Origin of the sequence: Agrobacterium larrymoorei, from assembly GCF_037722385.1 — a bacterium.
Taxonomy (GTDB): domain Bacteria; phylum Pseudomonadota; class Alphaproteobacteria; order Rhizobiales; family Rhizobiaceae; genus Agrobacterium; species Agrobacterium larrymoorei_C.
This window is the reverse complement of sequence record NZ_JBBKAQ010000001.1, coordinates 1-230,686: the sequence shown is the minus strand read 5'-3', so window position 1 is coordinate 230,686 and position 230,686 is coordinate 1. Positions and strand designations below refer to the sequence as shown.

Sequence of the window (230,686 nt, the reverse complement as noted above, 5' to 3'; positions counted from 1 at the left end):
TCTGGCCCTCGTGTTCCGCCAGAAGCAGTGCGAGTTCATCACCAGCGATCAGCACATCGTGCCCGCCTCGATGAACATGCAATTCGGTGCGGGTTGGTCTGAACGCGTTATTTCGAACGAACTCAATCGCATCCTTCAAGGACTCGAACATCTCCCTGTGTGAGACTTCGAAACGCTGCCACAGAACGACGGTTGTGTGGCTCTCTCCAAACCGGCTCATTGCCTCGCTCGCATCGAAAACCAACTCAGTGCTCCTCACCGTTGCCTCTGAAAACCAACGCGTGAAGAAGCTGATCGTTCAACCGACATGCCAGATTATGACGAGAGCATGTCGTAAAGCTGCGACATATGTCCGCAGGTATCGGTTTAGTTGCGCTTTAAGACCGACAGATAGAGCGAGGCCGTCTCTTCGCAGATGGTCCTCCAGTTGTAGCGAGACATGATCTTGCTGCCTGTCTTGCCCACCTCGACAGAGGATTGCGGCGCGCTAGCTGCCTCTGATAGCTTCGTCCGCATAGCGTCGGCAAGTGCCGGAATATCGCCCAAGGGGAAGTAGGATCCCGCATCCAGTTCAAGTGCCTTATTGGCTTGGATGTCGCTTGCCAGGATCGGCAGGCCGTAAGCCAGTGCCTCAAGAAGCGCGATCGGCATTCCTTCATGACTGGAAGGCAGAACGAATAGCCCAGCATTGGCGAAAAGCCCGCCAAGCCTTGCACCTGATTGCGATCCAGTCAGCACGATGTTCGGATTGGACTTCGCCCGCGCTCTCAATTTCTCGGCGTAGTCACTTCTTGCATCACCCCCGCCGACCAGAACGAGTTTGGTGTCGGGCATGTCGGCCCGGAGAAAGGCCTCGATCAGGTCCGTCTGGCGCTTCTCCACGACGAGGCGCGCCACCAGAAGAACGTATCTGCCCTTCGTCAGAGCAAACTCATCCAGGACACCATCGTCTGCGGCGTCGATGTCGACCTGAACACCATTGGGAATGAATTGGACGTTGCGGTTGAACTTCGCTTCCATGGCATCGGCAATATGTTTGGCAACGACAATACGGCCTTGGGCAAACCGCATGCCCGCCCATTCGCCAAGCCGTAGAACCTTCTTCTCCAGCGTGTTCCACTTCTCACGATCATAGTCGTAACCATGATGGGTAAATACAACTTTCATGCCCATCATGCGCGCCAAAGGCGCCACCAGCGACGGGCCGACCGCATGTATGTGAACGATGTCGGGCTTGAGCGATCTGGCCTTGAAGAGGGCAAGAAGCGTGTGGACGATGGCCTCCAGTCGCGTATTGCTCGGCGCCCATGTCGGATGAACGACAACGCCGCGCCAGACATAAGGCACCTCACCGGCGACGTAATTTTGGCGAGCATAGACGTGAACGTCCGCGCCTCGTTCAACCAATCCCGGAACGAGCTGTTCAACGTGGGTTTCGATACCGCCGGGTACACCTGGAACGCCGCGCAAGCCGATTATGCAGATGCGAACCCCATCAAGATTGGGGACGTGGACCTCGTCGACGTTCCCGCGCGCCCGAAGTGCCGCCGTCTGTTTCGACGCCGCATAGTCCACTACTCGCTTCCTCCCGGGCATCCTACCCACTCCTACGGTACAGTCATGTTACCAGCAATCGATGGACAGCTTTACGCTGTCTCGATAAGCCGTACCGTAGCGCCATTATATTGACGAAACCCTTCACATATATGGAACATTATAATGATCTAAATTACTCCGCTCCCTTGTTGAGTTGGCAAACCCCTAAATCCCGATAAAGGTCCAGCGTCCTTTTGAAAAAGGCCCCGCGAGAGAATTCTTGGTTAACCCAGGTACGGCCGCGCTCGCCCATGTCCTTGCGTTCGGCCACAGAGAATTGGCTCATTACGTTTAGTGCCCTTGCAAGATCATCGGGGTCGCGCGGTGCAGCGATAAGCCCCGTCTGACCAGGCTTGATCAGTTCGGGAATGCCACCGATTTCCGTTCCAATTACCGGGCGCTGAAGAGCATAGGCCTCCAGAATACTGACCGGCGCATTCTCGTACCATTCGGAGGGAAGAACGAGCGCCTTGGCACCAGCCAACGTTTCGTGAAGTGCCTGGCCGCTAAGATAGCCGAGGAACTCGACATCGGCATTTTCGCTCTGCGCCAGTGCCCGAAGTGCTGCTTCTTCCGGTCCTGTGCCGGCGATACGCAAACGTTGCCCCGATCTGGCAGCAGCACGGATAAGTGTATCTACGCCCTTTTCCGGCGCAAGGCGCCCGGCAAACAGAAAGTAGTCTCCCTCCTCCACGGCAAAGCGCTGTTCGCTGATCGCATGATCGACGAAGTTCGGGATGTAGACCAGCTTGTCCTCCGGCCATCCCCACTCGATCAGCTTTTGCTTATAGAACCTGCTTGGAACGACGAGCTTGTCGATATGATCGCGGTAAAGTCGAAGCATGCGATGCACGGCGGTTTCAACCATGACGAGACCGCTAAGAGCGATCGACCCCTTCATGCAGCGATGAAGGAGGACATTGTAGATACGCCCACCTTTGCATCTTTCGCACACACCATCTGGCGCCAGCATCTTGTAGGAGGGACAGGCAAGCTTCAGGTCATGAACGGTCATCACCGTAGGTATTCCGCGTTTCTTCAGCAGCGGAAAGATCGCCGGCGAAATGTGGTGATAGACGTTGTGGGCATGCGCAACGTCGGGACGCACGCGGTCGATCAGCGCATCGAGGCTCTGCCTCGCCTTGCGAGAATAGATGATCTCCAGCCCGTGACCGATTTTGGTCATCAGGCCGCCCTGCCGACCGAACTCGATTTCAGGAACGAAGTAGGACGACCATTGCGAGGGCAGATTGTCCGGGTACTGCATGGAAAACGGAACGGCGTTCCAGCCGGAGCGGGCAAACATCTCCATATGGTCGAGGAAGATCGACTCTGCACCACCACGGCGATAGTGGTAGTTATTGATCGCCAGAAGCGTTCCGCTCATCGCTTTATCTCAACTCTCCAAATGCTGTAACGCATCGCGAACAGGTAAAACGAGGCAACCGCTCGACACGGCGTAGCGCACTAAGGTCGAAAAGGTTGAAGGGGTGCATCCAAACGGCGTTGGCGTGTTGCTGACATCGTGGGTGAAGAACACCAGCCAACCCGGCTCTTTCACCACCTCGTCGATCTTTCGAACCAAGGCGAGAGCATCCTGTTCCGGTTGCCGGATCTCCATTCCCCACAGGAAGCCGCGGTTGACCTTGCCTCGGTTGATGCGATCTCCACCACCGCGCGCAGTTTGATAGCGATCGGCAAAGAGTTGCCGATGGCGCAACGATCCCTGATTATAGGGATAAGCAAAATTTCGTTTTGCAACCGGCGGCTCAAAGCTGTCGAGGAGCGCACCGTTGCGGCACAGATTGTCACGCAATGTCTGCCTCGGCAACGTGTGAACGATTTCGTGTCCGAAGGTGTGGCAGCCCAGCTCATGGCCCGCAGCGGCAAGCTGACGGCAGCCTTCTTCCGATATAATATTGCGGTCCGGCTCCACACGGTTGAGGAGCCCGCCAGCGATGTAAAAAGTTCCGCGGACGCCGTTCTCTTCGAGAATCTTCGCGCCTGCGCTCAACGCGGTGCAGGGCACATCATCAAAAGTGAAGGATACGATCGGGCGGCGGCAGGCGACGTTGAGTGTCGCGGCTGGTAAAGCGCGCACAGCCCGTTCAGCAACCCGTTCTCTGAAGTAATCAATCTTGCCGCTAAGTTTTGATAAAAAAGCCATCACCAGTTCCCGGTCGCAATCGGTTCTTTTACAAGGCTCATCCTGGATTGCAGGTCCAAGCCAAAGATGGAAATAAGAAAGGCGAAGAACACCGCGCTCCCGTTTTGAAAGAAAATCGCCTCGAGACAGGCGGAGTAGAGCACACAAAGCCAGGTGCGCTGAAACAGGCGTGTCAATGCAGGATCATTGGATGGCGTCCGGTCAAGCCGAGCGATCGCGCGCATCGGCACAAGGATGACAAGAGCAAGTGCCAGCAATAGTCCAGGGACGCCGGTCGTCAGCAGTGTATCCACATAGGCATTATGACCGTTGAACGCACGCACGGCCCAGGTTTCCAAGGCGGCCGGGCTGTGCATCATCTCTGGTGTCTGCCAAAAGCCTTGAAATCCATAGCCGAGGATCGGCGAGTTGGCGATCCCTTCAAAGGCGACCTTCCATATGTCGGAGCGGTTCGTGAATGTGGGATCGATACCAAGCGATACGATCAGGCTGCGGAAATCTGTCGACAGGGTTGCGCCTAGTACCAGCGTGTTGAAAACGATGATTCCGCCCACCGCAATCAGCCACCTGGTCCAGCGAAATTTCTCGAATATCCATTGAAGGACGAGGATCATCGGCAACATGGCAGTCGATGATTTTCCCCCTGTATGAATGAGGAAGAAAACGGAAAGTAGCGTGATGGCGATTCCGCTTTTCTTCCACCCCGCGCTGCGAAAGTAGAGCCCGCAAAATGTCAATTGGAGCATCACGGCAGCGGCGAGGTTCTTGTGTGCGTAATGGCCGCGCCAGTAACCGGCATTCATAGGCTCAAGCACTTCAGCGGCCTGGTGGATCGACAACCGGGGTAACACAAGCACACCGAAATACGCTACTCCAAGCGTGATGGCCGTTCCGTAGAGGAGCAAACGCGTGAACTGCTCCTCCGAGCGTGGAAGAAGCAAAAACATGCCGGCGTTAAAGAACGTCATCGTCGCAAGGATCGTTCGCTTGATCCCCTCGACGGGATAGTTCGATAGGGCGGACGAGATGAAAAACCACGATATAAGCGCGATGATCAGAAGTCTTGGCTGACAAATCTGCGCCCGCAGAGGATGGGTCAAGGCCACATAGATGGTCAGCGACGTGATCAGCAGGAACGTGATCTGATTGACGACATTCGAACCGGTCGATCCATCTAAACCTGCGGCCTGCAATTGGACGAGGTCGATGAACGGGTTCGTCGTGATCCAGAAGAACAGGAAGATCGCCATGAAGATCGCGATCCTGATCCTTTCATGGTGCGCGTTCACCTGCCCTGCTGAGATCGTCATCGACTGCATCACACGATCCGATCGAATCGCCAGTCGTTACGCCGCAACTCAAGCAACGTGCGGCCCGCGATCACCAAGAATGCGCCGAGCAGAAGCCCAGCAATCAGACCGCCGATCGCAAGCAGGGATGTTGGAGGGGGGAAGCTGCGCTTCTCGGGCGGCACCGGCTCGGTCACGACGCGGAGATTGGAGACGTTGAGTTGCTCCTGCTCGCCTGTTTCGCCCGCGCGCTTCAGGAACGTGTCGTAGAGCGCGGCCTTCGCTTCGGCGTTACGCTGCAAATCCTGCAATTCGACCTGTGCAGCATCGTCATTCGAGACGCGCCCTTGAGCCGTATTGATCTGGGTTCGGAGGGCATCCACCGCACTTTGCGCCTGATCCATCTCGATCTTGACGCTTTGGACAACGCGTCCCGTCTCACGCGCGATCTCGGTTCTGAGCGTTGCCAACTGAGCTCGCGAGGCCGCAAGCTTGGGATAGCGCTCGCCATAGGTCAGCGCCAACTCGTCATATTGCTGTTTAAGGACGGAATATTGGGAGCGCAGCGTATCGAGAAGTGGAGAGGACAGCGAACTTGCACCGGCGACACCGTTTGCCGATGTTTGGTTCAGCTTTTTGTAACGCTCTCTAACCTCTTGAAGCCTGGAGTTGGCATCGTTCAACCGCGTGTTCAACTGCGAAAGACTTTGAACGTTGACGGAACCAGCACTACCAAGATCCTGAAGATTGTTTTTCTGCCGGAACTCCACGACGGCATTGGCTGCCTGCGTCGCAGCATCCCTCAACTCTTCGAGACGCGTTGCGAGCGCCGTGCTTGCACTCTTGGCAAAATCGCTGCGCGCTGCCTCAAGTTCCTGTCTGAACGATTCCGCAAGCGTCGCGAGAATTTTCACCGACCGCTGAGGATCGCGGGTCCAGAGGCTTATATTGATCAGATAGGTCCCACCTTCACGGCCGACCTTGATGCGCTTGTCGAGGATCCTCATCGCCGTCAACGTTTGATCGCCCGGTGGCTCTGGTTTCGAGAGGCCGAGCGCCTGCATCAGATTGAAACCGGCTTCGAGCGACGGATTGAACTCTGGAAGCTGCTGCAACTGCTCACGCTCGACGGTTCGTCTCAGAACATTGCCGGACTTGAGCAGCAGAATTTTGCTGGAGATGTCGAGGATTTGAGCTTCGCTCTGAATGGCGGGAACCGTCAACTCGTTGGGAAGGACCTGGCCTGACGGCGGCGGCAGCAGGATATCCATCGAGGCCGTGTAGCGCGGTTTGGTCAGCACACCAAAGGCGATTCCGGCCGCGGCACCGATGATACCGAAAAGCAAAATGACGAAGAGCCCGCGGCGCAACCAAAGAAAGACGTTGCTGGGAGTGATGATCGGACCTGAAGACGCAGCCCGTCGCGGTTCGACGTTTGGGCGCAGCGAAGGTTCCGGCGTTGGGCGCTCGGCGCGCTTCTGCGTTGGATACTCGTACATGCGCGACCCGGCCTCTGTGTCAATCGAAACGAAACATTTTCAGCTTATAGCTCCCATAAACCACACAGACCGCTGAGAAATGGTTTACGCCCCTCCTCTTTCTCGGCACGGAATGAAACATGGCAAGAAACGCACCAGGAAATACATCCAGATTGCTTGGAATGCTCTTGTCCTATAGCGCATCCTCGGTCAGTCTTCTGATTGCTAACGCTGCGCAGCTGATCACATTTGCGATACTGGCCAGAACGTTCGGCGCTGACGAATTCGGTCGCTACGTCTCTCTGATTGCGGTGACCAATATTGCCGTGCATCTGTGCGGCATGGGCGCGTCGGAATCGCTGGTGCGCCGCGTTCCACAAGATCCATCCTGCTTCCCACGCATCTTCGGCCACAGCATTGTCTTGAGCGGCATTAGCGGAGCGGTGCTGATTTTGCTCGGGATGATCGTGCTGCCGCACTTCATGCGTTTTGGAGAAGGCTCGGGCGAGAACCTCTGGATCACCTTTCAGCTGCTTTTGACCAACATCGTTCTGGTCCGCCTGATCATGTTGGGCGAAACAATCTTTCTGGCGCACCGCCGAAACGGCGCCGCCAACGCCTCCATTATGGGCTTCGCGCTCATTCGCACGCTCACGGCAGCGCTTGCCTGCCTCGCCTTCAAGGTCGATACGGTCGAGAGCTGGGCAACCTGGCAAATGATTTCATTCCTGCTGACGCTTGCGCTTTACGGCACACTCGCCTTTCGCATCGCGCGCCCGGACTACCGGCTTGACCGTCCCGAAATCCGGCTCGGGATCCTGTTCGCCACGCCCTTCATTTTTCGTGCGTTTCGTCAAAACGTCGATCTTCTCATTCTCGGCCTGGTGGCAAACCCCGAAATGGTGGGCAGTTACGGCGTCGCCAGACGCATCACCGATAGCAGCTATATGGCAGTCGATGCGCTTAACCGGCTCATCTATCCTCACCTTGCCGTTGCCAGCGTCAACGGCATCCACCACGCCTTCAAACTCACGATGCGGATTCTCGCCATCGCGATCGGCCTCGGATTGGCGGCAGCTCTCTTCATATTTTTCTCCGCCTCCTTCATGCCGCTGATTTTCGGAACGGAATATGTCTCCCTGCCGACCTTTGTACGGATCCTCGCCCCGCTGATCCTCTTGATTGCGATCTGGTCGGTTGCGGTCGATCTTTTGGGAGCGGCCGGTGAACATGGAGCCCGCGCGTGGGTGTTGAACCTCGCAAACGGCATCGGCGCGCTCGTGATCGGCGTCGCAGCATGGGTCTGGCCGCCCTACGGAATTTTCATCTCAGCATATATTATCGAATTTAGCATCGTGATCGCTTCATGGCTCGTGGTTAGGGCGTATGTCGCCCGCTCCATCGCTGCAAGCAAGGACGTTAGAACATGACAACAAAGACGACTTCAAAGCTTCGCCCCGCAGAACTTACCGATGTTCCGCAAATGAGCGCACTCTTCAGTTCGGTGTTCCGGTCGCGCTCGAAGCCGAAGACAAAGGCGCTGGAAGCCCACTTGTCTCAGCTGTTGTTTACCCATCCTAATTACACGCCTGAGAACGGAAGCCTCGTCTCCGTCGATGAAAATGGGGTTTTGAAAACCCTCCTGAACATCATCCCGCTCACCTATCGCGTCGGTGAGGAGATCGTCATTGCCAGGCTTACCTGCGGCTTTGCGACCACGCCCGATGCCAATCCTCGAGCGGCGGCGGCAGTGTTTTTGAGCACACGGCCCAAGGACGGCAACATTCTTTTTACAGACAGCGGCGCACAAATCGGGATCGCCCACTTCAAGGCCATTGGCGGCATCGAGCTCCAGGTACAAGCTCTGCGCTGGTACAAGATGTTCAAACCACTCCCGGCTGCTATCAGCTTTCTGCGGATGAAACTGTTCGACCGTTTCCCAAGTCTCATCAGCCGCGGACAGCTTCCCAATAACGATCTTGCGAAAAACGTGACGACTGCAGAGGGGTACAGTGTTTCGGAAGCCACCCCTCATGTCTTTGCTGAATACGCGAACCGTTATCTTGCCGATTATGTCGTCGCCCCGGTTTTGGACGAAGGCTATGTCGCCTGGGCTGTCAACGCGTCAGCGGGAGATGACGGACGTGGCAGGCTGATGCTGGCACAGGTTCAGGACAAGAACGGGGACGTCGTCGGCGTATTCTCATTCGTCGGTCAAATGGGCGGCTCGGCGCATATTCTCGATCTTCTTTATGCCGACAAGGCTCAGGATGCGGTCGTCGATGCCGCTTTGCTGGCCTTGCAGCGATCCGGCTTCACCTATGCATGCTCTCAGGCCAGACCCGAGATGATCCGTTCGCTTTCCCGCTACAGCCGCATCTGGTATCGCTATTTTACCGGCGTGTCGGCAACCTCGCGCTCTCCCATTTTCAAGGAGGCGATGGCCACTGGAAAAGCCTATTTCGGTGGCCTGGGCGGCGAAGGCTGGACCCGTTTGCCCCGCGACTTCTACTAAAAGCCGCCAATAGAGCGAGGCGCTCGACGGGTTTCAAACCGAATTAGTCAGCGCGCTCGACCAGAAAGTAGGTCGTCGGACCACCCGGCGTGTCGTTGGACAGGCGCACGATGACGCCGCTCTTGGCAGTCGCGACAGGCGCACGCACACGGCCATCCAGACCGACCGGAGAAATTTTGAAGGTGCCAGAAACCTCGAAACGGATGCCAACCTCCATGCGCCTGATGAGGACCGGCAGGTAACCGAAATCTTCGATGACGTGCTGATCCGCGTCGCGAAAGCGCATTCCGGAATTGCGGGCATCGGACGCCAGGATCAGGAGCTGCCGCTTGCTCTCTTTCAGAGGTAGTCCATCCAGCGACGAGAGCGACAGCAATCCTCTTCCATCCGACTGCTTCACGCTGAAAGCGCCAAGCTCGACGCCGTCTCCAACCTTGTCGAACGCGAGCGCCTGCGTCATCGGCGTTCTGAGCGCCAGCGCCTTGGCACCCGCATCCAGTTGCAGTTCACCGGTCTGGCTAACGACCTTGCCACTATCGAGATCGGAAAGAGCCGAAGGATCGATGCGGCCGGCGTCCTTGAGCTTGGAGACGACTGCTGCCGGCGTTTCACCCTCACGCTCAGGCGCAACGGCGACGGTACCCGGCTTTGCGTCATTCACGGATTGAAGGCCAATAGCGCCGATCAGGCCAAGACGCGTCAGAAGCTCTGGCTCCATGTCGTTGACGCCTTGCGGTAAACCCTTTTGGCCATCGACTAGAAACGGGATACCGAGCGGGGAAGTCTTCGCATCACCCCGACGAAAGACGAGGGCCGATAGGGTTTCGCCTGCACGCGCGACGGGATCAAGCGCGATGGTGTAGGGCAGAATCTGCTTCTTGAATTTAAAATCCTCACCATAGGCGAGAACGATTGGGCCGTGGGCGTGGCGGCACAAGACATCCCACCCTTGCAAGGCAGCAAATGCGGGTGCTGCCAGCCCTGCCTCATATCGATAAGGGTTCCAGAAGAGATGGTCATATTCCGTGATGACAAATGGGCGACCCAGGAAGCGGGCAGCCCCCACGGTTCTGAGATAGCGAAGGCCGTCTTCCAGAGAACTCTTTCCCTCAATACTGGTGCCCGGTTCATAGGAGCCGACCCAATCATGATAGGTGTTCATCGCCACGGCATCCTGAATGCTGCGGCTGGCACCGGTCTGAATCGTTGGCCAGTTATTGTATGGCAAGATGACACCGCGGAAGCCGAGATCGCGAAGCGCTTTGGTCATGCGCCGTGTAGCGTTCTGCTCTACGTCGATGAAAAAAGATTGCAGGTCGCGCATCCGTTCGCTGCGCTCATTTCGGTTCGTCGGTAGCGCAACCGAGCGATCCTCAAGGCTGCCTTCCTTCGTCCACCAGCCCCACTTCTGCTTTAGGGCGTCATCACTGCCGTATTTCTTCAGCAGCCAGTCGTTGAAGAGCGGTTGAAGCTGCTTTTGAAAGACGCTGCCCCGCACACCCTCTTGCACCAGGGAATCGAATTCCAAACCATTCTCGTTGAAAGGCACAATTCCGACCAGCGCGGGATCGCGGATAGGCGCGATCCCAGTGTAAGGATTGACCTTACCGAGAAAAGCCTGCTGGAATTTAAGCCAGTGTTCAAAGCCTGCATCCGTGATCTGCGCATCGACCTTGAGGTCGCCGTTGAGGTCCCACCGATCTTCATAACCGCCATAAGCCCCGCGCGTGGAACTCAGACCGTCCATGATCCAGTAAATGCCGTTTCGCTTGAGCGCTGCCATGAAATAATGGACACGATCCAGCACCTGCGGATCGAAGTCGAAATCCTTGGTGCGGTCCGCCATCAACGCGGCGTCGACATAATGGAAACGGGCTATGTTGTAGCCGTGCCTCTTGAGCTGCAAAGCGTAGCGGTCGGCGGCATCGTGATCGGGAAAGCCGCCTGATGCCGGACTGAGTGCAAGAGATGCGCACAGGAAGCGCTGCGGATTGTCGGCATTATTCGCTATTGCAAGCTTACCGGCCGGGTTGATGATGACCCGCGTAGTCTCGTCGATCTTCGTTTCGGGAAGAATGCTCGAAAAATCAAGCGGGCTATCCGCCTGGACTTCCAATGACTTTTCTCGAACTGCCAACCATTCTTCGGCATGGGCTGGCCGGATCAATGCACACGAAACGACCGGTATCCAAAGAAGGGATGTTTTCATCAGGACTTCAACAATTTGCTTTCAATCCAACCACAGGGATCCTTCCGCCGCGACACGATACCGAACGGAAGTGCTGCCGCATGAAAGCACCAGGCCACGATGGCGTAAAGGCCGAGCTCCAGACTTTTTTTCTTGATCGACATTGCCGCGACCGGCGCCACCAGTAATACGACGAAAGCAATCAGGCCGACGGGATGGAAGAAGCTGCCGATGAGGCAGGCAAGCAGAACGGCCCACCAGGCATAGACACCAAGCCAGAGCTTGATCTCCGGGTTCTCTTCGACGACCTGCTTAAACCGTCCCTCCTGCCAACCCGCGCGTAAGAGCTCCCCGGTGCCGAGCAGATATTTCGATGACCAGCGGCGCGTCAGCAAGACATAGGAATTTATGTTATGGCCGAAGTGATCGACATAGCGCCGGTCCAGCCGATAGAGCGTCCAGCCCCGCAGACGAAGCCGTTGGGCAAGATCGAACTCTTCGAAAGCGTGGAGATTGCGGTCGGAAAAATATCCCGCCTCCTCGATAGCCGCGCGACGATAGACACCCCCGCCGTTCAGCCGATCGCGCACGCCGTGCTTGACCTCGGATGCAATCCTCTGCACCCGGCGTGTAAACTCGAGATTATCGAGATTGACCTCGTTTATATCTCCGCTGACACCTGCAACACGCGGATGCTTGTCCAGATAATCAAAAGCTTCAGGCAAAAACGTCGGATCGAGCAGCATGTCGCCGTCCATCAGGGCAATGAACTCACCCTTACTATATTGAAACCCGAGCTGGGGCCCGACACCACAACTGGCTTTGGCCGGCGCCTGGATCTGCGCAATCACGACAGGGTACCGCGAGGCGATCTCGATTGTCCGGTCGCGCGAACCACTGTCTGCAACAATGATTTCGCTTTCCATGTCAGGCACCGCCTTCAGCGCGGCGATGACACTTTCAATAGCCGCACCAATCCGATGTTCTTCGTTCAGAGTCTTCAGAATGACCGATAATTTCACAGCCGCATCCGTTACATGTCAGTCGAGTTGAGGAAGAATACAGATTTAGACGCGAAGCTGTATGCGGATTTCCTTATATGCTTAACGCGACAGAAGAGGTCTATGCGGTTGTGAAGAAACTCGCAACTATTGGATCTCCGGCGATGCGAAAACCAATCAATGAAGCACCCGACTTCCCGACGCTTTATCCATATAGAGCTGCAAAAGCGTCATCGCCTGCCTCAAAATCAGCTCAAGCGGTCTGAAGTCATCCGAGGACCTCTCGCCGCTTTCACCCTCGATCATCGCAGCCATGGCGCGGAAGTTCTCTGCAAGCCGCACATCGCCCTCCTCCGCGGCATGCTCTGCCGCATCGAAGAGCGCTTCACTGACAGTGTTCATCATGGCGTGTCGTTCACCGACATTCATTTCCGGTAAGCTCTTCGGTGCTGATTGCATGGATACCTCTCCGCGCGCGCCTGCGATTCGACACCCACTCTCGCAGATGCTTCAGCAATACGCTTTGTTTGATCGGAATTATTGAGACAGAGATAGGGTTGCGGGACTGGCGAGGCAAGTCATGACAGCGATGTCGTCCGCGCATGGCGATCGACTGTTCGGCGGTTCACCAGTCGATGCGCGATCCATCATAGGCGAAGAACGCGCCGCTGTCTTGCGTCTGGAGCCCGTCCAAAACCGCGAGCATCTTGCTGGCGCTGTCTTCAGGGCGAAAACGCTCTCGACCGCTGGAATAGTCATCGGTCAGAGCCGTCGCGACTGTTCCCGGATGCAGCGCGGCCAGAACCGATAGCGGGTGGGTGCGGCCAAGTTCGATGGAAGCCGTACGAATAATCTGGTTCAGCGCCGCCTTGGACGCGCGATAGGAGATCCAGCCGCCCAGGTGATTATCGCTAATCGAGCCCACGCGTGCGGACAGAAACGCCATGAGGCCGCGCTCGCGTTTGGGCAATCGTCCACCGAAATGCTTCAGCACCAGCGCAGGACCGAGGGCGTTCAGGGCAAACTGCCTCATCATCGCGTCAGGAGAAAGCTGCTTCAGCGCCTTCTCGGGGCCAATACCGTCGATCGTGAGCGCGCCGGTGGCGCAGAAGATCAGCTGGAACTCTCCGTCGAGTTGCCTCACAGCGTCCTCAACGCTCGCCTCATCCGTGATATCCAACCCATCGGTCGAGCGCGAAAGACCAATGACTTGTGAACAATTGTCGTCAGCTTCGAGCGCTCTGACGATGGCCGAACCGATCCCGCCGCTCGAGCCGATGACCAACGCCCGATATCCCTTGGCAAGTGACGTCATCATCGCGTGAACCCCTATACCGGCTCGGCATCATCGAGTTTTTTGAGAAATGTGCGCGCGGCAGCCTTATATGCCTCACGTTGCACGTCCTTCATCCGCCCCCAAGTGGCATAAGGTTGTGCCAAACGCTGGTTGCCGTCGAGCTTCTTTTTGTTCCGATCGAGAAAATCCCAATAGAGCGAATTGAAGGGACAGGCTCCCTCTTCGGTCTTCTTGCGCACGTCATACTGGCAGGTCTCGCAATAGTCCGACATCCGGGAAATATAGGCCCCACTCGCGGCATAGGGCTTGGAGCCAAGCAGGCCGCCATCGGCGAATTGGCTCATGCCGATCACGTTCGGCATCTCCACCCATTCGAAGGCGTCCGCATAGACTTCCAGATACCACTCATGCACCGCGTAGGGATCGAGGCCCGCCAAGAGCGCAAAGTTTCCGGTGATCATCAGCCGCTGGATGTGATGGGCGTAGGCGTGGTCGATCGTTTCGCCGATCACCGTCGAGAGACAGTTCATCTCCGTCTTACCATCCCAGAAAAAGGAGGGAAGCGGTCTCGAGGCCTTGAAGAAGTTGCGTTCCGCGTAGTCCGGCATGAAGTTCCAATAGATGCCGCGCATGTATTCCCGCCAGCCGATGATCTGGCGAATGAAGCCCTCGACTGCGTTGATCGGCGCATCACCTTCAAGATAGGCGCGCTCGGCTCTGCGACAAATGTCGAGCGGATCGAGTAGACCAAGATTGATGTAGAAAGAGAGCAGCGAGTGGTTGAGAAAGGGATCGCTTGAGAGCATGGCATCCTGCGTTTCACCGAAGTTGGGCAGGAAGTGTTCTATAAAGGCATCTGCAGCTTGCTCGGCATCATTTTTAATGACCGCAAACGCAAATCCCTTTGCCTCTCCCATATGATCGGCAAAACGCTCGTCGATCATTTTCATCACTTCACGCGTCGTTTTGTCGGGCGAAAACTGCGGATGAGAAGCACGGAAGAGATCAGGTTTCGCCGGCTTGCGGTTTTCAGCATCGAAGTTCCAGCGCCCGCCCACCGGCTTGTCACCTTCCATAAGCAGAGCGGTCTTTCTGCGCATATCGCGATAAAAGAACTCCATCCTGAGCTCACGCCGTCCCTCGGCCCAGCTGGCGAACTCCTTCTTCGAACAGAGAAAGCGGCTATCCAGACGTATGTCCACTGGGATGTTCAGAGACTGCTCCCAACTTAACATCGCTTGCAACACGCGAAATTCACCAGGCTCGGTGACGATCACCCTCTCCGGCTGAAGCTCTTTGACGGCGCGCCTTAGCTCGTCGGTGAAGCTACCGGTGTTGGCCTTATCATCCAGTTCGGTGTAGCGCACATCGAACCCTTCGCTGCGAAGGTCCTCGGCAAAGTGACGCATGGCGGAAAGGATCAGAATTATCTTCTTGCGATGATGACGCACATAGGTGGTCTCCTCCTGCACTTCACACATGAGGACCATGTCCTGGGCAGGATCGGCACCCTCCAGACTAGACATAGAGTGGGACAATTGATCACCGAGGATGAAGATGAGATTGCGGCAGCGCTGTTTCATCGCCGCAGAACGTCGAGATGCCGCCTCCCGTTCCAGACGGAAGACGGCATCACCTTGTTTTAATATCAGTCTGATCGCGGGCTTTTAGCGGCGAGCAGCCTCGGCCGTCGTCTCACCTACCGACATGGCGCGCGAAAAAGGAATGAGCTGATAAAGAGCGGAGAGACCAACGAGGATGTAGACAATCCGGGCAAGTGCTGCATCCTGGCCACCGAAGATCGCGGCCACGAGGTCGAACTGAGCGATGCCGACAAGCAGCCAGTTGACGCCGCCGATGATGATGAGAAGAAGAGTGATGAGATTTAGTGCGCGCATGAGGAACTCCTGTTTGATCGCCTGATGGGACGCGCCTAACCAGTCGTTTTCACTGATGTTCCCAGATATTGAACACGTCGACGTGATACCGTCTCGGTCGATGTGACGCCCACTGCGATGTCGCCACGGGGCGCCTCTGGAATTCTGAGGTTCTTGCGAGGACGTTATGACTGAGCTGAATTTCGAAGCTCGAATCAAGGTGACCTATGCTCGAGCTGGCCACCATCACCGGCACGTTACTTCTAAGACTTCGTTAACGGGGGAACCAAAAACAACATTGCTACGTTGCTTTTCCACGATACGGAAAAGGAACTTCCAAAATGTCAAGATCAGGAAACGCAAAATCCGTAGTTTTTTTAACTGCAGCCTTCCTGTGCGCAGCGAGCAGCCCGTCGCTCGCTTTGAGCGTCATCAACCCGGCCTATGTGAGCGACACTTCTGCTGAGGAAGGCACAAACGCCTCGGTCTCGGCCTTCAGCAACGGAGGCGCGACTAGGGGCACTGCCGATCTTCTTCTTTCGGCAGATGAAGTCCAGCACATTCGCTACTGCGCGACGCGCTACCCGTCGTACCACGCCTCGGATAACACCTTCGCCGACGCCTCTGGCGCACGCGTAGAGTGCCGGTCCAAGTAAGGCGAGCAATCTTTCGCCCGCCTTGTCGCTAAAGTCGTCGGCAATCCTCAAGGACGGCCGCAGACACTAGAAGTGGTAGTTCAACCCACCCTTAACGACGTTGTCGCTGATGTCTGTACGCGATGTGGTGTTACCTGAGAATGTCCGGACGTCGTTGGTCGCAACGTAATTATATTCGACCTTGCCGGAAATCTGTTGGTTGAACTTGTGTTCAATACCAGCACCGAGCAGATAGCCTTCCTTCATGCCATCAGGGCCGACGACATTATCGCCGTCGCGAAGGCTCGTCACCGTCAGACCGGCCGTACCGTAGATCAGCGTGTCGTCCATTTTCACGCCAGCCTTGGCCTTTGCGGCGACGCGCCAGCGCTCGCGCAGATTTCCGTTTGGAACGGAAACGCGCGTGTCGCCGAGATGTGTCGCTTCCAGTTCACCACCGACCACTGCGCCGCCGAGGTCGTAGTTGTAGCCGCCCTGGACGCCGAGCGCCAAGCCTTTACCGTCGCGGAACGGGTTTGCGCTTGGCATGGCAGCGCCAATGTGGCCACCCGCATAAGCGCCGGTCCAGGACGAGCTTGCAGGCTCGTTATAGGCTGGAGGTGCCTCATAGGATGAGGTTAGGTCTGCAGCAACGACCGGGCTTGCAGCCATAAGTGCCGCCACGGCAACAGCGTAAGATCTGAATTTATTGGACATCATCAACTCCATACCAAAGTCCACGCGCTCCCTAGCTGGGAGACATCATTCCGAGAACAACCGACGACAGCGCCTGTCTGATTGCTGTTATGGTCAACATAATCGCGAAGGTATGGCGGAAAAAGAAACTTGGTTAGAATTTAGCTAAAACTTTAACCGCATGGATAACAAGACGTTAACGGAAAATCGAGATCCCTGAGTGGATGTAGAAGCAGTTTCGCCGGTGCCTCTACGAGCTTGGTCCGCAGCAAGATGGGAACCAATAAGCGAGGCTTCTGTTTACATATTGAACGACGAAACGAAGGAGGCCTACCATGCCAAACCGTGATCTACTGGACGAGTCCACGATCGACAGCCCGCGTGGTCCAACATCGACACCGGGAATTCCGGACCGAGTTCAGGAAAAGCCGCCCGTTCCCCCTGTCAAGGATCCTGGAGATACGAAGAACCCGAACGATCCGACCCTCAATCCGGCACTTCTGCCGATCGGCGATCCAGCGGGCGCAGCTTGAAAACTGCGTCAAGACAATAACAAACCGCCGCGCTAGATAATCGCACGGCGGTTTTTTTTGCGAAAGCATTCCTTTGCGCGAGTCTACACATCGAAGTACGCGCAGCAGATACGAAGGGTCCGCTTAGACCTTCACCCAGTTGCCATTGTCCTTCGACGAGCGAATGCACGCCTCAACGAACGCAACGCCCTTCACACCATCATCCACTGTCGGGTAGATCACGGCTTTGTCCAGATCGGAGCCGTTACGGCGCGCGTCGATGGCATTGGCCGCTTCCGAGTAGATCGTCGCAAAGGCCTCAAGGTAACCTTCGGGATGGCCGGACGGGATGCGTGTGACACGCGATGCCGCATCACCTGCACCGGCGCCACCGCGGGTGATCAACTGCTTTGGCTCTCCAAGCTTTGTGAACCACAGATAGTTCGGGTCGGCTTGCGTCCATTCCAGTCCGGCCTTGGTGCCATAAACGCGGACCTTCAAGCCGTTCTCGTTGCCGACCGCCACCTGGCTGCACCAGAGAAGACCCTTGGCCGCCTGCTTGCCGTCCTTCGCCTTGAAGCGCAGCATGACATGCGCGTTGTCATCCAAGCGGCGCCCTTCGACAAATGTGTGCACGTCGGCCGCCAGTTCGTCGAGCTCAAGGCCGGAAATGAAGCAGCCAAGGTTGTAGGCATGCGTGCCGATGTCACCAGTAGAACCGCCGGCACCCGACTGTGCTGGGTCTGTTCTCCAGACAGCCTGCTTGGCGCCGGTCTGTTCGATCGGCTCTGCCAGCCAGTCCTGCGGATATTCCATCTGAACCAGACGAATATCACCAAGCACGCCGCCTTCCACCAGCTCGCGCGCATGGCGAACCATGGGGTAGCCGGTGTAATTGTGGGTCAACACGAACAGCGCGTCGGCCTTATCGGCAACCTCCTTCAGCTTTTTTGCGTCTTCGAGATTGGAGGTCAGCGGCTTGTCGCAGATGACGTGAATGCCACGCTCCAGAAAGGCCTTCGCTGCCGGAAAGTGGACATGGTTCGGCGTGACGATTGCGACAGCGTCGATGCCATCCTCACGCGCCGCTTCCTTTTCAGCCATCTCCTCGTAAGAGCCATAGCAGCGGTCTTCGTCAAGCCCCAGTTCCAGACCGGACGCCTTCGATTTCTCCGGGGTGGACGACAGTGCACCTGCCACCAGTTCGAAGCGGTTGTCGAGGCGCGCCGCCATTCGATGGACGCCGCCAATGAAAGCGCCGCTGCCACCGCCGACCATGCCGAGGCGAATGCGCTTTGCCGCCTTGTCGGTCGTCTTTCCTTCAATTGCCATTCTCAAATCCTCGCAATCGTTTTGTTACAGGCCGAGCATGCGCCGGTTGGCCGCATCATCCGTGCCGCTGGAGGCGAAATCGTCGAAAGCCTTCTCCGTCACGCGGATAATGTGAGCCTTGACGAATTCCGCGCCTTCACGCGCACCATCTTCGGGATGCTTCAAGGCGCATTCCCATTCGACGACGGCCCAGCCATCGAAATCATTGGCTGCCATCTTGGAGAAGACGGCGCCGAAATCGACCTGGCCGTCGCCAAGTGAGCGGAAGCGGCCTGCGCGCTCCACCCAACCCTGGTAACCGCCATAGACTCCCTGGCGTCCAGTCGGATTGAACTCCGCATCCTTGACGTGGAACATCTTGATGCGGTCTTTGTAGATATCGATGTTGTCGAGATAATCCAGGCACTGCAGAACATAGTGCGAGGGATCGTAAAGCATGTTGGCCCGGCTGTGGTTCTTCACACGCTCCAGGAACATTTCGAACGTCACGCCGTCATGCAAATCTTCGCCGGGGTGAATTTCATAGCAGACATCGACACCCTGCTCGTCGGCAAAGTCAAGAATTGGTGTCCAGCGTCTTGCAAGTTCGTCGAACGCCGTTTCCACCAGGCCGGCAGGACGCTGCGGCCACGGGTAGATGAACGGCCATGCGAGAGCGCCCGAGAAGGTCGCGTGGGCGCTGATGCCAAGATTGCGCGATGCCTTCAGGGCAAGCTTGACCTGATCGACCGCCCATTCCTGGCGTGCTTTGGGATTGCCGCGCACTTCAGGTGCTGCAAAACCATCAAAAGCTTCGTCATAAGCGGGATGGACGGCGACCAGCTGTCCCTGAAGATGGGTGGACAGCTCGGTGACTTCGACGCCGTTCTGGCGGGCAACGCCTGCGAACTCATCGCAATAATCCTTGGAGTCCGCCGCCTTCTTGAGGTCTATCAGCTGGCTCGCCCACGTCGGCACCTGAACGCCGACATACCCTTTTTCAGCGGCCCATTTTGTGATCGCATCCCAGCTATTGAAGGGCGCGGCATCTCCCGCAAACTGACCCAGAAACAAACCGGGACCCTTGATCGTCTTCATGTCTGACTTCCTCCTGTATCGATACAGTTGAACGGACCCAGCCTCCGCCGATCAACCGCGGACAAGCTAACCGCTCCAGAATTTCGTGCAACCCTGAATGTCGCATACGTCGCTAATAATTGCAGCCCGCGACGCAACCTTGCGCAACACGCGCTCTGTGAACTCCAAGCGATAACAAGTTCGGGAGCGCGCCTTAAACCACGCTGAACGGCGAAACCTTTTCGCCGTCCTGAGGTTATCGAACCTTGACCCCTCATCATCAGGAGCTTCGAACCGCCATGATACTGACCAGACGCGCAGTCCTTGCAGCTGGAGCCGCTTCCGCTGCCGCCACGGTTCTTTCAACGCCGTCAATTGGCCGTGCCGCAGCTCCCTTCGAGCAGCCGGCACTCCCCTTCAAGGAGGACGCGCTGGCCCCGCATATTTCTGCCAAGACGGTGAGCTTGCATTACGGCAAGCATCACAAGGCCTATTTCGACAAGCTCAACACACTGGCGAAGGGCACGCCCTACGCGGACATGAAGCTGGAAGAAATAGTGACGGCGTCTTATGGCAAGGCTGCGGACAAGAAGATCTTCAACAACGCCGCGCAGGCGTGGAACCACATCTTCTACTGGGACCAGTTCGTCCCCGGCGGCCCGAACAGACCTGAGGGCAAGACAGCAGATGAAATCAATGCCGCGTTCGGCGGTTATGACAAATTCGTCGAAAAGGCGGTCGCGGCCTCCGATGAGGTGTTCGGTACCGGCTGGGTATGGCTTACCAGAGACGACGCCAACAAGCTTGCGCTGGTCGGATATGAAGATGGCAACAATCCCGTGGCCGTCGGTCGACCCGCCTATCTCGGCATCGATATCTGGGAACACGCTTATTACGTCGATTACGAGAACCGAAAGCCTGCCCATATCAAGGCTGCGCTTGAGAACTTGGTGAACTGGCGCTTCGTTGGAGATAAGATCTCTGCGGCTTGAGGTTCTTCGACCAAATCGAAAACCGACTTCTGAACATCAACCACAAACGCCCTGCTAGCAGCGGGGCGTTTTCGCGTGCTCAAACACGCGATTGATAGCAGGATATATCGCATTTAAGCAATTTGACGATCATAACATTCTAATGCCGCCGCCTAAAATAGTATCAGATCGCGGAAAGTTGAATATTTGGTCAAAAATCATATGAATCGTTTCAAGTGTTCGCTTGAGTATGTAAAGACTTTCTTATAACGACGATCAGTCGGCATTCGCGGGACAAGCGGGCCGGTTACAAAAAATTGGGAGCTCACATATGAGATACAAACTTGGCATCATCGCCGCCGCTCTGCTTTCGGCGACGTGCTTTGCAAACGTGGCAAGCGCGAAAACGTTCGTTTACTGCTCCGAAGGTTCTCCAGAAGGGTTTGATCCGGGCCTTTACACCGCCGGCACCACCTTCGACGCTGCTGCTCACACCGTTTACAGCCGCCTGCTCGAATTCGAAAAGGGCACCACGAAGCCTGTACCAGGTCTCGCCGAGAGCTGGGAAGTTTCCAAGGACGGCAAGGAGTACACTTTCAAGCTCCGTCCTGGTGTCAAGTTCCAGACAACTGAGTTCTTCACACCGACCCGCGAACTGAATGCCGATGACGTTGTTTTCTCCATCGAGCGCCAGATCAAGACCGACAATCCATGGCACCAATATGTTCCGGGCACGTCCTGGGAATATGCGGCCGGCATGGGCTTTCCTGAGCTGATCAAGTCGGTCGAAAAGGTCGACGACATGACGGTCAAGTTCACGCTGAACCGCCCGGAAGCTCCCTTCCTCGCAAACCTCGCAATGCCTTTTGCTTCGATCGTGTCGAAGGAATATACCGACAAGCTCGCTGCCGAAGGCAAGCAGGCCGAGTTGAACCAGAAGCCGGTCGGCACTGGTCCGTTCGCTTTTGTTGGTTACCAGCAGGATGCCGTCATCCGCTACAAGGCCAACAAGGACTATTGGGGCGGCGCACCGAAGATCGACGATCTCGTTTTCGCCATCACAACGGACGCTGCCGTTCGCTACCAGAAGCTCAAGGCCGGCGAATGCCACCTGATGCCTTACCCGAACGCTGCCGACGTTCAGTCCATGAAGTCGGATTCGAACCTCAAGGTCATGGAGCAGGAAGGCCTCAACGTTGCCTACCTCGCCTACAACACCACGCAGGCTCCGTTCGACAAGGTTGAAGTGCGCAAGGCTCTGAACAAGGCAATCAACAAGAAGGCCATCGTCGACGCCGTCTTCCAGGGTATGGCAACACCTGCCAAGAACCCGCTGCCGCCGACCATGTGGTCATACAACGACAAGATCGAAGACGACACCTACGATCTCGACGCCGCCAAGAAGATGCTGGCAGATGCCGGCGTGAAGGACCTTTCCATGAAGGTCTGGGCAATGCCCGTTTCGCGTCCTTACATGCTGAACGCCCGCCGCGCTGCTGAAATCATCCAGGATGATTTCGCCAAGATCGGCGTGAAGGTTGAAATCGTCTCCTATGAGTGGGCCGAATATCTCGACCGCTCCAAGGCCAAGGATCGTGACGGCGCCGTCATGCTCGGCTGGACGGGCGACAATGGCGATCCGGACAACTTCCTCGACACCCTGCTCGGCTGCGAAGCTGTTGGCGGTAACAACCGTGCACAGTGGTGCAACAAGGAATTCAACGATCTGGTGAAGAAGGCCAAGGTTACGACCGATCAGGCCGAGCGCACCAAGCTCTACGAAGAAGCTCAGGTTGTCTTCAAGAAGGAGGCACCTTGGGCCACGCTCGACCACTCCCTGTCCATCGTTCCGATGCGCAAGGAAGTGACGGGCTTCGTCCAGAGCCCGCTGGGTGACTTCACGTTCGAAAACGTTGACATCACCGAGTAATCGCTGCACCTAAACACGCTTGCCGCGCATCTTCAAAAAAGGTGCGCGGCAGTTCCTTTATGCGGCACTCATAACATACCAATAAGCAGGCGAAACTGCCTCGTGCCAGAGCATAGGTTCCTTGAAGGAACAGATCGAAGGTTTCTCATGATTGGCTTTCTTGTGCGGCGTATCGCCGTGCTCATCCCGACATTCATCGGGGTCTCCATTATCGCGTTCCTGTTTATCCGGCTCCTGCCGGGAGATCCGGTCGCGCTTCTGTCCGGCGAACGCGTCATGTCGCCAGAGCGCCATGCGCAGATCAGCGCCGCTCTCGGTATGGATCGCCCGCTGGTCATCCAGTATTTCGATTACCTCAAAGGTATCCTAACGGGTGATTTCGGCACGTCGATCGTCTCCAAATCGCCGATCATCGATCAGTTCTTCGCGCTGTTTCCGGCGACGGTCGAACTGTCCGTCTGCGCTATCATTCTTGCCGTGTTCATCGGCATTCCGGCAGGCGTAATCGCTGCCATCAAGCGCGGCTCGATCTTCGATCAAGGTCTGATGGGCGTAGCACTCGTCGGCTATTCCATGCCGATCTTCTGGTGGGGCCTGCTGCTGATCATCCTGTTCTCGGGCATTCTGCAATGGACGCCGGTTTCAGGGCGTATCTCGCTGATGTTCTATTTCCCGCCAGTCACCGGCTTCATGCTGATCGACTCGCTGCTATCGGGGCAGAAGGGAGCATTCGCCTCCGCGCTGAGCCACCTTGCGCTGCCATCGATCGTATTGGCCACCATTCCGCTTGCCGTCATTGCGCGCCAGACGCGCTCAGCCATGCTGGAAGTCCTGTCCGAAGATTATGTTCGTACCGCCCGCGCCAAGGGCTTGTCTCCCTTCCGGGTGATCGGCATCCATGCGCTGCGCAACGCCATGATCCCCGTCATCACCACCATCGGTCTCCAGGTCGGCGTCATGCTGGCCGGTGCCATCCTCACCGAAACGATCTTTTCCTGGCCGGGCATCGGCAAGTGGATGGTCGATTCCGTCTTCCGCCGCGATTACCCGGTTATTCAGGGCGGCCTGCTGTTGATTGCGGGCATCATCATGGTCGTCAACCTAATCGTTGACCTCCTGTATGGCCTGATCAACCCGCGCATCCGGCACTAAAGGGAGGACCGTTTCATGGCCGATACCGCCATTACCAAAACCGCAGCACCGGTTTCCTCTGCCGCCATGCGCAAGCAGATGCTGAAGGAATTCTGGTTTTATTTTTCTGAAAACAAAGGCGCCGTCATTGGCCTTTATGTTTTCCTCGCACTCGTGATCATCGCGGTCTTTGCATCGGTGATTGCACCGCATTCTCCGTTCCAGCAATATCGCGACGCCGTTCTTCTTCCGCCCGCGTGGGTGGAAGGCGGACGCCTGACATACCTGTTAGGTACCGACCCTGTCGGCCGCGATATCCTGTCTCGCCTGATCTACGGCGCGCAATATTCGCTGTTCATCGGTGTCTTCGTCACCACCCTGTCCTTGACCACCGGTGTCGTCATCGGGGTTCTGGCCGGCTACTATCGCGGCTGGCTCGATACAGCCATCATGCGTCTGATGGACATCATTCTGGCCTTCCCATCGCTGCTTCTGGCGCTTGTTCTCGTCGCCATTCTCGGACCGGGCCTCACCAACGGCATGATTGCGATTGCGCTCGTTCTTCAGCCGCACTTCGTGCGTCTGACGCGTGCCGCCGTCATGGCCGAGAAATCCAAGGATTACGTCACGGCCTCGCGTCTGGCAGGTGCCGGTCCACTGCGTTTGATGTTTCGCACCATTTTGCCGAACTGCACCGCGCCGCTTATCGTTCAGGCGACGCTCTCCTTCTCCAACGCCATTCTCGATGCAGCCGCTCTCGGCTTCCTCGGCATGGGCGCGCAGCCGCCCGCACCCGAATGGGGTACCATGCTTGCCGAAGCGCGTGAGTTCATTCTGCGCGCGTGGTGGGTCGTCACATTCCCTGGTCTTGCCATCCTCATCACCGTTCTTGCCATCAACCTGATGGGCGACGGTCTGCGTGATGCGCTCGACCCGAAACTGAAGAGGTCCTGATATGGCACTTCTGCAAATCGATAATCTCACCGTCGAGTTCGAAACCGCCAACGGCTGGTTCCGCGCTGTGGATGGCGTGTCGATCTCGGTCGATCCGGGTGAAGTGCTTGCCATCGTCGGCGAATCCGGCTCCGGCAAGTCCGTCTCGATGCTCGCCGTTATGGGCCTCTTGCCATGGACGGCGCGCATCACAGCCGATCGCATGCTCTTTCAGGGCAAGGACATTCAAAAGCTCAGCCCATCCGACCGCCGCAAGCTGATCGGCAAGGATGTAGCGATGATCTTCCAGGAGCCGGTCGCGAGCCTCAACCCTTGCTTTACCGTCGGCTTCCAGATCGAAGAAGTCCTGCGTATCCACATGGGGCTGGACAAGAAGGCGCGTCGCGCCCGCGCCATCGAACTCTTCAAGCTCGTGGGCCTGCCTGACCCGGAAGAGCGTCTGAAGCATTATCCGCATCAGATGTCGGGCGGTCAGTGCCAGCGTGTGATGATTGCGATTGCGATTGCCTGCAATCCGAAGCTGCTCATCGCCGACGAGCCGACAACGGCGCTCGACGTGACGATCCAGAAGCAGATCCTCGATCTCATCATGCGCCTCCAGGCTGAAACCGGCATGGGCCTGATCATGATCACCCACGACATGGGCGTGGTGGCCGAAACCGCTGACCGCGTCGTGGTACAGTATAAGGGTCGCAAGATGGAGGAGGCCGACGTGCTGACCCTGTTTGAAAACCCAAAGAGCAACTATACGAAAGCGCTTCTGGCAGCGCTGCCGGAAAATGCGACGGGCGATCGCCTGACGACCGTCTCGCAGTTCTTCGACGGCACGCCGACACCAGCCTCAAGCGTGGCGGGAGAAACGGCATGAGCGACAAGAAAATCATGCTCGAAGTCCGCGACATGAAGCGGGATTACCATATCCCTGGCGGATTTATGAAGCAGAGCAAGACGGTTCATGCCGTTAAGGGCGTGTCCTTCAAGCTCGAGACCGGCAAGACGCTGGCCATTGTCGGCGAAAGCGGCTGTGGCAAGTCAACCCTTGCCCGAATGCTGACTTTCATCGACGAGCCGACATCGGGCGATCTCTTCATAGACGGCGAGAAGATGGACACGCGCCCCGGCCACCTGACGCCGGAAATGCGCCAGAAGGTGCAGATCGTGTTCCAGAACCCCTATGGTTCGCTGAACCCGCGCCAGAAGATCGGCGACGTGTTGGGTGAATCGCTCTTGATCAACACCAAGATGTCCGCTGCCGAGCGTCGCGAAAAGGCAACCGACATGCTGGTCCGTGTGGGTCTCGGCCCGGAACACTATAACCGCTATCCGCACATGTTCTCCGGCGGTCAGCGCCAGCGTATTGCTATTGCGCGTGCATTGATGCTCAATCCCAAGCTCCTAGTGCTGGACGAGCCCGTTTCCGCGCTCGATCTCTCGGTCCAGGCTCAGGTGCTAAACCTGCTCGCCGACCTGCAGGACGAGTTCGGCTTGACCTATGTCTTCATCAGCCACGACCTGTCGGTGGTGAAATACATCGCCGATGAAGTAATGGTGATGTATTTCGGCGAAGCGGTCGAATACGGCACGCGTGACGAAGTCTTCTCCGACCCCAAGCACAGCTACACGCGCACACTGTTTGCGGCGACGCCGAAGGCGGATGTGGAATCCATTCGTGCCCGAATGGCCGCCAAGGCTATGGCCAAGGCCGGATGATCCCCCTTAAACCCCGGAGCGATCCGGGGTTTTTACTCCGGTTTACGCGCACAAATCGCGTAACGATGCTGGATGCCGCGCGCCGCAGCCTTGAGAAAATTCCAGTTCTTCGCTTGGGTTTTGTGGATCTGGCGAAGGTCCGTATCGATGGTCACGTCGATGAAGCCAGCATCCCGCAGCAAGGCTGCCACCGCTTCCGCCCGCGCACCATTTGAAAAATAGACCCGTGACAGAATGCTGTTATGCGTGCCTGCCATGTCGGGTGGCATGTGCACCGCCTCGGCTTTGAGAAGCCCGCGCCTTTGCAGCCAGTTCGCCAAATCTTTCAACAACTTCTCAGTGCGGCTGACATTGACGAAATCACCATCGACGATCAGCACATGGCCGCCGGGTTTCAGGACCCGCAACCACTCTCGGAATGCAGCCTTCGGATCGACCAAGGTCCAGACAAGATGGCGGTTGATCACCACATCATAGGTCGCATCCGACTCCATGGTGTTTTCCGCATCACCCATGCGGAAGGTGATTGCTCGGTTGCGGCTCTTCGCCTTGGCCTTGGCGCGTTCGAGCATGGGTTCCGCCCAGTCGAGACCGGTTACCCGAAAGCCAAGATCGTCCATGAGATGGGAGATGACGCCAGTGCCGCTCGCAAGATCGAGCGCCTGCCTCCCCTCGCCTCTGCCCAGATGTTTCAAAACCAACTGATGCCAGGCAGCCCTTTCATCCTCGGAAAAAATCTCATGGCCAGGGGAAAGATCGAAGGTCGCGGCGCGCGCGGACCAATAGGCCTTGATCTCGTCCTTGAGACCGAAATTGCTTCCATAACCATTTGCGCTGTCCATGCCGGCCGACCTTCACGATTGCAGTTGAGAATTGCTCTAAAAGATAAAACTTGACGAACGCAATCATAAAATCTTAAAGCGCCGAAAGTTTTATTGGAGAGCTATTTCAATGCGCATTACAGGCAGATCCGCAATTCTTGCAATGGGCCTTCTGGTGTCGACCGTATGGCCCGCTTTTGCTGAAAAAGTGACGGTCAAGGACGTCACCGGACGTGATGTCGAGGTCAACGTGCCGGTCAAGCACGTCATTCTCGGCGAAGGCCGCCAAATTTATTTCCTCGCGGCTCTGGATAAGAACAATCCTTTCGAACACGTCGTCGGTTGGCGTGACGATCTGCCGAAAGCTGACCCGGAGACCTACCAAGCCTATCTCGCAAAATATCCAGACATCGCCAAGCTGCCAAAGTTCGGCGGCATGAAGGATGGCACCTTCGATATCGAGCAGGCGGTTGCGCTGAAGCCCGACGTCATTCTGATGAACATCGATGCCAAGACAGCGACGGAAGAAGCCGGCTACATCGAAAAGCTTGGCAAGGTCGGCATTCCGCTGGTCTATGTCGACTTCCGCGAAAAGCCCATGGAAAACACCGAGCCAAGCATGCGCCTGATGGGCAAGCTGATGGGCAAGGAAGCGGTTGCGGAAGATTTCATCAAGTTCCGCTCCGACAGCATCAAGCGTGTGACCGACGTTCTTGAAAAAGAAAACCCGAAGAAGCCAGTCGTTTTCGTCGAGCGCGCAGGCGGCTACTCGGATGATTGCTGCATGTCCTTCGGCAACGAGAACTTTGGCAAGATGGTCGAAATCGCCGGCGGCATCAACATGGCGAAGGGCATCATTCCGGGCACTTTCGGCACGGTCAATCCCGAGCAGATCATTGCCTCGAACCCGGACCAGATCATCATCACCGGTGGCAAGTGGGAAGCTTATGTTCCTGGCGGCAAGTGGGTCGGCGTCGGTTACGGTGCGGATCTAAAGGAGGCACGTGCCAAGCTGGAAGCATTGACAAAGCGTCCAGGCTTTACCGGCGTGAAGGCGGTTGAGAATGGCAACGTTCACGCCATTTGGCACCAGTTCTACAACAACCCGTATCAATTCGTCGCAATCCAGGAGATCGCCAAGTGGCTGCACCCCGATCTCTTCAAGGACCTCGACCCTGAAGCGACCTTCAAGGAACTGCATGAGCGCTTCCTGCCGCTTGAATACAAGCCCGGCTATTTCGTTTCTCTGAAAGACGACACGTAAGCTCGCACCCACACTGGCCACAACCACGCCAGAAACGACCAAAGCGAGGCGGCCTCTTTCCGCCTCGCAATGCTGTTTTTAAATGAGGGTTATCCCATGTTTTTCAAAACGCTTGGCACCATTGCAACCATCGTCTTTACGGCACTCTCATCCTCGGCGTGGTCGGCAGAGATCATCGATGCAGCCGGTCGCACGGTTGAGATGGACTTGCCTGCAAAGCGGGTGATCCTCGGAGAAGCACGTCAGGTTCACATCGTGGCAGCACTCAAGGGCGACAAGACCTTCGATACGGTTGTTGGCTGGCGTGACGATCTTATCAAGAAGGATCCTGACAGCTACACCGCGTACGTAGAACGCTTTCCGCAGATCAAGGACCTGCCCCGCTTCGGCTATCTGCCACAGGGCGAGTTCAGTCTGGAAGCCGCCATTGCGCTGTCTCCGGATGTGATCACGCTGAACCTGGAGGCGGAAAACAGCGCCAAGGAAAGCGGTTTTGAAGACAAGGCCGCCGCTGCCGGCATCAAGGTCGTGTACCTAGATTTCCGGCTCGACCCCGAGAAGAACACCGAACGTTCGATCCGCGCTCTTGGGCAAATCTTCGGCGCTGAACAGCGCGCAGACGAGTTTATGGCCTATCGCCGCGAGCAGATTGCAATCGTCACCGACAAGTTGGCAACCGTGAAGGATTTGAAGCGCCCTGGCGTCTTCATCGAACGCGCGCCGGGAATTTCCGGTGAGAATACCTGCTGCCGTACCTTCGGCCCGGTCAATTTTGGCGCGATGGTTGAGCAGGCTGGCGGCCACAATATTGCTTCCGACGTGATAAAAACCACCTTCGGCGACCTCAACCCTGAGCAACTCGTCGTCTCCGATCCGGCCCATATCATCGTCACGGGCTCAAACTGGGCGGCGGAATCCGATATCAACCAGTTCGTTCCTGTCGGTCGTGGAGCCGACATGAAATTGGCGCGCGATCGGCTCGCCAAGCTGATGACCCGCACGCCATTTCCTGAACTGACAGCAGTCAAGCAAGGCAATGTCCACGCCGTCTGGCATCAGTTCTATGGTGCTCCTTACGAGTTCTTTCCCATTCAGCAATTTGCAAAGTGGTTTCATCCCGATCTCTTTGCCGATCTTGACCCGGAAAAAAACTTTGAGGACTTCCATAAGAAATTCTTACCCGTCAGCTATAAGCCCGGCTACTTCGTTCCCTCGAAAAAGGCGTGAACTAAAATGGCTTCCGTCACCGAAACGCCTGTGGAAGCGACCGGAGGGCATCAATACCGCGCCCTGGCGGGTCGCCGTATATTGATCCTCCTCGGTCTTCTTCTGGCTTTGTGCCTCAGCGTCGCGACCGATATGGCGCTGGGCCCGGCACGCTATACCCTTTCAGAGGTGGTCAGCGCCATTTTCGATCCTGTAGCTGTTGCCAACCAGCTGCGCGTGGTTATTTGGGATATCCGCATGCCGATTGCCCTGATGGCGGTGACCGTTGGCGCCTCGCTTTCTGTGGCTGGCGCGCAGATGCAGACCATCCTATCCAACCCTCTTGCCAGCCCCTTCACGCTTGGCATCTCGGCCGCGGCAAGCTTCGGCGCAGCCATGGCACTCGTCGGCGGCATAGCGATCTTCCCAGGTGCCGTGGAGTATATGGTGCCGATCAATGCGTTCCTGATGGCGATGCTCGCGGCCCTCTTCATCCATTTTGCCTCCACCATGCGAGGTGTCAGCGTCGAAACCATCGTACTTCTCGGCATCGCCCTGGTCTTCACCTTCAATGCCGCCCTGTCACTGCTGGAGTATCTGGCTTCCGAACAGGCATTGGCTGCTGTGGTCTTCTGGACGATGGGCAGCCTCACCAAGGCCACATGGGCCAAAGTTTATGTTACCGCTGCTATTCTCGTGCTGACGGTGCCGCTTTTCATGAAGAACGCCTGGGCTTTGACGGCCTTAAGGCTTGGCGATGACAAGGCAGCCAGCATGGGTGTCAATGTCCGTCGCCTGCGCCTCCAGACCATGCTTACCGTCAGCCTTCTTGCCGCCATTCCCGTGTCTTTCGTCGGCACGATCGGCTTCGTCGGTCTTGTCGGTCCGCATATTGCCCGAATGGTGGTTGGCGAAGATCAGCGCTTCTTCCTGCCCGGCTCGGTCATTTGCGGCGCGCTGCTTCTGTCTGTCACGTCCGTCGTCAGCAAGATGCTGATCCCTGGCGCAGTTCTGCCGATCGGCGTCATTACCGCTCTTGTCGGCGTTCCCTTCTTCTTCATCCTGATTTTTTCCAACAGGAGGCGCGCATGGTAGCCTTGGCTCTACAGGATGTCGGCGCGAAATACGGCCGCACAACCGTACTTTCCAATGTCAGCATGGATATGCTGCAGGCCGGCAGCGTCACTGCGGTCATCGGCCCAAACGCTGCGGGAAAATCCACGCTCTTCAAGCGCATTGCCAGCTTGATTTCCGGTCCCGGCGTGGTGACGCTATCGCAGACGGAACAAGGCCCGAAGACCATCTGCTACATGCCACAGGACACGGGCGCGAATGCGGTGCTGACCGTTTACGAATCCATCCTGCTTTCAGCCAAGCAGGGAAGCGGCTGGAAGGTTCATGACGACGAGCTTGCCGAGATCGACGCAATCTTGAAAGCACTGAATATTGACAGCCTCTCTTTCCGCGGGCTCGGCGAATTGTCCGGTGGACAGCGTCAGCTCGTTTCACTGGCACAAGCACTGGTACGCAAGCCGGAAGTCCTGTTGATGGACGAGCCGACGTCGGCACTTGATCTCCACCGACAGGTAGAAGTGCTGGACTTCATCTCAGGCCTCGCCCGTCGCGAGGGCATGATCGTGTTGATTGCGCTTCACGATCTGAACCACGCTCTGCGCTACTGCGAAAACACGCTCGTGATTGCAGGCGGCCAGATGGTGGTGAGTGGATCGACCAACAATGTCATCACGCCTGGCATGCTGCGCGATATCTATCGGGTCGATGCGCGCATCGAAACATGCTCCAGGGGACAGCCTTTCGTTCTCGTAGATGGAACGGCGTGACGCAACCGCCATTTTGGCAAACTCTGAAAGACGCGCCCCCGACTCGCCGCCAAATTTCGGCGTCGCGGTGCACGCTGGCGGCATCCGCCTACTTTGCAAAGGCTACGTTCTAAGATATTACGATTCCATGGAACATTCTTCTTCCATATCTATCCGTGGGAGCATATTTTTATGGAAACTGTCACTTCGATAAAATATTTGAATGAAGTATTACTGACGGAGAGCCGGCGGGACCACATGGAGCCAAAGCGCCATGCATGAGTGTCTTTCCACGCCTCCGATCACCCCGCTGCCAGCATGCGAAGATCGTGAATGGGCGCGCCGCGCCATAGGTATCCTCCAGGGTGACGGTCGCCGCTCGGCAGACACCCATTTGGTCAAGCCTGTTTTCAACGGTCTGCGCGGCATATCGATCTACCTGAAAGACGAGTCGACGCATCCAACCGGCAGCCTCAAGCATCGCCTTGCCCGTTCGCTGTTCCTCTATGGCATTTGCAACGGCAAAATCCGTCAGGGAACCACGCTTGTGGAGGCCTCCTCCGGCTCCACCGCCGTCAGCGAGGCCTATTTCGCGCATCTGCTCGACCTGCCCTTCATCGCTGTCATGCCGCATTCGACCAGCCGCCAGAAGGTGGAGGCAATCGCGCGTTTCGGTGGTCGCTGCCATTTCGTCGACAGCCCCTCCGAAGTTTACACCGTCGCAGAGAAATTGGCTGAGGAAGCGCGCGGCCACTACCTCGACCAGTTCACCTATGCCGAGCGGGCGACGGATTGGCGCGGCAACAACAATATCGCCGAATCCATCTTCGACCAGATGCAGAGCGAAGAGTATCCAGCGCCCTCATGGGTGGTGATGAATGCTGGCACTGGCGGCACCTCTGCCACAATCGGCCGCTACATTCGCTACCGCAATCTTCCCACCCGGCTTTGCGTGGTGGATGTGGAGCACTCTGCCTTCTACCAATCCTACATGTCAGGTGACCGCAACGTTACCTGTTCGACGCCGTCACGCATCGAAGGCGTAGGCCGCCCGCGCGTCGAGCCCTCTTTCATTCCCGGCGTCATCGACCACATGATCAAGATACCGGACGCGGCATCCATCGCTGCGATGCACGTCCTTTCGGAGCGTCTCTTTCGCCGTGTCGGCGGCTCCACTGGCACCAATTTCTTCGGTGTCTGCTGGATTGCGGCGGCGATGATGAAGGAAGGGCGCGAAGGGTCGCTCGTCTCCCTGATCTGCGACAGCGGTGATCGCTACGCTGCGACATACTACAATCAGGAGTGGCTCGCCCAAAACAGGATCGAAATAGATCCCTACAAAGCCATGGTAGAGGCTTTCATCGATACTGGCGACTTCAGCAGTTTCGATGCCGCCGGACTGTCGTGATGCGCGTCTATTCGAAGCGTTCTCTATTGCCACAGCGATCGGCAGGATGACGCGTGCTGCCAACGCTTCGGCAAGTCGCAGCTTGCCATGACTAGACTACTCAAATCTTTGCAACTTAATCGCTTATTCGGCACCGAAATCGGGCTACCCCATCGCCTCGGCATTTTTGCGAAGCGCGACATATTCCCAAATCGCGACGAGCAGCAATATGGTAGCGCTGGCGATCTGCAAACCGTAAAGCGGAACGTCCGGGACGAAGAGGAGCGCCACAAGCACTGCGACGCCGACAAAGTGCGACACTGGCCTGACATAGGACGCCGCAACCTTTACGCCAATATTGCCGAGAAGGAACAGGATCGGCCCACCCATGATTGCCAATGACTCTCGCATCGTCGCCGGATCATGACTGTTCGAAAGACTGAAGTCTTCGCCGACAGCTGTCAGAATGACGCCCGCGACGATTGGCAAATGCCCGTAGTTGAACAGGTTCTGGGCGATCTTCTCCGGCTCGGCCGTCTCTTCGGCCTTTTCCGAGACCTGCTCCTGTCCGTGGTGAAAATATATCCACCACATGATGACGGTGCTGGAGAATGCGGCACAGAAGACCACGAAGGTCAGTGTGGAATTCATATATTCCGTTGCGGTTTTGCCGGTGGTGAGAATGGTTTCGCCTAAGCAGATAATCACGAACAGCGCACAACGTTCGGCAAGATGCTCGCCGGAAAGAAGAAGCTGCTCATCTTCATGGGCGCGCATGCCGGGAACATAGTAGCGCAAGAGCGGCCCGATATATTCGATGGCTATCGCCACCGTCCACAGCACCAAGCGGAAGGTCAAGCCGTCTGTGAGCCCGCCAGCAACCCAAAAGAAGCTGGACACAACCAGCCAAACCGTGATCCTGCCGAAGGTCTTCGAGTTGCCATGGTCGACACCGTGGAAAACATAGAGGCCGAAGAGCGAGCGAGAAAGCTGCATCACGGTGTAGATCGAAGCAAAAATAAGCCCTTGGCTCTCGAACGCTTTGGGCAGTGCGATGGCGAGCAACACCCCGGCGAACATGAGGCCAAACAGGAGCATCCTGACAGGCCCCTTATCTGTATTCAGGAGGTTGGTAAGCCAGGTGGTATGCACCCATAGCCACCACAGCGCGAGAATGAGGATGGCTGCCTCATAAAGTGCCGTCGCTCCAAAGTCTTCCGTCAAAGTATAGGAAAGCTGGATAAGCGCGAAGACGAAAACGAGATCGAAGAACAGCTCTGGGAATGTGGCCTTTTGCGACTCGTCATCATCAGGCCGGATCCAGCCGCTTCTCGCACTTTGCGCCATCTATATCCCCGAGTGGTTGCAAGACAGTTGCGTCTTGCAACAAATGACCTATCGTGAAGCGGTAGAGATCGACGAGTCCATCAGCGCAGCTTCCCTCATCAAAGCATCTTTGCGCCCCGCCAACTCAACTTCGTTCGAGTTGTCAGGGTAAAAACGCGGTCCGATCAAGCGAACGCGCTTTCCGGAAACATCGACGATGTAGGTCTGAGGGTTATCGGCTTTGGGAGCAACGTCTGATTTTGGCGCGACATCAGGTTTGGCTGCAACCGCTGTTTTCGCTCGCTTGGCCACCTTCGACTTTTTCGCAACGGCAGCGTTCGAAGAGACCTTCTTGGTCGTCGTAATGCTGCTGACCTCATAGGTCTGCGCCAAAACGGCAGTCGTAGTTGACAATAGGAAGAGCGCGGCGGCGCCTGCTGCGAACCGTTTCATCAGGGTCTCCAGAACTGTATAGCTTTGCAGCAACAACAGCGAACGCAGAATTTTGGTTCCACGCACCTAAGATCCGTTAAACTCTTTTGTGCGAAACCGTACTGTCCTGCTGGTAAGGCTGCGGGAACTTGCATAAACAACAGGATAGGCATAGGTCGTTTTTCAACTGAGCATTGCGCCATGCCGGGCAACTGTGCCGATTGAGATGTGGGGACGTCATTGGTCAAACTCTCTCCCTTTGTCAGGCGAACGCTGGTCATGCTGGGGCTTGGAATAGCTCTGCTGATTGGAATGGTCGGAGCGTCGCTCTGGCTTGTTCAAAAAAATGATGACTACTCGCGTGAGACTGCAGAGCTGCGACGCATCCGCTCGGCGATCCTTGATGTACTCACCACAATCCAGGACGCGGAAACGGGACAGCGCGGATACATTCTGACACGTCGGGAAGACTATCTTGCTCCCTATAAGGAAGCCGTGCAGACGCTTGCGGAAAAGCGCGCTCGACTTGTGACGACTGTTCAGAACAAACCGATCTATTCTGGAAAACTTCCCGTTCTTCAGGCTGCCCTTGACGCCAAAATCGCTGAAATCGGTCGAACGATCGAGCTGGTCGATGCGGGAAGGGTCGAAGAGGCGATCAACATCGTCCGCGCCGATACGGGCCTTCTCTATATGCGCACGATCCGCGACACGCTGGATGAGTTCCAGGATGTCACGGATGACCGGCTGCGCATCATCGTTAACGACCAATTGCAAGCGGCAGACAATCTGCGTTGGGTAACGATCGGGGGCGCGATCGCCATCATCGCCGTCGTTGGCGGGGCTCTTTTCCTGATCGCAAAATACGTCGGCGAGTTGATGCGCTCGCGCGAGGAGGTCGATTCTCTCAATCGTGGTCTTGAAGAGCGCGTCAACGAGCGCACCCGCGACCTGATACGCGCCAATCAGGAAATACAACGTTTTGCCTATATCGTGACCCACGATCTGCGCGCGCCGCTCGTCAACATCATGGGATTCCTGTCAGAATTCGAAGCGTCGCTGAAGCCGATAGAAAGCTATGTGCTGGCGGATGGCGCCGCGCTTTCGGAAAGCGAGATCCGGGACGCAAGGCTGGCCGTCAAAGAAGATCTACCGGAGGCTATCGGCTTCATCCGCTCGTCCACTCGCAAAATGGACCAGTTGATCAACGCGATCCTGAAGATTTCGCGCGATGGCCGACGCAAGTTGCAGGCGGAGAAAGTTGATCTCAAGGAGCTACTGGCAACAGCGGGCGCGAGCGTTCAACATCAGGTTTCTGCTGTGGACGGCGAGATTGACGTCAATGTCCAACCCTTCACCGTTATCAGCGACAGGATTTCGCTTGACCAGATCCTCGGCAATCTTTTCGACAACGCGGTGAAGTATCAGATGAAGGGTCGACCACTGCACATCTCAGCGCGTATCCTGCCACAGGGACGCGGTATTGTGCGGGTCGACATCACGGATAACGGACGCGGTATCGCGGAAGAAGACCTGGAGCGGATTTTCGAACTCTTCAGACGTGCCGGCGATCAAGATCAGCAGGGCGAAGGCATTGGACTCGCACATGTGCGTTCGCTAATAAGAAATTTAGGCGGGGACATTACCGTCGCCTCGGAGCTTGGCAAGGGAAGTACATTCCATCTTACCCTGCCAACCGATCTGCGGAAAATCACACGAGGTAACGACATATGAAAACCACTGGCCAGGAAGTCACGATCGTCATGATCGAAGACGATGAGGGGCATGCCCGCCTTATCGAAAAGAACGTACGACGCGCTGGCGTCAATAACGAGATCGTGCCCTTCACGCTCGGCAACAAGGCGCTTGATTATATCCTCGGACCGGACCGTGACGGTCTCGTCAGCAAGGACCGCTATATTCTCGTCCTTCTTGACCTTAATCTTCCCGACATGTCCGGAATCAGGATATTGGAGCAGATCAAGAGCAACGAACATACAAAGCGTCTGCCTGTGGTGGTGTTGACCACAACAGACGACGAGACTGAAATCCAGAAGTGCTACGATCTCGGAGCAAACGTCTATATTACCAAGCCGGTCGATTACGAAGGCTTTGCAACCGCGATCCGAAACCTTGGCCTCTTCTTCTCGGTGATACAGGTTCCATAAAGGCGTAACGGCGGTGCATATACTTTATGTCGATGATGATCCCGCAGTCGCCCGGCTCGCTACACGCGTGCTGGGCCGGCACGGCGTTCAGGTCGATCATGCACCTTCCGTCACTCTCGGGCTTGAGAAATTCAACGCTGGCACCTTCGATGCCGTCGTGCTCGACCATTATTTCCATGGCGGCACCGGCCTGCAGTTTCTCAATGCCATCGGCGACCGGAGCCGCGATACGCCCGTCCTCTATGTGACCGGCGCCAGCGAAGCGCAGATCGCCATCGACGCGTTGAAGGCGGGCGCGGCGGATTACGTTATGAAGACGGTTGCCGACGACTTCTTCCCGCTGCTCCTGACCTCCATCGAACAGGTCTGCGCCAATTTTCAGCTTCGCAAAGAAAAGGAAGAGGCCGAACGTCTTCTCGTGCGGGCGAAGGAGCGCGCCGAGCTGATGGCCAAGGAGATGAACCATCGCATCGCCAACAGCCTCTCATTGGTCTCGGCGATGATCCGCATGCAGATGATCGCAGCCTCCAGCGAAGAGGCGCGCACGGTTCTATCGGAAACACAGAACCGAATTTCTGCAATCGCTGGCGTTCACCGCAGTCTCTATACCGCCGATAACATGGGTGTGGTGGATCTCGACGCCTATCTCTCCTCGATCATCAACGAGCTGGCAAAGTCCGGTCCGGACAATGAGCGCATCCGCATCAAGACGGAGATGGAAACGATCAGTGCCGCGCCCGACCAGGCGGTGGCTCTCGGCGTGATCGTGACCGAGCTTGCGACGAACTGTTTGAAATACGCCTATCCGACCGGCGATGGCGATATTCGTATCGCCCTGAAGAACCGCGAAGGCAAGCTGCAACTGACCGTCGAAGATGATGGCGTGGGCATGGGCAGCAAACCGAAGCCGCAAGGAACCGGGCTCGGCACAAAGCTCATCTCCGCCATGGCCCAGAGCCTCAAGGCGACAGTCGAGCAAAGCAGCGTTCAGGCGCATACCGGAACACGCATCTGCGTGGAATGGGAAGCGCCGCCAGCCTGATGCGGCGACGCTATTTCAATCAATAGGTGCCCGGCAAACCGGCAACGATCTGCGGCGCAGGCGCACCGGCGATCCCTTGCGAGGGTGCTGCCAGCGACGTTACGACGATCGGCGTACCGTCCGGCACGCGGTTGTACAGATCGACGATATCCTGGTTCATCAGACGAACACACCCAGATGAGACGGATTTGCCGATCGTCCACCACTCCGGCGAGCCATGCAGGCGATAGATCGTGTCGCGGCCATCCTTGAAAATATAGAGTGCACGTGCACCCAGTGGGTTCATCAAGCCGGGGGCCATACCGCCATTGGCGGAACTGTAAGGCTGAAGTTCCGGCTGACGGGCAATCATTTCATCCGGCGGTGTCCAGCGTGGCCACTGGCGCTTGTACTGGATGACACCCCTGCCCGCCCACTCGAAGCCTGCACGGCCGAGGCCCACGCCATAGCGCATGGCCTGATTATTCTCATAGGTCAGGTAGAGGAAGTGGTTCGCCGTATCGACGACGATCGTGCCGGGGCGTTCGCCGGTCGAGTTCTCGACCATCTGGCGATAGAAGCGCGGATCGATTTTCTGGTAAGGGATTGCCGGCAGCGGGAACTGCTCCTCCGGCTTGGGGCCATAGACCTCGGCGTAATAAGGATCGGTTCGCGGGCGCGTTTCTACCGTCTCGCGCGGCGTGGTCGTGCACCCCGCCAATGCCGTCAAGGCCAGTCCGCCGGTGCCGAACAAAAAGCTCCGGCGTGTCGTTTCATGCTTATTCAATCCAGATCCTCGTCAACAAATTATCGTGCGCCGGAAAAAGGGTCGGCAAGTGCCGCTTCCGGGCGGCTAATGGGGTATTTCGTTCCCGAAACGCGACCGGCCATATCCTTTGCACCGCTGTTTTTCAAAAGGGCGCGGAAGCTTGGATGCATGCCGCCATCGACATAAGCGTTCATCACGCTTGAAGTTCCACCGGCCATTGCAACATCGAGCTTCTGTTTCTCAGCATCGAGACGCGACGCGACCTGAGGGTCGAGCTGGTTGACAGACGGTGGGCAGGCAGCGAGAGGATCGGCCGGTTCGCCACCGGCAAATTCCGCATTGAATACATAACGACGGCCGCACACCGACACCTTCGGCTGCCGGCGGGTGACTTCGAAATAATCGTAGCCGTCCTTCAGCGTGCGCCAGAATGCGAAGTTCGGATCGTTCTTGTAGGCCGCCATATTTTTGGCCGTCATGCGAAACGGGTAGGCCTGAACCTGGAAGCGATCCTGACCACCCTTTAACGCACGCTCGACAATCGCATAAATCTCGCCGATTTGCGCGTCCGTCATGGCGTAGCAGCCAGACGAAGAGCAGGCGCCATGCACCATCAGGGCCTCGCCCGTGTAGCCAAGCGCCGATTCAAGCCGGTTCGGATAGCCGAGATTGAAGGAAACGTAGTATTGCGAGTTCGGGTTCAGCATGCTGGAAGACACGTGATAGAAGCCTTCAGGCGCCTGACGGTCCCCGCTCTTGGTCTTGGGACCGAGCTTGCCGGACCAACGGCACATTGGATAGCTTTTGAACAGTGCGTAGTTGCCGGTCTTGTCCACCTTCCAGACTTCGAGCTCGCTTTCCTGCTTGAAAATTCGCACGAGAACGGGGCTTTCCGGCTTCATACCCTTCGCAGACATCGCAGCGGCAACTTTAGAGGACAGCTTGGGCGGCTCTTTCGACGCGCTGTCAAAACCCATCGACGTGCAGGCAGCAAGCGACGCACACACCCCAATGACAGCTGCGGCTCTTGCCGATGCGATCATGATGTTTCGAAGCTTCGTCGCTGCGAAGCTCGATTTTGCCGAAGTGTTCATGGAACGTCTTGCCCGTCTCTTTGCCGTGTGCCTAACTAAAGAAGGTGACCACATGACGGCAATCACCCTATGGGACAAAGAGTCGTGAATTTACGTTACGAGTCCGTTAATCATAGACACACAAGGATGTGAGCGGGATGAGAGGGCTTCGTCGTTACCGCAACAGCCCCTGACCGCCATCGATCCAGACCGGCGTACCTGTGATATGGCGCGACTTGTCGCTCGCCAGAAACACCACGAGATCTGCAACGTCTTCGCTCAAACCTGCTTCGCCGCCGGTGATTGGAATGTCCCCTTCCGGCCATTCGACCGGGATTGCCGTTTCGTCCGAGCTGCGAATATGCGTGTTGTCGTCGATCTTGGTTTCGATTGCGCCGGGGCAGATCGCGTTTACGCGGATTTTGTACTGGCCGAGCTCGAGCGCCAACTGCTGCGCCATCGCAAGCTGTCCCGCCTTCGTCGCGGAATAGGCGGTGGCACCTGGCGACGTGAATGTGCGCGTACCATTGATGGACGAGATGATGACCACCGATCCGCCACCTGCGGCCTTCAGATGCGGCACCGTCTTGTGAAGGGTAAGGTACGTGCCCCGCAAATTGACGGTGATGGTCTTGTCCCACTCTTCCGGTTTCAAGTCGTCGATTGGCGCCCAAACGCCGTTGATGCCGGCGTTCGCGACAACGACATCCAAGCGTCCATGCTTCTCAATAAGCTGGATGATAGCTTGCTCCATGCCAGCTTCATCCGCCACGTCGGCGACGAGCGTCACAGCTTTGCCGCCTTGCGCATCGATATCCGCTACGAGCTTGTCGAGTTCATCGGCTGTGTGACCGAGCGCGCCTATGACGTAGCCATCCTTGGCAAGAGCCAGGGCCGAGGCTCTACCGATGCCTGATCCAGCGCCAGTAACGAGTGCAACTTTTTCCTGCGCCATGGTGGCCTCCTGTTGATGATGGTCAAGTCTTGGCCCAGATCAGTGGCCTCACCCGCAAACTATATAAAAAACAGGTTGTTCCCGTCGCATTCGCGCGTCACCATGCTCGAATGGAAAAGGATTTCTTCGAGCGGGATGCGGTGGTTGTCGCCAAGGCGATGATCGGCATGGAGTTTCGGTTTCACAATACAGGCGGCATCATCGTCGAAACGGAAGCGTATAGGTCTGACGACCCCGCCTCGCACAGCTTCAATGGACCAACGTTGCGCAATCGCGTTATGTTCGGTCCGTCAGGACACCTCTACGTCTACCGTTCTTATGGGATTCACTGGTGCGCCAACATCGTTTGCACGGCAGGTTCAGCCGTGTTGATCCGCGCGCTGGCCCCGCAAACCGGTGTGGAGCTGATGAAAAGGAGGAGGGGAACCGCCGTGTTGCGGAACTTGTGTTCTGGTCCTGGAAAACTCTGCCAGGCTCTCGCTATCACCGGCGATATCGATGGGGTTTCGGTCCTGGAGCAACCCTTCCTTTGTCGGTCGGGCGACCCAGAGGCAGAGATTGCCTCCGGACCCCGCATAGGAATAAGCAAGGCAATCGATTTGCCGTGGCGTTTTGGATTGAAAGGCTCGCCACATCTCAGCAAGCCATTCAAGGCGCTCGCTTAAACCACCAGCGGTGGCTCATCATTCTCGTCGGGATTGGGGTTGGGCACCTCGTCCGGAAGACGGTCGGGCTCCGGCTCTTGCACGGGAGGGACCTCGGGCTGTGGTGGAATGGGAGGGATTTGAGGATCTGGCTCTGTCGGGACAATACCCATCGCGTCGTATCTCCAAATGTTTGCGGGCAGCTTGCCCCTCGAAATCGCCGTCCGGTCCACTTAGTTCGCCGGATCAGTCCATTCTTAAGACCGAGCTGCCCGCTCTCGTGACATGACGTGATAACGCCGAAGTATGGGGTCGGGTTGCGCGCTATTTTGCAGGCTCAGACGAAGCCGAGTGAACTGCGCGCGATTTCCCGCTGATCGCCGTAGTCGCGTGTATGGGCGTCGTGGCCATATTCGTGTGCGGCATTAGTCAACTGCAAGTCGGGAACCTGAAGCAGGGCATCGGCATAAGTGCCAGTCTCCTCGTCGTTCTCAACAATCACATGAGCTGGCTTCAAAAAATCGAACATGGCTTCCTCCCATTCGAAGTTCCTAACTAACGCATCAGCCGACGCTACGTTCCTCCTCATAGCGGCAAACCATGTCCGTCAGGGACTAACTCTACTACACTTTAATTTGACGAATCGTTATGAGGCAGACGCACATTGTAGCAGTCGCGACTTTGACCGAGCCGCGACGTCAGAGAGGGATCAGGGCTATGGCGCTAAGTAGATCAGACGCCGCGGCGATTGCCCCAGAGCAAAACATGGAGTTGAGGCAAAACGCGTGCCTCGAACCAGCGCTCAGATGCAACCTTTTCCACCAGCCACAACATGCGATCCATGATGCCGTCGACATCCACCCGCGCGTCATCGTCATCGGGTGGTGGCGGCGTGTGATTACCAGGTTGGAGATAGACAGGAAGTGCCGGGAAGCGCGAAGCCGCGTCTCGCGCATAGGCAAAATCGGCGTCATCAAAAACGACGATCTTTAGTGCCAGCTGAGGTCCCTCTGCGGCAGCCTTCAGACAATCTTCGAAAGCCTGCCAATCCGCTTCCATACCGCTTGATGGTGGCTTTGGGCTGAGCACGAGGTAATCCAACTCCGCAAACCAGTCCTTAGAGACGCTGCCCTGCGTCTCCAGCGCAAAGCGATATCCCTTACTCTTTCCCTTCCTGATCAAAGGTCCGAGCGGCTGGATCGCCGGATTGCCACCGGAGAGCGAAATGGTCAAAGGTTTACCGCCAGAGAGTTTCTCGACCTCCGCCCAAATTGCCTCGACGGAAAGCGGCTTCCAATCCTCTCGATAGTTGCTATCCACCGCATGCAGCGTATCGCACCAGGCGCAGCGATAATCGCAGCCACCTGTGCGGACAAAGACGGTTGGAAGGCCGATCAGCAACCCCTCGCCCTGAATGGTCGGACCGAAGATTTCGCTTATCCGGATCGGCAGTTCGCGTGGCGCGTCCACAGCCGCGTTCATCGCAAAGCCGCCGGCCGGTACTCTGCCCATGTCTTGGCAGTCTCGCTGACACGCACCGCACTCGTCTCGGGCAGTCGCTCCTTGCACCACTCGTAGAAATGCTGGGCCAGCCGCTCCGCCGTGACCATGTCATGTCCAAGAACATCGTTCAGATGCCGATGGTCGAAGCAGTCGTCGATGTAACGCTTCAGCGGCGCCAGCTCGTGATAATCGCGAACGAAGCCGTGCTCGTTCAACGCCTCGCCGGAAAGCTCTACCTCGACGATATAGTTGTGACCATGCAGCCTGGCACATTGATGATCGGCAGGCAGGCCTTTCAATTGATGAGAGGCGGAAAAATGAAACTCCTTGGTGATGCGAAACATCAACGAACCTCCCGCGCCGCATAGGCACTGGTGGCGGCCACCCAGAAATCCGGGTCTTCGTAATCGGTTGGGTCTGGCACGCCCGCGAGATGAAACGCTTCACGCCGCTCGACACAGGTACCACAGCGCCCGCAGTGGCGCTCGCCACCCTTGTAGCAAGACCAGGTTTCTGCGAAGGGCGTTTCATGCTTTGCCCCATCGGCAACGATATCCGCCTTGGAGACCATGACGTAAGGTGCGTAAAGCTCCACCTTGGCATAGCCCTCTAACGCGTGTGCTTGCATAGTGTTGAAGCTGTCGATGAAGCCCGGTCGGCAATCCGGATAGATGAAGTGGTCGCCGCCATGAACAGCAATCGCCACCGCATCCGCTTGCTGCGCAGCCGCCAGACCGAAGGCGATGGTGAGCATGATCGCATTGCGGTTCGGCACGACGGTGGAACGCATGGTCTCCTCCGCGTAGTGCCCATCCGGCACCTCGACATCGTCAGTCAAGGCTGAGCCGGTGAGATGAGCACCGATGGTGCGAATGTCGATGATGTGATGCGGCACACCAAGGCGGGTGGCACAGGCGCCAGCATAGTCCAGCTCTTTTCTGTGCCGCTGGCCATAATCGAAAGACAGCAGAGCAAGCAGTTCGTGTTCCGCAGCAATTCTGTGCGCAAGCGAAACGGAGTCCAATCCGCCAGAGCAGATGACGATCGTCTTCATAATTTGAGATCCCTTGTTTTGACCGGGTGGGCTGCGACCGGATTACGGCTGGGCTTCTAGAGCAAAGGATAGGGATTGTGAAGCCGTAAAAGCCCAGCGACTCGCTCCAAGGGTGAACAATGAAATAACATGAAATTTTTAGTCATATTTAATTGCCGACGCGCTATTTCCGTTCTATGAGAGCCCAACTCAGCGAATAGTCGGATACCACCCATGTGGAGCAAACCTGCTTCTCAGTCTCAGATCAACGCGGCAATGGAAGCCTATTATGATGACCTTTGCCACGCTATGCGCAAGCGAGGACACACGCCTCTCGGTTCGCAAGATATAGTTCACGATATTTATGTGCGGCTGATGGGAAAACCGCGACTGCCGGAAAACCAGTCGGCGGTAAAAGCATTCCTCATTCGCGCCTGCATCAATCTGGGCATAGACCACTTCAGAAGGGCAAACTTCGAAAAGCGACTGTTCGCTGGTAACTCCGAAGAGGCCGTAACTGTAGCGGACGCTCGCCAGAGTGCTGAAGACGCCGCCGACATTGGCCTGAGGCTCGTCATTCTGGAACAGGCAATTATGGAGTTGTCTTTGCAGCGTCGCCGGGTGTTTCTCGCAAGTGTAGTCGGAGGGCTGGCATCGACTGAGATCTCCGAGAAGAGTGGACTCACGAAGAATATGGTCGACCGCCATTTGCGAAAGGCTTATTTGCACTGCCTCCAACGACTGGAGCCAACACTTTGACGGATCGCACAGATCTTACGGGCAACGCCGAAGAGGAGGCAATCGACTGGCTTCTGAAATTGCGAGACCGGCCAGACGACGAAGAGTTGAAAAAGGATTTCGACGCCTGGTTAGCCAAAGACCAAAGCAATGCGAAAGCCTATGAACGTGTGCATTGTCTCGTAGGCGATGTGAAGCGGCTCTCGGCGGCGCAAAGCGACTTTGCATTCCCTCTTCCGTCCAAGCCACCTTCGAAGACGGTTCTCCCCTGCATCATTGTCATGACTGGGATGGCTGCGGGTTCGTATCTCTACATGTCGGATACGCTGATAAACTTACGGGCCGATCACGTCACGGACGTTGCTCAGCGAGCATCCTTCAGAGCCCCTGACGGTTCCAACCTCGTGCTGAACGCCGACTCAGCGATTGCGTTTCAGTTTTCGCAACACGAACGGCGTGTCATTTTGATGCGTGGCGAGATGCTTGTCGACGTGATGCCAGACCCGACAAGGCCCTTCGTCGTCGAGGCCGACGGTGCGACCGTGACAGCTTTGGGCACAGCCTTCGACGTTAACATGCTGGAGAGCGAAACAAGGGTTGCTGTCATCAGGCACAGTGTCGCTGTGCGCCTTAACGATGAGCATCAGGTGAAAGTCGTCAAGGAGAACGAGGGCGTTAATTTTGCTTCAGCCTCCGGAATTAGCGAGACTTTTCCTGTCGACCCAACGTCCGTCACTGAATGGGAAAGCGGCAGGTTGGTATTCGACGAGCAGCCTCTTCCGGACGTTATCGAGACCGTCGGTAGGTACTTGCCGGGAAAGATCCTGGTCGCAAACCGCGAACTGCGTAGCAAAATGGTCTCTGGGACCCTCGATATGAGCGATCCTCACAAGGCTCTTCAGTCTTTCGCCAAAGCGTTTGATATCAAGCTGTTGAAGCTCACGCCCTACCTCACGATCCTGCGCTGATATCGCCAGCAAAAAAATCTTAAAAAGATGTCCCAAATACTCATGTTCATTCGTACCGGGGATGAAAACATCCAATATCCGGAGACTCCCCATGAACCGTGGACACCTGAATATTCGACCGGGACGCCCAAGCTATATCTTGCCGACGTTGCTTATTGGTTTTGCGCTTGGGGTTGGGTGCAATGCCTTTGCAGAGCCAGCGAAGATGGATGCGTTTGACATTCCAGCAGGTTCTCTTAGCTCGGCGATCAACCGCCTAGGCTCTCAATCGGGGCTGCAGATTCTTTTCGATTCTTCGATTATGACAGGCAAGACGAGCCCGGAGATCAAAGGGCAGATGGACGTGCGTCATGCGCTTGAAGCGCTATTGTCGGGCAAGGGATTGGCCTATCGATACATCTCTGTGGATACTATCAAGATCGAGCCGGCATCGGAGCCAGTCCAGCCTCCACCACCAGACGGAGCTACCACACTTAAGACAATCGTGATCAGAGGTCGGCAGTTCAACGAAAGTGCGCCGGGCAATGCCGCATATGACTCAGCCGACATTGAACGTTCCCAAGCCAGTACGCTTCCGCAATTGTTACAAAGGACACCTGGGGTGGCGACCGCAGGCGGCGTAAGATTGCAAGGGCAGACAACGGTGATCCGCGGGTTTGCGAGACCATCAGATACCAGGGTGTTGCTGGACGGTGCTCCGAAAAATTTCGAACTTTACGATCAGGGTTCCATTTTCATTGAGCCGGAAATCCTGAAGAGCGTCGAACTTCAGAAGGGTGCAACATCAGTTCGCTACGGAAACGGCGGCTTTGGCGGCACCATTCTGATGGAAACGAAGACAGCAAAGGACATGCTGAAGCCCGGCCAAAGCTTTGGAGGGTGGACGAAAGGAAGCTACCACACCGCCAATAATCAGCGAACAGGGAGTGTCATGGTCTATGGGCAATCAGATTTTAACACGCCAGTAACCTATGACGGGCTGATGTCTGGAACCTGGCGCAAGAGCGGCAACATGCGCGTGGGCGGTGGAGAGGTTTACGACGCATCAAATGACCGGCTCACAACATTCACTGCCAATGGCGGCGCTGCTTACGAAGGTCACGAAATCCGCGCTTCCCTTACCTACGGACGCTCCGATGATTGGGGGCCAGTGGCAGCCGTTCGTGGCGATCTTGCCGTGAGTCAGTCCAGTATCGATCGGTACGGAAGGCAACAGGCACGACTGCGTGCGTTGGCTGCTCGCGATTTAGACGATTTTTCGGCCACGCTCAAATACCGCTATGACGGCGAAAGCGACCTCGTGAATTTCAAAGCAATGGCAAGCTTTTCTTCCACGAGCCTCCATCGCACGCGGCCCATCATCCCGGGATTTACACCCGGCGCTTCGCTTGGCGGCCAAGAGAATGACGCCCAATACTCCGACCTCAAGTTTGAGGTAGAGAACACGTCCAGGCTTGAAATACTGAATGCTCCGCACGTCTTGAACTATGGCATCCAGATCGGCATGCATGATCGTGACGCATGGATGTACGACGTCGCAAACAGCAGCAATCCAAGCTACAACTACGGCTACTATGCGTCCTGGATCGTGCCTGAAGGCACACAGACATCGATCTCAGCCTTCATTCGTGATGAAGTCGAAGTCACGGATGGCTTCTTCATCACCCCGGGACTTCGCTTCGACCACGTGAGAATGGAAGGCAAACCGAATGCTGCTCCAAGATACAACAACCCCTTGGCGGGACATGATTACTCGGCGGTTTCCTACAATGGCTTTACCCCAGCCCTGAGCGGCCGTTGGGAAGCGACGCCTTCTACAACACTTTTTCTCGACTGGGCCTACGCGATGCGAACCCCCATTATCGATGAACTCTATTCGTCGCAAAGCATAGCAACGAAAGCATCTGCAACATCAAGAGATCTTCTTCCGGAACGCAATAACTCCTTCAATGTGGGTGTCTCGCAAGAGTTTTACGATGTGTGGAGTTCAGGGGATACTCTAACTGCCTCGGTATCGGGTTTTTACAATCACGTTACCGATCCCGTCACCAGACGATTTGGTAGTGCCAATCTGGCAAATGTGACAGGTCCTGTACCCTTCTATTGGAACACGCCATCCTATCGTATCTACGGCGTTGAAGTGAAAGCGAATTATGAATCGGACACCGTGTTCGGCAGCCTCGGTCTTTCCATCATGAATGGCTCACGCAAGGGCGCGATCAACGACATTTACGGCGGCAAAACTTATCCCGGCGATATGGCTCCGCTCACTGTGAATGCTTCGCTAGGTTATCGAATTCCAGACTCCGAACTGTCACTGCGCTGGACGGGCCAGTTCGTCGCCGAACAGAAGCACACACCTTACTATCAAGGTACCGGGTACTTTTACGCCAGGCCTGAAAGCGGAGGCTATGCCGTCCACGGACTTCTCCTGGAATGGACACCTAAGGAAGGGTTTATGGCAGGAACGGAAGTCAGAGCAGGCGTCGAAAACATCTTTGATAAGTTTTACAGCCCTTATCTCGCCGACGGCGTATCGGCGATGGCGGGCAGAAACTTCACGCTTTCGGTCAGCCGAAAGTTCTAAATGCACACAAGGGACGAGGCGCGCATCCCCAATTGGGATGCGATCCACCATCACCGTTCATCCAACCAGCCGTTCTAAGAAATTCACGCAGGCTCGTCCCATCCGCCGATCTGTGAATAAATGGCGTTTCGCAGGCCTCGCACGTCGCGGTTCAGTGCCGCGAGCGCTTCTGGCGTTTGGGTAGACGCGGCCAGCAGCGTGTCGCTCAGGCACCCCGCCTTGTGCTGCAGCGCCCTACCCGCATCGCTCAATGCGATGACGACCTGGCGCTCATTGCTGGCGTTTCGCGTTCTTTGTACCAGACCGGATGCTTCCAGACGCTTGAGGAGCGGCGTGAGGGTGCTGGATTCGAGCGCCAGCGACGCCGCGATCGCACCGACCGTCTGCTCGTCTCTGCTCCATAGAACGTTAAGCACGAGGTACTGGGAATACGTCACACCTAGCTCATCGAGAAGCGGCTTGTACGCGCGCTGGATAGCAATGCCCGCGCTGTAGATCGCATAGCAAAGCTGGTCGCTGAGGGGGGGCGGATCGTTCTTCTTGGTGGCCATACTAGACTCCTTTCCCTTTATATACAGATCCTTACGACAAAAACCAATATCGCGATAATTAATATGTTGACGATCTAATCAATCCATGCAAACTATAGTTATCGCAATAATTATTATCACCGTCTTAAAGGAGCAAATGATGAAGACCTTGACCGTTGCCGCCACCGCCATCGCAGCCGCCGCATCTGCCAATGCCTCGGATATCATCCCTCAGAACCAAGCCGTTAAGAATGTCGTTCTGGTTCATGGCGCCTTCGCCGATGGTAGCGGCTGGAGAGGTGTTTATGAGAACCTGACGAAGCGCGGTTATCGCGTCAGTATCGTGCAGAACCCGCTCACCTCCCTGGAAGATGATGTTGCGGCAACCAAGCGCGTGCTGGAGCGGCAGGACGGACCTACGATCCTGGTTGGTCATTCGTGGGGAGGCACGGTCATTACTGAGGCTGGCATTGATCCCAAAGTGGCGGGCCTGGTCTACATCTCCGCCCTTTCGCCGGATGCTGGCGAAACCACGGCTGAACAGTATGAGGGATTCGCGCCAGCAACCGAGTTTGTTCTGGATATCACCAAGGATGGATACGGCTATGTCAACCGCGACAAGTTCAAGGCTGGCTTCGCCCATGATGCCAGCGATCAGGACGTCGCCTTCATGCGTGACTCTCAGGTGCCGATCAACATGTCGGCCTTTTCGACCAAGCTGAAGAACGCCGCATGGCGCACCAAGCCCAGCTGGGCAGTCATTGCCACAGAAGACAAGGCTTTCGATCAGGCCATGCTGATCCACATGGCCGAGCGCATCAACGCCAAGATAACCAAAGTTTCGGCAAGCCACGCACTGTTCATGACCCAGCCGGAGGTCGTATCCGACACCATCGACCAGGCAGCCAAAGCCGTATCCGCCAAACAGAAGTGAGATGAAAGAGAACAGCCACCGGGATGGAATGACCATCCCGGTGGCTATCGTTTCTTCGCAAGACCGCGAAAGACGTATTTCAATTTTGCCGATGTTACCGCAGCAGCGATTGTGCTTCTTCGATACCAAGGGCTGCGGGCTGGGTGCAGGTGGTCGTCAGCTCGATGAAGCGGCCCTCTTCGCCCGACTTCAGGATCGAGGTCATGACGTCGATGCCGTGCAGCGAACGCTCCAGCGAGCAGCGGGCATCGCGGCCTTCGATCAGTGCCATCGCCATGTCGGCGAGGCCAGCTGTGCGATAGTTGGCGCGCGGGCCGTTGGGGCTTTCCTGGTTGGATATACCGAACGGGTGCTCCCAGTCTGCGAGCGGCTTGATATCCTTATCACGGCCACTGGCTTCGACCACGCCGCCGAAGAAGTTCGGGTCCGGCACATAGATGGAGCCTTCAGTGCCATAAAGCTCCATATTGGCGTGACGATGCGACCAGACGTCCCAGCTGGCAGACAGCGTAATGGTCGCACCATTGGCGAATTCCAGGAGCGCGTGGATGTTCGTTGGCGTTTCAACAGGGATCACCTGGCCGTTCAGCGGCTGGCTGGTCACGGTACGGGTTGGATTTGCCATGGATGTCAAGGCGCCGACGCGCTTTACCGGGCCGATCAGGTTGATGAGGTTCGCAATATAATAGGGCCCGAGATCAAGGATCGGACCACCGCCCTGCAGGAAGAAAAAGCCAGGGTTGGGGTGCCACATTTCCATGCCGGGGCTCATCACATGGCATGTGCCCGAAGTGACGCGGCCAATGCCGCCTTCGTCGATGTGCTTGCGGGCTAGCTGATGCGCACCACCGAGGAAAGTGTCTGGGGCGCAACCGACTGCGAGGTTCTTTTCCTTCGCAATGCGGCGCAGTTCTTCGCCTTCTTCCAGGCTTAGAACAAGCGGCTTTTCCGAATAGACGTGCTTGCCGGCTTCGAGAATGGCCTTGGACACCTCGAAGTGTGCTGCCGGAATGGTGAGGTTGACGACGACGTCGATCTCGTCATTCGCCAGCAGTTCCTCGATGGACTGGGCCTTGACGCCGAATTCCTCGGCGCGCAACTCTGCCGCACTCCGGTTCAAGTCCGCGCAGGCGAGCACCTTCAGCCCCTTGAACAAGGGAGAGAGCGAAAAATAGGTGGTCGAAATATTGCCGCATCCAATGATGCCGACGCCAAGTTCCTTGGCCATAATGGGTGACTCCGAATGGTCGATTTGGGAGCATGTCCAGCACGAGATCCCGGCTGGACATGCGGGGATGGAAAGCGATTGTGGTGAACTTTCGCTCACCGCAAATTAATCAGTAGGTGTTGAAGGACGCGATAGAGCGTGTAATCAGACGATCGGCGTCGCTTGGATTGTCATGCTCGACAACGTAGTACTTTACGGCCGAGTTCTTCAGCGCAGCGACCAGCGCCTTCCAGTCAACGGTGCCGTGACCGACATCGGACCAGCCATCCTCGTCCTTGTTTTCGCCAGCCGGTGCAATGTCCTTCACGTGGACTGCAGTGATGCGCTTGCCGTAGCTTTCGATCCAGGCGAGCGGATCAGCATTGCCGCGAATGATCCAGGCAATGTCTGCTTCCCACTCCAGATCGGGACCGCCCGCAAGAATCTGTTCCTGCGGTGTTGAGCCGTCTTCCAGCGTCACAAATTCGAAGTCGTGATTGTGCCAGCCGAAGGAAATGCCGGCATCACGGTAAGGCTTGCCTGCTTCTTGAAGACGCTTGCCGAAGGCGAACCATCCGGCGGCATCACTTGGGCGCTGATCGGGCATGAGGTAAGGGCAATAGATTGCTTGTACGCCAAGCGTCTTGGCGACCTTCAGCGACTGCTCACGATCTTTCTCCAGCATGTCGAGACCGAAATGGCCTGTCGGCATGGTCAGACCATTGGCATCGAGATCGGCACGCAGTTCCTTGAGTGCGGCCTCATCCATGTTGGCGTAGATACCGCCAAAGCCTTCGACGTGGGAATAGCCTGCGGCAGAAAGCTTCTTGAGAATATCGGAAAGCGGCGGGAAATTGCGCGCGCTGTAAAGTTGGAAGCCGAGTTTTGTCATATGTCTCTCCTGACATTTGGCTCTAATGATGAAGATGAGAGGGTCAGATGCGGTCTTCCGTAGCCGCATCGAAAAGGGACGCCATGGTCATGTCGAAACCGAGTTTAACCTTGGTGCCGGGGGCAAAACGCCGATGGCCGCCGACGCGCACCGAGATCGTATGGCCAGCATGTTTCAACCAGATGAGGTTGTCGGCACCCATCGGTTCTTCGATGTCGACCACGGCCTCATGCACCTCACCGCCGGTAATATCGGCGTCCACACGGATATGTTCGGGTCGTACGCCCAGAACCGCGGGCTTGCCGGCGGTCAGCGCAGCGGTCGCCTCATAACCGTCGAGGCTGAAGCTGACGCCGTTGGTCATGAAGACGACTTTGCCATCCTTCTCCGCCAATTCGCCACGCAAGAAGTTCATCGACGGCGAACCGATGAAGCCGGCAACGAAGAGGTTCTTGGGGCGGTTATAGATCGAGACCGGATCGTCCAGCTGCTGGATGACGCCGGCTTTCATAATGGCGATGCGGTCGGCGAGTGTCAGCGCTTCGATCTGATCATGCGTGACATAGATCATCGTGTTCTTCAGCGACTGGTGCAGGCGCTTGATTTCCACACGCAGTTCGGAGCGCAGTTTGGCGTCGAGGTTCGACAGCGGTTCGTCAAAGAGGAACACATCCACATCGCGCACCAGTGCACGACCGATGGCCACGCGCTGGCGCTGGCCGCCCGACAGTTCCGCAGGCTTGCGCTTCAGAAGAGGCTCGATCTGGAGAATGCCCGCAGCTCTTTTGACGCGCCGGTCGATCTCATCCTTAGGTACCTTGGCGACTTGAAGGCCAAAGGACAGGTTCTTCTCGACCGTCATTTGCGGGTAGAGCGCATAGGACTGAAACACCATACCGATGCCACGATCCTTCGGCTCTTCCCAGGTGACGTTGCGGTCCTTGATGAATATCTGGCCTTCGGTCGGTTCCAGCAATCCGGCGATGCAGTTGAGCAAGGTGGACTTGCCGCAGCCGGAGGAACCGAGAAGCACGAGAAACTCGCCGTCATAGATATCGAGATTGAGCGTGGACAGCACGTTGACCGCGCCGAACGACAGGGACAAATCTTGAATGGAAACGCTTTTATTCATGAACTTACCCTTTGACTGCGCCTGCGGCGATACCGCGCACAAAAAGTCGGCCTGAAACGAAGTAAACGAAAAGAGGAACAGCGCCGGTCAACAGGGTAGCGGCCATGTTGACGTTGTATTCCTTCACGCCCTGAACCGAGTTGACGATGTTGTTCAGTTGAACCGTCATCGGATAGTATTCTGGCCTTGTGAACACGACACCGAAGAGGAAGTCGTTCCAGATGCCGGTGACCTGAAGGATCATCGCGACGACGAAGATAGGCAGCGACATGGGCAGCATGATGCGGAAGTAGATCTGCCAGAAATTGGCGCCGTCGATGCGCGCCGCTTTGAAGAGTTCTTCCGGCAGCCCGGCGAAATAGTTGCGGAACAGCAGCGTCAGGATCGGCATACCGAAGATGGTATGAACCATGATCAGACCCGTTAGCGTGCCATAGATGCCCATTTCGCGAAGCACGATCACGATCGGATAGATCATGACCTGATAGGGAATGAAGGCACCGATGATCAGGACCGAAAAGAAGAATTCGGAGCCCTTGAACTTCCAGTTGGCAAGCGCATAGCCGCTGATCGATGCAATCAGGATCGACACGACGGTGGACGGAACCATGATGCGCACGGAATTCCAGAAGCCCCGCGACAGACCGTCGCAATTAAGACCGGTACAGGCATTGGCCCAGGCCTTGACCCACGGCTCGAACGTGATTTCCACCGGTGGCGCGAAGATATTGCCAAGGCGGATTTCCGGCATGCCCTTCAGCGAGGTGACGATCATGACGTAGAGCGGCAGCAGATAGTAGAGTGCTGCAACGATGAGCGTTCCGTAAAGGATGATGTTGCGGCGCGACAGCGTCTTGCGGGGTTTACGACCGCGCGGACCGCTCAAGCGGTCCGAAACTGCGTCGGCACCGGCGGCAACGGTGTTGAGAGTGCTGATGTTAGCCACGCTTGCGCCCTCCGAATTCGAGATAGGCCCATGGAATGATGATGATGGCAACAGTGAGCAGCATCATGGTGGAGGCGGCAAAGCCCTGACCCAGATTCTGCGCCTGGAACATGTAGTCATAGACATATTTCGCCGGCACTTCGGAGGCGATGCCCGGACCGCCGCTGGTTTGCGCCACAACGAGGTCGTAGACCTTGACGATTCCGCTGGCGATAATGACGAGCGTGGTGATGAAGACGGGACGCATCATCGGAATGACGATGAGCAGGTAGGTCTTCCACATGGGGATGCCATCCACGCGCGCTGCCTTCCAGATGTCCTCGTCGATACCGCGCAAGCCTGCCAGCATCAGACACATGACGAGCCCCGTGCCCTGCCAGAGAGCAGCGATCAGGATGCCATAGATGACGATCTGTGAATTATACAGCGGATCGAAGGTGAAGCTCTCCCAACCCATGGAGCGCACGACCGACTGGATGCCAAATTCCGGATTGAGCAGCCACTGCCAGACGAGGCCCGTTACAATAAATGATAGGGCAAACGGGTACAGAAAGATCGTTCTGAAGGTGTTCTCGAAGCGGATCTTCTGATCCATCAGCGCGGCAAGCACGAAGCCAATCACGAGACTGAAGATAAGCGATAACACGCCATAGATGGCAAGGTTCTGGATCGAAACGATCCAACGCGGTGCGGCCCACAAGCGCTCATACTGATCGAAACCGACAAAGGTCGTTCTCGGCAGGAGCTTTGAGTTTGTAAATGAATAAACGATCGTCCAGATCGTGCCGCCCAGAAAAATGACCATCGACGTCAAGATCAAGGGGATGGAGGCAATCTTCGAATTCAGATTGCGGAATAGCTGATTTGGACGTCCCGAATGGCTCTTTACGGCCATGTGCCCTCCTATCAATCGTTGCTCCGGACATCGATCAAGCAATATCGCAAGGATATCCGGTCAGGCGCGATCAAGCGCCTGTCGAAAGGTCGCGAGATCGGCGGGCAATGGGCCCGCCGATCAGATGCGATTGATAATCAGTCTGCAGAAGAGATGATCTCTGCAAAGCGCTTCTGCGCCTGCTCAGCCGTCATGGACTCGCTGGCAAAGAACTCAGCCATCAAGTCTTCCTTCTGCTTCTGCGAGTCGGTCGAAATGAGCTGGTCGGTGCTGGTCAGCGCGTTGCCCTTGGAAAGGATTTCGAGGCCCTTCTTCATGCAGTCATTGGCTGCGTTGAGATCGACGTCACCGCGAATGGGAAGCGAACCCTTCTTCAGGTTGAACGCAACCTGCGTCTTGGGGTCGACGATCGTCTCGGCCAGAACTTCCTGCGCCTTGGACTTTGCTTCATCCTTCAAGAGCGGGAAGTAGAATGCGTCGCCACCCGTCGTCAGATATTCATTGAGACCCAGGCCCGGCAGGCAAGAATAATCCGTTCCCGCCTTCTGGCCAGCGAGCTGGAACTCGCCTTGCGCCCAGTCACCCATGACCTGACCGCCGGCCTTGCCGGTGATGACCATGTTTGTCGCCTGGTTCCAATCCTGGACATTGGAGCCCTTGGCAAGCTTACGCGCTGCATCGGCAGCAGCGAAAATCTTTGCCATTTCCGGTCCGGCAGCAGCCTCCGCATCCTTGTCCTTGTAGACCTTCTCGTAGAGATCCTTACCGCCAAGAGACAGAACCAGCGTATCGAACAGGCCGTTGGCCTGCCAGGCTTGACCACCAAGCGCCAGCGGCTGAATGCCGGCCTTCTGAAGTGCGGGCCCGGCTGCGATGAACTCGTTCCAGTTCTTCGGGACTTCGACGCCAGCCTTCTTGAAGGCTTCGTTGGAAAGCCACAGCCACTGCCAGGAGTGAATGTTTACCGGTGCGCAATAAATCTTGCCGTCGATTGTGCAGCTGTCGAGCAGGCTCGCGGGCTTGATCACGTCTTTCCAGTTGCCCTTAGTGGCAACGTCGGTCAGATCGCGCATGAGACCGGCCTGAACAAGCTCTTCAGCCTGACGTCCATGGTTGAACTGGGTGGCGCCCATCGGGTCACCGCCGGTAATGCGGCTGATCATGATCGGGCGAGCAGTGCCGCCGGAACCTGCAATCGCGCCGTCCACCCACTTATTTCCGGTGGCATCAAATGCTTTGGCCAGTTCGGCCACCGCAGCAGCTTCGCCGCCCGATGTCCACCAATGCGTTACTTCAAGATCTGTCGCTCCGGCTATACCCGCCGGTAGCATAACAGTTGCCGCCAAAGCGGCCAGAATAGAACGATTGCGCATGAGTCTCCTCCCTCACTGAAACGTTGCCGTAAGACCGTATGCGAATCATATTCGTTAAGCAACTGGGCACGATACGAAATTTTAATTTTTTAAAAAATCACACATTTTCAATACTTTATGACATAACCACAACAGGGGGCGATGCGGATTTGCCAGCATCGATCGTTAGAGAGCTTGATTGGTCCCTCCTTCCTGCTGATCATCACTGAGTGCGTGTGAACACCTCAAAATACTTCATACATAAAATATATGATCAACTAAAAAAGCGCACTCAACATGACGCTCTTCTCACATATATTTCGTCACTTCCTTATAATTCTCCTCCTTGCACTCGCGTTATTATATTCCGGTCGAAAGCAAATTATGTATTGCTAAATATAACGCCAAGCCATTCCATTTATTGATTTTTTACGTTCCAGGATAAAAAACCTCTGGCGGTGCGTTTTAACGGCGCCTTAACCATCCTCATACTAAATAGATTTTCGACAACCTTAGTCCGACTCCCATGTTTTTTATGAGGGTCTTGGGCTGCAAACGGTGGTCGCTCTGGGCGCATGACGCAAGCCCAATCTCCCAAATGTCCTGATCATTATGAACGCCCGCTTCGGCTTTAAACCGAAGAACGGAATGCTGTTCCCTGTCGAATGCCTGGAGCCACGGTGAAGGTAGTACTCGTAGACGATAGTCGGTCCGCACTCTTTGCTCTGCAATCCTCTTTGAGCAATATTGAAGGTATTGAACTTATTACATTTACGGTGCCAGAAGCGGCGCTGACATATTGTCTTGCCAACCCTGTCGATCTACTTTTCATCGACTATCTCATGCCGGGATACACGGGCATCGACGTCATCAAGGCGCTCAAGCAATCGCCAGACTATGATCTCGTGCCGATCGTTATGGTCACGGCAGAACGCCAGCGTGAGGTCCTGATTGCCGCGATAGAGGCCGGCGCCACGGAGTTTGTCTCCAAGCCATTTGACGCGATCGAACTTCAGGCCCGCGCGACCAATCTTCTGCAATTGCGCAAAGCCCATCTGGAGCTTTCGCGCCAGGCAACCCGGCTTGAGGAAGAGGTAGCGCACGCTACTCAGGAACTGGTCGCGCGTGAAGAAGAGATCATCTGGCGTCTCGCACGCGCGATCGAGTTTCGCGACGGTGCAACCGGTGACCACATTTCGCGAGTTGCGAAGATCAGCCAGTTGATCGCAGCCGATCTCGGCCTCGATAAAGAAACCTGCCGGATGATCTATCTCGTCGCGCCGCTTCACGACGTCGGCAAGATCGGCATTGCCGACTGCATTCTCCAGAAGCCCGGTAAACTGACCCCCGAGGAAATTTCCGAGATGCGCAAGCATGTGGAGTTCGGCGTCAGTCTCCTTGGCAACGGCACATCGCGCCTGCTGCAGGTCGCCGAAGCGATTGCAGGCGGCCATCACGAGAAGTGGGACGGCACCGGATACCCGAACGGCGTCAAGGGCAAAGATATTCCGCTCGTCGCGCGTATTGTCGCGGTTGCAGATGTCTTCGAAGCACTATGCACCGAGCGTCCCTACAAAAAGGCCTGGGAGATCGACACTGCTCGCCAGCACATCCATGAAAACAGCGGGCTGCACTTCGACCCCGACTGCGTCGCAGCCTTCGATCGCCAGTGGCTGGCTATTGAAAAACTGATGACGCCTGCCAGCAAAGCGCAGGTCGAACCGCCCGCACTCGCAGCCAGCCTCAGCGACACCCTTTCCCTTTCGCCCGAGGGGCGCGTTCAAACCGCAAACACGCAGGAAAGCCGATGACCCCCGAAACCGTCACACTTCCCTCTTCCCTGTCGATCAGGGGGATCAACGCGATCCACGAGACCCTACTTTCTGCTTTTCAGGAAAGCAGCGCCGTGGTCCTGGACATACCCGAGGACGCATCGGTCGATCTGAGCTTCGTTCAGCTCGTCGAGTCGTCGCGTCTTTACGCCCGTGAGCAGGGCAAATTCATCACTTTGAAGAAGCCAGCAGGCCAAGGCGTTGTGGAAACGCTTGGGCGTGCAGGCTTCCTTGAGAACATGGACGAGGCTTCGCGCCTCTTCTGGCTGCATGGAAAGGACATCTAAATGAGCGCCAACATTCTCACTGTGGACGATTCCGCGAGCATTCGCATGACGACGAAGATCGCGCTGACCAACGCCGGGTACCAGGTGACCGAGGCAGTGGACGGTGCGGACGGACTTGCGAGAGCCAAAAGCGCTCCTTTCGACCTCATCGTTACCGACCTCAACATGCCAAACATGAATGGCTTGGAGATGATCGAGGCACTGCGCCAATCGCCAGCCCACACCGGCGTGCCGATCATCTTTCTGACGACGGAGTCCGATGCCGACATGAAGGCGCGGGCAAAGGCCGCCGGCGCCACCGGCTGGGTCACCAAGCCGTTCGATCCGGAAAACCTCGTCAAGATTGTCAGAAAGGTGCTCGGTAAATGACGCTGCTGGACCCTATTCAGGTTTTCAGGACAGAGGCCGCCGAGCTTTTCGAGCAGATCGAAAGCGGGCTTCTCGACCTTCTGCATGATCTATCCAATCAAAGTCAGATTGATGCCGTGTTTCGCGGTCTGCATACCTTAAAAGGGTCCGGCGCAATGTTCGGCTTCGAGGCACTCGCTGCCTTTACCCATCATTGCGAGACGGCCTTCGACCGTGTTCGCAAGGGCGAAGTCCCGGCCACGAGCGAGTTGATCGCTGCCGTTCTGGAAGCTCAGGACCACATGCGCCGCCTGGTGGACAACCCGGCGACCGCGTTCCCAGAGACCGGCGATAGGTTGCTGGCCAAATTGCAGGCAGCCGTCGGTGAAGGTTCTGGTAGCAAAGCCGTTGCGCCGTCGGCGCCAAAGGTCACAGCTGCTGTTGCGGCGCCTGCAACGTCTGGCGCAACATGGACTATCAAGTTCCGCCTTCCTGAAAATGCAATGGCAAATGGCACAAACCCGCTTGGCCTTTTGAACGAGCTGACCGAACTTGGCGACTGCACGATCGTCGCCAACACGGGTGCCATTCCTCCTCTTGGGCAGATTGATCCGACCCAGCTTTACGTCGGCTGGTCTGTGACCTTGACGACGGAACAGCCCCGATCCGCCATCGACGATGTCTTCATCTTCGTCATGGACGATATGGAGCTCGAGATCACAAAGGTGGAAGACGTCACGGCACCCGAAGAGATCGCGCCTCCACCTTCTCCCGTCGAAGAAGCTGTCAAGGCCAATCCTCAGCTTGTCCAGGCCGCCACCGAGGGTAAGCAGGGTCGGGCAGCTGAGAACGTCCGCGTTCCGGCGGAACGTCTCGACGAGTTGATGGACCGCGTCGGCGAACTTGTCATAGCGCAGTCGCGTCTGTCGCAGCTCGCCAATACCAGCGTCGACATTCATCTGCGTGCCGTCTCGGAAGACGTAGAGCGGCTCTCCGGCGAACTACGTGACACGATGATGGTGCTGCGTATGGTACCGATCGCCCAACTCTTCAGCCGCTTTCGCCGCCTAACGCATGATCTGGCGCGCGAAACCGGCAAGCAGATCGAACTGATCACCGAGGGCGAGAGCACTGAGGTCGATAAGGCCGTGATCGAACGCCTCGCTGATCCGCTCGTCCACCTTGTCCGCAACTCCTGCGACCACGGCCTTGAAACGCCCGAAGAACGCATTGCAGCGGGCAAGGACCCGGTCGGGCATGTTTCTCTGGTTGCGCGCCAAACCGGTGGTGACGTCATCATCACGATCAAGGACGACGGTCGAGGCATCAATCGCGAGCGTGTTCGCGCCAAAGCGGAATCCTCCGGGCTCGTAGCACCGGGCGCAATCCTGACAGATCAGGAACTGCTCCAGATGATCTTCGAACCCGGCTTCTCGACAGCTGCTCAGGTCACGAACCTCTCGGGTCGTGGCGTTGGCATGGATGTCGTCAAAAAGACCATCGAGGCACTGCGCGGTACGATCAACATTACAAGCGCGCCGGGTGCAGGCTCGGAAGTGTCGCTCGCCATTCCGCTCACGCTTGCCATCATCGATGGCCTGCTCGTTCGCGTCGGCCACGGCTGCTACGTCATTCCGCTCTCGGCGGTCGAAGAGTGCCTCGAATTGTCGCCCGAAGACGACGTCAAATCTCGCGGTCGCTCCTTCATCTCGCTGCGCGAAAGCCTGGTGCCATTCATCCGGCTGCGTGAACTCTTCCAGAGCGGCACGAAGCCGGACCAATTCCAGAAGGTGGTGGTCATTTCCACCGGGTCGGAGCGTGTCGGACTGGTCGTCGATCAGATCATCGGCGATCACCAGACGGTCATCAAAGCCATGTCGAAGCTGCACCATGACGTTGCTACCTTCTCAGGCGCCACCATCCTTGGAGACGGCAGCGTCGCTCTCATTCTCGACGTCGCACATCTTGTTGCGGCAGGCCAGCAACAGGAGGCGCAGATGCGCATTGCCGGATGAACCAGCCGCTTTTGAAACAGCCAGAAGACTTCTGGGCAGAACGCCAAGACATAGAAGTTCTGACGTTTTCGATCGAAGGCGAGACCTTCGCGATTGAAGCCGCGCAGGTGCAGGAAATTCTCGACCTTCTGCCAGAAACCGCCGTTCCGGGCGCCAAGGCGTTCGTCTCAAGCGTCATCAATTTTCGCGGCAAGGTCATACCGCTGGCAGACATCCGTCTCGCTTTCGGCATGCACGCGGCGGAAAAGACCATCGATAGCCGCATCATCGTCATCGAGATTTCGCTGGAAGGCGAACAGACGCTGGTCGGGCTTAGAACCGACAAGGTCTACGAGGTCACGACCTTTTCCAAGTCCGCCAGCGAGCCGCCGCCGAGCGTCGGCATGCGGTGGCGACCAGATTACATCAACTGCCTGATCAAGCGCGGATCCGAGTTCGTCATCATGCCGAACCTGATTGCGATCTTCTCGGCGCAGCGCGAGAGCCTGCCTGGAAAAGTCAGCGCTCAAGGCAACGTGGTTGAACTTGGAAAAGCATGAATTCCGCGACGTCGAGGGGGATCGACGACTAAGCGGAAGCCGAAAGGCTTGAGCGAAATATCAGTCGCCCATCCGGGCGGATGAAACCGAACGACACCGCGCATCGAAAGACAATGGGTCTTTCGTGCCAGCAAACATCCGATGCGCCTGGCGCATCTTCCACGGGGGCAAAATGCGATTTACGATTAAACTTAAACTGACGCTGGCATTCGGCATTATCCTCACGGTTCTTGCTGCGTTGTCGCTCTACAGCATCAATAGCCTGGCGACTGTGAACCAAGGACTGGGGGACTTGGCTAACGGTCCTGAAAAGCGTCTCCAATACGCGTTACAGATTGACCGCAATCTCTCGGAAATCATTCGCCAGCAAAAGAACGCCTTGCTCGAAAACGAAATTGCAAATGCAGATCGTTACACGAAAATCGCGGACGAGTTGACGTCGAGCACACTGGAAATTGCCCGCACGGGGTTCTCCCAGGCTTCGCCGCAGGGCAAACCTTACTGGGCCGCTGTGGTGGAGAACTTCGAAAAATTCAACGGCGAGTCCGTCAAGCTCAAGGATCTATTGACATCCGGCAACAAGCAGGGAGCCATCGAGTACTCCAACGGACAAATGCGTGCTCTCGCACAGTCCATCGGCACGAATACCAAGGAACTCGTCCGCGTTCAGCTTGAAATCGTCGACAAGATGATGGGTGACAGCCAGGCGATGTACGAGCAGGTTCGCCTGATCATGATCATCGCCGTCGCGTCGGCGGTTCTGGGTAGCCTCGTCATCGCAACCTGGATCGCGCTCGGCATCAACACCGGCCTGCGCAAAATCATGACCGTTGCTGAGGCTGTTGCTATCGGCGATCTCGACAAGAATGTCGAGATCAAGACAAATGACGAGATCAAGGATCTTGTCGAGCGCATCAATGTGATGACGGCAAACCTTCGCAACACAGCCAGCGTCGCAAACCAGATTTCCGATGGCGACCTGACCGTGACGCCAAAGCCACTATCGGACAAGGACACGCTTGGTATTTCGCTTGAAAAGATGGTCGAGCGTCTGCGTGGTGTCGTGGGTGATGCGCTTGCTGCAGCCGACAACGTCTCATCTGGTAGCCAGGAACTGTCTTCGTCTTCCGAGCAGCTGTCTCAGGGTGCAACGGAACAGGCATCTTCTGCCGAAGAAGCATCCGCTTCTATGGAAGAGATGGCTGCCAACATCAAGCAGAATGCTGACAACGCCGCTCAGACAGAGAAGATCGCTCGCCAGTCCTCTAAGGACGCAGAGGCCAGCGGTGAAGCGGTTGGCCGTGCTGTGGTTGCCATGCGCACTATTGCCGACAAGATTTCCATCGTTCAGGAAATCGCCCGTCAGACCGACCTTCTCGCACTGAATGCCGCTGTGGAAGCTGCACGCGCCGGCGAACATGGCAAGGGCTTTGCGGTTGTCGCTTCTGAAGTGCGCAAACTGGCAGAACGCAGCCAGGCAGCAGCAGCCGAAATCTCCTCGCTCTCCGGTGAAACCGTTCAGGTTGCGACTGAAGCTGGCGACATGCTGAACCGCCTGGTGCCAGACATTCGCAAGACGGCCGAACTGGTGGCTGAAATCTCCGCAGCGTGCCGCGAGCAGGATATCGGTGCAAGCCAGATCAACGAAGCGATCCAGCAGCTCGACAAGGTGACGCAGCAGAACTCCGGTGCTTCGGAAGAAATGTCTGCCACATCGGAAGAATTGGCCGCACAGGCCGAAGAGCTTCAGGCAAGCATCGCCTTTTTCAAGGTCGAGCGCGCCAATGCCAATAGCCGCCCAGCACCAGTTCGCCATGCTGCACCGGCACCGGCGCATCGCCCTGCGGCAAAGCCTGCCGCTCAGGTTCGCCGGCCCGCCCAGACACACTCTGTCCACGCTCAGCAGGCTCGCGCCAATGGGTTTGCCTTGGATATGTCCATGGGTGGTCCAGACGATAACGACCAGGATTTCCGCGAAAGCGCCTAAAATTTACGAGGAGCCTGCGACCGGACACACGCAGGCTTCTCTTTCCCAACCTTACCAGACCCCGAACAAGGCTCCCAGTGACCGAGCTTCCTCGTTTCGTGGCCTGCCGCCACACCTAAGGATATCACCAAGATGCGATTTACGATTAAGCTCAAACTTGCACTGGCCTTCGCGCTTATCATCCTGCTGTCGGGAGGTATGGCTGGTATGGCCATCACCCAGCTATCGTCGCTCAATGCTGCTGTGACGGATATCGTGCAGGGTCCCGCGGCTAACCTGCGCAACTCCAGCGACCTTTCCGACGCGATCCTGAACGCAATCGCCAGCGAAAAGAGCGCTGCGCTGAACGAGGATCCAGCCCGCATATCGACCTACGTCGATTCTGCTCGCTCCGATCGCGCGAAAATCGGGCAGATCATCTCAGCTCTTGAAAAAGAGACGAATCCGGCGATCCATGCCAAGGTGATTGAACTCAAGGCCGCCGTTCCCGCTTGGGAAAAGCTGCAGGAAGACGTGCTGCGTCTTGCAACTGAAAATACTGCCGAAAGCAATCGCCAGGCCGGCGCCATCTCCATGGGAGAAGGCGAAAAGGCAACGCGAGCAATGCTGACCATTCTCGAAGGCCTGAACAACGAAATCGCAACCGATCTGAAGGCTACGGACGAAGCGACGAATGAGGAATATGCGACTTCGCGCACCATCCTCATCAGCGTTGTTGCAGCGATCATCATCCTATCGATCCTCATCGCCACATGGATTGCGCTTGGCATCAACAAGGGATTGCAGCAAGCGATCCGTGCGTCCCGCGCCGTTGCGCTCGGTGACCTGGATCAGGATATCGCAATCAAGAGCAATGACGAGATCAAGGATCTTGTCGACAGCATGAACGTGATGACGACCAACCTCCGCGCCACCGCGGCAGTTGCCAACAACATTGCTCAAGGTGACCTCTCGCAGGATGTGAAGCCGCTTTCCGACAAGGATAGCCTGGGGATCGCCATGGGTAACATGGTCGTCAACTTACGTGCGACTGCCGATGTCGCGGGTACGATTGCCGCAGGCGACCTCTCCAAGGATGTGAAACCGCTCTCGGAGAGAGATACGCTTGGCAACGCCATGCTGCACATGGTCACGAACCTGCGCGAAACCGCAACCGTCGCAAACCAGATCGCTGAAGGCGACCTGACCGTGACCCCAAAGCCGCTCTCCAACAAGGATACGCTCGGCATCGCGCTTCAGTCGATGGTCGAGCGCCTGCGCGGTGTCGTCGGCGATGCGCTTGCTGCAGCCGACAACGTCTCGTCCGGCAGCCAGGAGCTGTCTTCGTCTTCCGAGCAGCTGTCTCAGGGCGCAACCGAACAGGCATCCTCTGCCGAAGAAGCTTCCGCTTCGATGGAAGAGATGGCCGCCAACATCAAGCAGAACGCCGACAACGCCGCTCAGACAGAGAAGATTGCTCGACAGTCCTCGAAGGATGCGGAAGCCAGCGGTGAAGCCGTAGGCCGCGCCGTCGTTGCCATGCGCACCATCGCCGAGAAGATTTCCATCGTTCAGGAAATTGCGCGACAGACCGACCTTCTCGCATTGAATGCCGCTGTGGAAGCTGCACGTGCTGGTGAACATGGTAAGGGCTTTGCAGTAGTCGCCTCTGAAGTCCGTAAGCTTGCAGAACGCAGCCAGGCGGCCGCGGCTGAAATCTCTTCACTCTCGGGTGAAACCGTTCAGGTTGCGACCGAAGCAGGTGAGATGCTGAACCGTCTGGTTCCAGATATTCGCAAGACCGCGGAACTGGTCTCGGAAATCTCTGCGGCCTGCCGCGAGCAGGATATTGGTGCCAGCCAGATCAACGAGGCGATCCAGCAACTCGACAAGGTGACGCAGCAGAACTCCGGTGCTTCGGAAGAGGTGTCCGCAACATCGGAAGAACTGGCCGCACAGGCCGAAGAGCTTCAGGCCAGCATCGCCTTCTTCAAGGTCGAGCGCGCCGAGGCGGCGCCTCCGGTTCGGCCCGCACCGGCTCGTCAAGTGGCTCCGGCAGCAGTCACCCGCAGCGCCGCAAAGCCTGCAACTCCAGTCCGCCGCCCTGCCCCGACAAGTGCAGTCCACGCCCAGCAGGCCCGTGCGAAAGGATTTGCTCTGGACATGTCCATGGGCGGACCGGACGAGAATGACGACGAGTTCCGCCACGCCGGCTAATGACCACATGGATGCGGGTATCATGCCCGCTTCCTCTGACCTGACGTAAACTACCGCTCAATCGGCAATGTCGACCAAGACTTCTGGAGAAGACGCAAATGGCGAGCCCAACATCTACCATGCAATACGTGACGTTCAGCCTTGGCGAGGAAGTCTTCGCGGTTCCTGTGGACGTCGTTCGTGAAATCCTTGACCACGAAGAGGCGTTCAAGATCCCACATGGTCCTGATTATCTGCTCGGCTTAAGGGACGTTCGCGGGCAAGGCGTACCGGTCATCGATCTCCGCCTGCGCCTTGGCATGACCAAGACGGTGAAGACATCGCACACACGCATCCTGGTGCTCGACATCCCCTTCGTTGACAAGGTGCTGGCGCTCGGCCTCGTTGCCGATAAGGTCTTCGAAGTCGCCCCGTTCCGGCAGGACCAGATCGAAACCGCACCCGATATCGGCATTCGTTGGAACTCCAGCTACATCGCTGGTGTCGTTCGCCGCGAAAGCGATTTCGTCGTTATCATCGATCTTGCGAAATTGTTCTCTGGCGATGCTGGCGAGCTTGCGAAGGTCGACAACGGCCCGATGCGCGCAGCCTGAAAGGACGAGTAATTGAGTACCGCTGTCAGCGTAAACTTCGACGATAGTCTGAGCACCCGCGATTTTCGCCAACTTTCCGAGTTCATTTATAGTTACTGCGGTATCAAAATGACGGAGGCCAAGCGGTCGATGCTGGAAGGCCGGCTGCGCAAGCGTCTGCGCGCCACAGGCTTTCCAACATTTGGCAATTACTGCGACTATTTGTTTCGGCAAGACGGCCTGAAAGATGAGGTGATCTACCTCATCGACGTGGTGACAACGAACAAGACGGATTTCTTTCGCGAGCCGAACCATTTCGAATTTCTCGAAAAGACCGCTCTTCCGACACTTGCAAAGCAAGGGGTAAGCCAGCCACGCACGTGGAGTTCAGCCTGCTCAACCGGCGCTGAACCTTATACGATGGCGATGGTCATGGCAGAGGCCGTCGAGAAGGGTTTGATCTCGGATTTCAGCATTCTTGCGACGGATCTCTCGACAGATGTACTTAGAAAGGCACATTCGGGTATCTACAATCGCGATCTTCTGGAGCCCGTGCCCAGCGCGATGCAACGCAAATACGTGATGCAGGCTCGAGACAAATATCGCAGCGACGTGCGGATTTCACCGAAGCTGCGCGCCAAGGTGGGCTTTGCCCGCATGAATCTGATGAACCCGTCCTATGACATCGGTGCTCCGGTCCATGTCATCTTTTGCCGCAACGTGCTGATCTACTTTGACAAGAAGACGCAGACCCACGTGCTTACCGAGCTTTGCAAGTGCCTGGCGCCCGGCGGCTATCTGATGATAGGCCACTCGGAGTCTGTCACCGGCATCAATCTGCCGGTCAAGCAGGTCGCCAATACGGTTTTTCTCAAGCAGTAGGTTATCATGGTCAAAAAAGTCCGCGTCCTCATCGTTGATGACTCTGCCAGCGTGAGACAAACGCTGACCGCCGTGCTGCAGGCCGATCCTGCGATCGAAGTCATAGGGGCGGCGTCCGATCCCTTCATGGCGGCAAAGAGAATCCAGGAAGACCTTCCAGACGTCATCACGCTGGATGTCGAAATGCCGCGCATGGACGGCATTACCTTTCTGCGGAAGATCATGTCGCAACATCCCATTCCCGTGGTGATGTGTTCCTCCCTGACCGAAGCAGGCTCCGAAACGCTGATCCAGGCTCTCGAAGCCGGAGCCGTCGACGTGATCCTCAAGCCGCGTATTGGCGCTGCGGATCACCTGGCAGAGTCTGCCTTGCGCATTTGCGAAGTCGTCAAGAGTGCTGCACATGCAAGAGTGAAGAGTGTGAGGGCGCAGCCCCGAGGCTCGAGCTCGCTCGGTATCCAAGCCAAGCTGACGGCGGATGCGGTTCTCCCCCCACCATCGGGCAAGGCCATGGCGCGTACCACGGAGATGGTGATCTGTGTGGGAGCCTCGACGGGCGGGACCGAAGCACTTCGAGAAATGCTGGAGAGACTGCCGGCAAACTCGCCAGGCATGGTCATCGTTCAGCATATGCCGGAGAAGTTCACGGCAGCATTCGCCAAACGACTGAATGGCCTATGCGAAGTCGAGATAAAGGAAGCGGAAGACGGCGACCCAGTCCTGCGTGGCCATGTGTTGATTGCGCCTGGCGACAAGCACATGCTGTTGGAGCGCCAAGGCGCGCGCTACCATGTGTCGGTCAGAAATGGTCCGCTCGTCTCCCGTCACCGTCCCTCGGTCGATGTTCTCTTCCGCTCCGCTGCCCGCTCGGCCGGATCGAATGCAATGGGCGTCATCATGACTGGAATGGGCGACGATGGTGCCCGTGGCATGCTGGAAATGCATCAGGCCGGGGCCTACAACATCGCTCAGGATGAAACCTCCTGCATCGTCTTCGGTATGCCGAAGGAGGCGATCGCCCATGGCGGTGTCGACAAGATCGTTCCGCTCGACCAGATCGCCCGGGAAATTATGGCGGAAGACTACCGACGCTGAAGTCTCGCGGGTCTTGTTCAGACCCTGTTAACCATATTGTTGAATGATCGGACCGCACCATGAAACGGGTGCGTTTCAATGCGCGATGATCGCCGCCTCCCTCTTTTACGCTTGGGTCCATCATGGCAGTCATCACGTTCGCAAACACCAAGGGCGGTGCAGGCAAGACAACCGCAGTTCTGCTCTTGGCATCGGAGCTCGCCCGTCGTGGCTTGCGCATTTGCGTGATCGATACCGACCCGCAGCGCTGGCTCTCGAAATGGCGCGAAAACGCCGATCACCGCATCGAACTTTCCGTCATTACCTATGTTTCGATCACCACCCTACAGCAGCATGTGCTCGACAATCGCAAGAAATTCGACCACGTGATCATCGATCTGCCAGGCGCTCAGTCCCCACTTCTGGCCACAGCCGTTGGCCTTTCCAACCACGTCATCATTCCCGTTCAGGGCAGCACGATGGACGCGCAGGGTGCCGCACAGGTGCTGGAGCTTCTGCGCTATCTCGACGATCGCGCAGGCATAAAGATCCCACACTCGGTGCTATTGTCACGCGTCAATTCCATGGTGACCACGCGCGCCTTGCTGGCCGCGAAAGCGCTTCTTGCCAAGCGCAACGTCAACGTTCTCAACACGCCGATTATCGAACGCGCCGCCTTCCGCGACATGTTCGAGTTCCGCGGCTATCTCCACATGATGAACCCGTCACAGGTCAGCAATCTCGACAAGGCCCTTCAAAACAGCATGGCCTACGCTGATGAAGTGCTAAGGCTTCTGCCGGCACAGAACACGGTCAGGCTGTCTTCCGCAGCCTGATCCGGTCCATGTACCCGAACGTCAGGCGCGAACCTTACTCGCGCCTGTAATCGTCGTGCAGGCGGATGATGTCATCTTCGCCAAGGTATGAGCCGGTCTGGATTTCGATCAACTCCAACGGGATCTGCCCCTCATTGGCCAAGCGATGCGGCTTGCCGATCGGAATATACACAGACTCGTTTTCCGTCAGGAGGCGGGTCTGGTCTTCGATCGTAACCGTCGCGGTGCCACGAACCACGATCCAGTGCTCTGAGCGATGGTAATGCTGCTGCAGCGAAATCCGGTGGCCCGGTTCGACCTTAACGTGGCTGACGCGGTAACGATGACCGGAATCGGTCTGTTCGATATGGCCCCATGGGCGGTATGCACGCTTGTGCCTTTCCGTCTTCAAGGAATGATCGCTTCCCTTTAGGGTTTCTACCAAGCCTTTGACGTCCTGAACGCGATCCTTCGGAGTGACCAGAACCGCATCCTTCGTCGCAACGACGACGAGGTCCTTGGCACCGACGACAGTTGTCAGCAGGCCCGTGGAATGCACGAGGCAACCTTCGGAATCGAGAATAATCCCCTGCCCCTCGATCGCGTTATGGGCGTCATGCTTATCGGCAATCTCCCAGATGGCATCCCAGCTACCGATATCGGACCACCGAAAATGCCCGCGCACGACAGCCATACGCTTGGTGTTTTCGATGACGGCATAGTCGATCGAGTTCTTCGGTGAGGATTCGAAGCTCTCCTTATGGAGGCGCACGAAGCCAAGATCGCTCTCCTGGTTTTCGACTGCCGCCTGAACCGCAGCCAGAATTTCGGGAGCGTGGCTCCTCAACTCTTCGATCATGATGTCGGAGCGGAAGAGGAAGTTGCCGGAATTCCAGAGATAGCCCTTCTCCACGTAGCTGACCGCACGTGCTTCATCTGGCTTCTCAACGAAGGCTTCGACAACGCAAAGGTCCTCGTTTCCGTTGATGGGCTCGCCAGGATTGATGTAGCCATAGGAGGTCCTCGGTTCGGTCGGCGTCAGGCCGAAGACCACGATGTTGCCTTGCTCGGCAGCCTCGGCACCCAACCTCACCGCATCGGCGAAAAGATCATTATCCAGCACCACATGGTCTGCCGCGAGCGCCAGCACGAGTGAACCCTTCTCCCGCTTATCGGCAAGCAGTGCCGCTGCGGCCATGGCGGCAGCACTGTCACGGCGCGCCGGCTCCAGAACCACAGTTGCCGGAAGTTCGATCTCCTCGGCCTGCCGTCTTGCGAAAAAGCGAAAATCCTCGTTGGTGATCACCAGCGGTTCGGCATAAAGGCCCTTGTCGCTGACGCGCTTCAAAGTTTGCTGATAGGTGGAAAGCTCTCCAACAAGAGGCTGGAACTGTTTGGGCAACTGATCCCGCGATACTGGCCAAAGTCTTGATCCAGCGCCGCCTGCCAGAAGTACTGGAGTGATCTTTCGAGACTGTTCCTTCACAAATAAAACCTTTCCAACTTAAAAATGTCTGCGCCGGACCATATAGAGATTTCCCAACATCGCTATGACCGTTCTTGGGCGGATACGAAACTTATCCGGTCATCCCGTCAATAGTCTCTTGATCAAGATGGTTACTGCCGGCGCGGGCCCCCTAACGCGATTTGATGTAAGCGGTTCCTCCAACATGCCGCTCTACAAAACACACAAACCCGGGATTGCTCCCGGGTTTGATTGTCATTCAGCGCATCATACCGAGATCATTCCGGCAGCGCGTAGGCGATGACGTAATCGCCGCGATCGGGTGACTGGCGTGCGCCGCCCGCGGAAATGACGATGTACTGCTTGCCGGTCTTGGGCGACTTGTAGCTCATTGGGCCGCCCTGGCTGCCGACGGGAAGACGGGCTTTCCAGACTTCCTTGCCGGTCGCGGTGTCGAAGGCGCGCAGATAGTAATCCTGCGTTCCCGCAATGAAGACGAGGCCGCCCTGTGTAGCCAACGTGCCGCCCAGGGTCGGCATACCGATTGGGATCGGAAGACCCATCTTGATCCCGAGCGGGCCGGTGTCTTCCACGGTGCCAACCGGAACCTGCCACTTGATCTGCTGTGTCTTCATATCGATGGCGGTCATCGTGCCGTAAGGCGGTGCCTGGCAAGGAATGCCGAGCGCGGACAGGAAACGGTTCTTATCGACGGCATAAGGCGTTCCCTTCATCGGAACGAGCCCCATGCCGGTATTGACGCTTTCACCGCCGCTTGCAACGGCCTTGGTCGGCGCTGCTTCCTTCATCTGGATCCACAGACCAAGCCGCATATCATTGACGAAAATGGTGTTCGTCGTCGGGTCAGTCGAAAGTCCGCCCCAGTTCATGCCGCCGAGAGAGCCCGGGAAGCTGAGCGACAGGTCAGTGCCCGGCGCGGTGTATAGGCCCTCATAGCGCATACCCTTGAAAGCGATGCGGCACAGAAGCTGATCGAAGGGGGTTGCGCCCCACATATCCGCTTCCTTCAGGGTCTGTGCACCGATCTGCGGCATGCCGACGGAGCGTGGCTGCGTTGGGGAATAACGCTCATTCGGAATGTTGGCTGGCTTGACCGGAACGTCTTCCACTTTTGTCAAAGGCTGACCGGTGACACGGTCGAGAACGTAGATCTGTCCGGCCTTGGTGCCGAAGACCAGAGCAGGAACCGTCGTTCCGTCCTCCTTTGGAAAATCGATGAAGCTTGGCTGCATCGGAACGTCGAAATCCCAAAGGTCGTTGTGGACCGTTTGGTAAACCCACTTCTCACGACCCGTGGTCGCGTCAAGCGCCAGCATCGAGGCACCATATTTGTGGTCGAGTGGAGTGCGCGTGGCCCCATAAAGATCGACCGACGGGCTGCCCACCGGCATATAGACCGTGTTCCGGTCCGGGTCATAGGACATGGACGCCCAGACATTTGGGGTCGAGCGGGTATAGGTCTGGCCTTCAGGCGGCAGCTTGGTGATTTCCGGATTGCCCGGATCGAAGGCCCAGCGTAGCTCACCCGTGATCACATCGAAGCCACGCATCACGCCACCCGGCATATCGACCTGAACGTTGTCGGCAATACGCCCGCCGACGACGACCGTGGTGCCTGCAAGCGTCGGCGCGGAGGTCAGCACATATTGCGGATCCGGAGCGTCGCCAAGGCCGATTTTCAAATCGACGCGACCATTCGTGCCGAAGTCCGGGCAAAACGCACCGGTGTCGGCATCGAGCGCGATCAACTCGGCCGTGATGGTGTTCATCAAAATGCGGCGCTGGCAAAGCGCGCCGTCAGCAACGACTGCCGGCGTCACGGGTGTGGAGCCAGGTGCGGTTGGCTGCTGCAACGGTGCCTTTGCATCGAAATATGCCAGGCCTCGGCAACGCATCCAGACGGACGATTTGGCGTTGATCTCCGTCTTCCACTTTTCAGTGCCGGTATCGGCATCGAGCGCGATGACATTGTTGTGCGGTGTGCAGAGGAACACCGTATCGCCAACCTGCAGCGGCGTCTCCTGATCCTCCGCTCCATTCGCGCCGGGGCTGATCGGCGTATCGCCGGTATGGTAGGTCCACGCGACCTTCAGGTCTTTGACGTTGTCACGCGTGATCTGGTCGAGAGCGACGAAGCGGCTGCCACCGGCAGTATTGCCGTAATGCTCCCAATTCTTCTGCTCCCTGTCAGCGGTCACAGGCTTAAGTGGCGCCGGCTCACCTTTGAAGGCAACGGTCGGATGGGCCACGAACATACCGGCGAAACCTGCACCCGAAGCAATCGCCAAGATCGTAGCGATCGCCAAAGAGGGGCCGTAAGCTGGCTTCTTCCCCGCAGCGCGCCGCAAAAGCGGATAAGACAGCGCCACCACGGTTGCTCCGACGCCGATCGCCAGCATGCGAGAGATCAGCGGCCAGAAGTGCAGACCCGCCTCCCAAACCGCCCAGATGCCTGTTGCGATGAAAACAAGACCGAAAAGAAGCGCGCCTGCCGGTTTGCGAAGAAGGATCAGCAGGCCTGAAAGGACAAGTGCCACACCCGCCGTGACAAAATAGGGGCTACCACCGAGTGCAACCAGCTTGCCGCCGCCGATAGCGAAGAACAAGCCTGCGGCGACGATGATCGCGCCCAGCAACAACAGCCATAATCTGGCTGGAAGTGAAAGTGAATTCGACGATTTACTCATGAAATGAATATCCAGTTTGAGAGCTCGCAAAACGCGGGCTTGATGATCGTTCAATATCCGACGAGGCCGGGAGAGATCGCAGGAATCAATTCGAGGTGAAACCTCAAGGAAGTTCGCGTAGCTGAATGAGGGAAAGTGGCTGGGAAGGCGTTCGACAGGACTGTCATATCGATCCATTCACTGCAGATATCGTCAGCGTATGACTGACGATCAAAGACCAGAACAAACCTCCCCGGTGCGGGTGCGCCCACTAAAATTAGCATCGGCACCCAGACCTTAAGCTGGGGTATAACGCCGCATATTCACACGAGCAACCGGCGTCGCGCACTTTATCCACATGGGTGGCCAAGCCTCCTCATCAGCATCTTACCGAGAATTATCAATTAATCGATTGAATCAACTGGAGATGTCTGGCCGTTCAATTTTGCTGCGCTGAACAACATTCAGACCTTGGCAGGCCCTAAAAAAACACAATAACTACGGCCCAGATTTATATTGTTTACAGACGGAAAGTAGCCAAGCTCATGTCAGACGCGCCAAAAACCGCCAGCACAAGAACATCGGTCACGGATCAGGAAGCTCTTGATTTCCACTCTGAAGGAAGACCCGGGAAGCTGGAGATCGTTCCGACCAAACCGATGGCGACGCAGCGGGATTTGTCGCTTGCTTACTCTCCGGGGGTGGCCGTACCGGTAAAGGCTATCGCCGAAGACCCTGCCACCGCTTATGATTACACGACGCGCGGTAACATGGTGGCGGTGATTTCCAACGGTACGGCGATTCTCGGCCTTGGAAACCTCGGCGCGCTGGCATCCAAGCCGGTGATGGAAGGCAAGTCCGTCCTCTTCAAGCGCTTTGCCGATGTCGACTCCATCGACCTGGAAGTGGACACCGAAGACGCAGACGCCTTCATCAATTGCGTGCGCTATCTCGGTCCCTCGTTTGGCGGCATCAACCTCGAAGACATCAAGGCTCCGGAATGCTTTATCATTGAGAGCCGCCTGCGTGAACTGATGGACATTCCGGTGTTTCATGACGATCAGCACGGCACTGCCATCATCGCCGCCGCCGGCCTCATCAATGCCATTGCGCTGACAGGTCGCGACTTCAATACCACGAAGCTCGTCTGCAACGGCGCGGGTGCTGCGGCGATCGCCTGCATGGATCTGATCAAGGCGATGGGCTTCAACCCCGCCAATATTATCATGTGCGACACCAAGGGCGTCATCTATCAAGGCCGCACCGAGGGCATGAACCAATGGAAGTCGGCACATGCGGCGAAGACCGACAGCCGGTCACTCGCCGAAGCAATGAAGGGCGCAGACGTGGTCTTCGGGCTATCGCAGAAAGGCGCCTTTTCCGAGGAGATGATCCGCTCCATGGCACCGAAGCCGATCATCTTCGCCATGGCCAATCCAGATCCGGAAATCACGCCGGAAGAAGTCTCGCGCATTCGCGATGACGCCATCATGGCAACGGGACGCTCGGACTATCCGAACCAGGTCAACAACGTCCTTGGCTTTCCCTACATCTTCCGCGGCGCGTTGGACGTGCGTGCAAGCCAGATCAATGACGAGATGAAGATCGCAGCCGCCCAAGCACTTGCCGATCTCGCCCGCGAAGACGTGCCGGATGATGTCGCTGCCGCCTATCAGGGAAACCGCCCACGCTTCGGGCCACAATATATCATCCCTGTTCCCTTCGACCCTCGCCTGATTTCGGCAATCCCTGTCGCAGTGGCCAAGGCTGCGATCGAAACCGGAGTTGCGCGTCGGGTGCTGCCCGATCTCGACGCCTATGCACGGGAATTGTCGGCGCGCCGCGATCCGATGGCATCCACCACTCAGCGCCTTTACGAGCGCATTCGCCGCTCGCCGAAGCGCGTGGTCTTTGCCGAAGCCGAAGAAGAACAGGTGATGCGTGCGGCGATCTCGTTCACAGCACAGGGGCTTGGCACGGCCATTCTTCTTGGGCGCGACGACATCATCAAGGCCAATGCCGAACGCGCCGGGATCGATCTCGATCGTCCGAACATCAAGATTACCAATGCGCGCCTGTCAGAGCGGGTCGATTCCTATATCGACTACCTTTACGCACGCCTGCAGCGCAAAGGCTTCCTGCTGCGCGATGTCCAGCGCTTGATCCATAACGACCGAAACCACTTCGCGTCCTGCATGGTGGCGATGGGCGACGCGGATGCGATGGTGACCGGCACAACGCGCAACTATTCCACCGCCCTTGAAGACGTGCGGCGCTGCATCGACGTCAAGCCTGGCCACCGCGTCATTGGCGTATCACTCGTCGTCTCGCGCAACCGCACAGTCTTCGTTGCCGATACCGCCGTTCATGACATGCCATCTGCTGAAGATCTCGCGGATATTGCTGAGGAAGCGGCTGGACTTGCACGCCGTTTCGGCTACGAGCCACGCGTCGCAATGCTCGCTTACTCCACCTTCGGTCATCCGACGGGCGAGCGCTCCGACAAGGTCCGCGAAGCCGTGCGCATTCTCGATAAGCGCAACGTGAACTTCGAAGTAGACGGTGAAATGGCGGCGGACATTGCGCTGAACCTGCAGAAAATGCAGAGCCAGTATCCTTTCGCACGTCTGTCCGGACCGGCGAATGTTCTGGTCATGCCAGCCATCCACTCCGCATCGATTTCGACGAAGATGTTGCAGGAACTTGGCGGCGCCACCGTCATCGGGCCACTACTGGTTGGACTCGACAAATCGGTGCAGATCACCGCCATGGGGGCGAAGGACAGCGACATCGTCAACATGGCAGCCATTGCGGCCTATAACGCTGGCCGGTAATCCAACGGGTTACCCGGTCTACGATGCGTCCCATTATCGAAAACCGAACGCAAAATCCCCGGCGCCAACAGCGCCGGGGATTTTTCTGTTCTGATCGCGACATTTCACAAACAAAATAATTAGACCGTGCTAAAACGCGCTGCAAACATTCGCCGCTCGGGCGGATGCGCATGACGAATAGCTGGATCAACAATGGCACTCTGCACAGGTCTGGAGCAAAGAGCGTCGGGCACGAACGGGCTATACCGGCAGTTCTCCAACCATTTGCTGAAAAATCCAAATGCGGTGATCGCCCTCTTCGGCGTTTACTTTCTCGTCCAGATCGTCGTCCGGCTGTTGCTTCCCCCGGCGCTGCGTATAGACGAAGCGCAACAAGTGCTGTTCGCTCAATGGCTGGCTCTCGGCTACGACGCCCAGCCGCCGCTCTATAACTGGTACCAGCAAGTGATCTTTTCGATTTTCGGCACGTCGATGCTGGGTCTTGCCGTCGCCAAGAACCTTATTCTTTTCCTGGTCTTTGCCACCTATGTGAAACTCGCTGACCTCGTCTTGAGAGAGAAATCTCTGGTCCTGGTCGCGTCTTTGGCGTTTTTCTTGAGCCCGCAAGTTTTTTGGCAGGCGCAGCGCGATCTGACCCACACGACAATGTTGATGTTGACCAGTCTCTGGTCAATTTATCTGAGCCTGCGGCTTCTCCAGAAACCGACCACGCTCGGCTATGTGCTGACCGGGATCGCAGTCGGTCTCGGAATGCTGTCGAAATACAATTTTATTCTCATTCTTCCTGCGATCCTTCTTGCCGTCTGGCTCCATCCAAAAGGCCGCGCGCGGATATTCGACTGGCGCATCCTGCTGACGATCGGCATCAGCCTCGTCGTCTTCATGCCACACACGATCTGGCTCTTCGATAATCTGCAGTTCGCTTCAGATGTGACGCTTCGACGGATGGCGGAGGAAGCGCCTGAAAGCCGGTGGATGCAAATCCTCACCGGTGTCACGCGCGTTTTTTCGGGTTCGGCCATTGTGCTGATCCTGCCTGCACTGGTGCTCCTTGCATCGGGGGGAAAGGCGGCAGACGCTGGAATGGACAAGCAACAGAGATCGCCCTGGCTTCGCTTCTTCCTCCATTACTTCGTCGCGCTGGCTGCGGTTCTCCTCATCGTCATTGTGGTCACGACGATGACGGAGGTCAGAGACAGGTGGTTGCTCCCGCTCGTCATGCCGTTTCCGATTCTCGCTGCGTTATGGCTCGAAAGACGCTCATTCGACCCAAGTGTCTTCGTCAGAAAAGTTTTGCCCGTCTGCCTCGTGGTCATGGCAATCTTGCCTGTCGCCTTGATCGTGTCAGTGCCGGTCCAGGCGATGTTCGGCAAGACATCCAGATCGAACAGCGACTGGCGGGCCTTTCATCAGCATCTTCAAGAAAAGCAAATCTCGCCGTCTCTCATCGTGACATCCGACTGGTACACAGGTGGCAATCTGCGTTTCGTCTTCCCCGACACCAAGGTTGCCACCACCACCTATGATGATTTCGATCCGGCATTTGCGCTGTCGAATGACCATCCCGTGCTGTTTGTCTGGGTCACCGGGCGTGATCAATCGGCTGGAATGGTGGATTGGCTGCAGGCTCAAATGGGTGTGAAACTGAAAGACATCAGTCTCAATACATTCGAGGCCCCGATGTATTTTCCTGTCGACGGCAAAATGCAAAGGTTCAGCTACGTTTTGATCACGCCGCAGAACCTGGAGAAATGATCGGAGCAACTCGCGGCTTCGGCACCATCTGCTGACCAAGTATATTCGGGCGAGGCGGCCAGTCGACAAACAATATCCAAAAGTGCTAGGCAGTCGCCAGATTGGCGATCAGCGCCTATCTCGTTCGAAATGGATGAGACATGGATAGAAACGGCTCTTTGGGCAAGTGCGAAGTGCTGGTAATCGGCACCGGGATCGTCGGTGTCATGGCGGCTCTCTATTTGCAGAATGAAGGGAAGTCGGTCACGATTCTGGAACGTGGCGAAATTGCGCGCGGTGCCAGTGCTGGCAATGCCGGTATTTTGGCCTTTCCAGAAATCATCCCCATGCCCGCGCCCGGGATCATGAAGAAGGCGCCGAAGTGGTTGATCGACCCGCTCGGACCGCTGAGTGTTCCGCCGGCCTACGCCCACAAAATCGCCCCTTGGCTTTGGCGTTTCTGGAAGGCAAGCTCGCCGCGGATGTTCGACCATGGCATGCGGGTGCAGACCAGGATGATGGCGCTTGCGGCATCCGAGATGCAGCATGTGGCTGCGATGCCCGAACTTTCCAATTTCATCTCCAATACCGGCACCCTCGATCTTTATGATAGCAGTGCAAGCTTCGATGCCTCAAACCATCATTGGGAAGAGAAGGCCAAAGCCGGCTTTACCTTCTCAAAGATCGGCCGCACCGAGATCGACGAGCTACAGCCTGGCCTCGCGCCTCAGTTCAAACACGCGGTCTATACGCCTTCTGGTCTGCAAGTCAGCGACCCGCATGAGTTTACCAAAGCCATTGCCGAACTGGTCATTGCACGCGGTGCAAACTTTAAGAAAGGCGAAGCAGTCCGGATCGAAACGGTCGGGGAAAGCACCATCGTGACACTCGCCAATGGCGACAAGATCGATGCCGACAAGGTCGTCCTCGCCGCCGGTGCCTGGTCGAAGCCGCTCGCGGCTTCTCTGGGCAATGACGTGCCGCTGGAAACCGAGCGCGGATATAATACCACACTACCTGCCGGTAGCTTCGATCTGAAACGCCAGATCTACTTCAACGACCACGCCTTCGTCGTCACTCCGCTGTCGAGTGGCGTGCGTGTCGGGGGCGCCGTCGAACTCGGCGGCCTCGACCTACCGCCAAACTTCCGTCGCTCGGAAGCGATGCTGAAGAAGGCAAGTCGCTTCCTGCCGGGCTTGAAAACCGAAGGCGGTCAGCAATGGATGGGGTTCCGACCCTCGCTACCGGACAGCCTGCCGGTCATTGGACCGTCGCGCGCAGCGCGTTCGGTCATCTACGCCTTCGGCCACGGCCATCTCGGACTGACGCAATCGGCAGCCACGGCACGCCTTGTCACCGAACTAGTTTGCGAGCGAGATACGTCGATCCCCGTCGACCCCTTCCGCGCCAACCGGTTTTCCTGACGCAAACGCAAAAGGCCCGCTTCGACAGCGGGCCTCTCACCACTTGCTTCGATAAAATCAGAACGGTGAATCCGGGAAGTAGAAGTCCTTCGCGTTATCCTTCGTGACCAGCGTGGCGTCCAGAATGTAGGTGCCACGAACCGGAACCTGATCGTAAAAGTTGGCAGCGGTCAGTTCCATGGCAGTTGCCACCATCGACGGCGGATAAAGAACGTCGACCGGGATCATCTTGTCGCCATCCATGACCTTCTTTATCATGTCCTTGGAGCCCGCACCGGCAACGACGTACTGAATGTCGGTACGCTTGGCTTGCTCAATGGCCTGCAGAACGCCGACGGCCATGTCGTCATCCTGGCACCAGACGACGTCGATCTTCGGATACTTCGTCAAATAGTCCTGCATCACCTTGAAGGCATCGTCGCGGTTCCAGTTGCCGAACTGGCGGTCGAGAACCTTGACCTTGGAGCCTGCAATGCCCTTGTCGAAGCCGTCCTGACGCTGCTGGTCGATCGGGATCGGAAGACCGCGAATGATGACAACTTCAGCTTCCGGCGTCTTCTCGGCAATGTACTTGCCAGCGACTTCGCCGAGTGCCGGGTTGTTGCCAGCAACGTAGAGATCGCGCACGGTGTCATCGTTGACGCTTGGAGCGCGGTCCACGAGGGCGACGAACTTGCCGTTGCCTTTGACTTCCTTGATGGCGTTGACCAGCGGATCTGGATCGGACGGCAGGATGACAAGCGCATCAATGCCTTGGGTCTCCAGGTCCTGCACCGCATTGGCCTGAGTTGCCGCGTCCGGCGATGTCTTGACGATCACGTTCAGGCCCGGATGTTCCTGCATCAGAAGCTTCGCAACGCGCTCAGCGTGGAACACGACGCCCGATGTCCAGCCATGGTCGGCGGCCGGGATCGAAACGCCGATCGTTACCTTCTTGTCTTCGGCATGTGCTGCCCCCGCCAACGCCACCATGGCGACAGCCATTCCCAACAGTCTTTTACGCATGTGTCTTCCTCCCAACAGATAAGGTCTCGATTAAGAAGCCGGGCGACCTCTCGACCCGGGTTTTCCGGAGCACTTCGCGTCTGATGGACGGTCAGAAGCGCTCCAAGACTTTGAACGCGCCGCCCGCAGGGCAGCCCGCCCTCACCGCTGACGCATCAGCGAACGCTGCACCAGCATTGCAATGATAATGATCGCGCCCTGAATGGCCCCGATCAGATACTCGCTGATGAAGTTGGAGAGCAGCATGATGTTACCGACGAGTTCGAGGATGAAGGCGCCACAAATGGTGCCCCATACGCGCCCTGCTCCACCCTTCAGCGCCGTCCCACCAACGACGACGGCCGTAATCGCCTGCAACTCCCACATCATGCCCGTGGTAGCGGATGTGGAGCCGAGACGTGGGACGTAGAGAAGAACGGCGATCGCCACGCAAAGACCCTGGATGACGAAGGCGATGGTACGGACTCGGTTGACGGCGACGCCTGAATATTTGGCGACATCACGGTTCGATCCTACGGCCGTGACATGTCGGCCATAGCGCGTGCGGTAGAGGATGAAAGCCGCAATGGCGGTCACCACAAGGATGACGATAATCGGAACCGGAACGCCGAAGATCGTGCCGAAATAGGCCGGGCGATACAGGCTCTGCAATTGCGGTTCGCGCAACGTGATCGCGCCCCCTTGCGACAGCCAGGTCGTCAGGCCGCGAAAAACGCCCATTGTGCCGAGCGTTGCGATGAAAGGCTCGATCTTGCCGACCGTTGTGATCAGGCCATTGAGGAGACCACAGAGCGAACCGGCGATGACGGTAAAGACGATCGCGGCCGTCAGCATCAGAGCCGGATCGCTGATCGTTCCGGAATTCATCAGCAGGATCATCAGGCTTGCAACGAATGCCACCATGGAGCCGACCGAAAGATCGAGATCTCCGGCCGATATGACGAAGGTGGCGCCGACCGCGATGATTGCAATGAATGCGCTACGGGTCGCGACATTTGCCAGATTGTTGATGCTGATAAAGTTCGGATTGACCAGTGCGCCGACAATCAAAAGCAGCAGCAGGGCGACAAAGGGCGCCACAGCGCGCAGATCGACATCGCGGAACGATCGCGACCGGCGGGCACTCTTTTCCTTGCCGTCTTCACTTACACTCATACCCACAACAGACCTCCCGTCCTGCCCCTGTTGCCCGCGACGATCCCTTTCTTGAAGGGGTCGTTCAGGCTGCTGTTTTTGTTTTCAATCCGGCCGCATAGCGCATGATTTCATGCTCGTTGATCTCGTCGCCCTCAAGCATGCCGACGATGCGGCCTTCGCGCATCACCGCAACGCGGGTACAAAGACCGATAACCTCCTGCATCTCCGACGAGACGACGATCACCGAATGACCGTCCCGCGCGAGCGCCGAGATAAAATGATAGATTTGTTGCTTGGTGCCGACATCGATGCCACGCGTCGGCTCGTCGATTATGATAATCTTCGGCTCGGTTTCCATCACCTTCGCCAGAAGAAGCTTCTGCTGGTTGCCGCCGGACATGCGACCAACCATGACGTTGCCGTCGCGCACGCGAATATCGAAGCGCCGACGTGCCTTCTCGAGCGCTTTCGCCTCGCTGCCGGAACTGAGATAGCCGAAGCGACCATGACGGTCGAGTGATTGCAAGGTGAGATTAAGGCCCATACCGGCGCCGAGCAAAAGTCCCTTGGACTTGCGGTCCTTGGTCATATAGGCCAGCCCCGCATCGATCGAGGCATGCAGATCATGCGAGGGCAGCGTGACACCATTGGCATCCACCTCTCCCGCCTGTCTTGCCTTGATACCGACAATGGCCTCCATCAACTCCGTTCGACCAGAGCCAATCAGACCGGAGAAGCCGAGGATTTCGCCCTTTCGCAGTTCGAACGTGGCGTCCTTTACATAGCCGGTAGAGAGACCTCGCACGTTCAGAACGATATGCTCATCGACGTCCGGCTCCCGTTTTGCAGGATAAAGGCTTGAAAGTTCGCGACCGACCATCAGTTGAGCGATCGCCTCGCCATCCAGCATCGAGGTGGGAGCAGTCTTTACCCAATGGCCGTCTCGCAGCACAGTGACCCGGTCGGTCAATTCCATGACCTCATCCAGCTTGTGCGAGACGAAGACGAAGCTTGTGCCTTGATCGCGAAGCTGACGCACCTGCTTGAAGAGGTAATTGGTCTCCTCGCGAGAGAGAACGGCGGTCGGCTCGTCCATGAAGATGATGCGCGCTTCGCGGCTGATCGCCTTGGCGATCTCCACCATCTGCTTTTCAGCGATGGAGAGGCTCGAAATCATCGCGTTCTCATCCACGTGACAATTGAGGAGATCGAGAATGCGCCGCGTTTCCGAACGCATGAACTTTCTGTCGAGCACGCCGAAGTGGGTGACCTCCCGGCCAAGGAAGATGCTTTCGGCTACCGTCAGATGTTCGGCGAGGTTGAATTCCTGGTGAATAATGACGATGCCCAACGCCTCTGCGGCGCCGTTCGGTGGCAACCTCACGGGCTGCCCGTCCAGGAGAATTTCGCCGGAGCTCGGCTGCTCGAAGCCGGAGAGGACCTTGACCAGCGTCGATTTGCCCGCACCGTTCTCGCCCATCAACGCGTGAATCTCACCTGCCTTCAGCTCAAAATTGACGCTGAAGAGAACTTGCACACCGTTGAACGATTTTGAAACCCGGCGCGCGCATAGCACAACATTGCCGTTCTCGACGGTTTCCATCCCACTCCTCCATGCGGCTCCCATTCCGCAAGGATTGTGTAAACCTTTACATGACTGATGTAAAGGTTTACATTCGCCGCTGTTACACAGATGTGATCAATCCATTTGACGCAACGCGCGGCGTGTGTAGTGTCCGGTCGCAGATAGACCCGAGGCTTATCTTTGTCCAATTCGCCACCAGCCACGATAGAAGACGTCGCCCGTATCGCGGAGGTATCGATTGCCACGGTGTCGCGCGCCATTCACAACCCCGAAAAGGTTGCCAATTCTACCCGGCTGAAGGTCAACCAAGCCATCGCCGTGACAGGCTACACTACCAATGCGGTTGCGCGGAGTCTCAGACTCGGCCGCTCGAACATGATTCTTGTGGTGGCACCGGATATCGGCGACCCGAACTTTTCCAATATTCTCATTGGACTGGAGAATGAGGCGCGGGCGCACGGCTATGGAATTTTGATCGGCCACACTCAGAACGATGCACAACGCGGCTTGGAATATCTAAAATTCCTCAATGCGAACCAGACGGCCGGCCTTATTCTTTTCACCGGCATCCTGCCCTTCGGTCATCAGGCCATGACAGCACGTCTTCCGCCAAGCATCGGCGTTTTCGAGCCGATCTTTAACGGCGGCATCCCCTATGTGGGCGTCAACGATACGGCGGGCGCCCGCAAAGTCGTGGATATGCTGATTGCCGAGGGTCACGAGCACATCGCCTTCATTGGCGATTCTCGTGTGCGGCTCGCTTACATGCGCCGACGCGCGGGCTTTGACGAGGGGATGGACGCCGCTGGACTTCCAAAGAGCAGCCGCATGATCCTTGAGGGCGACGGTACGCTTGAGAGCGGCAGGCTGGCAGTCGAGCAGCTTTTCATGCGCGATAAATTGCCGACAGCCTTCATGTGCGTCAACGATCAGACCGCGATCGGCGTGATGATCGGCCTCTCGGCCCGCGGCTACGATGTGCCGGAGGATTTTTCCGTCACAGGCTTTGACGACATTCCGCAAGCGGTTTTCATGTCGCCGCCGCTCACGACCATTCGCCAGCCCCGCAGTGCAATCGGCAAACATGCCATGGCGCTTCTTTTGCAGCTCCTCAACAATGAAGAGCCGACCGAGCCGGAAGTTTTGCTGACGCCTGACCTTGTGGTCAGAAACTCCGTCGCGGCACCTTCGAGGCGCAGCAACAAGTGGCGCGACAAGAGCTAAAGCATGTCGCGCAGACGTGTGCAGCGATCTTGCGATACCGACATGCGGCAAAGGAAGGAGCTAAGGCGTAAGGAGCGAATCTGAAAGATCGCGACAAGCCTTAGACGTGATCGGCAAGCCGCCGGACCCTCTAGTACGCGTCGCGACGTGCGGTTTCTTCGGTCTGGGATTGTGCCCAGAGTTGCGTCTGGACCGCGTCCTGGAATTCCGTCACCTCGTGACGCATGGCTGCGTCGTCGTAGCCAAGTGCTGTCAGATGCGCGGCAAGCGCGCGGCACTCATCTCGCCAGAAACGGTTGGCTTGATCCCCGTGAAGGGTCTCCAGCATATCGACGCAACGCTGAATGTCGCGGATGCGATTTTTGACGGGGAACGCAATTACTTCGGAACGCTTGGGCACACGTACACCTGACAGCTTGAGAATCGGTTCCCAAGTTTTACGGGCTACATAGTTAACGAAGTCTGCAGACACGCAGCGGAACCGAACATCTGCATCGAGGCATCGCGTTTTGCTCGCGCGTTGCGTGACAAGCGATCATGCCGGCGGGCTGTATCCAATGTAAAAATGCCTTTGTTGAGCAGATCTTTACCGTGAAACCTTACCCGAATTTCATGCTTTACGGGCTATTTGAGCCTATTACTTGGTTGAAACGACGCCAAATTGCCCATATATTTTCTGGAAAAAGAACCGATGAAAAATTGTATCCCGCAGCGTGGGATAGGATCAGGCGAGGAGAGAGACATGTACGCGCCCCGCGTTTTCGTCAGCATGATCTGCGCCTTGCTGGTGTTCGCTGTGGCGACATATCTGATCCATGGCTCTCTTTATACGGCCTTGATACAGACGGCTATCTCGCTTGTTATCCTGCAGATCTGTTACTTCATCGGCGTCGTCTTCATGGTGTCGCGCGAGAAGAAGCGCATGCGCAAGACGCTGGAGTTTCAGAAGGACAGGCCGGCAACAACCGATCAGGGTTCTGCGGAAAACATCTCGGCTGTCAGTCGCCACCGTCCGACGCTAAAGGATATCTGATCACCCTTACGGAACTCGGAAAATATTTCGCAGGTGCGAAATAACACTTCCCCTTCCTCATCCCTGACATGTTTTCTCTTCAGTAATTTTGCCGAATGCTGAAGAAGGGGAGCAAAGTCATGGGCTCACAATCCATCTGCGTCATCATTGCGGCTCGAAACGCGTCATCGACGATCGCTGATGCGATCCGATCAGCGCTGGTGGAGCCGGAAGTCTCAGAAGTTGTCGTCATAGACGACGCGTCGACCGACGAAACCTCCAAGGTTGCGAGAGACTGCGACGACGGAACTGGACGTCTGGTTGTCGAGCGTTTCGATTCCAATCGCGGCCCCTCCGCTGCACGCAATCACGCAATCGGCATTTCTTCGGCACCGCTGATCAGCATCCTGGATGCAGACGACTTCTTCTTCCAAGGACGCTTCGCCGCAATGGTGGTGGAGGATGATTGGGATTTGGTTGCCGACAACATCGCCTTCATTCAACAAGGCTCGCCCGCAGCTGCCAACATCGTCCCGCGGAGATTTGCGCCTCAGCATCACTTCCTGACACTCACAGAATTCGTGCAAGGAAATATCTCTGCAAGAGGCATCGAGCGCGGCGAGACCGGCTTTCTAAAACCTGTCATTCGGCGCTCTTTTCTTGAACAGCACGGGCTTCGCTACGACGAAGCCTTGCGGCTTGGCGAAGACTACGAGCTTTACGTCAGGGCACTGGCCTCAGGAGCGCGCTACAAGGTCATCCGCAATTGCGGCTACGGTGCCATCGTGCGCGGCAATTCCTTGAGTGGCCGACACAGCACGCAGGATCTCAGGCTGCTCTATGAGGCCGATCGCAAAATTCTCGCCGACTACACTCTCTCGCCAAGGGAACAATCGGTACTGAAGGAGCACGAGCGGCACATTCGGGAAAAATTCGAGCTCCGCGATTTCCTCGATGCCAAGTCAGATCGCGGCTTAAGTGGCGCTATGGTTCACGCGCTGCGACGCCTCCCCGCCGTACCTGCCATCACCAATGGAATCTGGCACGACAAAACGGCGCGCTTCCGCAAGAAGCCCGCGCAGCCGGCCGATATCCGCTATCTGCTGAAAGGAACGCCGCTTCCTTCCTGAAGGAAAAAGCGGCGTGTTCGTTTTAGAAGTAGTCTCGCTTGACTGTTTCCAGGACCGCCTGAAAGCGCTCTTTGCGTTCGTCCAGCCGCCCGTCCGGGCTCAAGCGTGGCTCTGCCCGGCTTGCCTGCCATAGCGCCAGAACCGAGGGAGCGGCGAGAACCTGCTTCGCCAACTTGCGCAGCGGTCTCTGGGTTTCCGCACGGACCAGCACGTCGCCATCGTCATGCAACGGAGAAGGCGTGCGCTCGACTATGACCGGCGGTGGTGGTGGCGGAAAGCTCATGCCCCAGAACTTCGAACCCTTCTTCGCCGCCTCCGCGCGGGTCGAAACCGGAATGTAACGGGGCTCGTAGGCTACACCGACGCTGCCTGCCCAGTCGCTCCACTTGAAGCTGTTGATCGATTGCGAGGTACTGACCGCGACCCACGGAACGCGGAACGCATCGGCGAGAATCGCGCCATGCATGGATTCGGCCACGATCATTTCAGACTGCGCGATCTGCTTGATAACGGATTTTGCTTCGCCTCTCGGATCGAGATAGGTGAGACCAGCCGGTTCGCATAAGGTTTCCCACATCCCGAATTCTGCTGATTCCCAATGGGGAACGAAGGTCTTCTTGTAGATCTTCTGCAGGTTCTGGAATTCCGGCATCTCCGTCACCATCACGGCCGGATCGACGATGCCTTTTTCAGCCGGCAGGCCAAGTTTGGCAGCAGTCATCTCGCCTCGTACACACCGGATATCCCAGAGATCGGCATTCGATGTATCGGGCACGGCCCCATAGCCGTATCCGCTGCCAATCACCAGCTTGCGCTGGCCGGGTGGGAACAGCACATCGTTGAGAACGGTGCCGACACCAACAAGCAGAACGTCTGGATGAACATCACGAAGCCCTGGGAGCAGGAAATCCCAGAGCCAGAGATTGAGGTCGTCGCCGAAATTCCCGTGATGGGATTCCCAATGGTAAGGTTTCATGGATTTCTCCTGAAAGAAAAACGGCCCGAATGACGGCCAGTAAAGGGACGATCACTTAGAACGGACGATCTTGCCGGCCCCAAGTTCGAAGGCTGCGCGTAAAATCGCGGGATCACGCATCATCCATTTAAACAGAAGGCCAAGCTCAGGCGCCTTGCGACGCTTCAAATTGCCAGCCTGGCTCCAGAGCGCCTGCCTGCGCGCCGTGTTCTTGTAAGACGCGATAGATGCGACATCGGCGGGACGCTTCGAGAAGCGGCTTTGCAAGGTGTCGAGCGCGACCCAGGTGTTGAACTGCTGGCGCAAAAATTCCGGGGAAGTGTTGTCGATGCTGTGGAAGATGTTGACGCCCATGCCACGCGCTGCTCCGGCATCGTCACAAAGAAGCGTGCGCTTGGACGCGAGGATGCAGTCGCAGAAGAAAAGAACGTCCTCTGCCGCCAGTCGAAGTGCGGGATCAAAGCGGATCTTTTCAAACAGCGGTCTGCGGATGACCATGCAGGACAAGTGCAGGAAGCTCCAGTTGCGCAACATGACGCTGGCAAGATCCGGCAGCTCGATGACACGCGGTGATTCGCTCAAGCGGGCGGCACCCTCGTTCTTTTCCAGCTCCGACATGGCGAAGTGATAATAGAACTCGTCGCTTGCCTGCATCGACGCCCAGTAGCACTCGCCTTCGAATTGATCGAGGCTGAGTTCGGCATTTTTCAGATGCTCCGGCGTCCAGATGTCATCCGAATCAAGAAAGGCCACATATCGCGTTTCGGCGGGGACATGATCGAGCCCCGTGTTGCGCGCGCCACCTGGACCGCCGTTCGCCTGCTTCACGACCTTGATGCGGTTCTTCTGCTCTTCGGGCAGCTCTGCCAGTTCATTTTCAATGGGATAAGGTGATTCGTCGTCGACAATGACGAGATCGAAATCCTGGCATGTTTGAGAAAAAACCGATGCGAGCGCTCGACCGAGTATGCCATGTGTCTTCTGGTAGTACGGAATAACGACTGTAAATTTCGCCATTGTTTCGCCCCTTGTTTCATCAAGAAGTGTCGGGCCCGCCGTAGACTTACGGCCCCGATGAGTGGCAAACCTCCCGCCGGCTCGAAGAATTTCGCCGGCCTCCAGACACAGGATGGACCCATGCCTCCAGCCCCAAGCGTCAAAACCATTACGGCCAATGTCGGCTGGAGCGTGCTATCAAAGACAGGCACATTCGGGCTTAAATTTGTCACAGTCCCGATTCTTGCACGTTTGCTCACACCGGAAGAGTTCGGTGTCGTGGCTGTCGGATTGACCGTCGTGCAGTTTCTGACGATGATTGCAGGCGCAGGGCTGACTTCCGCTCTGATTGTGGAAAAAGAAGAGGACATGGATACGATCCATACCGTCTTCTGGGCCAATCTGGCAATTTCCTGCACCATGGCGGCCATTCTCTACTTCGGCGCAGAGTTCTTCGGCGGACTGCTGGGCGCTGTGGAAAGTGCTTATCTGTTGCGCATCATGGCCTTTCTCATTCCGCTGCAATTGGCCGGAGATGTGGCTTACTCGCTCCTGGCGCGGCGGATGAATTTCAGTAAGGACGCCATCTGGAGCATGACGTCGGAGAGTGCAGCAGCGATCCTCGCCGTCGTGCTGGCCTTCGCGGGCTTTGGGGTCTGGGCTCTTATCATCCAGCTTTTCGCCGCGGCACTGATTCGGCTGGTCGGTCTCTACGCCGTGTCGCGTTACACCCCGCGCCTCGTCATGAAGCCGAAGCGACTGATCCCGCTACTGGGCTTCAGCTCCGGCCTGATGGGGTCGGAGATCGCCAACTTCGTCACATTCCAGTCGCCGATGGTGATCATCGCCCGCTATCTTGGGCTTGCCGACGCCGGCGCCTACTCCGCCTCCAATCGTTTTGCCAGCATCCCCAACCAGGTCGTGCTCTCTGCCGTCATGGGCGTTCTCTTTCCGGCCTTCAGCCGCATGATGGACGACCGGCAGCGGCGGCGCGAGGCACTGATGTTCAGCACGCAGGTGCTGACCGTCATCCTCGCACCGATGATGTTCGGCCTTTGGGCTGTCGCAGAACCGGCGATGCTGGTGATCTTCGGCCAGAACTGGGCTTATGCCTGGCCGGTGCTGGGACTGCTTGCCCTGTCGAAAGCCATCCTCACCCCCTGCAGCACCTTCATCCCCTATCTGAAGGGTGCCGGCTATGGACGCGTTTTGTTCTGGTCCGCCACCATCCGTGCCGTCGTGACCACCGCCGCAGTCTGGGCCGCAGCGGTCTACGGCTCGCTCATCGACGCAATGATCTGGCTTTGCATCGTCAATGCGGCAACGCTCATCGCCTATTCCTGGGCCGTGTTCAAAGCGAGCGAAACGCCCTTCTTCTCCGGACTCTACGTCAGCAGCCGGCCAATGATCTCGGCATTCGTCATGGCGCTAGCGGTGCGCTACATTCTGCAGTGGACAGATAACGCGCTGCCGCATGCCTACATGCAGGTGCTGGTCGGCGCCGTCGCCGGGGGCGTCATTTACGGCGTGCTGATCCTGCTGACAGAACGCGCGCTCCTGCAAAAGATCATGGGTCTCGTGCGATCGCGAAAACACCAAGGGGCACCGGCTCCGGTCACGGGCTGATAAAGACCCGCACTTGTCATCAAACCCATTCTGTTTCAAATGCGGCCGATCAAACAAGGTGCATCGCAGTGTTATTTTGCGATGCAGCATTACATCCGACTGTTGTCCGATCGGCCAAGATCGCCTCGTCCCGACAGGGGCCTAGAAATAAAAGCAATAAAATCAACTGTTTAAATAGAATTTCTATTTTAGAAAAACAGCATCCAGACATTTACCCCTGATATCTTGCGGCACGATTTTCTTGCGCTGCCACATTTTGCCCTCAACTGAAAACCAGTCTTTTGCGCACGGGCTTCAAGTTCGCTCTGTGTGAAACGCGGTGAGGGGAGACACCGCCCAACTAGGGTAACTGATGTGACTGTTGATCAGAACCTATCTTCCCGTATCAATTTGATGCGCATAATTTTGATATCCGGCATCGTGTTCGTGCACGTGCCCCACGATCCGGAAACGAGTCCGTTTCTGGGTCTTTACGGATTTTTCGACTGGTTCCGGGTGTTCCTTGGCGACGCCCTGTTCCGCATCGGCGTGCCGTGCCTGAGTGCTATCTCCGGTTACCTGCTGTTTCGGCGGGGCTGGAGCGCGTTCAACTATCCGGCGACGATCAAGTCCAAGTCCAAAACTGTGCTTCTGCCGTTCCTTTTATGGAATGGAGGCCTCTTTATCGCGGTCATGCTTCTCCAGCGCGCAGGTGTCGGCGTTGGGTATTTCCCCGATCTGTGGAATGCCAGCCCGCGTGAAATGCTGAGCCATGGTGTGGCCGTGGAAGAACTGCCCGTCAACGTGCCGCTCTATTTCCTGCGCGATCTCTTCGTCTGTATTTTGCTATCGCCCCTGTTGGCCCTGCTTGTTCGTCGCTTTGCTCTGCCGACACTCGCGATCCTGTTGCTACTGACGGCGATCCCGGACCTCAGCCTGCTGATCGTGCAGAAGAAATCGATCCTCTTCAGCTTTACGCTCGGTATCGCGCTAGCACTCCACAAGATCGACCTGAAGATGTTCGACCCTTACGCCAAGCCATTGACGGCGATCACGCTCGTCGTCGCCGCAGCACTTGCCACCGCGCTTTATTGGACCGGTCCTGAATTCAATTTCGGTCTCAACCTCATGCGTAATCTACTCGCGGTCTTTGGCGTCCTCGGTTTCTGGGTTGCCTCGTCCCTGCTTGTGCAGAACCGTTTCGGCCAGCGTCTGTCGCAAACCGGAAGCCTGAGCTTCTGGATTTTCTGCGCTCATTATCCGCTCCTCGTCATCCTCTGGATGGTGTGGAACAAGGGTGACCTGGACTTCTACCCCGCCTTCTACATTGGCGCAGTGGCTTTGACCTTCCTGCTGCTGATCGTCAGCAATGCGCAGGTCCGCGCCAGGCTGCCCGCACTCTATGCGGTTCTCACCGGCAGTCGCAGTGGCAAGCCCAGACCTGTTTCCCAACACGACGCGGCGGAACCTATCGCCGCCAGCCAGTCTTCTGCCAATCCCGCCTATTCACAACGACGGAGGTAACCCATGACCTACCCCGCCCTCTCTCAGTCGCGCATCATGGCCGCCGCAATGATTGCCCTTACCTTCGGTCCATCACCCGCCCTTTCTCAGGAGGACAACGGCAAATCCTTCGTCGAAAATTTCGACAGTATGGACCGCTCCTTCTGGTACGTCTCTGATGGCTGGAACAATGGTCCGCACCAGAACTGCACGTGGTCCAAGAAGCTGGTGGCCTTTGAAGGTGGACATCTGCAGCTAGGCTTCAGCAACGAAGAGGCTGGAGACCGCAACTATTCCTGCGGAGAAATCCAGACAAAGGGCCGTTATCGCTATGGCACCTACGAAGCGCGGATCAAGACGGCACCGGGTCCAGGCCTGAATTCGGCCTTCTTTACCTATATCGGGCCCACCGACAAGAAGCCGCATGACGAGATCGACATGGAGATTTTGGGCAAAAACAGCAATCAGGTCCAGCTAAACCAGTATATCTCGGCAAAGGGCGGCAACGAAAAGCTGGTGGATGTGCCGGGTGGCGCCGACAAGGCCTTCAACGATTACGCCTTCGTCTGGGAGCCGCAGCGGCTGCGCTACTATGTAAACGGCAAGATGGTTCATGAGGTTACCGACCCATCGAAGATCCCGCAGAATGCCCAGAAAATCTTCTTCAGCCTGTGGGGTACAGACACACTGAAAAGCTGGATGGGCAAGTTCGACTATTCCGGTCCCGTGACAATGCAGGTCGATCGCTTCGCCTTCACCGCGCTCGGCGACAAGTGCCAGTTTCCTGAATCCGTCGCTTGCCAGACCAACTGATGCAGGCTGCCGAAAGTCAGACGAAGATGAACGGATCGGACATGACCCACATTCTCTATTTTGCGCATGATTTGGCAGACCCTGCCATACGTCGCCGCGTTATGACGTTGCAGGCGGGCGGTGCGGCCGTCAGCCTCGCGGGGTTCAGACGCGCGGACAATGGGCTCGCAGAGGTCGATGGCCTTGTCCCGCTTGATCTCGGACGAACGGCCGATGGCCGCTTTGCCCAGAGGATGGTCTGCGTGGCAAAAGCGAGCCTCACGCTTCCAGCCAAATTGGCGCCGGTAAAAAAGCCGGACGTGATCATAGCCCGCAATCTGGAAATGCTAGCACTCGCCCGGCGCGCAGTAAGCCATTTCGGCGCGGATGTTCCGGTCGTTTATGAGTGTCTCGACATCCACAGGCTTCTTTTGAACGAAGGGTTGGCCGGCAAGTTGCTGAATGGGGTTCAGCGGGCGCTTGGGCGGAACGTCAAACTTCTCGTCACCAGTTCACCGGCATTCGTGGAGAATTACTTCAAGCCGCGTTCCGGTCTCAACCTTCCCGTGCTGTTGCAGGAAAATAAGGTCCTGGCGCTGGATGGTGAGGATATTTCCGCCCCGTCCCCTCGCCTGCCGCAAGCAGGCCAGCCGTGGAAGATCGGCTGGTTCGGTGCATTGCGTTGCCGCAAGTCCCTCCAAATCCTGGCGGATTTCGGCGCAAAGATGGACGGCAAGGTCGAAGTGGTCTTGCGTGGCCGCCCGGCCTATTCCGAGTTCGATGACTTCGACGGCTTCGTTGAACGCGCGCCTCATCTTACCTTCCATGGCCCTTACAGGAACCCGGAAGATCTGGCGTCGATTTACAACGAGGTCCAGTTCACCTGGGCGATCGACTTCTTCGAAGAAGGACAGAACTCAAGCTGGCTCTTGCCGAACAGACTTTATGAAGGCGGCCTCTATGCTGCCCTGCCGATTGCGGTCGCGGGCACCGAAACCGCGCGCTTTTTGCAGCAGCGAAAGATCGGGCATGTTCTCGAGACGGCCGATGTCGCATCGCTTGAAACGCTGTTTTCCGAATTGAGTGATGCCTCCTATCTCCAAAGCTTCCAAACGCTCGCAGCAATCGACCGGCAGCAATGGATCACGGATCGAAATGACTGCCGCGAGCTTGTCCGCGTGCTTCAATCCTTGACCATGCGAACCGACGGTCGGCCGGTCGATGCAGTTCCTTCGATGGCTTTGAGCGGGAGGACATCATGAAATCAGTCTCTATTCCCGGTGTGAAGACTTTGATTGTCATTCCCTGCCTCAATGAGGCACGAACGATCGACGATCTTCTGCTCAAATTCTCCAGCACGTTGAATCATCCAGAGGACCGGATCATCGTTGCCGATGGTGGCAGCACGGATGGAACCCGTGACATCGTTGCCGCTTTCTCCCGGCAAGATCAGCGCGTCATCCTGCTCGCCAACCCGAAGCGCATCCAGAGCGCGGGCATCAATCTTGCCGTGGAGGTGTTTGGAACAGGCTATGATTACATGATCCGTATCGATGCGCATGGCGACTACCCTGACGACTACTGCCATCGCCTGCTGGAAGACGCCGTGGCCACGGGTGCGGATTCCGTCGTTGTTGCGATGGATACGGTTGGCCATGGCACGTTTCAGAAGGCAACTGCGGCAGCGCAGAATTCCAAGCTCGGCAATGGCGGCTCGAAGCATCGTGAGGGCGCCAAGGGTCGTTGGATCGATCATGGCCACCATGCCCTGATGCGGATCGAGGCGTTCAAATCGGTCGGCGGCTATGATGAAAGCTTCAGTCACAACGAAGACGCCGAGCTGGACCACCGCTTGCGCAAGGCTGGCTTTCGCATCTGGATGACTGACAAGACACGCATGACCTATTATCCGCGCGCCAGCATCGGTCCACTTTTTCGCCAGTATATGGCCTATGGGCGAGGTCGGGCCAAGAACCTGCTGAAACACCGCACTATACCAAAAATCCGCCAAATGATCCCGTTGGCGGTCCTACCCTGTGCCGCTCTCGCCCTCTTTGGCTTCGTCCATTGGATCGCGCTTGTACCACTTTGCCTCTGGATTGCCGCATGTCTGGCCTATGGGGTGTGGATGGCAGTTGGAGAAAAGAACCCCTACGGCCCGCTTGCGGCCGTCTCGGCAATGACCATGCATCTGGCATGGTCGACAGGTTTCTGGCGCGAGCTGCTGGGCTCTGTCGCCGCGCCTCAGCCACTTGCAGGAAAGGCTGTCTCGTGACGTATGCTCCCAAAAATCCTGTGAAAGTCGATATCGGCATCTGCACCTATCGCCGCCCGATGGTGGTGGATACACTGCTCTCGCTGTTTCGACTCGCCGTGCCTAAAGGCGTATCAGTGCGCCTGATCGTCGCCGATAATGATGCCGAACCATCTGCGCGCGAGCTGATCGATGCGTTGCGCGAGCGTGCGCCCTTCCCAATTCATTATGTCCATTGCCCAAAGTCCAATATCTCGATTGCCCGCAACGCCTGCCTTTCCGAATGCGAAGCTGATTATCTGGCTTTCATTGACGATGACGAGACGGCACCTTCGAACTGGTTGTCTGAACTTCTAAAGACAGCAGAGGAGACGCAGGCCGATGCCGTGCTTGGTCCTGTGACAGCGCTTTATGGTAACGATGTGCCAAGCTGGATGAGGAACGGCGATTTCCACTCAACGCGGCCTGTCTGGGTCAACGGGGAGATCATCACCGGCTACACCTGCAACACGCTTTTGCGCATGGTCTCCCCTGCCATCAAAGGTCGCCGCTTTGCGCTGTCGCTCGGACAAAGCGGCGGAGAGGACACGCACTTCTTTACGACTATGTACTTGGATGGTGGGCGTATCGCTTATGCTGAAAATGCTTTGCTGACGGAACCCGTACCAGAAAGCCGTGCCAGCTTCATGTGGCTTGCCAAACGTCGCTTCCGTTCCGGTCAAACGCATGGACGATTGCAGGCAGAGCAAAAGACAGGGCTAAGGCGCCTGCCGCTGATCATGTCGACTGCAGCAAAGGTCACCTACTCTGCGGCCGCCACGCTTCTCACCGTCTTCGATCCCGTTCGTCGCAGTCGTTCAGCACTCCGCGCTTCGCTTCATGCGGGATCGCTGAGCGGCATTTTCGGCCTTCGTGAAATTCGCCAATATGGCGCCGTGGAGGCTGCATGAGCGCGCTGCAAGCCCAACCGGATGTGACCTTCGTCATCGCGGCTTACAATGCCGCCGAGACGATTGTCGCTGCCATAGACAGTGCTTTGGCGCAGGACGACGTCTCGCTTGAGGTCGTGGTGATCGACGACTGTTCGCCAGACGACACACGCTCAGTCGTGCAAGCAGTTGCCGATCGCGATCCTCGCGTCAAGCTGATTGCCCTCGACAGCAATCTAGGCCCCGGCGGCGCACGCAATGTTGGGTTTGATGCTGCACAGGGACGTTGGATCGCGGTGCTCGATTCCGACGACATGGTCTATTCGGATCGCATCGCGCAGATGATCATGCGCGCTGAGAACGCCAATGCGGATATCGCCATTGATAATTTGGATATCGTCTACAGCGACGGACGCCCGCGTGAGACGATGTTCGAGCCTGCCTTCCTGGAAGCCAAAAAGTTCCTCACGCTGGAAGACTTCATCCGTTCCAACATGCTCTTCAAGTCCACCTTCAACTTCGGCTACATAAAGCCGATCTTCCGTCGCGGTTTCCTCAATGAGCACAGCCTACGCTTCCGCCAGGATCTGCGCATCGGCGAGGATTACCTTCTTCTGGCCTCAGCCCTGGCCTCCGGTGCCTCCTGTGTCATCGAACCGATGCCTGGATATGTTTATCATATCCGGCAGGGCTCCATTTCCCGCGTGCTCGAACTCCACCACGTCGATGCGATGATCGCCGCCGATCAGGAATTCCTGCGCCAGTTCACGCTCTTGCCGGCGGCGATGGATGCGCAGGCCGAGAGAACGAGAAGTCTGGTTCAGGCAAGACATTTTCTACTGCTGGTAGACAGCATCAAACGACGTTCGGTTACAGACACGATCAGGATCGCAATTCGTGATCCTGCCGCTCTCAAACACCTGCGCATGCCAATTTCTATCAGACTGCAAAAACTCAAAAACACGTTTCTTCCTTCAGCCTTATCTTCGGCAACGCCGGCCAGAAACTGAACGCAGCGGGACAGCCGAGGGCAAGCAACTGCCGCGCGTCCTGCGCCCATTAAAAATAACAAGGTAGGTCCATGAACCAGAAAACCTTCAGATCGAACGGCCATTTCCCGGATCCTGCAAAGGACTCCGACACCTTTATCGACCTCGACCGCCTATGGGCCGCCGTGGTGCGCCGGGCCAACATCATCGGCGCTTGCGTTGTCGCAAGCATGGTTCTGGCTGGGCTCTATCTCATTCTGGCAACACCCGTTTACACCGCAATGACGCAGGTGCTTTTGGATGAGAGCCTGTCTCGTTATGCCGAAGAGGAAAGCCCCGTTCCCGCGGCTCAGGTCATTGACAACCGTATTGCCAGCGCCGTCGAAATTCTGAAGTCAAAGGAGATGGCTCTGACGGTCGTCGATAAGGCAAAGCTCGACGAGAATGACACCATCGTCAACCCGCCAACCGGCCCCGTGGATATCGTCAAGTCTTCCGTCAAGTCCGTGGTCGATCTACTCACACCGAGTGATACGCCTGCGTCGGAGGAGGCGATCCGCAATGGAAAGCGTGAGAAGGCGGCCGCCGTCATTCAACAGGCGCTGACTGTCGAGCGCGTCGGACGCAGTTCCGTCATTGCGATCTCCATCCGCTCCACGGACCGCCAGCTTGCCGCCAATATCGCCAAGACGTATGCCAACTCCTATCTGACGGAGCAATTGAACGCCAATTTCGATGCTTCTGAACGCGCTTCTGTCTGGCTGCAGGAACGCCTGACGGATCTGAACCAGCGCGCCCAGGCCGCTTCGCTTGCAGTTGAAAAGTACAAGGCCGACAACAACATCGTCTCCTCGCGTGGCGAGTTGATTTCAGAAGGCCAGCTTGCCGATCTGAACGGTCAGTTGATCGCCGCCCAGGCGGACGCAGCTACGGCCCAGGCACGTTACACCCAATACAAGTCGATCATCGACCAAGGCCCGGACGGTGCCGTCAATAATGCTGTCGTCTCGGCCCGAGATACCGACAATACCGTTATCCAGGATCTGCGCAAACGTTACATCACGATCTCTGACCGCGAGCGCGGCGTCGTGCAGCAGTTCGGCAAGGATCACCCGCAGGCTGTCGCGCTGGAAGCTGAGAAGAAGGATGTGGCGGGACAGATTTACCAGGAACTCCAACAACTGACTGGCAGCTTCAAGAACGAGTACGATGTGACGCAGTCGCGCGTGAAATCCCTGCGCGATAATATCGACCGCGTCGCGGGACGGAATTCCCAGACCAATATGACGATGGTCAAGCTCCGGGAACTGGAACAGCAGGCAACTGCGCTGAAAACGCTTTACGAATCCTACCTCGGCCGCTTCGAGGAAGCATCGCAGAAGCAGTCTTTCCCGATTGCGAAGGCACGCGTCATCTCCGAAGCCGGCCTGCCGACTTCGCCCTCCAGCCCGAAGAAAACCATGACAATGGCGCTTTCGATCGTGCTTGGTCTGATGCTGGGTGGCGGTCTGGCAGCGGTGCTGGAATTCAGGGACCGCTACTTCCACACTGGCAGCGACGTGCGTGACAATCTGCGCATGCGCTTCCTTGGCTACCTGCCTTTCATCGGCGAAAAAGGTGTAGAGACAGGGAAATCCGAGACCGGTGCCGCCACCCCTGAAATCCCCGACGCCAATATCGAGGATAATGGTCAGGTCTCGTTCCAGAAAATGCTGCGTCTTGCAGTCGACAGCCCGCGCTCGAGCTTCACCGAGACGCTGCGCAACGTCAAACTCACGGCCGACGTGGTGATCCAGGAGCGTCAGTGCCGTGTGATCGGCGTGATCTCCTGCTTGCCGAATGAAGGCAAGTCAGTCGTCGCACTCAACCTTGCCGGCCTCATCGCCACGACGGGTAAGCGCACCCTGGTTGTGGATGCCGATATTCGCAATCCAGGCCTCAGCCGTATGCTGACCACACGCCAATCCGCCGGCCTCGTCGAAGTCGTTCTCGACGACGTGCCATGGACCAAGGCCGTTAAGGTCGATAGCCGCACCAAGATGGGCATTTTGCCCGTCTCCGTCAGCAACCAGTTTGCCCATTCGAGTGAGTTGCTGGCATCCGCAGGCATGCGCAAATTCATGGAATCGGCTCGGGAAGCCTGCGATTACATCATTGTCGACTTGGCCCCAGTCGTGCCCGTGATCGATGCCAAGGCCTTCGCTTCACAGGTGGATGGCTTTGTCTTCGTCACCGAATGGGGTAAGACGCCGATCCAGATGGTTCAGAACCTGATGAACCATGAGCCGGAAATTGCCAGCAAGACGCTCGGCATCGTTCTGAACAAGACGGATATGACGGAGCTTCAGCGCTATGCCGACCCCGGCGGCTCCGAACATTACCACGAACAGTTCGGGGCGTACTATGGCGACGCTAAAAAGCCGGTGCCAGAAACAGTTTGAACTAACAACAAAATGCCCGCTCTCAAGCGGGCATTTTGTTATTCCAGGCGCTATCACGGCGCGCAATCTTCTTTAAATCTACACATCGTGCTTTAAGTCCTTTTCCGACTTACGTCGGCTCAGTCGATCTTACGCAGGATGATGCTCCATGACCTCCCTTATCGCTTACGTTTCCCGTGCAGCTGATGATGAGGAGGCGACGTGGATCGATACGCTTTTGCAGGCGATGCCGGAGGAGAAGATCGTCTCCATTCGGCAGATGAACGAGGCGCAGCGTCAAGCCACCGAAGTCGCCATCGTTGCCAATCCAGATCCTGCCGACATCGCCATGCTTCCGGGACTGAAATGGATTCACAGCCTGTGGGCAGGCGTCGAACGTATCGTCGCAGAACTCGGACCGTTAGCGCCTCCCATCGTGCGGCTGACCGATCCGGAACTCGCGCGCGTCATGGGTGAGGCCGTCCTTGCCTGGACCTACTACCTGCATCGCGGCATGCCAAGCTATCGGCAGCAGCAGGAAAAAAAGATCTGGAAAGACCTCGAATACCGCCATCCAAGAGACGTGACAGTCGGTCTGATCGGGCTCGGCCTGCTCGGAGCCGAAGCTGCAAAACGCCTGAACGGTGCGGGCTTCAATGTCATGGGCTGGAGCCGCTCGCTGAAAAACCTTGAAGGGGTGACGACGGTATCGGGCGATGATGGACTGAGCGAACTTCTGGAGAAAAGCGATATCGCGGTCTGCCTTGTTCCGTTGACGCCAGAGACTCGGGGCCTCATCAGTACGGAGCGCTTGCAGCACATGAAGCCGGGCGCATCGATCATCAATTTCGCCAGGGGTGCAGTGATCGTTGCCGATGATCTCCTGGCATCGCTGGAGAGCGGCCACATCGCTCACGCCGTTCTCGATGTTTTCGAAAAAGAGCCTCTGGACGAGGGCTCACCCTTCTGGAGCCACCCGAGCGTCACCGTACTTCCGCACGTCTCCGCACCGACAGACAGAAGCTCATCAGCTGCAATCGTCGCGCAGAACATTCGCAAATGGCGGAGCACCGGAGACATGCCGGCCACCGTCGACATGCAGCGCGGCTACTGACGCTACGGCGCAACGCAACTTGGAACTTGGACCGATGCGTGCGATCTGGCCATGTCCCAAGCAGCCGGTCAGGGATTGCTCATCGCCTGACCGATGGCATAGCGCACATCGTTTTCATTGTAAGGCTTGCAAAGCAGGACCGCACCCGCTGGTGCATTCTTAGGCAAGAAATTATCCCCTGTGGCGAAGACCACGGCAATATCCGGCTTGCGCTGCTTGACCAGCACGGCGAGTTCTGCGCCACCCATATCCGGCAGCCCGAGATCGGTGACCAGAATGTCCACCTCTTCCCGTTCCAGTAGATCGAGCGCCTGCGTTGCATTCGCGGCTTCCACCACCGCGTGGCCGCCTTCGGTCAAAATATCGGTCGTGTTCATACGGATCAGATCGTCGTCCTCAACCAAGAGAACACGCAGTGCATCCTTCGGCTCCACCTTGACGATGGGTTCATTGGCCACAGCGTGATCAGGCACACGTTCGCGCCCGGATTCGGCTCTCTGCTTTTGATTGGCGATGACATGCCGCAGCCGGCGGGCGAGCGCTTCGCGCGTATAAGGCTTCGAGAGAAGCTCCACGCCCGGGTCGAGCTTGCCGCCGTGAACGATCGAGTTTTCCGTGTAGCCGGAGGTAAACAGGATCGCGAGATGCGGCATGCGTTCCTTGACACGGCGCGCCATCTCACTGCTCTTCAGCGGACCAGGCATCACCACGTCGGTAAAGATGACATCGATCGGCACGCCGCTTTCGGCAACCGTCAGTCCAGCCTGCGCATCACGCGCCGTCAGGACGCGGTAACCGAGATCGGTCAGCATTTCCACGACGGTGCTGCGAACCTCGTCATCATCCTCCACGACCAGAACCGTTTCCGAGCCCCCAACGACGGGTCCGTTGTAAACGACTGTCTCTCTGTCCTCATCCGCCATCGAACGTGGCAGGTAGATGCGCACGGTCGTGCCCTGGCCCAGTTCGGAATAAATCTTCACGTGACCGCCGGATTGCTTGACGAAGCCATAGACCATCGACAGACCGAGGCCTGTACCCTTCCCCTCCGGCTTGGTGGAAAAGAACGGTTCGAACACCCGGTCGAGAATTTCCGGTCGCATGCCGGAGCCGGTGTCGGTGACAGCAAGCATGACATATTGGCCCGGCTCAACCTCTGCATGGTTGCGTGCATAGTCCATGTCGATAGAGGCATTGCCGACTTCGATTGTCAGCTTGCCGGTCCCCTCCATGGCATCGCGCGCGTTGATCGCGAGGTTCAAAAGGGCGTTTTCGACTTGAGTCGGATCGGCATATGTATTCCACAGTCCGCCTGCGGTAATGACCTCGACCTCGATAGCTTCACCCAGGGAGCGCCTAAGAAGATCGTCCATGCCGGCAACGAAGCGACCGACATTGATGACACGTGGCTCCAGCGCTTGACGGCGACCGAAGGCCAGAAGCTGGCTCGCAAGCTTCGCCCCGCGACTAACACCGGCAAGCGCATTGCTGACACGGCGTTCGGCTCTCTCATTGCCAGCCACATCCTTGGCAAGCAGTTGGAGATTTCCGGCAATCACCTGGAGCAGGTTGTTGAAGTCGTGCGCCACACCGCCCGTCAACTGGCCGATCGCTTCCATCTTCTGCGCCTGCTGCAGCGCACGCTCTGTCTGGCGACGTTCGGCAATTTCCTTTTCGACGCGTGCTTCAAGCCCTTCGTTCAACTGACGAAGCTGATCTTCTGCGCGAATGCGGTGACGGATTTCGCGCTCCAGATTGGCGGCATGTTCCTTCAGCGCCACCTCAGCGGCACGCTGCTCGGTAATGTCGGTATGAACACCGACCCACTCGATGATCTCGCATTGCGAATTGATGATCGGCACGCCGCGAATGGCGAAGGTGCGATAGACGCCATCACGACGGCGAACACGATGTTCCCAGACGTATGTCGACTTCGCTGCGACGGCACTGTTCCAGCTGGTTATCGAACCTTCGCGATCGTCAGGGTGTACCGCTTCTGCCCAGCCGAAACCCTGATATTCGTGGTAGCTCTGACCGGTCAACTGCGACCAGGCAGGCTGTTCGCCAAGCATCCGGCCTTCGGGGCTGTTCGTCCACAAGACGCCGTGAACCGCTTCGACGGCTGCTTTGAACCTGTTATTGCTAACGAGAATTTCCCGTTCAGCCTGCTTCCTGGTCTCGATGTCGATGATGAGGATGTAACAACCGTCGACCTCGCCCCGATGATCGCGTCTTGGAACATAACGGATTTCCGCCGCATGCCGCGTCCCATCCGGACGCTGGATGCTGGTGTCGGAAACGATCTGCTCGCCCGCCATGGCGCGCTGAATGAACGGCTTGCGCTCGTTAAAGAATGCCTCACCCACAACGTCCACGACGCGCTTACCGAGGACGTCCTCAGGCGCGCGACCAAACCACTCCAGATAGCCCTGGTTGGCGAAACGATAGGTGTAATTCAAGTCGATGAAGCCAACGAGGATCGGCAAGGCAGCTGTCAGCCGGCTCAGCTCTTCGCGGCTGGCAGCCAATTCCTGAACAGTCTTCACCTTTTCGGTGTTTTCCAGAACCGTGCACAGAACGCCTTCAACGATGCCCGCGTCGTTATAAATCGGCGTGTAGAAAAGATCGAAGACGACCTCTTCCGGTGCCCCGTTGCGGTTCAGGACCATTTTCTGATCGCGAAAGGACTGAACCTCTCCGCGAAAACCCGCCTCCAGAATTTTCTCGTTCCAGTCCCAGATTTCCGGCCAGATGCCGGGAACCGTGCCACCGAGCGCGCGGGGGTGATAGTTTCCGGCAATTTCGATGTAGCCGTCATTATAGATCATCACATGATCCGGCCCCCACATCAAAACCTGCGGGATGGGTGAGTTGACGACCGAGTTCACCTTCAGGCGGAGTATCTGCGACCAGTCGCCGATCGGCCCAAGCGACGTTTTGGACCAATCGAACGCACGCACCAAGGCACCAGCCTCTCCGCCGCCGACAGGCCAACTCGCAAACGCACCCATATCAGTCATGCAAATTCACCAACAAGAACATCGACTTGCCACGCCAAGTCTTGAGTACAGGAAACAGGAGCAGGCTTTCGCTTATCCGTTTCAACGCTCTTATCAAGCTTTTTTTCATGCGCGATGCAAGAGCCATGACAACCATGTGACTAACGAAGGTTTGCTAACCAATGGAGCATGCCTCTTGCAGATGCTTTTCCTGTGGCAAAACAAGCCGTTAACAGGTAACCACCGGTGGTTGCCTCCCAGTCCAGCATCTCGCCTGCCACGAAAATTCCGGGTAACGATTTCAGCATATAGTGCTGATCGACCCCGTCCCAGCGAATCCCACCGGCACTCGATATCGCCTCGGTGATTGGACGTGGCGCAGAAAGAACAAGCGGAACGGCTTTGATCAGCTGGGCAAGCACGCTCACCTGCAAATACTGTGGTGATGCGCATTCGCGCAGCAGCGCGACTTTGACCGGGGACAGCCCAACGCTTTTCCGCAGCTTGTTCGAGAAACTGTCCTTGCTGGATGCCCGCGCCAAATCCCGTGCTATGCGTTCCTCGGTTCGTCCTGGCGCCAGATCGATGGTCAGCACGGCTCGGTGGTCTTTCGCCAAGCTGTCTCGCAAGGCGGCGGAATGAGCATAGATCAGAGTGCCTTCCACGCCATGGCGGGTAATGACGAACTCGCCTTCAAAGCGACCTGCATCCGACGTAGTGATGACGGATTTGACCGGCTCTCCCGAAAAGCGCTGGCGAAAATGCTCGCTCCAGGCGACGTCGAACCCGCAATTGGCTGGCTGGAAATCCACGATATCCACGCCTCCTTCTCGCAAGCCATGTACCCACTCACCCGTTGATCCGAGCCGCGGCCAGCTTGCTCCTCCAAGCGCAAGCAGAACTGCATCCGGTTTGATATCAATTTGCCCCTCCGGTGTCTCGAAAAGCAGCGCACCGTTGTGCAAGCCCAGCCAACGATGGCGGACTTTGATTGCCACACCGCGTCCGGAGAGGCGGCTGAGCCACGCCCGCAACAAGGGCGAGCCCTTCATGGAATTCGGGAAAACGCGTCCGGAGGTTCCGACGAAGGTCTTCTGCCCCAACCCCTCCGCCCAATCGCGCAGCATCTGCGGTGTAAACTCGTCCAACGCACCTTTCAGCCGCGCCTCTGAGGCGCCGAAACGCGTCGTGAAGCGAGCGTAATCTTCGCCGTGCGTAATGTTGAGGCCGGATTTTCCAGCCATTAGAAACTTGCGAGCAACGGTCGGCATCGCTTCATAGACAGTCACGTCAACATCCGAGCTGGATAGCTCTTCGGCGGCCATCAGACCCGCTGGACCTGCGCCAATGATCGCAATCTGTTTTCTGAGCATTACCACCTACTGTCCTTCGTCTTTTGCGTTTTCTTAGAACGTTTGCCGCAGTGCGTATATGCGCTATTGAGAAGGCATGTTCACCCTTACCCGAACTGAAATTTTCGAACACGACATCAAGAAGAGCCGCTTCATCGCGACCGCAAGTGCTGTTGCCAATGAAGACGCGGCACGACGGTTCATCGCCGACCATTCGGATCCTGCCGCCAACCACAATTGCTGGGCATGGCGTGTCGGACAAAGCTATCGTTTCAACGATGATGGCGAACCATCCGGCACAGCAGGCAAGCCGATCCTCCAAGCGATCGACGGAAACAAACTGGATAACATCGCCGTCGTCGTCACACGCTGGTTCGGCGGCATTCTGCTCGGTAGCGGCGGACTTGTTCGTGCCTATGGCGGAACCGCCGCGTCCTGCCTCCGCAACGCGGATAAATCCGCCATCATACCCGCCTTTCAACTGACGCTGAGTTGTGGCTTTTCGGACCTCGCGCTGGTCAAGGCTCGCCTCCTGTCTGTCGACCATCTGGTCATCGAGAGCGAAACATTTACCGGCTCAGGCGCGGATCTTAGCCTCTCCGTACCCTCAGGCGAAGCGCAACGGGTCGCGCAGATGGTCAAGGACATCACCAGCGGACGCGTCCTTCTGCCACTCCCGGAATAGACCGCGTGGCGTCACGCTGGCACGTGGCGAAAATCATGCTATTAGGCTTTCAATGTCTGGCCAATTGCTCAACCCGATCTACAATCCGCCGCTCGAACCCTATCTCTCGATCATACACCGAGACGAAGGTCTGTTGGTACTGGACAAGCCGAGCGGTCTGCTTTCGGTTCCAGGGCGCGACCCGGCCCTGGCCGACAGCCTTGCGACCCGCGTGAAAAGAGAGTTTCCATCGGCGCTGATGATCAACCGGCTCGACAAAGATACGTCAGGCATTGTTTTGATGTCGCTCAACAAGAAAACCCATGCCGCCATCGCAAGCCAGTTCGAAAACCGCACGACGACGAAAATCTACAAGGCGATCGTCTGGGGTGAGGTGAAGGATGAACGTGGCGAAATCGATCTGCCACTGGCGATCGATCCGGACAACAAGCCGCGGCACCGGGTGGACTGGGCCGAAGGCCGTCCCGCGCAGACAGAGTGGCGGGTTCTGGAACGTCTAGCCCTACCCGCGACCCGTCTGGAACTGCGTCCTCTTACCGGCCGCACGCATCAGCTGCGGGTGCATATGAAGGCGCTTGGCCATCCCATCCTTGGCGACGAGTTTTACGCCACCGGGGAGGCTCTTTCCGCAGCACCGCGACTTCTACTTCACGCAGAACAACTGAGCTTCAAACATCTGGATGGTCAGCATGTGACCTTCCACGTTCCAGCGCCCTTCTGAGCGAACCATGGCAAAACAAGACGCAGAAGACTTTGTTGTTGATTTTGTCGGAGGAGCCGTCGGGCACCGGTTGAGATCTGGCGAAGGACGCGGACAAGCGTTGCCGAAGGCTGCAGGGTTCACGAAAGGCCGTACGCCATTCGTGGTCGATGCAACGGCAGGTCTCGGTCGCGACGCCTTTCTGCTCGCTTCGCTTGGCGCCAATGTGACTCTGATCGAGCGGTCGCCGGAAATGTACGCCCATTTAAAGGACGGGATTGACCGCGCGAAGGCCGCGGGCGGTATCCACGAGGCGATTGCGTCCCGAATGACGTTGCTTCACGGCGACTCGCGTGAACTCCTCAAGACGTTGTCGCCCGATGTGGTGGTGGTCGATCCGATGCACCCTCCACGCCACAACAGCGCGCTGGTGAAAAAGGAAATGAGGGTGCTACGGGAGGTGGTGGGCGCAGATCCCGACCAGCGGGAGCTAATGGAAGCAGCGTTGCAATCTGCACGGAAAAGAGTGGTTCTAAAATGGCCGCTTCGGGCGGCGCCTATGGAGGGGCTTCAAAAGCCCTCCCATCAGATCACCGGAAAGAACACACGCTATGATGTGTTCATGATTTTCCGGGATGAGCTTACCGAGGATTAACGGAACACCGGCTTGCGCTGGGCGTTCATCAAAAGCTCATGTCGAGAAGCGAAATCACCGAAAAGCTTGCGAAGCCGCTTTTCTTCCGCATCATCCAGTCGATAGCGACGGCAAAACTCCATAACACTCAAAATAGGCTTGACCTCGGTTGTGTCAAGCTCGTCCTTGTCCAATCTTTGCATAATGCCCTCCTGACCGACCCAGCTAAACGCTGTCGATCGAGGAACGTTCCACGATAACTATTACGGGCAAGAAATTATATGATGCCGCACACGCTCCGATCAAGTTTTCTTGACGGACGTTGATGCAACTTAAAAAGCCCCGAAATGTTCCCGGTCCGCTGAATTAAACCGGAAGGGAGCTCCATGCTGCGCGTTCGTCAATTGCTAACCACCACACTTCTATCTGCCATTCTTTTCGTTCCGGGATATGCCTTCGCGCAGTCGACAAGCCCAGTCGAAACGAACCCCCCGCATGGTAAGAACCAGAAGCCGGCTTTCGAAGGACAGACACGCGCGCCACAGCCAGACAAAATGCCGTCCCTGCAAAAGACTGTTGTTGCCGACAACCTGCCGCATCTTTGGTCGATGGCGCTTCTTCCGGATGGCCGAATGCTCGTCGCCGCAAAAGAAGGCGCCATGCATATTGTGAAGGATGGAAAGGCTGGACCTGCGATCGAAGGCGTGCCCGAAGTCGCGTCGTCCGGACAGGGTGGCCTTCTGGATATTGCCCTCGCTCCCGACTTCGACAAATCCGGCATGATCTACTTCTCCTTCTCCGAGCCGCGCGATGGTGGCAACGGCACGTCCGTCGCTTCGGCAAAGCTGGTAGAAACGGATGGGACGGCCGTTCTGGAAAATACCAACGTCATCTTCCGTCAGATGCCGACCTATGATGGCGACAAGCATTTCGGATCCCGTCTCGTCTTCGGCAACAATGGCGAGCTTTACGTCACGGTCGGCGAGCGGTCTGACAAGGAACCACGTGTCCAGGCGCAGGATCTTTCCAGCGGATTGGGCAAGGTGTTCCGCATCGACACCAGCGGCAAGGCGCTGCAGGATAATCCTTTCGTCGGTCGCGATAACGCCCTGCCAGAAATCTGGAGCTACGGTCACCGCAACATCCAGTCGGCCGCGCTTGATGGCGAAGGACGTCTGTGGACGGTCGAACATGGTCCTAAAGGTGGTGATGAACTGAACCTGCCGAAGGCCGGGCTGAATTATGGTTGGCCGGTGATCACCTATGGTATCGAATATAGCGGCGACAAGGTCGGCGAAGGTGCGACAGCCAAGGATGGCATGGAGCAGCCCACCTATTACTGGGACCCTGTGGTGGGTCCATCCGGCATGGTCTACTACAATGGCGATGCCATTCCGGAGTGGAAGGGCTCCTTCCTGATCGGCGGTCTCGTCACCCAGGGTCTCGTGGTGTTGAAGATGGATGGCGACAAGGTGGTCTCTGAGGGACGCCTGCCGCTGGAAGCACGCATCCGCGATGTCGAGCTCGGCAAGGACGGCGCCGTATACGCCGTAACGGAAGAGCGCGGCGGCGGTAAATCGCAAATCATCCGCCTTGCTCCCGAAGCCTGATCGTTCGACGCTTGATCAAATTCAAAGGAGCGGGCATGTCCCGCTCCTTTTCCTGGAACGGACGCTGTCCAGCGCAGTTATTTGAGAAAACTCAAAGGCAGCGCCAAGACCATGAATCAGCACCCAGCCCGGCTCCTAAAGAAAATCGGTCTAACCTATGTCAGCGATCAAGAGCCGGGCATCGCCCGGGAGCGACGCGGCAAGGGCTTTTCCTACAGGCTCCCCGACGGAACGCTGCTGTCCGACAAGATCGAGATCACTCGCATTCGGTCTCTTGCAATCCCGCCGGCTTACCAACGCGTCTGGATCTGCATCGAGCCATCGGGCCACCTCCAGGCGACAGGTTACGATGCGAGAGGGCGAAAGCAGTACCGCTATCACGTGGACTGGCACGCCTTTCGCGGCGAAACGAAGTTTTTTCAGCTGAAGTCGTTCGGCGAAGCCTTGCCAGCCATTCGCCGTCGAGCACTATCTGATATCGAAAAGGATATCAGCAGCCAGAACAGAACGCTTGCAGCGTTGGTTCTTCTTCTTGACGCTGCTTATCTACGCGTTGGCAACAAGACCTATCTTGAAAGCAACGGCACCTATGGTGCAACGACGCTTCTCAAGCGGCATGTGTCTATCGGCGAGACGATCGAGCTTCGATTCGTCGCAAAGGGCGGGCAGAAGGTGCGCCGCAGCCTTCGGCATCCCCGCCTGCAGAAGATCCTTGAAGAAATCGCCGACCTACCGGGCAAGCAGCTCTTCGTCTGGCAGGATGAGAACGACATGGTCCATCCCATCGATTCCAGCGCGCTCAACAGCTACCTGTCCGAAACGGCGGGAGAAGGCATTTCCGCCAAGACCTTTCGGACCTGGGGTGGAACCCTGGCAGGCTTCACTCACGCGGCTGAGCGCTTGGCAAGCGGCAGCGCGCCGACAATCAAAAGCATCTGCGAGGCAGCAGCAGAAGAGCTTTCCAACACACCAGCCATCTGCCGCAAAAGCTATGTCCATCCATCCGTTCTCGATCTCGCCACCGAGCCAAAAGCGATCAAGCGACTAGAGACTGTTTTGGACGCGCCTAATAAAGCGATCTCGGGGCTGAGAGCGGACGAGCGACGACTGATCTCCTACCTGCAATAATTTAGAGATATGTTTATAGGGTGCCCGTTACGTTCAGTCTCGTGTCAGCAAATCTCTCCAGAAGGCCATCATTAGCCGGAAAAGCAAAACGCGCTCCCGCGCGTCCGGCGTACCGATCGGCACGAGGAGAGTGGGCGCGTGGCACCATTGACAGATCACCTGGACGGCAGCGAGATCCGCCGCCCTGAAATCGGCAGCATCACTTTGAGCGTCATCACCGCTCTCTATCTGCTGTTCTTCATGAACCAGACGTTCTGGTCGAAAGTGAACACCCACCTGCCTGCCTACCCGATCGCGATCTATGCGCTTCATGTGGCGATGGCTGCGCTTTTTGCAGCGCTCCTCATCACCTTTTCGGCGAAATACATCATGAAGCCGATCCTGATGGTGCTGATCGTTGTCTCTGCACTCTGCTCGTGGTTCATGGACCGCTTCGGCGCGGTGATTGACCGCGACATGGTTCGCAACGCGTTTGAGACCACAACCGGAGAGGCGAACAATCTTATCACCTCCGCTTTTCTTCTTCACATGGCGATCTATGCGCTGCTCCCCATCCTCCTTATTGCTCTCGTGCGCATCCGTCATCGCCCGATCCTTGGCAAACTGTTCTGGAATACGCTGAGCGTAATCGCCTGCCTCGTCATCATAGGCGGCATAGGTGCGATGAATTCCAAGACGTTCACGACAGCGATCCGTCAACATCGGGATATCGTCAAAAGCCTCAACCCGATCTCGCCGATGTTCGCGACAGCGCATTACTTTCAGATCGCCAACAAGGAAGCGCAGCTGACGGTGACGCAAACCGGCCTCGACGCGAAGGTGAAGCCTCCGTTCGTTGCGGTCGGCAAGCCACGCGTGACCGTGGTTGTCGCAGGCGAAACCGCGCGTGCTGCCAATTTCTCGCTGAATGGTTATGGCCGCGAAACCAACCCGGAACTCAAGAAGAGAGATGTAATCTATTTTCCGAGCACGGTCAGTTGCGGTACGTCCACGGCAATCTCACTTCCCTGCATGTTCTCGAAATTCACACGGTCGGAATACACCCACAGCAAAGCGCTCTCCAATGAGAACGTCATGGATGTTCTGGTGCATGCCGGCGTGGACGCGCAGTGGCTGGACAATGATACCGGCAGCAAGGGCGTGGCGGATCGGATTCCCTATTTCGATCTGAGCGCTACCCGCGATGCCACTTTCTGCAAGACCGGCGAGTGCAGCGACGACATCTTCCTTGACAGGCTCGACAGCTGGCTCGACCGGGTCAACAAGGACAGCGTCATCGTCATCCACCAACTCGGCAGCCACGGTCCGTCCTACTATCTCCGCTACGGCGATCAGTTTCGGACATTCACACCGGATTGCCGCACCTCGGAACTCGGCAACTGCAAGGACGAAGAGATCGTCAATTCCTACGACAACACGATCCTCTATACCGACCATTTCCTCTCCGCCATCATCGACAAGCTGAAGGCCCGTTCTGACAAACTTGCGACCGGCATGCTCTATGCCTCCGATCACGGCGAATCTCTCGGCGAGAACGGACTTTATCTCCACGGCGCGCCTTATATGCTTGCACCGGCCGAGCAGACCCATGTCCCTTTCCTGGTGTGGATGGACAATGACTTCGCAAGCTCCATGGGTGTCGACCGCGCCTGCCTTGCCGATGAGGCGAAGGCCGGTGGCAAATCCCACGACAATTTCTTCCATAGTATCTTGGGCATGATGAACATCTCGACGTCGGTCTACGACTCATCGCTCGACGTGTTCCGCCCCTGCCAGTCCAAGCCCACGACATGATGCGCCAGCACCTTGACGATGAACCGCACGAAGCGATACGCATTGGCAATTCGGGAGTGAGGTCGGTGTGCGCGTTCTGCTGGTTGAAGACGATCATGTGCTCGGAGAGGCACTAAGAGATCACGTAGCGGCAGCAGCGCACGCCGTGGATTGGTTCAAGACATTGAGCGAAGCCATGGCGGCAACGCAGACCGTGAGTTACGGTCTTATCCTGCTGGACTTGCGCCTTCCCGATGGCGAGGGGCTTAGCCTCTTGCGTGCGCTGCGCCGATCGAACAACGCCGTCCCGGTGATTATCCTCACCGCCCACGACCAGGTCTCCGACCGCATCGAAGGTCTCAATGCCGGGGCGGACGACTATCTCGTAAAGCCCTTCAATCTGGGCGAGTTGACCGCGCGAATGCTTGCTGTCTCGCGCCGTTACGAAGGACGCTCGACGCCGATCGTCAGGTTGCCGGGCATCGAAATCGATCAGGCGGCCAAGAGCATTTTGGTCAACGATCGCTCATTGACGCTGAGCGCCCGGGAATGGGCTGTGCTCGAAAAGCTTGTCGAAAGGCCTGGCGCACTCGTCTCAAAGGCGCAGCTCCAGGAGACCCTGTACGAGTTCGGCGCCGAGATCGAAAGCAACACCGTCGAGGTGTATATCAGTCGCCTGCGCAAGAAGATCGGATCGGACCGCGTGGAAACCGTAAGAGGGCTTGGCTATACCATTCGCTAGTCTGATACCCCAGAAGACAAGCATGACGCGCCGTATGGTTCTTGCGCTGGTCGGCGTCCTGGCAATTTCCTGGATGGTCGCATCCGCCCTCGGCGTGATGGTCATGGAAGAAGAGTTTGCTGAGATCTTCGACAGCGGGGTACAGGAAACTGCCGACAGGCTGCTGCCGCTGGTCGCAGAGGATCTGCGTGAACGAAGCCCGGAAGCACAGAGGCGCCTCGGCCAGCCCACGACCGGTTCGGAATATCTGACCTATCAGGTGCGCGATCGCGACGGCGCTGTTCTTTTGCACTCGCACGACAGCGCGCGAGAAGGCTTCGACGTGCCTCTGAAGCCCGGCTTTGCCGATACCGATACCCAGCGGATCTACACCGTCGTGACGCCGGAGGGCGATCTTTATCTCCAGGTCTCCGATGCTTTCGCCAATCGTCGCGAAGCCATTGAGGAGGCGTCAACAGCGCTTATCCTTCCGGTGCTGGTTCTCATCCCCGCAAGCATCATTGCCGTCATTCTGGTCATCCGCCGTACATTGACCCCGATTCAGACGCTAAGAGACGACATCGCTCGCAAGGACGGCGGCAATCTTGCGCCCGTCGATCCGGGTGAGCTTCCTGCAGAACTCGATCCGATTGCACGCTCGGTCAACCTGCTGCTCGAGAGATTGCGGTCAGCGCTGGAAGCTGAGCGTTCCTTCGCCTCCAACAGTGCGCATGAACTGCGCACCCCGATCGCCGGAGCGCTTGCCCAGGCACAGAGACTGAAAGCAGATATTCCGCCGCATCTCGCGCCGCGCGTTGATCAAATAGAGCTGTCGCTCTCCAATCTGGCACAATTGTCCGAGAAGCTTTTGCAGATGTCGCGCGCTGAAGCCGGTATCGGCATTTCCGACAAGGTGGTCGATCTTCTGCCGGTGCTCGAACTGGTGGTGGAGGATATGAGCCGGTCAGAACTGGGCGCCGGACGTGTTCATTTACATCTGCCCGACGATGGTCTGCTCAAGGGAAAGGTAGACGCCGACGCCTTCGGTATCGTCATTCGCAACCTTCTCGAAAATGCACTCACTCACAGTCCCGCGGCTTCGCCGGTTAATATCTATGTGGAGAAGAACACATCCGTGCGGATCGTCAATGACGGGGCGCCGATCGAACCAGCGCTTCTGCCAAGACTGACCACCCGCTTCATGCGCGGCCAGACCCAGGCGGCTGGGTCCGGGCTTGGCCTCGCGATCGTCGAAAATTTGGCAAAGCGCATGAACGCGTCGCTCGCCCTTGCCTCACCCGCTCCCGGACGGGAGCAGGGTTTTGAAGCGCGGATCGATCTGCCGAAGCAGGTTTAACGACCACGGATTGAAGCCGGAGGCCTCATGCACCTCAATCTTCGTGAATGTGACTGTGATCACGCGTGTCGCGCATCTTCACATAGACGATCAACGACAGCGCGATCATCAGCGTAACGTACCAGAAGAACCAGCTTTCGTGGCCGGCCTGCTTGAACGTCAAAGCCACATACTCCGCCGTGCCACCGAAAATGGTGTTTGCCAGCGCATAAGGGAGCGCCACGCCAAGGGCGCGGATATGGGCTGGAAAAAGCTCGGCTTTGACGACCGCGTTGATCGAAGTGTAGCCCGTAACGATCAGAAGGCCGATGAGCACCAGGGCAAAGGCAATGTAGGGGTCGGTGGTGCTGGAAAGGGCGTTGAATATCACATAGGTGAACAGCGTGCCGAGGATGCCGAAGCCGACCATCAGCGGCTTGCGACCGATCTTGTCGGAGAGCGCACCAGCCAGCGGCTGGCAGAGCATGAAGACGAAGAGTGCTGCCGTGGTGATTTCGGTTGCCGATTCTTTGCTGAAGCCCGACGTGTTGACCAGGAATTTCTGCAGATAGGTCGTGTAGGCATAGAAGGCCAAGGTACCGCCAGACGTCAGCGCCATCACCATCAACGCTTCCTTCGGATAGTGCTTGAACAAGGCCCAGCCGCTCGATTGTGGCTTGCCCGTCGCGTCCGCTTTGGCGTTCTTGAAGGAGTGGGTTTCGACCAGACCACGGCGGATGTAGAACACGGCAATCGCCAGAATACCGCCGATGAAGAACGGAATGCGCCAGCCCCATTGGTTGAGTTGCTCAGGCGTCAATACGCGTTGCAACACGAGAAGTACGGCCAGCGCCACGAGCTGACCGGAGATCAGCGTGACATATTGGAAACTGGAGAAGAAGCCACGGCGGTTCTTGCCGGCCATTTCACTTAGATACGTAGCACTTGCTCCGTACTCTCCGCCAACGCTGATGCCCTGTAGCAAACGGGCAAGAACCAGGATGGCAGGGGCCGCGATGCCAATTGTTTCATGCCCGGGCGTCACGGCGATCATCAGCGATCCCATGCACATCAGCGTCACGGATAGCGTCAGGCCCGCCTTGCGACCCTTGCGGTCAGCATAGGTGCCCATCAGCCATGCGCCGATCGGACGCATCAGGAAGCCGACGGCAAAGACGGCGGCAGCGCTCAGAAGCTCGGCGGTCTGATTGCCGGAAGGGAAAAAGACCGGCGCGAAGTAGAGCGTGAAGGCAGAATAGACATACCAGTCATACCACTCGACAAGATTGCCCGCCGATCCGCCTATGATCGATTTCAGTCGCGTTTTCTGGTCGGGAGGAGATCCAGCCACCGCTTGATCCGCTACATTGTTCATCGGTCACTCCGTATGTTTCGGTCCGGAAACCAACCGCTTAAAGCCTGTCGCGGGCATTTAGATCCGCTGACCAGACTTTAGCGTGTTCTTCCGTCTTATGTCGGGACCGCAAGACCGCTGGACACTCCTGCGCGAAGTGGTTTCGCACGAGGCACACTAACGCCAGCAGGCGGCGTATGATCGATATACACTCCTCAAATGTTTTCCGACAAGATAATTCGGTCTACTTATTAACGCAGAAGGTCCAGCTTCTATCGCGCATCGCTGTAGTTGTGAAAATCGTTTGAAACAGAAACGGCGCGATTGCTTTCACTGCAGTCTCTCCCTTAAACAAATCCAATGACCTACGAATTCACTCTGTTGAAAGTCACAAGGCTCCTGCGATCCCTCACACGGGCTGGCGACGCTTTGGCGCGTCTTGACGAGAGGGTCAGCCGATCTCCAATCCGGGACGGCTTCCTAAAGCGGCAGAATTTTCACGACGCCGTCTCTTCGCTCTGGGTCGACGGAGAGCTGGTCCATATCGAGGATTTGGTTCTGCACGATGCGCGCATGGACATTCGTGCACCGACGAACGAAATCGTCAACGCCCACCGCATTCTGCGTGCAAGACGGCTCATAGAAAGCCACTCGGCACAATGGGCACTGAGCGACCATGGCGTAGACCTGCTGCGCGGAAAGAACCTAGAGCCCCAGTCGCCTCCCTTAAGAACGGTTGTGAATGCGGATGAAGCGGACCTTGAAGCGGCAGACGACGCGAGTGACGTCTTTACCGATGAGTTGGCGGAAATGGACGCACTGCTCTCACGCAGCAGCGCGCTCGTCGCAGATGTTTTAGCTCAACGCGCCCCTTTGGAGCCGAATACAAGTTCTGCTCACGAAACGTCGGATGAGGAAAGTGAAGACGAGCGTCTTCACCGTTGGCGAAAGCTTGTAGATCGGTACTCAGACTATCCGGCGCCGCTGCAGGCCGCCATCCTTCTGGATGCCTGGCGCGATATCCAGGTCTCAGACCGAAGCCCATGGTTGGGCCGCCAACTGGCCGCCGCGTTGCTCCGTGCCCGGGGCCTGACGAGCCTGCCGGCGCTGAACAGCGGCCTTCGCGCCATCAACAGAGAACGGCGTCATTCGCGTGATCAGGAAGAGAGAGTGATCGCCATGCTCGATGGAATGTCTGAAGCGGCTGAGCTCGGAATGAAAGAGCATGACCGGCTTTTGAACGGCAAGAGCCGTATGGAGAGACGCTTGATCGGCAAGCGCTCGAATTCGAGATTGCCGGATCTGGTTGATCTGGTTCTGGCAAACCCCGTCGTTTCGACATCGATGATTGTCAAGGAACTCGGCACAACGCCGCAGGGTGCGGTGGTTCTTGCCAATCAGTTGGAGCTTCGCGAAATGACGGGCCGCGGACGTTTCAGGGCTTGGGGCATATTATAGCCCCTCGCCCCGTTCTAGGGATCGCAGATCAGCTTGCCATCGCATAGCGCGTCTGCGATGGGTTCGACGCGAGTTTTGTCTCACCGCTGACGCGGAAACGTCCCACCATGCTGGCAAGGTTTTCAGTTTCCTGCGAGAGGTTTTGAGCGGCCGCGGTGGTCTCTTCGACCATCGCTGCGTTCTGCTGCGTCACCTTGTCCATCTGGTCAGCGGCAGAGGAAACCTCCTTCAAGCTGATAGCCTGCTCGCGGGCACCGGCCGCAATCTGGTTGACGGTCTGGCTCATGCCGAGAACCTGCTCGACAATCTTGCCAAGCGAGTTGCCGGTTTCTTCAACCAGGTGCACCCCGGTCTCGACCTGGCTGGACGAGGTGGAAATCAAACCCTTGATCTCCTTCGCCGCTGTGGCCGAGCGCTGCGCCAGCTCACGTACTTCCTGCGCAACTACGGCAAAGCCCTTGCCGGCTTCGCCAGCACGTGCCGCTTCGACACCCGCATTCAGAGCCAGGAGGTTTGTCTGGAATGCAATCTCATCGATAACGCTGATGATATTGCCGATCTTGCTGGACGATCCTTGGATCTCAGTCATCGCCGCAACCGCACGGGCAACGACATCGCCACCCTTTTCGGCGTCGGCCTTTGCGCTGTCGACCGTCTTTTGCGCGTTCGTTGCGCCATCGGCAGTGTCATTCACACCACGCGTGACTTCGCTCAGCGCTGCTACGGTTTCTTCCAAAGCGGCGGCCTGCTGCTCGGTACGGCGTGCAAGATCGTTCGATGCGGTGGAGATTTCGCTGAGACCGGAGCGGATCGTATAGACCGCGCGCACAACATTGCTGATCGTCTCTTCGAGCGCGGAGACCGATAGGTTGAAGTTCTGGCGGATTGCGTCGAACTCAGGTGCGACCTTCTCGTTCATGCGCACCGTCAGGTCGCCTGTTGCAAGAGCATTGAAGCGGCTCTGAACAATCTCGACGAAATGCCGGAGATCTTCGGCCTTGGCGTTATCGATCTCGCTCTGGCGCTTACGATCGGTTTCGACTTGGCGCTGGAGTTGTTCCTGCTCGGCCTGCACGTCTTCACCACGAGCAAGCGCGAAGCGGAACTTCTCAAGTGCTGCAGCGAGATTGCCAAGTTCGTCCTGCTTGCCTGTCTGGGCAACCTGATCCTTGTAATTGCCATTGGCCATCTTGCCGACGGATCCGAGGACAGACGTCAAAGGTTTCTTGATCAGGATCTGAGTTGCAACGAGAATGACGCCAAGTGTCACTGCGAGAATGATCAGGCTGCCGATCAGCATGTTATAAATCTGCTGCCAGACAGGCCCGGAGAATACGGCCGGAGGCACGTCCAGCACTGTTGCCCATGTGGTGTTCATGCCAGGGGCAGTGAAGGGATAGATCAGGCGAACAGAACCATCGGGGAGACCCTCGATCACACGCAGCTTTCCGTCAGCCAAAGCCTGCTTCACCTGATCGGCGCCGACATCGGCGTAGTCCTTCATCAGATTGTCGGCGTTGGTGTGCGACAGCCACTTGCCATTGCTGGCGAGCAGCATCACGCTGCCGCCTTCGAAAGGCTTGATCTGTGATAGGCTAGCCGTCAGATCGTCGAGTTTAATATCGACGCCAGCGATACCGACCATCGTGCCGCCCACCGTTACCGGCACGGAAACGGATGTCACGAGCTTCTTCATATTGGTAAGATAAGGAGACGTGATGAGCGGCTTGCCTGTCTTCAGCACGCCACCATAATACTCATCCTCAGGCTTGATCGACCATGTCGAGAACTCGACCTTGCCGCTATCGCCCTTCGTCCAGTAAGGCGTGAAGATGCCTTCCTTGTTCAAGCCCTCGGTGCCAACGGTTGGCTTCGAGCTTTTCCCATCAATCAATTCGCACATCCAAGCACCGAAAACGTTCGGATATTGCGGAGCAACGGTCTCGATCATCGAAACGATGTCAGCGCGGCTGCGCGAGCCTTTTTCGATGAAGCCGCCGATCGTTGCGGCAAGCGTGGCACCCGCCGACGTTGCGACTGAGATATCGCCAGCGATATGCTCGCTGACCGCGCCAGCCTTTTCCGTCGCAAGCGCCATGACGTCACGTTCTGTCGCCGACTTGACGTTGACCACGTTGAACGCGGTGTAAGCAATCATGATGCCGGCAATAGCTGTTCCGGTGGCTAGGATAAGCTTTCCGGAAACGGAACTGAGTATCTTCTTCATGCGACGAGCCCTCTAACTTTAGGGCGACGTTAGTGTAAAGTTTTAAACAATCTGCAAACAAATCGTTCAAAGACGAGCATTGTCTAATTGATGACACTCGTACTGTATGGGTTGTTTTATCCTCCGGGAGCTTCAAGAATCTGCTTGATCAACAGATCATGACAGAAGACAGATCAGTCTTTCGAGACGATCCCGAAATAAAAAAGAGATGACTGACGTCCAGCCACCTCTTTCTTGCTTGTTCTCAATCGTGCCACTAAGAAACGAGCGACTGATGCACGCGCGTCTTTCTTGACGCTGTAGCGTCGGTCCTCCGGCGCGGGCAGGTCACCTGCCGTTCAAGCCGGGTAGCGCGATGCGTACCAGTTCTGGAACAGCGTGTACTGGCTTTCCAGATGACGGCGCTGAGAGGCGCTTAGTTCGTCAGTCTCGTTGAAGTGCAGCGTGTATTCCGTGTCGCCGTTCAGCACCATCAGGTACTTATAGTGCAGCACGAGGTCTGGACCCTCATCGTAGGTCGAGAACACCGTCAGCGCCTCTTCCAGTTCACGTGCTTCGGTGCGTGCGGCAGCATCGCCCGTGGCGGCCTTTTCGCAAAGGGCGACCAGGTGCAGAACTTCCTTCGGCAGCGCGTTACCAATGCCGGTGATGGCGCCGCCTGCACCGCAATTGACGAAGCCGTGGTAAACGCCGGTATCGACGCCGACCATCAGCGTCAGATCGTCATCACCAGCGGTGATGTTTTCTGCGGCATAGGTCATGTCTTTCTTGCCACCGAATTCCTTGAAGCCGATGAGATTCGAGTAGCGTGAGCGCAGATCGAAGAACAGGTCGGCACGGGTGGCGAAGCCGTAATAGGGGCTGTTGTAGATCACAGCTGGCAGACCGTTGGCAGCTTCGAGGATGGCGGAGAAATGCGCCTTTTGCGCAGAGACGGACGAACCGCGGGACAGAACGCGCGGAATGACCATCAAACCCTTGGCGCCAACCTTTGCAGCGTGGGCGGCGTGGCTGACGGCCGACTTGGTGTTGATGGCACCGGTGCCGACAATGACAGGAACGCCCGCTTCGGCGAGACGCTGCACGCCTTCCTGACGCTGCTCATCGGTCAACAGCGGCCAATCACCCATAGAGCCGCAATAGACGACTGCAGACATTCCGGCAGCGATCAGTTCTTTGCCCTTTTTCACAAGCAGATCGAAGTCGGGCGTTCTGTCCGCCTTGCAGGGCGTCATGAGGGCAGGAATGCATCCGGTGAAGATCGTGCTGGCCATGGGTCCCAATCCTTTCGCGGCACCATAGCCGCTTGATATGGAAGCCTTGTAGCATTGAACCTCTTTTCTGTCGACAAATAAAATACAAGAAATTTTTGGTGCGGAGGTTGGGCGCGACTGCAGCTGTAATCGCTGAACTTAAAGGTTGAGGTCGGCGCTCTGGCGCGTGTCGGCAGTGATGTAGGAGCGGATCTGCGTCACGATCTGGTCGGCATGCGCCTTGGCCAGCGCGTCGGCTTTCTCGACATCCCGGTCGATGATCGCCTGGATCATGTCCTCATGCTCGCTGACATATTGATTGGGCAGGACATCGTTGAAGGAAGAATAGTAGAGCCGCAGGATGCGTCGTCCCTCATCGAGAAGCCGGGTGAAGAGCTCGACATAATGGCGGTTGCCGCCGACTTGCGCGATCGCGACATGGAAATCGCGATTGGTGGAGATCATTGCAAGCGCATCGCGCTGCTCGACGGCCAGAGCAAAAGCGCTTTGCAGGGTTCGGATCTGTGTAATATCCGCCTTTGCGTGATTGGCCGCGGCAAGCCGTGTCGTGACGCGATACATCAATGTCAGGGCGTCGAAGAATTCCGGCAATCCGAGAAAATCGATCTGCGACACGATGGTGGCGCGGTTGGTCAGCGTCGTGATCAGCCCTTCCGCGGAAAGACGAACCAGTGCCTCGCGAATGGGCGTGCGCGACAGAGAAAAGCGTTCGGAAAGTTGCAACTCATCGATTGGGCTACCAGGTGCAAGCCGCAATTCGATAATCTCGTTGCGCAGTGTCTCATAGACGGTGGAAACGCCAAAGCCTCTTCGGTGCGTTTGCTTCTCCCGCTCGTCCGCCTTGTCCGCTTCTGCCATCCAACCATCCCTCGCTTTGTCGAAAAGGCTTAGTCCAGAATCGCTGCAGATGGGAAGGTCAAACCGCGCAATGAAAACGCCGGGACAGCGCCCGGCGTGATCTTGATCGTTAGGCTGCGCGAAGCGATGCGCCCAACGGAATTTCCACATCGATTTCCAGAAGCGACATGTGTTCGTCGCTGTCCATCTTCACATGCACCCTGTCGCTATCGATCTCGACATGCTTGGCGATTGCCGCCAGAATTTCCTCGCGCAGAATGACGACCAGATCCGAACCCTGATTGGTGCGCTCATGCGCAAGAAGGACCTGCAACCGTTCGCGAGCGACGGGTGCCGACTTCTGTTTGCGGAAAAGGTTGAACATGCTCATGCAGCCCTCCCGAAAATCTTGGCAAAGATGCCGCGCTTTTCGCCAGGAACGGAAACCGGAATGTCCTCACCCGACAGACGTCGCGCCGCATCGAAATAGGCCATGGCCGGTGCGGACTTGGCATCTGCGAGAGTAACCGGCGCACCAACGTTGGAGGCACGCAGCACGTCCATGCTTTCGGGAATGATGCCGATCAGCGGAATGGAGAGGATTTCCAGAACGTCATCGACCTTCAGCATATCGCCGCGCTCGGCGCGCGCCGCGTCGTAACGGGTAAGCAACAGATGCTTTTCCATCCGCTCGCCGCGCTCGGCCTTGATCGTCTTGGAATCAAGAAGACCGATGATACGATCGGAGTCACGAACGGAAGAAACTTCGGGATTGGTGACGACGACGGCAACATCCGCATGGCGCATCGCAAGCGTCGCGCCGCGCTCGATCCCGGCCGGGCTGTCGCAGATAACCCAGTCGAAATGTTTCTTGAGTTCGTTGATGACCCACTCGACACCTTCCGGCGTCAGGTTGTCCTTGTCGCGCGTCTGGGAGGCCGGCAGCAGGAACAGCGTATCGAGGCGCTTGTCGCGGATGAGAGCCTGCGTCAGCTTGGCATCGCCCTGAATGACATTGACCAGATCGTAGACCACGCGGCGTTCTGCACCCATGACCAGATCGAGGTTGCGAAGACCGACGTCGAAATCCACGACGACGACCTTTTCCTTGTTCTGGGCCAGTGCGGCGCCAAGTGCTGCGGTCGACGTCGTCTTTCCGACGCCTCCCTTGCCGGAGGTAACGACAACTACCTTCCCCATCCTGATCTCCTGTTTCCTGCCGCTTGCGGCTTAATTGAGTTTGTCCGCCTTGATCGTATCGTTTTCCAGCCACAGCTGGACGGCCTGCCCCCGAAGCTTCGGGTCGATATCTTCTGCGACCTTGTAAACACCGTCGATGGCAAGAAGCTCGGCTTCCAGCTTCTTGCAGAAAATCCGGGCCGAAGCGTTGCCGAGCGAACCGGCCATGGCACGTCCGCGAAGCGCGCCGTAAATATGGATCGAACCGCCGGCGATCACTTCTGCTCCGGACGCGACTGAACCAACGATCGTCACATCGCCTTCCGGGAAGATGATCGACTGGCCGGACCGTACGGGCTCGCTGATCATCAGCGACTGAACGACGCTGCGAATTTCCGTCACGGGGGCTCGTTGCTCCGCCGGCGCTTCCACCTCGGCAAGTGCTACCGGCTCCACCTCGACATCCGACGCGGGCTTGCCGCCTTTGAGCGCAGGCGGCATGCCGGTTTCGATCATCGAAGGGCGTGCGCCTTCGATACCCATGATGGCAACGTTGCGATTGTAAAGCTCGGCAAGCAGGGATTTCAGGCCGGCCTTATCGAGCTTCAGGTCCGCCACATCCAGCACCACCGGACGTGACAGAAAGAACCCGGCAGAGCGCGCTGCCAGATCGTCAAGTCGCTCCAGCCAGACATCCAGCGGCGACTCGGGAGATAGAACGACCGCCAGAAATGAGCGGCCCTTGATACGGATCGAACGCGAGTCTGTTAGCACTTTGGTCATCTTGGTAAAGAAATCGTTGATAGAGAGGTAGCGGTGATTTGGTTAACAAATGGTTAACGCCACCCTTTCGCGGCTGCTAAAATTAACTTCAAGACCCCCTTGACGAAGTGCCGGGCTGAGTCGCTCGATCCTCGTTGAAATCCGCGCTCCCACGCCTGCGGGAACCGGCCATAATCAAGACGGTTATAAGCCTACCAGGGGGAAGAAGATGGCTGGAAGTGCAACGCAAAATTCATCGAAGGAAGGCGAGTTCCTGATCGGGCTGGCGCGCGGCGTCGGTGGTGCGCTTCTGTTCGCGCTGCCCATGTTCATGACGATGGAGATGTGGTTTCTTGGCTTCTACATGTCGCGAGAAAAGCTTCTGCTTCTTTGCGTCCTGAATATCCCGCTTCTCGTGGTTCTGGCAAAGCGCGTCGGATTTGAGAAAACCTCGTCCTGGTTCGAAGCGAGCCGCGATGCGGTGACGGCTTACGGCCTTGCGATCATCGTCAGCGCCGCCATTCTTGCGCTCTTCGGAGTGATCAACGATCAGGTGACGACCAGCACGACGGTGGCAAAGATCGCAATACAGGCGGTGCCCGCCAGCATCGGTGCGCTTCTCGGTCGCAGCCAGCTTGGAACGCATTCGGAAGACGATGACGAGGAAGACGACGATACCGAGACGGAAACGAGCTATTTCGTCGAGCTGTTCATGATGCTGGTCGGCGCACTCTTCCTCGCACTCAATGTCGCACCGACCGAAGAGATGATCTTGATCGCCTACAAGATTACGCCGTACCAGACACTCATCACGGTTCTCCTCTCGCTCGTGCTCATGCATGGCTTCGTCTATGCACTTCACTTCAAGGGCGGGCACGGCCAGGCGGAAGACAGCGCCTGGTGGAACACCTTCATCCGCTTTACCTTGCCGGGCTATGTCATCGCGCTTGGCATCAGCCTCTACTGCTTGTGGAGCTTCGAACGATTGACTGGAACATCGCTGTCAGAGATCGTCGGAACCGTCGTCATCTTAGGCTTCCCCGCGGCCATCGGCGCGGCTTCGGCCCGCCTCGTATTGTGAGAATGCCATGACCAAATCATCCACCGATGGCCACATCGAAACATCTTCGCCCCACTGGATCGAGTGGGCCACCGGCATCGTCTCGTCGTTGCTGGTGATAGCTTTGCTCGGCTGGATCTCATGGGACATCTACCGCTACGACGACGCGAAAGCCGACTTCAAGCTCTCCGTGGTCTCGACAGAACCTGTGGCAACAGGCTTCAGGGTAAACTTCGACATTCACAATCTCAGCCAGACGACGGCCGCCACAGTGCATGTGGTCGGCACGCTGCGCGGTGCAGAAGGAGCAACGGACACAGCGGATGTGACCTTCGATTATGTCGCCGCCGAATCCAACGACAACGGAACACTCTTCTTCAAGAGCGACCCGCAAGCAGGCGCGTTGGAACTTCGTGTCGCGGGCTTCACCGATCCGTGACGATCAAAGCCGTTGTTCGGTATCGTGATCGAAGAGATGCAGGGAGGCAGGGTCGATGGTGAATCCGACCATATCTCCGGCTTTAACATTGCTTCTTCCCTGAAGCGCCACCGTCATTTCTGGCTGCGTCGCCGTGGTGATGGAGGTCGCTGAACCTGTCGTTTCCACGATCCCGACCGGCAGGGTGATGGTGGATGAGCCGGGAGGAGCAAGCGTGATGTGCTCGGGCCGGATACCAACCGTTACCTTCGTACCCGGTGCAAAGGCTACGGGCGACATGATCGTTTGAGGTTCGGACTTTCCACCGAAGTTCAAAACAAGCGTGCGCCCGTCCTCTGAGGCGAGAGCCGGCACGAAGTTCATCGCGGGAGAACCTATAAAGCCTGCGACGAAGCGGTTCATCGGCCGGTCGTAGAGCTCAAGCGGCGCTCCCTGCTGCTCGATCACGCCAGCGCGCATGACGACGACATGATCAGCCATGGTCATGGCTTCGATCTGATCATGCGTCACGTAGACGGATGTTGCTCCGAGGCTGTTATGCAGCTTACGGATTTCAGCGCGCATATGGACGCGCAGCGCCGCATCGAGGTTGGAGAGCGGCTCGTCGAAGAGGAACGCCTTGGGATTGCGGATGATGGCGCGCCCCATTGCCACACGCTGGCGCTGACCACCGGAAAGTTCGCGCGGATAGCGCTGGAGGAGAGTTGTTAGACCCGTGATCTTCGCAATCTCTTCCGCCTTGCGACGTGCCTCAACCTTCGACACGCCTTTTAGTCTTAGAGAATAAGTCAGGTTCTTTTCCACCGTCATGTGTGGATAGAGCGCATAGGATTGGAACACCATGGCGATATCGCGCATGCGCGGCGGCTGGCGGGTAATGTCCTCGCCTTCGATGCGGATCGTGCCGCTCGATATGTTTTCCAGCCCTGCGAGCGTGCGCAGCAAGGTCGACTTGCCGCAGCCGGATGGCCCGACGAGCGCCACGAACTGGCCCTTTGGAATGGCGATATCGATACCGCGCAGCGCGTGGTAGGCGCCGTAGTGTTTCTGGATGCCGGACAGTTCGATCTGCAAAGTCATTTGAGCGCTCCGGATGTCAGGCCGCTGACGATGCGGCGCTGAAGCAGGACGAAGATGATGAGAATGGGCGTCACATAGATCGCCGCGAATGTCATGATGCCGGTCCAGTCGGAAGCGTTCGGCCCGACGAAGAACTGCAAGCCGACGGTCGCAGGCTGGAAGGCGCGATCGGTTATGAGCGAGCGCGAATAGACATATTCGCCCAAGGACTGAAGAAAGATGAGGATCGCCGACACCAGAATGCCATTGCGGGCAAGCGGTACGGAGATGCGCAGGAACGCCCCGATGCGACTATTGCCATCCACGAGTGCTGCTTCTTCAAGTTCACGCGGCACCTGCGTGAAGGCTGCCCGCACCAGAACGATGTAGAGCGGCAGCTTGTTGGCAGCCGTTGCCAGGATCACGCCCGTGCGCGGCCAAGACAACAGGCCAAGCTGGCTGAAGGCGACGAAGATCGGCGTCACCATTAGGGACGGCGGTAAAACTTGCAGCATGAGAACGAGGAAGAGCGCCAGATCCATCCAGATCGAGCGGACACGTGCAAGAGCATAGGCGCAGCCGGTGCCAAACAGCACGACGAGTGAGACGGTACCACAAGCGATGATCAGCGAGTTCTGAATGAAGGTGTCCATACCCATGTCGTTCCAGACACGGGTGACCTTCAGTTCAGGATGATGCGGCCAGAGGGTCGGCGGGTTGGCGAAGGTCTCGGTATTGGTCTTCAGCGCCGTCACATACATCCAGTAGAGCGGGAAGAGGTAGATCGCGACGATAGCGATGGCGATGGCCAGCAGGAGCCAGCGTTTCCAGGGAGTGCTAGACAACATGTTCGTGCCTCGTCGAGCGGACATAAGCAGTGGCAACGACGATGACCAGAAGGGTCATCACGACGGAAACGACCGAGCCATGGCCGATGCGATATTCGCGGAAGGCAAGCTCCCAGGACCAATATTGCAGCACATTGGAGGCATTCGACGGCCCGCCCTGGGTGAGCGCTGCGAAGAGATCGAACTGCTGCAGGGTGAAAATGATGCCAAGCGAAATGACGGCACCGAGCTGCGCCCGCATCATCGGCAGGGTGATGGTGAGGAAGCGCTGCAGGCGCGTCGCTCCATCCAGTTCCGCCGCCTCGTAGACGTCATCGGGGATCGAGGCGAGACCGACCGACAACAGGATCATGTTGAAGGGAACACCGAGCCAGATATTGGCGATAATAACGGAGTAGATCGAGATCGATGGATCGGAGAGCCAGAAGATTTTCTGCTGGGTGATACCGAGTGATTGCAGGAGCCAGTTCACCACGCCGAAGTCACCGGCCAGAATCCAGCCCCAGATGGCACCGACCACCAATCCCGGCATGATCCAGCCTGCGAGAAACAGGCCACGCAGCCAGGAGGCACCGGGAAAATCGAGCCGGAAGAATAGCGCTAGCGCCAGACCAATCCCCAGTTGGAAAATGACTGACAGAAAAACAAACAAGAAGGTGTTGCGCACGATCGGCATGAACAGCGGATCGTCGATGATTTCGCGGTAGTTATCGAGACCGACGAAGGGGCGGTCGAAGGTTGCGATGGTGAAGAGGTCGACGCTCTGAAACGAGATGACCAGGTTGTAGATCAACGGGAAGGCCGAAAAGGCGACCAGATAGGCAAGCGCGAACAAGACCAGCGCGCTGTCAAACCCACCGCCATCGCGGAAAACTCGATTGAAACGGAGCATTTCGCCTCCCGACATTCTAAATGTGCGCTCGTGATGGGCGGACCATGCGCTTCATCAGTTTGGAAACCAGCTGCGGACGTGGAAACGCCCGCAGCCTCTCGATCAGAGCACCCAATCATCCAGCCTATTTGAGGATCTTGTCGATCGACTTCTGCGCCGTCGTCAATGCGTTTTCCGCCGTCGCCTGGCCAGTCAGCGTCGTCTGGATCGCGGTCTGAATAGCCTTTGAAATCTTCGACCAATCGGGGCTTGGGCCGCGATTGCGCGCAAACTTCATCGACTCTTCGAAGACCTTGTAAGCCTGAGGGTACTTCGGATCGTCGATCTTCACCGGATAGGCCGGCACGTAGCCAAACTCGTTCCAGACCCGCGGCATCTGCTCATACATGTATTCGATGAACTTGAAGGCTTCCTTCGGATGCTTGGAGTTGGCAACGATGACGTTGTCGCCTTCACCCAGAGCCGAAGCATGTGGTGCGCCTTCCTTGGGAACGGGCAGTATCGCGACGCGATAATCGAACTTCGCGTCCTTGCTCATGCGCGGCAGTTCCCATGGGCCGGAAATGCTCATGGCGGCGTTACCAGCATTGAATGTACCGGTCGAGTCCCACTGGCCGCGGATCAGCGTGTCCTTGGAGGCCAGCCCCTCATCGATGAACTTCTTCCAGAGTGTGAGCGCTTCCACACCGCCCGGAACATTGACCTTGTTGTAATCGCCGCCCGCCATCTGCAGCCATGGCAGGAACTGGAAGGTGCCTTCTTCGGTCGCTGCGGCGGAAAATGCCAGGCCATAAACGCCCTTGTCTGGCTGCGTCAGCTTCTTGGCGGCATCGTAAAGCTCGTTCCATGTCTGCGGCGGCTTGTCCGGATCGAGACCTGCGGCCTTGTACATGTCGGCGTTGTAGTAAAGCGCGATGGTGTTTGCGCCGCGTGGGATACCGTAGACGCCGTCCTTGTAGGTAACGGAGGCAAGCGGGCCGGGCAGGATCTGGTCGAGCTTGATAATCGAGCTCTTGTCGATCATCGGCTTCATGTCGAGCAGCAGCTTGCGCGATGCAAAGAGTGCGACATCCGGGTTGTCGATATAGGTGACGTCAGGTGCTTCGCCTGTCGCCATGGCCTTCGCCAACTCGTTGACCATATCCGGAAACTGAACCGATCGGACATTGACCTTGATATCCGGGTTTTTGGCAGAAAACTCCTCCGCCATCTTGTAATGATATTCGCCCGGTCGATCGACGGTCCAGAGACTGATCTGAACCTGCTCACCCCATGCGGGCGTCGACAATGCGGCAAGTGCAACTGCACCCATTAGCTTTGCAATAGTCATGATACTCCTCCTTTGATCATGATTGCGATGCCGGTTCCCCCCGGCTTGAGCATTACAGAAGCGACGGGTCGCCGCCTCCATATTCTGCGGCGAGATCGACGAAAACCCCTCCCCGGCTATGCTTCAGATAGTTGAGCGCATGAACCTGGCCCGTCATTTCCAGTTGATCGCGATAGACCGGATCATGCCATCCTTCGATATCAATCGAGCCCGACCAGCCGGCCAGCCGAAGCTCGGATATGATATTGGTCCAGTTGCTATCGCCAAAGCCCGGCGTGCGCATGAAGACGAAGGGGTGCTTGCCAAAGATGCCGTGCTCCTTGATCACATCCCAGCGGATGGTCGCGTCCTTCCCGTGAACGTGGAAAATCTTGTGCGCCCATTTGCGGATCTGCGGCAGCGGGTCGATCAGATAGACCATCTGGTGGCAGGGCTCCCACTCCAGACCAATGTTCTCGTCCGGCGTCTCGTTGAACATCAATTCCCAGGCATCCGGGTTGTGCGCAATGTTCCAGTCGCCCGTTTGCCAATTGCCGTCCATGGCGCAGTTTTCGAAAGCGATCTTCACGCCCTTGTCGGCAGCGCGTTTCGCCAGCTCGCTCCAGACTTCCCTGTAGCGTGGAAGGCTCTCCGGCAAGGGCTTGCCCCGGACGCGACCGGTAAAACCTGCCACACAGGTAGCGCCGAAATGATGGGCGTTGTCGATGCAGTCCTTCCAGCCCTGAAGGGTCTGAAGGTCCATTTCAGTCTCTTCCAGCGGGTTGCCGAACATGCCGAGCGTCGAAATGGTGATATCGCGATCGCCGATCGCCTCGACGCAACGCTTGCCGAGTTCGGCTAGGTCCTGGCCATTGGTCGTCTGCCAGAAGAACGGTTCGAAGCTCTCGAAACCGAGGTCGCCGATTTCAGAGATGCGCTCGGCGGCATCCCCTTTTGTGGCACTAACCATGGTGCCGATGCGGACGGATTTTGCTGGATCGCTCATATTGGACCTCAAATTTCGATAAGAACACGTTGACCAGTGCGGGCGCTTTCAATCGCGCCCATGACCATGGCCAAGCTTTTGATATTGTCGGACGAAACGGTCTCGGGAACCGTGCCGTCTTCGATCGCGCGCAGGAACGACAGGAGCACGCTCGCATGCCCCTCCGTTTGCTCCTCATCGACCACCTCAGAAACGTTTACGGCAGACGCTCCGCGCAAAAGCCCCTCATCGGTGCCCGCCACGGATGCGGAGAAATCCTCTTCCCCATTCCAAAGGATCATACCCTTAGATCCGACCAGCCGCCACGTGCTTTCCCAACTCGTCCGCTCGCCTTCGGCGCACCAAGAACCGCGATAAGTGAAGACTACATCATTGGAAAGTTCGAAGATCGCATTGGCCGATGCCCCATGGGCGTACCATGAGCCAGCCGGATTTTTCTCCACGCAGTAGACTGCGATTGGATCTTGATCGGCAACGAAACGGGCTGCATCGAAAGTGTGGATCGCCATATCCAGCAGCAGCACATTCTGCATGTCCTCGCGAAAGCCGCCGAAGTGCGGCGCCAGGAAGAAGTCACAGTGAATGGCCGTCAATTCACCGATCACTCCGTCCTGAACAGCACCGTGCAGGCGGCGTATCCCCCTGATGTAGCGCCTATTCTGAACGATCGCATGGACTTTTCCAGCAGCGTTTGCCAAGTCGATCAGCGTCTGCGCTTCTTTCAAGGAAGGAGCCATCGGCTTTTCGCTCAACACATGACAACCCGCCGCCAACGCAGTAGCAACCACATCAAAACGCGCATCGGGAATGACGACATCGAACACGACATCGGGATCGGTTTTGGTGAGGACGTCTTCAAGGTTGCTGCCAATGACGACATCGCCGAGTGCGAACTCGTCGGCCAACGCCTGGGCGACCTTCTCGTTCAGATCGACAAGACCGCATATGCGGATCGACGATTGTAAATCTGGATGTGAGGCGATCGCGTGCAGCCAGCCTTTGGCCATAGCTCCGCACCCGCACAAAACTGCATTCAACGTCACATTGTCCTCCCCGCTGCTCGCAAACTCCTCTTTGCGGAACCAGCTTTCGTAAACGTTTACGAGACTATGCTTAAGGTCCTAGATGTGTCAAGACCACAGTGAAAGGCTTCTCTGGTTCGGAGCCGGGAGGACATGCATGAAGGGTATCCGCCAGCTCGCAGATTATCTGGACATCTCCATCGGCACCGTATCCCGCGCCCTGAACGGCAAACCGGATGTGAATGACGATACCCGTCGCAGGGTTTTGGAGGCGGCAGAAAAGCTCGGCTATGTCGCAAACCAGTCCGGGCGCAGCCTGCGGCAGGGCGCCACCAACGTCATCGGCCTGATGACCGGCTCAGATACGCAAGCGGTGGAAAATGCTGACAACTTCTTTCTGGGCGTGACGGATGGTCTGCAGAGCGTTTTCTCCACCCACAATCTCGATCTCATCGTTCTGCCTTGTCCGGCGGAGGAAGACCCAGACGAATATCTGAAGCGCATGGTGGCAAGACGCATGGTAGATGCGATGGTCATCTCGTCCACCAGCCGGATCGACAAGCGCGTCGATTTCCTCAAGCAGACGCGGCTGCCCTTCGTCACCCTGGGGCGAACAGGCTCCAGCACCGATCACGCCTGGATCGATCTGGACTTCGAAGGTGTGGCAAGAACTGCCGTGGCTCGCCTTGCGGCAGCAGGCCATCGTTCGATTGCCGTTGCCGCACCCGATACCGACATCAATCTCGGCTACATTTTCCTGGAGGGTTATCGCAAAGGCCTTGAGGAGGCGTCCCTCCCTTTTGATGAACAACTCATCATCCGCGCCAAATCCAGCGAACAAGGCGGCTATCACGCGGCAAGCGAGTGGCTACAGATGCGGCCACGCCCGACGGCGCTGATCCTGATCTACGAGTTGATGGCGATTGGTCTCTACCGGCGCCTGGCCGAGGTCAACCTTCGCGCCGGCGAAGATCTTGCTGTCATCGGTTTTCGCGAAGGTCCGAGCGGTCAGTTTCTCGAACCGAGGTTGACGAGTTTCCGCATGTCGCTGCGCGATCTCGGGGTCTCCGTCGGCAAGACCCTGCTATCGACCATGCCGGCCTATAGCGGTTTCTATCCGCAACAGCCCAAGCACATCGTCTGGCCGATGCAGCTCATCCCGGGCGACAGCGATATCATGAACCCGCAATCCAAGTGACATCCGGCCGCATGAAGTTGCGGCCGAATATCGTCTTCCTGCCTTAAGCTTCCAGCCAGCGCACCTGCTCGGGCGTGAGCTTGATGTCGAGCGCCGACAGGCTGTCTTCCAGCTCGGCAATGGTGCGCGGGCCGATCAGCGGAATGACCGGGAACGGCTGAGCGATCACATAGGCAAGAGCAACGTGGATCGGGTTGCGGCCAAGCTCCTTGGCAAGCTCTATTGCCCGGTCGCGACGCTCGAAATTGCGCTCGGAGTACCAGACACGCACGATCTCCTCATCGTCACGCTTATCGCGGCCTGCCCTGTCGGTGAAGAAGCCTCGGCCCTGGCTTGACCAGGCGAAGTTCGGGATCTGGCGCTCTTTCGCCCATTCTTTCCATGGCTCGTCAGAGGCCGCGACACATCCGGCCCAGATAGGGTCCAGCATTTCGGCCAGCGAGAAGTTGTTGGAAAGAGCACCCGGCGCGGTCTTGCCGGTCTTCTCAGCATAGGCAATCGCCTCATCCATGCGTTGGCGCGTCCAGTTCGAACCGCCGAAGATGCCGCGAATGCGACCGCGCTTCACCTCGGCATCCATCGCATCGACGAACTCGCCGACTGGCACATCGGTATTGTCGCGGTGCATGAAATAGATGTCGACATAATCGGTCTTCAGCCGGTTCAAAGATTGGTCGAGCTGCTTGGCAATGATATCCGGGTAGCAAAGCGGCGAATGCGCGCCCTTGCCGATCAGCACGATCTCTTCACGCGGCACGTTGCGGCTGGTGTGCCAGTCACCAAAGATCGCTTCCGTCTTGCCGCCACCATAGACAAAGGCGGTATCGAAAAGATTGCCGCCTGCCTCGTAGAAGCTGTCGAGCGTCAGCGAGGCGGACGCGAAATTCGGGAAGAACTCGAAGCCGAGCGCCACGACCGATGCGGGCTTGGCAACCCCTGGAATCTGGCGCTTCGGTACGGAATTGCCGGGGGTAACGTCGCCGCCTGCGATGTTCAGAACGCGCTTGGCCGCACTCTCCACGCCATATTCCAGCCCGACCGAGGCGCGCCACTGATCCATGACCCGAAGGTTACCGAGCGTGTCCGCCCAGCTCATACCGGGATAGGCAAACTCTTGGGACTGGTTGCGAATGGCTTCACCCGCCGCGTCCACCTCGAAGGAGTAGAGGTAGCGGTCTTCGGCGACCTCAATCGTCTGGCGATCCTTGCCCTTGATGATGTCGATTTTGCCGACGCCGCCCTTGTGGCCGGAAGCAAACCAAAAGTCGGCCACTTCGATACGGCCTTCCGAGCCGATGATGCGCAACACGTTGTCCTGGTTCGCCATGATCGAGCAAGACACTTCGGCGATAATCTCGTTCGGAAATTTCAAAACGGCAGACGCCCACTCATCGACGCCCGATTGGCCGAGATGCGCCACGCCGGAAACCTTGGTGGGTTCCATGAAAGGGTGACCGGAAACAGCACCGGCAATGAGCCGCGCCATCGACACAGGGTATCCACCAACATCGAGAATGCCGCCGCCGGCACTCTCATTGGCAAACAGCCGATGATCGGCGCGGAAGCTGCCCATGCTGAAGCCGAAGCTGGAGCGGATGATCCTAACCTCGCCAATCGCGCCGCTCTTGACCAGCTCGACGATCTTGGCCGTCTGCGGATGCAGACGGTACATATAGGCTTCACCGGCGAAGACGCCTGCCTTCTTCGCCTCGTGGAAAATCGCGTCCGCATCATATGCGGAGAGCGCAATCGGCTTTTCCACCAGCACATGCTTGCCGGCGCGGATCGCCTTGATCGCCCACTCGGCATGGCCCGTGTGTGGTGTTGCGATATAGACCGCATCGATTTCGGCATCGGACAGCAGCGCGTCATAACCATTGACGATGCGAGCGCCGGGGAAGCCCTCGCTCAAACCCGGGCGGTCGGGATTGCGCGTGGCGATCGCGACAAGCTTGCCGGTGGTGGAGTTGGCAACGCCTTCGGCAAAGGTCTTGGCGATGGTGCCGGGTCCGATAATGCCCCAGCGGATGGGTTGAAGGTCGGGCATGATATTCCTCGTCTGCTTTGGATGTGAAATTGGGTTCAGCGCAGGCGCGTGCCGTCGCTATCGAACAGGAAGGCCTTTCCGGCCGGAACGGAGACAGTAAGTTGGTCGAGCTTACCGACGTGCCGGGACTCAGGGCGCTCGATGATCAGCGGCAACTCCTCCGCTAAATGCGCATAGACATAGCTGGTATTGCCAAGATGTTCGGCGACATCGACAGCAACCGTCAGATCAGCTGCCTTGCCGGCATCCTCGAAATGCTCTGGTCGAATACCGAGCGTTATGGGCGCGCCGACGCCTGGCCGCGCCGCAACCGGCACGGTGAGTGAGAAGCTGGGCGCGTGATCGAGGGTGATCGTCACGCCCTCGGCGCTCTCAGTCGTAACCTTACCCGGCAGGAAGTTCATCTTGGGCGATCCGACGAACCCGGCAACGAAGCGGTTGTCCGGATCGTCATAAAGGTCGAGCGGCGCGCCGACCTGCTCGATCTTGCCGCCCCGCAGCACCACGATCTTGTCCGCAAGCGTCATGGCTTCCGTCTGGTCGTGGGTGACGTAGATCATCGTCGTCCCGAGCTGCTTGTGCAGCTTGGAGATTTCCACCCGCATCTGGACACGCAGTTCCGCATCGAGATTGGAGAGCGGCTCGTCGAACAGAAACACCTGCGGTTCACGCACGATCGCACGTCCGATCGCAACACGCTGCCGCTGACCACCGGACAGCTGCTTTGGCCTGCGCTGCATCAACTCGTTGATTTGCAGAATTTCTGCGGCACGCCGAACGCGCCCATCCGTATCCGCCTTCGGATTGCCATTCATGCGCAGACCAAAGGATAGGTTTTCTTCGACCGTCATATGCGGGTAGAGCGCATAGGACTGGAAGACCATGGCAATGCCGCGATCGGCAGGCTCCGCATCGTTGACGACTTTGCCGCCGATTTCGATCTCACCGTCCGAGATGTCCTCCAAACCGGCAATCATGCGAAGCAGTGTCGATTTTCCGCAGCCGGAAGGGCCGACGAAAACGACGAACTCGCCGTCCTCGATCTCCAGGTTCGCGCCGTGGATTACCTCCAGCGAACCATAGCGTTTGACGACGTTTTTGAGTGAAAGTCCCGCCATGCGGCTCCTCCCGGATTACTTGACGGCGCCGGCTGAGATGCCGGCGATGAAATGGCGCTGCAGCACCACGAAAATGACGAGAATGGGCGCGGTCAACAAGACGGCTCCGGCCATGATGCCGCCCCAGGAAACCTTGGTAAGACCGATCAGCGTGCCCAGCGCTACAGGCGCGGTCATCATGCCTGGACGGGAATTGATGAGCAGTGGCCAGAGGTAGTTGTTCCAGGATGCCAGGAACAGAATGATCGAAAGAGCAGCCATGGTGGGGCGCGCCAGCGGCAGGGCGATGCGCAGAAAGATTTGCCACTCCTTCACCCCTTCCACACGCGCGGCGTCGAAGAGCTCGCCTGGCATCATCGTGAAGGACTGGCGCATGAAAAGCACGCCGAGCGAGTTGAAGAGCGGCGGGACGATGAGCGCCACCCACGTGTTGCCGAGTTTGAACTCGCGCGCCACCATGATGAATTGCGGAATGACGACGACCGCATAGGGCAAGGTAATCGTACCGATGATGATGGCAACCACCACTGAGCGTCCGGCGAAGCGATAGCGCGCCAACGCCCAACCCGCCATCGACGTCAGCATGACGGAGAGGACCGTGTAGATCACCGCCACCGTAATCGAGATGAACATCGCCCGCAGGAAATCGGTGTCTGCCTGCAGGTTCTGGAAGTTCTCGACAAAATGCGTTGACGGGATCAGCTCGATATTGGGGCTGAAGATGCCGTAATCCGGCATGGTCGAGAAGACGAACATCATCCACAGCGGGAAGAGCCAGATCAGCGCAAGCGGCGTCAACGTCGCGTGTAGTGCTATTTTCTGCCAGAGAAGCGATCTCGATTTCGATCTCATTTTTGCTCCCTCCCGACCCAGAGATTGAAGAGCGATATGACGATGGCGATGGCCGCGATGGTGTAGGCAATCGCTGAGGCATAACCGAAGTTGAGCGAGGTGAAGCCCTGGCGATAGAGGAAGATTCCGAGCGTCTCGGTGCCACCACCTGGGCCGCCACGATTGGTGATGAGGAACGGTTCGGTAAAGAGCTGCATCGTGCCGATCACCGAAAGCACCATGCAGAAGATGATGATCGGCTTGAGGAGCGGCAGTGTGATATGGAAAAACTGCTGGCGCTTGCTGACCCTGTCCAGCCGCGCCGCCTCGTAGACGTCGCCGGGGATGGATTGCAGGCCCGCCAGGATGATGATGGCGTTGTAGCCTGCCCAGCGCCACGTGACGGCGATGATGATCAGCGCCATGGCAGCCGTTGCGTTGTCGAACCAGGAGATGGGCGAAAGACCGGCATTCACGAGCATCTTGTTGATGATGCCGAAATCGGCACTGAACATCAGACGGAAGACGGCGGCGTAAGCAACCTCACCCACGACCACGGGAGCGAAGAAGGCGAACCGGTAGAGTGGTCTTGCTTTCAGCAGCGGGGAATTCAGGAGAACGGCCATGATGGTGGCCAGTGCGATCATGATCGGCACCTGAATGACGAGAATGATCAACGTATTGTACAGCGCATTGTAGAAAGCGGGATCGCCGATCAGGCGGCCCCAATTCATCGTCGGCGCGAAACGCCACGGATTGACGCGGGTGTTCTGGAACGACAGCAGAAACGAATTGATGATTGGCCAGAGCCAGAACGTTGTGAAGATCAAGAGATAGGGCGCGAGAAACGCATAGGCGACCCTGGTTCTGATGGGCATCTTCACCTCCCGAATGATGATTTTGCATGAAGGCTGAGCCTATCCGGGCGCCCCGTGCATGGGGCGCCCGGCTCTGGTTCAGCTTGGGAGATCACTGTGCGACGGGAAGACCCGTTGCGGATTCGATCTGCTTGGCAGCATCATCGAGTGCCGTCTTGGCGTCCGGATAACCACCTGCCAGATATTTTGTCTGAACGGCGCGATAGATGCCTTCCGCATCCGACTGGTAGGCCGTGCCACGGCTCGGCTTGATCTTCGGCAGGGTGGCGAGAATATCTTTCCACACGGCCTGACCGCCCCAATAGGGCTGCGGCTCGTTGACGAAGGGGTCGTTGACGGCAGACAGGAGCGACGGAACGAGACCGAATGATTTCAGCATCGTGACCTGGCCTTCATTCGTCGTCAGCGCGTAATCGACGAACTTCCAGGCTGCTTCCTTGTTCTTGGACACCGAGCTGATGGCGAGCGACGAGCCGCCAAGGTTTGCAGCATGCGGACCATCTGCCGTCAGGCTCGGCATCGGATAGACACCCCACTTGCCGGAAAGGTCCGGAGAGCCGGAGCGGATCGATCCTTCATACCAGCCACCATACATCTGGCTTGCGACCTTGCCGGCGGTGTTGGCCTGGATCTTTTCATCCCAGATGGCTGCGGTGATGATACCCGCGTCCTTCATCTGTTTCAGCTTTTCGAGCGTCGCAACACAGGCTGGCTGATTGATGGTGATGTTCTGGCCATCTGTCGAAAAGTAACCGCAGCCCTGCTCATTGGAGATCATGCGGAACCATTCGCTATCGCCATTGAAGTCGGCCTGCGTCATGACCACGCCTGGATTGGCTTCCATGACCTTCTTGCCGGCAGCGATGAAATCGTCCCAGGTCTTGATGCTTGCGGGATCGACACCCGCCTTTTCGTAGAAGTCTCGACGGTAGAAAACGGCAACCGGACCGGAGTCCCACGGAACGGCGTAGGCGACGCCATCGACTTCGAGTTCGGTGCGTTTGAACTCTGGGAAAAGCGCCTGCTTTTCAGGCGTGTAACCAAGTGCGGTCACGTCGGTGAAGCAATCTGGAAAGCGGCTCCAGAACACTTCCGCCTCAAAGTTTTCAACGGTTACGATGTCCGGCAGGCCCTCCCCGCCAGCGGCGCAGGCGGCAAGCGCCTTGTCATAAACCTGATTGTTACCGAGATCCTGGACATCTACCTTGATGTCCGGATTGGCTTTGTTGAAGCCTTCCAAAGTGGATTTCAACGCCGATGCGGCGACATTCCAGCTCCAGATCGTGATTGTGGTTTGGGCAGACGCGGGTGCAGCCGCAAGCAGGGCAAGCGATACCGCCACGCCCGTGATTTTAAAGCACATTGAAAACCTCCCTTTTTCAATTGCCGTTCTTAAGCGAACATGTGCAGATTAGCGGGGTGGCGAAATCTGTCTCGTAAAAAGGGAACGTGAAATTGTCGAAAAGTAAGATCGAGGAAAAAGCCGTCTACCAGCCCGGCGCCAGCAGCATTGAGGGTTGGCCAACGACGCTGCAGTTTTTCTACACCCACCCGCCTGTCATGCTGATGCCCCACTGGCACGCGCAGGTGGAAGTGAATTACGTCATGTCGGGAAATGTCCACTATCGCATGGGCGATCACACGTTCCGCATGAGTGCTGGACAGATGTGCCTGTTCTGGGGCGGACAACCCCATCAGATGGACGAATCCTCCGACGATTCCTTTTACGCCGGCGCGCATCTGCCGCTCTTTCACTTCTTCCGCATGCGTCTTCCCCCCGCGGTTTCCGCCATGCTCATGGGTGGCGCCACCATGCTGACGGAAGTGACGGGAAAGGCCGATGACGAGAACTTTGCGCGGTGGCGGGAATATGCAAAATCGGGTGACACCGCAAAGGCCGAGAACGCTGTGCAGGAACTGATCCTGCGCGTCGAACGCATGTTCATGGAGCCTTACAGCGTCATCTCCTCCACCTCTTCGGCCTCACGAACGACCAGCCAGGAAAATACCGCATCCGTCGCGGTCGCACGGATGTGCGATTTCATCGCCGCAAATTTTCTCGAAGATATCGACGCAACGGATATTGCGAGGGTCGCGAACTTGCACCCCAAATACGCGATGAACGTTTTTCGCAAATCGACCGGTATGACACTGATGAAGTATCTGACACTTCTCAGGCTCTCCCGCGCGCAGGCCATGTTGGTCAGTGGCAAGGACAACATTCTCAGCATCGCAATGGAAAGCGGCTTCGGCTCGGTCAGTGCCTTCAACAAGGCGTTCCGCCAGATCGCCGGCATTCCGCCCTCGGGGTTTCGCCGCGGTTCAAATGGCTATTTCCAGTGAAGTTCAGGCCATCGATGGCAGGGGCATATTCGTTAATCGCAATTTAACTATTGCAAGCGTGGCAAAGATGACTATTTTCCGTGCTGCGCTGCAACATTCATCTCTCCTTTGCAGCGCAGTCGCATGCAATTCAACGCGACGGCATTCGCCGCCGGCACAATCAGTGTCCAATATTCTAGGGAGATTATTCATGACGATTTCCGTCTCTACATCTTTTACAGGACATCAAACCAGCGCGCCCTTTGCAGGCAAAATCGCCTCGGCGCGTAACGCTGCAGGTTACACGGTCGATCAGTTGGCTCTGACCTGCGGGCTCACCTCGCAGGAAATTCTGGCGCTCGAAACGGGCGCAGACAGCGATCCCTCGCGCCTCAAACGCGTTGCAAGCGCGCTTCAACTGCCTTTGACCGCCGTTCTCTAAAACGATCCTTCAAGATCGAAAAAGGGCGCCTGCCGGCGGATGCCGCATGCAGGCGCCCTTTTTTATATCCAATATTTCTTATCCTCCCCGCTCTTCCATTTTCCGTTATGATGCACCAAATGCCCTGCATTGAAGTGGGAGCGCTGCCGCCTCTTCAATCACGCAAAGGCGGAGAGGCGAGCACATGGCTCTTGTGGAAACCGTAGATATTCCAAACCCAGTCGAAGAGAACGCGCTGTGGCCACATCAGCGAAGCGATGTGCTCGACTGGCTGGTGACTGGGACGAGCGATAACCGCTACATCGACAATATTTTCGTCGAGATGTGTGGGCGACTGAGAAGCCAAGGCATCTCGATTGCGCGGGCATCGATGAATTTTCTCGTGCAACACCCGCAATGGCGCGGCGCGCGCATCTTGTGGAACCGAGGCGAGAAGGAAGCGGAGTTTGCGACCTATGCCTATGGTAGCGAAACCACGGCAGAATATCTGAACAGCCCGCTCTATGACATCCACAAGGGGGCGGACGAGGTCCGACAGGCGCTTTATCTGCCAGGCCCGATCGATCCGGACTACCAGATCTATCGGGATCTGCGCGAAGAAGGCCTGACGGAATATGTCGCCTGGCCGCTTGAGCACACATTCGGCAAACGCCACGTGGTCACCTTTGCCAGCGATCGTGCGAACGGATTTCTCGAATCCGAGATCGAGCAGTTGAAAAGCCTGGTGCCTGCCATCTCTCTCGTCTCGGAAATACGGCTGAAGAACCGCATGGCCCGCACTTTGCTGGAAACCTATGTCGGCCCGCATGCCAGCCAGGAAATTCTGGAGGGCGCGACGCGAAGGGGTAGCGGCAATACGGTGAGCGCGGTGATCATGATCTGCGACCTGCGCGACTTTACCCGCATCTCAGACCTTTGGCCGCGTGACGATGTGATCGAGTTGCTGAACGGCTATTTCGATGCGCTGGCGGAGCCGATCGAGAAGCACGGCGGCGAAATTTTGAAGTTCATGGGTGACGGTCTGCTCGCCATCTTTCCGTTGAACAATGCCGATGCAGGACCAAACCTCATCGCCGCCATTCGCGAGGCGCAGACTGCGCTTGAGGAATTGAACACCAACAATATCGACAAGGGCCACGAGCCGTTCGGCTATGGGATCGGCGTTCATGTCGGCGATGTCATGTATGGCAATATCGGCTCCAAGAGCCGGCTCGATTTCACGGTCATCGGCCCGGCGGTCAACATTGCCTCGCGCCTGGAAACCCTGACGAAGACGGTCCGCCGGCGTGTGTTGCTGTCCGAAGACTTCGTTGCGATGATCGACAACAAAAGCGAATTCGACAGCATCGGGCCACAGTTGCTTCGGGGCCTTGAACATCCGGTGGGCGTCTACGCCTTGAAGAACCCGCCGCACGAGGCGCCGCAGATCTGACATGAGCGACGAGGCGACGGAAACTGCTCCCACAACCCGCATGCTGACATGGGCCAGGAACTCCACGATCTACCGGCTGGAAAGACGGATGATGACGGAGCGACAACTTTTCGATGCCATCTCTCGCAAGGCCAAAGAGAAATTCGACGATATCTCCGCCGAGCAGATCCGCGCGCTCGCCGACTCTGCTGTCCGTTTTGCCTATGAGATCAAGGCGCTGGACGATAACGCCTTTGCCGAAATCACCACCCGCTCCGCTGTGCGTAGCGGAAAGTCCAAGCGGGCGATTGCGCAGAAGCTGAACCAGAAGGGTGTGAGCAAGGACATTGCAGCCCACGCCCTTGAAGCGAGCGACGATCTTTACGCCGCCGTCGTGCTGGCACGAAAGCGACGGTTTGGTCCGTTCCGCCGTGAAGAGGCGGTGGACGAGAAGAGAATGAACAAGGAAATTTCGGCTTTTGCCAGAGGTGGTTACAGCTTCGATCTGGCAAGCCGCGTCTACTCGATGTCGCTTGATGAGGCGGAGGACATTCTCGCTTCTCGATAAGGGCTGGCTCAAGGAGCCGGTTTCGTCTTGAGGTAGGCGATGATGTTGTCGATCTCCGTCTCGCTCCAGAGGCCGTAGAAACGCATCGAGGTACCGGGCACCTTCTTCTTCGGGCTCGATAGAAACTCTCGTAACGCCTCTTCATTCCAGACGAGACCTCCTGCGCCTGCATCCTTCATCGCCTGCGAGTAATTCGGATAGTCGGCAACGGAACCGGCGGGTCTTCCTACGATGCCCATCAGGTGAGGTCCAAGACGCGTGCGAGGACTATCGACGTTATGACAGCTTGAACATTTGGCAAAACCGCGTTCACCCGCCGCCGGATCGCCATCGGCGTGAGCGCCAATCGGGAACAGCACGATAATAGATGCGGCGAGTGACAGGATTGGCTTCATGGGATTTCTCTGGTCTGATAACGAAAACGCCCTCTACGCTACGATAGCGAAGAGGGCGCGTGTTGTTCCATGCGGCATATTGGCTTTACCGCGGTCGGGCCGATTAGCCGTTAGCAGGCGTCAGGGTAACCGAGGTGCCCGTTGCAGCAAGGTTCAGACCGACCTGGCCGGTGACGCTGACGGTCTGCAGCTGGATGGAACCAGCGGTGCCACCAACGAGAACGTTTGCACCGACGCCGAGGCCAACCGTGGCTTCAGCCGTTGCGCCCTGGTAGAGGCCGGAGAGCGAACCGCGGTGGTAGCCGGCTGTCGGAGCGAAGACTGCCCATACCAGCTTGCCCTGCGTGGTGAAGCCAAGGTCTACACCCATCTTGCGGATGACGCCCGTGTAGCTGTCGGTGCGGCGCGCGCCGATGGTGGATTTGAACGTGCATTCCAGTTCCTTGGCAGAACCGATCACGTAGCCAACACCGCCGCCAACGTCGCAGGTCAGATAGCCGATCTTGACGCCGTTACGGTCGTCGCTGTCCTGGTAGGTTTCGCGGTAAGGCGCCAGATCGGCTGCGACTGCGCTCAGCGGACCGCTCAATCCAAGTGTCATGGCAGCGAAAGTAACGGCAAAAGTCTTTTTCATCTGTTTTCTCCTGTTTTATTCTGTGACCCAACAGCCCTGAAGTCTTTGTTGGACATTCAATTGCGCACAGCAAAAATGGTTCCAACGATTTGATCCAAAGCCTTCGGGGCCGTTGGAGAATCTGTTTAACCACCCCAGCAACCATGGTACGCCTAGATATTCATTTGGGCGGGATAAGGGCACTCAGATACCGCATCTCCACGATGGGATCACCTTTGCCCGAAACGTTGCTCCTGAGGCCGAAGATGGCTTGCGAGGAAGCGCATTGCACTGCAAAGAAACGTGTCTCCAAGCGCGTTGAAGCAGCCAGCGAACTATACAGCCGCAGCCGCCTTAAGAAGGTCCGTGTTGATCGTTGCTTTCAACGGAAGGTGATCGGACGCCACACGCGCCAGCGCGCTATCGTGGGCTTCAACCTTCTCTATCATCCCCTCGCGATTGGAGATGATGCGGTCGAGCGCCAGGACGGGAAGTCCCGATGGAAAACTCGGTACCGCGGGCGGCAAGGTGCCAAAGGCCTCGCGGAAGGTATTGAGCGACGAACCATTGCCCAGACGCCACTCGTTCAAGTCGCCCATCAACACGGTTGGCTGCGCTTCGCGCGTGTTCAGCAACTCCACCAGCGCTTTGGCCTGCTGAGCGCGCGAGTGCCTCAGCAAGCCGAAATGGGCTGCGATGATGCGCAGCGTTCCCGCAAGCTTCAGGTCAAGCTCCACCACAAGTGCTCCGCGCGGCTCCAACCCTGGCAGTTTGACGGTGTGAACATCTCGGACTGCACCTTCGCGGAACAGCACGACATTGCCATGCCAGCCATGGGCCTTGCTGGTACCAGCCACCTGCACCGGGGTCAGGCCACACTCGCGTTCGAGCCGACCGAGATCGAGCAAGCCCGTCCGCTCGCCGAATCGACTATCGGCTTCCTGAAGCGCAACGACGTCGGCGCGCAACTCGTGAATGACCTTGCAGATGCGGTCAGGATCAAACTTGCCGTCGCGACCAATGCATTTGTGCACATTGTAAGAGGCGACGACCGGAGAGGTCTGCTCCGTCGCTACATCATCGGAACATCGCCTGTTCTTACGGTTGCGCAGAGACGAAATGAAAACTGCGGGCAGACTATCGTTTTTCGGTCGCATCGCTTTCCTGTCTAGAGCGGCCTGCGTCATCTCAAGAAGCACTGCAGTTGCTCTAACTTTTTCATTCGACGCATGGCGATCCTCGACAATCGTCCGCGATTCTCAAGGGTCCCCGTGCCGTTGGATTACGTCGGAGGTTGAACCCCAACCCAATGTCAAAGGTAAGGCGAGGCCAACCACAATATCCGTTCCGTCAGACGAACGAGGAACGGCCTAGCCCTTAACTCTTCCAGCTTCACCGGCGTTGCATTCTCAAGCGCCAGCCCTATCCGTTCCGACACTGTGTTTGCAAAGCCTTCATCCAGAACTTCCATGTCCACCTCAAAGTTCAATCGAAGCGAGCGTGGATCGAGATTTGAGGAGCCGACATAAGACCAGCGATCATCGATGACCAGAAGTTTGGAGTGATTGAAGGGACCGGTGGCGCGCCAGATGCGGCAGTAACTCTTGAGCAACTGGTCGAACTGCGCGGTCATGGCGCGATCAACGAGCATCAGATTGTTGGTTGCCGGCACGATGATGTCGACCGCAACGCCGCGGCGCGCAGCTGTTGTGAGCGCTGAGATCAGTTCGCGATCCGGCAGGAAGTAAGGCGACATGATGCGGATCGAGGACCTAGCAATCGAAAACGCGCCCATCAGCATCTTGTGGCTCGTCTCGATGCTGTTGTCCGGTCCGGAGGCAACCGCACGCATCAGGATCGGCTGACCCGGAACGCCATCTGGAATGGTGATATCCCACACAGGGCCATCCAGACGCTCGCCGCTGGCAAAGCGCCAGTCCTCGGCTGCGACCGTGAAAAAATCGGCAACGACAGGCCCCTGGACCTTGAAATGCGTGTCGTGGGATTGTTTGTCTCCATGAAACTCGCGGGTGAAGCCTTCGCGAATGTTCATGCCGCCAGTGAAGGCGATCTTGCCGTCGACAATAAGGATTTTGCGGTGGGTGCGCAGATTGGCGTAGGGCAGCCGAAGCCCCATGATCACGTTGCCGTTGAAAACCGCGGACCTGATTTCTTCCAGCCGCAACTTGGAGAGGATGCTGGGCACGGAGTATCGCGCGCCAACCGCGTCTACCAGAACACGCACTTCGACGCCTCGCTCTTTGGCGCGGGCGAGTGCTGAGACAACGCGAAGCCCGATCCGGTCATGATCGAGGATATAGGTTTCCAGGATGATCGACCGACGCGCGTGACCAATGGCCTCCAACATGGCCGCATAGGCCTCGTCGCCATCCGACAGGGTCTCGATGGTGTTGCCGGTAGTCAGCGCTGTACGTGTCACCCGGTCTCCCACGGTCTTCATGGCGACGAAACGGCGGCCAAAGCGCTCGACAACCAATGCGTTGTCGGCATCGAACCGCGCCACCCGATCCATGATCGTCCCGTGCATCAAAGACCGCTGCTGTCCGAGGTTGCTGCGCCTGATCCGGTTGATGCCGGCAATGGCATAGAGCAACGCTCCGATGATGGGAGACAACACGATGACACCGACCCAACCAAGGGCTGAGCGGACCTCCTGTTTCGTCATCGTGGCGTGGACCGCAGCCGCGGTTCCCATGGCAAGCGAGAGTAATGCGAGAACGTGGGGCCAATAAGCTTCGAACAATGCGATCATGAGATGAATATAGCGATCAAAGGGCGGGCCGCAACGACCTGAATCGCGAGAGAAAACAACTGACTTGTAATCAAATTCAATTTACCGTACGAGCATTAGACATCATGCAAATCGGTATGACGCCCATGCGTTTGAGACACATCGCTCTTCTTGCCTGCGCCGGTCTGATGCTTGCGGGCTGCAATGAAACGCTCGAAACCGTCGAGCGTGACGTGTCTCATGTCAAAAACAAGGTCGATTACCCCCTCTCCCCCACCATCCTCGCCGAGATGGACAAGAAGAACATGGATCGCAATGCGCCGATCATGATTCGTATCTTGAAGGAAGAAGGCAAGCTAGAAGTCTGGAAAGCACGACGCGACAACCGCTTCGAGGTTATTGCGTCCTACGATATCTGCGCCTGGTCCGGCAAGCTCGGCCCAAAGGTCAAAGAGGGAGACAGGCAGGCGCCTGAAGGGTTCTACAACCTTTCGCCCGGTCACATGAACCCCTATTCGAACTATTACCTTTCGATCAACACCGGTTTCCCCAACCGCTACGACCAGGCGAACGGTCGCAACGGCACGAACCTGATGATCCATGGGGCATGCTCGTCATCGGGTTGCTACTCCATGACCGACGCGCAGATGCTGGAAATCTACGCCTTTGCGCGCGACGCCTTCAAGGGTGGCCAGAAGACGATCCAGCTTCAGGCGCTGCCGTTCCGCATGACCGCGGAAAACATGGCGCGCCATCATAAAAGCGAGAATTACGACTTCTGGAAGATGCTGAAGGTTGGCTACGATCATTTCGAGGTCACCAAGCGGCCGCCAGAGGTGAATGTCTGCGAAAAGAAATACGTCTTCAATCAACAGACACAGGGTGGCCAGTTTAACGCTGCGGCAAGCTGCCCCGCCATGAGCACGCCGCCGGCCCTTGCCAGCACTTTGGTCAGCTACAACAAGACGTACGACCTCGCCTATGACAAGGCGATGAAGAAGTTCGACGGAATGGTCTGGTACGACCCGTCCGAGGCCGAGCGCAAGGTTCTGGTTGCTGACAAGCGCAAGGGTCGCGAACCGGCCTACGCACCGACAGGCTCGGCCTTGAAGGCCGGCAAGCTGATGAAGGAAACCGAGTTCGCCGCGCTGATGGAGAAAAAGGCGGCGAAAGGTATATCGGCCACCGGAGCTACTGCCATTGCCTCGGCCTCCGGTTCGGCGCCACGCGCAACGACGCCAACTGCCCAACCGACGCCAGCACAGCCCGCTATCGCCGCCCGTCCATCCTCGATCATGCTTGCGGCCGCGACACAGGTTAAACCGCAGGCGCCTGGGGCGGCCCAGCAGTCAGTCCCGGTGCCGACGGTCAATCCGCTGGCGTTTAGCGCACCGGAGCCGGAAGAACCGGCAAAGAAGCCGTTTTGGAAGTTCTGGGCCAAGGAGTGACCTTGGCAACGGACATCGTCTTCGATCTGAAAGGGCTGAAATGCCCTCTTCCAGTTTTGCGCAGCCGTAAAAAGCTTGGAGCTATGCGTTCTGGCGAGAACCTGATCATCGAGACGACCGATCCGCTCGCGGTCATCGACATTCCCCACATGTGTCGTGAAGACGGCCATGCTCTTCTCGAAACCGCCAAGACGACTGCGGGCCACCGATTTCTTATCCGTCGGGGTTGAGCCAGCAAGATGTGCCCTGCCGATTTCGCGCTAGGCTAGAGGTATCCTGGAACCAACATTCGCGCTTTCGTGTTTCCCTGCCGACTTCATGAGGGGAAGATGACGGGCACCAGCACGCGATCCAGCACTTTACAGCGACAGATATGGTCGGCCACCTTTGGAGACTCTCCGATCATAGGGACGGCAATCCATGATGGACACATTCTGCGCGATGACCTCATGGCCAGCATGGCGCTGTCGGACGCTGAGCGGCTCTATGAGGAAGATCCCTTCACCGGCGACATGATCGGCGGCCTGACCAACAGGATCGTCGGCCACAGGTCCCGCTTCGAGATCGACCTCAACCGTGCAAGAGACGCCGCGATCTATCTGACGCCCGAACAGTCCTGGGGTTTGAAGGTGTGGCAAGATCGTTTGGAAGAACCTGCAATTGCTGCCTCTCTTCGTCTCCATGACGACTACTATGCGATGCTCACGACCTTCTTGGACCGCATCGAGGATCGCCACGGACACTTCATCCTGTTGGATATTCATAGCTACAACCACCGCCGCCACGGCGCGGACGGCCCCGCCACGCCTCAAGCGGACGCGCCCGATATCAATATCGGCACGATTTCCATGGACCGCCAGCGCTGGACCTTCGCGGTCGATGCGGTGATAGAGCATTTTTCCTCGGCCACTATCGGAGGCCGTAAGCTCGACGTGCGCGAGAATATAGCGTTCCAGGGGCGCGGGGAGCAGACACGTTTCGTACACGAGAAATATCCTGAAAGCGGATGTGCTATCGCCATCGAATTCAAGAAGATCTTCATGGATGAGTGGACTGGAGAACCGGACAATCGCATCATCGCCGATATTCGACGCGCGATGATCGAGTTGGAAGGAGTGCTCGAAGACGTGTTGGGAGAGCGCCGATGAGCAACGTCTCTCCATTCAAGCCCGCCAGCGAAGAGCCGCTGCTATCGCAGATTTCAACCGCTCTCGCTGCAGGACAAGCGATCCGAAAGGATATCGGCGAAGACGGTCGTCTTCACATCGATCGGCCACTTCCCTTCCTCTGCCTCCATCTGACTTACGGGTCGAAGAACTTGGCAGCCCGCGACATCGCTTCAGCCAATGCCTCCTACCTCATCGCCTCGAGCCTGAGCGAAGCCGCACCGATCATCCAGGCGATCGGCGACGAGATGATGAAGCGCTTTGGTGCGTTCGTCATTTTCGACATCGGCGAGCTGGAGCATGACATCCTGCTTGCCGATGATTCGCCTTTCCTGCCGCATTACGAAGTCGCCGTCTCTGCGACGGCTGAACCCGAGACACAGACGGCACGAAAAGCTTTCATCAAGGCGATATGCGATGCCGAGGTGCGTTTCCGCACACCGCGCATTACCCGGCCAGAACCCGTCCAGGATCCAATCTTACGACTACAGGAATCTGGTATCTCCTTTCCCTGCATCAGCGTTCGCTTTGCGCCCATCTACCGTCAGCCGGAATCGGGCGCAGACTATCCCGGTCTGCGCGAGACGATGATCGCCGATCTCTTCGATGCAGGGCTTCGCGCATTTTCAGCGTTCGCAACGGAGACGAACACGCTGAACATCACGACGCATCGCGCACTCGGCCGAAAAGCGTTTGTTGATGCTGTGCGTCGTGCCGACCGCTCGGTTGATGAAATTGCGCAATCGTTCGATTTTCTCCTGTCGGTCACACCGATCAACGCGCGTCAGGCCTTCGAGGAATTTAAGCAAAGCGATTTCGACTACGCGCCGCATTTCCTCTATCGCCCACTGGGCGTCGATGTCGAAGAGCAGAAGCGCAAACTCTATTCGGTCGCCTTCGACCACCTGGAAGATCCGGTCCTCTATCATCTCTATCGCGAGAAGCAGCAGGAGATCGACCTGCAACTGACGATGCTCGCGCATCTGCACAAGCGTCAATATACCGATTTCGGCCGCGCGCTGTACGGGTCGGTGGAGCCGGAGCTGCTGACACTTGCGCTCGATGTTCTTGCACGCTGCAAGATGCCTACCAATGAAGACGATATTCCGATGGTAGGCTGCTACGAGGTGGCGCAAAAGGCTCGCGAGATGGTCGATGCCTATCATCAGGAAGAAGAGAGCTTCAAGGCGCGTGTCGAAATCCGCGACGACCTTCCACCGGGGCTGATGGTGACTGGTGAAAAGCTGCTGATCTCCCGGCATACGGTGATGGAACAGCGCCGCGTCGATGCTCTTCTTCACCATGAAATTGGCGTCCATCTGCTGACCTATTTCAACGGCTCGGCGCAAGGGCTGCGGCTCTTTCGCAGCGGCTTGTCCGGCTATGAGGGCGTGCAGGAGGGCCTCGCCGTGCTGGCCGAACATCTGTCCGGCGGCATGACGCGCCAGCGTTTGCGCCTCGTCGCCGGACGTGTCGTTGCCTGTGCTGCCATGCTGGATGGAGCAAGCTTCGTCGAGACCTATCGGCTGGTGACGCAAGACCACCATTTTGATGAGGCGAATGCCTTCAACATGGTACTGCGTGTCTATCGCGGCGGCGGACTGCCGAAGGACGCCATCTATCTTCGTGGGCTGAATGAAATCCTCCAGCATCTGCGCAAGGGCGGCGCTCTCGATCCCTTTTGGATGGGCAAGATTTCCGCCGCCCATTTCCCCATCATGCAGGAGCTTTCCTTGCGCGGCCTACTGCGGCCACCCGGAATTCGACCGACCTTTCTCTTGCTCACACGCGCCAATGAGCGGCTCGAAAAAATACGATCAGGACTTTCCATCGCCGAAATGGCCACGCTTTAAGGAGGGGACCCATGCGCCTAGCGTTTTTCGTCAATTCAATCGAAGGTGAACATCCAAGCTACGCCACCGGCCTCCTGGCCATGGCCGCTCTCAATCGTGGCCACGAGGTTATCTACCTGACACCGGGCGATTTTACCCTTCGCCCGGATGATACGCTCGTCGTTCATGCGCTCGTCATGCCGAAGCAAAAATACAAGAAGGTGGAAGCTTTCCACGCCACATTGCAAGAACGTCAGTTGCAGCGTGAGACGATCAACATCGAGGAGATCGATGCGTTGATGCTGCGCAACGATCCTTCCCTCGATCAGACCGCACGGCCTTGGGCGGTCCACTCCGGCATTCTTTTCGGACGACTGGCAGAACAGCGCGGCGTGATTGTTCTCAACGACCCGGAAGGGCTGGCGCTTGCCCAGAATAAGCTCTACTTCCAAAGCTTCCCCGAGATCGTTCGTCCGACCACATTGATCTCCCGCAACGTCGAGGAAATTCGTGCCTTTGCCGACGCCCATCCGAAAGGCGTCATCGTTAAGCCCCTTCAAGGGTCCGGCGGCAAGAACGTCTTCAAGATCGGCTCGTCCAAGGAAACGAACCTCAACCAGATTTTCGAGGCGATCAGCATCGAGGGTTATCTTATCGCCCAGGCCTATTTACCGGCGGCGAAGAACGGCGACATCCGCTTCTTCATGATGAATGGTGAGCCGTTGATGCGTGATGGTGCCTATGCTGCGCTTCGCCGCGTTCCGGCGAAGGGAGACCTGCGCTCCAACATCCATGCTTCTGGCACGGCAGAAGCGGTGGAAGTCAATGACGACGTCTTGGCGCTTGCGGAAATGATGCGACCGAAGCTTGTCGAGGACGGGATGTTTCTTGTCGGGCTCGATATTGTAGGCGACAAAATCCTTGAGGTGAACGTCTTTTCGCCGGGTGGTCTTGGCCACATCCGCGAGTTGACCAATGTCGACTTCACTGACACCGTCATTGAAGCGGTGGAGAAGAAGGTTTCCATGCAGGCGGCGTCGGCTGGTACGTTGAGCAACCGGCTGCTGGCAACGCTATAATGCAAGTGCGCTACGATCATTCGGGAAAATCCATTTGACCGTGTGCGGGCCCTTGCCTAACTGTTGCGGCACCATCTCTCTTGCCGGAACAATCGACGCCATGAAGCCGGGTCAACTCGCCGCCTATATTTTTCTTGCAGTGGCATGGGGGCTCTCCTTCATGCTCGTGCTTCATGCGGTGGGCGCGTTCGGCTGGGTCGGGGCCGTATCCATCAGATGCTTCATCGCCAGCATCACGCTTTATCTGGTCGCCAAGGCCATCGGTCGAAACCTGGACTTTTCCGCCGGATGGCGCGCCTTTGCGGTGGTGGGAGCAACGACTGTTGCCGGCCAATTGATCGGTCTGTCTTATGCCACGCCGCTGATAGGCACGGCGATGGCAGCCATCCTCGTCGCCAGCATACCTTTGTTTTCCATGCTGATCGGCCAGTTTTGGGGTTTGGAGAAGATATCGCCGCAGTCGTTGCTTGGAATTGCTTTCGGCATTCTCGGCATCGTCATTCTGGTTGGCTTCCCTGCCGTTCCGGTCACACAGGCCTTCGTGTTGGGCTGCATCTCCTGCATGCTCGGTTGCTTGTGCGCAGCTTTCGGCAGCAATTACGCCAGCCGCTATTTGAAAGGCACGGGCTCCTGGGAGATTACCATCGGCTCGTTCTTTGCGGGCGGCGCCGTCACTCTGCCGCTGCTTGCCGTCGTGCCTATCCCGACCATGCCGTCCTTGCTCGATATTGTTTACCTCTTCGCCCTTGCGATCTTCATGAGTGCGCTGACTTACATCACCTATTTCCGCCTCGTCGCGACAATCGGCGCGACCAAGACGATCAGCGTGGAATTCGTGGTCACCGTCATTGCCGTCTTCATCGGCGCGTTCGTGTTGGATGAACCGCTCTCGGCAGCGCAGTTCGTCGGAGCAGGTATCATTATCATCGGTTGTGCCCTGGTACTTGGCGTTCTCCCGGCTCGAAAACGCGCTCCCGTCGTTCCGGACTTATGATCTCATGCGAATATTCGTTTTAGATGGCTCTCAACATTTGTCGGATCTCAATCTATGATCGGTACGTTATGGTACGCGCTTGAGCCTGAGGCGTCGCCGCCGGTTTTACACGCCTGATCCCAATTAAAGTACGGAAGCTCTTCGGCTTTTATGGTAATCCTGCATCCAGAAATGGTATAGAAAAAGCATGGCAAGCGACCCAAACGATCCGGATTTAAGCGAAAATCGATTCGCCATGGTAAGGACCGCCGCTGAATTGGCGAGACCTGAAGCCGACAGCAGTATCCGTGTTGGCCGCGAAGGCCGTGAATTTTGCATCTATCCCGCACAGCTCGGTTACGACCTTCAGGAAGAACTCGATTTTCTATCTAACCGCGTAATGGAGCCGAACGTCTTTTTCACCGGTCGTCTGCTCGCGCCTGCCATGCCGCGCATCGACGACCGCTCGGTGCGCTTCGCGTTGATGCGGGATGAAAACGGCACGCGCAGCCGCATGCGTTTCCTTATGCCTTTCACCGTCGAGAAGCCCGGCTTTTCCGTCGGCCCCTCCATCCTGCGGGCGTGGGCCAACCCATTTGGTCCGCTTGGAACGCCGCTCGTCGATATCGAAGGTGCCGGTGAAACGATCGACAATCTCATCGACGCCTTGATGCAGCCGGAACTGCGGCTTCCAAAGGTTCTCGTTCTTCCATCGGTGCGATTGAACGGCCCCGTCGTGCGAATGATCCGAACGATCGCCATGACCCGCAACCTGCCCGTGGCGACTGCCGAACGTGACAGAAGGTCGCTTCTGGACAACGGTCCGGATGCCGACAGCTTCCTTCAAGGCAGGCTTTCGCCCGATGAGCGTGCGCTTCTCAAGGCCAAGTGGTCTGATTTGGAAGCAATGGGAGAAGTTACCTACGACGTTGCCCGTCAGCCCCGTGATATCCGCATGCGGATGGAGGAATTTCTGGCGCTAGAGGCGCATGGCACGAGCAACCGCAAGCGCACTGCGCTCGTGACCGACCGCTACCGCACCGCTTTCGCCCGCGAAGCCATTCACAATCTCTCGGAGATCGATTCGGCGCGTATTCATACGCTGAACCTCAACGGAGAAGCGATCGCCTCCGTGGTCATCCTAATGGCGATGGGCGAAGCTTATATTTGGAAGGCCGCCTTCAACGAGCGTTACGCCAATTATATGCCGGAGCGGCTTCTTGCACACCGACTGACCGAATGGCAGCTTGACGATGCCAACATCATTCGCACCGACAGTTGCGTTCCGGAAGAAGAATTGCCTCTGAACCAGTTATGGGGCGCTTCGGCCGAGATAGGAACTCTGGTCATCGGCCTCTCGGAAAACAGCGACCGCGACGTGCGTCAGGTGGCAGCCCAGGTTCATATGTATCGAAATACCCGCAATCTGGCGAAAGCATTGCGTGAGCGCATCATGTCGCTTGGGCGCAAGGCTTGAGTTCGAACGATCGTAGCGGTTGTTAAATCACCCATTGCTTTCTAACCTGTCCCTCAGGCCGCATTCCTATGCGACCGGATCGAGAGATAAACGTTGGCTTTGCTATAGCGTCGCTTGAAAAACAAGCGGCGCTTGCTTGAGATTAAACGCAACAGGGAGACAGGTATGTCGGAGGAAAAGTCGGTGATGGATTGGGAGAAACTGGCTGAGAAAGAACTCAAGCGGTCGCCCGATACGTTGACTTGGCAGACGCCTGAGGGGATCGACGTCAAGCCGCTCTATACCGTGCAAGACCTGGAGAACGTTTCGCATCTCGACAGCCTGCCAGGCTTCAAGCCATTCGTGCGCGGCCCCCGGGCGACAATGTATGCGGGCCGTCCCTGGACGATCCGGCAATATGCAGGCTTCTCGACGGCAGAAGAATCCAACGCCTTTTACAAACGGAATTTGGCCGCTGGCCAAAAGGGCCTGTCCGTCGCCTTCGACCTCGCCACCCACCGCGGCTATGACAGCGACCACGTACGGGTGGTCGGCGATGTCGGCAAAGCGGGCGTGGCGATCGATTCCGTCGAGGACATGAAGATCCTGTTTGACGGCATTCCCCTGAAAGAAATGTCGGTCTCCATGACGATGAATGGCGCAGTGATCCCGATCCTCGCCTCCTTCATCGTCGCCGGTGAAGAGCAGGGATGCTCACGCGCCGAGCTTTCCGGCACCATCCAGAATGACATTCTCAAAGAATTCATGGTTCGCAACACCTATATCTATCCGCCCGAACCCTCGATGCGCATCATCGCCGACATCATCGAGTATACGGCGCGCGAAATGCCGCGTTTCAACTCCATCTCAATTTCCGGCTATCATATGCAGGAAGCGGGCGCGACGCTCGTTCAGGAACTGGCCTTCACGCTGGCAGATGGTCGCGAATACGTGCGTGCGGCCTTGAAGAAGGGGCTTAATGTCGATGACTTTGCAGGCCGCCTGTCGTTCTTTTTCGCCATCGGCATGAACTTCTTCATGGAAGCGGCAAAGCTCCGCGCCGCACGTCTTCTTTGGTCGCGGATCATGGAAGAGTTCAATCCACAAAAGGCATCATCGATGATGCTGCGCACCCACTGCCAGACATCCGGCGTCTCCCTGCAGGAGCAGGATCCTTACAACAACGTCATTCGCACGGCCTATGAGGCACTCTCTGCCGTACTTGGCGGCACGCAATCTCTACACACCAATGCGCTCGATGAGGCGATGGCGCTGCCCACCGATTTTTCCGCGCGCATCGCCCGCAACACTCAGCTCATTTTGCAGCATGAAACCGGCATCACCAAAGTGGTCGATCCTTTGGCAGGTTCTTACTATGTCGAGAGCCTGACGAGCGAGCTTGCAGAAAAGGCCTGGGCGCTGATTGAAGAGGTCGAGCAACTGGGCGGCATGACAAAGGCGGTCGACGAAGGCTTGCCGAAGCGGTTGATCGAGGAAGCTGCGACGAAGCGCCAGGCCGCCGTCGATCGTGGCGAAGAAATCATCGTCGGCGTCAACAGGTTCCGGCTGGAAAACGAAGAGCCGATCGACATCCTCGACATCGACAACTCAGCCGTTCGCGCCTCACAAATCAAGCGCTTGGAGACCGTGCGACGCCAGCGCAACCCGAACGACGTCGAAAAGACGTTGGCGACGCTTTCGGACGTCGCACGCACTGGACAGGGAAATCTGCTGGAAGCGGCCGTGGAGGCAGCGCGTGCAAGAGCCACTGTCGGAGAAATTTCGGACGCCATGCGTACTGTCTTTGGAGACCATGCCGCCGTCCCGGAAGTCGTCCACGATGTTTACGGTGCGGCCTATGAGGACGATCCTGAATTCGCGACCTTGCGCGACCGGATCGGCGACCTGACGAGCGCCGTTGGTGGCAAGCCGCGCATGATGGTGGCAAAGCTCGGCCAAGACGGCCACGACCGGGGCGCAAAAATCATCGCATCGGCATTCGGCGATATCGGCTTCGACGTGCTTGCGGGACCGCTGTTCCAGACACCGGAAGAAGCCGCTGAACTCGCAGTGGAGAACAAGGTGCACGTGGTTGGCATGTCCTCGCTTGCCGCCGGCCACAAGACGCTTGCGCCGCAACTTGTGGACGCTCTGAGGGCCAAGGGTGCGCAGAACATCATCGTCATCGTCGGCGGCGTCATCCCGCGGCAGGACTATCAGTTTCTGCTCAATAGCGGCGTTGCCGCAGTTTTCGGACCCGGCACCAATGTGCTCGAAGCAGCCCGCGCGGTTATTGATCTGATGCAGGGTCGACTGCGTAACGCTTGATTGCAATGGCCTCAAGCGTGTCGCCCGAGCGCGTCCAGCGGTTTTGCGATAACGACATGCGGCGGAAGAAGGAGCTAAAGCGTCAGGAGCGCATCTGAACGTTCGCGATAGGCTTTGCGAGTCAGGTGCCGCTTCGCACGAAGCGATAAGTATCCCAACAAAAAAGCGATGGATTTTCACCCATCGCTTTTTCTTTTTCTCACTGTGAAGACCGGCCTTATTCGGCAGCCTTCTCCAATTCGGAAGGCTCACCGCCTTCTGCCTCCTCGGCACCAGCCGTGCGGCGTGGGCGACGAGGACGCGGGCTGGTGCTGCGTGCGCGGCGCGGTGCGCGCTCGCTTGCACCGGCTTCAGCCTGGGCTTCCTCTTCGACTGCCACTTCCTTCGGCGTGCCTTCGATCACAGGCTGCGGTGCAGAGCTTGCATCGTAAACCGGCGCGACGACGACTGGTGCCGCGGCAGCGGCTTCTGCGCCTTCCTCGGCTTGGGCTTCGCGCGGCTGACGATCAGGACGATTCGGGCGCTCGCGGCGGTCGCGACGCTCACCTCTGTCTTGACGATCCTGGCGTTCGGGACGCTCTTGGCGCTCCTGACGTTCAGGCTGGTCCTGACGCTGCGCACGCTGTTCGTTCTGTTCATGCGCGATCGGCAGAACAACGACGACGTCGTCATTGTCGTTTCCATCCATATCGTCGCCGTCACGGTCGTTGCCGTATTCGCCACGATCGTCGCGCTGGAAGCGTTCCTGCATCTGCGCCTGCGCGGATGCAATGATACGGTTGTAATGTTCGGCGTGCTGCAGGTAGTTTTCCGCAATGACGCGGTCGCCGGAGCTCTGAGCATCACGGGCAAGCGCGGCGTATTTTTCCGCAATATGCTGGGCAGTGCCGCGGATCTTCACGTCGGGGCCGGAACTGTCGTAAGTTCTGGTCAGCGGATTTCCACCTTTACGGTTAAAATTATTGTTGTTTCCGCCGCCATTATTATTGTTGTTGTTATTACGCCCCCGGCCGCGCTTGTTTTGCTGTCCTGGCCTCATCAATTGCTCACCTGAATTCTGTTGTGCTGACAATTCTCGTTTTTCGATGCGATCCGGGCAAGGAACAAGCCCTCTCCTGAACCGCGACCATTACGCGACTTGCTCTTCACAGAGACAAGACCTCGCGTTTGCCGACCCGATGCGCATATGCTGCATCTAGCCGCTTGCGAACAAAGTTTCCTGAATCACATGCCGGAAATGCCCAGCCTTTCAGAGTTCTCCAAGAGAACCCGCTTCGGGACTGATCCAAACCCTGGCGAATCTAATTTCGCCCTCAGCCACCCGGCATGTGGCCGCAAACTAGCCCGCTTCCTGCGGAAATCCAAGCCTTTTCTTTTGCTTTGCAAAATATCCTTGAACAAAACACCCGCAGCCGTTTCTCGACCTATTTGCGGAATAACAATACCCTATCGTTGCCGCCATAGTCTTTGACGCACTCGATGCAATCATATCCCTGCGATGCAAATATGGTCGTTACATCTGCCATCTGATCGTAACCTATTTCGACCCCGACCACTCCACCACTTTCGAGAAAATCCACTGCTTTTTCAGCTATGACTCTGTAAGGGAGAAGGCCATCCGCACCGCCATCCAGGGCGATCATGGGGTCAAATTCGCGAACTTCGCGATCCAATGTATCGATGACGTCTGTTCTAATATAAGGCGGGTTTGACAAGATTATGTCGAAGCGCCCGGAAATATCATTGAACCAATCGCTTTCCACGGTCTGAAACCTGGTGTCCAGCGCAAACCTTTCCGCATTGCGGTAGGCGGTCGCCAAAGCATCGACCGACACGTCGCTGCCAACGCCCGTGGCTTCAGGAACCGAATACAACAGCGACAGGCATATGGCGCCAGTGCCAATCCCCATATCGAGAATACGCGCGCTGCCCTTATCCGCAACAACGGCCTGCAGATACGGCAACACGGACTCGACCAGCACTTCGGTATCCGGCCTCGGCTCCAATGTTCCGGCTGACATGAGAAAGTCCAGGCCGAAGAATTCGCGATGTCCGAGGATGCGATGGACTGGCTCGCCATTCTCCCGCCGCGCAATCATATCTTCGATCCGTCCGGCTTCATCTGGATTGATCGTCCGCGATCCATTCAGAACAAAATCTGTCAGCGAAAAACCGATGACCTCGCCGATCAACAACCGTGCATCCGTCGACGGGTCAGCGATGCCCGCAACCGCAAGACGCCGCCGCGCCTCAGCCACCACAGCTTGGACCGTTGGATCGACGCTCACTGCTGCTCGCCGAGCTGGGCCAACTGGCCTGCCTGATAATCGGCAACCAGCGCATCGACCAACTCGTCAATATCGCCTTCGATCATCCGATCGAGTTTGTAGAGCGTCAGGTTGATGCGGTGGTCGGTGACGCGACCCTGCGGGAAGTTGTAGGTGCGGATACGCTCGGAGCGATCGCCCGAACCCACCTGGCTCTTTCGGTCGGCCGAACGCTCGCTGTCGGCCTTCTGCCGCTCGATATCGTAAAGCCTAGAGCGCAGAACCTGCATCGCCTTGGCGCGGTTCTGGTGCTGAGACTTTTCCGACGACGTGACGATGAGGCCGGTCGGCAAATGGGTGATGCGAACCGCAGAATCCGTCGTGTTGACGTGCTGGCCGCCAGCACCGGATGCACGCATCGTATCGATCCGGATATCCTCGGGGCGGATTTCGATGTCGATATCCTCAGCTTCCGGCAACACGGCGACCGTTGCGGCAGATGTGTGGATGCGCCCGCCCGCTTCCGTTTCGGGCACGCGCTGGACGCGGTGAACGCCGGATTCGAATTTGAGCTTAGAGAACACGCCACGGCCACTGATCGTCGCGATGATTTCCTTGAAGCCGCCGGCTTCCCCTTCACTTGAGGACAGCACCTCCACCTTCCAGCCCTTGCCGCTGGCAAAACGCTCATACATGCGGAAGAGATCGCCGGCAAACAAAGCCGCTTCAGAGCCGCCAGTGCCAGCGCGGATTTCAAGGATTGCGCTCTTTTCGTCTGCCGCATCCTTTGGCAGGAGCAGGATTTGCATATCCTTTTCCAACGCTTCGATGCGCTCGGAAAGGTCTGGCAGTTCCGCCTCGGCAAGCTCGCGCATGTCGCGATCCATCGTCTTGTCGGACAGGATCGCTTCTAGATCGGCGGCCTCGGCTTGCGCCCTCTCATATTCGCGGATCGTCTTCACCACCGGCTGCAGTTCCGAATATTCGGAGGCCAACTTGACATAGACATCCGCGGCAGGGCCTGCGGACATACGCGCTTCGATCTCGCCGAAGCGGCGTTCAAGCTCACGCATTTTCTCGACGGGAAGCTTCGCCACCTGTCACATACTCCACTTTTTATAGTCGTGCTTAGATAGGGATCGAATGGGTCGAAGCAAACCGCACCAGCAAATCACGCGTACTTTCCAATGATTTGCTGTCATCGAGAGCCGCATTCAGTTCTTGCGCCAACAGCCCAGCATCGACCCCAAGCAGCATGGCCTTGACCGGGCCGATTGCGGTTGGCGACATCGAAATCGAGCGGAAACCGAGTCCGATCAGCGCCATCGCCGACAATGGCTTGCTCGCCATTTCGCCGCAGAGCGTCACTGGCGTGTTGTTGCGTTCGCCAGCTCGAACGATGTCGCGCAGAATACGCAGGAACGGCTTGCCCAGATTGTCGAAGCGGTCCGAGACCCGGGCGTTGCCGCGATCCACCGCCATCGCAAACTGGAACAGATCGTTCGATCCGACAGAGACGAAATCCACTTCCGACATCAACTCGTCGAGCTGCCACATCAGCGACGGCACTTCGAGCATCACGCCGAATTGCAGCTTGCGCGGCAGCGCATGGCTGAACTTCGAAAGATGCTGAACTTCCTTCTGCATCAACTCGCGAACGGCGTGAATTTCTGAGACTTCCGTGACCATCGGCAACATCATCTTCAACTCGGCGCCGGAGGCCGCACGCAGGAGCGCGCGCATCTGGGTGCGCAGCAGACCCGGGCGATCAAGCGACAGACGAATGGCGCGCCAACCGAGAGCGGGGTTTTCTTCTTCCTGCCCACGCATATAGGAGACGACCTTGTCACCGCCGATATCGAGCGTGCGGAAGGTCACCGGCTTGCCCTTGGCCTGGCGCAGTACGCTTCGATAGAAGGCCTCCTGCTCCTCGCCCTTCGGCATGTTGGATGCGATCATGAATTGCAGTTCCGTGCGGAACAGGCCGATGCCATCCGCACCGGACTCCTCAAGCTGCGGCAGATCGACCAGCAGCCCGGCATTCATCTTCAGGCTGACCTTCTGGCCATCCTTGGTCACCGGCTCCACATCGCGCAGCGCACGGAACTGTTCCTGCCGGCGGGCGCGAAGACGGACCTTCTCCTCATAGGCACGCTGCAAGTCCGCGAGAGGCCGCAAATGCACCTTGCCATCATCACCGTCGATGATGATCGGGTCGTTGTTTTCAGCCAGCGCCACGATTCCCGTTGCCTGGCCGATCACGGGAATGCCCATCGCACGGGCCACGATCACCACGTGGCTCGTCACGGCACCATCTTCCAGCACCAGACCACGCAGCTTTTCCCGGGGATAATCCAGAAGCTCGGCAGCGCCCATGGCGCGCGCCAGCACGATGGCATCGAGCGGAAATTCGTGTTCGGGGCCTCTGCCACCAAAACCCATCAGCTGGCGCAGCAAGCGGTTTGCCAGATCGTCGAAATCATGCATCCGCTCGCGCAGATAAGGATCGGTCAGGCGCATCATGCGCGCCTTGGTGTCGCTCTGCACCTTCTCCACCGCAGCTTCCGCGGTCAAACCGTTGCGGATCGCCTCTTCCATTCGGCGAACCCAGCCCTGGTCATGGGCGAACATACGATAGGTTTCCAGCACCTCGCGATGCTCGCCTTCGGTGGCGACATCACGACGCTGCAACATGTCGTCGATCGAAATGCGCAGCGAGCCGATGGCTTCGGCAAGGCGGCGGATTTCGGTATCGGCATCTTCGTTCAGCAGGTTGGTGACGACAATGCGGGGATCGTGGAGAACCACATGACCAAGTCCGATGCCTTCACCATAGGCGTCGCCGTCGATGGAGACGGCTCTGGTCAGGTCCAATTCCACGCCGGGGCGGGTAATTTTCTTCAATTCGCCGCTCGCCACGATTTCCGCAATAAGCATTGCGGTTGTCTCAAGGGCTTCAACTTCATCCTCCCGGTAGGTTCGGCTGGTCTTGTTCTGGACGACAAGAACGCCAAGAGTGCGACCGGATCTCAAAATCGGCACACCGAGGAAGGAATGATAAATTTCTTCACCCGTTTCAGGGAGATAGCGGAATGCAGGATGCGCCTGCGCGTCCGAAAGATTGAGTGGCTGAGCGGAAGCGGCAATGGTGCCGACAAGACCTTGCCCCATTTTCAACTGGGCAAGATGCACCGCATCCTTGTTCAGACCTTCGGTCGCGTAGAGCTCGAGAATACTGTCGGAACGAAGCACGTAAACGGAACACACTTCGGCAACCATGTTGCTGGCAATCTGCCGGACAATCTGGTCGAGGCGCTCCTGCGGCTCAAGATGCTCCGCCATCATTTCGCGAAGCCGCCTGAGAAGGACACGCGGACCTGCGGAAAGGTCTCTCATCGCGCATACTCCCGAATGCCGATCGTGCGAACCATTGCGGCACGCACGAAAGGCTCAATCAAATTTATAGCGTACCGCCTCCAGCCCACAAGCCGGAAATGGCACTTGCATCAGAACAGCGCGCTTCAGATAGAATCGAATAACGTGTGCCGACGTTCAAGAATCAACTTTTATCCAGACCATAAGCAGAATGCAAAGTGCGAACTGCAAGTTCGGCATAGGCACCGTCGATCAGGATCGAAATCTTGATTTCCGAGGTGGTGATCGCCTTGATGTTGATGTTCTTTTCAGCCAGCGCCTTGAACGCGCTTGCGGCAACGCCCGCATGGCTGCGCATGCCGATACCGATGACCGACACTTTGGCAAGGCCGGTCTCGTTCTGCACGACGTCGAAGCCGATCTGCGCCTTGTTATCTTCGAGGACCTTGAGGGCCTTGGGAGCATCGCCGGAAGGAACCGTAAAGGTCATATCGGTGCGCGAACCGTCTTCGGAGATGTTCTGCACGATCATATCGACATTGATATGCGCTTCAGCGAGCGGGCCGAAAATCGCGGCCGACACGCCCGGACGATCCGAGAGGCGACGCAGCGAGATTTGCGCTTCATCCTTGGCATAGGCGATGCCGGTTACGACTTCCTGTTCCACGATTTCATCCTCGTCACAAATCAAAGTACCGGGCGGATTGATAAGGTCACCCATGCCCGGCGCATCGGGATCTTCAAAGCTGGAGCGCACGAAGGTACGGACCTTGTGCACCATGGCAAGCTCGACCGAACGGACCTGCAGAACCTTGGCACCGAGAGAGGCCATTTCGAGCATTTCCTCGAACGCCACCTTTTTCAGGCGACGAGCCTTCGGCTCGATGCGCGGATCGGTCGTGTAGACGCCGTCCACATCGGTATAGATGTCGCAGCGGTCTGCCTTGACGCCTGCGGCGATCGCAACGGCGGACGTATCGGAACCGCCACGTCCAAGGGTCGCGATGCGATTATCCGGGCCAAGACCCTGGAAACCGGCGATGACTGCGACCTGCCCTTCACCCATGCGGCGAATGATATCGGAACCGTCGATATCGAGAATGCGTGCCGCGCCATGGGCGTTGTCGGTGCGGATCGGGATCTGCCAACCCTGCCACGAGCGGGCGTTCACACCCATGGACTGGAGCGCGATCGCCAGGAGACCGGATGTGACCTGTTCGCCAGATGCAACGACGGCATCATATTCACGCGCATCGTAAAAGGATGCGGAGCCACTGGCACCGGCGACCTTTGGCGTGTTTTGCACCCAGTCGACAAGTTCGTTGGTCTTTCCGGACATCGCCGAAACCACCACGGCCACTTCATGGCCGGCATCCACTTCACGTTTCACATGTCGTGCGACATTGTGAATACGTTCGAGGTTTGCGACGGACGTGCCGCCGAATTTCATGACAATGCGAGCCATAGCCTAGACCAGTACCATCCCACTGCGCCGCGAGAGCGGCAGATAAGCACACATCCCGTTTCCCCCGGAAAAACCGGGCTTACAGGTTGCGGGTCTCTTAGCGAAAAGGATAAGGCCATGCAATGCCGTTTGTGAACCATGCGGTACGGTTGTGGACACGACCGGCATGCTCCCCAAACGAAGGCGAAAAGGCAAAATCGGCAAGCGTACCGGCCCGCACTGTACAAAGTCGGGCAATCGCAGTAAAAGCGCGCCACATGAAATGGCCATAGTGGCCTTAATGGCCTGTGTGACGTCGTCCGTTTGGGACAAATGCAGGCATCCATATTCCGAAAGACGGTAGATGACAGACACTCAGGGTATCGCCCCTGCGATTGCGCAGGCGTTGGAGAAGCGCGGCTACAAAGACTTGACCCCCGTTCAGCAGTCCATGCTGGACCCGGAACTTGCCGATAAGGACGCGCTGGTTTCGGCGCAGACCGGTTCGGGCAAGACGGTCGCTTTCGGCATAGCGCTGGCGCGCACCCTTCTTACCAATGGTGAGCGTTTCGGCCAAGCTGGCGCTCCGCTCGCTCTCGCCATTGCGCCCACTCGCGAACTTGCCATGCAGGTAAAGCGCGAGCTTGAGTGGCTCTACGAATTTGCCGGTGTCTCGATTGCCTCCTGTGTGGGCGGCATGGATATCCGCAACGAACGCCGTGCGCTCGAACGCGGTTCTCATATCGTTGTCGGCACGCCTGGGCGTATCTGCGACCACATCAAGCGCGGTGCACTCGATCTGTCGTCGCTGCGCGCCGTGGTGCTCGACGAAGCAGACGAGATGCTCGATCTCGGCTTCCGCGAAGACCTGGAATTCATTCTGGAAGAATCGCCTGAGGATCGCCGGACGCTGATGTTCTCCGCCACCGTTCCGCGCAGCATCGCCAAGCTTGCCGAGAGCTACCAGAAAAACGCTGTGCGCATCGCCACCGCTTCCGAGCAGAAGCAGCATGTCGATATCGAATATCGCGCCATGATGGTTGCGCCTTCGGATCGCGAGCACGCCATCATCAATGCGCTGCGTTTCTACGAGGCGCGTAACGCCATCGTTTTCTGCTCGACGCGCGCTGCCGTCAATCACCTGACGGCACGCCTGAACAATCGTGGCTTCTCCGTGGTCGCGTTGTCCGGTGAATTGTCCCAGAACGAACGTACCCACGCGCTCCAGGCTATGCGCGACGGTCGCGCCCGCGTTTGCGTCGCAACCGACGTCGCTGCCCGTGGCATCGATCTGCCTGGCCTGGAATTGGTGATCCACGCCGATCTGCCGACCAATTCCGAAACGCTTCTTCACCGCTCGGGCCGTACGGGCCGCGCCGGTCAAAAGGGCGTCAGCGCAATCGTCGTTCCCGTCAATCAGCGCCGCAAGGCCGAACGTCTCCTGGAAGGTGCCAAGATCAGTCCCGCTTGGGTTCATCCGCCATCTGCAGACGAGATCGTCGAACGCGATGGTGCCCGCCTGCTGGCCGATCCGTCGCTAAACGAAGCCGTGAGCGATGACGAACGCGATTTCGTTACCAAGCTTCTGGAGCAGCACGGTGCAGAGAAGGTCGCTGCGGCCTTTGTGCGCATGTATCATTCCGGCCGCTCTGCACCCGAAGACATTGCGGAAGTTGCATTGGATGGTCGCAAGCCGCGTCGCGATAGCTTTGAAACCGTTGAGAACAACGCGCCGCGTCGCGATCGCTCGGACTTTGCCGACAGCGCCTGGTTTACCCTTTCGGTCGGCCGTAAGCAGAATGCTGAGCCCCGCTGGCTGATCCCCATGCTTTGCCGCTTCGGCAAGCTGACCCGCCAGGATATCGGCGCGATCCGCATGCAGCAGACGGAAACCTATGTGGAACTGGCAGCCGATGCCGTCGACCGCTTCGAGTCCGCGCTCGGCAAGGACATGACCCTGGAAAAGGGAATCCGGGTCAAGGCCATGGAAGGCAAGCCCGAAATGACGGGCAAGAGCCGCGAGGACACCCGCCCGCCAAAGGCCCAGAAGAAGTTTGCTGGCAAGGGTGATTTCGGCGGCGAGCGCCGTAGCGAAGACAAGCCCTGGAAGAAAAAGGCCAATGCCGCAGGCGACAGGCCCGGCAAGTTCGAAGGCAAGAAAGACAAACCCTTCGATAAGCGCGGACCTAAGAAAAAAGATAATGCCTAACGAAAAAAGCCCGGCTCAGCGCCGGGCTTTTCTGTTTAACGGCCTTCGCAGTTGCGGTCGCCTGGGCGGCACCACATTCCGCCCTGATTAGAAGGCTCCTGTTGCTGCTCCTGCCAGCGCCGTTGGCGCTCGCCATCATCCCAGTTGCGGTCGCGTTCGCCGTCCCGGTTGCGGTCACGCTCCCAACGGGGCCGATCGCCGTCACGATCACGCTGGCGTTCTCTTTCGCGCTCCATCCGCTGCTGTTCGCGTTCGCGACGGTCGCGATCGCCTTGATCCCAGTTGCCGTAACGCTCTTCCCAGCGGCCGTCATTTGGACCAGGACCACGCCGGTCGCGCCACTCTTCCCGTGGGGGGCGAGGACGGTCACGATCAGCCCATGGCGGAGGTGCATTCCAGTAGCCGCCAGAGGGTGGCGGACGGCGCCAACGGTCGCGCTCGCGGTAGAAGTCACGGTCGCGGTAGTAACGATCCCAGTAACGGCCAACCTCGAACGTGATCACAGGCACGCCTAGATCGCGATAATAACGCGGCTCGACATAGACACGGTTCTGGCGATAGGTCGCCTGAATATAGCGCCCCGCCACCCAGCCACGTCCATAGCTGAACGACACATCACACCACGGCGTGTCGGAAAGGCAGCCATGAATGGTCAGTGGCGCTCCATTCGGAATGACGACGACTGCGGGATAGGCAGTACTGGGACCAGAACGCAGGTTGACGTTGGCGGTAGCAAATCCGCGCGTTGCCGCTTCAGCGAGAGCAGGCGCGGCCATCAGCGCCAAAAGCGCAATCGCACCAAATAATTTCTTCTTCACTTTTTCCTCCTCAAGCAAAGGCCTGGCCACCGATGTCGGCAATCAGTGTGGGAAAAATACGCTTCCCTTGCTGAACGCAGCATGAAACGAAAAGCCCGCTAAAGCAGTTCCTTGCGACAAGGGATCGCGGTGATCGATCCCCGCCGTGTTTACCTCACCCTTGACTTCACTCCCCAATCATCCGACTTCAGGCTAGACGCATTCAGGAGAAGACCATGAGCGAGACCGCGAAAACGACGATCGATCAGAGCGAAGTGGATCGCTTTTCCGCTATGGCCGCGGAGTGGTGGAGCCCTACGGGGAAATTCCGTCCCCTGCACAAGTTCAACCCCGTCAGGCTCGAATATATCCGCAACCGCGTCTGTGAAAACTTTGGCCGCGACCCCAAGGGGCATCGTCCGCTGGAAGGCCTGCGCTTCCTCGACATCGGCTGTGGCGGTGGCTTGTTGTCGGAGCCGATGGCGCGAATGGGCGCCGACGTGGTGGGCGCCGATCCATCCGAGAAGAACATCGGCATTGCTTCCACTCATGCGCGCGAAAGTGGGGTTCAGGTCGATTATCGCGCCGTGACCGCGGAACAGTTGCAGGCAGCGGGCGAAACCTTCGACGTCATCCTCAACATGGAAGTGGTCGAACACGTGGCTGACGTGAACCTCTTTCTGACCACATGCGCGCAGATGGTCCGCCCGGGCGGGCTGATGTTTGCTGCGACGATCAACAGAACGCTCAAAGCGCGCGCACTTGCGATTTTCGCCGCCGAGAATGTCCTGAAGTGGCTTCCTCGCGGAACACATCAATATGAAAAGTTGGTTCGCCCCGACGAGTTGGAAGGTCCGCTGACTGCCAATGGCCTGGAAATCATCCACCGTACGGGCGTTTTCTACAACGTCCTGCAGGACAGGTGGAACTTGTCGCCCGACATGGATGTCAACTACATGATGCTGGCGAAGCGTCCGGCCTGACCCGAAGCCGTCAGTTGACGTCGTCAGGCAGAAGGGGAAGAGGCGCCACCTCTATCCCCTCTTCAATCAATGCCTTGGCGTCCTCAAGCGAGGCCTGGCCGATAATGCCGCGCTCTTGCGCTTCGCCGTAGTGGATCTTTCGCGCTTCTTCCGGAAACTTGTCGCCGACATCGTCGGCGTTGGCGCGAATGGAAGCAACCGCCTGCCTGATCTTCGTCAGCACTTCCTTTTGCGCTGTGTCCATCGCCAGTGTTCGCATGGCCTCTTTCTTCCGTCCCGTCGAGATGGAAGGCGCCATCAGTGTCTTGCTGACGGCCTGTGAATTGCACACCGGGCAACTGATGAGTCCACGTTCGATCTGGCTGTCGAAATCGGCGCTGCCCGAGAACCACCCCTCAAAGGCATGCGCATGTTCACAGGTCAGCGCGTAGCGTATCAAGCAAGCGCACTCCGGGAAGCCGCACGGGAGGCCACCGTATCGAGTTGGAAGTCGCGCGCATTCTTCAGGTTGGGGATCTTGCCCCGAACGGCAGAAACCTGTTCAGGGTCGATATCCGCAACGATGATCTCTTCGCCAGTTCCACCGGCAGCAGCCAGAACCTTACCCCACGGGTCGATGATCATCGAATGGCCAAAAGTCTCACGACCATCTTCATGCTGTCCGCCTTGAGCGGCGGCGATGACGAAAGCGCCGTTCTCGATCGCGCGGGCGCGCAGGAGGATTTCCCAGTGCGCCTCGCCTGTCTGCTTGGTAAAGGCCGCCGGAACCGTCAGAACCTGTGCGCCGGCAACGGCTTCCGTGCGAAAGAGCGATGGAAAACGCACGTCGTAGCAGATGGCAAAGCCAAAGGTTGCCAAAGGGAGTTGTGCGATGCGCGCCGCTTCACCCGGCTGATAGGTAGCGCTTTCGCGCCAGCTTTCGCCGTTGTCGAGATCGACATCAAACATGTGGATCTTGTCATAGGTGCAGATGCGGTCTCCATCCGGCGCAAACAAGAAGCCGCGATTGGCAATCTTGCCATCGGGTCGAGCAATCGCCGTCGAGCCAACATGGACATAGATCCCGAGTTCACGCGCAAGCTTTGCTGCAGTGGCAACGATGATGTCGCAGGCTTCGTCCTTCAGAACGGCCTGAAGTGCAGCCCGGTCGCGCTGCAGGGCACCCGTCATCTCCGGCGTTTGCACGTAAACGGCGCCTTGCGCGACAGCCTCTCGGATCAGCCTCTCCATGGCTTCGGCGTTTCGCTTAGGATCCGTTCCCGAGCACATCTGGATTGCGGCAGCCTTGAAGCTCATGTCTCTCTTCCCAATGTCCATTTCGATTATCGGCAGTTATGCGGCAAGAAGCGGATCGAGCTTTCCATCCCGATCAAGGGCGTGAAGATCGTCACAGCCACCGACATGCTGTTCACCGATGAAGATTTGCGGAAAGGTGTTGCGGCCAGATTTATCCATCATTTCCTGACGATACTGAGGATTTTCCGTCGCATTATATTCCGTGAAATTCACGTTCTTGCTCTGCAACAAAGCCTTGGCGCGAGCGCAGTAGCCGCAGAAATCGCGCGTGTAGATCGTAACGGATGCCATTTATCTGAACCTCAAAACCGTCTGGAACGTCAATTTGGCATGTCATATAGGCCCGGATATGGCCATTGCAAAGGTCAAAACAGTGACTTCTGCGGCCCCTGATTTTTTAAGCCGCTTTGCCGCTGCCGACACCGTTGCTCCCGTGGTGAAGACATCATCGACAAGCACGACGTGCTTGCCGAAAATGTCGGCGTCCCGCCCCTGTGAAAGCGCGAAGGCACCCTGGACATTTTTCTGCCGCGCTTTCGCTGAAAGGCCAACCTGCCGGCTTGTTGACTTCACCCTTATAAGCGTCGCTGGCAAAAAGGGCTTGGCGGCAATTGCTGCCAGATGCCGCGCAAGTTCCGCCGACTGATTGAAACGGCGCGAGAAAAACCGCCGACGGTGAAGTGGAACGGGGATGATGCAATCGCATGTCGCAAGCGCTTCGCTGCCGGCCCTCGCCATCCACAAAGCCATCAAGCCTGCAAGATCGGTCCGATCCTGATACTTCAACTGGTGGACCAACTTCCGGGCGGGACCATCGTAAATCGTCGCCGACCTCAAGCGATCAAAGCTTGGCGGATTGGATATGGCTTCAGCGCTGACCATTCCCTCCCCGTGGTCATAGACGAATGGGATGCCTAAGATCTCGCAATAGGGCCGCTCGATGAATTTAATCTCTGGCCAGCATTGAATGCAGAAGGCACCGGCGCCACCTGTAGCGCGACCGCATCCGGCACAGGCCGGCGGGTAGATGATGTCGCTGACACGTCGAAGCAACCAATGCAGAGGCTGCGCGACAATCTTCCTCGAAACCATCGCCCTCCCCTTGTGCTCCCTCGCTTGACAATAGGGGGAAAGGGGTGCCTTTGCGACAGCAAAATGATCACAGGTTGGCCAATGGACATTCTTTTCGACCCGGCGCTTATTAAACGCCACCGTGAGCGCGCATTGCAGATCGGTGACCGTCAGGCTCACTTTCTGCTGAATATCGCCGCAGACGAAATTGCCGACCGCATTGCCATCGTGGAGCGCCACTTCGATACCGCAATCGAGCTTCACGGCGCAACGGGTGTGACGGCACAGCGCGTTATGCGGACCGGCAAAGTGGGCTCGATGATCCGCATCGAAACCAGCCAGGATTTTTTCGAACCTGAGACAACCTCCAAGGTTGCACCCCTTGAAGACCTTGCCCTCGAACCCGCCTCCGCCAACCTCGTTATCTCGCCGCTGTCGCTGCACCTGACCAACGACACCCCCGGAACGCTGATCCAGATTCGCAAAGCATTGAAACCGGATGGCTTGTTTCTGGCCGCCCTCCCCGGCAGCGGCACCTTACAGGAACTTCGCGATGTCCTTCTGACAACAGAGGTTGAGATCCTCGGCGGCGCAAGCCCGCGCGTGATCCCCTTCGCCGACGTGCGCGATATCGGTGCGCTCTTGCAGCGCGCGGGTTTCGCTTTACCGGTGACGGATACGGAGACCTATACGGTGCGCTACGATTCCATCTTCCCGCTGATGCGCGACTTACGCGCCATGGGAATGGCCAACCCGCTGATGGGACGCAGCCGCGCACCGCTCAACCGCCGCTTCTTCATGCGCGCTGCTGAGCTTTACGCGCAACGCTACAGCGATCCGGACGGCAGGATCAGGGCCACATTCTCCATCATCTACATGTCGGGCTGGGCACCGCACGAGAGCCAGCAAAAGCCGCTGAAACCGGGTTCTGCCAATGTGAGGCTTGCGGACGCTTTGAAAGCCAAAAGCACCTGAACCCGTTAGGACGACATGGCGCTGTTCAGCGCATCCACCACTGCGGTGAAGATCCCGAGAAGGCCCTCCCGCACGCTGCCGAGACCAAGGATCAAGGCTCCACCAATAATGCCGACCAGAAGACCATACTCGACGGCTGTGGCGCCGCGCTTATGGGTGATGAAATCTAGGAAGTAACGCCAGATATTATTTTTGATATACAAATCGCAAATCCCTGCCGAATAGACGCAATATAAGCATCTTGACTGAACATGCCTGTGAGGATGCACCGTTTGGATGTTTATTTCGTTACCGGACATGGGACGTTTCTACGAGACGTTGTAGAACGTCAGGGATTGATGCCGTGATACTGAAGAGACAGTTAAGTGTTCGGGGGCGAACGCCATGGCATGGCACATATGAGCGCTCGCCCCACGTTCTCTCGGACATGGGACGGATGCTCTACTCCCTGTGGTCTCAAGCGTCTCAGCAGTCGCGGCCGCTCGAATATCCGTCCACAATGCACACGGACCCCGGCATGGGCTGGGTAATGCTACGGCGAATGCTGTAGGTCGACGGCTGATCGCCGCGTTTGATCGATCCGGTGCTGATCATATCGATATTGTCCGGCACCTGCGCAAATCGGGCCGACGAGGTCTTGCCAGCCAGCATGGGTGTTACGATCAACGAGAGTGCAACCGCCACCATGCCGAATAGAAGTGCGACGTTCAGAACGCCGATCCGGCGTGACTTGGCGGAATAAGACTGGCGGTCTTCAACGGTTTTCCAGAAATCCTCATTCATCACTCGGCCTCACTACGCGCCATTTACCAAATCTTCAGCACTGCAATTTGCCAGAGCTTGCTAAACGATCGGTTAATGACGTGCCGTTCCGGGACGCGCGAGCCTGCTGAAAACCACCAACCCCGGGCCTTTTCACAGAAATTTTAAAGAAGATCCTGGAGGTAGGGAATGAGAGGTTCGTCAGCCGGCGGCATGGGATATCCACGCAGAGCCTGCGGCTTGACCCATTTCACCCTTTGCCCCTCCCGACCATGTGGGATGCCTTCATAGCGACGGCAGACATAAAGCGGCATCAGGAGATGGAACGTCTCATAGGTATGGCTGGCAAAGGTGAGCGGCGCGAGGCAGGCGATCTTGGTGGTGATGCCAAGCTCTTCGTCCAGCTCACGCACCAAGGTCTCTTCAGGTGTTTCGCCCTGTTCGACCTTGCCGCCTGGAAATTCCCAAAGCCCCGCAAGCGACTTGCCCTCCGGCCTCTGTGCCAAGAGTATCCGCCCATCCTGATCGACAAGGGCACAGGCTGCGACGAGCAAGATTTTCTTGAGCTGCTCATCCATTACGGAGTGTCCTTACCCCAATAGCGATAGGTATAGGCCTCTTCGAAACCAAACCGCTCATACAGAGCGAGAGCCGGAACATTGGTCGAGACCACCTGCAGCCAAGCTGTCTTCGCGCCGCTGATCCGCGCCCACCGCAGTGCAGAGGTCAAGATTTCACGACCCACGCCCTTGCGGCGCGCAGCGCTTGCAACTTCGAGCGACATGAGACCTGCGAGATCATTGTCCTGCACGCAAATGACGGTAGCGTGCGGATCGCCCTCCACCTCTTCCTTGATGAAGAGGCCGAGATTTGGCTTGATCGAGCTGACGATCTCGGCAATCGGCGAGCGCAGCGACGGATCCTCGTTACCCACCTTGAGGCTCGCTTCCACAAACCTGCCGATATCATGGGTTGGGAGATGGGCCATTGTCTCCGGCAATTCGGCATTGATCAAATCCGCGGTCATCACCTTCACTTCTTCGAAAACAGTCCAGCCATTATCGTAGAGGTGAGCCCTGAGTTCCGGCGGCATCAGCGTCGTTTCGCGGATGATCAGCGGTCTGCCGAAATCCTCGAAGCGACGGCGCGCCTTTTCAAGTCGCACGTCGCAATTGCCGTAATCGGACGGGTCCAGCGGCACGACGCAGTTGATCCGCTTGGAGGGATGCGAGCCCGTCAACCGTATCTGCCAACTGCCATCATAGATGACCGACGAAGCCGGCCAGGCACGAAAGCTTACCGCCTCGAGGCGGCGAACGAGAGGCAGATTGACGGCACTGCTATGCATGGGTTTGGCCTCCACCGTTAGCTCCGGTAGTCGCCGTTGATTTCGACATATTCCTTGGTCAGATCGCAAGTCCAAACTGTCGCAGTGCCATTGCCAAGGCCGATATCCACCTTCACCGGAATATCCTGCTGCTTCATGACGGCAGAAGCTTCTGCTTCGGAATAGGATGGATCGCGCTCACCATTGACCGCAACGCGCACATTTCCAAACGAGATGGCCAGGCGGTCGCGATCGGCAAGCTCACCGGACTTGCCGACAGCCATGACGATGCGGCCCCAATTGGCGTCTTCGCCCGCAACCGCGGTTTTCACCAGCGGCGAGTTGGCGATGGAAAGCGCAATCTTCTTGGCAGCGGCATCGCTTTCAGCGCCGGTGACCGTCACTTCCACCATCTTGCGCGCACCTTCGCCGTCGCGCACGACCTGAAGCGCAAGATCCTTCAGAAGATCGTTGAGTGCGGCGCGGAAACCTTCGAGCTTCGCATCGTCGGCATTTTCGATACGTGCCTGACCATCGGCTGCAGCGCCGCCAGTGGCGAACAGCATCAGGGTGTCAGAAGTAGACGTATCGCTATCGACTGTCACTGAGTTGAAGGTCGGGCCAACGCCTGCAGCTAGCAGAGCCTGCAAAGCGGGCGAAGCGATATCGGCGTCGGTGACGATGAAGGAGAGCATTGTCGCCATATCGGGCGCGATCATGCCGGCACCCTTGGCCATCCCGTTGATGGTGACCTTGACGCCGTCGATGTCCGCGGTCCGGGTCGCGACTTTCGGATAGGTATCCGTGGTCATGATGGCCTTTGCGGCCTCCAGCCAAAAGTCATTCGTGGCATCGGCATTCATTTGATCAAGAACGCCGGCGAATTTCGAGGCATCGAGCGGCTCGCCGATCACGCCGGTGGAGGCCAGGAACACTTCTCTTTCGCTGCAGCCGACGGCCGCTGCGGCAGATTTACCCGTCAGCTCGGTGGCAGCCTTTCCCTTTTGCCCGGTAAACGCATTGGCATTGCCGGAATTGACTACGACCGCACGAGCGGTGCCGCCTGCAAGATTGGCGCGGCAGTAATCGACCGGAGCCGAAGGGCAACGGGACTTGGTGAACACGCCGGCAACAGCAGCCGGTTCATCGAACACCATCAACAATACGTCGGTTCGGTTCTTGTACTTGATACCAGCGGCAGCCGTCGCCATGCGCACACCGCGGATGACAGGCATCTCAGGATAGGATTTTGGGGCAAGTGGGGAGACGGCAGCGGACATGGAAATCGACCTGCGTTGGAAAAGACAATGCTGAAAGCGAGAAAAGGGCGGCTCAGCGCCGCCCTCATAATTTGAGCCGCTTACTGCTGCGGCTGAGCGTCTTGCGCCTTGTTGACTTCGTCGTATTGCTTGCGGAGCGCCTCGTCCTTGATATCGACCTTCTGTTCGGCCTTGGCCTTCTTGATGAGGTCCATATACTTGTCACGCATGACCAGCTGGCGAACCTGCGGTTCGACCTGCTCGAATGCCGGCGGAGGCGAGATGCGCTTGTCTTCAACCTTGATCACATGGAAGCCGAACTGCGACTTGACCGGCTCCTTGGTGTAGGTGCCCTTCTCCAGCTTGAACGCGGCTTCTTCGAACTCAGGCACCATGCGTCCTTTGCCGAACCAGCCGAGATCGCCGCCATCATCCTTGTTGGAATCGGTCGACTTTTCCTTTGCCAGTTCCGCAAAATCCTTGCCGGAATCGAGCTGCTTGATCACGTCCTTGGCTTCTTCTTCCGTCGCAACCAGAATGTGAGCAGCCTTGACTTCTTCTTCCTTCGGCAGTGCTGCGACTTCCTTGTCGTAGCGCGCCTTAACCTCGGCATCCGTCACGGCGTCAGCCACGTGCTTGCGGAAATAGGCATTGTGCAGTTCGCGGTCGGAAATGAAGTTCAGACGCTTCTTGAAGTCGTCCGTCTTGTCCAGACCTTCGGCAGTCGCGCCTTCGACGAGGAGCTTGACTTCGATCGCGCTGGAAAGAGCGGCGACCTTCTTCTGCTCGTCGGGAAGCTGGGCCAGCTGGGAGTCGAGATTGCTCATGGCCAGATCGAGTTCCGATTGACGGATCTCGAGATCGCCAACCGTGGCCACCACGGCGTCTTCCGCTGCAAAAGCAGGAAAGTGAAGACCAAGACCGGCCACGATCACGGCAGCGGCGATTCTATTGTAGCGCAACATATTGAACCTTTCGGAGACAAAGCCGGCTCCAGACGTGGTTTTCCGGCTGAAAAAACTTCCAAACACCGGAATGTGGCCATTCTGTAACGGGCAGAACCGTTGACATCATTTGCCCCCCCTCTTATCTGTCACGCAATCTCGCGTCCAGATGCGTTTCGGGGTGTCGTTCGTCATTTGTGCGTTATTGCCGATGACGCTTAAAGCGCCCGACGAAACGAAATTTCAGAAAGGGCCAGTTGGATGGTCAGTCTCGGCGGAATCGCCCGCAAATTGTTTGGCTCGTCAAACGATCGCCGCGTTCGTTCCTATCGCACCAATATTGCAGCCATCGGCGCGCTCGAAGAGCAAATGAAGGCGCTCTCCGATGAAGCGCTCGCCGCAAAGACGGTGGAATTCCGCCAGCAACTTGCCGAAGGCAAGACGCTCGACAGCCTGCTGATCCCGGCTTTCGCTGTCGCGCGTGAGGCGTCGCGCCGTGTCCTCGGCATGCGTCCCTTCGACGTTCAGCTGACCGGCGGTATGATCCTGCATCAGGGCGCGATCGCGGAAATGAAGACCGGCGAAGGTAAGACGCTGGTGGCGACGCTCGCAGTTTACCTCAATGCCCTGGCCGGCAAGGGCGTTCATGTGGTCACCGTCAACGACTACCTCGCCAAGCGCGATGCCAGCATCATGGGACGCCTCTACGGCTTCCTCGGCCTGACCACCGGCGTGATCGTACACGGTCTGGACGACGATGAGCGCCGCGCGGCCTACGCCTGCGACATTACATACGCGACGAATAACGAACTCGGCTTCGATTATCTTCGCGACAACATGAAGTACGACAAGGCGCAGATGGTCCAGCGCGGACACAACTACGCCATCGTCGATGAAGTCGACTCCATTCTCGTCGACGAAGCCCGCACTCCACTGATCATTTCCGGTCCGCTGGATGACCGTTCCGATCTCTACAACACGATCGACGCGTTCATCCCGATGCTGACGCCGGAAGATTACGAAATCGACGAGAAGCAGCGTTCGGCAAACTTCTCCGAACAGGGTACCGAGAAGCTCGAAAACCTGCTCCGCCAGGCTGGCCTTCTCAAAGGTGAATCGATGTATGATGTGGAGAACGTCGCAATCGTTCACCACATCAACAACGCGCTGAAAGCGCACAAGCTCTTCCAGCGCGACAAGGACTACATCGTCCGCAACGACGAGATCGTCATCATCGATGAATTTACCGGCCGCATGATGCCGGGCCGCCGTTACTCCGAAGGTCAGCACCAGGCGCTCGAAGCCAAGGAAAAGGTGCAGATTCAGCCGGAAAACCAGACGCTGTCGTCCGTCACCTTCCAGAACTATTTCCGCATGTATTCTAAGCTTGCCGGCATGACCGGTACGGCCTCGACGGAAGCGGAAGAATTCAACAACATCTACGGCCTCGACGTCGTAGAAGTCCCGACAAACCTGCCGATCCAGCGTATCGACGAGGATGACGAGGTCTACCGGACAGGCGAAGAGAAGTTCAAGGCGATCATCGAAGAGATCCGTGCAGCGCATGAGCGCAATCAGCCGGTTCTTGTGGGCACGACCTCGATCGAAAAGTCCGAACTGCTTGCTACCATGCTGCGCCAGACGGGCTTTGAGAACTTCCAGGTTCTGAACGCCCGCTACCACGAGCAGGAAGCCTATATCGTGTCGCAGGCAGGTGTGCCCGGCGCTGTGACCATCGCCACCAACATGGCGGGCCGCGGTACGGACATTCAGCTTGGCGGCAATGTCGATATGCGCCTCGAGCGCGAGCTGGAAGGCATGGAGCCGGGACCAGAGCGCGATGCCAAGGAACAGGCGATCCGCGAGGAGATCAAGGTTCTGAAAGAAAGGGCTCTTGCCGGCGGCGGGCTCTACGTCATTGCTACCGAGCGCCACGAAAGCCGCCGTATCGACAACCAGCTGCGTGGCCGTTCCGGCCGTCAGGGGGACCCGGGTCGTTCGAAGTTCTACCTGTCGCTCCAGGACGACCTGATGCGCATCTTTGGATCCGACCGTATGGATTCGATGCTGCAGAAGCTTGGCCTGAAGGAAGGCGAAGCGATCGTCCATCCGTGGATCAACAAGGCTCTCGAGCGCGCGCAGAAGAAGGTGGAAGCCCGCAACTTCGAGACGCGAAAGAACCTGCTGAAGTACGACGACGTTCTGAACGACCAGCGTAAAGTTATCTTCGAACAGCGCCTCGAGCTGATGGAAGCCGATAACATCGGCGAAACCGCAGCGGATATGCGCAACGAAGTGATTGAAGCTCTCGTCGGCAAGCACATCCCTGAAAATGCCTACGCGGAACAGTGGGATATTGAAGGCCTGAAGGCTGGCGTGCAGCGCTCTCTCAACCTCGACCTGCCACTTGATGAGTGGGCCAAGGAAGAGGGTATTGCCGAAGACGACATTCTTCAGCGGATCACCGAAGCTGCGGACAAAGTCATGACAGACAAGGCCGAGCGTTTCGGCCCTGAAGTCATGACCTATGTCGAACGCTCCGTCATTCTGCAGACGATCGACCACCTGTGGCGCGAGCACATCGTCAACCTCGATCACCTGCGTTCCGTCGTCGGCTTCCGCGGCTATGCACAGCGCGATCCGCTTCAGGAATACAAGGCGGAAGCCTTCGAACTCTTCCAAGCCTTGCTTGCGAACTTGCGTGAAGAGGTTACCGCCCAGCTGATGCGTGTCGAACTGATGCGCGATCCGCCACCGCCTGCCGAACTGCCGGAAATGACAGCGCATCATCTTGACCCGGTCACCGGTGAGGATGAGTTTGCCGCCGCATCTGCCGGCAACGGCGATGTCTATGTTCCGCCAGAGCAGCGCAATCCAAACGATCCGTCCACATGGGGCAAGGTGAGCCGCAACGAGGCCTGCCCTTGCGGATCGGGTAAGAAGTACAAGCACTGCCACGGCGTTTTCGAGCAGGCCTGATTTACTGATCGTTGAAAACAATGAGCGCGCCACCTGGACTCTATCAGGTGGCGCGCTTTTCTTTTCGGCCTTCATTCCCCCTCTGAGCCGACGCGCAGCTTTTAGCCGTTTCCGGTAGAGTGGCGCTCAAAGCGTCGGTTGAAGTTGAACGGCCAGGCTCTTCAACTCCCCGGTCCAAGCCCCGCGCGCCTCAGCAGTGGTCAGATTATGATCTGCCTTCGGGATGACTACGATCTTGGGACGTCCATATTGCCCCGTCAGCAAACGTCCCCCGCCGCAAAAATTTCGCTCAAGCATGCCGAAGCCCGCATCGCCCTCCGTGTAGATCAAAGTGACCTTGGTGTCGTTGGCGGCAAGTTTACCGAGGTCGCTCGATAGCGAACGGGCGCGCTCGGAGAAATACGGGTATTTCACCGAAAGCGGCGTGAGAAAGGAAAACGCCTTTCCCAAAAGCGCCTTGGAGAGATTGGAGAGGCCGCTCGCCACCCGCACTTCGCCGCGCATCACCCGCTTCCACAGAGCCCCGCTCATGAACTTGGTGCCGTATCCAGAAAGCGACTGACGGGTTGAGCGAAGAAACAGATTTACATCGACGTCGTCAGGAATATGGAGGTCGTAGATATTGACGGGAACGCAACCCTTGATGCGAGGGTCCTTTATAGCGCTCTTGAACGCGATCCAGGCGCCGCTGCAACGGCCAGTCACAAGCACAGGAAGATGGTTTTCCGCTTCAAGGAAATCGACAGCCGCGCTGACATCCGTCAACTGGCTAGCATGATAGAGGACCTGATCCGGCGCACCAGCGGAAGGAGGACTGTCAGCGACGTTGGCTCCGTCGAAGCGAAGCGATGCAATGCCCTGACGGGCAAGCTCTCGGCACATTTGCGCGGAGATGCGACCCCAGCCGGACATACGCTCGTAACCGGTCGGAGCGACGATAACCGTCGCGCCTTGTCGCGGACCAAGAGGTTCGCACATGATCCCATAGAGCCGCTGCTGATCGCCAAACCGAACGGGGCGCTCTTGAAACCCGTCTCCCGTCAATGGCTGTGAAGCAAGAAGTGCCAAAGACCTTTCATGCTGCAGCACGTCATTTTTTTCGCTCTGCTTTGCTGCGATGTCAGCAGCCCAACCCGCAAGTATCTCGATAGCTCTGGACGACGGTACCGAAAAAAGGACGTCCCGAACGAATGCATTGTAGTCTGGAAAGATCTTCGCGCTGAGTTCCACATCGAGACCCGCTAGATGACTTGCGAATTGCTCGTCGGCCGGACGGTTCTCCTGCTTCAAAAGAAGGATACTGGGCGCGGGCGCGCTTGTGGAAGAGGAGATGGTGATCGTGCGAAGGGCGGCAGCCAGAGCCTCTGGAAAGACTTGCTCACCCATGGCGGGGCCTGATGCCTGCGCTCTGTGCTGCAAGGCATCTGGATTGGCGACACGGCTGAAAGCCACGAATTCTCGAAGCCAATGACGCCCAGAAAGAGCGGGGGCAGCAAGCGCAAGCCCCACCACATTGTCCATGGTTTCCGCTGCTTTCCAGGCCAGCAGTGCGCCAAGGCCATGGCCGATAAGGATCAAGCGCCGAGCTTGCGATAATTCCTGAAGCTTCGCTGCCGCCGCTCGGATGCTGTCGATCCATAGATCAATTCCACGCTCGTAGTCGACGGGATCGAGCGCGTCGCCCGTGCCAGGATAGTCAAAGCGCATGCTGGATAGACCGCGCGTCGCCAGATCGCCAGCGAGCAGTCGCCAGAATTTACGCGCGCAAAGTTCTTCAAACCCCCAAGAACTCACGAACAGGACCGCGGTGTCGGAGGCCGTGTCATTAGGCGCTACGTCGGCCCGCTTATAAAGACCGATGGTATTTGCAAATGTAACCGGTTCATCGACAGATGTCTGCTGATGAGACAAAGACATACTACCCAAAGAAAAACCGGCACTCATGTTCAATTCCCCTGCGTCCATCCACGGAGCAAAAGCAAAATCGGACATTCGGCTAAAGAAACTCTAAAGAGACTACGGGTTTCTTCAGTAACTCTCTTGGAGAGCTTGCAGATGGAATTGTTCCGGTCTCTGAGCTTCCACAAGCAGAGCGTTCAATCTTTCGTAGTATTGCGATGCTTCTGCGGTACCTTTGAAGTTTCGAATCCCTGGAAACAGCCGATCGCGCTCCTCCCACCAATGTCCGTGACCAATCGACAGCGCCTTTTCCATTGTCTCGGCAAGTGCACCGGGAACACTGGCATCGTAGCACCAACCCGTCTTCATATCCTCCACAATCTCCGGCGTTCCGCCAAGATTGGTGGCGATGACAGGCACACCATAGACTGCAGCCTCGATCAGGATGAGGCTTTGCGGCTCACGCCAGCGAGAGGGTAGAACCACGGCGTCCGCTACTCCGTAGACTTTTTCAGATGACGTGAAGCCCATGAATGTCACGGGCGCACCCTCGGCAATAGACTTCAGATGACGAACGTAGTCTTCGCGGCCGCGCCCAGCAATAATGAGCTTGGCAAACTGGCGGTTCGGCATGTCGACAAAGGCGCGGATGAGATCTTCAATGCCCTTCTCTTCCGACAGAGCCCCAAGATAGCCGAAGGTGAATATCTCACTTCGGGCCTGATCGCGTCCAACGAATGGCGGGTGCAATGTCTCCTCGCGGATATTCTCGTTTCTCAGCACATGCCAATCCGCTTTGGTGAGAACGCCTGCCCGAAGATAGGTCTGCTTGAGAGCATCGCTAACGGCAATCGCGGTCATCCCCTCTCCGTCCGACTTCAGCCTTGAGGTCAGAACACGGCATTTCAGGCAGGGCGTGTCGCAATTTCCAGCAGCGCTGAACATGCTCGATTTTGGACAGAGCAGAGCATAGTCATGCAAATGGACGCAAAAAGGAATGTTCAGTTGTCGGCTAGCCTCGAAGAGAGCCGGCTGCATGCGGGCCGAATTATGCGCATAAACGAGGTCTACCTTTTCGCGCGCGAGTATCTCTTTGATCTCTTTTGCGGAAACGGCGCCCACTGACGCTTTGAGGTGCCAGCGCGCTTTCTCGATCCGCCCGACCAACGGCTTCTTGTGCCCAGGCAGATAGCTGTTGTGCCAATGCACCCGGACGACCCTGATGCCGTCTTCACCCGTGCTTTCGCCTGTTGGCGCCAACCGATCGCCCGACATTCCAAGCGAGAGAACAAAAACCTCGTGATGACGCGACAGTTCCTTTGCGCACATACGCGCCACGATCTCCGCACCACCTTCTTCCTGAGGCGCGAATGTCTGAGCTACGATACAAATCCGCATCGACTGGATTCACTTTCTTTCAACTGCCGCTATGACAGTTGACGATTACATTTGAGTATCTTCAATTTTACTTAAAGCTGTTCGACAATATCATGAAGACGGCCAGCGCTTCTGGCCCAAGAAAATGCTTGAGCGCGCTGGTGACCTCGCTCTATCATCATCGCACGCTGTTGTGGATTGTGCAAAACCTCGTTGATCGCGCGAACCATGTCCTCCGGTCGAAGAGGGTCGAAGAAAATAGCCGCGTCGCCACAGACCTCGCGTGTCGGCGCAATGTCCGATGCGAGGACAGGGCAGCCCAGCAACATTGCCTCCAGCGGCGGAATGCCAAATCCTTCGTAGAGGCTCGGAAAAAGAAGCGCCGTCGCTCCCGCATAAAGTCCGGCGATTTCCTCGTCAGACAGGCGGCCGGTAAAGACGACCCTGTCTGAGACAGAATTTGCGCCCGCTTCGGACGTCTCGTAGGATTGAAAGACGCTGGACGCGGCAGCGCCGGCGATAACAAATTTGGGCGCTGTCGAGCCCATCATCCTGATAGCGTCCATAGCACGTCGAAGGTTTTTGTTGGGTGTGCGCGAGCCGACGAACAACAGATAGGGTTCTCGATCCAGCCCAAGGCGCGCCAAGACTGTTTCATCCTTTGCGACAGTCGCCATGTGCTCGCAGCTGTTGGAGACAACAGCAACATCCTTCGTGTTGAAGGCGCTCTCAAGCTCTCGCTTTGAAAATTCCGACACCGTCGCAATTTTTCCACGGCGCGCTAGAAGACGACCCAACACGCCATGAACCCAACGATACTTGCGTGAAAAATTCTCAGGTGTGCGGAAGATCATCGCGTCATGAACCACGGTCACGGCGCGAGGGTGAAGGACCGGACCGCTATTGCCAAGGTTGACGAGCTTTCCGCTTCTGGCCGCCTGGTAAAGGCTCGTCTGCTCCCAGACATGCCCTGAGGACCGACCGGTAGCGCGCTGCGTTATGGCGCGTAGAGGCAGTCTTTCCGTAACGCCTTCCGGCGTTAGCAGCGCCCATTCCTCGGTGGTCGGATTTTCCGACAGTCGTTTGTCGAGAGCGATAACGATCTCACGGGCGAAGCGTTGAACCCCGCTCGTTGTTTGAGTGAGGAAGCGCCCATTGATAAAGGTGGTCATGCGAGGACACGCGCCTCGTGAGTTTCCTTACCCGTCACCTCGTCATAGACACCGATAAGCTCATCATTCATCCTGTCGCTTTGATAGCGCGACAGAAAGCGCATGTAGCCTGCAAGCCCCATCTCGCGCCAGCCGGCAACATCGCGCGCGACCATCGCTTGCGCCAGAATGTTGCTGTCGCCAGCGGGAACAAGGAAGCCCGTCTGCCCGTGGCGGACGATCGAGCGGAGACCACCAACGGCAGAGGCGATGACCGGCTTCTTGGCGCGCATCGCTTCCACTGCCACAAGGCCGAAACCTTCCCAACGGGACGGCATGACCACGACATCGCACGCGTTCATGTATCCGGCGATTTCCTCGGGCGATTTCCATCCCAGAAGCTCGACATTGGCCGGTACCGAGATAGGCTTGTTTTGCTCTTCCTTCGTCGTGACATGTGCGCCGATCACTTTGATGGCGACTTCGCCACCCAGAGACAGGGCGGCGTTCAGAAGAACATCGACGCCTTTTTGCCGGTCTAGACGCCCGACGAACAAAACTTTGAGACGCTGTTCGCTCCACTCGACTGGAACTGCGACAGGCCGATTGCTCGACAGGCCGTTTTCGACCACGACCATCCGGTCGGGGGAAATACCAGCTTCGATCCCCCTGTCATACTCATGTTGGGAGATCGCAACGATCTTCTGGCACAGAGGTGCAAGCAGCCGCTCACCCAGTCTCGCGACGGGACGCAGAGGACCAAGCGTCTCCATGTCGAAAGACCATCCATGCGGACAGTAGACGATGGGCGGGAAATTGCGGCTGAGGGCGGCGACAGAACGCACGACCAAGCCTGCAAAGGTAGAATGGGCGTGCACGATGTCCGGGCGAAATGACTTTACCTCCTCCCTGACAGAACGTGCCAGTGCCGACAGAGACTTGTAACGACCATTCCTTCTGAAGGTGGCGATGCAGGACAACGGAATGTTTTGAACGTGAGACAGATGGCGGTCGGGAACGATCACTCTCACATTCGCCGCACCGTATTTCGCAACCTGGTGAGGCACAACCTCACTGAGATATGTCGCAGGGCCACCTGGAAGCGTTTCAAAAACGTGCAGAACCCTCATCGTCTCTTCCCTTGGGCCACCCATTGACGTGGGTATACGCGGCGTTGTTGTTTTTGTTGCCCAGCGATTTAGTAAAACAGAATTCATGCGCTCGCCACCAATTTGCTCAAATGCGCCTCTCTCCCGACTTCGAAGAGAAGAGCGCTTGATTGATGCAACGACTTTAGACATGCTTTCTCAAGGAAGGTTTATTCAACATATTTAAAGAGTTATTTGCGATTTACGGACAATTGTAACAAACCACTCCCGATGAACGAGGGGAAGACGCGTGAAAATCTGCATCGTCTCGCAGACTTTTGCTCCCCAGGCAGAGGGAGGCGCTGAGATATCGGCACGCGCGGGAGCGACCGAGCTCGCCAAGAAGCATGATGTCACCGTGCTGGCACTCGGAAAGTCTGGCGACCCACTGGTGCCGCCGGGAGAAACGAGGCTTGCCAGCAATGTGCGCGTGGTTCGGCTTCCCTGGAAAAACAGCTATTTGCCCGGCCATCTCAAACCCTCAGTCAACTTTGCTCGTCGTGCCGCGTGGCATCTTCGCACCGCCTTCGGTGCGCTTTGCGTGGAAGGCCTGACCGAGTTTTTCAGGCGAGAGAATTTCAATCTCATCTATGCGCAGAACTCTTCCTACATGCAGCCTGCAATTTTTCATGCGGCCGAAGATGCAGGCATCCCGATCTGCCTGCATCTGCGCGACTACGCCCTGCTCTGTCCCAAGACCAGCATGTTCCGCCGGGAGGACAACTGTGCAACGCCTTGCTTCGACTGCAGCCTGATCAATCGTCGCTTAAGATTGCGCGGCAACGGCATGACGGTGATTGCGGTCAGCAACTTCGTGAAACAACGCTTCGTTGAAAATGGTGTACTGGCGGAAGCCGACTGGCATGTCATGCACAACAAGAACACGCCGCTGCAATCCTTCGATACCAGCATCATCGGACGCGCCAAACCAGCGGACCAGACGTTCACTTTCGGCTATCTCGGTGCTCTGGCTAAGGAAAAGGGTGTCCCGGACCTGATCGAGGCCTTCAAAGCCTCGGCCGCGGGCAGCAATGCGCGTCTGGTCATCGCCGGGCGTGGTCGTCCGGGCGAGGAAGACACCATCAAACGTCTCGGCTCTGAAGCCAATGTCGAGTTTCGCGGATATGTGACCCCGCAGGAAATCTATCGCATGGCCGACGCCGTCGTTGTGCCTTCGCAGTGGCATGAGCCGCAAAGCCGCATCCTTGTCGAAGCCGGCGTCTATGGTGTTCCCGTCATCAGCAGCAACAGGGGCGGAACACCTGAGATCGTCGAAGCAGAAAAAACCGGCTGGTGCTACGATCCCGAGAAGCCGGGAGCGCTCGCGAAGTTGCTGGAAAAGGCTGTGTCGATCGGCCCTGAGACATGGTGGCAGAAGCGCGATGAGCTTTTCCCAGGGATCGCGTCATTTGACGGGACGGCCGAGCAATCTGGCTATTATGAAAAGCTCGAGAGAATCTTGACTCAAGCCGCTATTGGCCAGACGGCATGAACCGTCCTCTCGCTGTTCGGGAAACATGGTCAACAATATCTTAAGAGATTTTGTGCATGGTTGGAAGCAACGAAACGTAGCCTGAACCGGACAGGTTCAGCTGGCCGATTTTTTTACAGCCGGGCACGTGAACAAGGCTTGGAAATGTCCAATCTCGCTTGGCTCATCCTTATCCTCGGCTGGTTGATATTCATCCTCTACTATGTCAGCTCTTTCTTGCGATGGGGTGTGCTGACACTCTCCTCTTATTTCTGGCTTCGCTACACTGTCCTGCCTGTCCTGATTATGCCGATCTTCGCGGGCTCGGAAAAAAACATGGAGGCGGTTGGTGGCGCAATCTTCGTCATCCGACAGCATATAGACCAGGCTTTTTTTCTCTCAGTGATCGGCGTCGTCTTTTTGATTGTCGGCATGGGGCTTGCCACGTTGAGTTCCGGTCGAAGCTATCTCTTCGACTTCATCGAGAGCGGCTATTCTTTCTGGCAGACGCGAACCGGTGCCTGGCTGTCCTTGTTCATCATCCTTCTGGCAACGGCCGGACTGTTCGCTCTCGGAGTAAGACCCTTCGAGGGACGTGAATTTGCGTTCGAGAATCCGTCGATCCGCCCCGTCATCAACCTCTACGCCGTCATTCTTCCGACCACCGCGATCAGCCTTTTGGTCTATGGCTTTGCCCGTGGCCGGCATTTCATTGCCATGGGACTGTTCTGCAGCGTGCTAGGTTTGATGATCGGTACGCGTGGCGCCAGTATCGAAGCGCTCTTTGCCTTCGTCATCTGCGTCATCATCGCTTACCGATACCGAAACCTAGTCGTTTTCGGGCTCTCAGCGGTCGCCTTCATTCTTGTCGCCGTTGGGCTTGGCATTTTGCGCTCTTCTTCCGAGGGACAGGCAGCACCGGATTTAATCGACAGCCTCACCGCACAGATTTTCTATGGCAACAACTTCTCGGACTTTCGCGACTACGCGTGGATCTTGAGCGGATTCAAAGGCCAGTTTTACCATGGCATGACCTATCTGGCCGGCTACACCGCGCTGATCCCTGCCTTCATCAGCGAGTTCCGAAACGACTACCGAACCGGCGTCATCACCACGACGCTAGCGGGGCTCGATCCGGAATTCCACGCGGGCCTGCGCCCGACCCTTTTCGGCGAGGCCTATCTCAATTTCGGCATTCCCGGTATTATTTTCGCGGCTACCTTGTTTGGCTTCTACTTTGGCAAGCTACACCTTTGGGTGCATACGGATTTGCCACGCAACGGTTTGGGGGTCAGGCGCGTAGCCTGCGGATATATCGCGTTCCTGTTCCTGTTCAACGCGGTCTTTACCCCAAGTTTCTATTACGTCTATGTCGTCTCTGCGTGGCTTTTGGGCGGCATCATCCTGTCGTGGCTTTTGACCGTTCCCGATCGCACGGAAGCTGACAACATCACGTCGACCGGCTGATCACACCTCAGTGGAGGTGCGAAAGCGCCCTTTGGGCTGATCGCGCCAGAAGGTGCCGAGCCAGGCATCCGTTGACGGGGGGCGGAAGGCACCAAATCCCGAGGTGGGGGAGAATGTCATCTCCCCAAAAACAGGTCCCGACGGCTTGTCGTAAAAGTCGATACGAACGAATTCGAACCCCTGCGCCAGAGTGCGCGCCGCGGCCAGAATGGCATCGAGATGCGGTGGGCGCGGCAACTCCTTGTCTTCCATCGGATAGTAATGGCCGAAGGGCAGCTTGTTCCAATGTTCGTCGTAAAAGCAGCGACGGTGATCGCTGAAGCGCGCCGTGTCGATCTGAATGCAGGGAATGTCGTCTTCGAAGCAGAAGAGCTTGTAATCGACCGGCGCTTCGCCATTTTCACCGATAAACGGCTCGATGAAGAGTTCCGGCTCGATATGGTTGTACCACTCTTCCGCAAGCCGCCAGGCGGTGCGGCCCTGAAGCCATTGATCGCATTTCTCCTTGGCGCCAACGAGATCTTCGGGTCCGTAGACGAAAATGTTGCGGTCCGACCCGTGATTGACCTTGATCACATAGGGAAATGGCAAGGGCGGGCAGTCATTGAGGTCCTTGCCACGCCAAAGCGTCGGCGTCACCCATTCCTCACCCAGCACCTTGGCAACATGCGCTTTGACCGCAATCTTGTCGCTCAAGACGATCAGGCGCGGATCGTCCGCAGGTTCGCGCCACGCGATCTTGCGTGCGACCAGATGCTCGTTCAGCGTCTTGGGATTGTCGATGTTGGGCCAAAGCCGGTGATAGCGGTAATACTGAAGTTGGGTCGCCTGCTTGATCGGCAGACTGTGTATCGCGGCGTGATAGAGCGCCTTTGCGAGCTTCCCCAAAACGGTATGTTGCGGTTGACCGACTGCCATCCCCATCCCCTTCTTGCCTGGCTTTTCAGGCGTCAATCACTTCAAATATCCCTTGAGGCCCGCCACAGCATGAAGGCCGAAACGCTGGCGGTTACCAAGGCTGCGACAAGTGCGGCGAGACCCGCCCCCATGAAGCCAAGCGTGCTGATGAGAAGAAAGCTCAGGCCGATCGAAATTATGACGCTCGAAAGATTGACGACTGCATAGTGGCCGTCTTTTCGAAGGCTGCTCATGCCAAAGCCCATGAGATCGGTGCAGGCGCGAACGGCAGCCGTCAGCAGCAGCAGTGCAAAAACGCCCTCATGCTCGATGAGCGCCGGCATATTCATGACGTCGACAACAATGCTTCCCGCAACGAAAATCGCAACGCCGAGGATCAAACCTGCGATGGCGGTCTTGGCGAATTGTTTGACCATCATCCGGCGCCACTCCGCTGCGGAGCCGTCATTATAGGCTTTGAACAATTTGGGGATGGCGATCTGGAGAACGGCAGTCGAGATCAGAGTTTGCAACGCATTGGCCAGTGACCAATAGAATGTGTAGACCCCGGTCAAAGACAGGGTCAACAACAGCGACACGATATAGCGGTCGGCATAGACCAGCCCGACATTGCAGATTTCGCTGATGTGAATCATCCATGAGCGGCGCATGCGGCTCTTGATCCAGTCATATCGCACGGGGGCCTTGGCGATGCGCGCAAGCGGCCAGTGGCGCAGAAAGTAAAACAGTCCGGCAAACATCCCGATATAGCCGAGCGACCAGCCGACGAACACCGTTTCGATATTGCGGAACGGTTGGGACACAAGGCCGAGTGCGATTACCGGAAGCACCCAGGATGTGGTTCGCAGGAAGAAAAGGATATTGGCGGCGCTCGCCATTTCCTTGGAGATCAATGGCATATGGATGTCGCAGGCGATCGTCTCCATCCAGACGATGATCAGGATCACCACATATAAAGGCTTGACCGGATAATCGAAGATGAACCCGGCAGCGACCGCGAGCAATGTCATCAGCGTCAGAGACGCAATCGTCACCGCAAGTCGCGTCTTCACATAGGCGCCGGTGACGCCATTCGACTTCCCATTCACATCGCGGGCGATGAAGTAGTTGAGACCCCATCCAAGGATCGCGGGTGCCGTTGTGACGACGCCAAGTGCCAAACCGTAAATGCCGGCGGCCTCCAGCCCCATGAACTTGACGATGTAAAAGGAAAGGGCGAAGCGTAAGACGAGCGTCGACCCGCGAAGGCCGGTGTTGAAGAGGATGCTGAGGCCTGCTGTTCCGAGGCCCTTGTTCCAGAATGGGATGCGCTTCACCACCAGATGCCTACTGCATGCCAAGAGCCGGCCTCAATAATGGAGACCAGAACGGTCTTGACGAACCACCCGTGCCTGCTGGAGTCCACTCTCTTCAAGAGCCACAAGCGATAGCACCGTGCTTCCGGCATCCTCCTCGTTCTGCATGAGAACAACCTCGTCGAGCATTTTCGTGATCGGTGCAGAGACTGGATGCGCGCTGGCCACCCCGCCATCGACAATGATAAGATCGAAAGCCTCGCTCTCCTCGCTCACCATCTTCCCGGAAAGATGATCCTGAAGGTCGGCATCCGCCGGCAGAAACTTAAGCAGGGACGAGTCCTCGAAATCGACGATCCCCCCACGCTCATTCTTGTTTGCAACCCCATTGTCTGTACCAGCGGAAGACTGATCCAAAAGCATGCGGGTCAATGCCGGATCGCGGCTGGCCCCATCCGCCAGGAGCACGCGTCTTCCCAGACGCGCGGCAGCGAAGGCCAGATTGAAAGCGGCATGCGAGGCGCGATTTTGCGGGCCGACGGATGCGATGAGCATCGAGTATCCTTGTGCGAGAGGAACAGACGCGCACAGTTCCTTTACAAGTCCGACATAGTCGTCTCTTTGATTGGCCAGAAGAGCGCGGCTACGCTTGGCCGGGATCATCCCTGAAACGGGATGTGTTGGCTCCGGGACGGGTTCAACCGCTGCAACAGGCGCAACAAGGGGAACCGGCGGTGACTGAACCGTCTGAACCTTTTCTACCGGCGGCGTAACTCCAGGCTTTTCAGCCTTCGCGCGTTTGAAGCGACTGAAAACCGAAGGTGCGCGAGCGACGACCTTCCGGCTTTTTCCCCCGAATTGGTCGCGCAGCACCAGAATACCGGCAGCGAGGATCATGCCGAAGATGCCGGCACCGGTGGTAATCAAAGTTCTTGGCGGGCCAGCCTTCTTCAACGGCGCCTCGGCAACGGAGATGATCCGCGAGTTCTCTGTCGGCGTTCCCTGCTGCTCGGAAAGCTGACGGGTCCGCAGCAGGAAGGATTCGTAGACGGCACGGTCGCTATCGAGCTTCCGTTGAAGCTCGCGCAGTTGCACCATCGTGCTTTCCTCGCCATTTTGATTGCGGGTCAACCGATCGAGATTTGTCTGAAGAAGGGTCAGCTGGTTTTTCAGCCGGTCAAGATTGCGCGACGCCGTCGTGGAAAAATTGCGAAGCTGGTCGTCGAGGATCGTCGCCAGTGACTGGGTTCTTGCTCTTGCCGCCTGAAGTGCTGGATGCTGCGCTCCGAGCGAAGTCGCAAGCACCGCCTGTTCTTCCTGGCTCTGCTGATAACGCGCCCTGAGCGAAATGATCGATGGGGTCAAGGAGGAGTCGGGTACCGATCGCAGATACTGACGATCGTTGCGCGCCTGCCTCAGTTCGGAGACCAGCGCTTCGTTCTCCGCAATCGTGCCGGAAAGACGCGCAATCTCGGCATTGGTGTCGGAGATCTGCTGCTCGATATCAGGACGCCCCGCAACATTGGCGAGGTTGTGCTTGGCCCTATAGTCCTGAACGGCACGATCGCCATCTTCCACAGCCTTGCGCAGTTGCTCCAACTGTGCGGACAGGCCGCCGCCTGTGCGCTTCAGCGTGTCTGCATTCATTTCTGAACGCAGTTCGAGATAGGTGTCGGCTATGGTGTTGGCGAGCTTTGCCGCTTGCTCCGGACTACTCGACCTGACCGTGACATTGACGATGAAGCTCTTGCCGACGATCGCAACCGACTCGGCCTTACGCAACCGGTCGACGGCAAGCTGGGTGCGGCTTTTGCTGTCGGTATATTCGGAATTGTAGGCACCAAACTCCGGATCGTTCTGCAGATTTTCCTTTTCGACAACTCGGGTCAAAAGCTCATTCGATGTCAGCAGATACTGCTGGTTCAGCACGTGCGAATCGACGGCGCGCGGCTGAGCCGTCAGATCGCTGTCCAGTATCCTGGAGCCTTCCGGATCAAGCAGGATCTGCGTCGTTGCCGAGTAGTAATTGGGAATAAGCAGCGATGCGCCGAAGGCAAGAGCGGCCAAGAGCAGTCCGCTCAAAACGATAATGAGGATGTTGCGCCACAGGAGAGCGAGAAGCCGCAGCAGGTTTTCCGGTCCATGCGTCGGTTCGCGATAGCTCGCCCCGTCCATCACACCCTGATTCATCGCCATCTCAGTTCCACCGGCCCAATAACGCAAAACACATAAAGCAGACGTGGAACCGGTGAGGACAATATCACACCATGACCCGCGCGATTGAGATGTCCGAGCTTTAACGAGCAACCGCCTCAGTATATCGGCACCCAAGCATAGACACTCTCTGGATCACCCTAGAACAACACCTGTTAACATACCGTTTTTCGGCATTCGCTGGATCGTAACGCAAGAAGGCCGGGGAGCTGCTACCTCCCCGGCCTTCTATGTTCAGTCTGGATTAATGTAGCCTCAGACGGCGATTTCGCGCCGCTCGCGATCGGTGATGATCGAGAGATCGAGCACCTTCTGCAGGTTGGCGGCGTGACGGAAATCTGGATCGGCAACACCGCCTTCCATTACGGCCTTTGCAAATTTCTCGTAGTTGGTTGGCTCCGGCTCAGGCTCAATATCCCGCCAGATGGCCTTTTCCACATCCTCACCAAGGCAACCGCGAAGCGTCGAGTAATCCGGCGTGTGGACGACCTCAAGCGCACCCTTGTCACCATGCAGGCGCAGGCGAAGCTCGTTGAGGTGGCCGGTTGCCCAGCGCGTGGCGTGGATGACGCCCATCGCACCATTGGCCAGTTCCGCCGTCATGGTGAAGCTGTCATTGGCATCGAGATCATAGACGTCGATCCGGTTGCCCTCATATTTGTCGAAGGTCTTCAGGCGCGTGAAGATGCGCTCAACATCGCTGCCCGCACCGTAGGACGCAAAGTCCAGAATGTGGATGCCGACATCGCCAAGGACGCCGTTCGAACCGTGCTTGGTCGACAAGCGCCAGAGCCATTTGCTCTCCGTCATCCAGTCGCCCCAGGCTTTCGACACCAGCCAGCTCTGGAGATAGGAAGCCTCAAGGTGGCGGAGTTTGCCGATGCGGCCTTGCATCACCATTTTGCGCGCTTCCTGAAGCGGTGCCACATTGCGATAGGTGAGGTTCACCATGGCGACTAAGCCCGCCTTCTCGGCGGCATCTGCCATTTCGGCAGCCTTGCCGTAGGTTTCGGCGAGCGGCTTTTCGCAGAAGACGTGCTTGCCCGCAGCCAGCAGCTTGAGACTGGTTGGGTGGTGGATGGCGTCAGGTGTGACGTTTGCCACCGCGTCGAATTCGCCCCAGGCAAGCGCGTCATCCAGCGAGGTGAAGGTCAGTGGAATGTTGTGACGTGCGGCAAAGGCGCGGACGATCACCTCGTCCACATCGACCGCTGCAACCGTTTCAACGCCAGAAATCTGGGAGAAATGGGTGGCGTGCGTGTTCGCCATGCCACCGGTACCGAGAATAAGAAGCTTCATGATGGATTACCTGTAACCTGCTTCACCAGCTTTGTGCAGCTTGGGGCCGCGCTCTTCGATGGGCTCGAGCGCCTTATCGACCGGCACGTTGGGCGCATTGTGGATGCTCTTCAACGCGCCAACTGGATTATTGGCCCACTTGACCGAATTGCTGATGACCTTCTGGATGTTGGCGTCGTGATAGGTGGGATATGTTTCATGTCCCGGACGGAAATAGAAGATGTTGCCCGCACCGCGGCGCCATGTGAGACCGGAGCGGAAAACCTCGCCGCCCTGGAACCAGGAAATGAAAACCGTTTCCAATGGTTCCGGAACAGAAAACTGCTCCCCATACATTTCCTCGTTTTCAAGTTCGAAGTGCTCCGGAAGGCCGGCAGCGATCGGATGGCGAGGATTGATGGTCCAGATACGTTCACGCTCGCCCGCCTCGCGCCATTTCAAGGCGCAGGGCGTGCCCATGAGCCGCTTGAACGGTTTGGAGAAGTGGCCTGAGTGGAGAACGATAAGGCCCATGCCTTCCCAGACGCGCTTGGCGACGCGCTCGACGATTTCATCCTGAACGGCGCCGTGATCCTTGTGGCCCCACCAGACCAGCACGTCGGTCTGGTCCAATCTCGCCTGCGAAAGCCCATGTTCCGGCTCCTGTAGGGTTGCGGTCGTCGCATTGGTCTCCGGGTCCTTGTTCAAGGCATCGGCGATCGTGTTGTGCATGCCGTTGGGGTAAACCGCGCGAACAGTCTCATTGATGTGTTCGTGGATGTTTTCGCCCCAGACGACGGTATTGATGGTCATAGACATGCTCCTTGATGAACCAGCGCGGGTTGTTAACGCCGGTGAACTGAAATTGATCAGGCGGCTCCGCGTGTTTGTTCACGTTTCAGCGAAACGCCAGCCTGATCGAAACGGTGAATGTGCTCCGGCAAGGGCGAGAGTTTGAGCGTCTCTCCGGTCACTCGGTGGGAAACGCCCTCCTCCCGCACGACGAGCGGCTCCTCCGCGCCAATATCGACATAAATATAGCTGTCCGAACCAAGCATTTCGGAATGAACGATCTCGCCCGTCCACCCGCCTGCGCCGTCCGAGACCACGAGATGTTCCGGCCGAATTCCGATCGAATGCGCACCATGGCTTTCGGCGAAACGGCCACCGATGAAATTCATCTTCGGCGAGCCGATGAAGCCCGCGACGAAGGTGTTAACCGGCGTCTCGTAAAGCTCGAGCGGCGTACCCACCTGCTCGACACGTCCGTCCCGTAACACGCAAATTCTATCTGCAAGCGTCATTGCCTCCACCTGATCGTGGGTAACGTAGATCATGGTCGTGTCATGCATGCTACGGTGGAGCTTGGCAATTTCAAGACGGGTGGCGACGCGAAGCGCCGCATCCAGATTGGAAAGTGGCTCATCGAAGAGAAAGACCTTCGGATCGCGAACAATGGCCCGGCCGATCGCCACACGCTGGCGCTGGCCGCCGGAAAGCTGTTTGGGCAGACGCTCCAGATAGGGCGTCAGCTGAAGCATCTCGGCTGCTGCCTCTACCCGCTTGCGTCTCTCTTCCTTGCTGGAACCAGCGAGCTTCATGCCAAAGGCCATATTCTCAAACACGGTCATATGCGGGTAGAGAGCGTAGGACTGGAACACCATGGCAACGCCGCGCTTGGCAGGCGTGAGCCGGTTGACGATCTCTCCGTCGAAGGACAGCTCTCCGCCGGTGATCTCTTCCAAGCCGCAGATAAGGCGCAGCAGGGTCGATTTTCCGCAGCCGGAGGGACCGACGAAGACCATGAATTCTCCGGAGCGGATATCCATGTCTATACCCTTGATCACGTCGAAGGCACCGAAGGATTTGCGCACGTTGCGCAGTTGAATGCTGGTCATGAGATTTCTCCTAGCCTTTGACGCTGCCAGCCGTCAGGCCGGAGATGATACGTCGCTGGAAGATCAGAACGAGGATGACGAGTGGCACGGTGACGATCACAGAGGCTGCCATGATCGTGCCCCAGGGAATTTCAAATTGGGAGCTCCCCGAAAGAAGGGCGATCGCCACCGGAACCGTGCGTTGCTCGTTCGACGAGGTGAAGGTGAGCGCAAACAGGAACTCGTTCCAGGCTGCGATGAAGGCGAGAAGCCCGGTCGTGACCAGCGCTGGCCACATCAACGGGAGGAAGACCTGCGTGATGATGACCCACGGCGAAGCCCCATCGACGATCGCCGCTTCTTCGATCTCCACCGGCAGATCCCGCATGAAGGTCGTCAAAACCCACACAGTGAAGGGAAGCGTGAAGATCATGTAGGAGAAGATCAGCGCTAAGGGCGTGTTGAACAGACCGGCCCAACGGATCAGTTCGAAGAGGCCTGCCAACACCGCAATCTGCGGGAACATCGAGACCGAGAGGATCGTCAACAGCAACAGCGCGCGGCCCCGGAAGCGAACGCGGGCGAGAGCATAAGCCGCCGTTACCGCCAGAAGCAGGGACAGCGCCACGACACAGGTTGCCACCATCAGCGAGTTGGCGAGGTTGCGCAGGAAGCTGTCATTGGCGAGCACGTCGGCGTAATTCCCAAGGGAAAAGCTCTTCGGCAGATAGTTGATTTCGAACAGAGCAGTGCCGGATTTAAAGCTCGTCAGGATGGCGTAATAGAAGGGGAACACGGCCACCACGATGATGATGGCAACGAGCGCGTAGAAGGCGGTGTTCTTCAGAACTGTCGTTGCGGTCATCTTGCGCCTCCATCCGTGTTGACGCGGCCAAGCCACATATAGACGATGGTGATCGAGGCGATGATGAGAAACAGCATCGTCGAGACCGCCGCACCATAGGCAAACTTGTCGAAGTCGAAGAGGTTCTCACGCGCTAGAACCGACATGGTCCGGGTCTGCGCATTGTTGGGCGTCAGGATGTAGATCAAGTCGAAGACGCGCATAGCATCCAGCATGCGGAAGATGACCGCGACCATCAGCGCCGGACGGATCATCGGCAGCGTCACGCGCCAAAACACCTTGATCGGGTGGATGCCATCGACCTTGGCAGCCTCATACATATCCTTAGGCACCATCTGCAGACCGGCAAGGATGAGCAGCGCCATGAAGGGCGTCGTCTTCCACACGTCGACGATCAGCACTGCCGTCATCGCCGTCTCCGGGTTGGCAGTCCAGGCGATCTTCTGGCTGATGAGGCCAAGGCTCAGCATCATGTCGTTCAAGATGCCAAACTGGTCATTTAGCATCCACGACCACATGCGTGCCGAAACGATAGTGGGAATGGCCCATGGAATAAGGATCGCCGCGCGAACAAGGCCTCGGCCTTTGAATTCGGCATTCAGTACCAGCGCGACGATAAGACCGAGCACCGTTTCCAGCGACACTGAGAGAATGGTAAACTTCACCGTGTTCCACGCAGCACCCCAGAAGACAGGGTCTGCCAAAAGGCCACGATAAACAGTGCGGCCGCTGCTGAGCGTTATCCAGGAAATGTAGTTCTTGAGACCGACGAATTGCGCGTCAGAAAGATTCGTCAGCGATGCATCCGTCAGACTGAACCAGACGGTTCTGACGAGAGGCCAGCCCGCAACAAGGGCGAGCACCAGAAAGGTCGGAGCGAGAAAGAGCCAGGCGGAACGCAGGCGCTCGGATTGCAGGTCGGAGCCGGCCATCGCTGCCGGTCGATCAGGGACAGGTGTTTTCATGAGAGCTTCCACCGATTGGACGGGAGGCGAAGCGGCAGGACATGCCGCTTCGCATATGCAGTGTTACCAGCCACTGCCCTTGAGATCGGTCAGCTCGACTTCGAGAAGCTCGAGGTTTTCTTGAGCCGTGCCGGAGCCGGAGAGCGTGTTGTGGACGGCGCCCCAGAACTTGGACGAAACCTCGTTGTATTTCACCTTTGTCGCGGCCGATGGACGCGGAACTGCCGTTTCGAAGATCGGCTTCCACTGCGGCATGAAGGGCTGCGCTGCAGCCACATCCTTGTCGTCGTAAAGCGCTGCAATCGTCGGCATGTTGGAAAGCTCCACCGCCCGCTTTTTCTGCGTCTCCGCCGAGGTCAGGAACTTGACCAGTTCGATTGCCGCATCCTGGCTCTTCGAATATTTGGAGACCGCGACGTTCCAGCCGCCCAAGGTCGAGGCGGGCGCCTCGCCATCGGCACCTGCCGGTAGCGGCGCGACGCTGAACTTGCCCTTGATGGCACTATCGTCGCCATTGCCGAGAGCGTAGGCATAGGGCCAGTTGCGCATGAAGACGGAATTGCCTGTCTGCCAGACGCCACGAGCTTCCTCTTCCTTGTAGGCGAGAGCGCCCTGGGGCGAAATCGTGCCGATCCAGCTCTTGGCCATATCGAGCGCTGCAGCAGCTTTTTCGTTGTTGATGCTGATATCGCCATTGGTCTCGACGATATGCCCGCCACCGGCAGACGCCACCCATTCGAGTGCGTTGCAGGTCAGGCCCTCATAGGCACTGCCCTGGAACACGAAGCCCCACATATCCTTCTGGCCGGCCGCGCGTTCCTTGTCCTGAATTTCCTTGGCGGTTTCCGCCATCTCCTTCCAAGTCTTCGGCGGCTGCTTGCCGTATTTGTCGAGCAGATCCTTGCGGTAGAACATCGCCGGCGCATCCGTATACATCGGCATGGCGACAAGTTTGCCGTCGACCGTCTGCGAGGCGACCACCGATGGGAAATGCTGGCCGATCACATCCTTGGCCGCAGCCGTCAGATCGACAAACTGATCGGCAAGCTGAGGCGCCCAGACGATGTCCGTTTGGTAGACGTCTACGTCCGTATTACCGGCTGCAAGCCACAGACGGTACTGGCTGAACTGCTCGCTCGACGATGGCGGCATCGTCACGAGCTTCACCTTGTGGCCGCTCTGCTTTTCAAATTCTGCCAGACGCTCACGAATGAAGTTGAGATTCTTGCCCGTGGAATTAGCGGCCATGGCGATCTCGGCAGCTTGCGCGGATGCGGCAAAGGCCAAAAGGCTGCCGCACAGGAACAAAGCCCTCTTAGAAAAGTTCGTCATCATTCTCCTCCCTCTCAAACTTTGACGATCACAAATTGAAAACGCTTTCAATTTTGGGAAGCTTACAATTCCTCTCTCTCCTGTCAATAGGCCATAAAATGCGTGATACTACCTTCACTCGCTGGCCAATGCGGCAAGTCGCCGAGAAGTCTCTGAAATTCAAAGCTTCATCTTCGTTTTCTAATTTTAAATCGGTTTCGATTTTTGTTGCTTGAAAAATTCGCTTTGAGCTAGCATGCAGATGAAAACGGCGGAAATCATGAAGCTCAAGGAATTCGCAGAACAGGTTGGCCTTTCTCCAACAACGGTCAGCCGTGCCCTTGGGGGTTATCCGGAGGTTCGCCAGGAAACCCGCGAGCGGGTGATGGAGGCAGCCCGCAGGCTGGGCTACCGCCCCAATGCCAATGCGGTGAGACTCGTGACTGGACGCGCAGGTGCCATCGGCGTGGTGATGGGGCGTAGCGGCGGCGGGCACTTCTTTTCCGAATTCATGGGTGGCATGGCTGCGCGTCTGGAAGGCCAGGAAACCGATATTCTGGTCAGCGTCGCCATCGACAACAATCTCGATGAGGAGCTGGCAATTTTCAACCGCCTGGCGGCAAGCGGCAAGGTGGATGGCATCGTAGTTCATTCGCCGCGCCCTGAGGATGAGCGCATTGCGCTGCTGAACCGGCTCGGCGTCCCCTTCATCGTGCACGGCCGGTCAAACATTTCGTTGCCGCATGCCTGGCTTGATATCGACAATCGCGACGTGACCTACCGTCCCACCATGCATTTTCTCGAGCGCGGCCATCGGCGCATTGCTCTCATCAACGGTCCGAAAGGGCGGACATTCGTCAACGACCGCGAGCAGGGATTCAGGGACGCTCTCACCGAATTTGGCCTGACGCCTGACCCCAAGCTGATGATGAACGAGCACTTCAGCGAGGAAACGGCCTTCCGCTTCGCCCGCTCACTTCTGGAGCAGCCGTTGCGGCCGACCGCCTTTGTGGCCGGCGCCATGATGACGGCACAAGGCGTCTATCGCGCCGCGACGCAATTGGGCCTTGTCATTGGCAAGGATGTCTCCGTCATCGCTCACGACGACGTTTTCCCGTACCTGACCCCAGAAAGCATGCTGCCGCCGCTTTCCACCACACGCTCGTCGATGCGCATGGCCGGCATGCGTGTGACCGAACTTTTGCTTCAGATCATCTCCGGCAGACCGGTGAAGGAATGCCAGGAACTATGGCCGGTGGAACTGATCCTGCGCCAGTCCACCGGCGCGCGCGACTGAGCCGGGATCAGGCTCACTCTTCGTCTTTCGGTTCAGCCATTTGCCGGTGCTGTTTTGCCAGCATGCCCGCGGGCGTCACATTGGCAACTGCGGTCATGATTTTGTTCTTCCAGCCGCTGACGACATCGCCCTCGCCTTTCATCATCGCATCGTAACCGACCTTGGCGACGAAAGCCGGATCATCCTTCTTGCCTTGGCCGACGGGGGTGTCGAGCATATCGGCGCGCTCGAAAAATTCCGTATCGGTTGGCCCGGGCATCAGGCAGGTCACCGTGATCCCGGTATCCCTCACCTCGTCGCGCAGAGCCAGAGCGAAACTATTGATGAAGGCCTTTGTAGCGTTGTAGACCGCCTGGAAGCTGCCGGGCATGAAGCCAGCAATCGAGCCGGTCAACAAGATCCGGCCGCTGCCAGCACCGCGCATCAGGTTGCCGATCTGATGCGTCAGCGCCACCGTGCCGCTGATATTGGTGTCGATAACGCGCTGCACCCGAGCGATCTCCTGGTCGAGGAAGGCATCGCCAAGGCCCTGGCCTGCATTCGCCATCAAAAGGGCCACGGGTCTCGTATGTTTGGCAACTGTCTGCATGACGCTTTCGACGCCATCCGGCGTGGCGAGATCCGCTACCACCGGAACGGCGTTGACGCCTCTGGCAGTAAAAGCGCTCACCGCGCTCAAGATCCGTTCGTCATCCGCCACCACGATCAGATCGTAGCCATCATCGGCTGCGCACTTCGCCAGTTCGAAGCCGATACCGCTGGAGGCGCCGGTGACCAGCGCCAGACCCTTCTTCGCTTGCTGCTCGGACATATCGCGCTCCTTACGGTTTGATGACGACCTTGATGCAGCCATCATCCTTGTTCTTGAAGGTTTCGTAGAGGCCAGGGCCTTCTTCCAACGTGGCGCGGTGGGTGATGACGAAAGAGGGGTCGATCTCGCCCTTCAGCACCCGGTCCATCAGCATCGGTAGGTAGCGCTGAACAGGCGTTTGCGCCATGCGAAGCGTCAAGCCGCGATTGATGGCAGAGCCCATCGGGATCTTGTCGAGAAAACCGCCGTAGACGCCGACGATGGAGACGGTGCCGAAGTTGCGGCAGCAATGGATCGCCTGGCGCAGCACATGTGGTCTGTCGGTGCCCATGAAGGTCGCGACCTTGATGCGGTCAATGCGTGAATCCCAACTGGCCGCCGGGTCAGCTTCCGTGCCCACGGCGTCGATACAGGCGTCCGCTCCGCGCCCACCCGTCAACTGCATGATCTCGTCGTAAATATCCGTTTCCAGATAATTCAGTGTTAACGCGCCAGACGCCGCTGCAAGCGCGAGACGTTCGGCGACACTGTCGATAGCGATCACGCGTTCGGCTCCCAGCATGTAAGCCGAGCGGATCGCCATCTGACCGACGGGTCCACAGCCCCAGATCGCAACCGTCTCGCCCGGCTGGATGTTGCAGAACTCAGCTGCCATGTAGCCGGTTGGAAAGATATCGGACAGAAAGAGAACCTGCTCGTCAGTCAATCCATCGGGCACCTTGATCGGGCCGACATCGGCATAGGGCACCCGCAGATATTCCGCCTGGCCGCCGCTATAGCCGCCGAGGATATGCGTGTAGCCGAGGAGACCCGCGGGAGAGTTGCCCCACATCTTCTTCGCCTTGTCCTTGTCTGGATTGCTGTTCTCGCATCCGGAGAAGAAGCCGCGCTGGCAGAAGAAGCAGTGACCACAGGAAATGGTGAACGGCACCACCACCCGGTCGCCGACCTGCAGCTTGCTGTTTCCCTTGCCGACCTCGACGACCTCACCCATGGCCTCATGCCCCATCACGTCACCGGAATGCATATCGGGCACGGAGCCGTGATAAAGGTGGAGATCCGAGCCGCAGATCGCGCAGGCGGTCACCTTGATGATGGCATCCCGATCGTCCTCGATGACAGGATCGGGCACGGTTTCGCAGCGAATATCGTGTTTCCCATGCCAGGTCAGTGCCTTCATAATAGTCTCCTCCGGTTCGTCCACGGGTCTGATTGATCCCCCTCGAACAAGAGCTTTTTCAGAATGTTCCGGATGACATGGCTTAGGAACCGTTAGGCGGAGGTCTCGGAACTGTGGACAGTGAGTGCAGTTCGACTGTCACCGGGGGTGGAGACACCACATCAACTGAGGAGAACTGTCATGAGCAAGAAGACGCTGCCGATCCCTGAAGACAACAGAAGCGACTTCGGCCCCGGGGGGGAGAGAGATCTCAACGCCAAAGAGGCCAGCACCGATGTGAATCAAGAGCCATCAACCCGCACCGGCAGGCAGGCCAATATCAAGGTCAACACCACCAACCAGGGCCATCAGCAGGACCGTTGAGGAGAAAACCATGTCGACATCGACCAAAACGCCAGCCAGCATCCGCCAGGGCGGACCAGGCTCATCGGATCAGAATGCCAAGGCGCCGTTAGAGATCAACAAACCCGGCGCAGACAGTGACGAGCGCGCGCACAGCAATGTCTCGACGGGTGGAGGTGAAAAGGATCGCCGCCATTCGCACGATTCAGAACGGAAGTAAGAAACAAACAGGAGAGGCGTCTGGCTCTTCGGCAAAGCCTCTCCTCCCTCCGTCATTCCTCCCTCGATCTCACGGCCTCCGGCATGATGGATTGATGCGATGACCCCATGGTCTCACATGACACCGCGCGCCCAGTTGCGAGTGACTTGAGGCAAGTCCACAACCGTTACTGAATATCGAGCAATCGCTCTAGGTAGCGACGTTCCACATCGGCTGGCGGATTGTTGCCGAGCTTCTCGCGGATCGCTTCGAGGATCTCCCGCGCCCGCTGCACATCGATTTCATCCGGCACGCGAACCTGTGAATCACCGAAATCCGGACCGGAGTTGGCGCGCGGACGGCCAAGGGGATCGCGACCATTCTGGTCGCCCTGCCCCATCATGCCCTGCTGACCCTGGCCCGGCTGTTGGCCCTGCTGGCGCATGGCCTGCATGATCTGGCCCATCATGTCTTGCGCACCTTGGCGCAGCGCATTTAGCGCATTCCCTTGGCCTTCGACAGCCCGTTCGCCGCGGCCCTGTCCCAGTGCTTCACCGGCGCCTTTCATTTCCTGTTCGGCCTTGCCGAAGTTCTGGCCCGGCTCCATGCCGAGATCGCGAAGGCCCTTTTGAAGGTCACCGAGCTGCTTACCCAGTCCCTCCTGCTGCTGGCGCAGATTCTTCAACGCATCGCGAAGCTGTTGGGCGGTCATCTGGTCAGGGTTTTGTCCTTGCCCATTCTGCTGCTGGCCCTGCTTCTGTTGACCCTGCTGGCCCTGCTGTTGGTCTCCGGGCTGCTGCTGGCCGTTTTCGCCCATCTGCTGCTCGCCGCCCTCTTCGTCCTGCTGAGGATCGCCGCGCTGCATACGGTCGCGAAGCGCCTGGTCGAGCTTGAAAGTCTCGTCCATCAGCTTCTGTTGCTGCTGCATGATTTCGCCGAGCTTGTCGATCTGCTGGCGCAACTGGCTGTTTTCCTGCTGCTGGCCCTGCTGCCCACGCTGGGGTCTACCCGCCTGCAGATTGTTCATCATGCGCTGCATCTGCGACAGCATTTCCTGGGCCGCATCGCGGTTGCCGGAACGGGCAAGGTTCTCGATCTGGTTCATCATGTTTTCCAGATCGCGCTGGCGCAGCACATTCTGCGCCTGCTGGTTCATGTTGCCCTGGGGCGCATTCTGCATGCGCTGTGCGAGTTCCTTCATGAACTCGTTCATCGCGTCGCGAAGCTCCTGCATCAGCTTGGCAATCTCCTCATCCGGCGCCTTGCGCTCCAGCGCCTGCGACAGGGCATCCTGCGCATCGCGCAAGCGCTTTTCCGCTTGCGACAGATCGCCATCTTCGATGCCGAGCGCGATTTCCCACAGGTAATCCGCCGTGTTCTTCAGCATCTCCTCATTATAGGCCAGCTTCATGCGCGCCTGCGCCGATTGCAGTAGAAGATAATGCGTCTTGTTGGGAATGGTCTCTTCTGGGCGCAGACTAACCGCCTCATTATAGGCGATCGCCTTAGGCATCTGGCGGGTGTCGAGCGAGAATATTTGACGCTGTTCGGCGACCGAGGCCGCAAGCGGCTCGGAGAAATTGCGCCCTGGAAGGATCATTTCTTGCGGAGGGCTCTTGCCCGTCTGCCCAGCGCCATCGGTTGCGACCAGAGTAATGCGGACCCGCTTTCCGGCCATCGGATGTTCGGTGAGATTACGGCTCGTTACGCCCTTCATGTCACGCGGGTTCTGGCGCGGAAGGTCCAGCTTGTACTCCGGTGGCGGATAAAGTGGTGTCGCGTCAGCCTGAACATCGAGAGGCTCGATGACAGCATGGGCTTCACGCACGCCATAATCGTCCTTGGCGGTGAAGCCAATCTCAAGCGCACCATTGGCGGCACGGCGCGGCAGATTGTCGAAGGCGATGACAGGCGGCTTGTCCGGGATGATGTTGAAGAACCACGACTGGCCGTTTGCCTCGATCGTTCCGCTTTCCTTGAACTCCATGGTGAATGTACGGGGCGCGACAGCCGCCGGCCCCTCCGGGCTCGGCTGAGGCGGTGCAGCAGCGTCCGCCTTCTGCTCTCCCGTCCCTTCAGGTGCAAGCTTTTGCAACTCGCCGGCTTCGTTCGGCTCAAAGGTCACCTCTTCCTGGCCGGCGCCGCCGGTCATGCGGATGGTCAGCTTGGAGGATTGAGGAACGGAGACTGGCTCATCGCGATCGGCATTCTGGCTGGTCAGAAAGATAGGTGCCCGGGCGGTGTAGGATGGCGGCGTTACCCAGGCGTCGAGGCGGATATCCGGATTCAACGGACCAGAGGCAGGGCGACTCCGGAACGCATCTGCGACGCTGCCCGCGCCGTTTGAGTAGGAGAAACCGAAGGCCGCAACCAACAGAAGCGCCGGAACTGCGCGTAGCGCCATCCGGTCATGCCCGGCAATATCTGGCCGCGGCAGGCCAGCGTCGAGCGACGCAATACGCTCGGCCATGCGCGTTTGGTGCTCTTTCCACAGCGCGCGGGCGAACGGTGTTTCAAAAGCGGGCTCATCTTCCTGCACGCCGACCGGCTGGTGCGGGAGCCCGTTGCGCTCTTCAAGCAGGCGTGACGCCTCTTCTTTCGAAGGCCAGCGGAGCCGCGCAATCGGCAGCAGAGATGTGATAAACGAAAAGACGAGGAGGAAAACGACGACCCAACGCAACAGGTCCGGCATCTGGCGGAACAGTCCGAACCAGCCAAGCGAAAGGAAGAGCGCGGTGATGGAGAGCGGCAGAATCGTTTTCGGCGCAAGGCGCTCGGCAAACAGCACGATTTTCGCAAAGAACCGCTTTGCCGCAACACGTCGTGCGAGCTCCGGTCTCTTTTCGAAAGCGCCTTTTCCGCCCTGCCTGGTGGTCATCAATCCGTTCTCCCGGTCTGGCCACACGATCTCGCAATTGCCGCAGCCGCGAAATCTCCCAGTGCAACAGCGTGAAGGATACCATTGTTTGTGGCGAAGACGAGGGCAAGCCTGCGCTTGCCCTCTATTTTTCCTGCTGGTCGCTTAATCGTGATGAACGATCTCAATCGAGCCAGGCAGGCACCGAGTCGAGCGCAATCAACTCCTCGTAAGTGCCGCGCGGACGAATGACATGGAACTGTTCGCCATTGACCAGCACTTCCGGCACGAGAAGACGCGAATTGTAGGTTCCGGCCTGCACCGCACCATAGGCGCCCGCAGAGCTCACCGCGATGAGATCGCCCGGCTGAGGTGCTGCCATCTCACGATCGAGCGCCAGATAATCGCCCGTCTCGCAAACCGGCCCGACCACATCCGCCTTGATGCGCGCAGCATCGGTGGACGGCTGCACGACGGGGCGTATGCCATGATAGGCTTCATAGAGCGTTGGCCGGATGAGATCGTTCATTGCCGCATCAACGATGACGAAAGCCTTCTCCCCGCCATCCTTCACATAGAGAACTTCGGTCACCAGAATACCAGCATTGCCGACTATCAGGCGGCCTGGCTCGGTGACGATCTTGCAGTTGAGGCTCTTCAGCTCGTTCTTGACAATATGCGCATAGGCATCCGGCAAAGGCGGCGGGTTGTTGTCGTCCTTGTAGGGAATGCCCAGGCCGCCACCGATGTCCACATGGCTGATCGTGTGGCCGTCGCCACGCAAAGATTCCACCAGTTCGCGCAAGAGTCGGAACGCATCTTCGAAAGGCTGCAACTCGGTGATCTGACTACCAATATGCATGTCGATGCCGCTGACATCGATACCGGGCAGTGTCGCCGCATGGGCATAAACGGCCCGCGCGCGCTGATAGGAAATGCCGAACTTGTTTTCCTTCTTGCCGGTCGAAATCTTGGCGTGTGTCTTGGCATCCACATCAGGGTTGATGCGGAAGGACACATGCGCCTTCGTGCCAGCTTTCACCGCACGCAAATTGAGGATTTCGAGTTCCGGCTCGGATTCGACATTGAAGCAGTAGATGCCCGCCTCAAGCGCCAGATCCATTTCCGCCGGCGTCTTGCCGACGCCGGAAAACATGATGCGGCTTGCCGGAACGCCAGCGGCCAGCGCACGGCGGAGCTCACCACCGGAGACAACGTCGATCCCCGCGCCCAGCTTTGCCAGTGTCTTCAGCACCGCCTGGTTGGAGTTGGCCTTCATGGCATAGCAAACCATCGCATCCACATCGCTAAAGGCCTGGGAAAAGACCTTGTAGTGACGCTCAAGCGTTGCCGTCGAATAGACATAGAAAGGTGTGCCGACAGCCTTGGCGATTTCGGGCACAGCAACGTTTTCGGCGTGCAGCACGCCGTCGATATAATGAAAATGGTTCACGGCCGTAATCCGTTACAGAAGCTTGTCGAGAATGAAAGGACGTTCCGGCGTCGTTTCCACCTTCTTGTCCGAGCGCTGGTTGCGCTGCTCGACCGGAGTACTTGGCGCATCGAGATCGCCCTTGCGGCCGCAGCTGGAAAGAGCAAGACCCGCGGCGAGCGCCACGCTGACCGGAATGATGAAACTGCGAGAGGTTTTAAAGAGCATGGACCCGTCCAAAGGAATTCTTTGCATCTCTGATAACGAAAAACAGGGCGCTTGTGCACCCTGTTTCTTGTGATGGTGGCGTAACGCTAGATTGATCGTTCGATTGATCAGTTGCGCCCGCGCCACCAGGCAATCTGCTTGCGCACTTCGGACGGCGCCGTGCCCCCGAAACTGGTGCGGCTTGCCACCGACGCCTCGACCGACAGAACGTCGAAGACGCTGGCTGTGATCGCCGAATTGATCGCCTGCAATTCCTCAAGCGACAGGTCAGCCAGATCGCAGCCCTTCTTTTCAGCAAGCGCTACGGCATGTCCGGTGACGTGATGCGCATCGCGGAATGGCAGACCCGCTTCACGCACCAGCCAGTCGGCAAGGTCTGTCGCGGTCGAGTAACCCGAACCGGCAGCGGCGCGCATACGATCGGCCCGCACTTCCAGATCGCGGATCATGCCGGTCATCGCGGCAATCGCCAGCTCCAGACTTTCCGCCGCGTCGAAGACCTGTTCCTTGTCTTCCTGCATATCCTTGGAATAAGCGAGCGGCAGACCCTTCATCACGGTCAGCAATGCGATCAGCGAGCCGTTGATCCGGCCGGTCTTGGCGCGTACCAGTTCCGCGGCATCGGGGTTTTTCTTCTGCGGCATGATGGAGGAGCCGGTCGAGAAAGCGTCGGAAAGACGGATGAAGCCGAATTGTGGCGTCGACCAGATCACGATTTCTTCGGCCAGGCGCGAAAGATGAGTAGCGCAGATGGAGGCGATGGAGAGAAACTCCAGCGCGAAGTCGCGATCTGACACCGTATCGATGGAGTTGCGTGTGGGCTCGCGGAAGCCGAGTGCATTCGCCGTCATGTGACGGTCGATCGGGTAACCGGTTCCGGCAAGCGCTGCAGCGCCGATCGGGCTTTCGTCCAGATGTTCGATGGCATGGCGAACGCGGGCACGGTCGCGGCCAAACATTTCAACATAGGCCATGCAGTGATGACCGAAGGTGACCGGCTGCGCGGTCTGCAGGTGGGTAAAGCCCGGCATTACCGTATCGGCATGCTGCTCGGCGCGGTCGAGAAAGGCTGCAATCAAAGCGCTCAGCATGGCTTCGGTCTTCTGGAGCTCTTCCTTGACCCAGAGGCGGAAATCGAGTGCGACCTGGTCGTTGCGCGAACGCGCCGTGTGTAGGCGACCGGCCGCTGGGCCGATGAGGTTTGCCAGACGCGCCTCGATATTCATGTGAATGTCTTCGAGCTTGCGCGAAAACTCAAAGGTGCCAGCCTCGATTTCTGACAGGATCGTGTTCAGGCCTTCGATGATCTTGTCTTTATCTTCCGCCGAAATAATGCCTTTTGCAGCAAGCATGGTGGCGTGGGCGATGGAGCCACGGATGTCCTGGGCGTAAAGCTTCTTGTCGAAGCCAATGGAGGCATTTATCTCTTCCATGATGGCTGAAGGGCCGGAAGCAAAGCGTCCGCCCCACATCTGGTTGGAGGATTTTTGTTCTGCGCCGTCAGCCATTGTGCATGCCCTGGAGTATTTGATGACAGAAAAAAGACCTTTCAGACTTCCTTCCGCCAGACTTGTTGCAATTGCCGCCATCGCCGGCATCGTCAGCGGCGGGGGAGTGGTGTTGTTCAGGCATATTGGGTCTGAAGGACAGGTTCAAGGGGCAGCGGTGACGGATGCGGCTTTATGTAAAGGCGCCGCCAAGCGCATCACCAGCATCGAGCCCCTGCTAAAAGGCCAGATCGCGGCGATGTCGCCGGCGGATAGGCCGCGTGTTATTCCGCTCTCCTTCAAGTCCACAGACGGCGCCGCGATGACGCAAGCGGACCTCAAAGGCAAGACCGTTCTGCTCAACCTCTGGGCCACATGGTGTGTGCCTTGCCGCGAGGAGATGCCTGCCTTGAACGCACTGGAGAAGGAAAAGGGCAGCGACACATTCGAGGTCGTTACCATCAACATCGACAACGGCGAGGATGAGAAGCCTAAAGCCTTCATGAGCGAGTACAAGATCGATTCGCTCAAACTTTATCGCGACAGCTCCATGGGCGTTTTCAATGCCTTGAAGAAAGAAGGCCTTGCCTTCGGCCTGCCGGCAACACTGCTTCTGGATGATAAGGGATGCTTGCTCGCTTCGATGAACGGCCCGGCCGCATGGGACAGCCCAGACGCCAAGGCCTTGGTCACGGCAGCAACCTCCCCCTGATCAGCGGGTCGGGACCGGGATTTCGCCGCGGTAATCGTAAAAGCCTCGACCGGATTTGCGACCGAGCCAGCCTGCCTCAACGTATTTGACCAACAACGGGCATGGGCGATATTTGCTGTCGGCCAAGCCATCATGCAGAACCTGCATAATCGAAAGACAGGTATCGAGACCGATGAAGTCGGCAAGCTGCAGTGGGCCCATGGGGTGATTGGCGCCAAGCTTCATGGCGGTATCTATGGCTTCAACTGTGCCGACGCCTTCGTAGAGCGTATAGATCGCCTCGTTGATCATCGGCAGAAGAATGCGGTTGACGATGAAGGCCGGGAAATCTTCCGCAACCGTGATCGCCTTATCGAGCGAGCGCACATAGTCCTTAGCGGTTTCGAAGGTCTTTTCGCCGGTCGCAATGCCGCGCACCAACTCGACCAGCTTCATCACTGGCACCGGGTTCATGAAGTGAATGCCCATGAACTGTTCCGGACGATCGGTCGCAGACGCGAGACGAGTAATCGATAGAGACGAGGTGTTGGTGGCAAGCAGGGCCTCAGGTTTGAGCACCGGGCAAACCTGTGCGTAAATCTTGCGCTTGACCTCTTCGTTTTCGGTGGCCGCCTCGATGACGAGATCCATCGCCGCCAGATCGTTCAGATCCGAAGAGCCGCCGATGAGACCGAGCGCCGATTTGCGCGCATCGTCTTCAAGCTTGCCGTTGGAGACTTGGCGCGCCAGATTGCCGTTGATAGTGGCAAGTCCGGCTTCGATCCGATCCTTCGACACGTCATAGATATGCACTTTGTAGCCTGCCAAAGCAGATACATGCGCAATGCCGCAGCCCATCTGACCGGCTCCGATAACACCGATGTTCTTGAATGGGGCTGTCATGCGTCTATCTCCTGTCGGGTTCGTCTCAGCGCTTATCATGTCCAAGCGCGCATCGTTGGATCAGACTGAACCTGTCGCGCCTCAGATCTTCGTTGTCGCGCATATTGCCACAAAACGAAAGCGGCGCGTCGGTAAAAACGCGCCGCTTGCTATCATTGCGGTTATCAGATTGTTTTTTCAAGCTCCGGCAGGGCTTCGAAAAGATCCGCGACCAGACCGTAATCGGCGACCTGGAAGATCGGAGCTTCTTCGTCCTTGTTGATGGCGACGATCACCTTCGAGTCCTTCATGCCGGCCAGATGCTGGATGGCACCGGAGATGCCGCAGGCGATGTAAAGCTGCGGAGCAACCACTTTGCCCGTCTGGCCAACCTGCCAGTCGTTCGGCGCGAAACCGGCATCGACCGCGGCGCGCGATGCGCCAACGGCGGCACCGAGCTTGTCGGCAACCGGAAGAATGACTTCCTTGAACTTCTCCGAAGAACCAAGCGCACGACCGCCGGAGATGATGATCTTGGCGGAGGTCAGTTCCGGACGATCGGACGAAGCGAGCGCGTCGGAGACGAAGGACGATACGCCAGGGTTCTCAGCTGCCGAGGCGGTCTCGACCGAGGCAGAACCGCCAGCCTGTGCCGGAGCAAAGGACGCGGTACGAACAGTAATGACCTTCTTGGCGTCAGTCGCCTGAACGGTCTGGATGGCGTTACCCGCATAGATTGGACGCTTGAAGGTGTCGGCAGACACGACCTCTGTGATTTCGGAAATCTGCGCCACATCGAGAAGGGCGGCCACGCGCGGCAGCACGTTCTTGGCCGACGCGGTAGCCGGCGCGATGATCACGTCATAGGATGCGGCAAGCGAAACGATCAAGGCAGCCAGCGGCTCGGCCAGTTGGTTGGCATAGGATGCGTCGTCGGCAAGCAGAACCTTGGACACGCCGGAGAGCTTCGCAGCTTCATCAGCTGCAGCCTTGGCGCCTGAGCCGGCAACCAGCACATGCACATCGCCGCCGATCTGCGTTGCCGCCGTCAGCGTCTTTGCCGTCTGGTCGGAAAGGGTTGCATTATCGTGTTCTGCCAGAAGAAGAATGGCCATGGTTTATCTCCCTTTCGCTTTCCTTAGAGGACGCCGTCAGCCTTGAGCTTCGACACCAGTTCGCCAACAGAACCAACCTTGACGCCAGCCTTGCGGCCTGCGGGCTCTTCGGTCTTGAGAACCTTGAGGCGTGGCGCGATATCGACGCCGAAATCGGCAGGCGACTTCTTGTCGAGCGGCTTCTTCTTGGCTTTCATGATGTTGGGCAGCGACGCATAACGCGGCTCGTTGAGGCGAAGATCGGTGGTAACGACCGCTGGGAGCTTGAGTTCGACAGTCTGGAGACCGCCATCCACTTCGCGGGTCACCGCAACCTTGCCGTCGGAGGGCTCGACCTTGGAAGCAAACGTGCCCTGGCCCCAACCGAGGAGCGCTGCCAGCATCTGGCCAGTCTGGTTGGAATCGTCATCGATGGCCTGCTTGCCTACGATCACCAGGCCTGGGTTTTCCGCCTCGACCACGCCCTTCAGCAACTTGGCCACGGCCAGCGGCTCGACGATCTCGTCGGTTTCGATGAGCACGGCGCGATCAGCACCCATGGCAAGCGCGGTGCGCAGCGTCTCTTCAGCCTTCGCAGGACCGATTGACACGACGATCACTTCCTCGGCCTTACCAGCCTCCTTTAAGCGCAGTGCCTCTTCGACGGAGATTTCGTCGAAAGGGTTCATCGACATCTTGACGTTGGCAAGCTCTACACCCGAACCATCCGCCTTGACGCGGATCTTCACGTTGTAGTCCACCACACGCTTCACTGGGACAAGAATCTTCATCGGCAGCCTTCTTTCAACTCCTGACCATAAAGCGCGCGCGCCAAACGGTCCTCCTGACAATCAAGTTGAGCCATGGATACGCATTTTTCCAATGAGATCAACGGAACAATGCTCATGACGCGATGCACTCACGAAATATCTTACGTTGACGTGAACGTAAATACTTGCTCTCAGAATAATTTTCACGGAATACGATCGGATGGCCGTTCCGTTTGCGACACGCCTGCGTCTTGCAGCCCCTGATTTTTGTGCTGAACCGCCCGCGGCGTCACAAGCCTTCGATCGAAGAGTGGGACGCCGCTTCTGCGAAAGAAAACGACGAGTACCGCGCCTGTCACGATGCCTCCCACATGGGCTGGCCAGGAGACACTCTCTTCCGGGTACAAGATCAGCATCACGAACTGCTGGCCGACCCAAAGCGCCAAGGGGATGAAGGCTGGAAGCGGCACCGGAATGCGCATGAAGACCAGCACCCAGACACGCACACGTGGATGCAGCAAAAGATATGCGGCTACCACACCGGAGACGGCGCCGGATGCGCCGATCAGCGGTCCTTGCGACTGCGGCGCGATAAAGCCGTGAAACAGCGCCCCGGCGGCGGCGCAAGCAAGATAGAAGATCAGGAAGCCGAGGTGGCCGAACGCGTCTTCAACATTGTCGCCGAACACCCACAGAAACACCATGTTCGAGGCGAGGTGCCAGAAACTCAAATGCAAAAACGCATAGGTGAAGATCGTCGCATCTTTTGGGACCAATACCAGCGAAGGATCGAGCGAGGCGTAGTCGAACAGAACCGCGGGAATGAAGCCGAGCCCCAGCACCGCAGCGCTCGCCTGCTGCTCGCTCGACAAAGCGCCAGCGACCAGCCAGACGAGAATGTTGATGCCGATCAACGACACCGTCACATATTGCAGCTTGATGTGCTTCAGCGAGTTCGCGTCATGCAGCGGGATGAACATGGAGTGCGACCTCTGCTGTTACGCTCAACTCAGCGGTTCTTGCCAGGTACCCAGAGGACATCCGCCTTGATTGCATCCGCATTATGATTAGCGAAGCGCGCGGCAACGAAAAGAAAATCGGACAGCCGGTTGATGTATTTCAACGCCGCAGGGCTCACGATCTCGCCTTCCGTCTTCGCAAGCTCGACCATGCGTCGCTCCGCCCGCCTGGAAACAGTGCGCGCAAGGTGAAGATGCGCGGCCGCGGCCGAACCGCCGGGCAGGACGAAGGATTTAAGAGCGGACAGAGTGTCGTTCAAAGCATCGATTTCCGTCTCGATGCGCGACACCTGTGATTCGACGATCCTCAACGGCTCGTAGGACAAGGGCTTTCCGTCGTCCGGCGTCGCCAGATCCGCTCCGAGATCGAAAAGATCGTTCTGGATGCGAAACAGCATGGCGTCGAGTTCAGGGATATCTGCCGTGTGAAGCCGCGCCATCCCGATGACGGAATTGGTCTCGTCCACGTCGCCATAGCTTTCCACGCGCAGGTCGTATTTTGTCCGGCGTGGACCGGAGACCAGCGCGGTCGTCCCGTCATCGCCGGTGCGGGTGTAAATCTTGTTGAGCTTGACCATATCAGCGCCCTCCCCCCGTCAGCCAAAGCGTGAGCATGATCAAGACGATCGCGACGGCCTGCAGAACAAGCCGCAACTGCATCAACTGGTTGGAACGATTGGCATCCGTTCCCTTGAGCATGTTGAACAGCCCGCGAATGAGAACCAGCACGACCAGCCCCATGACAATGACCGCAAGCACGGTGGTAAAGCTGGACATCTTATTGCCTCCGTTAAGACTTCAACTCGTTGCATCGGTTCTAACGGATGAGATGGCGATTCAGCTAGTCGAACTTGCGAAGAAGTCTGTAAAATAACGAGGCGGGGAGAAGGCGCTTCAGCAGCACACCCTGCTTTGCCGGTGTGGTGATGACGTAATGCGGCTTGGGACGACGCGCCGTCAACGCATGCTGCAGTTCCCTATAGACCGCCTCCGGACCGAGCTTGTGCTTGTTGACCGGCCCTCTGCCATCCAGCCGGGCAAGCTGTCGTCGGTATTCCTGCGCATGAACGGAATTCTCAACATCGATATTGGCTTTGATATGCTTCAAGGCCGTCGACGTGAAATTCGAAGCGATCGGGCCGGGTTCGATAAGGCTGACGTGAATGCCGCTGCCTTCCAACTCCATACGCAGCGTGATCCCTAGCCCCTCCAAAGCGAACTTCGAGGCATTGTAAGCACCGCGATACCTGTAGGGCACCAGCCCGAGAATGGAAGAGCAATGGACGATCCGCCCCTGCCCTTGCCGGCGCATGAACGGAATGACGCGGCAGGTCAGGTCATGCCAGCCGAAGACATTGGTCTCGAACTGCTGACGCAATACCGCGACGGAAACATCTTCCACCGCGCCAGCCTGCCCATAAGCGCCATTGTTAAAGAGCGCATCGATGCGACCGCCCGTCCGAGCTGCGACCTCGGAGACCAAAGCGGCAATGCTCTCCGGCCGGGTATAATCCATGATCAGCGCTTCGATGCCCTGTGCCTCCAGCGGCGCCATATCCTCCACTCGGCGCACCGTCGCGAAGACTCTCCAGCCATCGCGGTGAAGCGCACCTGCGCAATACGCGCCGATCCCGGTGGAGCACCCGGTGATGATAATGACCGGCTTTTCAGGCATAGGTTCCTCAAAAGTTCATGAAGCAGGTGAAGAAGCTTGCGCCCCGTTGAATAGCGCACAATTCTTATCGGTGAGATGGAACCGATGCACGGCCTCGGACGCTATACAATTCAAAACCGATTTCCCATATTTCATTGCTTGTTACGAATGAAATGCTGATCAAGGAGGTGATATGGCCGCCGCTTTAAGCCTCGCCCGTAAGGTTGCCTATGACGCCTATATCCATTTTGCCGAGGATGATGGCTGGGCGATGGCAAGCCATGTGGCGCTGTCTGGACTGTTGGCGCTCTTTCCCTTCCTGATTTTCGGCACCGCACTGGCGAGCTTTTTGGGCGCCGATCAGTTCTCGGAAACGGCCGTCCATCTGATCTTCGACACCTGGCCGGAAGCTATTGCCGGGCCGCTTGCCGCCCAGGTTCAGCAGGTTTTGACGATCCCACGTGGAGGCCTGCTGACGATCTCGGTTCTGGCCGCCGCCTATTTTGCCTCCAACGGCGTGGAAGCCATTCGCATCTCGCTAAACCGCGCCTACCGCGTGACGGAAACTCGGTGGTGGTATGTGACCCGCCTGTTCAGCCTTTTCTACGTCGTGCTGGCGGTGATCGTCTTTGCAGGCATCAGCATCGTGCTGGTGGCCGTTCCGGTGGTTTTGAAATTCGTAGAAACCCGTTCCACCTTTCTTACCGAAGTCTTGGAGATCGTTTCCAACCTCGGCCTTTATGGAACGATCGTGGTTCTGACCCTCGGCCTCGTTGCTGCACACTTATGGCTGCCGGCTGGCCGCCGCAAACTGTGGGACGTTCTGCCTGGCATCTTGCTGACGATGATTTTCTGGATCATCGGTGCGGCAATCTTTGCCTATTACCTCGCCACCTTCGCCAACTACGCAGCCACCTATGCCGGTCTGGCCTCGGTGATGATCGTCCTGGTCTTCCTGTACATGATTGGCGTTATCTTCATGCTGGGCGCGGAGGTGAACGCCGCGTTGATGAAGTACCGTGTTCGGCGGGTGGTGAAGGCGGGCATTCGCACCGGCAGCCTGAGACGAGCGCTAGAGGCCGACGAGGCGGCGGATATCTGAGGGCGCGTGACCTGCCTCGCGCAGAACCGCAAGCCCGGTGCTGCCTTCGCTCTTAGACAGCTTGCGTCCATCCGGGCCTAAAACCAGGCGGTGATGATGATATTCCGGCACCGGTAGCTCGAGCATCGTTTGAAGCAGGCGATGGACTGACGTGGCATGGAATAGATCGAGCCCACGCACGACCTTCGTCACACCCTGAAGCGCGTCATCGATAACGACGGACAGGTGATAGCTGGACGGGGCATCAGACCGAGACAGCACCACATCGCCCCACGCCGCCGGATCGGCTGCGACAGCGATCTTCTCGCCTTGACCACATTCGATCCAGGCTAAAGAATCTGGCAACTGCGCGAGCGCTCTATCCATGTTGAGCCGCCAGGCATGTTTCGCGCCTGATGCCACCAGAGATTCGGCCTCCTGAGGGCCGCGCTCCTTGTCCAGAGGCGGATAGAGTGGCGCTCCGTCCGGATCGCGCGGCCAGGTTCGACCGCTCGATTCGTGCTCAGAGACGAAAGCCTTGATCTCGCCTCGGCTCATAAAGGCCGGATAGACCAGCCCCATCTCGATAAGACGATCAAGTGCTGCACGATACTGCAAAAAATGCTCCGATTGCCGCCGAACCGGCTCTTGCCAACTCAAGCCAAGCCAGCGCAAATCCTGATAGATCCCCTGCTCGAAAGCAGGTGTGCATCGCGTCGAATCAATATCTTCGATACGCAACAGAAAACGTCCGTCTTGCGCAATGGCCATGTCATGGTTCAGGAACGCAGACAGTGCATGCCCCAGGTGTAAAGCACCGTTGGGACTGGGCGCAAAGCGTAAGACCGGGTTGTGACGAAGGGATAGAGCCATGATGTCTTCTGCCACGTTTTGCGGCAAGCTGTCAGCATGGGGTTCGGGCATAAGATGAAGATCATCCGATCCATGGCCGATATTGACGAGGGCGTGGCAGCGCTGCGTATCATCGATCCACGCCTGGAGGCGGTGATCGAGCGGGCCGGCGGCATCCCGCTTAGGCTGAACGAGGCAGGCTTTGCCGGGTTGGCGCACATCATCGTCTCGCAGATGGTGTCGCGTGCCAGCGCCGATGCTATCTGGCGCCGCATGGTGGCGGGAACGGAAACCATGACGGCCGAGCATTTTCTCGCCGTGGATGAGGAAACCCTCTCAAACTTCGGCCTGTCAAACGCCAAACGGACAACACTCTCGTCACTCGCGACGGCGGTTGCCTCAGGAGAACTGGATCTCGTCGACCTCAGCCACCTGGAGCCAGCCTGCGCGATGCAACGATTGACAGCCTTGAAAGGGATTGGTCCTTGGACGGCAGAAGTCTACCTGATGTTCTGCGGCGGGCATGCCGACATCTTCCCCGCAGGCGATGTGGCGCTTCAGGCGGCCGTGATGCACGCCTTCAAACTGGAAGCACGTCCAAGCCGACCCGAGCTCGCTGAAACAGCGCGTCTTTGGTCCCCATGGCGATCTGTCGCCGCGCGTATTTTGTGGGCTTACTATGCCTCGATCACGCGGCGCGATGCGCTACCGATTGCCTGAAATCCGCCTTTCTTTCCGCGCTTCATTTAGAGGCTTCACAATCCTGTAACAACGGACCTAATATACAGATGTAGATGCAGAATCGCTCAGGAGACGCCCTTGACGATTGCAGTTTCACCACAGGCCCTGCCCGCGCTCGTATTGAACGCAGACTATAGGCCGCTGAGTTACTATCCCTTGTCGCTCTGGTCCTGGCAGGACGCGATCAAGGCAGTCTTCCTCGACCGTGTGAACATCATCGCGGAATATGACCACGCGGTATGCTCTCCGAGTTTTTCGATGCGATTGCCGAGTGTCGTTAGCCTCAAGACCTACGTCCAGCCGACGCGAAATCCCGCCTTCACCCGCTTCAACGTGTTCCTTCGCGACAAGTTCGAGTGCCAATATTGCGGATCTCGTGACGACCTGACCTTCGACCACGTCATCCCCCGCGCCCATGGTGGCGAAACGACATGGCAGAATGTCGTGGCGGCCTGCTCGCCCTGTAACCTGAAAAAGGGTAGCAAGCTTCCAAAGCAGGCTGGCATGTTTCCGCATCAGCATCCCTACCAGCCAACGGTGCAGGACCTGCACAACAACGGACGGTCTTTCCCGCCAAATTACCTGCATGAAAGCTGGATGGATTATCTCTACTGGGATACCGAGCTGCAGCCCTGATATTTGCCGGGCTGCATCGAACAGCATGCTCCGCCGCTTGAGCCGTCATGGTTCTGGCGAAGGCCTTTGCTTCGTGTAGCGTAGGCGCCAAAACCAGCGTCGATTTTAATAATGCACGACGACTAGATTCAAAAAAAGTAAGCGCCCTTGTGCGTCCCATAGGACGCACGGCACTTCAGCGTTGGCCCTTCTGCAAAGCTCGCCTCAACGAGCACTCCGGATCGCATCGCACGTCGAAAACATCGCAGCACGCGCGGAGCCAACCGTACCTATCCGATCAGACGCTCTTGCGGCTCGCGCCCCAGAAGGCGATCGCCGCAAGCGCGGCGCTTGCAATGACATTCCAGCCCGCGAAAGAAAGTCCCAGAACGCGCAGCGCCGCTTCATTGCAAGACGGCGCCTTGATGGCATTCAGATCGTTCAACAAATTGCCGGCGTCCGTTGTGATCGAAGGCGCGCCAGTGGCGCAAGTCGTCGGTCCAGGCCAAAAGCCCCACTCCACGCCCGAGTGATAGACGCCAAGCCCAAGCCCAATCAGCATGGCAACTCCGACCAAGACAAGCAGGACACGCGTCAAGGCCACCGGCAGCTTGAAGATGCTCGCGCCGACTGCAAGAACGCCGAGCGGAATCGCGTAGTAGTATGGGTCACGCTGCAACAGGCAAAGCGCACACGGCGTGTAACCGCCAATGTGCTGAAAACCGAGCGCCGACCCAACAGTCAAGATCATCCCTAAAGTGACAAGCACCGCCGCAATCGTGCGGCTTTTTTCTGCTGAAGCAACTACGCTCATGATCGTCCTCATAACGCCGGAAAGTCTGCAAACCACCTGAACAGGTGGAAACTAAGGCATGTCTTCTCGCAAAAGTTCAAGTGTTCCGCGAAACGACATTGACACAAGAAGGCCTCGAAGCGGGAAGCAATCTGCAAGATCACGACACGCTCTCAGCCGGAATGCCCCATCGCTCTAATCCAGTCCCAACCGAACTGCAATCCTCAGCGGTCTCTGCCGTAGCACGGAGAAGCAATGTTTGATGAAACAGAGTTTTCAACAAAAACAGGTTGACCAAAGACCCGCGGTTCGTATAGTCCGCCGCATACCAACCGACACGCTTCGGAATTGCCCCTTTGGCGGAATTGGTAGACGCGCCTGACTCAAAATCAGGTTCCGAAAGGAGTGCTGGTTCGATTCCGGCAAGGGGCACCATTAGCTTTTCCGCACTGTTGAAAAGATTGCGCTTTTGTCGCACTTTCTACCATAGTAGCGTAGGAATAGTGCCTGCGCGATTCAGCCGCGTCTGCTTCAAAACAGCTTCCTCCTCAATTCGATCTCAGTTCGTAAAGTGCATCCCGTGTGGCGTTTACCTCCACACGGCGCGATCTTCGAACAAATCGGATAGCTGGGCGAAGAAATTCGTGCCTCGTCTTCCCGCACTTTGGTGTCAAAATACTACACTCCCTCTCGCGGGCGAACACGTGGCGCGCGATGGGTGCTAGCGGGGCACACCCTCGCCCGCCGCTGCTTTGTAACTTTCCAAAGAAAAGCATCAATGCTTCAGGTACGAATAGAGCAGTCGGGCCAGGCGTTCCAATTATCGAAATGACCAACAACAAAACGTTGCCGGTCGATGCTTCTGCCGTTGTGTCGCAGTTAAAGGTGTGACGCCTGATAGAGGCGTCACCTCCCTCACTTCGCTGCCTTCTTGCTTCCAGGTTTCGTCACAACTGGAATGTTGCAGCCTTTGCTTCTCAGATTGGCTTCAATCGCATTGACCTTGCCCTTGGTGATCGCAACTTGGCCTTCCTTGTCACCCCCAAAGGTGCTGGACATCGGTACGCCTACGAGAAATACGCCAAACGCGTCGCCGGTTGCCGCATCATTTTGCTGCTTGGAGACCGCCGAGAGAGCTGTCTGCTCCTTGAGATATTCTTGCGCCAACGCCTGACAATCCATGTTGCTATATGCAGCCATGGGTACATCGACTGGAACAATAGCGTCCGGTCTTTTCGCGCAGGCGGCTACGGCCAGTCCTGAGACCAGCAGCGTCAAAATCTTTTTCATGATGTCCCTCTACCCCTTTGAGACGCCCCTACGTCCCTCGGTCAACGATACAACGGAAGATCGCGATCGAGTCAATAGCCTGCGGGCAACGTCAGGAGCCTACGGGTTTTGGGAAGTACGAAGATCTACCCATCAATCAAGTGACCATCTGAAATATCGATGCCGAACATCGTGCTAGCGAACATGAAGAGCAGAAGGACGGCGCGGTTGCTTAGCGCGGATTTCATGAAACGAAGGGATACTTCCGCATAGATAGATTGGACCAGCCGCTTCTTATAGCTCTTGTTCAGCCACGAGAACCACGAACGAACAGGCAGGAAAGTCTTGTCCCCGATCCCGTCGATTAGAACAAGCGCACCGTTTCTCTCATCGACGACGATGTTCTTTAGGTGGACATCTACGGCAACGATATCGCTCTTGGCCAGCCAATCAAGAAACTCCAGTAGCGCAGCGTCGGTCTGCTGAGTGTAATGTCCGCTCTCGATCGCATCCTGAAGGGTCATGGCGAGAGCACCATTCTTCCGACGCACCGCCTTCACCAAGATGCCAGTGCCCTTGTCGGTGGCAACAGTCCCTGCGAAATGCTGCAGATGGCGGACGGTTCTCGGGCCTTCCTGTGCGACCCTCTCATACTCTCTCAGTTCGCGCCGCAGCGGCACGATGGCCTTGTAGAAACGTCGCACGAGATACAGTAGCCGGATGCTCTGGAAGTAGCGGCGCGGCGGTACCTTTGTTTGTATCTTAACCAGCATGTTGGTGCCGGGGAGTGAATAAACCTCGCGCGACATGCCAGAAGCCAGTGGCTTTTCCAAAAGCGTCAGCGTGGATGGTGAATTGTCGCTTAGTGACGCTAGTACCGACATCACCGACTCCTCCTGTCACGAATATGCAATATTTCTTATATTGCATATTCGTGACAGGAGGAGAATGATTTGTTTGAGATGAGCTAAGGCGAATCCCCCAGCTCCGCGTGGCACTGGATCACCAACATTTCTGTCCACTCTGACAGCCATACCAGGCTCCGTCATGATATCGGGCGACATTGTCGCTGATGGTGCATTTAAATGAATTGAACACCATCCTCGCACGACGAGGAGTGACTAGGTTTTAGATGAGTTGTCGTATCCTACAGCCCGGTCCCGCCGCACACTTCATTGCGGATAGTAGCGACGACAATCTGAAGATCGAGCCAGAAACTGTAGTTCTCGATGTAATGCAGGTCTGCAGCAATGCGAGCTCTAGCATGGACCGGATCAACTGTTGGCCCACGCCAACCGCGAACTTGAGCAAGCCCAGTAATTCCAGGGCGAACTTCATGTCGATAGTGGTAATTGAAAACCAACTGCTCGTAAGGAACTCCAGCGGCGAACATCCCGATAGCATGGCATCGAGGGCCGACCACCGACATATCGCCCTTCAACACGTTGATGAATTGAGGAAGCTCGTCAAGACTGCTTTTTCTTAAAAAGCTCCCAAGACGGGTAATTCGAGGGTCTCCATCAACCGTCTGCGCAACACCGCTTACGTCGCAAAGGTCAGTGCGCATTGATCGAAACTTTAATATCCGTATCTGCTTCTGGTCTTTGCCCCATCGAACCTGCTTAAAAAATACAGGGCCCGGGCTGTCGAGTTTAACCGCCAGTGCAATCAAAAGCAGAACTGGTAAGAGAACGACAAGCACGGTCAATGAAAATGCGATGTCGAATCCGCGTTTCAAAGACGACCGTGCAGCAGAGGAGCCTCCGACTGCCGTTAAGCCTGTCGAACGAGGCGAGTTACTGACGTCTGAAATCGAGCCACTCAATGGATCGGTGGCGCTTTGATTAGTAAAAAAGCTCATATCAATCCCAACCGCACTAACATACAATAACGCTCTTTTAACCTAAACTTTCATCGGCGTCATCTTTATCCTCAACAATTAGTTAACCTCAAGGCAAATGTGACTTTTATGCAATTAAATTTTGCCGACACTTGATTTTCACGCCGCTCAACTGCAGCGGTTACTGAAGATGTATCCCTGCATTGACCGAGCCAACATAGAGCAATTTAAAATCATCTGTAGATTGTATTTTTTCGATACATAAATTTATTTGGTTGTAGTATTCGATTTTTTGGGAAATAAGGTTGGAGCACGTCTTAGGAACTTGAACGTTTCAGGTCAGCGAAGGCCATACACAGGCCAAGGACGAAAAAAATCGGGTATTTCTTCGGAACTGCTGGCGCTCGATACTCGCTAAAAGCTGAGCGATCGGGAAAGGCTTCCTACGGAAGGAACCGCGCTACCACCTTTAGCTGAACCTGAAGAAAGAGCACGCCTCACCTATAAGTTCTGGCAACGCAATATTGAGTCTGAACGAATACCTGTTCCAGCAAATTACGCACCAAAATGACTCTGCTGGATTTACCATTTGTTAAAGGTCTATCTTAAACAGGCTGAAATGAATCTCTCCTACCGTGAAATCGTTAGGAGTATGACAAATGACGCCGCGTTCAAAAGTTTGGTTGCTGAGTTTTCTGGTTTCAGTTGGCCTATGGTCGCTTGCGATCAAAGGCGGCGGATTAATTGCAAGTTCGCTATCGCCGAATTCAGTGGACACTTTCTACACAGCGAGCACTAAGTAGATTGTTCAGGTGAAAGAGGTACTGGCTTAATTTGGAACAGACGGTGGATGCTGCGCAAACCAGCGTTTACCATCGATGAGAAGTTCCGTTGCGCTTTCATATTAGATTATTAAAATGTAGAGATGTCTCGGCGCTTTCGCTATTTGTTGTTCGCTACATTGCTTTCGCTTGCTATATGGTCGCTGGTGGCCGTTGGCATCATTTATGGCTTGTAGCGACTGGCGCCAACCTATCCTTTTCGCGCCCGTTCTCCCTAACTCAAGTCTCTGACGTTCAACGGCATCGATCTGGCTGGACATCCAGGCATCTCACGGCCTTGTTTTGCCGGTTGCAGGTGCAACGGTAGCCCGGATCAACCCGACTGGATCTCAGGAAAGATGAGCGATCAATCGCTTCCGTCGCAGTCGGAACCGTCTTATTCTTTCCTCATCGTTGTATTTTGAGGTCCCTTAGCGAGAGATCCATAGCTACGTGAGCAAGGGACTTAAAATGCTTAAGTCCAACACCTGGGCCCGCTTCCTTACTGGGGACCTATTCCCACTCAGCACGAACGCAAGATTTTTAGAGAATACACATCAGCCCTGATGCTTGTAGAAGTTCTTCAGTCAAGAAAGAACCATCAATCGGCATCGGGCTGGTGCTAGTGTCGTAAATCTTGCAAACAAAGACACTGAGACCTGCATCTTTTTCAACCTTGTCGGATCAATACAAGCTGTCGCAATATCCTTCTCAAGAACCTTCGCTCCAAGATCGAGGGTAGTATCACTCAGTCTGCTCCAAAAACGTAAGCGGGCGAATACTACATCGCCTTCAGACGGAGCCATCAACTGCGACCGCGTTAAAAGTGAAACCACCTCGCTTGGGTTCTCGCCAGCGGCATGCTGTATCATGGCGAGGCGCAACCAAAGGTCACCTCGCGTCGGTAGACAGGTCAAGGCATGTAAAACGTAGTCCCGCGCTGTGATAACTGCGCCTGCCCATTCCTCGTAATCATCATCGGCATTTTTAAGATCGACATTGGCTAGCACAACCGCCGCGCCACTGATGACAACATCTGAGCGGCAAATACCAGCCTGCGCTAGGCTGGACACTTCTGAGACTCTCTTTTCGATCGCGGTGCCGTCGATCGAATTAGCAACATTCAGCCGCTGACCTAGATATACAATGTCAGCCGCATCGCGCGTGAGGTCGATTTCCTTGACTGCGATACCAGCCATAAGCAGGAAGAAAAAAGAAATCACCGCCGGCAGAATGGCCGACCTCACAGAGACACCTGCTTAAATTTTAAGAAACTGATAGACCTAGCCCTCGCGATAATAAGTTGCGTAACTGGAGTGGTAATACTCCGCAGAGCCAAATGTTTGATAAAGTTTCATGCGGTTCATGTCCACTTTATTGAGAACAACACCCAGACACTTTTCGTATATCCGCGGTTCGGTTTTCAACGTCTGGCGCACCATGTGTCTTGCAACCCGACCCCACTCCGTTACGTAAACAAATGCATCAACATTTGTCGCCATGGCCCGCGCATCCACAACAGGCGCCAGCGGCGGAAGGTCTATGATGATATAGTCCGCATGCTCAGAAATACGGTTTAATAAGTGTCGCATCGGAGCAGATGAAAGCAGTTCAGCCGAGTGAGGCAGCCGCTGTTTCATTACCGCAGGTAGAAAAGCAAGCTTCGATCTTTTGCTCCGAAGCAAACAATCTTCCAACGGAGCTTGCTCAAAAACAGCCTCAACGAGCCCCTTTTCCGCATGCCGCGCGATCGCCCGTGTGGCACCTGGGTTCCTTAAATCTGCGTCTATTAGAACAGTGCGTGAGCCTTGGCTCGCTAACAACTCGCTCAGGTTGACAGCGACCGTTGACTTACCTTCTCCTGGAAGAGTGGAAACAACCCCGATTATCTTACAAGCCGCAGAAGGCAAGACCATATCGGCAGCAATTTTGACACTTCGCATCGCTTCTGCGAAAGGCGAAAGAGGATGGTCTAGGACATAGTCCATGACAGCACTCGACTTTCTAATCTCCCGCTGTGACGGCTCTTGACCTACCCTGTCGGCAGGCTTGCTAATCTTTGAAATGAGAGGCGCGGTACCCAGCGTTTCCAGCCCGAGAACATCGCGAACCTGTTCGGCAGTCCGGAAGAAACGATCCCTATACTCACGGAACATCCCAATGCCCGAGCCTGCGGCGGCACCCAAAATTGCAAACAGCGCCACAACCAAGGTTTTTCTTGGATATGCAGGCGTTGTTGGCACGACGGCCGGCGAGATAATGCGCGCCTCTGTCACCGGGAAAGACTGCTGCTGAACTGCCTCCTGGAACTTCTGCAGAAACGATTGGTAAAGGTTTTTGTAGGTTTCCGCCGATCTCTCAAGTTCACGCAACTGGACCATGGTCTCATTGGCACCTGCGCTAACGCTAGTCGCTTGATTGACGGAATCCTGAAGGCTCTTTTCTCTTGCTGTCGCGACATCGACATCGCTCTTGTAACTCTCAGCAATGCGCCTCAATTCGTCGAACATCTGGCGCTTGTAATCCGCCATCTCGTTGCGTTGTCTGACCACACTTTCATGGTCCGGACCGAGGATGGCAGACAGCTGGTCAGCACGTTTCGAAGCGGCTAAGTACTTCGACCGTAGATCGTTTGAGATTGAACTCGCAAGAACATCGGTAACGATGGCGTCCATCTGCCCATCTTTGATGATCTGCTGAATTCGGTTGAAGCGCGCCATTTTTGAAGCGACATCTGCCTGCGAGGCAATTAGCGCGCTGTTGAGCTCGGCAAGTTGCTGATCGCTGACGAGTTGAGTTCCCGTGGAGACCAATCCATTTGCAGTACGAAATTTCTGCACTGCAAGATCGGATTCTAGGGCTTTTTGGCGAAGCTCGGCAATGCGGTCCTGAAGCCAGTCACTCGCGCGCCTCGTCGCGTCGTATTTTGAGTCCAGTTTATCATTGAGGTAGGCCTCGGCAATCCCATTGGCTATCTTGGCCGATAACTCTGGAGACGGGGAAACAAAGTTCAGAGCAAGTACGTAAGACTTTCCAGTCCGGCTGACTTGCATGTTGTCGCGAACCTTGTCGGACGCATTCCGTCTTAGCCGCTCTTTATCTTCGCCCACCACTGTGTTGGACACAAACCAGGTTGAAACATTGAGCAAAGACCGCACAAAGTTTTTCGCCTGGGTGATTGGTCCAGCATCAGAAGCCATGAAGACAGGATTCTCATCGAGCTTTAGCCTATCCACTGTCCCCATTGTGATTGCACTGGATTTCAGCAGTTCGACCTGACTCAGCACCGCGGCATCATCGTCGACGTTTTCACCAAACTTCGACAATTGTTCAACGACGACTGTATTGGCCCCGTCGATCAGAATGTTTGCAGTCGCTTGATAGAATGGCACCGCGGTAAGGACGTAGGCTATGCCAAGGACAACAAACACGACGACCGTAACCGCCACTATTTTCCACTGCCGCTTAGCAACGCCAAGCATCCAATCGAAATCAATAGACATGTCGGAAGCTTGATCGTCCGACGACCTAGCCTGTTGAACGGCAAGAGACGTATTTCTAGCATCCATGGATTTAGATCTCAGCCCCGAGCCGTATAGACGTGTATAAATTCATTGAATTACGGCGCTGTCGGACTTACTGACGAACTGGATCCACCGCTTCCGCCGCTAGAGGCAGAAAAGAACCGGGCACTACTGGCACTTGCGACAAGCGAACCGTTGCTTTGTCCGACACCATTGCTCCCGCCAGCCTGCGTGCTAAGCGAACCGGAACCACCTACAGCGCCGCCAGCACCCGGACCACCAACCGCTGCACCACCGGCGCCAGCACCTGCGCCTCCACCGCCGCCGAGCGCTGCAGTCGGCGCTTCCGCATTGGCGCCGTTGAAGGCGTCAATGAGCGGCTGGTTACCTGACTCCAACACGCTCTTCTGAATCGTGCCAGCGTACAGCGGATCGACGACCACGCATGCCCGTGCCGCGCGCCCCAATCCACCACCAATTCCAGCGACCTGGCCGCTCAGCGCCGCGACCTGCGCCTGACTTTCAGCTGCCGCCGGGGCAGCCAGTGAAATCAAAGCAGCAAGGGTTGCTGGACTTGAGCCAGCCAAAGCCCGAACGCGCATTTGCATTGCCATCCCGCCACCAGAATACTGCTCAAGAAGCGCCTGCGGATTGGCAAGAAACGCTTGAACATCGGCATCGGGGAGTTTGGCAGGAGCAACAAAACAAGAGCTTTTAGGCGCATCTTGAGCCTGCGCTCCAACAGTGAGCCCCAAATATGCACATGCACATATGGCAAGAAGGCCGCTCGCGCGAAAAGACAACATATAGGTGCTCCTAGCAATTAATACTTTGGTTACCAACATATCACACGGTTTGCTGGCAGCAGCAACCCTCGACTATAATAAACACCGTTTATGCTTAAAGGCTGATCCCAATTAAACCGCTGCACTCAGAAAGCTCTAACAGTATCGCGTGTGGACTTGACGTCGGAAGTAGCACCTGCAGCAGTCGAAGTGACAGAATTCACGATATTTAGGAATTTCACGAGCTCTGTCGAGTCGGAATTGGTGACATACAGGATGTCCTTATCCTGCATCGGGAACTTTTGGAGAGCAAACAAGCTCGACGGATCCCGCAGATTTGCTCGGAATATAACAGGTATAGTATCAGCCTTGAAGTGCGACACATTCACACCGAGCTTGTTCAACATCGCTTTGTCAGCGACACGATACAACATGACTTGCGCAGGGTCAGCACGACCATCCAACAGGCCGCCTGCTTTACCTAACGCATCGCCCAACGAGAGATCAGACTCTTCAAAATCAAACCGTCCATTTAGTCCAGCGGCACCGAAAGCGAGATAGGTCCGGCGCTCACGATCGACCGTGATGATGTCCCCCGGCACCACATAGATGTTCTCAGCAGGCGTTTTCGTCAGGTGATCATAGAGAATGGTCCCAGAGCGGCCGCGCCGTTGCAAGGTTACGTAGGTCTCTTTACCAGGAGAGCTCAAACCGCCAGCTTCTGAGAGAACGTCCAAGACACGCTCGCCAGCTTCCGTCAGAGTAATTTTCGCAGGACTTCTCACATCGCCGAGGACGGCGACCTGCGCTGAGCGGGCGCTGATCTTGGTGACAACCGCCTGCGGCTCGATAGCCCTGTTTGCAAGACGATCTTCGATGACGCGTGCGACTTGCTCTTCCGTGTAGCCCGAGACTTGAACCTCGCCTGCGTAGGGGATGTTGATTGAACCAGATCGCCCAACTGTTTGCTGAGGCAGCTGAACAAAATTACCTGGACGACTTCCGGCATCAGCGGGGATAAACAGGCCACCCGCTTGGGACTCGAATATTGAGACCTGAATAACGTCGCCGACACCGAGCGGCAGAACCGGCGCCCCTCCGCGCCCACCACCGAAGCCTCCCTCCAGCGACTTGGCCGTCGTATCGCTGAACACGGACAGCACAGCCGCATTTATATCCACCAAAGCGTAATCAATACCAGCCGTCTGATTACTCTTCGAAGATACAGCGGACACTTTGACTGTAGCGTTTGACTCAACTGCACGCGCAGACGGGCCAGAAGCGGGTAAAGATGTACAGCCCGACAACCCCAGCAGCAGTGCACTTAGTAAAACGCCAGATCTAAAGTGTTTCAATGTAAGCCCCTCGTCAGTCTGTATGTGCTTAAAATGACTAGCAAATGAAGGCAATACTGGCGCCGCCTGCCAATACAAATGTGCATGTGTTTTCTAAATAAAGTTGCCGCAGAGCAACATCGCGCCGGTTCTAGCTATCTAAAATCATCAAGATTATATTTTTTGTTAATGTATCTAATTGTCATTGACACGACTTTAACAAACAGACGTTGCTCAGTTAGCACGGACTAAATGATCATTAAGCGATGCCGCGTTTCAGCAAAATAAGACAGCTAGCGTGAATGAGACATTCCTTAATTCAAATAGAGTCGGAGACATATTTTCCTCAAGTTGATGCATTTGGTCCCAGCGAAGAAGCGGATCGCATCTTCTCAAATCCGAAAGCGGCGAAAACAATCAGGTGTCGCGCCTCCAATTTCTGTTTTCGCTACGCGCCTGTTTCTTCGGCGGAAGCATGCAGATCGACACGATTGGCGCGCAGAGCAGAGCGAAGAACGCCGCGAGACCTGGAATTTGCAAAGAGAAATCAACTGCCGAATGAAGAGTGACGAGAACAAGAGACGCTAAGCCAACCGCGGCTATGTAACGCTGTCGGCGCCGTATTCTCAACCCATGAATGTACACGAACGCTAATGTTCCAATGCCGACAAGGAGCAGCGGAATAAACGCCAGGCCCAGAGAAAAGAGGCCCTCCATGTAGACATTGTGGGCTCGGTCCCAAATCAGATAGATACCACATCTTGCATCACGATAGGCGGGGAACACTTCTCGGAAGCTGGCGAGACCTGCACCAAACGGCATGTGGTCCTTGATCGCAGCGGTTATCCCTGGAAAGACGCATATGCGGCTCTCGAAATTCTGAGCCGCGCCTCGAAAAAGCACGCGCTCTGCTAGCGATATAAAAATACCACTACCAACGAGGAGGATTGCGGCAGCTGCTACAAATCTCCTACTCCCGCCTTTCCTCTTGCTGGTTGACCTTACCTCCTTTTGATCGGGAAAGAGAATAAGGATTAGCAAAAGGCACAGAAGAGCCGCGAACGTCGAAACGATGCCACCTCTCGACTTGGTCAGCATCAGAGCGCACGCCGTCGCGAGACATGATAGCGCGTAGAGACCAGCAAGAATCGTAGCCCTTCGATCCACGAAAGGTATGCCGTTAAGGTATGCGAAAACCGAGCGCACCAAATCGGTTTTGCTGGCACTCTGCCACGTGAACGCAACCTGTAGGATCAAAAGCAATCCAAAGAATGTTGCCGCCGTATTGCGATTGATGAATGTGCCGGTAAGACTGTCTTGATAGGCCTGCTTCTTGACGAACAGAACCATGTTCGGATCGGCAAGAAACTGTATGATGCTAAACACTGAGATGATGGCACCGGCTATCACCATATATCTTAGAAGCCGATTGCACCGATTCTCGTCTCTAAAAAGCGCCAGTGCGGCAATGAATACTCCAAAAGGGATCGCCAGCATCAGAACCACGCTGGATGTGTCTCCAGGTGTCAGCGATATCGAGGCTCTAGCAAACGGCAGGTAGGTACGCACCATTTCCCAAACCGGGTCGAAATAGAGGAGACTATAGAAACCTGATGCTTGAAGCTCGGTCCATCCCACGAGGAGCGAAAGTAAGATTAGAGCGATTGTCGTAACATTACGCGTGTTGGCCGGAACTGGTGAAACCATCAAGATCACAGGCATCATTACGGACAGGAGCAAAGATCCGATGGCCACAGTTTCGGCTTGAACTCCTCCGTAGGAAAAGAGCAAAAAGAGACAGAGCAGCAACAGCAAAGCCCGTAGTACGCTTTGCAACTTCCCGGCTACTTTTCCTCGGTTCCGGTGAAGGGCGCCCTGCCTCTGCTGACTGTGTTTCCCGGGTTGGGCAGGTGGCCGTTCCATAAATGTTCCTGCGGGCGCAAAAGTGATCCATCCTTACACATGTAAGTTGCAGGGCCTTTACACGCTGTTGGCTTGTTGCGGAAGCCGAATTTGAACACTTACAAGCTATATCGAGCATTTCCTCCCTATGATGGGCAGCAAAGAACCTGAACAGGAAAATCCATTCACTATTGTTCGGTATTTGTGCGTGTAATACACGCGTGCAGACTAGACATTTTGCAGCCAACCAGTAAGTCTCGTTTTCGCACTGAGCCTTTCACAAGCGATTTTCAGGATAATCATAATGCTCTTTGAGCGACTGAATATTGAAGGCCCCATCTTGATTGTTCCGAAGAAATTTGGAGATTCACGAGGGTACTTCATGGAGACCTTCCGGGCCTCTCTCTTCGAAGCAGAAGCGGGCCACTTCAAATTCGTTCAAGACAATCGTTCGATGTCAGCCGAAGTGGGCACAGTCCGGGGCCTACACTTTCAGCTTGAGCCAAAGGCACAAGGCAAGCTCGTCTCGTGCACAGCGGGCGCGCTACTTGATGTTGCCGTCGATATTCGCTCTGGTTCTCCAACATACGGACAATTTGTTGCCGAGGAACTGAGTGCCGAAAATGCGCACCAACTCTGGGTACCCCCTGGCTTCGCTCATGGTTTTTGTACACTCGAGCCCAATACCGTCATCAGCTACAAAGTGACCGACTACTACAGCCCCGAACATGACCGGGGCTTATTATGGAATGATCCGGCTCTGGGTATTAATTGGCCCGTGTCTGCAGATAATGCGATCCTGTCGGATAAAGATGGCAAGCAACCAACACTCGCCACCCTCGGGAGCGTGTTTCAATATAGCCCGGCGCAGACCGGCTAACCTTCGAACGGATCGGGAGCAATCATGCGCATTCTTGTAACTGGTGGCGCCGGTTTTATCGGTTCTGCAGTCGTTCGCCATCTCGTGGGCGACAAGGGCTACGATGTCCTCAACGTGGACAAGTTGACCTACGCTGGCACCGAAACATCGCTGAAGACCATCACCCACAATGCCAGCTACCGCTTTCTAAAAGCGGACATTTGTGATCACGCAGTCATTTCCCAAGCTTTTGAAAGCTTTAAGCCAGACCGTGTTATGCATCTGGCCGCCGAAAGCCATGTTGACCGATCTATCACCGGCGCCAAAGACTTCGTCGACACTAACGTGATTGGCACCTTCACTATGCTGGAATGTGCCCGACAGTACTGGGCAGGCCTTGTCGGGGAAGCGAAAACCAATTTTCGCTTCCTGCATGTCTCGACCGACGAAGTTTATGGTTCGCTTGGCGATGAAGGTCTCTTCACGGAAGAGACGCCGTATGATCCGAGCTCCCCATACTCAGCCTCCAAAGCAGCCTCCGACCATCTCGCCAAAGCGTGGCAGCGGACATACGGATTGCCTGTAGTCGTCTCGAACTGCTCGAATAATTACGGTCCCTATCACTTTCCAGAAAAGCTGATCCCCCTGATCATCCTGAATGCGATGGAAGGAAAATCGCTGCCGGTTTATGGCAACGGAGCAAACATCCGCGATTGGCTGTATGTCGAGGACCACGCACGTGCGCTCGATATCGTCGCCGAACGCGGCAGGGTTGGCGAGACATATAATATCGGGGGAAGAAACGAACGCCGCAACATCGATGTCGTCAATCGCATCTGCGAACTGATGGACAAATTCTCGCCCACGCCGAGACCGCATGCGAGCTTGATTACCTATGTCGACGACCGACCAGGCCATGACGCGCGATACGCAATTGACGCAACCAAGCTGGAGACAGAGCTCGGCTGGAAGGCACAAGAGAATTTTGACTCAGGCATCGAGAAAACAGTCCGCTGGTATCTTGAGAACAGCTGGTGGTGGGAGCCATTGCGACAAGGATATGCGGGTTCGCGACTTGGGCTCTTGAGCACGTCCATCGCTCCAAAAAAAGAGGACAGCGTATGAAGCGACTGCGGATGATTGTCACGGGCAAAGAGGGACAAGTGGTCCAGTCTTTGCTCGAACGAGCAGCTGGCAATACCCGATTTGAGGTCATAGCTTTAGGACGTCCCAACCTCGATCTCTCCGCTCCTGAAACCATAAGCCCAATCATAGGCGCCGCAAGGCCGGACGTAATCGTCTCAGCAGCCGCCTACACCGCCGTCGATCAGGCGGAAACCGAAGAGACTGAGGCGACGATCATCAACGGCGTCGCAGTCGGCAAAATTGCGGAAGTAGCCAGCGCGCTGGACGTTCCTTTGCTGCACCTGTCAACCGACTACGTCTTCGACGGTAACAAAGACAGACCTTATGTCGAGATGGATCGGGTCGCTCCAGCTTCTGCTTACGGGCGCTCGAAGCTTGCTGGAGAGCAGGCGATTACGGCTGCGACAGCAAACTATGCGATTCTGCGGACGGCGTGGGTCTACAGCCCCTTTGGCAAAAATTTCTTGAAGACGATGCTACGACTTGCAGAAACGCGCGACAGCATCAACGTGGTTGACGATCAGGTCGGCAATCCAACCTGTGCACTGGATATCGCTGATGCGGTTTTCACTATTGCTGGCAATCTGGTCGATAGCGAGGATACAAACTTGCGTGGTGTTTTCCACATGAGCGGTGCGGGCGAAGCGAGCTGGGCCGATTTTGCAACAGAGATTTTCGCCCGATCGGCGCTTAGTGGCGGGCCTTCAGCGGAGGTCGGTCGTATCCCGACAAGCTCTTATCCGACGCCGGCAAAGCGACCCGCAAATTCTAGGCTGGATTGTACCCGACTACAGGATCGCCACGGCGTCCGGCTTCCGGATTGGAAGATATCTACGGACCAAACCGTCGAGCGTCTTATCCGTAAACACTCTAATGATGGGACGATATTATGAAGGGCATTATTCTCGCAGGTGGTAGCGGCACGCGGCTGCATCCGATGACACTGGTCAGTTCCAAGCAGTTGATGCCGGTTTACGACAAGCCGATGATCTATTATCCGCTCTCAACGCTCATGTTGGCTGGCATTCGTGATATCTTGATCATCTCCACGCCACGCGATCTCCCAGGTTTCCAGGCACTTCTGGGTGACGGCTCGAAGTGGGGAATTTCGCTATCCTATGCGGTCCAACCGTCGCCGGATGGATTAGCGCAGGCTTTCATTATCGGCGCGGATTTTGTCGCCGGCCAATCTTCCTGTCTTGTCCTCGGCGACAACATCTTTTTTGGTCACGGTATTACAGAACTGTTTCGCAGCGCTATGGCGCATGAAAGCGGTGCCACGGTCTTCGCATATCATGTCAATGATCCCGAGCGTTACGGCGTCGTGGAATTTGATGCGTCGATGAAGGCAATTTCGATTGAGGAAAAACCTGAAAAGCCCAAGTCTAACTGGGCCGTCACGGGCCTGTACTTCTACGACGCGGACGTCGTGGATATAGCCGCCAACCTCAGGCCTTCGCCGCGTGGTGAACTGGAAATCACGGACGTCAACCGCACCTATCTTGAGCGTGGAAAGCTCAATGTTCAGCAAATGGGGCGTGGCTACGCTTGGTTAGATACGGGCACGCCCGACAGCCTGCTGGAAGCCTCCGAGTTCGTAGCGACGCTTGAGAGGCGGCAGGGCTTCAAGATTTCCTGCCCCGAAGAGATCGCCTTCAGGCTTGGCTACATCACACCCAACGACGTTGAGGCTCTGGCGCGGGACTATGGAAAAGGCACCTATGGAAACTACTTGAGAAATATTCTCAAGCAGGTCTGATCCAGAGGGTCATCCTGAAGGGGGCACAGCACAACCGACGAGCCAGCTGTAGTCTCAAACGAAGTGAAGGTGGTGGACGTTTGTCATGAGGCAGAGACTCGCTTGCGCCGTCGGCGTCCTCGTCCTCTTGACTTTGGCCGCACTGTCTACGCGTTACGTTCATCCGCACTGGGCGTTCTCCGTGCTCTATACGATGCAGCTTCATGTTGCAGTAGGCTGCGTAGCAGCGAGTATCCTCGGGCTCTTGGCAAGGCGCGACGCACTGTTGTGGGGGCTTTTAGTAGTCTCGCTTGGTCTCACCACCGACGCTGCACTGATGACGACGCGCTACAGTCTCACAGCTGACGATGCCGACCTAGGCAAGCCAAGCTTCCGGCTCCTCTCCATCAACGCGCTCAACAGCAATGTCAAAAGTGGCGAGACTATAACGCGTATGATCGTCGCATCCGGCGCTGACGTCGTGAACGTCATGGAAGCGCCTCCGTTGCTAGACCATATGGATAAGTTGGCCCGGGTCTATCCCTACAGGGTCGGCTGCGGCATCGTGACCAAAACATGCGACCAACTGATGCTTTCAAAGTTTCCGATCGAAACCCAGCACGTGATGTCTCTTAGCACCATCTTCAACGAACGGTTCATTGTTGCTAAGATAAAGATCGCCGGGCGCACGATCGATT

207 protein-coding genes, 1 tRNA gene and 1 pseudogene (1 of these 209 cut by a window edge) are annotated in these 230,686 nt (G+C 57.1%); 92 read left to right on the top strand and 117 right to left on the bottom strand.

Annotated features, from left to right (window positions below):
• The 6 genes from WKI41_RS01045 to WKI41_RS01020 form a co-directional block, all read right to left on the bottom strand.
• Positions 1–244, bottom strand: partial view of a hypothetical protein gene (locus tag WKI41_RS01045; protein WP_340191679.1) — the 5' portion only. The gene continues 8 nt to the left of window position 1, outside the view; only the first 244 of its 252 coding nucleotides appear in the window; it begins with the start codon at positions 242–244; its stop codon lies off the left edge, out of view.
• Between the two features lie 122 nt (positions 245–366).
• Complete coding sequence (locus WKI41_RS01040; RefSeq protein WP_340191678.1) at positions 367–1,596, bottom strand: glycosyltransferase family 4 protein; 1,230 nt, start codon at positions 1,594–1,596, stop codon at positions 367–369.
• Between the two features lie 133 nt (positions 1,597–1,729).
• Complete coding sequence (locus WKI41_RS01035; protein WP_340191677.1) at positions 1,730–2,983, bottom strand: glycosyltransferase family 4 protein; 1,254 nt, start codon at positions 2,981–2,983, stop codon at positions 1,730–1,732.
• A gap of 9 nt (positions 2,984–2,992) precedes the next feature.
• Positions 2,993–3,763: a polysaccharide deacetylase family protein gene (locus WKI41_RS01030; RefSeq protein WP_340191676.1), complete on the bottom strand. Its 771-nt coding sequence runs from the start codon at positions 3,761–3,763 to the stop codon at positions 2,993–2,995.
• Positions 3,763–5,013: an O-antigen ligase family protein gene (locus WKI41_RS01025; protein WP_340191675.1), complete on the bottom strand. Its 1,251-nt coding sequence runs from the start codon at positions 5,011–5,013 to the stop codon at positions 3,763–3,765. The genes WKI41_RS01030 and WKI41_RS01025 overlap by 1 nt, the downstream gene beginning before the upstream one ends.
• Positions 5,014–5,081: 68 nt before the next feature.
• The gene (locus WKI41_RS01020) at positions 5,082–6,551 is read right to left on the bottom strand and encodes a GumC family protein (protein WP_340191674.1); all 1,470 of its coding nucleotides are present in this window, start codon (positions 6,549–6,551) and stop codon (positions 5,082–5,084) included.
• Positions 6,552–6,712: 161 nt separating this feature from the next.
• Here WKI41_RS01020 and WKI41_RS01015 point away from each other — a divergent pair, with 161 nt between their 5' ends.
• A complete protein-coding gene (locus WKI41_RS01015; RefSeq protein ID WP_425340977.1) occupies positions 6,713–7,960 on the top strand; it encodes a lipopolysaccharide biosynthesis protein in 1,248 nt (415 codons plus the stop codon).
• Complete coding sequence (locus WKI41_RS01010) at positions 7,957–9,045, top strand: hypothetical protein (protein ID WP_340191672.1); 1,089 nt, start codon at positions 7,957–7,959, stop codon at positions 9,043–9,045. The genes WKI41_RS01015 and WKI41_RS01010 overlap by 4 nt, the downstream gene beginning before the upstream one ends.
• A gap of 43 nt (positions 9,046–9,088) precedes the next feature.
• Here WKI41_RS01010 and WKI41_RS01005 read toward each other — a convergent pair whose 3' ends face one another.
• The 6 genes from WKI41_RS01005 to WKI41_RS00980 all read right to left on the bottom strand — a co-directional run bounded on the left by WKI41_RS01005 (position 9,089) and on the right by WKI41_RS00980 (position 15,429).
• Positions 9,089–11,254 carry a glycoside hydrolase gene (locus WKI41_RS01005; protein ID WP_340191671.1) on the bottom strand — a complete coding sequence of 722 codons (2,166 nt, stop codon included), beginning with the start codon at positions 11,252–11,254 and terminating at the stop codon, positions 9,089–9,091.
• Positions 11,254–12,255, bottom strand: coding sequence for a glycosyltransferase family 2 protein (locus WKI41_RS01000; RefSeq protein ID WP_340191670.1), 1,002 nt, complete (start codon positions 12,253–12,255; stop codon positions 11,254–11,256). The genes WKI41_RS01005 and WKI41_RS01000 overlap by 1 nt, the downstream gene beginning before the upstream one ends.
• Positions 12,256–12,411: 156 nt before the next feature.
• Positions 12,412–12,693 carry a hypothetical protein gene (locus WKI41_RS00995; RefSeq protein WP_340191669.1) on the bottom strand — a complete coding sequence of 94 codons (282 nt, stop codon included), beginning with the start codon at positions 12,691–12,693 and terminating at the stop codon, positions 12,412–12,414.
• 166 nt (positions 12,694–12,859) lie between these two features.
• Positions 12,860–13,552, bottom strand: coding sequence for an SDR family NAD(P)-dependent oxidoreductase (locus tag WKI41_RS00990; RefSeq protein WP_340191668.1), 693 nt, complete (start codon positions 13,550–13,552; stop codon positions 12,860–12,862).
• An 11-nt stretch (positions 13,553–13,563) separates the two neighbouring features.
• Entirely contained in the window at positions 13,564–15,114 is a 1,551-nt protein-coding gene (locus tag WKI41_RS00985; RefSeq protein ID WP_340191667.1) for a cryptochrome/photolyase family protein, read from the bottom strand.
• 84 nt (positions 15,115–15,198) lie between these two features.
• Complete coding sequence (locus WKI41_RS00980; protein WP_340191666.1) at positions 15,199–15,429, bottom strand: DUF378 domain-containing protein; 231 nt, start codon at positions 15,427–15,429, stop codon at positions 15,199–15,201.
• 320 nt (positions 15,430–15,749) lie between these two features.
• On the opposite strand from WKI41_RS00980, the gene WKI41_RS00975 reads away from it, so the two are divergent.
• Positions 15,750–16,064, top strand: coding sequence for a BA14K family protein (locus tag WKI41_RS00975; RefSeq protein ID WP_340191665.1), 315 nt, complete (start codon positions 15,750–15,752; stop codon positions 16,062–16,064).
• Positions 16,065–16,130: 66 nt separating this feature from the next.
• Here the strand turns inward: WKI41_RS00975 and WKI41_RS00970 are convergent, their stop codons facing one another.
• Positions 16,131–16,760, bottom strand: coding sequence for an outer membrane protein (locus WKI41_RS00970; RefSeq protein ID WP_340191664.1), 630 nt, complete (start codon positions 16,758–16,760; stop codon positions 16,131–16,133).
• 314 nt (positions 16,761–17,074) lie between these two features.
• Between WKI41_RS00970 and WKI41_RS00965 the strand changes: the two genes are divergently transcribed.
• A complete protein-coding gene (locus WKI41_RS00965) occupies positions 17,075–17,272 on the top strand; it encodes a hypothetical protein (protein ID WP_340191663.1) in 198 nt (65 codons plus the stop codon).
• 123 nt (positions 17,273–17,395) lie between these two features.
• Here WKI41_RS00965 and WKI41_RS00960 read toward each other — a convergent pair whose 3' ends face one another.
• Complete coding sequence (locus tag WKI41_RS00960; RefSeq protein WP_340191662.1) at positions 17,396–18,583, bottom strand: Gfo/Idh/MocA family protein; 1,188 nt, start codon at positions 18,581–18,583, stop codon at positions 17,396–17,398.
• A 24-nt stretch (positions 18,584–18,607) separates the two neighbouring features.
• Entirely contained in the window at positions 18,608–19,660 is a 1,053-nt protein-coding gene (locus WKI41_RS00955; protein ID WP_340191661.1) for a sugar phosphate isomerase/epimerase family protein, read from the bottom strand.
• Between the two features lie 278 nt (positions 19,661–19,938).
• Here WKI41_RS00955 and WKI41_RS00950 point away from each other — a divergent pair, with 278 nt between their 5' ends.
• The 6 genes from WKI41_RS00950 (at position 19,939) to WKI41_RS00925 (ending at position 26,335) form a co-directional block, all read left to right on the top strand.
• Positions 19,939–20,631, top strand: coding sequence for a superoxide dismutase (locus WKI41_RS00950; protein ID WP_340191660.1), 693 nt, complete (start codon positions 19,939–19,941; stop codon positions 20,629–20,631).
• 310 nt (positions 20,632–20,941) lie between these two features.
• Positions 20,942–22,540 carry an ABC transporter substrate-binding protein gene (locus WKI41_RS00945; protein ID WP_340191659.1) on the top strand — a complete coding sequence of 533 codons (1,599 nt, stop codon included), beginning with the start codon at positions 20,942–20,944 and terminating at the stop codon, positions 22,538–22,540.
• 147 nt (positions 22,541–22,687) lie between these two features.
• The gene (locus WKI41_RS00940; RefSeq protein ID WP_296017455.1) at positions 22,688–23,692 is read left to right on the top strand and encodes an ABC transporter permease subunit; all 1,005 of its coding nucleotides are present in this window, start codon (positions 22,688–22,690) and stop codon (positions 23,690–23,692) included.
• 15 nt (positions 23,693–23,707) lie between these two features.
• Positions 23,708–24,625: an ABC transporter permease subunit gene (locus WKI41_RS00935; protein WP_340191658.1), complete on the top strand. Its 918-nt coding sequence runs from the start codon at positions 23,708–23,710 to the stop codon at positions 24,623–24,625.
• A 1-nt stretch (position 24,626) separates the two neighbouring features.
• On the top strand, positions 24,627–25,493 hold the full coding sequence (locus WKI41_RS00930) for an ABC transporter ATP-binding protein (protein WP_340191657.1): 867 nt from the start codon (positions 24,627–24,629) through the stop codon (positions 25,491–25,493).
• Complete coding sequence (locus tag WKI41_RS00925) at positions 25,490–26,335, top strand: dipeptide ABC transporter ATP-binding protein (RefSeq protein ID WP_340191656.1); 846 nt, start codon at positions 25,490–25,492, stop codon at positions 26,333–26,335. The genes WKI41_RS00930 and WKI41_RS00925 overlap by 4 nt, the downstream gene beginning before the upstream one ends.
• A 32-nt stretch (positions 26,336–26,367) precedes the next feature.
• Here the strand turns inward: WKI41_RS00925 and WKI41_RS00920 are convergent, their stop codons facing one another.
• On the bottom strand, positions 26,368–27,177 hold the full coding sequence (locus WKI41_RS00920) for a class I SAM-dependent methyltransferase (protein ID WP_340191655.1): 810 nt from the start codon (positions 27,175–27,177) through the stop codon (positions 26,368–26,370).
• A gap of 109 nt (positions 27,178–27,286) precedes the next feature.
• Between WKI41_RS00920 and WKI41_RS00915 the strand changes: the two genes are divergently transcribed.
• The 5 genes from WKI41_RS00915 to WKI41_RS00895 all read left to right on the top strand — a co-directional run bounded on the left by WKI41_RS00915 (position 27,287) and on the right by WKI41_RS00895 (position 32,854).
• Positions 27,287–28,420, top strand: a complete 1,134-nt coding sequence (locus WKI41_RS00915) for an ABC transporter substrate-binding protein (RefSeq protein WP_340191654.1) — start codon at positions 27,287–27,289, stop codon at positions 28,418–28,420.
• Between the two features lie 96 nt (positions 28,421–28,516).
• Positions 28,517–29,647: an ABC transporter substrate-binding protein gene (locus tag WKI41_RS00910; protein WP_340191653.1), complete on the top strand. Its 1,131-nt coding sequence runs from the start codon at positions 28,517–28,519 to the stop codon at positions 29,645–29,647.
• A 6-nt stretch (positions 29,648–29,653) separates the two neighbouring features.
• On the top strand, positions 29,654–30,721 hold the full coding sequence (locus WKI41_RS00905; protein WP_340191652.1) for a FecCD family ABC transporter permease: 1,068 nt from the start codon (positions 29,654–29,656) through the stop codon (positions 30,719–30,721).
• A complete protein-coding gene (locus tag WKI41_RS00900) occupies positions 30,715–31,467 on the top strand; it encodes an ABC transporter ATP-binding protein (RefSeq protein WP_340191651.1) in 753 nt (250 codons plus the stop codon). Before WKI41_RS00905 ends, WKI41_RS00900 begins: the two co-directional genes overlap by 7 nt.
• A 253-nt stretch (positions 31,468–31,720) precedes the next feature.
• Positions 31,721–32,854: a PLP-dependent cysteine synthase family protein gene (locus tag WKI41_RS00895; protein WP_340191650.1), complete on the top strand. Its 1,134-nt coding sequence runs from the start codon at positions 31,721–31,723 to the stop codon at positions 32,852–32,854.
• Positions 32,855–32,998: 144 nt separating this feature from the next.
• On the opposite strand, the gene WKI41_RS00890 is transcribed toward WKI41_RS00895, so the two are convergent.
• Both WKI41_RS00890 and WKI41_RS00885 read right to left on the bottom strand, forming a co-directional pair.
• Positions 32,999–34,180, bottom strand: coding sequence for a low temperature requirement protein A (locus WKI41_RS00890; RefSeq protein WP_340191649.1), 1,182 nt, complete (start codon positions 34,178–34,180; stop codon positions 32,999–33,001).
• A gap of 48 nt (positions 34,181–34,228) precedes the next feature.
• Complete coding sequence (locus WKI41_RS00885; RefSeq protein ID WP_340191648.1) at positions 34,229–34,648, bottom strand: hypothetical protein; 420 nt, start codon at positions 34,646–34,648, stop codon at positions 34,229–34,231.
• A 222-nt stretch (positions 34,649–34,870) separates the two neighbouring features.
• Here WKI41_RS00885 and WKI41_RS00880 point away from each other — a divergent pair, with 222 nt between their 5' ends.
• The 3 genes from WKI41_RS00880 to WKI41_RS00870 are packed head-to-tail and all read left to right on the top strand — an operon-like array spanning position 34,871 to position 37,801.
• On the top strand, positions 34,871–36,325 hold the full coding sequence (locus WKI41_RS00880; RefSeq protein ID WP_340192289.1) for a sensor histidine kinase: 1,455 nt from the start codon (positions 34,871–34,873) through the stop codon (positions 36,323–36,325).
• Complete coding sequence (locus WKI41_RS00875) at positions 36,322–36,759, top strand: response regulator (protein WP_340191647.1); 438 nt, start codon at positions 36,322–36,324, stop codon at positions 36,757–36,759. Before WKI41_RS00880 ends, WKI41_RS00875 begins: the two co-directional genes overlap by 4 nt.
• Positions 36,760–36,772: 13 nt before the next feature.
• Positions 36,773–37,801 (top strand): histidine kinase dimerization/phosphoacceptor domain -containing protein, encoded by a 1,029-nt coding sequence (locus WKI41_RS00870; RefSeq protein WP_340191646.1) that lies wholly within the window; start codon positions 36,773–36,775, stop codon positions 37,799–37,801.
• Between the two features lie 19 nt (positions 37,802–37,820).
• Here WKI41_RS00870 and WKI41_RS00865 read toward each other — a convergent pair whose 3' ends face one another.
• The 3 genes from WKI41_RS00865 to WKI41_RS00855 form a co-directional block, all read right to left on the bottom strand.
• Complete coding sequence (locus tag WKI41_RS00865; RefSeq protein ID WP_340191645.1) at positions 37,821–38,567, bottom strand: L,D-transpeptidase; 747 nt, start codon at positions 38,565–38,567, stop codon at positions 37,821–37,823.
• A 20-nt stretch (positions 38,568–38,587) separates the two neighbouring features.
• Complete coding sequence (locus tag WKI41_RS00860) at positions 38,588–39,643, bottom strand: L,D-transpeptidase family protein (RefSeq protein WP_425340962.1); 1,056 nt, start codon at positions 39,641–39,643, stop codon at positions 38,588–38,590.
• Between the two features lie 154 nt (positions 39,644–39,797).
• Entirely contained in the window at positions 39,798–40,577 is a 780-nt protein-coding gene (locus WKI41_RS00855) for a 3-oxoacyl-ACP reductase FabG (protein ID WP_340191644.1), read from the bottom strand.
• Between the two features lie 110 nt (positions 40,578–40,687).
• On the opposite strand from WKI41_RS00855, the gene WKI41_RS00850 reads away from it, so the two are divergent.
• Positions 40,688–41,242, top strand: coding sequence for a DNA-3-methyladenine glycosylase (locus tag WKI41_RS00850; protein ID WP_340192287.1), 555 nt, complete (start codon positions 40,688–40,690; stop codon positions 41,240–41,242).
• A gap of 316 nt (positions 41,243–41,558) precedes the next feature.
• On the opposite strand, the gene WKI41_RS00845 is transcribed toward WKI41_RS00850, so the two are convergent.
• From WKI41_RS00845 to queC, 4 genes are all read right to left on the bottom strand, one after another.
• A complete protein-coding gene (locus WKI41_RS00845; RefSeq protein ID WP_340191643.1) occupies positions 41,559–41,750 on the bottom strand; it encodes a hypothetical protein in 192 nt (63 codons plus the stop codon).
• Between the two features lie 203 nt (positions 41,751–41,953).
• Entirely contained in the window at positions 41,954–42,703 is a 750-nt protein-coding gene (gene queE / locus WKI41_RS00840) for a 7-carboxy-7-deazaguanine synthase QueE (RefSeq protein ID WP_340192286.1), read from the bottom strand.
• On the bottom strand, positions 42,700–43,068 hold the full coding sequence (queD, locus tag WKI41_RS00835) for a 6-carboxytetrahydropterin synthase QueD (RefSeq protein ID WP_340191642.1): 369 nt from the start codon (positions 43,066–43,068) through the stop codon (positions 42,700–42,702). The genes queE and queD overlap by 4 nt, the downstream gene beginning before the upstream one ends.
• Entirely contained in the window at positions 43,068–43,778 is a 711-nt protein-coding gene (gene queC, locus WKI41_RS00830; RefSeq protein WP_340191641.1) for a 7-cyano-7-deazaguanine synthase QueC, read from the bottom strand. The genes queD and queC overlap by 1 nt, the downstream gene beginning before the upstream one ends.
• Before the next feature lie 213 nt (positions 43,779–43,991).
• On the opposite strand from queC, the gene WKI41_RS00825 reads away from it, so the two are divergent.
• The 3 genes from WKI41_RS00825 (at position 43,992) to WKI41_RS00815 (ending at position 48,050) form a co-directional block, all read left to right on the top strand.
• On the top strand, positions 43,992–44,516 hold the full coding sequence (locus tag WKI41_RS00825; protein ID WP_340191640.1) for an RNA polymerase sigma factor: 525 nt from the start codon (positions 43,992–43,994) through the stop codon (positions 44,514–44,516).
• Positions 44,513–45,463 carry a FecR family protein gene (locus WKI41_RS00820; protein ID WP_340191639.1) on the top strand — a complete coding sequence of 317 codons (951 nt, stop codon included), beginning with the start codon at positions 44,513–44,515 and terminating at the stop codon, positions 45,461–45,463. Before WKI41_RS00825 ends, WKI41_RS00820 begins: the two co-directional genes overlap by 4 nt.
• A gap of 91 nt (positions 45,464–45,554) precedes the next feature.
• The gene (locus WKI41_RS00815) at positions 45,555–48,050 is read left to right on the top strand and encodes a TonB-dependent receptor (protein ID WP_340191638.1); all 2,496 of its coding nucleotides are present in this window, start codon (positions 45,555–45,557) and stop codon (positions 48,048–48,050) included.
• Positions 48,051–48,133: 83 nt separating this feature from the next.
• Here WKI41_RS00815 and WKI41_RS00810 read toward each other — a convergent pair whose 3' ends face one another.
• A complete protein-coding gene (locus WKI41_RS00810) occupies positions 48,134–48,601 on the bottom strand; it encodes a MarR family winged helix-turn-helix transcriptional regulator (RefSeq protein WP_340191637.1) in 468 nt (155 codons plus the stop codon).
• Between the two features lie 139 nt (positions 48,602–48,740).
• Between WKI41_RS00810 and WKI41_RS00805 the strand changes: the two genes are divergently transcribed.
• On the top strand, positions 48,741–49,514 hold the full coding sequence (locus WKI41_RS00805) for an alpha/beta fold hydrolase (protein ID WP_340191636.1): 774 nt from the start codon (positions 48,741–48,743) through the stop codon (positions 49,512–49,514).
• 94 nt (positions 49,515–49,608) lie between these two features.
• On the opposite strand, the gene WKI41_RS00800 is transcribed toward WKI41_RS00805, so the two are convergent.
• The 6 genes from WKI41_RS00800 to WKI41_RS00775 all read right to left on the bottom strand — a co-directional run bounded on the left by WKI41_RS00800 (position 49,609) and on the right by WKI41_RS00775 (position 55,959).
• Positions 49,609–50,742: a Gfo/Idh/MocA family protein gene (locus WKI41_RS00800; RefSeq protein ID WP_340191635.1), complete on the bottom strand. Its 1,134-nt coding sequence runs from the start codon at positions 50,740–50,742 to the stop codon at positions 49,609–49,611.
• A 109-nt stretch (positions 50,743–50,851) separates the two neighbouring features.
• Positions 50,852–51,613 (bottom strand): sugar phosphate isomerase/epimerase family protein, encoded by a 762-nt coding sequence (locus tag WKI41_RS00795; RefSeq protein ID WP_340191634.1) that lies wholly within the window; start codon positions 51,611–51,613, stop codon positions 50,852–50,854.
• Positions 51,614–51,656: 43 nt separating this feature from the next.
• A complete protein-coding gene (locus tag WKI41_RS00790; RefSeq protein ID WP_340191633.1) occupies positions 51,657–52,745 on the bottom strand; it encodes an ABC transporter ATP-binding protein in 1,089 nt (362 codons plus the stop codon).
• A 4-nt stretch (positions 52,746–52,749) separates the two neighbouring features.
• The gene (locus WKI41_RS00785; RefSeq protein WP_340191632.1) at positions 52,750–53,691 is read right to left on the bottom strand and encodes a carbohydrate ABC transporter permease; all 942 of its coding nucleotides are present in this window, start codon (positions 53,689–53,691) and stop codon (positions 52,750–52,752) included.
• Positions 53,684–54,586, bottom strand: coding sequence for a carbohydrate ABC transporter permease (locus tag WKI41_RS00780; RefSeq protein ID WP_340191631.1), 903 nt, complete (start codon positions 54,584–54,586; stop codon positions 53,684–53,686). Before WKI41_RS00780 ends, WKI41_RS00785 begins: the two co-directional genes overlap by 8 nt.
• Before the next feature lie 137 nt (positions 54,587–54,723).
• Positions 54,724–55,959, bottom strand: a complete 1,236-nt coding sequence (locus WKI41_RS00775) for an ABC transporter substrate-binding protein (RefSeq protein WP_340191630.1) — start codon at positions 55,957–55,959, stop codon at positions 54,724–54,726.
• Between the two features lie 659 nt (positions 55,960–56,618).
• On the opposite strand from WKI41_RS00775, the gene WKI41_RS00770 reads away from it, so the two are divergent.
• From WKI41_RS00770 to WKI41_RS00720, 11 genes are all read left to right on the top strand, one after another.
• A complete protein-coding gene (locus tag WKI41_RS00770; RefSeq protein ID WP_340191629.1) occupies positions 56,619–57,749 on the top strand; it encodes an HD-GYP domain-containing protein in 1,131 nt (376 codons plus the stop codon).
• Positions 57,746–58,057 carry an STAS domain-containing protein gene (locus tag WKI41_RS00765; RefSeq protein ID WP_340191628.1) on the top strand — a complete coding sequence of 104 codons (312 nt, stop codon included), beginning with the start codon at positions 57,746–57,748 and terminating at the stop codon, positions 58,055–58,057. Before WKI41_RS00770 ends, WKI41_RS00765 begins: the two co-directional genes overlap by 4 nt.
• Positions 58,058–58,426, top strand: coding sequence for a response regulator (locus tag WKI41_RS00760; RefSeq protein WP_340191627.1), 369 nt, complete (start codon positions 58,058–58,060; stop codon positions 58,424–58,426). It abuts the gene before it with no gap.
• Positions 58,423–60,420, top strand: a complete 1,998-nt coding sequence (locus WKI41_RS00755) for a chemotaxis protein CheA (protein WP_340191626.1) — start codon at positions 58,423–58,425, stop codon at positions 60,418–60,420. Before WKI41_RS00760 ends, WKI41_RS00755 begins: the two co-directional genes overlap by 4 nt.
• Positions 60,417–60,959, top strand: coding sequence for a chemotaxis protein CheW (locus WKI41_RS00750; RefSeq protein ID WP_340191625.1), 543 nt, complete (start codon positions 60,417–60,419; stop codon positions 60,957–60,959). Before WKI41_RS00755 ends, WKI41_RS00750 begins: the two co-directional genes overlap by 4 nt.
• A 172-nt stretch (positions 60,960–61,131) precedes the next feature.
• A complete protein-coding gene (locus tag WKI41_RS00745) occupies positions 61,132–62,946 on the top strand; it encodes a methyl-accepting chemotaxis protein (protein WP_340191624.1) in 1,815 nt (604 codons plus the stop codon).
• Positions 62,947–63,078: 132 nt separating this feature from the next.
• The gene (locus WKI41_RS00740) at positions 63,079–65,142 is read left to right on the top strand and encodes a HAMP domain-containing methyl-accepting chemotaxis protein (protein WP_340191623.1); all 2,064 of its coding nucleotides are present in this window, start codon (positions 63,079–63,081) and stop codon (positions 65,140–65,142) included.
• Positions 65,143–65,240: 98 nt separating this feature from the next.
• A complete protein-coding gene (locus WKI41_RS00735) occupies positions 65,241–65,735 on the top strand; it encodes a chemotaxis protein CheW (protein ID WP_062424057.1) in 495 nt (164 codons plus the stop codon).
• A gap of 12 nt (positions 65,736–65,747) precedes the next feature.
• A complete protein-coding gene (locus WKI41_RS00730) occupies positions 65,748–66,596 on the top strand; it encodes a CheR family methyltransferase (protein ID WP_340191622.1) in 849 nt (282 codons plus the stop codon).
• Between the two features lie 6 nt (positions 66,597–66,602).
• The gene (locus WKI41_RS00725) at positions 66,603–67,691 is read left to right on the top strand and encodes a chemotaxis-specific protein-glutamate methyltransferase CheB (RefSeq protein ID WP_340191621.1); all 1,089 of its coding nucleotides are present in this window, start codon (positions 66,603–66,605) and stop codon (positions 67,689–67,691) included.
• Positions 67,692–67,813: 122 nt separating this feature from the next.
• Positions 67,814–68,506: a ParA family protein gene (locus tag WKI41_RS00720; RefSeq protein ID WP_340191620.1), complete on the top strand. Its 693-nt coding sequence runs from the start codon at positions 67,814–67,816 to the stop codon at positions 68,504–68,506.
• A gap of 34 nt (positions 68,507–68,540) precedes the next feature.
• Here the strand turns inward: WKI41_RS00720 and WKI41_RS00715 are convergent, their stop codons facing one another.
• Both WKI41_RS00715 and WKI41_RS00710 read right to left on the bottom strand, forming a co-directional pair.
• Entirely contained in the window at positions 68,541–69,971 is a 1,431-nt protein-coding gene (locus WKI41_RS00715) for a mannose-1-phosphate guanylyltransferase/mannose-6-phosphate isomerase (protein WP_340191619.1), read from the bottom strand.
• Positions 69,972–70,228: 257 nt separating this feature from the next.
• Complete coding sequence (locus WKI41_RS00710) at positions 70,229–72,658, bottom strand: membrane-bound PQQ-dependent dehydrogenase, glucose/quinate/shikimate family (RefSeq protein WP_340191618.1); 2,430 nt, start codon at positions 72,656–72,658, stop codon at positions 70,229–70,231.
• A gap of 524 nt (positions 72,659–73,182) precedes the next feature.
• On the opposite strand from WKI41_RS00710, the gene WKI41_RS00705 reads away from it, so the two are divergent.
• From WKI41_RS00705 to WKI41_RS00695, 3 genes are all read left to right on the top strand, one after another.
• The gene (locus tag WKI41_RS00705; RefSeq protein ID WP_340191617.1) at positions 73,183–75,471 is read left to right on the top strand and encodes an NADP-dependent malic enzyme; all 2,289 of its coding nucleotides are present in this window, start codon (positions 73,183–73,185) and stop codon (positions 75,469–75,471) included.
• Positions 75,472–75,663: 192 nt separating this feature from the next.
• Positions 75,664–77,226 carry a glycosyltransferase family 39 protein gene (locus WKI41_RS00700; RefSeq protein ID WP_340191616.1) on the top strand — a complete coding sequence of 521 codons (1,563 nt, stop codon included), beginning with the start codon at positions 75,664–75,666 and terminating at the stop codon, positions 77,224–77,226.
• 140 nt (positions 77,227–77,366) lie between these two features.
• Positions 77,367–78,629, top strand: a complete 1,263-nt coding sequence (locus WKI41_RS00695; protein WP_340191615.1) for an NAD(P)/FAD-dependent oxidoreductase — start codon at positions 77,367–77,369, stop codon at positions 78,627–78,629.
• A 57-nt stretch (positions 78,630–78,686) separates the two neighbouring features.
• Here WKI41_RS00695 and WKI41_RS00690 read toward each other — a convergent pair whose 3' ends face one another.
• The 3 genes from WKI41_RS00690 to WKI41_RS00680 form a co-directional block, all read right to left on the bottom strand.
• On the bottom strand, positions 78,687–79,634 hold the full coding sequence (locus WKI41_RS00690) for a substrate-binding domain-containing protein (protein ID WP_062424047.1): 948 nt from the start codon (positions 79,632–79,634) through the stop codon (positions 78,687–78,689).
• A gap of 141 nt (positions 79,635–79,775) precedes the next feature.
• Positions 79,776–80,789: an ABC transporter permease gene (locus tag WKI41_RS00685; protein ID WP_340192285.1), complete on the bottom strand. Its 1,014-nt coding sequence runs from the start codon at positions 80,787–80,789 to the stop codon at positions 79,776–79,778.
• Positions 80,790–80,853: 64 nt separating this feature from the next.
• A complete protein-coding gene (locus WKI41_RS00680; protein ID WP_340191614.1) occupies positions 80,854–82,374 on the bottom strand; it encodes a sugar ABC transporter ATP-binding protein in 1,521 nt (506 codons plus the stop codon).
• A gap of 162 nt (positions 82,375–82,536) precedes the next feature.
• On the opposite strand from WKI41_RS00680, the gene WKI41_RS00675 reads away from it, so the two are divergent.
• On the top strand, positions 82,537–83,580 hold the full coding sequence (locus tag WKI41_RS00675) for a LacI family DNA-binding transcriptional regulator (protein WP_340191613.1): 1,044 nt from the start codon (positions 82,537–82,539) through the stop codon (positions 83,578–83,580).
• 130 nt (positions 83,581–83,710) lie between these two features.
• Here WKI41_RS00675 and WKI41_RS00670 read toward each other — a convergent pair whose 3' ends face one another.
• Positions 83,711–83,980 carry a DUF6074 family protein gene (locus WKI41_RS00670; protein ID WP_340191612.1) on the bottom strand — a complete coding sequence of 90 codons (270 nt, stop codon included), beginning with the start codon at positions 83,978–83,980 and terminating at the stop codon, positions 83,711–83,713.
• A 342-nt stretch (positions 83,981–84,322) separates the two neighbouring features.
• On the opposite strand from WKI41_RS00670, the gene WKI41_RS00665 reads away from it, so the two are divergent.
• The gene (locus tag WKI41_RS00665) at positions 84,323–84,613 is read left to right on the top strand and encodes an exopolysaccharide production repressor protein (RefSeq protein WP_340191611.1); all 291 of its coding nucleotides are present in this window, start codon (positions 84,323–84,325) and stop codon (positions 84,611–84,613) included.
• A 119-nt stretch (positions 84,614–84,732) separates the two neighbouring features.
• Positions 84,733–85,722: a glycosyltransferase family 2 protein gene (locus tag WKI41_RS00660; protein WP_340191610.1), complete on the top strand. Its 990-nt coding sequence runs from the start codon at positions 84,733–84,735 to the stop codon at positions 85,720–85,722.
• Positions 85,723–85,744: 22 nt separating this feature from the next.
• On the opposite strand, the gene WKI41_RS00655 is transcribed toward WKI41_RS00660, so the two are convergent.
• Together WKI41_RS00655 and WKI41_RS00650 are read right to left on the bottom strand one after the other, a co-directional pair.
• Positions 85,745–86,698: a polysaccharide pyruvyl transferase family protein gene (locus WKI41_RS00655; protein ID WP_340191609.1), complete on the bottom strand. Its 954-nt coding sequence runs from the start codon at positions 86,696–86,698 to the stop codon at positions 85,745–85,747.
• 51 nt (positions 86,699–86,749) lie between these two features.
• The gene (locus WKI41_RS00650; RefSeq protein ID WP_340191608.1) at positions 86,750–87,715 is read right to left on the bottom strand and encodes a glycosyltransferase family 2 protein; all 966 of its coding nucleotides are present in this window, start codon (positions 87,713–87,715) and stop codon (positions 86,750–86,752) included.
• Positions 87,716–87,835: 120 nt separating this feature from the next.
• Here WKI41_RS00650 and WKI41_RS00645 point away from each other — a divergent pair, with 120 nt between their 5' ends.
• From WKI41_RS00645 to WKI41_RS00605, 9 genes are all read left to right on the top strand, one after another.
• Positions 87,836–89,320 carry a lipopolysaccharide biosynthesis protein gene (locus tag WKI41_RS00645; RefSeq protein ID WP_340191607.1) on the top strand — a complete coding sequence of 495 codons (1,485 nt, stop codon included), beginning with the start codon at positions 87,836–87,838 and terminating at the stop codon, positions 89,318–89,320.
• 354 nt (positions 89,321–89,674) lie between these two features.
• The gene (locus tag WKI41_RS00640) at positions 89,675–90,823 is read left to right on the top strand and encodes an acyltransferase family protein (protein WP_340191606.1); all 1,149 of its coding nucleotides are present in this window, start codon (positions 89,675–89,677) and stop codon (positions 90,821–90,823) included.
• A gap of 48 nt (positions 90,824–90,871) precedes the next feature.
• Positions 90,872–91,615 carry a glycoside hydrolase family 16 protein gene (locus tag WKI41_RS00635; RefSeq protein WP_425340976.1) on the top strand — a complete coding sequence of 248 codons (744 nt, stop codon included), beginning with the start codon at positions 90,872–90,874 and terminating at the stop codon, positions 91,613–91,615.
• 41 nt (positions 91,616–91,656) lie between these two features.
• The gene (locus tag WKI41_RS00630) at positions 91,657–92,856 is read left to right on the top strand and encodes a glycosyl transferase family 1 (RefSeq protein ID WP_340192284.1); all 1,200 of its coding nucleotides are present in this window, start codon (positions 91,657–91,659) and stop codon (positions 92,854–92,856) included.
• Positions 92,853–93,869 (top strand): glycosyltransferase family 2 protein, encoded by a 1,017-nt coding sequence (locus WKI41_RS00625; protein ID WP_340191604.1) that lies wholly within the window; start codon positions 92,853–92,855, stop codon positions 93,867–93,869. Before WKI41_RS00630 ends, WKI41_RS00625 begins: the two co-directional genes overlap by 4 nt.
• Positions 93,866–94,798 carry a glycosyltransferase gene (locus tag WKI41_RS00620; protein WP_340191603.1) on the top strand — a complete coding sequence of 311 codons (933 nt, stop codon included), beginning with the start codon at positions 93,866–93,868 and terminating at the stop codon, positions 94,796–94,798. Before WKI41_RS00625 ends, WKI41_RS00620 begins: the two co-directional genes overlap by 4 nt.
• A complete protein-coding gene (locus WKI41_RS00615) occupies positions 94,795–95,787 on the top strand; it encodes a glycosyltransferase family 2 protein (protein ID WP_340191602.1) in 993 nt (330 codons plus the stop codon). The genes WKI41_RS00620 and WKI41_RS00615 overlap by 4 nt, the downstream gene beginning before the upstream one ends.
• 71 nt (positions 95,788–95,858) lie before the next feature.
• Entirely contained in the window at positions 95,859–98,207 is a 2,349-nt protein-coding gene (locus WKI41_RS00610) for a Wzz/FepE/Etk N-terminal domain-containing protein (RefSeq protein ID WP_340191601.1), read from the top strand.
• 148 nt (positions 98,208–98,355) lie between these two features.
• Complete coding sequence (locus WKI41_RS00605) at positions 98,356–99,300, top strand: 2-hydroxyacid dehydrogenase (RefSeq protein WP_340191600.1); 945 nt, start codon at positions 98,356–98,358, stop codon at positions 99,298–99,300.
• 68 nt (positions 99,301–99,368) lie between these two features.
• Here the strand turns inward: WKI41_RS00605 and WKI41_RS00600 are convergent, their stop codons facing one another.
• Positions 99,369–102,320 carry a hybrid sensor histidine kinase/response regulator gene (locus tag WKI41_RS00600; protein WP_340191599.1) on the bottom strand — a complete coding sequence of 984 codons (2,952 nt, stop codon included), beginning with the start codon at positions 102,318–102,320 and terminating at the stop codon, positions 99,369–99,371.
• Positions 102,321–102,460: 140 nt separating this feature from the next.
• Complete coding sequence (locus WKI41_RS00595; protein ID WP_340191598.1) at positions 102,461–103,672, bottom strand: TIGR03862 family flavoprotein; 1,212 nt, start codon at positions 103,670–103,672, stop codon at positions 102,461–102,463.
• A gap of 76 nt (positions 103,673–103,748) precedes the next feature.
• Between WKI41_RS00595 and WKI41_RS00590 the strand changes: the two genes are divergently transcribed.
• From WKI41_RS00590 to WKI41_RS00580, 3 genes are read left to right on the top strand one after another with little or no spacing between them, the layout of a single operon-like run.
• The gene (locus tag WKI41_RS00590) at positions 103,749–104,336 is read left to right on the top strand and encodes an IMPACT family protein (protein ID WP_340191597.1); all 588 of its coding nucleotides are present in this window, start codon (positions 103,749–103,751) and stop codon (positions 104,334–104,336) included.
• Positions 104,337–104,388: 52 nt separating this feature from the next.
• Complete coding sequence (locus WKI41_RS00585) at positions 104,389–105,057, top strand: pseudouridine synthase (RefSeq protein ID WP_340191596.1); 669 nt, start codon at positions 104,389–104,391, stop codon at positions 105,055–105,057.
• Between the two features lie 7 nt (positions 105,058–105,064).
• Positions 105,065–105,691, top strand: a complete 627-nt coding sequence (locus tag WKI41_RS00580; protein WP_340191595.1) for a class I SAM-dependent methyltransferase — start codon at positions 105,065–105,067, stop codon at positions 105,689–105,691.
• Here WKI41_RS00580 and WKI41_RS00575 read toward each other — a convergent pair.
• On the bottom strand, positions 105,688–105,873 hold the full coding sequence (locus WKI41_RS00575) for a hypothetical protein (RefSeq protein WP_340191594.1): 186 nt from the start codon (positions 105,871–105,873) through the stop codon (positions 105,688–105,690). The genes WKI41_RS00580 and WKI41_RS00575 overlap by 4 nt on opposite strands.
• A 183-nt stretch (positions 105,874–106,056) precedes the next feature.
• Between WKI41_RS00575 and WKI41_RS00570 the strand changes: the two genes are divergently transcribed.
• The 5 genes from WKI41_RS00570 to WKI41_RS00550 all read left to right on the top strand — a co-directional run bounded on the left by WKI41_RS00570 (position 106,057) and on the right by WKI41_RS00550 (position 112,259).
• On the top strand, positions 106,057–107,280 hold the full coding sequence (locus WKI41_RS00570; protein ID WP_340191593.1) for a PQQ-dependent sugar dehydrogenase: 1,224 nt from the start codon (positions 106,057–106,059) through the stop codon (positions 107,278–107,280).
• Positions 107,281–107,391: 111 nt separating this feature from the next.
• Positions 107,392–108,408 (top strand): DNA topoisomerase IB, encoded by a 1,017-nt coding sequence (locus tag WKI41_RS00565; protein ID WP_340191592.1) that lies wholly within the window; start codon positions 107,392–107,394, stop codon positions 108,406–108,408.
• Positions 108,409–108,546: 138 nt separating this feature from the next.
• Positions 108,547–110,202, top strand: a complete 1,656-nt coding sequence (locus WKI41_RS00560) for a phosphoethanolamine--lipid A transferase (RefSeq protein ID WP_340191591.1) — start codon at positions 108,547–108,549, stop codon at positions 110,200–110,202.
• 67 nt (positions 110,203–110,269) lie between these two features.
• Positions 110,270–110,923 (top strand): response regulator, encoded by a 654-nt coding sequence (locus tag WKI41_RS00555; protein WP_340191590.1) that lies wholly within the window; start codon positions 110,270–110,272, stop codon positions 110,921–110,923.
• Between the two features lie 4 nt (positions 110,924–110,927).
• The gene (locus WKI41_RS00550; RefSeq protein WP_340192283.1) at positions 110,928–112,259 is read left to right on the top strand and encodes a sensor histidine kinase; all 1,332 of its coding nucleotides are present in this window, start codon (positions 110,928–110,930) and stop codon (positions 112,257–112,259) included.
• 34 nt (positions 112,260–112,293) lie between these two features.
• Here WKI41_RS00550 and WKI41_RS00545 read toward each other — a convergent pair whose 3' ends face one another.
• Complete coding sequence (locus WKI41_RS00545) at positions 112,294–113,613, bottom strand: MFS transporter (RefSeq protein ID WP_340191589.1); 1,320 nt, start codon at positions 113,611–113,613, stop codon at positions 112,294–112,296.
• Positions 113,614–113,952: 339 nt separating this feature from the next.
• Between WKI41_RS00545 and WKI41_RS00540 the strand changes: the two genes are divergently transcribed.
• A complete protein-coding gene (locus WKI41_RS00540) occupies positions 113,953–115,050 on the top strand; it encodes an RHE_PE00001 family protein (protein ID WP_340191588.1) in 1,098 nt (365 codons plus the stop codon).
• Between the two features lie 28 nt (positions 115,051–115,078).
• Here WKI41_RS00540 and WKI41_RS00535 read toward each other — a convergent pair whose 3' ends face one another.
• The 6 genes from WKI41_RS00535 to minC form a co-directional block, all read right to left on the bottom strand.
• Positions 115,079–117,268, bottom strand: coding sequence for a methyl-accepting chemotaxis protein (locus tag WKI41_RS00535; protein WP_425340975.1), 2,190 nt, complete (start codon positions 117,266–117,268; stop codon positions 115,079–115,081).
• A gap of 347 nt (positions 117,269–117,615) precedes the next feature.
• Entirely contained in the window at positions 117,616–118,551 is a 936-nt protein-coding gene (locus WKI41_RS00530) for a dihydrodipicolinate synthase family protein (RefSeq protein WP_340191586.1), read from the bottom strand.
• A 138-nt stretch (positions 118,552–118,689) separates the two neighbouring features.
• Positions 118,690–119,409 carry a GntR family transcriptional regulator gene (locus WKI41_RS00525; protein WP_340191585.1) on the bottom strand — a complete coding sequence of 240 codons (720 nt, stop codon included), beginning with the start codon at positions 119,407–119,409 and terminating at the stop codon, positions 118,690–118,692.
• A 109-nt stretch (positions 119,410–119,518) separates the two neighbouring features.
• Complete coding sequence (minE, locus tag WKI41_RS00520) at positions 119,519–119,779, bottom strand: cell division topological specificity factor MinE (RefSeq protein ID WP_340191584.1); 261 nt, start codon at positions 119,777–119,779, stop codon at positions 119,519–119,521.
• Entirely contained in the window at positions 119,776–120,588 is an 813-nt protein-coding gene (minD, locus tag WKI41_RS00515) for a septum site-determining protein MinD (RefSeq protein ID WP_309770107.1), read from the bottom strand. Before minD ends, minE begins: the two co-directional genes overlap by 4 nt.
• A gap of 30 nt (positions 120,589–120,618) precedes the next feature.
• Entirely contained in the window at positions 120,619–121,350 is a 732-nt protein-coding gene (minC, locus tag WKI41_RS00510) for a septum site-determining protein MinC (protein ID WP_062424019.1), read from the bottom strand.
• 208 nt (positions 121,351–121,558) lie between these two features.
• On the opposite strand from minC, the gene WKI41_RS00505 reads away from it, so the two are divergent.
• Positions 121,559–122,410, top strand: a complete 852-nt coding sequence (locus WKI41_RS00505) for a TIGR02587 family membrane protein (RefSeq protein ID WP_340191583.1) — start codon at positions 121,559–121,561, stop codon at positions 122,408–122,410.
• A 7-nt stretch (positions 122,411–122,417) separates the two neighbouring features.
• Positions 122,418–122,828, top strand: coding sequence for a TIGR02588 family protein (locus WKI41_RS00500; protein ID WP_340191582.1), 411 nt, complete (start codon positions 122,418–122,420; stop codon positions 122,826–122,828).
• Positions 122,829–122,831: 3 nt separating this feature from the next.
• Here WKI41_RS00500 and WKI41_RS00495 read toward each other — a convergent pair whose 3' ends face one another.
• The 6 genes from WKI41_RS00495 to WKI41_RS00470 all read right to left on the bottom strand — a co-directional run bounded on the left by WKI41_RS00495 (position 122,832) and on the right by WKI41_RS00470 (position 128,985).
• Positions 122,832–123,908 (bottom strand): sn-glycerol-3-phosphate ABC transporter ATP-binding protein UgpC, encoded by a 1,077-nt coding sequence (locus tag WKI41_RS00495; RefSeq protein WP_340191581.1) that lies wholly within the window; start codon positions 123,906–123,908, stop codon positions 122,832–122,834.
• Positions 123,905–124,735, bottom strand: coding sequence for a carbohydrate ABC transporter permease (locus tag WKI41_RS00490; RefSeq protein WP_340191580.1), 831 nt, complete (start codon positions 124,733–124,735; stop codon positions 123,905–123,907). The genes WKI41_RS00495 and WKI41_RS00490 overlap by 4 nt, the downstream gene beginning before the upstream one ends.
• Positions 124,725–125,627 (bottom strand): carbohydrate ABC transporter permease, encoded by a 903-nt coding sequence (locus tag WKI41_RS00485; RefSeq protein ID WP_340191579.1) that lies wholly within the window; start codon positions 125,625–125,627, stop codon positions 124,725–124,727. The genes WKI41_RS00490 and WKI41_RS00485 overlap by 11 nt, the downstream gene beginning before the upstream one ends.
• Positions 125,628–125,751: 124 nt before the next feature.
• Positions 125,752–126,957, bottom strand: coding sequence for an ABC transporter substrate-binding protein (locus tag WKI41_RS00480; protein WP_340191578.1), 1,206 nt, complete (start codon positions 126,955–126,957; stop codon positions 125,752–125,754).
• 52 nt (positions 126,958–127,009) lie between these two features.
• Positions 127,010–127,942 (bottom strand): sugar phosphate isomerase/epimerase family protein, encoded by a 933-nt coding sequence (locus WKI41_RS00475; RefSeq protein WP_340191577.1) that lies wholly within the window; start codon positions 127,940–127,942, stop codon positions 127,010–127,012.
• An 8-nt stretch (positions 127,943–127,950) separates the two neighbouring features.
• The gene (locus tag WKI41_RS00470; protein ID WP_340191576.1) at positions 127,951–128,985 is read right to left on the bottom strand and encodes a Gfo/Idh/MocA family protein; all 1,035 of its coding nucleotides are present in this window, start codon (positions 128,983–128,985) and stop codon (positions 127,951–127,953) included.
• Between the two features lie 136 nt (positions 128,986–129,121).
• Here WKI41_RS00470 and WKI41_RS00465 point away from each other — a divergent pair, with 136 nt between their 5' ends.
• The gene (locus WKI41_RS00465) at positions 129,122–130,162 is read left to right on the top strand and encodes a LacI family DNA-binding transcriptional regulator (RefSeq protein ID WP_340191575.1); all 1,041 of its coding nucleotides are present in this window, start codon (positions 129,122–129,124) and stop codon (positions 130,160–130,162) included.
• Between the two features lie 43 nt (positions 130,163–130,205).
• On the opposite strand, the gene WKI41_RS00460 is transcribed toward WKI41_RS00465, so the two are convergent.
• From WKI41_RS00460 to WKI41_RS00440, 5 genes are all read right to left on the bottom strand, one after another.
• On the bottom strand, positions 130,206–132,209 hold the full coding sequence (locus WKI41_RS00460) for an aldo/keto reductase (RefSeq protein ID WP_340191574.1): 2,004 nt from the start codon (positions 132,207–132,209) through the stop codon (positions 130,206–130,208).
• A gap of 35 nt (positions 132,210–132,244) precedes the next feature.
• Positions 132,245–133,327, bottom strand: a complete 1,083-nt coding sequence (locus WKI41_RS00455; RefSeq protein WP_340191573.1) for a sn-glycerol-3-phosphate ABC transporter ATP-binding protein UgpC — start codon at positions 133,325–133,327, stop codon at positions 132,245–132,247.
• A 15-nt stretch (positions 133,328–133,342) separates the two neighbouring features.
• On the bottom strand, positions 133,343–134,179 hold the full coding sequence (locus WKI41_RS00450) for a carbohydrate ABC transporter permease (RefSeq protein WP_340191572.1): 837 nt from the start codon (positions 134,177–134,179) through the stop codon (positions 133,343–133,345).
• Positions 134,176–135,036 (bottom strand): carbohydrate ABC transporter permease, encoded by an 861-nt coding sequence (locus tag WKI41_RS00445; protein WP_340191571.1) that lies wholly within the window; start codon positions 135,034–135,036, stop codon positions 134,176–134,178. Before WKI41_RS00445 ends, WKI41_RS00450 begins: the two co-directional genes overlap by 4 nt.
• Before the next feature lie 91 nt (positions 135,037–135,127).
• The gene (locus WKI41_RS00440) at positions 135,128–136,399 is read right to left on the bottom strand and encodes an ABC transporter substrate-binding protein (protein WP_340191570.1); all 1,272 of its coding nucleotides are present in this window, start codon (positions 136,397–136,399) and stop codon (positions 135,128–135,130) included.
• A 92-nt stretch (positions 136,400–136,491) separates the two neighbouring features.
• On the opposite strand from WKI41_RS00440, the gene WKI41_RS00435 reads away from it, so the two are divergent.
• The 4 genes from WKI41_RS00435 to recX all read left to right on the top strand — a co-directional run bounded on the left by WKI41_RS00435 (position 136,492) and on the right by recX (position 139,779).
• On the top strand, positions 136,492–137,379 hold the full coding sequence (locus WKI41_RS00435; protein ID WP_340191569.1) for a helix-turn-helix domain-containing protein: 888 nt from the start codon (positions 136,492–136,494) through the stop codon (positions 137,377–137,379).
• Positions 137,380–137,569: 190 nt separating this feature from the next.
• Positions 137,570–137,800 (top strand): helix-turn-helix domain-containing protein, encoded by a 231-nt coding sequence (locus WKI41_RS00430; protein ID WP_340191568.1) that lies wholly within the window; start codon positions 137,570–137,572, stop codon positions 137,798–137,800.
• A gap of 184 nt (positions 137,801–137,984) precedes the next feature.
• Positions 137,985–139,232: an adenylate/guanylate cyclase domain-containing protein gene (locus tag WKI41_RS00425; protein ID WP_340191567.1), complete on the top strand. Its 1,248-nt coding sequence runs from the start codon at positions 137,985–137,987 to the stop codon at positions 139,230–139,232.
• 1 nt (position 139,233) lies between these two features.
• Positions 139,234–139,779 carry a recombination regulator RecX gene (recX, locus tag WKI41_RS00420; protein WP_340191566.1) on the top strand — a complete coding sequence of 182 codons (546 nt, stop codon included), beginning with the start codon at positions 139,234–139,236 and terminating at the stop codon, positions 139,777–139,779.
• A gap of 8 nt (positions 139,780–139,787) precedes the next feature.
• Here the strand turns inward: recX and WKI41_RS00415 are convergent, their stop codons facing one another.
• From WKI41_RS00415 to WKI41_RS00400, 4 genes are all read right to left on the bottom strand, one after another.
• A complete protein-coding gene (locus tag WKI41_RS00415) occupies positions 139,788–140,174 on the bottom strand; it encodes a c-type cytochrome (RefSeq protein ID WP_340191565.1) in 387 nt (128 codons plus the stop codon).
• Positions 140,175–140,277: 103 nt separating this feature from the next.
• Positions 140,278–140,808: a DUF992 domain-containing protein gene (locus WKI41_RS00410; RefSeq protein WP_340191564.1), complete on the bottom strand. Its 531-nt coding sequence runs from the start codon at positions 140,806–140,808 to the stop codon at positions 140,278–140,280.
• A gap of 314 nt (positions 140,809–141,122) precedes the next feature.
• Positions 141,123–141,944: an endonuclease/exonuclease/phosphatase family protein gene (locus WKI41_RS00405; RefSeq protein ID WP_340191563.1), complete on the bottom strand. Its 822-nt coding sequence runs from the start codon at positions 141,942–141,944 to the stop codon at positions 141,123–141,125.
• Between the two features lie 155 nt (positions 141,945–142,099).
• Positions 142,100–143,560 carry a phospholipase D-like domain-containing protein gene (locus tag WKI41_RS00400; protein WP_340191562.1) on the bottom strand — a complete coding sequence of 487 codons (1,461 nt, stop codon included), beginning with the start codon at positions 143,558–143,560 and terminating at the stop codon, positions 142,100–142,102.
• Positions 143,561–143,685: 125 nt separating this feature from the next.
• Between WKI41_RS00400 and WKI41_RS00395 the strand changes: the two genes are divergently transcribed.
• The 8 genes from WKI41_RS00395 to scpA all read left to right on the top strand — a co-directional run bounded on the left by WKI41_RS00395 (position 143,686) and on the right by scpA (position 153,821).
• Positions 143,686–144,987: a L,D-transpeptidase family protein gene (locus WKI41_RS00395; RefSeq protein WP_340191561.1), complete on the top strand. Its 1,302-nt coding sequence runs from the start codon at positions 143,686–143,688 to the stop codon at positions 144,985–144,987.
• Positions 144,984–145,217, top strand: coding sequence for a sulfurtransferase TusA family protein (locus WKI41_RS00390; protein ID WP_340191560.1), 234 nt, complete (start codon positions 144,984–144,986; stop codon positions 145,215–145,217). The genes WKI41_RS00395 and WKI41_RS00390 overlap by 4 nt, the downstream gene beginning before the upstream one ends.
• 99 nt (positions 145,218–145,316) lie before the next feature.
• Positions 145,317–146,135, top strand: a complete 819-nt coding sequence (locus WKI41_RS00385; RefSeq protein ID WP_340191559.1) for an N-formylglutamate amidohydrolase — start codon at positions 145,317–145,319, stop codon at positions 146,133–146,135.
• A complete protein-coding gene (locus WKI41_RS00380; RefSeq protein WP_340191558.1) occupies positions 146,132–148,006 on the top strand; it encodes a flavohemoglobin expression-modulating QEGLA motif protein in 1,875 nt (624 codons plus the stop codon). Before WKI41_RS00385 ends, WKI41_RS00380 begins: the two co-directional genes overlap by 4 nt.
• A gap of 11 nt (positions 148,007–148,017) precedes the next feature.
• Positions 148,018–149,064: a glutathione synthetase gene (locus WKI41_RS00375; RefSeq protein WP_340191557.1), complete on the top strand. Its 1,047-nt coding sequence runs from the start codon at positions 148,018–148,020 to the stop codon at positions 149,062–149,064.
• A gap of 100 nt (positions 149,065–149,164) precedes the next feature.
• Entirely contained in the window at positions 149,165–150,058 is an 894-nt protein-coding gene (locus tag WKI41_RS00370; protein WP_340191556.1) for a DMT family transporter, read from the top strand.
• Between the two features lie 187 nt (positions 150,059–150,245).
• Positions 150,246–151,514, top strand: coding sequence for a GNAT family N-acetyltransferase (locus WKI41_RS00365; RefSeq protein WP_340191555.1), 1,269 nt, complete (start codon positions 150,246–150,248; stop codon positions 151,512–151,514).
• 165 nt (positions 151,515–151,679) lie between these two features.
• Positions 151,680–153,821, top strand: coding sequence for a methylmalonyl-CoA mutase (scpA, locus tag WKI41_RS00360; protein WP_340191554.1), 2,142 nt, complete (start codon positions 151,680–151,682; stop codon positions 153,819–153,821).
• A gap of 217 nt (positions 153,822–154,038) precedes the next feature.
• Here scpA and WKI41_RS00355 read toward each other — a convergent pair whose 3' ends face one another.
• The 5 genes from WKI41_RS00355 to WKI41_RS00335 all read right to left on the bottom strand — a co-directional run bounded on the left by WKI41_RS00355 (position 154,039) and on the right by WKI41_RS00335 (position 160,928).
• Entirely contained in the window at positions 154,039–154,860 is an 822-nt protein-coding gene (locus WKI41_RS00355; protein WP_340191553.1) for a DUF4167 domain-containing protein, read from the bottom strand.
• 385 nt (positions 154,861–155,245) lie between these two features.
• Complete coding sequence (prmC, locus tag WKI41_RS00350; RefSeq protein WP_340191552.1) at positions 155,246–156,109, bottom strand: peptide chain release factor N(5)-glutamine methyltransferase; 864 nt, start codon at positions 156,107–156,109, stop codon at positions 155,246–155,248.
• The gene (prfA, locus tag WKI41_RS00345; RefSeq protein ID WP_340191551.1) at positions 156,106–157,185 is read right to left on the bottom strand and encodes a peptide chain release factor 1; all 1,080 of its coding nucleotides are present in this window, start codon (positions 157,183–157,185) and stop codon (positions 156,106–156,108) included. The genes prmC and prfA overlap by 4 nt, the downstream gene beginning before the upstream one ends.
• A gap of 31 nt (positions 157,186–157,216) precedes the next feature.
• The gene (ptsP, locus tag WKI41_RS00340; RefSeq protein WP_340191550.1) at positions 157,217–159,484 is read right to left on the bottom strand and encodes a phosphoenolpyruvate--protein phosphotransferase; all 2,268 of its coding nucleotides are present in this window, start codon (positions 159,482–159,484) and stop codon (positions 157,217–157,219) included.
• A 163-nt stretch (positions 159,485–159,647) separates the two neighbouring features.
• Positions 159,648–160,928 carry an aspartate kinase gene (locus tag WKI41_RS00335; RefSeq protein WP_062423988.1) on the bottom strand — a complete coding sequence of 427 codons (1,281 nt, stop codon included), beginning with the start codon at positions 160,926–160,928 and terminating at the stop codon, positions 159,648–159,650.
• 343 nt (positions 160,929–161,271) lie between these two features.
• Here WKI41_RS00335 and WKI41_RS00330 point away from each other — a divergent pair, with 343 nt between their 5' ends.
• Complete coding sequence (locus WKI41_RS00330) at positions 161,272–163,116, top strand: DEAD/DEAH box helicase (RefSeq protein WP_340191549.1); 1,845 nt, start codon at positions 161,272–161,274, stop codon at positions 163,114–163,116.
• 35 nt (positions 163,117–163,151) lie between these two features.
• Here the strand turns inward: WKI41_RS00330 and WKI41_RS00325 are convergent, their stop codons facing one another.
• Positions 163,152–163,934, bottom strand: a complete 783-nt coding sequence (locus tag WKI41_RS00325) for an SH3 domain-containing protein (protein WP_340191548.1) — start codon at positions 163,932–163,934, stop codon at positions 163,152–163,154.
• A 215-nt stretch (positions 163,935–164,149) separates the two neighbouring features.
• Here WKI41_RS00325 and ubiG point away from each other — a divergent pair, with 215 nt between their 5' ends.
• Positions 164,150–164,896 carry a bifunctional 2-polyprenyl-6-hydroxyphenol methylase/3-demethylubiquinol 3-O-methyltransferase UbiG gene (gene ubiG, locus WKI41_RS00320; protein ID WP_340191547.1) on the top strand — a complete coding sequence of 249 codons (747 nt, stop codon included), beginning with the start codon at positions 164,150–164,152 and terminating at the stop codon, positions 164,894–164,896.
• Positions 164,897–164,906: 10 nt separating this feature from the next.
• On the opposite strand, the gene WKI41_RS00315 is transcribed toward ubiG, so the two are convergent.
• The 4 genes from WKI41_RS00315 to WKI41_RS00300 are packed head-to-tail and all read right to left on the bottom strand — an operon-like array spanning position 164,907 to position 167,284.
• Entirely contained in the window at positions 164,907–165,335 is a 429-nt protein-coding gene (locus tag WKI41_RS00315; RefSeq protein ID WP_340191546.1) for a DUF1178 family protein, read from the bottom strand.
• Positions 165,332–166,192: a carbon-nitrogen hydrolase family protein gene (locus WKI41_RS00310; RefSeq protein ID WP_340191545.1), complete on the bottom strand. Its 861-nt coding sequence runs from the start codon at positions 166,190–166,192 to the stop codon at positions 165,332–165,334. The genes WKI41_RS00315 and WKI41_RS00310 overlap by 4 nt, the downstream gene beginning before the upstream one ends.
• 36 nt (positions 166,193–166,228) lie before the next feature.
• A complete protein-coding gene (gene grxC, locus WKI41_RS00305) occupies positions 166,229–166,483 on the bottom strand; it encodes a glutaredoxin 3 (RefSeq protein ID WP_062423982.1) in 255 nt (84 codons plus the stop codon).
• Between the two features lie 42 nt (positions 166,484–166,525).
• Positions 166,526–167,284: a ComF family protein gene (locus WKI41_RS00300; protein ID WP_340191544.1), complete on the bottom strand. Its 759-nt coding sequence runs from the start codon at positions 167,282–167,284 to the stop codon at positions 166,526–166,528.
• 81 nt (positions 167,285–167,365) lie between these two features.
• Between WKI41_RS00300 and WKI41_RS00295 the strand changes: the two genes are divergently transcribed.
• Positions 167,366–168,238: a methyltransferase domain-containing protein gene (locus WKI41_RS00295; RefSeq protein WP_340191543.1), complete on the top strand. Its 873-nt coding sequence runs from the start codon at positions 167,366–167,368 to the stop codon at positions 168,236–168,238.
• Positions 168,239–168,243: 5 nt separating this feature from the next.
• On the opposite strand, the gene WKI41_RS00290 is transcribed toward WKI41_RS00295, so the two are convergent.
• The 6 genes from WKI41_RS00290 to WKI41_RS00265 all read right to left on the bottom strand — a co-directional run bounded on the left by WKI41_RS00290 (position 168,244) and on the right by WKI41_RS00265 (position 172,551).
• On the bottom strand, positions 168,244–168,441 hold the full coding sequence (locus WKI41_RS00290) for a Flp family type IVb pilin (protein WP_340191542.1): 198 nt from the start codon (positions 168,439–168,441) through the stop codon (positions 168,244–168,246).
• 262 nt (positions 168,442–168,703) lie between these two features.
• Entirely contained in the window at positions 168,704–169,021 is a 318-nt protein-coding gene (locus tag WKI41_RS00285; protein ID WP_340191541.1) for a hypothetical protein, read from the bottom strand.
• A gap of 143 nt (positions 169,022–169,164) precedes the next feature.
• Positions 169,165–169,578 carry an 8-oxo-dGTP diphosphatase MutT gene (gene mutT, locus WKI41_RS00280; RefSeq protein ID WP_340191540.1) on the bottom strand — a complete coding sequence of 138 codons (414 nt, stop codon included), beginning with the start codon at positions 169,576–169,578 and terminating at the stop codon, positions 169,165–169,167.
• Complete coding sequence (locus WKI41_RS00275; protein WP_340191539.1) at positions 169,578–170,348, bottom strand: GNAT family N-acetyltransferase; 771 nt, start codon at positions 170,346–170,348, stop codon at positions 169,578–169,580. Before WKI41_RS00275 ends, mutT begins: the two co-directional genes overlap by 1 nt.
• A gap of 17 nt (positions 170,349–170,365) precedes the next feature.
• Positions 170,366–171,607, bottom strand: a complete 1,242-nt coding sequence (gene argJ, locus WKI41_RS00270) for a bifunctional glutamate N-acetyltransferase/amino-acid acetyltransferase ArgJ (RefSeq protein ID WP_340191538.1) — start codon at positions 171,605–171,607, stop codon at positions 170,366–170,368.
• An 80-nt stretch (positions 171,608–171,687) separates the two neighbouring features.
• Complete coding sequence (locus WKI41_RS00265; protein ID WP_340191537.1) at positions 171,688–172,551, bottom strand: peptidylprolyl isomerase; 864 nt, start codon at positions 172,549–172,551, stop codon at positions 171,688–171,690.
• A gap of 240 nt (positions 172,552–172,791) precedes the next feature.
• Between WKI41_RS00265 and secA the strand changes: the two genes are divergently transcribed.
• A complete protein-coding gene (gene secA / locus WKI41_RS00260; protein WP_340191536.1) occupies positions 172,792–175,509 on the top strand; it encodes a preprotein translocase subunit SecA in 2,718 nt (905 codons plus the stop codon).
• A gap of 126 nt (positions 175,510–175,635) precedes the next feature.
• Here secA and WKI41_RS00255 read toward each other — a convergent pair whose 3' ends face one another.
• From WKI41_RS00255 to WKI41_RS00240, 4 genes are all read right to left on the bottom strand, one after another.
• Entirely contained in the window at positions 175,636–177,453 is a 1,818-nt protein-coding gene (locus WKI41_RS00255; RefSeq protein WP_340191535.1) for an alpha/beta fold hydrolase, read from the bottom strand.
• An 84-nt stretch (positions 177,454–177,537) separates the two neighbouring features.
• Positions 177,538–178,806: a glycosyltransferase gene (locus WKI41_RS00250; protein ID WP_340191534.1), complete on the bottom strand. Its 1,269-nt coding sequence runs from the start codon at positions 178,804–178,806 to the stop codon at positions 177,538–177,540.
• Between the two features lie 71 nt (positions 178,807–178,877).
• A complete protein-coding gene (locus tag WKI41_RS00245) occupies positions 178,878–179,957 on the bottom strand; it encodes a glycosyltransferase family 4 protein (RefSeq protein WP_340191533.1) in 1,080 nt (359 codons plus the stop codon).
• The gene (locus WKI41_RS00240; RefSeq protein WP_340191532.1) at positions 179,954–181,066 is read right to left on the bottom strand and encodes a glycosyltransferase; all 1,113 of its coding nucleotides are present in this window, start codon (positions 181,064–181,066) and stop codon (positions 179,954–179,956) included. The genes WKI41_RS00245 and WKI41_RS00240 overlap by 4 nt, the downstream gene beginning before the upstream one ends.
• Positions 181,067–181,334: 268 nt before the next feature.
• On the opposite strand from WKI41_RS00240, the gene WKI41_RS00235 reads away from it, so the two are divergent.
• Together WKI41_RS00235 and WKI41_RS00230 are read left to right on the top strand one after the other, a co-directional pair.
• Positions 181,335–182,576, top strand: a complete 1,242-nt coding sequence (locus tag WKI41_RS00235) for a glycosyltransferase (protein ID WP_340191531.1) — start codon at positions 181,335–181,337, stop codon at positions 182,574–182,576.
• A 144-nt stretch (positions 182,577–182,720) separates the two neighbouring features.
• On the top strand, positions 182,721–184,022 hold the full coding sequence (locus WKI41_RS00230) for an oligosaccharide repeat unit polymerase (protein WP_340191530.1): 1,302 nt from the start codon (positions 182,721–182,723) through the stop codon (positions 184,020–184,022).
• Here WKI41_RS00230 and WKI41_RS00225 read toward each other — a convergent pair whose 3' ends face one another.
• The 9 genes from WKI41_RS00225 to WKI41_RS00185 all read right to left on the bottom strand — a co-directional run bounded on the left by WKI41_RS00225 (position 184,023) and on the right by WKI41_RS00185 (position 194,766).
• Positions 184,023–184,940: an ATP-grasp fold amidoligase family protein gene (locus tag WKI41_RS00225; RefSeq protein ID WP_340191529.1), complete on the bottom strand. Its 918-nt coding sequence runs from the start codon at positions 184,938–184,940 to the stop codon at positions 184,023–184,025.
• Between the two features lie 41 nt (positions 184,941–184,981).
• Entirely contained in the window at positions 184,982–186,256 is a 1,275-nt protein-coding gene (locus WKI41_RS00220; RefSeq protein WP_340191528.1) for a hypothetical protein, read from the bottom strand.
• 33 nt (positions 186,257–186,289) lie between these two features.
• On the bottom strand, positions 186,290–188,431 hold the full coding sequence (locus WKI41_RS00215) for a GumC family protein (RefSeq protein WP_340191527.1): 2,142 nt from the start codon (positions 188,429–188,431) through the stop codon (positions 186,290–186,292).
• Positions 188,432–188,704: 273 nt separating this feature from the next.
• Positions 188,705–189,748 (bottom strand): Gfo/Idh/MocA family protein, encoded by a 1,044-nt coding sequence (locus tag WKI41_RS00210; protein WP_340191526.1) that lies wholly within the window; start codon positions 189,746–189,748, stop codon positions 188,705–188,707.
• A 6-nt stretch (positions 189,749–189,754) separates the two neighbouring features.
• Positions 189,755–190,540: a ThuA domain-containing protein gene (locus tag WKI41_RS00205; RefSeq protein WP_340191525.1), complete on the bottom strand. Its 786-nt coding sequence runs from the start codon at positions 190,538–190,540 to the stop codon at positions 189,755–189,757.
• 56 nt (positions 190,541–190,596) lie between these two features.
• A complete protein-coding gene (locus WKI41_RS00200; RefSeq protein WP_340191524.1) occupies positions 190,597–191,625 on the bottom strand; it encodes an ABC transporter ATP-binding protein in 1,029 nt (342 codons plus the stop codon).
• A 10-nt stretch (positions 191,626–191,635) separates the two neighbouring features.
• Positions 191,636–192,469 carry a carbohydrate ABC transporter permease gene (locus tag WKI41_RS00195; RefSeq protein WP_340191523.1) on the bottom strand — a complete coding sequence of 278 codons (834 nt, stop codon included), beginning with the start codon at positions 192,467–192,469 and terminating at the stop codon, positions 191,636–191,638.
• The gene (locus WKI41_RS00190; RefSeq protein WP_340191522.1) at positions 192,466–193,434 is read right to left on the bottom strand and encodes a carbohydrate ABC transporter permease; all 969 of its coding nucleotides are present in this window, start codon (positions 193,432–193,434) and stop codon (positions 192,466–192,468) included. The genes WKI41_RS00195 and WKI41_RS00190 overlap by 4 nt, the downstream gene beginning before the upstream one ends.
• A 63-nt stretch (positions 193,435–193,497) precedes the next feature.
• Entirely contained in the window at positions 193,498–194,766 is a 1,269-nt protein-coding gene (locus WKI41_RS00185; RefSeq protein ID WP_340191521.1) for an ABC transporter substrate-binding protein, read from the bottom strand.
• A gap of 259 nt (positions 194,767–195,025) precedes the next feature.
• Here WKI41_RS00185 and WKI41_RS00180 point away from each other — a divergent pair, with 259 nt between their 5' ends.
• Complete coding sequence (locus tag WKI41_RS00180; protein WP_340192282.1) at positions 195,026–196,042, top strand: substrate-binding domain-containing protein; 1,017 nt, start codon at positions 195,026–195,028, stop codon at positions 196,040–196,042.
• 13 nt (positions 196,043–196,055) lie between these two features.
• Here WKI41_RS00180 and WKI41_RS00175 read toward each other — a convergent pair whose 3' ends face one another.
• Entirely contained in the window at positions 196,056–196,853 is a 798-nt protein-coding gene (locus WKI41_RS00175) for an SDR family NAD(P)-dependent oxidoreductase (protein WP_340191520.1), read from the bottom strand.
• Positions 196,854–196,863: 10 nt separating this feature from the next.
• Entirely contained in the window at positions 196,864–198,033 is a 1,170-nt protein-coding gene (locus tag WKI41_RS00170; RefSeq protein WP_340191519.1) for a zinc-dependent alcohol dehydrogenase, read from the bottom strand.
• 180 nt (positions 198,034–198,213) lie between these two features.
• On the opposite strand from WKI41_RS00170, the gene WKI41_RS00165 reads away from it, so the two are divergent.
• Complete coding sequence (locus tag WKI41_RS00165) at positions 198,214–198,396, top strand: hypothetical protein (protein ID WP_340191518.1); 183 nt, start codon at positions 198,214–198,216, stop codon at positions 198,394–198,396.
• Positions 198,397–198,406: 10 nt separating this feature from the next.
• Complete coding sequence (locus WKI41_RS00160) at positions 198,407–198,595, top strand: hypothetical protein (RefSeq protein ID WP_340191517.1); 189 nt, start codon at positions 198,407–198,409, stop codon at positions 198,593–198,595.
• Between the two features lie 166 nt (positions 198,596–198,761).
• On the opposite strand, the gene WKI41_RS00155 is transcribed toward WKI41_RS00160, so the two are convergent.
• The 4 genes from WKI41_RS00155 to argH all read right to left on the bottom strand — a co-directional run bounded on the left by WKI41_RS00155 (position 198,762) and on the right by argH (position 204,599).
• Positions 198,762–201,452 (bottom strand): TIGR02302 family protein, encoded by a 2,691-nt coding sequence (locus WKI41_RS00155; RefSeq protein WP_340191516.1) that lies wholly within the window; start codon positions 201,450–201,452, stop codon positions 198,762–198,764.
• Between the two features lie 163 nt (positions 201,453–201,615).
• On the bottom strand, positions 201,616–202,884 hold the full coding sequence (gene lysA, locus WKI41_RS00150) for a diaminopimelate decarboxylase (RefSeq protein WP_340191515.1): 1,269 nt from the start codon (positions 202,882–202,884) through the stop codon (positions 201,616–201,618).
• A gap of 12 nt (positions 202,885–202,896) precedes the next feature.
• Positions 202,897–203,091 (bottom strand): LPS translocon maturation chaperone LptM, encoded by a 195-nt coding sequence (lptM, locus tag WKI41_RS00145; RefSeq protein WP_340191514.1) that lies wholly within the window; start codon positions 203,089–203,091, stop codon positions 202,897–202,899.
• A 107-nt stretch (positions 203,092–203,198) separates the two neighbouring features.
• The gene (argH, locus tag WKI41_RS00140) at positions 203,199–204,599 is read right to left on the bottom strand and encodes an argininosuccinate lyase (RefSeq protein ID WP_340191513.1); all 1,401 of its coding nucleotides are present in this window, start codon (positions 204,597–204,599) and stop codon (positions 203,199–203,201) included.
• Between the two features lie 22 nt (positions 204,600–204,621).
• On the opposite strand from argH, the gene tlpA reads away from it, so the two are divergent.
• Positions 204,622–205,290: a thiol:disulfide interchange protein TlpA gene (tlpA, locus tag WKI41_RS00135; protein WP_340191512.1), complete on the top strand. Its 669-nt coding sequence runs from the start codon at positions 204,622–204,624 to the stop codon at positions 205,288–205,290.
• Here tlpA and WKI41_RS00130 read toward each other — a convergent pair whose 3' ends face one another.
• From WKI41_RS00130 to WKI41_RS00100, 7 genes are all read right to left on the bottom strand, one after another.
• Positions 205,291–206,172 carry a 3-hydroxybutyryl-CoA dehydrogenase gene (locus WKI41_RS00130; protein ID WP_340191511.1) on the bottom strand — a complete coding sequence of 294 codons (882 nt, stop codon included), beginning with the start codon at positions 206,170–206,172 and terminating at the stop codon, positions 205,291–205,293. It abuts the gene before it with no gap.
• Positions 206,173–206,336: 164 nt separating this feature from the next.
• The gene (locus tag WKI41_RS00125) at positions 206,337–207,266 is read right to left on the bottom strand and encodes an electron transfer flavoprotein subunit alpha/FixB family protein (protein WP_340191510.1); all 930 of its coding nucleotides are present in this window, start codon (positions 207,264–207,266) and stop codon (positions 206,337–206,339) included.
• A 23-nt stretch (positions 207,267–207,289) separates the two neighbouring features.
• On the bottom strand, positions 207,290–208,036 hold the full coding sequence (locus WKI41_RS00120; RefSeq protein WP_340191509.1) for an electron transfer flavoprotein subunit beta/FixA family protein: 747 nt from the start codon (positions 208,034–208,036) through the stop codon (positions 207,290–207,292).
• Between the two features lie 182 nt (positions 208,037–208,218).
• Entirely contained in the window at positions 208,219–208,995 is a 777-nt protein-coding gene (locus WKI41_RS00115; protein WP_340191508.1) for a rhomboid family intramembrane serine protease, read from the bottom strand.
• A 29-nt stretch (positions 208,996–209,024) separates the two neighbouring features.
• Entirely contained in the window at positions 209,025–209,612 is a 588-nt protein-coding gene (locus tag WKI41_RS00110) for a cob(I)yrinic acid a,c-diamide adenosyltransferase (RefSeq protein WP_340191507.1), read from the bottom strand.
• A gap of 1 nt (position 209,613) precedes the next feature.
• The gene (locus WKI41_RS00105; protein WP_340191506.1) at positions 209,614–209,811 is read right to left on the bottom strand and encodes a twin transmembrane helix small protein; all 198 of its coding nucleotides are present in this window, start codon (positions 209,809–209,811) and stop codon (positions 209,614–209,616) included.
• Between the two features lie 64 nt (positions 209,812–209,875).
• Positions 209,876–210,709, bottom strand: coding sequence for an SDR family oxidoreductase (locus WKI41_RS00100; protein ID WP_340191505.1), 834 nt, complete (start codon positions 210,707–210,709; stop codon positions 209,876–209,878).
• A gap of 172 nt (positions 210,710–210,881) precedes the next feature.
• Here WKI41_RS00100 and WKI41_RS00095 point away from each other — a divergent pair, with 172 nt between their 5' ends.
• Positions 210,882–211,790, top strand: a complete 909-nt coding sequence (locus WKI41_RS00095; RefSeq protein ID WP_340191504.1) for a YihY/virulence factor BrkB family protein — start codon at positions 210,882–210,884, stop codon at positions 211,788–211,790.
• On the opposite strand, the gene gluQRS is transcribed toward WKI41_RS00095, so the two are convergent.
• Positions 211,761–212,642 carry a tRNA glutamyl-Q(34) synthetase GluQRS gene (gluQRS, locus tag WKI41_RS00090; RefSeq protein ID WP_340191503.1) on the bottom strand — a complete coding sequence of 294 codons (882 nt, stop codon included), beginning with the start codon at positions 212,640–212,642 and terminating at the stop codon, positions 211,761–211,763. The genes WKI41_RS00095 and gluQRS overlap by 30 nt on opposite strands.
• Before the next feature lie 54 nt (positions 212,643–212,696).
• Between gluQRS and WKI41_RS00085 the strand changes: the two genes are divergently transcribed.
• Together WKI41_RS00085 and WKI41_RS00080 are read left to right on the top strand one after the other, a co-directional pair.
• Positions 212,697–213,341, top strand: a complete 645-nt coding sequence (locus WKI41_RS00085) for a DNA-3-methyladenine glycosylase 2 family protein (RefSeq protein ID WP_340191502.1) — start codon at positions 212,697–212,699, stop codon at positions 213,339–213,341.
• 99 nt (positions 213,342–213,440) lie between these two features.
• On the top strand, positions 213,441–213,998 hold the full coding sequence (locus WKI41_RS00080) for an HNH endonuclease (protein ID WP_340191501.1): 558 nt from the start codon (positions 213,441–213,443) through the stop codon (positions 213,996–213,998).
• A 277-nt stretch (positions 213,999–214,275) separates the two neighbouring features.
• On the opposite strand, the gene WKI41_RS00075 is transcribed toward WKI41_RS00080, so the two are convergent.
• Positions 214,276–214,791: a disulfide bond formation protein B gene (locus WKI41_RS00075; protein ID WP_340191500.1), complete on the bottom strand. Its 516-nt coding sequence runs from the start codon at positions 214,789–214,791 to the stop codon at positions 214,276–214,278.
• 329 nt (positions 214,792–215,120) lie between these two features.
• Here WKI41_RS00075 and WKI41_RS00070 point away from each other — a divergent pair.
• Positions 215,121–215,205: transfer RNA gene (locus tag WKI41_RS00070), tRNA-Leu, on the top strand.
• A 480-nt stretch (positions 215,206–215,685) separates the two neighbouring features.
• Here the strand turns inward: WKI41_RS00070 and WKI41_RS00065 are convergent.
• From WKI41_RS00065 to WKI41_RS00030, 8 genes are all read right to left on the bottom strand, one after another.
• Complete coding sequence (locus tag WKI41_RS00065) at positions 215,686–216,060, bottom strand: hypothetical protein (RefSeq protein ID WP_340191499.1); 375 nt, start codon at positions 216,058–216,060, stop codon at positions 215,686–215,688.
• A 125-nt stretch (positions 216,061–216,185) separates the two neighbouring features.
• Positions 216,186–216,923 (bottom strand): YrbL family protein, encoded by a 738-nt coding sequence (locus tag WKI41_RS00060; RefSeq protein WP_340191498.1) that lies wholly within the window; start codon positions 216,921–216,923, stop codon positions 216,186–216,188.
• 263 nt (positions 216,924–217,186) lie between these two features.
• Entirely contained in the window at positions 217,187–217,900 is a 714-nt protein-coding gene (locus WKI41_RS00055; protein ID WP_340191497.1) for a sugar transferase, read from the bottom strand.
• Positions 217,901–219,287: 1,387 nt separating this feature from the next.
• On the bottom strand, positions 219,288–219,947 hold the full coding sequence (locus WKI41_RS00050; protein ID WP_340191496.1) for a hypothetical protein: 660 nt from the start codon (positions 219,945–219,947) through the stop codon (positions 219,288–219,290).
• A gap of 36 nt (positions 219,948–219,983) precedes the next feature.
• On the bottom strand, positions 219,984–222,203 hold the full coding sequence (locus tag WKI41_RS00045; RefSeq protein ID WP_340191495.1) for a polysaccharide biosynthesis tyrosine autokinase: 2,220 nt from the start codon (positions 222,201–222,203) through the stop codon (positions 219,984–219,986).
• Between the two features lie 116 nt (positions 222,204–222,319).
• Positions 222,320–222,838 (bottom strand): hypothetical protein, encoded by a 519-nt coding sequence (locus WKI41_RS00040; RefSeq protein WP_340191494.1) that lies wholly within the window; start codon positions 222,836–222,838, stop codon positions 222,320–222,322.
• 317 nt (positions 222,839–223,155) lie between these two features.
• Complete coding sequence (locus WKI41_RS00035) at positions 223,156–224,364, bottom strand: polysaccharide biosynthesis/export family protein (RefSeq protein ID WP_340191493.1); 1,209 nt, start codon at positions 224,362–224,364, stop codon at positions 223,156–223,158.
• Between the two features lie 396 nt (positions 224,365–224,760).
• Positions 224,761–226,266 carry an O-antigen ligase family protein gene (locus WKI41_RS00030; RefSeq protein WP_340191492.1) on the bottom strand — a complete coding sequence of 502 codons (1,506 nt, stop codon included), beginning with the start codon at positions 226,264–226,266 and terminating at the stop codon, positions 224,761–224,763.
• 283 nt (positions 226,267–226,549) lie between these two features.
• Between WKI41_RS00030 and rfbC the strand changes: the two genes are divergently transcribed.
• From rfbC to WKI41_RS00005, 5 genes and pseudogenes are all read left to right on the top strand, one after another.
• Positions 226,550–227,125, top strand: coding sequence for a dTDP-4-dehydrorhamnose 3,5-epimerase (rfbC, locus tag WKI41_RS00025; RefSeq protein ID WP_340191491.1), 576 nt, complete (start codon positions 226,550–226,552; stop codon positions 227,123–227,125).
• 24 nt (positions 227,126–227,149) lie between these two features.
• Positions 227,150–228,229, top strand: coding sequence for a dTDP-glucose 4,6-dehydratase (gene rfbB, locus WKI41_RS00020; protein ID WP_340191490.1), 1,080 nt, complete (start codon positions 227,150–227,152; stop codon positions 228,227–228,229).
• A gap of 5 nt (positions 228,230–228,234) precedes the next feature.
• Entirely contained in the window at positions 228,235–229,143 is a 909-nt protein-coding gene (rfbD, locus tag WKI41_RS00015; RefSeq protein ID WP_340192281.1) for a dTDP-4-dehydrorhamnose reductase, read from the top strand.
• Positions 229,140–230,009 carry a glucose-1-phosphate thymidylyltransferase RfbA gene (rfbA, locus tag WKI41_RS00010; protein WP_340191489.1) on the top strand — a complete coding sequence of 290 codons (870 nt, stop codon included), beginning with the start codon at positions 229,140–229,142 and terminating at the stop codon, positions 230,007–230,009. Before rfbD ends, rfbA begins: the two co-directional genes overlap by 4 nt.
• Positions 230,010–230,094: 85 nt before the next feature.
• A pseudogene (locus tag WKI41_RS00005) lies at positions 230,095–230,686 on the top strand (hypothetical protein); the annotation flags it as partial.

Coding starts and splice junctions, on each gene's coding strand:
- WKI41_RS01040 (WP_340191678.1), bottom strand. CDS start 1,596: ATGCCCGGGAGGAAGCGAGTAGTGGACTATGCGGCGTCGAAACAGACG.
- WKI41_RS01035 (WP_340191677.1), bottom strand. CDS start 2,983: ATGAGCGGAACGCTTCTGGCGATCAATAACTACCACTATCGCCGTGGT.
- WKI41_RS01030 (WP_340191676.1), bottom strand. CDS start 3,763: ATGGCTTTTTTATCAAAACTTAGCGGCAAGATTGATTACTTCAGAGAA.
- WKI41_RS01025 (WP_340191675.1), bottom strand. CDS start 5,013: ATGGCGATCTTCCTGTTCTTCTGGATCACGACGAACCCGTTCATCGAC.
- WKI41_RS01020 (WP_340191674.1), bottom strand. CDS start 6,551: ATGTACGAGTATCCAACGCAGAAGCGCGCCGAGCGCCCAACGCCGGAA.
- WKI41_RS01015 (WP_425340977.1), top strand. CDS start 6,713: ATGCTCTTGTCCTATAGCGCATCCTCGGTCAGTCTTCTGATTGCTAAC.
- WKI41_RS01010 (WP_340191672.1), top strand. CDS start 7,957: ATGACAACAAAGACGACTTCAAAGCTTCGCCCCGCAGAACTTACCGAT.
- WKI41_RS01005 (WP_340191671.1), bottom strand. CDS start 11,254: ATGAAAACATCCCTTCTTTGGATACCGGTCGTTTCGTGTGCATTGATC.
- WKI41_RS00995 (WP_340191669.1), bottom strand. CDS start 12,693: ATGCAATCAGCACCGAAGAGCTTACCGGAAATGAATGTCGGTGAACGA.
- WKI41_RS00990 (WP_340191668.1), bottom strand. CDS start 13,552: ATGATGACGTCACTTGCCAAGGGATATCGGGCGTTGGTCATCGGCTCG.
- WKI41_RS00985 (WP_340191667.1), bottom strand. CDS start 15,114: ATGAAACAGCGCTGCCGCAATCTCATCTTCATCCTCGGTGATCAATTG.
- WKI41_RS00980 (WP_340191666.1), bottom strand. CDS start 15,429: ATGCGCGCACTAAATCTCATCACTCTTCTTCTCATCATCATCGGCGGC.
- WKI41_RS00975 (WP_340191665.1), top strand. CDS start 15,750: ATGTCAAGATCAGGAAACGCAAAATCCGTAGTTTTTTTAACTGCAGCC.
- WKI41_RS00970 (WP_340191664.1), bottom strand. CDS start 16,760: ATGTCCAATAAATTCAGATCTTACGCTGTTGCCGTGGCGGCACTTATG.
- WKI41_RS00965 (WP_340191663.1), top strand. CDS start 17,075: ATGCCAAACCGTGATCTACTGGACGAGTCCACGATCGACAGCCCGCGT.
- WKI41_RS00960 (WP_340191662.1), bottom strand. CDS start 18,583: ATGGCAATTGAAGGAAAGACGACCGACAAGGCGGCAAAGCGCATTCGC.
- WKI41_RS00955 (WP_340191661.1), bottom strand. CDS start 19,660: ATGAAGACGATCAAGGGTCCCGGTTTGTTTCTGGGTCAGTTTGCGGGA.
- WKI41_RS00950 (WP_340191660.1), top strand. CDS start 19,939: ATGATACTGACCAGACGCGCAGTCCTTGCAGCTGGAGCCGCTTCCGCT.
- WKI41_RS00945 (WP_340191659.1), top strand. CDS start 20,942: ATGAGATACAAACTTGGCATCATCGCCGCCGCTCTGCTTTCGGCGACG.
- WKI41_RS00940 (WP_296017455.1), top strand. CDS start 22,688: ATGATTGGCTTTCTTGTGCGGCGTATCGCCGTGCTCATCCCGACATTC.
- WKI41_RS00935 (WP_340191658.1), top strand. CDS start 23,708: ATGGCCGATACCGCCATTACCAAAACCGCAGCACCGGTTTCCTCTGCC.
- WKI41_RS00930 (WP_340191657.1), top strand. CDS start 24,627: ATGGCACTTCTGCAAATCGATAATCTCACCGTCGAGTTCGAAACCGCC.
- WKI41_RS00925 (WP_340191656.1), top strand. CDS start 25,490: ATGAGCGACAAGAAAATCATGCTCGAAGTCCGCGACATGAAGCGGGAT.
- WKI41_RS00920 (WP_340191655.1), bottom strand. CDS start 27,177: ATGGACAGCGCAAATGGTTATGGAAGCAATTTCGGTCTCAAGGACGAG.
- WKI41_RS00915 (WP_340191654.1), top strand. CDS start 27,287: ATGCGCATTACAGGCAGATCCGCAATTCTTGCAATGGGCCTTCTGGTG.
- WKI41_RS00910 (WP_340191653.1), top strand. CDS start 28,517: ATGTTTTTCAAAACGCTTGGCACCATTGCAACCATCGTCTTTACGGCA.
- WKI41_RS00905 (WP_340191652.1), top strand. CDS start 29,654: ATGGCTTCCGTCACCGAAACGCCTGTGGAAGCGACCGGAGGGCATCAA.
- WKI41_RS00900 (WP_340191651.1), top strand. CDS start 30,715: ATGGTAGCCTTGGCTCTACAGGATGTCGGCGCGAAATACGGCCGCACA.
- WKI41_RS00895 (WP_340191650.1), top strand. CDS start 31,721: ATGCATGAGTGTCTTTCCACGCCTCCGATCACCCCGCTGCCAGCATGC.
- WKI41_RS00890 (WP_340191649.1), bottom strand. CDS start 34,180: ATGGCGCAAAGTGCGAGAAGCGGCTGGATCCGGCCTGATGATGACGAG.
- WKI41_RS00880 (WP_340192289.1), top strand. CDS start 34,871: ATGCTGGGGCTTGGAATAGCTCTGCTGATTGGAATGGTCGGAGCGTCG.
- WKI41_RS00875 (WP_340191647.1), top strand. CDS start 36,322: ATGAAAACCACTGGCCAGGAAGTCACGATCGTCATGATCGAAGACGAT.
- WKI41_RS00860 (WP_425340962.1), bottom strand. CDS start 39,643: ATGAACACTTCGGCAAAATCGAGCTTCGCAGCGACGAAGCTTCGAAAC.
- WKI41_RS00855 (WP_340191644.1), bottom strand. CDS start 40,577: ATGGCGCAGGAAAAAGTTGCACTCGTTACTGGCGCTGGATCAGGCATC.
- WKI41_RS00850 (WP_340192287.1), top strand. CDS start 40,688: ATGGAAAAGGATTTCTTCGAGCGGGATGCGGTGGTTGTCGCCAAGGCG.
- WKI41_RS00845 (WP_340191643.1), bottom strand. CDS start 41,750: ATGTTCGATTTTTTGAAGCCAGCTCATGTGATTGTTGAGAACGACGAG.
- queE (WP_340192286.1), bottom strand. CDS start 42,703: ATGAACGCGGCTGTGGACGCGCCACGCGAACTGCCGATCCGGATAAGC.
- queD (WP_340191642.1), bottom strand. CDS start 43,068: ATGTTTCGCATCACCAAGGAGTTTCATTTTTCCGCCTCTCATCAATTG.
- queC (WP_340191641.1), bottom strand. CDS start 43,778: ATGAAGACGATCGTCATCTGCTCTGGCGGATTGGACTCCGTTTCGCTT.
- WKI41_RS00825 (WP_340191640.1), top strand. CDS start 43,992: ATGTGGAGCAAACCTGCTTCTCAGTCTCAGATCAACGCGGCAATGGAA.
- WKI41_RS00815 (WP_340191638.1), top strand. CDS start 45,555: ATGAACCGTGGACACCTGAATATTCGACCGGGACGCCCAAGCTATATC.
- WKI41_RS00810 (WP_340191637.1), bottom strand. CDS start 48,601: ATGGCCACCAAGAAGAACGATCCGCCCCCCCTCAGCGACCAGCTTTGC.
- WKI41_RS00805 (WP_340191636.1), top strand. CDS start 48,741: ATGAAGACCTTGACCGTTGCCGCCACCGCCATCGCAGCCGCCGCATCT.
- WKI41_RS00800 (WP_340191635.1), bottom strand. CDS start 50,742: ATGGCCAAGGAACTTGGCGTCGGCATCATTGGATGCGGCAATATTTCG.
- WKI41_RS00795 (WP_340191634.1), bottom strand. CDS start 51,613: ATGACAAAACTCGGCTTCCAACTTTACAGCGCGCGCAATTTCCCGCCG.
- WKI41_RS00790 (WP_340191633.1), bottom strand. CDS start 52,745: ATGAATAAAAGCGTTTCCATTCAAGATTTGTCCCTGTCGTTCGGCGCG.
- WKI41_RS00780 (WP_340191631.1), bottom strand. CDS start 54,586: ATGGCCGTAAAGAGCCATTCGGGACGTCCAAATCAGCTATTCCGCAAT.
- WKI41_RS00775 (WP_340191630.1), bottom strand. CDS start 55,959: ATGCGCAATCGTTCTATTCTGGCCGCTTTGGCGGCAACTGTTATGCTA.
- WKI41_RS00765 (WP_340191628.1), top strand. CDS start 57,746: ATGACCCCCGAAACCGTCACACTTCCCTCTTCCCTGTCGATCAGGGGG.
- WKI41_RS00760 (WP_340191627.1), top strand. CDS start 58,058: ATGAGCGCCAACATTCTCACTGTGGACGATTCCGCGAGCATTCGCATG.
- WKI41_RS00755 (WP_340191626.1), top strand. CDS start 58,423: ATGACGCTGCTGGACCCTATTCAGGTTTTCAGGACAGAGGCCGCCGAG.
- WKI41_RS00750 (WP_340191625.1), top strand. CDS start 60,417: ATGAACCAGCCGCTTTTGAAACAGCCAGAAGACTTCTGGGCAGAACGC.
- WKI41_RS00745 (WP_340191624.1), top strand. CDS start 61,132: ATGCGATTTACGATTAAACTTAAACTGACGCTGGCATTCGGCATTATC.
- WKI41_RS00740 (WP_340191623.1), top strand. CDS start 63,079: ATGCGATTTACGATTAAGCTCAAACTTGCACTGGCCTTCGCGCTTATC.
- WKI41_RS00735 (WP_062424057.1), top strand. CDS start 65,241: ATGGCGAGCCCAACATCTACCATGCAATACGTGACGTTCAGCCTTGGC.
- WKI41_RS00725 (WP_340191621.1), top strand. CDS start 66,603: ATGGTCAAAAAAGTCCGCGTCCTCATCGTTGATGACTCTGCCAGCGTG.
- WKI41_RS00720 (WP_340191620.1), top strand. CDS start 67,814: ATGGCAGTCATCACGTTCGCAAACACCAAGGGCGGTGCAGGCAAGACA.
- WKI41_RS00710 (WP_340191618.1), bottom strand. CDS start 72,658: ATGAGTAAATCGTCGAATTCACTTTCACTTCCAGCCAGATTATGGCTG.
- WKI41_RS00705 (WP_340191617.1), top strand. CDS start 73,183: ATGTCAGACGCGCCAAAAACCGCCAGCACAAGAACATCGGTCACGGAT.
- WKI41_RS00700 (WP_340191616.1), top strand. CDS start 75,664: ATGGCACTCTGCACAGGTCTGGAGCAAAGAGCGTCGGGCACGAACGGG.
- WKI41_RS00695 (WP_340191615.1), top strand. CDS start 77,367: ATGGATAGAAACGGCTCTTTGGGCAAGTGCGAAGTGCTGGTAATCGGC.
- WKI41_RS00690 (WP_062424047.1), bottom strand. CDS start 79,634: ATGCGTAAAAGACTGTTGGGAATGGCTGTCGCCATGGTGGCGTTGGCG.
- WKI41_RS00685 (WP_340192285.1), bottom strand. CDS start 80,789: ATGAGTGTAAGTGAAGACGGCAAGGAAAAGAGTGCCCGCCGGTCGCGA.
- WKI41_RS00680 (WP_340191614.1), bottom strand. CDS start 82,374: ATGGAAACCGTCGAGAACGGCAATGTTGTGCTATGCGCGCGCCGGGTT.
- WKI41_RS00665 (WP_340191611.1), top strand. CDS start 84,323: ATGTACGCGCCCCGCGTTTTCGTCAGCATGATCTGCGCCTTGCTGGTG.
- WKI41_RS00660 (WP_340191610.1), top strand. CDS start 84,733: ATGGGCTCACAATCCATCTGCGTCATCATTGCGGCTCGAAACGCGTCA.
- WKI41_RS00655 (WP_340191609.1), bottom strand. CDS start 86,698: ATGAAACCTTACCATTGGGAATCCCATCACGGGAATTTCGGCGACGAC.
- WKI41_RS00650 (WP_340191608.1), bottom strand. CDS start 87,715: ATGGCGAAATTTACAGTCGTTATTCCGTACTACCAGAAGACACATGGC.
- WKI41_RS00645 (WP_340191607.1), top strand. CDS start 87,836: ATGCCTCCAGCCCCAAGCGTCAAAACCATTACGGCCAATGTCGGCTGG.
- WKI41_RS00635 (WP_425340976.1), top strand. CDS start 90,872: ATGATTGCCCTTACCTTCGGTCCATCACCCGCCCTTTCTCAGGAGGAC.
- WKI41_RS00630 (WP_340192284.1), top strand. CDS start 91,657: ATGACCCACATTCTCTATTTTGCGCATGATTTGGCAGACCCTGCCATA.
- WKI41_RS00625 (WP_340191604.1), top strand. CDS start 92,853: ATGAAATCAGTCTCTATTCCCGGTGTGAAGACTTTGATTGTCATTCCC.
- WKI41_RS00615 (WP_340191602.1), top strand. CDS start 94,795: ATGAGCGCGCTGCAAGCCCAACCGGATGTGACCTTCGTCATCGCGGCT.
- WKI41_RS00610 (WP_340191601.1), top strand. CDS start 95,859: ATGAACCAGAAAACCTTCAGATCGAACGGCCATTTCCCGGATCCTGCA.
- WKI41_RS00605 (WP_340191600.1), top strand. CDS start 98,356: ATGACCTCCCTTATCGCTTACGTTTCCCGTGCAGCTGATGATGAGGAG.
- WKI41_RS00600 (WP_340191599.1), bottom strand. CDS start 102,320: ATGACTGATATGGGTGCGTTTGCGAGTTGGCCTGTCGGCGGCGGAGAG.
- WKI41_RS00595 (WP_340191598.1), bottom strand. CDS start 103,672: ATGCTCAGAAAACAGATTGCGATCATTGGCGCAGGTCCAGCGGGTCTG.
- WKI41_RS00590 (WP_340191597.1), top strand. CDS start 103,749: ATGTTCACCCTTACCCGAACTGAAATTTTCGAACACGACATCAAGAAG.
- WKI41_RS00585 (WP_340191596.1), top strand. CDS start 104,389: ATGTCTGGCCAATTGCTCAACCCGATCTACAATCCGCCGCTCGAACCC.
- WKI41_RS00580 (WP_340191595.1), top strand. CDS start 105,065: ATGGCAAAACAAGACGCAGAAGACTTTGTTGTTGATTTTGTCGGAGGA.
- WKI41_RS00575 (WP_340191594.1), bottom strand. CDS start 105,873: ATGCAAAGATTGGACAAGGACGAGCTTGACACAACCGAGGTCAAGCCT.
- WKI41_RS00570 (WP_340191593.1), top strand. CDS start 106,057: ATGCTGCGCGTTCGTCAATTGCTAACCACCACACTTCTATCTGCCATT.
- WKI41_RS00565 (WP_340191592.1), top strand. CDS start 107,392: ATGAATCAGCACCCAGCCCGGCTCCTAAAGAAAATCGGTCTAACCTAT.
- WKI41_RS00545 (WP_340191589.1), bottom strand. CDS start 113,613: ATGAACAATGTAGCGGATCAAGCGGTGGCTGGATCTCCTCCCGACCAG.
- WKI41_RS00540 (WP_340191588.1), top strand. CDS start 113,953: ATGACCTACGAATTCACTCTGTTGAAAGTCACAAGGCTCCTGCGATCC.
- WKI41_RS00530 (WP_340191586.1), bottom strand. CDS start 118,551: ATGGCCAGCACGATCTTCACCGGATGCATTCCTGCCCTCATGACGCCC.
- WKI41_RS00525 (WP_340191585.1), bottom strand. CDS start 119,409: ATGGCAGAAGCGGACAAGGCGGACGAGCGGGAGAAGCAAACGCACCGA.
- minE (WP_340191584.1), bottom strand. CDS start 119,779: ATGAGCATGTTCAACCTTTTCCGCAAACAGAAGTCGGCACCCGTCGCT.
- minD (WP_309770107.1), bottom strand. CDS start 120,588: ATGGGGAAGGTAGTTGTCGTTACCTCCGGCAAGGGAGGCGTCGGAAAG.
- minC (WP_062424019.1), bottom strand. CDS start 121,350: ATGACCAAAGTGCTAACAGACTCGCGTTCGATCCGTATCAAGGGCCGC.
- WKI41_RS00505 (WP_340191583.1), top strand. CDS start 121,559: ATGGCTGGAAGTGCAACGCAAAATTCATCGAAGGAAGGCGAGTTCCTG.
- WKI41_RS00500 (WP_340191582.1), top strand. CDS start 122,418: ATGACCAAATCATCCACCGATGGCCACATCGAAACATCTTCGCCCCAC.
- WKI41_RS00495 (WP_340191581.1), bottom strand. CDS start 123,908: ATGACTTTGCAGATCGAACTGTCCGGCATCCAGAAACACTACGGCGCC.
- WKI41_RS00490 (WP_340191580.1), bottom strand. CDS start 124,735: ATGTTGTCTAGCACTCCCTGGAAACGCTGGCTCCTGCTGGCCATCGCC.
- WKI41_RS00485 (WP_340191579.1), bottom strand. CDS start 125,627: ATGCTCCGTTTCAATCGAGTTTTCCGCGATGGCGGTGGGTTTGACAGC.
- WKI41_RS00480 (WP_340191578.1), bottom strand. CDS start 126,957: ATGACTATTGCAAAGCTAATGGGTGCAGTTGCACTTGCCGCATTGTCG.
- WKI41_RS00475 (WP_340191577.1), bottom strand. CDS start 127,942: ATGAGCGATCCAGCAAAATCCGTCCGCATCGGCACCATGGTTAGTGCC.
- WKI41_RS00465 (WP_340191575.1), top strand. CDS start 129,122: ATGAAGGGTATCCGCCAGCTCGCAGATTATCTGGACATCTCCATCGGC.
- WKI41_RS00460 (WP_340191574.1), bottom strand. CDS start 132,209: ATGCCCGACCTTCAACCCATCCGCTGGGGCATTATCGGACCCGGCACC.
- WKI41_RS00455 (WP_340191573.1), bottom strand. CDS start 133,327: ATGGCGGGACTTTCACTCAAAAACGTCGTCAAACGCTATGGTTCGCTG.
- WKI41_RS00450 (WP_340191572.1), bottom strand. CDS start 134,179: ATGAGATCGAAATCGAGATCGCTTCTCTGGCAGAAAATAGCACTACAC.
- WKI41_RS00445 (WP_340191571.1), bottom strand. CDS start 135,036: ATGCCCATCAGAACCAGGGTCGCCTATGCGTTTCTCGCGCCCTATCTC.
- WKI41_RS00440 (WP_340191570.1), bottom strand. CDS start 136,399: ATGTGCTTTAAAATCACGGGCGTGGCGGTATCGCTTGCCCTGCTTGCG.
- WKI41_RS00430 (WP_340191568.1), top strand. CDS start 137,570: ATGACGATTTCCGTCTCTACATCTTTTACAGGACATCAAACCAGCGCG.
- WKI41_RS00425 (WP_340191567.1), top strand. CDS start 137,985: ATGGCTCTTGTGGAAACCGTAGATATTCCAAACCCAGTCGAAGAGAAC.
- recX (WP_340191566.1), top strand. CDS start 139,234: ATGAGCGACGAGGCGACGGAAACTGCTCCCACAACCCGCATGCTGACA.
- WKI41_RS00415 (WP_340191565.1), bottom strand. CDS start 140,174: ATGAAGCCAATCCTGTCACTCGCCGCATCTATTATCGTGCTGTTCCCG.
- WKI41_RS00410 (WP_340191564.1), bottom strand. CDS start 140,808: ATGAAAAAGACTTTTGCCGTTACTTTCGCTGCCATGACACTTGGATTG.
- WKI41_RS00405 (WP_340191563.1), bottom strand. CDS start 141,944: ATGCGACCGAAAAACGATAGTCTGCCCGCAGTTTTCATTTCGTCTCTG.
- WKI41_RS00400 (WP_340191562.1), bottom strand. CDS start 143,560: ATGATCGCATTGTTCGAAGCTTATTGGCCCCACGTTCTCGCATTACTC.
- WKI41_RS00395 (WP_340191561.1), top strand. CDS start 143,686: ATGCGTTTGAGACACATCGCTCTTCTTGCCTGCGCCGGTCTGATGCTT.
- WKI41_RS00385 (WP_340191559.1), top strand. CDS start 145,317: ATGACGGGCACCAGCACGCGATCCAGCACTTTACAGCGACAGATATGG.
- WKI41_RS00380 (WP_340191558.1), top strand. CDS start 146,132: ATGAGCAACGTCTCTCCATTCAAGCCCGCCAGCGAAGAGCCGCTGCTA.
- WKI41_RS00375 (WP_340191557.1), top strand. CDS start 148,018: ATGCGCCTAGCGTTTTTCGTCAATTCAATCGAAGGTGAACATCCAAGC.
- WKI41_RS00370 (WP_340191556.1), top strand. CDS start 149,165: ATGAAGCCGGGTCAACTCGCCGCCTATATTTTTCTTGCAGTGGCATGG.
- WKI41_RS00365 (WP_340191555.1), top strand. CDS start 150,246: ATGGCAAGCGACCCAAACGATCCGGATTTAAGCGAAAATCGATTCGCC.
- scpA (WP_340191554.1), top strand. CDS start 151,680: ATGTCGGAGGAAAAGTCGGTGATGGATTGGGAGAAACTGGCTGAGAAA.
- WKI41_RS00355 (WP_340191553.1), bottom strand. CDS start 154,860: ATGAGGCCAGGACAGCAAAACAAGCGCGGCCGGGGGCGTAATAACAAC.
- ptsP (WP_340191550.1), bottom strand. CDS start 159,484: ATGAGAGACCTTTCCGCAGGTCCGCGTGTCCTTCTCAGGCGGCTTCGC.
- WKI41_RS00335 (WP_062423988.1), bottom strand. CDS start 160,928: ATGGCTCGCATTGTCATGAAATTCGGCGGCACGTCCGTCGCAAACCTC.
- WKI41_RS00330 (WP_340191549.1), top strand. CDS start 161,272: ATGACAGACACTCAGGGTATCGCCCCTGCGATTGCGCAGGCGTTGGAG.
- ubiG (WP_340191547.1), top strand. CDS start 164,150: ATGAGCGAGACCGCGAAAACGACGATCGATCAGAGCGAAGTGGATCGC.
- WKI41_RS00310 (WP_340191545.1), bottom strand. CDS start 166,192: ATGAGCTTCAAGGCTGCCGCAATCCAGATGTGCTCGGGAACGGATCCT.
- grxC (WP_062423982.1), bottom strand. CDS start 166,483: ATGGCATCCGTTACGATCTACACGCGCGATTTCTGCGGCTACTGCGCT.
- WKI41_RS00300 (WP_340191544.1), bottom strand. CDS start 167,284: ATGGTTTCGAGGAAGATTGTCGCGCAGCCTCTGCATTGGTTGCTTCGA.
- WKI41_RS00295 (WP_340191543.1), top strand. CDS start 167,366: ATGGACATTCTTTTCGACCCGGCGCTTATTAAACGCCACCGTGAGCGC.
- WKI41_RS00285 (WP_340191541.1), bottom strand. CDS start 169,021: ATGAATGAGGATTTCTGGAAAACCGTTGAAGACCGCCAGTCTTATTCC.
- mutT (WP_340191540.1), bottom strand. CDS start 169,578: ATGGATGAGCAGCTCAAGAAAATCTTGCTCGTCGCAGCCTGTGCCCTT.
- WKI41_RS00275 (WP_340191539.1), bottom strand. CDS start 170,348: ATGCATAGCAGTGCCGTCAATCTGCCTCTCGTTCGCCGCCTCGAGGCG.
- argJ (WP_340191538.1), bottom strand. CDS start 171,607: ATGTCCGCTGCCGTCTCCCCACTTGCCCCAAAATCCTATCCTGAGATG.
- WKI41_RS00265 (WP_340191537.1), bottom strand. CDS start 172,551: ATGTTGCGCTACAATAGAATCGCCGCTGCCGTGATCGTGGCCGGTCTT.
- secA (WP_340191536.1), top strand. CDS start 172,792: ATGGTCAGTCTCGGCGGAATCGCCCGCAAATTGTTTGGCTCGTCAAAC.
- WKI41_RS00255 (WP_340191535.1), bottom strand. CDS start 177,453: ATGAGTGCCGGTTTTTCTTTGGGTAGTATGTCTTTGTCTCATCAGCAG.
- WKI41_RS00250 (WP_340191534.1), bottom strand. CDS start 178,806: ATGCGGATTTGTATCGTAGCTCAGACATTCGCGCCTCAGGAAGAAGGT.
- WKI41_RS00245 (WP_340191533.1), bottom strand. CDS start 179,957: ATGACCACCTTTATCAATGGGCGCTTCCTCACTCAAACAACGAGCGGG.
- WKI41_RS00240 (WP_340191532.1), bottom strand. CDS start 181,066: ATGAGGGTTCTGCACGTTTTTGAAACGCTTCCAGGTGGCCCTGCGACA.
- WKI41_RS00230 (WP_340191530.1), top strand. CDS start 182,721: ATGTCCAATCTCGCTTGGCTCATCCTTATCCTCGGCTGGTTGATATTC.
- WKI41_RS00225 (WP_340191529.1), bottom strand. CDS start 184,940: ATGGCAGTCGGTCAACCGCAACATACCGTTTTGGGGAAGCTCGCAAAG.
- WKI41_RS00215 (WP_340191527.1), bottom strand. CDS start 188,431: ATGGCGATGAATCAGGGTGTGATGGACGGGGCGAGCTATCGCGAACCG.
- WKI41_RS00210 (WP_340191526.1), bottom strand. CDS start 189,748: ATGAAGCTTCTTATTCTCGGTACCGGTGGCATGGCGAACACGCACGCC.
- WKI41_RS00205 (WP_340191525.1), bottom strand. CDS start 190,540: ATGACCATCAATACCGTCGTCTGGGGCGAAAACATCCACGAACACATC.
- WKI41_RS00200 (WP_340191524.1), bottom strand. CDS start 191,625: ATGACCAGCATTCAACTGCGCAACGTGCGCAAATCCTTCGGTGCCTTC.
- WKI41_RS00195 (WP_340191523.1), bottom strand. CDS start 192,469: ATGACCGCAACGACAGTTCTGAAGAACACCGCCTTCTACGCGCTCGTT.
- WKI41_RS00190 (WP_340191522.1), bottom strand. CDS start 193,434: ATGAAAACACCTGTCCCTGATCGACCGGCAGCGATGGCCGGCTCCGAC.
- WKI41_RS00185 (WP_340191521.1), bottom strand. CDS start 194,766: ATGACGAACTTTTCTAAGAGGGCTTTGTTCCTGTGCGGCAGCCTTTTG.
- WKI41_RS00180 (WP_340192282.1), top strand. CDS start 195,026: ATGAAGCTCAAGGAATTCGCAGAACAGGTTGGCCTTTCTCCAACAACG.
- WKI41_RS00175 (WP_340191520.1), bottom strand. CDS start 196,853: ATGTCCGAGCAGCAAGCGAAGAAGGGTCTGGCGCTGGTCACCGGCGCC.
- WKI41_RS00170 (WP_340191519.1), bottom strand. CDS start 198,033: ATGAAGGCACTGACCTGGCATGGGAAACACGATATTCGCTGCGAAACC.
- WKI41_RS00165 (WP_340191518.1), top strand. CDS start 198,214: ATGAGCAAGAAGACGCTGCCGATCCCTGAAGACAACAGAAGCGACTTC.
- WKI41_RS00160 (WP_340191517.1), top strand. CDS start 198,407: ATGTCGACATCGACCAAAACGCCAGCCAGCATCCGCCAGGGCGGACCA.
- WKI41_RS00155 (WP_340191516.1), bottom strand. CDS start 201,452: ATGACCACCAGGCAGGGCGGAAAAGGCGCTTTCGAAAAGAGACCGGAG.
- lptM (WP_340191514.1), bottom strand. CDS start 203,091: ATGCTCTTTAAAACCTCTCGCAGTTTCATCATTCCGGTCAGCGTGGCG.
- argH (WP_340191513.1), bottom strand. CDS start 204,599: ATGGCTGACGGCGCAGAACAAAAATCCTCCAACCAGATGTGGGGCGGA.
- tlpA (WP_340191512.1), top strand. CDS start 204,622: ATGACAGAAAAAAGACCTTTCAGACTTCCTTCCGCCAGACTTGTTGCA.
- WKI41_RS00130 (WP_340191511.1), bottom strand. CDS start 206,172: ATGACAGCCCCATTCAAGAACATCGGTGTTATCGGAGCCGGTCAGATG.
- WKI41_RS00125 (WP_340191510.1), bottom strand. CDS start 207,266: ATGGCCATTCTTCTTCTGGCAGAACACGATAATGCAACCCTTTCCGAC.
- WKI41_RS00120 (WP_340191509.1), bottom strand. CDS start 208,036: ATGAAGATTCTTGTCCCAGTGAAGCGTGTGGTGGACTACAACGTGAAG.
- WKI41_RS00115 (WP_340191508.1), bottom strand. CDS start 208,995: ATGTTCATCCCGCTGCATGACGCGAACTCGCTGAAGCACATCAAGCTG.
- WKI41_RS00110 (WP_340191507.1), bottom strand. CDS start 209,612: ATGGTCAAGCTCAACAAGATTTACACCCGCACCGGCGATGACGGGACG.
- WKI41_RS00105 (WP_340191506.1), bottom strand. CDS start 209,811: ATGTCCAGCTTTACCACCGTGCTTGCGGTCATTGTCATGGGGCTGGTC.
- WKI41_RS00100 (WP_340191505.1), bottom strand. CDS start 210,709: ATGCCTGAAAAGCCGGTCATTATCATCACCGGGTGCTCCACCGGGATC.
- WKI41_RS00095 (WP_340191504.1), top strand. CDS start 210,882: ATGGCCGCCGCTTTAAGCCTCGCCCGTAAGGTTGCCTATGACGCCTAT.
- gluQRS (WP_340191503.1), bottom strand. CDS start 212,642: ATGGCTCTATCCCTTCGTCACAACCCGGTCTTACGCTTTGCGCCCAGT.
- WKI41_RS00085 (WP_340191502.1), top strand. CDS start 212,697: ATGAAGATCATCCGATCCATGGCCGATATTGACGAGGGCGTGGCAGCG.
- WKI41_RS00075 (WP_340191500.1), bottom strand. CDS start 214,791: ATGAGCGTAGTTGCTTCAGCAGAAAAAAGCCGCACGATTGCGGCGGTG.
- WKI41_RS00065 (WP_340191499.1), bottom strand. CDS start 216,060: ATGAAAAAGATTTTGACGCTGCTGGTCTCAGGACTGGCCGTAGCCGCC.
- WKI41_RS00060 (WP_340191498.1), bottom strand. CDS start 216,923: ATGTCGGTACTAGCGTCACTAAGCGACAATTCACCATCCACGCTGACG.
- WKI41_RS00055 (WP_340191497.1), bottom strand. CDS start 217,900: ATGAGCTTTTTTACTAATCAAAGCGCCACCGATCCATTGAGTGGCTCG.
- WKI41_RS00045 (WP_340191495.1), bottom strand. CDS start 222,203: ATGTCTATTGATTTCGATTGGATGCTTGGCGTTGCTAAGCGGCAGTGG.
- WKI41_RS00040 (WP_340191494.1), bottom strand. CDS start 222,838: ATGGCAATGCAAATGCGCGTTCGGGCTTTGGCTGGCTCAAGTCCAGCA.
- WKI41_RS00030 (WP_340191492.1), bottom strand. CDS start 226,266: ATGGAACGGCCACCTGCCCAACCCGGGAAACACAGTCAGCAGAGGCAG.
- rfbC (WP_340191491.1), top strand. CDS start 226,550: ATGCTCTTTGAGCGACTGAATATTGAAGGCCCCATCTTGATTGTTCCG.
- rfbB (WP_340191490.1), top strand. CDS start 227,150: ATGCGCATTCTTGTAACTGGTGGCGCCGGTTTTATCGGTTCTGCAGTC.
- rfbA (WP_340191489.1), top strand. CDS start 229,140: ATGAAGGGCATTATTCTCGCAGGTGGTAGCGGCACGCGGCTGCATCCG.